The organism is Streptomyces halobius (genome assembly GCF_023277745.1).
Classification (GTDB): domain Bacteria; phylum Actinomycetota; class Actinomycetes; order Streptomycetales; family Streptomycetaceae; genus Streptomyces; species Streptomyces halobius.
Window position 1 is genome coordinate 1606765 of the sequence record NZ_CP086322.1, and the last position, 230686, is coordinate 1837450.

183 protein-coding genes, 1 tRNA gene and 15 pseudogenes (2 of these 199 running past the window's edge) are annotated in these 230686 nt (G+C 70.6%); 97 read left to right on the forward strand and 102 right to left on the reverse strand.

The features are described from left to right. The 4 genes and pseudogenes from K9S39_RS07690 to K9S39_RS07705 all read right to left on the reverse strand — a co-directional run. Positions 1-141: the start of a DUF742 domain-containing protein gene (locus K9S39_RS07690; protein ID WP_248862581.1), read on the reverse strand. 264 nt of this gene lie to the left of the window's left edge; only the first 141 of its 405 coding nucleotides appear in the window; the start codon lies at positions 139-141; its stop codon lies off the left edge, out of view. Positions 142-143: 2 nt separating this feature from the next. Next, on the reverse strand, positions 144-593 hold the full coding sequence (locus tag K9S39_RS07695; RefSeq protein ID WP_248862582.1) for a roadblock/LC7 domain-containing protein: 450 nt from the start codon (positions 591-593) through the stop codon (positions 144-146). Next, a complete protein-coding gene (locus K9S39_RS07700; RefSeq protein WP_248862583.1) occupies positions 583-2544 on the reverse strand; it encodes a sensor histidine kinase in 1962 nt (653 codons plus the stop codon). The genes K9S39_RS07695 and K9S39_RS07700 overlap by 11 nt, the downstream gene beginning before the upstream one ends. Before the next feature lie 155 nt (positions 2545-2699). Next, a pseudogene (locus K9S39_RS07705) lies at positions 2700-3056 on the reverse strand (MBL fold metallo-hydrolase); the annotation flags it as partial. Between the two features lie 181 nt (positions 3057-3237). Between K9S39_RS07705 and K9S39_RS07710 the strand changes: the two are divergent. Both K9S39_RS07710 and K9S39_RS07715 read left to right on the forward strand, forming a co-directional pair. Next, positions 3238-3411, forward strand: a pseudogene (locus K9S39_RS07710) (recombinase family protein); the annotation flags it as partial. Positions 3412-4053: 642 nt separating this feature from the next. Further along, a complete protein-coding gene (locus K9S39_RS07715) occupies positions 4054-4257 on the forward strand; it encodes a hypothetical protein (RefSeq protein ID WP_248862585.1) in 204 nt (67 codons plus the stop codon). Between the two features lie 271 nt (positions 4258-4528). Here K9S39_RS07715 and K9S39_RS07720 read toward each other — a convergent pair whose 3' ends face one another. Beyond that, the gene (locus K9S39_RS07720; RefSeq protein ID WP_248862586.1) at positions 4529-4717 is read right to left on the reverse strand and encodes a cold-shock protein; all 189 of its coding nucleotides are present in this window, start codon (positions 4715-4717) and stop codon (positions 4529-4531) included. Positions 4718-5212: 495 nt separating this feature from the next. Between K9S39_RS07720 and K9S39_RS07725 the strand changes: the two genes are divergently transcribed. Next, entirely contained in the window at positions 5213-5611 is a 399-nt protein-coding gene (locus K9S39_RS07725; RefSeq protein WP_248862587.1) for a hypothetical protein, read from the forward strand. 120 nt (positions 5612-5731) lie between these two features. Here the strand turns inward: K9S39_RS07725 and K9S39_RS07730 are convergent, their stop codons facing one another. Both K9S39_RS07730 and K9S39_RS07735 read right to left on the reverse strand, forming a co-directional pair. Continuing rightward, positions 5732-6064 (reverse strand): histone-like nucleoid-structuring protein Lsr2, encoded by a 333-nt coding sequence (locus K9S39_RS07730; protein ID WP_248862588.1) that lies wholly within the window; start codon positions 6062-6064, stop codon positions 5732-5734. Positions 6065-6158: 94 nt separating this feature from the next. Beyond that, positions 6159-6344 (reverse strand): DUF397 domain-containing protein, encoded by a 186-nt coding sequence (locus K9S39_RS07735; protein ID WP_248862589.1) that lies wholly within the window; start codon positions 6342-6344, stop codon positions 6159-6161. A 491-nt stretch (positions 6345-6835) separates the two neighbouring features. Here K9S39_RS07735 and K9S39_RS07745 point away from each other — a divergent pair, with 491 nt between their 5' ends. Then, complete coding sequence (locus K9S39_RS07745) at positions 6836-7009, forward strand: hypothetical protein (RefSeq protein WP_248862590.1); 174 nt, start codon at positions 6836-6838, stop codon at positions 7007-7009. A 681-nt stretch (positions 7010-7690) separates the two neighbouring features. Here the strand turns inward: K9S39_RS07745 and K9S39_RS07755 are convergent. The 3 genes from K9S39_RS07755 to K9S39_RS42345 all read right to left on the reverse strand — a co-directional run bounded on the left by K9S39_RS07755 (position 7691) and on the right by K9S39_RS42345 (position 10851). Beyond that, a complete protein-coding gene (locus K9S39_RS07755) occupies positions 7691-8920 on the reverse strand; it encodes an MBL fold metallo-hydrolase (RefSeq protein WP_248862591.1) in 1230 nt (409 codons plus the stop codon). 525 nt (positions 8921-9445) lie between these two features. Next, positions 9446-9826, reverse strand: coding sequence for a hypothetical protein (locus K9S39_RS42340; protein ID WP_319949539.1), 381 nt, complete (start codon positions 9824-9826; stop codon positions 9446-9448). A gap of 161 nt (positions 9827-9987) precedes the next feature. Next, positions 9988-10851 (reverse strand): NAD(P)/FAD-dependent oxidoreductase, encoded by an 864-nt coding sequence (locus tag K9S39_RS42345; RefSeq protein ID WP_319949540.1) that lies wholly within the window; start codon positions 10849-10851, stop codon positions 9988-9990. A gap of 470 nt (positions 10852-11321) precedes the next feature. Between K9S39_RS42345 and K9S39_RS07765 the strand changes: the two are divergent. Continuing rightward, a pseudogene (locus K9S39_RS07765) lies at positions 11322-12182 on the forward strand (carbohydrate kinase family protein); the annotation flags it as partial. 197 nt (positions 12183-12379) lie between these two features. On the opposite strand, the gene K9S39_RS07770 reads toward K9S39_RS07765, so the two are convergent. Further along, positions 12380-13468: a DUF6745 domain-containing protein gene (locus K9S39_RS07770; protein ID WP_248862592.1), complete on the reverse strand. Its 1089-nt coding sequence runs from the start codon at positions 13466-13468 to the stop codon at positions 12380-12382. Between the two features lie 94 nt (positions 13469-13562). Continuing rightward, positions 13563-13889, reverse strand: a complete 327-nt coding sequence (locus tag K9S39_RS07775) for a hypothetical protein (RefSeq protein ID WP_248862593.1) — start codon at positions 13887-13889, stop codon at positions 13563-13565. 293 nt (positions 13890-14182) lie between these two features. On the opposite strand from K9S39_RS07775, the gene K9S39_RS07780 reads away from it, so the two are divergent. The 5 genes from K9S39_RS07780 (at position 14183) to K9S39_RS07800 (ending at position 19591) form a co-directional block, all read left to right on the forward strand. Further along, on the forward strand, positions 14183-15136 hold the full coding sequence (locus tag K9S39_RS07780) for an STM4015 family protein (RefSeq protein ID WP_248862594.1): 954 nt from the start codon (positions 14183-14185) through the stop codon (positions 15134-15136). Then, a complete protein-coding gene (locus K9S39_RS07785) occupies positions 15137-16450 on the forward strand; it encodes an STM4014 family protein (RefSeq protein WP_248862595.1) in 1314 nt (437 codons plus the stop codon). It abuts the gene before it with no gap. Between the two features lie 64 nt (positions 16451-16514). Next, a complete protein-coding gene (locus K9S39_RS07790) occupies positions 16515-17321 on the forward strand; it encodes an STM4013/SEN3800 family hydrolase (RefSeq protein WP_248862596.1) in 807 nt (268 codons plus the stop codon). Then, the gene (locus K9S39_RS07795) at positions 17318-18706 is read left to right on the forward strand and encodes an STM4012 family radical SAM protein (RefSeq protein ID WP_248862597.1); all 1389 of its coding nucleotides are present in this window, start codon (positions 17318-17320) and stop codon (positions 18704-18706) included. The genes K9S39_RS07790 and K9S39_RS07795 overlap by 4 nt, the downstream gene beginning before the upstream one ends. Before the next feature lie 9 nt (positions 18707-18715). Beyond that, positions 18716-19591, forward strand: a complete 876-nt coding sequence (locus tag K9S39_RS07800; RefSeq protein ID WP_248862598.1) for an STM4011 family radical SAM protein — start codon at positions 18716-18718, stop codon at positions 19589-19591. Between the two features lie 45 nt (positions 19592-19636). Here K9S39_RS07800 and K9S39_RS07805 read toward each other — a convergent pair. The 4 genes and pseudogenes from K9S39_RS07805 to K9S39_RS07820 all read right to left on the reverse strand — a co-directional run bounded on the left by K9S39_RS07805 (position 19637) and on the right by K9S39_RS07820 (position 22823). After that, positions 19637-20447 (reverse strand): annotated as a pseudogene (locus tag K9S39_RS07805) (IS5 family transposase). Between the two features lie 295 nt (positions 20448-20742). Further along, positions 20743-21675 (reverse strand): SAM-dependent methyltransferase, encoded by a 933-nt coding sequence (locus K9S39_RS07810; protein WP_283112292.1) that lies wholly within the window; start codon positions 21673-21675, stop codon positions 20743-20745. Beyond that, positions 21672-21950, reverse strand: a complete 279-nt coding sequence (locus K9S39_RS07815) for a DUF397 domain-containing protein (RefSeq protein WP_248862599.1) — start codon at positions 21948-21950, stop codon at positions 21672-21674. The genes K9S39_RS07810 and K9S39_RS07815 overlap by 4 nt, the downstream gene beginning before the upstream one ends. A 6-nt stretch (positions 21951-21956) precedes the next feature. Then, complete coding sequence (locus tag K9S39_RS07820) at positions 21957-22823, reverse strand: helix-turn-helix domain-containing protein (protein ID WP_248862600.1); 867 nt, start codon at positions 22821-22823, stop codon at positions 21957-21959. A 136-nt stretch (positions 22824-22959) separates the two neighbouring features. Between K9S39_RS07820 and K9S39_RS07825 the strand changes: the two genes are divergently transcribed. Further along, the gene (locus tag K9S39_RS07825) at positions 22960-23421 is read left to right on the forward strand and encodes an ATP-binding protein (protein WP_248862601.1); all 462 of its coding nucleotides are present in this window, start codon (positions 22960-22962) and stop codon (positions 23419-23421) included. A gap of 119 nt (positions 23422-23540) precedes the next feature. Here the strand turns inward: K9S39_RS07825 and K9S39_RS07830 are convergent, their stop codons facing one another. Then, positions 23541-24368, reverse strand: coding sequence for an SGNH/GDSL hydrolase family protein (locus K9S39_RS07830; RefSeq protein WP_248862602.1), 828 nt, complete (start codon positions 24366-24368; stop codon positions 23541-23543). 324 nt (positions 24369-24692) lie between these two features. Between K9S39_RS07830 and K9S39_RS07835 the strand changes: the two genes are divergently transcribed. Continuing rightward, positions 24693-25457, forward strand: coding sequence for a tyrosine-protein phosphatase (locus tag K9S39_RS07835; RefSeq protein ID WP_248868641.1), 765 nt, complete (start codon positions 24693-24695; stop codon positions 25455-25457). A 97-nt stretch (positions 25458-25554) separates the two neighbouring features. Here K9S39_RS07835 and K9S39_RS07840 read toward each other — a convergent pair whose 3' ends face one another. From K9S39_RS07840 to K9S39_RS07920, 17 genes are all read right to left on the reverse strand, one after another. Next, the gene (locus K9S39_RS07840; protein ID WP_248862603.1) at positions 25555-26793 is read right to left on the reverse strand and encodes a serpin family protein; all 1239 of its coding nucleotides are present in this window, start codon (positions 26791-26793) and stop codon (positions 25555-25557) included. 11 nt (positions 26794-26804) lie between these two features. Beyond that, positions 26805-28187 (reverse strand): aspartate aminotransferase family protein, encoded by a 1383-nt coding sequence (locus K9S39_RS07845; RefSeq protein ID WP_248862604.1) that lies wholly within the window; start codon positions 28185-28187, stop codon positions 26805-26807. Next, the gene (gene dxs, locus K9S39_RS07850; RefSeq protein ID WP_248862605.1) at positions 28184-30067 is read right to left on the reverse strand and encodes a 1-deoxy-D-xylulose-5-phosphate synthase; all 1884 of its coding nucleotides are present in this window, start codon (positions 30065-30067) and stop codon (positions 28184-28186) included. Before dxs ends, K9S39_RS07845 begins: the two co-directional genes overlap by 4 nt. Positions 30068-30199: 132 nt before the next feature. Beyond that, positions 30200-31225: an adenosyl-hopene transferase HpnH gene (hpnH, locus tag K9S39_RS07855; protein ID WP_248862606.1), complete on the reverse strand. Its 1026-nt coding sequence runs from the start codon at positions 31223-31225 to the stop codon at positions 30200-30202. Between the two features lie 5 nt (positions 31226-31230). After that, positions 31231-31887: a phosphorylase family protein gene (locus K9S39_RS07860; RefSeq protein ID WP_248862607.1), complete on the reverse strand. Its 657-nt coding sequence runs from the start codon at positions 31885-31887 to the stop codon at positions 31231-31233. Further along, entirely contained in the window at positions 31887-33956 is a 2070-nt protein-coding gene (gene shc, locus K9S39_RS07865) for a squalene--hopene cyclase (protein WP_248862608.1), read from the reverse strand. The genes K9S39_RS07860 and shc overlap by 1 nt, the downstream gene beginning before the upstream one ends. A gap of 105 nt (positions 33957-34061) precedes the next feature. Next, a complete protein-coding gene (locus K9S39_RS07870) occupies positions 34062-35126 on the reverse strand; it encodes a polyprenyl synthetase family protein (protein WP_248862609.1) in 1065 nt (354 codons plus the stop codon). A 53-nt stretch (positions 35127-35179) separates the two neighbouring features. After that, on the reverse strand, positions 35180-36640 hold the full coding sequence (gene hpnE, locus K9S39_RS07875) for a hydroxysqualene dehydroxylase HpnE (RefSeq protein WP_248862610.1): 1461 nt from the start codon (positions 36638-36640) through the stop codon (positions 35180-35182). Between the two features lie 100 nt (positions 36641-36740). Beyond that, positions 36741-37694, reverse strand: coding sequence for a presqualene diphosphate synthase HpnD (gene hpnD, locus K9S39_RS07880; RefSeq protein WP_248862611.1), 954 nt, complete (start codon positions 37692-37694; stop codon positions 36741-36743). Beyond that, the gene (hpnC, locus tag K9S39_RS07885; RefSeq protein ID WP_248868643.1) at positions 37691-38596 is read right to left on the reverse strand and encodes a squalene synthase HpnC; all 906 of its coding nucleotides are present in this window, start codon (positions 38594-38596) and stop codon (positions 37691-37693) included. The genes hpnD and hpnC overlap by 4 nt, the downstream gene beginning before the upstream one ends. Before the next feature lie 408 nt (positions 38597-39004). Continuing rightward, the gene (locus tag K9S39_RS07890; protein WP_406707887.1) at positions 39005-39886 is read right to left on the reverse strand and encodes an ABC transporter ATP-binding protein; all 882 of its coding nucleotides are present in this window, start codon (positions 39884-39886) and stop codon (positions 39005-39007) included. Beyond that, positions 39783-40727 carry an ABC transporter permease gene (locus K9S39_RS07895; RefSeq protein ID WP_248862613.1) on the reverse strand — a complete coding sequence of 315 codons (945 nt, stop codon included), beginning with the start codon at positions 40725-40727 and terminating at the stop codon, positions 39783-39785. Before K9S39_RS07895 ends, K9S39_RS07890 begins: the two co-directional genes overlap by 104 nt. A 78-nt stretch (positions 40728-40805) precedes the next feature. Next, complete coding sequence (locus K9S39_RS07900; protein WP_248868645.1) at positions 40806-41678, reverse strand: glycosyltransferase family 2 protein; 873 nt, start codon at positions 41676-41678, stop codon at positions 40806-40808. A gap of 17 nt (positions 41679-41695) precedes the next feature. Continuing rightward, a complete protein-coding gene (locus K9S39_RS07905; RefSeq protein ID WP_248862614.1) occupies positions 41696-42475 on the reverse strand; it encodes a CDP-alcohol phosphatidyltransferase family protein in 780 nt (259 codons plus the stop codon). Beyond that, entirely contained in the window at positions 42453-43514 is a 1062-nt protein-coding gene (locus tag K9S39_RS07910) for an iron-containing alcohol dehydrogenase family protein (RefSeq protein ID WP_248862615.1), read from the reverse strand. The genes K9S39_RS07905 and K9S39_RS07910 overlap by 23 nt, the downstream gene beginning before the upstream one ends. Continuing rightward, a complete protein-coding gene (locus K9S39_RS07915; RefSeq protein WP_248862616.1) occupies positions 43502-44239 on the reverse strand; it encodes a phosphocholine cytidylyltransferase family protein in 738 nt (245 codons plus the stop codon). The genes K9S39_RS07910 and K9S39_RS07915 overlap by 13 nt, the downstream gene beginning before the upstream one ends. After that, positions 44236-46038 (reverse strand): DUF5941 domain-containing protein, encoded by a 1803-nt coding sequence (locus tag K9S39_RS07920; RefSeq protein ID WP_248868646.1) that lies wholly within the window; start codon positions 46036-46038, stop codon positions 44236-44238. Before K9S39_RS07920 ends, K9S39_RS07915 begins: the two co-directional genes overlap by 4 nt. Positions 46039-46559: 521 nt before the next feature. Between K9S39_RS07920 and idi the strand changes: the two genes are divergently transcribed. After that, complete coding sequence (gene idi / locus K9S39_RS07925; RefSeq protein ID WP_248862617.1) at positions 46560-47171, forward strand: isopentenyl-diphosphate Delta-isomerase; 612 nt, start codon at positions 46560-46562, stop codon at positions 47169-47171. Here idi and K9S39_RS07930 read toward each other — a convergent pair. From K9S39_RS07930 to K9S39_RS07940, 3 genes are all read right to left on the reverse strand, one after another. Continuing rightward, on the reverse strand, positions 47146-47637 hold the full coding sequence (locus tag K9S39_RS07930) for an ATP-binding protein (RefSeq protein WP_248862618.1): 492 nt from the start codon (positions 47635-47637) through the stop codon (positions 47146-47148). The two genes, idi and K9S39_RS07930, sit on opposite strands and share 26 nt — an antisense overlap. 266 nt (positions 47638-47903) lie before the next feature. After that, positions 47904-47977: transfer RNA gene (locus K9S39_RS07935), tRNA-Met, on the reverse strand. A gap of 77 nt (positions 47978-48054) precedes the next feature. Then, the gene (locus K9S39_RS07940) at positions 48055-49704 is read right to left on the reverse strand and encodes an ABC-F family ATP-binding cassette domain-containing protein (protein WP_248862619.1); all 1650 of its coding nucleotides are present in this window, start codon (positions 49702-49704) and stop codon (positions 48055-48057) included. A 55-nt stretch (positions 49705-49759) separates the two neighbouring features. Here K9S39_RS07940 and K9S39_RS07945 point away from each other — a divergent pair, with 55 nt between their 5' ends. Beyond that, the gene (locus K9S39_RS07945) at positions 49760-50530 is read left to right on the forward strand and encodes an enoyl-CoA hydratase/isomerase family protein (RefSeq protein ID WP_248862620.1); all 771 of its coding nucleotides are present in this window, start codon (positions 49760-49762) and stop codon (positions 50528-50530) included. 16 nt (positions 50531-50546) lie between these two features. Here K9S39_RS07945 and K9S39_RS07950 read toward each other — a convergent pair whose 3' ends face one another. Then, positions 50547-51188, reverse strand: coding sequence for a DJ-1/PfpI family protein (locus K9S39_RS07950; RefSeq protein ID WP_248862621.1), 642 nt, complete (start codon positions 51186-51188; stop codon positions 50547-50549). A 100-nt stretch (positions 51189-51288) separates the two neighbouring features. After that, on the reverse strand, positions 51289-52251 hold the full coding sequence (locus K9S39_RS07955) for a GlxA family transcriptional regulator (protein WP_248862622.1): 963 nt from the start codon (positions 52249-52251) through the stop codon (positions 51289-51291). A 159-nt stretch (positions 52252-52410) separates the two neighbouring features. Between K9S39_RS07955 and K9S39_RS07960 the strand changes: the two genes are divergently transcribed. Continuing rightward, positions 52411-53283, forward strand: coding sequence for an SCO6745 family protein (locus K9S39_RS07960; RefSeq protein ID WP_248862623.1), 873 nt, complete (start codon positions 52411-52413; stop codon positions 53281-53283). Positions 53284-53410: 127 nt separating this feature from the next. Next, positions 53411-55864, forward strand: a complete 2454-nt coding sequence (locus K9S39_RS07965; protein WP_248862624.1) for a Tex family protein — start codon at positions 53411-53413, stop codon at positions 55862-55864. Between the two features lie 244 nt (positions 55865-56108). Here K9S39_RS07965 and K9S39_RS07970 read toward each other — a convergent pair whose 3' ends face one another. Next, complete coding sequence (locus tag K9S39_RS07970; protein ID WP_248862625.1) at positions 56109-58205, reverse strand: FUSC family protein; 2097 nt, start codon at positions 58203-58205, stop codon at positions 56109-56111. Positions 58206-58621: 416 nt separating this feature from the next. Further along, positions 58622-59662 carry an oxidoreductase gene (locus tag K9S39_RS07975; RefSeq protein ID WP_248862626.1) on the reverse strand — a complete coding sequence of 347 codons (1041 nt, stop codon included), beginning with the start codon at positions 59660-59662 and terminating at the stop codon, positions 58622-58624. Positions 59663-59739: 77 nt separating this feature from the next. On the opposite strand from K9S39_RS07975, the gene K9S39_RS07980 reads away from it, so the two are divergent. After that, positions 59740-60819 (forward strand): FAD-dependent oxidoreductase, encoded by a 1080-nt coding sequence (locus K9S39_RS07980; RefSeq protein WP_248862627.1) that lies wholly within the window; start codon positions 59740-59742, stop codon positions 60817-60819. A gap of 61 nt (positions 60820-60880) precedes the next feature. Here K9S39_RS07980 and K9S39_RS07985 read toward each other — a convergent pair whose 3' ends face one another. From K9S39_RS07985 to K9S39_RS07995, 3 genes are all read right to left on the reverse strand, one after another. Further along, a complete protein-coding gene (locus tag K9S39_RS07985) occupies positions 60881-62623 on the reverse strand; it encodes a BCCT family transporter (RefSeq protein WP_406707888.1) in 1743 nt (580 codons plus the stop codon). A 29-nt stretch (positions 62624-62652) separates the two neighbouring features. After that, positions 62653-63930 (reverse strand): M14 family metallopeptidase, encoded by a 1278-nt coding sequence (locus K9S39_RS07990; protein ID WP_248868650.1) that lies wholly within the window; start codon positions 63928-63930, stop codon positions 62653-62655. Between the two features lie 88 nt (positions 63931-64018). Further along, entirely contained in the window at positions 64019-65917 is a 1899-nt protein-coding gene (locus K9S39_RS07995) for a Xaa-Pro dipeptidyl-peptidase (protein WP_248868651.1), read from the reverse strand. A 275-nt stretch (positions 65918-66192) separates the two neighbouring features. Between K9S39_RS07995 and K9S39_RS08000 the strand changes: the two genes are divergently transcribed. Beyond that, positions 66193-67692, forward strand: coding sequence for a M1 family metallopeptidase (locus tag K9S39_RS08000; RefSeq protein ID WP_248862628.1), 1500 nt, complete (start codon positions 66193-66195; stop codon positions 67690-67692). An 82-nt stretch (positions 67693-67774) separates the two neighbouring features. On the opposite strand, the gene K9S39_RS08005 is transcribed toward K9S39_RS08000, so the two are convergent. Together K9S39_RS08005 and K9S39_RS08010 are read right to left on the reverse strand one after the other, a co-directional pair. Further along, entirely contained in the window at positions 67775-68656 is an 882-nt protein-coding gene (locus tag K9S39_RS08005) for an oxygenase MpaB family protein (protein WP_248862629.1), read from the reverse strand. 11 nt (positions 68657-68667) lie between these two features. After that, positions 68668-69606, reverse strand: coding sequence for an oxygenase MpaB family protein (locus K9S39_RS08010; protein WP_248862630.1), 939 nt, complete (start codon positions 69604-69606; stop codon positions 68668-68670). Positions 69607-69707: 101 nt separating this feature from the next. On the opposite strand from K9S39_RS08010, the gene K9S39_RS08015 reads away from it, so the two are divergent. From K9S39_RS08015 to K9S39_RS08030, 4 genes are all read left to right on the forward strand, one after another. After that, positions 69708-70328: a DUF6230 family protein gene (locus tag K9S39_RS08015; protein WP_248862631.1), complete on the forward strand. Its 621-nt coding sequence runs from the start codon at positions 69708-69710 to the stop codon at positions 70326-70328. An 18-nt stretch (positions 70329-70346) separates the two neighbouring features. Beyond that, the gene (locus K9S39_RS08020) at positions 70347-71648 is read left to right on the forward strand and encodes a DUF6114 domain-containing protein (protein WP_248862632.1); all 1302 of its coding nucleotides are present in this window, start codon (positions 70347-70349) and stop codon (positions 71646-71648) included. A gap of 193 nt (positions 71649-71841) precedes the next feature. Continuing rightward, on the forward strand, positions 71842-72723 hold the full coding sequence (locus K9S39_RS08025) for an oxygenase MpaB family protein (RefSeq protein WP_248862633.1): 882 nt from the start codon (positions 71842-71844) through the stop codon (positions 72721-72723). Continuing rightward, the gene (locus tag K9S39_RS08030) at positions 72720-74186 is read left to right on the forward strand and encodes an aldehyde dehydrogenase family protein (protein WP_248862634.1); all 1467 of its coding nucleotides are present in this window, start codon (positions 72720-72722) and stop codon (positions 74184-74186) included. The genes K9S39_RS08025 and K9S39_RS08030 overlap by 4 nt, the downstream gene beginning before the upstream one ends. Positions 74187-74311: 125 nt before the next feature. Here the strand turns inward: K9S39_RS08030 and K9S39_RS08035 are convergent, their stop codons facing one another. Further along, positions 74312-74884, reverse strand: coding sequence for a TetR/AcrR family transcriptional regulator (locus K9S39_RS08035; protein WP_283112293.1), 573 nt, complete (start codon positions 74882-74884; stop codon positions 74312-74314). A 304-nt stretch (positions 74885-75188) separates the two neighbouring features. Between K9S39_RS08035 and K9S39_RS08040 the strand changes: the two genes are divergently transcribed. Together K9S39_RS08040 and sph are read left to right on the forward strand one after the other, a co-directional pair. After that, on the forward strand, positions 75189-76367 hold the full coding sequence (locus tag K9S39_RS08040) for an acyl-CoA dehydrogenase family protein (protein WP_248862635.1): 1179 nt from the start codon (positions 75189-75191) through the stop codon (positions 76365-76367). A gap of 151 nt (positions 76368-76518) precedes the next feature. Beyond that, a complete protein-coding gene (gene sph, locus K9S39_RS08045) occupies positions 76519-77499 on the forward strand; it encodes a sphingomyelin phosphodiesterase (RefSeq protein WP_248862636.1) in 981 nt (326 codons plus the stop codon). Positions 77500-77535: 36 nt separating this feature from the next. Here sph and K9S39_RS08050 read toward each other — a convergent pair. From K9S39_RS08050 to K9S39_RS08060, 3 genes and pseudogenes are all read right to left on the reverse strand, one after another. Further along, positions 77536-77733 (reverse strand): annotated as a pseudogene (locus K9S39_RS08050) (Appr-1-p processing protein); the annotation flags it as partial. Positions 77734-77973: 240 nt separating this feature from the next. After that, positions 77974-79437 carry an amino acid permease gene (locus K9S39_RS08055; protein ID WP_248862637.1) on the reverse strand — a complete coding sequence of 488 codons (1464 nt, stop codon included), beginning with the start codon at positions 79435-79437 and terminating at the stop codon, positions 77974-77976. Between the two features lie 132 nt (positions 79438-79569). Next, entirely contained in the window at positions 79570-81426 is a 1857-nt protein-coding gene (locus K9S39_RS08060; RefSeq protein ID WP_248862638.1) for an AMP-dependent synthetase/ligase, read from the reverse strand. A 115-nt stretch (positions 81427-81541) separates the two neighbouring features. Between K9S39_RS08060 and K9S39_RS08065 the strand changes: the two genes are divergently transcribed. After that, positions 81542-82297, forward strand: a complete 756-nt coding sequence (locus K9S39_RS08065) for a MerR family transcriptional regulator (RefSeq protein ID WP_248862639.1) — start codon at positions 81542-81544, stop codon at positions 82295-82297. Between the two features lie 37 nt (positions 82298-82334). Here K9S39_RS08065 and K9S39_RS08070 read toward each other — a convergent pair whose 3' ends face one another. The 7 genes and pseudogenes from K9S39_RS08070 to K9S39_RS08100 all read right to left on the reverse strand — a co-directional run bounded on the left by K9S39_RS08070 (position 82335) and on the right by K9S39_RS08100 (position 91634). Next, entirely contained in the window at positions 82335-84530 is a 2196-nt protein-coding gene (locus K9S39_RS08070) for a 3-hydroxyacyl-CoA dehydrogenase NAD-binding domain-containing protein (RefSeq protein WP_248862640.1), read from the reverse strand. Positions 84531-84563: 33 nt separating this feature from the next. After that, entirely contained in the window at positions 84564-85778 is a 1215-nt protein-coding gene (locus K9S39_RS08075; RefSeq protein ID WP_248862641.1) for an acetyl-CoA C-acetyltransferase, read from the reverse strand. A 62-nt stretch (positions 85779-85840) separates the two neighbouring features. Continuing rightward, positions 85841-86983, reverse strand: coding sequence for an acyl-CoA dehydrogenase family protein (locus tag K9S39_RS08080; RefSeq protein ID WP_248862642.1), 1143 nt, complete (start codon positions 86981-86983; stop codon positions 85841-85843). 105 nt (positions 86984-87088) lie between these two features. Beyond that, positions 87089-88114 (reverse strand): LLM class F420-dependent oxidoreductase, encoded by a 1026-nt coding sequence (locus K9S39_RS08085; protein WP_248862643.1) that lies wholly within the window; start codon positions 88112-88114, stop codon positions 87089-87091. Next, positions 88114-89256 (reverse strand): CaiB/BaiF CoA transferase family protein, encoded by a 1143-nt coding sequence (locus tag K9S39_RS08090; protein ID WP_248862644.1) that lies wholly within the window; start codon positions 89254-89256, stop codon positions 88114-88116. The genes K9S39_RS08085 and K9S39_RS08090 overlap by 1 nt, the downstream gene beginning before the upstream one ends. A 188-nt stretch (positions 89257-89444) precedes the next feature. Further along, positions 89445-89816 (reverse strand): annotated as a pseudogene (locus tag K9S39_RS08095) (MmcQ/YjbR family DNA-binding protein); the annotation flags it as partial. Between the two features lie 321 nt (positions 89817-90137). Then, the gene (locus tag K9S39_RS08100) at positions 90138-91634 is read right to left on the reverse strand and encodes an MFS transporter (protein ID WP_248868655.1); all 1497 of its coding nucleotides are present in this window, start codon (positions 91632-91634) and stop codon (positions 90138-90140) included. Between the two features lie 333 nt (positions 91635-91967). Here K9S39_RS08100 and K9S39_RS08105 point away from each other — a divergent pair, with 333 nt between their 5' ends. Then, positions 91968-93164, forward strand: a complete 1197-nt coding sequence (locus K9S39_RS08105; protein WP_248862645.1) for a saccharopine dehydrogenase family protein — start codon at positions 91968-91970, stop codon at positions 93162-93164. A 36-nt stretch (positions 93165-93200) separates the two neighbouring features. Here K9S39_RS08105 and K9S39_RS08110 read toward each other — a convergent pair whose 3' ends face one another. Next, positions 93201-93938: an endonuclease V gene (locus K9S39_RS08110; protein WP_248862646.1), complete on the reverse strand. Its 738-nt coding sequence runs from the start codon at positions 93936-93938 to the stop codon at positions 93201-93203. 173 nt (positions 93939-94111) lie between these two features. On the opposite strand from K9S39_RS08110, the gene K9S39_RS08115 reads away from it, so the two are divergent. Next, positions 94112-94411, forward strand: a complete 300-nt coding sequence (locus tag K9S39_RS08115) for a YciI family protein (RefSeq protein WP_248862647.1) — start codon at positions 94112-94114, stop codon at positions 94409-94411. A gap of 44 nt (positions 94412-94455) precedes the next feature. On the opposite strand, the gene K9S39_RS08120 is transcribed toward K9S39_RS08115, so the two are convergent. Then, positions 94456-95874: a sugar porter family MFS transporter gene (locus tag K9S39_RS08120; RefSeq protein ID WP_248862648.1), complete on the reverse strand. Its 1419-nt coding sequence runs from the start codon at positions 95872-95874 to the stop codon at positions 94456-94458. A 361-nt stretch (positions 95875-96235) separates the two neighbouring features. Here K9S39_RS08120 and K9S39_RS08125 point away from each other — a divergent pair, with 361 nt between their 5' ends. The 3 genes from K9S39_RS08125 (at position 96236) to K9S39_RS08135 (ending at position 99245) form a co-directional block, all read left to right on the forward strand. Beyond that, complete coding sequence (locus K9S39_RS08125) at positions 96236-97141, forward strand: SIS domain-containing protein (RefSeq protein WP_248862649.1); 906 nt, start codon at positions 96236-96238, stop codon at positions 97139-97141. Positions 97142-97194: 53 nt separating this feature from the next. After that, positions 97195-98082, forward strand: a complete 888-nt coding sequence (locus K9S39_RS08130) for a class II fructose-bisphosphate aldolase (RefSeq protein WP_248862650.1) — start codon at positions 97195-97197, stop codon at positions 98080-98082. 359 nt (positions 98083-98441) lie between these two features. Further along, complete coding sequence (locus K9S39_RS08135; protein WP_248862651.1) at positions 98442-99245, forward strand: DeoR/GlpR family DNA-binding transcription regulator; 804 nt, start codon at positions 98442-98444, stop codon at positions 99243-99245. Positions 99246-99590: 345 nt separating this feature from the next. On the opposite strand, the gene K9S39_RS08140 is transcribed toward K9S39_RS08135, so the two are convergent. Both K9S39_RS08140 and K9S39_RS08145 read right to left on the reverse strand, forming a co-directional pair. Further along, complete coding sequence (locus K9S39_RS08140; RefSeq protein WP_248862652.1) at positions 99591-100610, reverse strand: SDR family oxidoreductase; 1020 nt, start codon at positions 100608-100610, stop codon at positions 99591-99593. 1 nt (position 100611) lies between these two features. After that, positions 100612-101577 (reverse strand): SDR family oxidoreductase, encoded by a 966-nt coding sequence (locus tag K9S39_RS08145; protein WP_248862653.1) that lies wholly within the window; start codon positions 101575-101577, stop codon positions 100612-100614. A gap of 106 nt (positions 101578-101683) precedes the next feature. Here K9S39_RS08145 and K9S39_RS08150 point away from each other — a divergent pair. The 6 genes and pseudogenes from K9S39_RS08150 to K9S39_RS08175 all read left to right on the forward strand — a co-directional run. Beyond that, positions 101684-102451, forward strand: a pseudogene (locus K9S39_RS08150) (enoyl-CoA hydratase family protein); the annotation flags it as partial. 200 nt (positions 102452-102651) lie between these two features. Beyond that, the gene (locus tag K9S39_RS08155) at positions 102652-103527 is read left to right on the forward strand and encodes a CoA transferase subunit A (protein ID WP_248862654.1); all 876 of its coding nucleotides are present in this window, start codon (positions 102652-102654) and stop codon (positions 103525-103527) included. Then, a complete protein-coding gene (locus tag K9S39_RS08160; RefSeq protein ID WP_248862655.1) occupies positions 103524-104411 on the forward strand; it encodes a CoA-transferase subunit beta in 888 nt (295 codons plus the stop codon). The genes K9S39_RS08155 and K9S39_RS08160 overlap by 4 nt, the downstream gene beginning before the upstream one ends. A 137-nt stretch (positions 104412-104548) precedes the next feature. Continuing rightward, positions 104549-105625 carry an NAD(P)H-dependent flavin oxidoreductase gene (locus K9S39_RS08165; protein WP_248862656.1) on the forward strand — a complete coding sequence of 359 codons (1077 nt, stop codon included), beginning with the start codon at positions 104549-104551 and terminating at the stop codon, positions 105623-105625. 142 nt (positions 105626-105767) lie between these two features. Continuing rightward, positions 105768-106094, forward strand: coding sequence for a hypothetical protein (locus tag K9S39_RS08170; protein ID WP_248862657.1), 327 nt, complete (start codon positions 105768-105770; stop codon positions 106092-106094). A gap of 108 nt (positions 106095-106202) precedes the next feature. After that, positions 106203-106412 carry a hypothetical protein gene (locus K9S39_RS08175; protein WP_248862658.1) on the forward strand — a complete coding sequence of 70 codons (210 nt, stop codon included), beginning with the start codon at positions 106203-106205 and terminating at the stop codon, positions 106410-106412. Positions 106413-106454: 42 nt separating this feature from the next. On the opposite strand, the gene K9S39_RS08180 is transcribed toward K9S39_RS08175, so the two are convergent. From K9S39_RS08180 to K9S39_RS08190, 3 genes are all read right to left on the reverse strand, one after another. After that, positions 106455-107612 carry an acetyl-CoA C-acetyltransferase gene (locus K9S39_RS08180; RefSeq protein ID WP_248862659.1) on the reverse strand — a complete coding sequence of 386 codons (1158 nt, stop codon included), beginning with the start codon at positions 107610-107612 and terminating at the stop codon, positions 106455-106457. A gap of 138 nt (positions 107613-107750) precedes the next feature. Continuing rightward, positions 107751-108338, reverse strand: coding sequence for a TetR/AcrR family transcriptional regulator (locus K9S39_RS08185; protein WP_319949633.1), 588 nt, complete (start codon positions 108336-108338; stop codon positions 107751-107753). Positions 108339-108586: 248 nt separating this feature from the next. Beyond that, a complete protein-coding gene (locus K9S39_RS08190; protein ID WP_248862660.1) occupies positions 108587-109516 on the reverse strand; it encodes an SDR family oxidoreductase in 930 nt (309 codons plus the stop codon). Between the two features lie 205 nt (positions 109517-109721). Between K9S39_RS08190 and K9S39_RS08195 the strand changes: the two genes are divergently transcribed. From K9S39_RS08195 to K9S39_RS08205, 3 genes are all read left to right on the forward strand, one after another. Continuing rightward, positions 109722-110963: an acyl-CoA dehydrogenase family protein gene (locus K9S39_RS08195; protein ID WP_248862661.1), complete on the forward strand. Its 1242-nt coding sequence runs from the start codon at positions 109722-109724 to the stop codon at positions 110961-110963. Positions 110964-111171: 208 nt separating this feature from the next. Then, entirely contained in the window at positions 111172-112290 is a 1119-nt protein-coding gene (locus K9S39_RS08200; RefSeq protein WP_248862662.1) for an acyl-CoA dehydrogenase family protein, read from the forward strand. A 284-nt stretch (positions 112291-112574) separates the two neighbouring features. Beyond that, complete coding sequence (locus K9S39_RS08205) at positions 112575-113081, forward strand: MarR family winged helix-turn-helix transcriptional regulator (RefSeq protein WP_248862663.1); 507 nt, start codon at positions 112575-112577, stop codon at positions 113079-113081. A gap of 88 nt (positions 113082-113169) precedes the next feature. Here K9S39_RS08205 and K9S39_RS08210 read toward each other — a convergent pair whose 3' ends face one another. Beyond that, the gene (locus K9S39_RS08210) at positions 113170-114159 is read right to left on the reverse strand and encodes a WD40/YVTN/BNR-like repeat-containing protein (RefSeq protein ID WP_248868658.1); all 990 of its coding nucleotides are present in this window, start codon (positions 114157-114159) and stop codon (positions 113170-113172) included. Positions 114160-114690: 531 nt separating this feature from the next. After that, positions 114691-116391 (reverse strand): sigma factor, encoded by a 1701-nt coding sequence (locus K9S39_RS08215; RefSeq protein WP_248862664.1) that lies wholly within the window; start codon positions 116389-116391, stop codon positions 114691-114693. A gap of 341 nt (positions 116392-116732) precedes the next feature. Here K9S39_RS08215 and K9S39_RS08220 point away from each other — a divergent pair, with 341 nt between their 5' ends. Continuing rightward, positions 116733-117146 (forward strand): spore wall synthesis regulator SsgD, encoded by a 414-nt coding sequence (locus K9S39_RS08220; RefSeq protein ID WP_248862665.1) that lies wholly within the window; start codon positions 116733-116735, stop codon positions 117144-117146. A gap of 44 nt (positions 117147-117190) precedes the next feature. On the opposite strand, the gene K9S39_RS08225 is transcribed toward K9S39_RS08220, so the two are convergent. After that, positions 117191-117787 (reverse strand): TetR/AcrR family transcriptional regulator, encoded by a 597-nt coding sequence (locus K9S39_RS08225; RefSeq protein WP_248862666.1) that lies wholly within the window; start codon positions 117785-117787, stop codon positions 117191-117193. 150 nt (positions 117788-117937) lie between these two features. Here K9S39_RS08225 and K9S39_RS08230 point away from each other — a divergent pair, with 150 nt between their 5' ends. The 3 genes and pseudogenes from K9S39_RS08230 (at position 117938) to K9S39_RS08240 (ending at position 120637) form a co-directional block, all read left to right on the forward strand. After that, entirely contained in the window at positions 117938-118456 is a 519-nt protein-coding gene (locus K9S39_RS08230) for a PH domain-containing protein (RefSeq protein WP_248862667.1), read from the forward strand. 8 nt (positions 118457-118464) lie between these two features. Beyond that, positions 118465-120123 (forward strand): annotated as a pseudogene (locus K9S39_RS42860) (PH domain-containing protein). 100 nt (positions 120124-120223) lie between these two features. Beyond that, positions 120224-120637 carry a spore wall synthesis regulator SsgD gene (locus tag K9S39_RS08240; protein ID WP_248862668.1) on the forward strand — a complete coding sequence of 138 codons (414 nt, stop codon included), beginning with the start codon at positions 120224-120226 and terminating at the stop codon, positions 120635-120637. Between the two features lie 254 nt (positions 120638-120891). Here the strand turns inward: K9S39_RS08240 and K9S39_RS08245 are convergent, their stop codons facing one another. After that, entirely contained in the window at positions 120892-121674 is a 783-nt protein-coding gene (locus tag K9S39_RS08245; protein WP_248862669.1) for a polysaccharide deacetylase family protein, read from the reverse strand. A gap of 153 nt (positions 121675-121827) precedes the next feature. Here K9S39_RS08245 and K9S39_RS08250 point away from each other — a divergent pair, with 153 nt between their 5' ends. The 4 genes from K9S39_RS08250 to K9S39_RS08265 all read left to right on the forward strand — a co-directional run bounded on the left by K9S39_RS08250 (position 121828) and on the right by K9S39_RS08265 (position 125550). After that, positions 121828-122535 (forward strand): response regulator transcription factor, encoded by a 708-nt coding sequence (locus K9S39_RS08250; protein ID WP_248862670.1) that lies wholly within the window; start codon positions 121828-121830, stop codon positions 122533-122535. Then, entirely contained in the window at positions 122532-124343 is a 1812-nt protein-coding gene (locus K9S39_RS08255; protein WP_406707889.1) for an ATP-binding protein, read from the forward strand. Before K9S39_RS08250 ends, K9S39_RS08255 begins: the two co-directional genes overlap by 4 nt. Further along, on the forward strand, positions 124340-125041 hold the full coding sequence (locus K9S39_RS08260; RefSeq protein ID WP_248862671.1) for a hypothetical protein: 702 nt from the start codon (positions 124340-124342) through the stop codon (positions 125039-125041). The genes K9S39_RS08255 and K9S39_RS08260 overlap by 4 nt, the downstream gene beginning before the upstream one ends. Positions 125042-125148: 107 nt before the next feature. Further along, positions 125149-125550: a DnaJ family domain-containing protein gene (locus K9S39_RS08265; RefSeq protein WP_248862672.1), complete on the forward strand. Its 402-nt coding sequence runs from the start codon at positions 125149-125151 to the stop codon at positions 125548-125550. A gap of 31 nt (positions 125551-125581) precedes the next feature. On the opposite strand, the gene K9S39_RS08270 is transcribed toward K9S39_RS08265, so the two are convergent. Continuing rightward, complete coding sequence (locus K9S39_RS08270; RefSeq protein WP_248862673.1) at positions 125582-126949, reverse strand: DUF4185 domain-containing protein; 1368 nt, start codon at positions 126947-126949, stop codon at positions 125582-125584. A 237-nt stretch (positions 126950-127186) separates the two neighbouring features. On the opposite strand from K9S39_RS08270, the gene K9S39_RS08275 reads away from it, so the two are divergent. The 4 genes from K9S39_RS08275 (at position 127187) to K9S39_RS08290 (ending at position 133469) form a co-directional block, all read left to right on the forward strand. Further along, positions 127187-129064 (forward strand): methylmalonyl-CoA mutase subunit beta, encoded by a 1878-nt coding sequence (locus K9S39_RS08275; protein WP_248862674.1) that lies wholly within the window; start codon positions 127187-127189, stop codon positions 129062-129064. Continuing rightward, positions 129064-131286, forward strand: coding sequence for a methylmalonyl-CoA mutase (gene scpA / locus K9S39_RS08280; RefSeq protein WP_248862675.1), 2223 nt, complete (start codon positions 129064-129066; stop codon positions 131284-131286). The genes K9S39_RS08275 and scpA overlap by 1 nt, the downstream gene beginning before the upstream one ends. 10 nt (positions 131287-131296) lie before the next feature. Then, a complete protein-coding gene (meaB, locus tag K9S39_RS08285) occupies positions 131297-132310 on the forward strand; it encodes a methylmalonyl Co-A mutase-associated GTPase MeaB (RefSeq protein WP_248862676.1) in 1014 nt (337 codons plus the stop codon). A gap of 247 nt (positions 132311-132557) precedes the next feature. After that, a complete protein-coding gene (locus K9S39_RS08290) occupies positions 132558-133469 on the forward strand; it encodes a class I SAM-dependent methyltransferase (protein ID WP_406707890.1) in 912 nt (303 codons plus the stop codon). Between the two features lie 114 nt (positions 133470-133583). Here K9S39_RS08290 and ggt read toward each other — a convergent pair whose 3' ends face one another. Both ggt and K9S39_RS08300 read right to left on the reverse strand, forming a co-directional pair. Continuing rightward, the gene (gene ggt, locus K9S39_RS08295) at positions 133584-135446 is read right to left on the reverse strand and encodes a gamma-glutamyltransferase (protein WP_406707891.1); all 1863 of its coding nucleotides are present in this window, start codon (positions 135444-135446) and stop codon (positions 133584-133586) included. A 171-nt stretch (positions 135447-135617) separates the two neighbouring features. Then, positions 135618-136079, reverse strand: coding sequence for a DUF6314 family protein (locus K9S39_RS08300; RefSeq protein ID WP_248862677.1), 462 nt, complete (start codon positions 136077-136079; stop codon positions 135618-135620). Positions 136080-136289: 210 nt separating this feature from the next. On the opposite strand from K9S39_RS08300, the gene K9S39_RS08305 reads away from it, so the two are divergent. From K9S39_RS08305 to K9S39_RS08320, 4 genes and pseudogenes are all read left to right on the forward strand, one after another. Next, positions 136290-137759, forward strand: a complete 1470-nt coding sequence (locus tag K9S39_RS08305) for an aldehyde dehydrogenase family protein (protein WP_248862678.1) — start codon at positions 136290-136292, stop codon at positions 137757-137759. Between the two features lie 71 nt (positions 137760-137830). Continuing rightward, the gene (locus K9S39_RS08310; protein ID WP_248862679.1) at positions 137831-139387 is read left to right on the forward strand and encodes an APC family permease; all 1557 of its coding nucleotides are present in this window, start codon (positions 137831-137833) and stop codon (positions 139385-139387) included. An 80-nt stretch (positions 139388-139467) separates the two neighbouring features. After that, positions 139468-140242 (forward strand): annotated as a pseudogene (locus tag K9S39_RS08315) (GMC family oxidoreductase N-terminal domain-containing protein); the annotation flags it as partial. A gap of 167 nt (positions 140243-140409) precedes the next feature. Then, complete coding sequence (locus K9S39_RS08320) at positions 140410-140979, forward strand: hypothetical protein (protein WP_248862680.1); 570 nt, start codon at positions 140410-140412, stop codon at positions 140977-140979. 171 nt (positions 140980-141150) lie between these two features. Here K9S39_RS08320 and K9S39_RS42865 read toward each other — a convergent pair whose 3' ends face one another. Further along, positions 141151-141264 carry a hypothetical protein gene (locus K9S39_RS42865; RefSeq protein WP_248862681.1) on the reverse strand — a complete coding sequence of 38 codons (114 nt, stop codon included), beginning with the start codon at positions 141262-141264 and terminating at the stop codon, positions 141151-141153. A 464-nt stretch (positions 141265-141728) separates the two neighbouring features. Between K9S39_RS42865 and K9S39_RS08330 the strand changes: the two genes are divergently transcribed. Together K9S39_RS08330 and K9S39_RS08335 are read left to right on the forward strand one after the other, a co-directional pair. Then, positions 141729-142331 (forward strand): HD domain-containing protein, encoded by a 603-nt coding sequence (locus tag K9S39_RS08330; protein WP_248862682.1) that lies wholly within the window; start codon positions 141729-141731, stop codon positions 142329-142331. A gap of 68 nt (positions 142332-142399) precedes the next feature. Next, positions 142400-142873 (forward strand): HIT family protein, encoded by a 474-nt coding sequence (locus K9S39_RS08335; protein WP_248862683.1) that lies wholly within the window; start codon positions 142400-142402, stop codon positions 142871-142873. Positions 142874-143171: 298 nt separating this feature from the next. On the opposite strand, the gene K9S39_RS08340 is transcribed toward K9S39_RS08335, so the two are convergent. Further along, positions 143172-144173, reverse strand: coding sequence for an alpha/beta hydrolase (locus K9S39_RS08340; RefSeq protein WP_248862684.1), 1002 nt, complete (start codon positions 144171-144173; stop codon positions 143172-143174). A gap of 299 nt (positions 144174-144472) precedes the next feature. Here K9S39_RS08340 and K9S39_RS08345 point away from each other — a divergent pair, with 299 nt between their 5' ends. From K9S39_RS08345 to K9S39_RS08365, 5 genes are all read left to right on the forward strand, one after another. After that, positions 144473-147427: an AfsR/SARP family transcriptional regulator gene (locus K9S39_RS08345; RefSeq protein WP_248862685.1), complete on the forward strand. Its 2955-nt coding sequence runs from the start codon at positions 144473-144475 to the stop codon at positions 147425-147427. A gap of 93 nt (positions 147428-147520) precedes the next feature. Further along, positions 147521-147712 (forward strand): hypothetical protein, encoded by a 192-nt coding sequence (locus K9S39_RS08350; protein WP_248862686.1) that lies wholly within the window; start codon positions 147521-147523, stop codon positions 147710-147712. A gap of 315 nt (positions 147713-148027) precedes the next feature. Beyond that, positions 148028-150448 carry a helicase-associated domain-containing protein gene (locus K9S39_RS08355; RefSeq protein WP_248862687.1) on the forward strand — a complete coding sequence of 807 codons (2421 nt, stop codon included), beginning with the start codon at positions 148028-148030 and terminating at the stop codon, positions 150446-150448. A gap of 38 nt (positions 150449-150486) precedes the next feature. Continuing rightward, positions 150487-150990: an NUDIX hydrolase gene (locus K9S39_RS08360; protein WP_248862688.1), complete on the forward strand. Its 504-nt coding sequence runs from the start codon at positions 150487-150489 to the stop codon at positions 150988-150990. Positions 150991-151372: 382 nt separating this feature from the next. Next, positions 151373-152008 carry a CAP domain-containing protein gene (locus K9S39_RS08365; protein ID WP_248862689.1) on the forward strand — a complete coding sequence of 212 codons (636 nt, stop codon included), beginning with the start codon at positions 151373-151375 and terminating at the stop codon, positions 152006-152008. 325 nt (positions 152009-152333) lie between these two features. Here K9S39_RS08365 and K9S39_RS08370 read toward each other — a convergent pair whose 3' ends face one another. Together K9S39_RS08370 and K9S39_RS08375 are read right to left on the reverse strand one after the other, a co-directional pair. Further along, entirely contained in the window at positions 152334-152831 is a 498-nt protein-coding gene (locus K9S39_RS08370; RefSeq protein ID WP_248862690.1) for a ricin-type beta-trefoil lectin domain protein, read from the reverse strand. A gap of 666 nt (positions 152832-153497) precedes the next feature. Further along, positions 153498-154745 carry a sensor histidine kinase gene (locus tag K9S39_RS08375; RefSeq protein ID WP_248862691.1) on the reverse strand — a complete coding sequence of 416 codons (1248 nt, stop codon included), beginning with the start codon at positions 154743-154745 and terminating at the stop codon, positions 153498-153500. Between the two features lie 455 nt (positions 154746-155200). Here K9S39_RS08375 and K9S39_RS08380 point away from each other — a divergent pair, with 455 nt between their 5' ends. The 3 genes from K9S39_RS08380 (at position 155201) to tgmA (ending at position 157481) form a co-directional block, all read left to right on the forward strand. Further along, positions 155201-155983 carry a hypothetical protein gene (locus K9S39_RS08380; RefSeq protein WP_248862692.1) on the forward strand — a complete coding sequence of 261 codons (783 nt, stop codon included), beginning with the start codon at positions 155201-155203 and terminating at the stop codon, positions 155981-155983. Between the two features lie 138 nt (positions 155984-156121). After that, on the forward strand, positions 156122-156739 hold the full coding sequence (locus K9S39_RS08385; RefSeq protein WP_248862693.1) for a class F sortase: 618 nt from the start codon (positions 156122-156124) through the stop codon (positions 156737-156739). Positions 156740-157178: 439 nt separating this feature from the next. Continuing rightward, positions 157179-157481, forward strand: coding sequence for a putative ATP-grasp-modified RiPP (gene tgmA, locus K9S39_RS42870; protein WP_406707892.1), 303 nt, complete (start codon positions 157179-157181; stop codon positions 157479-157481). Positions 157482-157491: 10 nt separating this feature from the next. Here tgmA and K9S39_RS42365 read toward each other — a convergent pair whose 3' ends face one another. Further along, positions 157492-157641: a hypothetical protein gene (locus tag K9S39_RS42365; protein WP_319949544.1), complete on the reverse strand. Its 150-nt coding sequence runs from the start codon at positions 157639-157641 to the stop codon at positions 157492-157494. 2402 nt (positions 157642-160043) lie between these two features. On the opposite strand from K9S39_RS42365, the gene K9S39_RS08400 reads away from it, so the two are divergent. Genes K9S39_RS08400 through K9S39_RS08420 form a run of 5 tightly spaced genes read left to right on the forward strand, consistent with a single transcriptional unit; the run spans position 160044 to position 167710 of the window. Continuing rightward, entirely contained in the window at positions 160044-161330 is a 1287-nt protein-coding gene (locus K9S39_RS08400) for a phenylacetate--CoA ligase family protein (protein ID WP_248862695.1), read from the forward strand. Further along, positions 161327-162721, forward strand: coding sequence for an MFS transporter (locus K9S39_RS08405; RefSeq protein WP_248862696.1), 1395 nt, complete (start codon positions 161327-161329; stop codon positions 162719-162721). The genes K9S39_RS08400 and K9S39_RS08405 overlap by 4 nt, the downstream gene beginning before the upstream one ends. Next, entirely contained in the window at positions 162718-163932 is a 1215-nt protein-coding gene (locus tag K9S39_RS08410) for a GNAT family N-acetyltransferase (protein WP_248862697.1), read from the forward strand. Before K9S39_RS08405 ends, K9S39_RS08410 begins: the two co-directional genes overlap by 4 nt. Further along, positions 163929-165095, forward strand: coding sequence for a LuxE/PaaK family acyltransferase (locus tag K9S39_RS08415; protein ID WP_248862698.1), 1167 nt, complete (start codon positions 163929-163931; stop codon positions 165093-165095). The genes K9S39_RS08410 and K9S39_RS08415 overlap by 4 nt, the downstream gene beginning before the upstream one ends. After that, on the forward strand, positions 165092-167710 hold the full coding sequence (locus tag K9S39_RS08420; protein WP_248862699.1) for an acyl-CoA reductase: 2619 nt from the start codon (positions 165092-165094) through the stop codon (positions 167708-167710). The genes K9S39_RS08415 and K9S39_RS08420 overlap by 4 nt, the downstream gene beginning before the upstream one ends. 233 nt (positions 167711-167943) lie before the next feature. Here the strand turns inward: K9S39_RS08420 and K9S39_RS08425 are convergent, their stop codons facing one another. The 3 genes and pseudogenes from K9S39_RS08425 to K9S39_RS08430 form a co-directional block, all read right to left on the reverse strand. Beyond that, the gene (locus tag K9S39_RS08425; RefSeq protein WP_248862700.1) at positions 167944-168633 is read right to left on the reverse strand and encodes a DUF429 domain-containing protein; all 690 of its coding nucleotides are present in this window, start codon (positions 168631-168633) and stop codon (positions 167944-167946) included. Between the two features lie 179 nt (positions 168634-168812). Beyond that, positions 168813-169121 (reverse strand): annotated as a pseudogene (locus K9S39_RS42875) (hypothetical protein); the annotation flags it as partial. A 144-nt stretch (positions 169122-169265) separates the two neighbouring features. Further along, on the reverse strand, positions 169266-169712 hold the full coding sequence (locus K9S39_RS08430; RefSeq protein WP_248862701.1) for a hypothetical protein: 447 nt from the start codon (positions 169710-169712) through the stop codon (positions 169266-169268). Positions 169713-170081: 369 nt separating this feature from the next. Here K9S39_RS08430 and K9S39_RS08435 point away from each other — a divergent pair, with 369 nt between their 5' ends. Both K9S39_RS08435 and K9S39_RS08440 read left to right on the forward strand, forming a co-directional pair. Then, complete coding sequence (locus K9S39_RS08435) at positions 170082-170399, forward strand: hypothetical protein (RefSeq protein ID WP_248862702.1); 318 nt, start codon at positions 170082-170084, stop codon at positions 170397-170399. A 128-nt stretch (positions 170400-170527) separates the two neighbouring features. Further along, the gene (locus tag K9S39_RS08440; protein WP_248862703.1) at positions 170528-170719 is read left to right on the forward strand and encodes a hypothetical protein; all 192 of its coding nucleotides are present in this window, start codon (positions 170528-170530) and stop codon (positions 170717-170719) included. A 43-nt stretch (positions 170720-170762) separates the two neighbouring features. On the opposite strand, the gene K9S39_RS08445 is transcribed toward K9S39_RS08440, so the two are convergent. Continuing rightward, positions 170763-171035, reverse strand: a complete 273-nt coding sequence (locus K9S39_RS08445) for a hypothetical protein (RefSeq protein ID WP_248862704.1) — start codon at positions 171033-171035, stop codon at positions 170763-170765. Positions 171036-171040: 5 nt separating this feature from the next. On the opposite strand from K9S39_RS08445, the pseudogene K9S39_RS08450 reads away from it, so the two are divergent. Next, a pseudogene (locus K9S39_RS08450) lies at positions 171041-171454 on the forward strand (DUF305 domain-containing protein); the annotation flags it as partial. 124 nt (positions 171455-171578) lie between these two features. On the opposite strand, the gene K9S39_RS08455 reads toward K9S39_RS08450, so the two are convergent. Then, a complete protein-coding gene (locus K9S39_RS08455) occupies positions 171579-172136 on the reverse strand; it encodes a DUF2752 domain-containing protein (protein WP_248862705.1) in 558 nt (185 codons plus the stop codon). A gap of 354 nt (positions 172137-172490) precedes the next feature. Between K9S39_RS08455 and K9S39_RS08460 the strand changes: the two genes are divergently transcribed. Further along, positions 172491-173153, forward strand: a complete 663-nt coding sequence (locus K9S39_RS08460) for an SCO family protein (RefSeq protein ID WP_248862706.1) — start codon at positions 172491-172493, stop codon at positions 173151-173153. A 68-nt stretch (positions 173154-173221) separates the two neighbouring features. Here K9S39_RS08460 and K9S39_RS08465 read toward each other — a convergent pair whose 3' ends face one another. From K9S39_RS08465 to K9S39_RS08475, 3 genes are read right to left on the reverse strand one after another with little or no spacing between them, the layout of a single operon-like run. Further along, a complete protein-coding gene (locus K9S39_RS08465) occupies positions 173222-173890 on the reverse strand; it encodes a TlpA family protein disulfide reductase (RefSeq protein ID WP_248862707.1) in 669 nt (222 codons plus the stop codon). Continuing rightward, positions 173884-174159, reverse strand: coding sequence for a hypothetical protein (locus K9S39_RS08470; RefSeq protein WP_248862708.1), 276 nt, complete (start codon positions 174157-174159; stop codon positions 173884-173886). Before K9S39_RS08470 ends, K9S39_RS08465 begins: the two co-directional genes overlap by 7 nt. Continuing rightward, entirely contained in the window at positions 174156-174404 is a 249-nt protein-coding gene (locus K9S39_RS08475; protein WP_248862709.1) for a hypothetical protein, read from the reverse strand. Before K9S39_RS08475 ends, K9S39_RS08470 begins: the two co-directional genes overlap by 4 nt. Before the next feature lie 263 nt (positions 174405-174667). Between K9S39_RS08475 and K9S39_RS08480 the strand changes: the two genes are divergently transcribed. From K9S39_RS08480 to K9S39_RS08490, 4 genes and pseudogenes are all read left to right on the forward strand, one after another. After that, a complete protein-coding gene (locus K9S39_RS08480) occupies positions 174668-175453 on the forward strand; it encodes a cytochrome c biogenesis CcdA family protein (RefSeq protein WP_248862710.1) in 786 nt (261 codons plus the stop codon). 28 nt (positions 175454-175481) lie between these two features. After that, complete coding sequence (locus tag K9S39_RS08485; protein ID WP_248862711.1) at positions 175482-176357, forward strand: F510_1955 family glycosylhydrolase; 876 nt, start codon at positions 175482-175484, stop codon at positions 176355-176357. An 18-nt stretch (positions 176358-176375) separates the two neighbouring features. After that, positions 176376-177119, forward strand: a pseudogene (locus tag K9S39_RS42880) (pyridoxal phosphate-dependent aminotransferase); the annotation flags it as partial. Positions 177120-177202: 83 nt separating this feature from the next. Next, a complete protein-coding gene (locus K9S39_RS08490) occupies positions 177203-177685 on the forward strand; it encodes an aminotransferase class I/II-fold pyridoxal phosphate-dependent enzyme (protein WP_248862712.1) in 483 nt (160 codons plus the stop codon). A 392-nt stretch (positions 177686-178077) separates the two neighbouring features. On the opposite strand, the gene K9S39_RS08495 is transcribed toward K9S39_RS08490, so the two are convergent. Next, the gene (locus K9S39_RS08495) at positions 178078-178317 is read right to left on the reverse strand and encodes a hypothetical protein (protein ID WP_248862713.1); all 240 of its coding nucleotides are present in this window, start codon (positions 178315-178317) and stop codon (positions 178078-178080) included. 234 nt (positions 178318-178551) lie between these two features. Between K9S39_RS08495 and K9S39_RS08500 the strand changes: the two genes are divergently transcribed. Next, positions 178552-179727: an acyltransferase family protein gene (locus K9S39_RS08500; protein WP_248862714.1), complete on the forward strand. Its 1176-nt coding sequence runs from the start codon at positions 178552-178554 to the stop codon at positions 179725-179727. 46 nt (positions 179728-179773) lie between these two features. Here the strand turns inward: K9S39_RS08500 and K9S39_RS08505 are convergent, their stop codons facing one another. Beyond that, complete coding sequence (locus tag K9S39_RS08505) at positions 179774-180160, reverse strand: MarR family winged helix-turn-helix transcriptional regulator (RefSeq protein WP_248862715.1); 387 nt, start codon at positions 180158-180160, stop codon at positions 179774-179776. Between the two features lie 86 nt (positions 180161-180246). On the opposite strand from K9S39_RS08505, the gene K9S39_RS08510 reads away from it, so the two are divergent. After that, complete coding sequence (locus K9S39_RS08510) at positions 180247-181701, forward strand: MFS transporter (RefSeq protein ID WP_248862716.1); 1455 nt, start codon at positions 180247-180249, stop codon at positions 181699-181701. Between the two features lie 674 nt (positions 181702-182375). Here K9S39_RS08510 and K9S39_RS08515 read toward each other — a convergent pair. Beyond that, positions 182376-183503: an HAD family hydrolase gene (locus K9S39_RS08515; protein WP_248862717.1), complete on the reverse strand. Its 1128-nt coding sequence runs from the start codon at positions 183501-183503 to the stop codon at positions 182376-182378. 521 nt (positions 183504-184024) lie between these two features. Between K9S39_RS08515 and K9S39_RS08520 the strand changes: the two genes are divergently transcribed. Then, positions 184025-184759 (forward strand): helix-turn-helix domain-containing protein, encoded by a 735-nt coding sequence (locus K9S39_RS08520; RefSeq protein WP_248862718.1) that lies wholly within the window; start codon positions 184025-184027, stop codon positions 184757-184759. Positions 184760-184784: 25 nt separating this feature from the next. On the opposite strand, the gene K9S39_RS08525 is transcribed toward K9S39_RS08520, so the two are convergent. The 8 genes from K9S39_RS08525 to sbnA are packed head-to-tail and all read right to left on the reverse strand — an operon-like array spanning position 184785 to position 195576. After that, complete coding sequence (locus tag K9S39_RS08525) at positions 184785-185993, reverse strand: type III PLP-dependent enzyme (protein ID WP_248862719.1); 1209 nt, start codon at positions 185991-185993, stop codon at positions 184785-184787. 60 nt (positions 185994-186053) lie between these two features. Next, entirely contained in the window at positions 186054-186830 is a 777-nt protein-coding gene (locus K9S39_RS08530; RefSeq protein ID WP_248862720.1) for an HpcH/HpaI aldolase family protein, read from the reverse strand. Next, a complete protein-coding gene (locus tag K9S39_RS08535; protein WP_248862721.1) occupies positions 186830-188662 on the reverse strand; it encodes an IucA/IucC family protein in 1833 nt (610 codons plus the stop codon). The genes K9S39_RS08530 and K9S39_RS08535 overlap by 1 nt, the downstream gene beginning before the upstream one ends. Continuing rightward, positions 188659-190368, reverse strand: a complete 1710-nt coding sequence (locus tag K9S39_RS08540) for an IucA/IucC family protein (RefSeq protein WP_248862722.1) — start codon at positions 190366-190368, stop codon at positions 188659-188661. The genes K9S39_RS08535 and K9S39_RS08540 overlap by 4 nt, the downstream gene beginning before the upstream one ends. After that, complete coding sequence (locus K9S39_RS08545; RefSeq protein WP_248862723.1) at positions 190365-191639, reverse strand: MFS transporter; 1275 nt, start codon at positions 191637-191639, stop codon at positions 190365-190367. The genes K9S39_RS08540 and K9S39_RS08545 overlap by 4 nt, the downstream gene beginning before the upstream one ends. Next, complete coding sequence (locus tag K9S39_RS08550) at positions 191639-193432, reverse strand: IucA/IucC family protein (RefSeq protein ID WP_248862724.1); 1794 nt, start codon at positions 193430-193432, stop codon at positions 191639-191641. Before K9S39_RS08550 ends, K9S39_RS08545 begins: the two co-directional genes overlap by 1 nt. Positions 193433-193442: 10 nt before the next feature. Further along, entirely contained in the window at positions 193443-194480 is a 1038-nt protein-coding gene (gene sbnB / locus K9S39_RS08555; RefSeq protein WP_248862725.1) for a 2,3-diaminopropionate biosynthesis protein SbnB, read from the reverse strand. A 55-nt stretch (positions 194481-194535) separates the two neighbouring features. Beyond that, on the reverse strand, positions 194536-195576 hold the full coding sequence (gene sbnA / locus K9S39_RS08560; RefSeq protein WP_248862726.1) for a 2,3-diaminopropionate biosynthesis protein SbnA: 1041 nt from the start codon (positions 195574-195576) through the stop codon (positions 194536-194538). A 177-nt stretch (positions 195577-195753) separates the two neighbouring features. Here sbnA and K9S39_RS08565 point away from each other — a divergent pair, with 177 nt between their 5' ends. From K9S39_RS08565 to K9S39_RS08580, 4 genes are all read left to right on the forward strand, one after another. After that, positions 195754-196776, forward strand: a complete 1023-nt coding sequence (locus K9S39_RS08565) for a FecCD family ABC transporter permease (protein ID WP_248862727.1) — start codon at positions 195754-195756, stop codon at positions 196774-196776. After that, the gene (locus K9S39_RS08570) at positions 196773-197894 is read left to right on the forward strand and encodes a FecCD family ABC transporter permease (protein WP_248862728.1); all 1122 of its coding nucleotides are present in this window, start codon (positions 196773-196775) and stop codon (positions 197892-197894) included. The genes K9S39_RS08565 and K9S39_RS08570 overlap by 4 nt, the downstream gene beginning before the upstream one ends. Beyond that, positions 197891-198730, forward strand: a complete 840-nt coding sequence (locus tag K9S39_RS08575) for an ABC transporter ATP-binding protein (RefSeq protein WP_248862729.1) — start codon at positions 197891-197893, stop codon at positions 198728-198730. Before K9S39_RS08570 ends, K9S39_RS08575 begins: the two co-directional genes overlap by 4 nt. A gap of 84 nt (positions 198731-198814) precedes the next feature. Further along, complete coding sequence (locus tag K9S39_RS08580) at positions 198815-199810, forward strand: ABC transporter substrate-binding protein (RefSeq protein WP_248862730.1); 996 nt, start codon at positions 198815-198817, stop codon at positions 199808-199810. A gap of 109 nt (positions 199811-199919) precedes the next feature. Here the strand turns inward: K9S39_RS08580 and K9S39_RS08585 are convergent, their stop codons facing one another. Continuing rightward, on the reverse strand, positions 199920-201083 hold the full coding sequence (locus K9S39_RS08585; RefSeq protein WP_283112296.1) for an erythromycin esterase family protein: 1164 nt from the start codon (positions 201081-201083) through the stop codon (positions 199920-199922). Positions 201084-201173: 90 nt separating this feature from the next. Here K9S39_RS08585 and K9S39_RS08590 point away from each other — a divergent pair, with 90 nt between their 5' ends. The 3 genes and pseudogenes from K9S39_RS08590 (at position 201174) to K9S39_RS08600 (ending at position 205169) form a co-directional block, all read left to right on the forward strand. After that, positions 201174-201914, forward strand: coding sequence for a TioE family transcriptional regulator (locus K9S39_RS08590; RefSeq protein WP_248862731.1), 741 nt, complete (start codon positions 201174-201176; stop codon positions 201912-201914). A 56-nt stretch (positions 201915-201970) separates the two neighbouring features. Further along, positions 201971-203198: pseudogene (locus tag K9S39_RS08595) on the forward strand (membrane-associated oxidoreductase). A gap of 309 nt (positions 203199-203507) precedes the next feature. Then, positions 203508-205169, forward strand: a complete 1662-nt coding sequence (locus K9S39_RS08600; RefSeq protein ID WP_248862732.1) for a BCCT family transporter — start codon at positions 203508-203510, stop codon at positions 205167-205169. Between the two features lie 609 nt (positions 205170-205778). Here the strand turns inward: K9S39_RS08600 and K9S39_RS08605 are convergent. The 3 genes from K9S39_RS08605 to mgtE all read right to left on the reverse strand — a co-directional run bounded on the left by K9S39_RS08605 (position 205779) and on the right by mgtE (position 208473). After that, the gene (locus tag K9S39_RS08605) at positions 205779-206501 is read right to left on the reverse strand and encodes a cation transporter (protein ID WP_248862733.1); all 723 of its coding nucleotides are present in this window, start codon (positions 206499-206501) and stop codon (positions 205779-205781) included. A gap of 2 nt (positions 206502-206503) precedes the next feature. After that, positions 206504-206839 (reverse strand): ArsR/SmtB family transcription factor, encoded by a 336-nt coding sequence (locus tag K9S39_RS08610; RefSeq protein WP_248862734.1) that lies wholly within the window; start codon positions 206837-206839, stop codon positions 206504-206506. Between the two features lie 266 nt (positions 206840-207105). Then, complete coding sequence (gene mgtE / locus K9S39_RS08615; RefSeq protein ID WP_248862735.1) at positions 207106-208473, reverse strand: magnesium transporter; 1368 nt, start codon at positions 208471-208473, stop codon at positions 207106-207108. Between the two features lie 297 nt (positions 208474-208770). Between mgtE and K9S39_RS08620 the strand changes: the two are divergent. From K9S39_RS08620 to K9S39_RS08660, 9 genes and pseudogenes are all read left to right on the forward strand, one after another. Further along, positions 208771-208884, forward strand: a pseudogene (locus K9S39_RS08620) (transposase family protein); the annotation flags it as partial. A gap of 121 nt (positions 208885-209005) precedes the next feature. Continuing rightward, entirely contained in the window at positions 209006-210733 is a 1728-nt protein-coding gene (locus K9S39_RS08625) for a BCCT family transporter (RefSeq protein ID WP_248862736.1), read from the forward strand. Positions 210734-210974: 241 nt separating this feature from the next. After that, positions 210975-211376 (forward strand): RNHCP domain-containing protein, encoded by a 402-nt coding sequence (locus K9S39_RS08630; protein ID WP_248868664.1) that lies wholly within the window; start codon positions 210975-210977, stop codon positions 211374-211376. A gap of 288 nt (positions 211377-211664) precedes the next feature. Then, a pseudogene (locus K9S39_RS08635) lies at positions 211665-211880 on the forward strand (hypothetical protein); the annotation flags it as partial. A gap of 477 nt (positions 211881-212357) precedes the next feature. Continuing rightward, complete coding sequence (locus tag K9S39_RS08640) at positions 212358-219386, forward strand: type I polyketide synthase (protein WP_248862737.1); 7029 nt, start codon at positions 212358-212360, stop codon at positions 219384-219386. A 1-nt stretch (position 219387) separates the two neighbouring features. Further along, entirely contained in the window at positions 219388-224112 is a 4725-nt protein-coding gene (locus tag K9S39_RS08645; RefSeq protein WP_248862738.1) for a type I polyketide synthase, read from the forward strand. Further along, positions 224109-224459, forward strand: a complete 351-nt coding sequence (locus tag K9S39_RS08650; RefSeq protein ID WP_319949545.1) for an acyl carrier protein — start codon at positions 224109-224111, stop codon at positions 224457-224459. The genes K9S39_RS08645 and K9S39_RS08650 overlap by 4 nt, the downstream gene beginning before the upstream one ends. 3 nt (positions 224460-224462) lie before the next feature. After that, positions 224463-225344 carry an alpha/beta fold hydrolase gene (locus K9S39_RS08655; protein ID WP_248862739.1) on the forward strand — a complete coding sequence of 294 codons (882 nt, stop codon included), beginning with the start codon at positions 224463-224465 and terminating at the stop codon, positions 225342-225344. Beyond that, entirely contained in the window at positions 225341-226528 is a 1188-nt protein-coding gene (locus K9S39_RS08660; RefSeq protein ID WP_248862740.1) for a glycosyltransferase, read from the forward strand. Before K9S39_RS08655 ends, K9S39_RS08660 begins: the two co-directional genes overlap by 4 nt. A 29-nt stretch (positions 226529-226557) precedes the next feature. On the opposite strand, the gene K9S39_RS08665 is transcribed toward K9S39_RS08660, so the two are convergent. From K9S39_RS08665 to K9S39_RS08675, 3 genes are all read right to left on the reverse strand, one after another. Next, positions 226558-227520: an XRE family transcriptional regulator gene (locus K9S39_RS08665; RefSeq protein WP_248862741.1), complete on the reverse strand. Its 963-nt coding sequence runs from the start codon at positions 227518-227520 to the stop codon at positions 226558-226560. 160 nt (positions 227521-227680) lie between these two features. Then, complete coding sequence (locus tag K9S39_RS08670) at positions 227681-228877, reverse strand: S1 family peptidase (protein ID WP_248862742.1); 1197 nt, start codon at positions 228875-228877, stop codon at positions 227681-227683. A 354-nt stretch (positions 228878-229231) separates the two neighbouring features. Further along, positions 229232-230686, reverse strand: the 3' portion of a protein-coding gene (locus K9S39_RS08675) for an alkaline phosphatase D family protein (protein WP_248862743.1). 102 nt of this gene lie beyond the right edge of the window; 1455 of the gene's 1557 nt are visible here — the last part of the coding sequence; its start codon lies beyond the right edge, outside the window; its stop codon occupies positions 229232-229234.

Here is a 230686-nt window from a genome sequence, read left to right on the forward strand (position 1 = left end):
CACCATGGTCATCAGGTCGAAGTGCGCCGTGGGGCGGGTCCGTCCGTTGCTGATGGTGTACGGCCGGACGAGCCGGCCGGCCTGGTCGTCGTACCACGGTGCGTCCTGGCCGCTGTGCCGCTGTCGGCGACTCAGGGTCATGCTCAATGACCGCCCGCCGGTGCCTGCTGGCGTGCGGGGGTGGACAGATACGGCCGGACGCTCTTGACGAGCATGCCCATCTCGTAGGCGAGCACCGCCACATCGGCGTCGCGCCCGGCCAGGACGGCCAGGCACGCGCCGGAGCCGGCGGCGGAGACGAACAGGAACTGGGACTCCAGCTCGACGACGACCTGGAGGACCTTTTCGCCGTCCCCGAAGCGCGCGCTGGTGCTGCGGGCGAGCGAGTAGAGACCGGAGGACAGGGCGGCCATGTGGTCGGCGCTGTCCGGGTCGAAGCCGTCGGCGGCCTTCACGAGGCCGTCGGACGACAGTAGGAGCGCGCTGCGGGCATGCGGTACGCGCTTGACGAGTCCGGTCAGCAGCCAGGACAGGTCGGTGTGCTGACCTCGCTGGGCCGTCGCATGCGGCTGTGCGTGCACATCACTCACCATGGTGGAGGTCGTCTCCTCGGGGACGGGGCGTGGGGGTGTCGTGGTCTCGGTCGTAGAGCGGGTCATTGCCGTCGGCACTGCTCCGGTCGCCGCCCCGGCCCGCGGTGCTGCCATGGCCGCCGGCGGTGTTCCGGGAGTGGGCGCCGGCCGCGTAGCTCTCGTCGGCGAGGCTGAAGCCGCGCCGGAACGCGGCCATCAGACCGGGGTCCGGCTCGGGCTCCGGGGCCGTACCGCGGGTGGCGGACGGCAGGATCGGGTCGCCGCGCAGCTCGGGGACGAGATGCTGCTGTTTGCGTCGGCGGGGCAGCCGGGGCCGGGCGCTGTTGTCCAGCGGGGCGGGCGGCGGGGGCGGCAGCACGACCGGGCCGGGGTCGGCAGGATGGTCGTCGGAGGCGGTCATGGCGCCACGGGCATGGACCGCTGGGCCGTTGGTGGTGCCGGAGCCGGGAACGCGGTCGGTGTGGGCGGTGACCGCCCGGTTGTCGTGGCCCTGCTGCTGCGCTTCGAGAGCGTGGTCGGAGCCGGTACCGGCGGGCGCGTGCGGGCTTGGGTCGTCCGGCTCGTGACGGAGCTCGTGGCAAAGGTCCTGCCAGTCGTCATAGCCGTCCTGGTGGTCGCGTGCCGGGTCGCTGTCCGGGGACCCGGTACGGGCGCCGGCCGCCTGCCCGCAGTCCTCGCCGAGCAGGCCCTGCGGCAGCACCAGCACGGCCTGCACACCGCCGTAGATATTGCTCTGCAGCCGCACCACGATGCCGTGCCTGCGGGCCAGCGAGGAGACCACGAAGAGACCGATCCGTCCGTCGCTCAACAGCTCGGCGACATCGATGTGTTCGGGATCGGCCAGCAGTTCGTTCATCCGGGACTGCTCCTCCACCGACATGCCCAGGCCACGGTCCTCGACCTCGACCGCGAGCCCGGCCGTGACCAGCTGGGCGCGCAGCAGGACATGTGTCTGCGGGGCGGAGTAGATCGAGGCGTTCTCGACGAGTTCGGCGAGCAGGTGAATGACGTCGGCGACGGCGTGGCCGCGCAGGGTGCCCTCGATCGGCGGAACGAGCTTGACCCTCGGGTACTGCTCGACCTCGGCGATGGCGGAGCGCAGCACCTCGGTCATGCTGACCGGGCGGCTCCACTGGCGGCGTGAGACGGCGCCGCCGAGGACGGCGAGGTTCTCGGCGTGCCGGCGGATACGGGTGGCCAGGTGATCGATGTGGAAGAGGCCCTTGAGCAGATCCGGGTCCTCGACCTGGTTCTCCAGCTCGTCCAGCAGCTCGATCTCACGGTGCACCAGGGACTGCAGCCGCCGGGCGAGGTTCACGAAGACCTCGACCTTCTGCTCACTGCCGGTGGCGTCGCCGCGCGCGATGGCGACCGCGTCGATGACCACGCTCTCGGCGGCCCGGCCCGCGGCGGCCACTTCGTGGGCGAGCAGATCGAGGGTGTCGCCGGTGGGCACCAGCTCCGGGTCGGGCTCGCGGTGCGGCGTCCAATCGCCCTGTCGTACGCGGTCCAGCAGGTCGTAGAGGTCGGACTCGCTGCGGGCGCAGACCTGGCGCAGGCGGGCGTAGCGGTCGCCGGTGGCGCGGGCCTCGGAGTTGGCGGCCGCGCCCGCGGTGAGCACGATGACGCAGATCAGCGTCAGTCCGCCGGCGAGCACCGCCCATTCGCGGCTGCCGAGCTGGGCGCCGCCGGACTGCACGACGAAGGCGGCGACGGCGGCGCATGTGACGGCGACGAGCAGGCAGGGGACAGCGGTGAGCCGGACCAGCCGGGACCGTATCGCCGCGTCGGCGGCCGACTCGGGGAACGAGGCCCGGCCGTGCCGTCCGCCCTCCTGCTCCCGCTCCCTCGTGGCGGAAGGTATGGGGGCAGTCCCCGGGGAACCCTGAGCCCCTGGGGACTTCTGAGCCTCCTGGGACGACTGCGTCCCCAGAGGGAAAGCGGTAGGCATCTGCGCCCTCCGGATCGGCCGTTGGCAGTTCGCGGAGCACGCACGCTAGTTGTTGCCGGGGTGGGGTTCCGACCGACTTCGGGGTTTCGCTACCCCGCGCCACCTCCGTAGGTGGGCGGCGTGGCACTGTCGTGCGAAACAATCCGAACTGCCATTCAGGCAGAGGGAGTTGGCGCCTCCGACGGGTTGTCTTCCGTCGTGCCCGACGGCGCGACGCGCGCCCCCGGCCAACTCGGCCAGCCCTGAACGGGAGGCACGGCCACCGCCCGCCACCACGGATCCACGACCGGCTCACCGGCGGGCTCGAACGGCCGGCCCGGGGGTGGTGTGGCCACCTTCGCGCCCCAGCGGTGCGCCGCCGCGACCGTGCGTTCCACGGGCTCGGACCACGGATGCGGCGCCAGGTTGAACGTGCCCCATTGGATCGGCAGCAAAACGCCGGCGGGACTGCCGCCGGAGAGATCGGCGTGGGCGCGCAGTCCCTCCTCGGGGGTCATATGGATGTCCGGCCATATCCATACCAAGTAGACGCCGACAAGGCTGTCACATGTGTGGGCATGGCCGGGCGTCCACGTCAACGCAGGTTCACCCAGGTGTCACGGATGTGGGTTTTAACGCCTACGTCACAAGTGACACCAAAAGTTGGGATTGGCCTTGCTTGACTCACAGTGGTCCGACGCCGAGCTGCGGGAGCTGGAAGAGCTGCGGCAGCGGGAATCACCCCTCCCTGCGGATGCTCCACGAGCCCTCCGCTCCATCCGCCTTTCGGTCCTCACCGACGAGACAACCTCCCCCGTCCGCCAGGAGTTGGACCTTCGCCGCTTCGCCCTCATGCGAGGCTGCCGCGTTGTCGGCGTTGCCCGAGAAGGGGCTTTCACGTGCCGCTAGTCACATTTCTGCGCGACTTGCCACACAGCCCGTACTCACTACGACACGTTTCGTGGTCAATATTCCCGAGCGTTTTGCGGACTCTTTCCTGATGGGGATGGCGAGCCTCAGTCAGGCGTTATGGATTCGTGATCAGTGCATGGCCAATGCCTGGGCGATGCATGGCCGACCAAGAGCCGCACAGCTCCGGCACCCCAGACAGTTCATTCACTCGGCAACGGAGAGGCGGTGTCTCCAGACGTTGAGCATGGCCCTACACATGCCCGTGACCGGTGCGATATTCCGCCCGAATCTTGTGCCGTTGTGCGTGGTGGCGTGCGTGAATGAACTAATAGAAATGCGCACACATGACGGGGGTAATGGGATTCAATAACTCAACAGGACCCACCGGGGGTGCCTTCCTCGGACCATGTACGGGTATCAAATTTTCGAGGTGCTGGGCCGGGTACTGTGACTCACTTGAGGGGCCCCCTTAGTCCCAATGAACCACGTCAACAACGGGCTCCTGCCCATATGGGCCAATGCGTCGGGGCGCTGAAGTGTCGCGTTGCCGGCCCCTGCGCACCCTGGGAGCGAGGGGCTTCCACAGTCCCAGGCTGGACAGCGAGCTAGGAGGTTGGCATGACGGGTCCGTGGCTCAACGCGGAGGATGTAGGGCAAGCGATTGACCGCATGAGAGGCGAAGCAAGCAAAGCCGCGAAAGGCGACATCACGGGTTTCATGAAAGAGTCAGTTGACCCTAACGTGCTTGGTCAAGCAGCGATGGCAAGGGAACTGGCCGATCAGTTGAATCGAATGCTCAACGAGAAAGAGAAGAGGCAGTAACCAACGGGCCCACGCTAAACGTGGGGCTCGCGTCAAGGACCCTTGCGGGTTTCCGTGCTCCTTCTCGTGAATGAATCATTAGCGTGAGCTGCGCCACTATTCTGTGGATCGGTGTCGCCAGTTGCCTCCGATCACATCTACATAACCTGTGCGGGGGTCTCTACACCCCCTCATCAACAGCAGAGTGTCCCGACTCTCAATGAGAGAGCGGGGCACTTCTAGAGATCGTGACTGCAGGATATCTAAGGGGTGGTCATCACAGCGGCCTTACTTACTGAGCCTGTGGGCCCTTCGTCCCTTGGCCAATCTCGAACTCGACCTTCTGGTTCGCTTCCAGGATCTGGAATCCGTTCGTCTGGATCTCGCTGTAGTGCACAAAGATGTCGGCCCCTCCGTTATCAGGGCCGATGAACCCATAGCCCTTTTCAGAGTCGTACGACTTCACAGTTCCCGTAGCCATCGGCCATTCCCTCCACGTGTGACGTCCGATATTTCAATCAGCCACCCATTGACCGTGTAATGCCGACAGGGCCTTTTCAGGTTTCCCGGTTGGTCATCACCGAAACGGTCCGGGTGGGTGGTTCCGCGAAGAGGCGCCACACGACGACGACTCATCACTCCTGAGGGTGGTCGAGTTATCCACATCGACTGCCGCCGGGCGGGGGCGCCGTGCAGTGGTAGAGGGCACGTATATGAGGGCTGCCGCGTTCGGGTGCCATTAACTAATGGGCCATGAACCCCAATGTGTGCACAGCACCTCCGGTGGGAGAGGGAGATAGCCTCGCTCACAGTCACAGATCACTCACCTAGCGTGTCCTGCTCACAGCCCCGGTAGCCCGTATGGAGTAACCAGATGGCGCGAGACTGCGGCCCATGCGTCTCCTGGTAAGTGGCAGTGGCAAATGCTGCCTGGTATATGCCCCACTCACGGGAGGCGAGCAGTATGGTAACCGACGTGACCGCCAAGACCATCCAAATCCCCACAGTGGGAATGAAGGTGGCTGAGTTTGACTGGACAACAGATTCAGGCAGTTACTCAGAGACAAGCATCACCAAGAAGGTCACATTCCCGGATAAAGTCCTCCTCCGAGACGATAAGCGGCAAGTCCAGACCGCGATCCAAGCCTTCGAGATTGAGGCACGGCACAACAACGGGAAGTACGAATACGCCTTCGGGGCGGCAAAGGTGGACGCTAAAGTCACAGATGTCGAGGACGGCAAGACGGTCACGGTCAAGATCACCGCGCAGCTGCGCCCGAAGAACCCGGATGCCGATGGGAGGACTTTCCAGTTTCGGGTTAAGGGTCGCGTACTCGCTACCGCTCTCCTGGACACCACGTTCACATTGCCCTGAGCCTGGGCCCTGCTCTGTCGGCGTGCCCGACCACCCGCCGACACAGTTCGCACATCGCAAGCAAGGCCCCCTCTCCATCACGAAGAGGGGGCTTCGAGCAGTGATCCAAGGTCGAAGGTGTCAGTGGCCCTTCGCGTAGGCTTCCCGGATTTCAGCCGATACCCGACCGCGGTTGCTAACGTCGTAGCCCTGCTCCTTAGCCCAAGCCCTGATCTTCGCGGTATCTTCGCCGCCGGCTGCCTTGGCTTGCCGCGCCCCCCGGGCCTTGGTCCTCCCAGTCTTCCGGGCCGCCTTCACGAACGGGCCGAACGCCTCAAGCATCTGTTCGTAGCTGTCCGGGCCAAGGTCGATCTCGTAAGTCACACCATCAATAGAGAAGGTATGGGTGGCGGCCTCCTCGGCCTCTTCGCCCGTGAGGTCATCGATGTAAAGGGTGACGATCTTCTGTGCCATGCGCGGATTATAGAGCACCTTGAGAGTAGTGTGCCCCCTGAGGCCACGAAAAGAGTAAAGGCCCCTCCGCAGAGGAGCCTGGCACTAGTCCTTCTCAGACGCTGAAGGTCTTGCTAAATTCCACGAAATTTACCCAGGAGACTGACGGGAAGGCCAGAGTTCCGCCGTCCCGGTTCTTGGTGTCTCGGACCATCACTTTGGACGGGCCAATATCGGCCACTTCCACGCAGTTATCCTGCTTTGTGTGCGAACTGGTACGCCAGCTCGGCTTCGTAGTCATGATTTTGCCCCCTAATCAGTAGGTATTTGATCAAAATGCTGAATCGCGGCGAAGATGAGGTCCCGTGCGGTGTTCCCGTATACAGCTGACTGCTTCAGGAGGGAAAACGCCTTAACATAAAGCTCGATCTCTCGGGGTTGCGTGACGGTCCCTCATGACGGATCGACCGAGCGCGAACATCACCCTTCGGCAGCGGCGTTCTGGCTCGGCCGGTGGCCACGCGGAGTCCTGCCATCGTTGCTCTGACGCCTGGCTCCACCGCCGTACGCTGCCCCCGTCGTGCATGGGCAGGGCCTTCCGCTGACTGATCATCTAGAGGCTGACTCGTAACTGTTGTGGCCATCGGGTGGTGGGTGGGACTCCGCACTATGCACGGTGCTCCGGTGCCACGTTCGGGTGAATCAGCGTGCCCTCCGGACTGGGGCGTACGACGATGCGGAAATTCCCTTTGCGGTCCCGTCAACGAGGCGGGGCTGAACCCAGGAGAAATCATGCGTCTTCGTGCTCTTGCCATTGCCGCCTGCGCCATCGCCCTGCTCTCCGCCGTCGCTCCCTGGGCAGCCGCCCAGCCCAACGGAGTGGACGTCGATGAGTGCCGCACTGAGGTCAGCTTCCTTGGCATCCCCATCACGGCTACGGGCCCCGAGGGGTCGAATTGCGAGTGATCAGGCCAACGCCGCGAGTGAGGTCGACGTTGTGGTCGGCCGCCGGGACCGCCTGAAGGCTGTCTCGTGACACTGGAGCGGCATGCGTCGGCGGACATATGGGTCCATCAATGCATGAATGAATCAATAGCAGAATGAGGTAGCTCAGCGTCTCCGCCAAGCTATCGATCCGGATGCGTAACACCCCAGCCTGTTACGGGCTGGGGCGCATGGATGGACGGCCGCCCGTGATCGTGCACCCGCCTGTTGATGGGCATCGCCGCGTGACGATCCGGGGTGAGCGGGGGCACGGCGAGGAGGCTTGCAGACCTCATGGAGTTCCTGCGGCGGGCAGGCGTTGCCGAGGACGACGTGAACCTCGATTATCCGGCATTCATCGAGTGGCGAGGTGGCGGCCCTGATCACTGGCTGGAGCCGTAGCGCTGGGCTGGCTGAACAGACCCGGCCGAGTGAATGAATCATCGAGCGACGGACACCACACCAGCTGTCAGGACTTCACCGTCCGGGTTCGGACCACAATTCGCGACGCACCGCGAGAGGTGGGTAAGGGCGTGAATTGCTGGGGCACCTGTTTCCGTTCGACCCGAGGCCTGCCGTCGATCGCCCCCAACACACGCTCGCGCTCGTCGCGCGGCAAGGCGCCTAACATCCGGGCCATCTTGCTCAGGTCGTCCACTGGCATCACCGCTCGCCCGCGAGTTCGAGGTCGTGGGCGGGCTCCGAAGTGACATCCAGAGGCGACGGCCGGCGCCAGGGATGGGCGATGGGCGCGGATACTGCCCGCCACCAGGGATCTACAGGGAGGATTCCGGTGGGTTCGAACGACTCGCCTGGCCGTGGGAACGCGACGGACTGCCCGACCTCTTCTGCTGCATCTCTCGTCCACTCTCCCGGCTCGGCCCACGGGTGCGGGGCGAGCTTGAAGGTGCCCCAGTGGATGGGGAGCATCACGCCGCCGGGCTTGCGTCCTTGCAGGTCAAGGTGTGCCTGGACACCTTGAGCGGGAGTCATGTGTATGTCTGGCCACGCTCCGGGCAGCGGCGTACGATCCGTGTGGTTCTTGGGCCAGAAGTCGCTGTACGCGCCGATCTGGATCATCGTCGCGTCGAACGGCCCGTGTGCCGCGCCGATCTCCGCGAATCCGGGGAAGTAACCGGTGTCGCCGCTGTGGTAAACGCGGTGCTCGGGTCCTTCGACCGCCCAGGACGCCCACAGCGTGTGCTGCGGACCGCGCGGTCCACGGCCGCAGAAGTGCTGCGCGGGCGCGGCGGTGAGGGTCAGCCCACCGACGCGGGTGGACTCGTGCCAGTCCAGCTCGGTGATCCGCTCCGCCGGGACGCCCCAGAACTCCAGGTCGGCGCCGATGCCGAGCGGGACGACGAAGGCCGCGCCGGTGCCGGTCAGCGCCTGGATCGTCGGCATGTCGAGATGGTCGTAGTGATCGTGCGAGATCACCACGGCATCGACGGGAGGGAGCTCCGCCAGCGCGACCGGCACCGGGTGCATCCGCTTCGGCCCGATCCAGCCGAACGGCGAACAGCGCTCGCCCCAGACAGGGTCGAAGAGCACCCGCTGCCCGTCAATCTCGGCGAGCACACTGGAATGCCCCATCCAGGTGAGCCGCAGTCCGGAGGCGGGCGGCCGGTCCCATTCCGCCGCGGTCGGACGATGCACCGGAACGCGGCCGACCGGTGCCCGGCACAACCGCCCCTCACGGCTCAGCTGCGTACGCGCCATCGGCAGCGCCGCCCCCCGGAGCAGCTGCCTGGTCGGTTCCGGATTGCGGAACTGGCCGTCCACGAACTGCGGCGATCTGCGCAACCTGGCCAGCCGCTCCCCGGTGGGCTCGGCGCCGAAACTCGCGGGACGCAGCGCGGTGAGTGGCGTGCGGCGGGGTCGGGAACCGGTCACGGCACCTCCATGGTCGGGGCGGTCGCAAAGTGAACGGACCGCGCGAACGAGGGGTTCCGGCGCGCCGGGCGGCCCGGCTCCGCTCCCGGCGCTCGACACGAGGCGGGACACCCGCGTCCACACCATCACCCTCATCCTCACAGGCCAACGGCGCGAGCGGCCGGGGCATTCCTGGGGCGGGGACGAGGGGAGTCGGGGTGGATTGGGGCTCCGGTCGTGGACGGGGGCGTCCGGGTATGGGCGTCGAGTGGGGGCATCCGGGGCCTGGGGACGGGCATGGGCGTCCCAAAGCGTGGGGCGACCGCGTCCGGCATCCCTCCGGCATCGGTGATTGCCTGGGCCGCTGCTCGGCGGGCCGCACGTTCTGTGGGGTCCGAGGCGGGGCGCCCCTTATCGGAGCCTCCGCTTCCGGACTTCCGGGACCCTCCGTCTTCGGGCCCTTCCCTGCCGGGGCCGCACGTTTCCGGAGCCGTCCGTTTCTCGGGCCTCCGCCGGGCAGCCGGCGGAACTCACTGCCGGGGCGGCTCACACCGGCTCGATGCCGGCCGGGAGGGTGGGGAGTCCCGGCCGACGTGGCAGGAAGACGGTGCGGAACACGATGCGGGGTGCGGCGAGACGGGACAGCGGGGCGGTGAGACAGAAGACATCGCGGAAGGTCGCGCCGACGACGGGATCGATGGCGGCGCGGGCCATCAGCCGGTCGAAGTACCACGTGCTCAGCCGCTCGCCCAGGCTCGCCCGGGCGTCGTCGTCCCTCACGTACGGGCGGTCCGCGCCGACCGCGGCGACCCAGGCGGGGTCCGCGGCACGGGCCACCGCCCGCTGCGCCTGGGCGGCACCCCCGGGGCGCAGGCCACCGCCCACGTCCAGCGTGCGGCGCACCTCCAGGGCCCCGAGTGGCCGCAACCGACATGCCCTGCCCGTACACGGGATTGAAGGTGCAGTTGGCGTCGCCCAGGACGAGGAACCCTTCGGGCACGGCACCGGAACGCTCGAAGTGCCGACGGCGGTTGCAGGTGTCGCGGAAGCCGTGCACCGGCGAGACCGGCTCGGCGTGCGCGAGCAGTTCACGGACGTACGGGTCGCCGATCGTGGCGCTGAATTCGGTGAACTCCGCCGCGTCCGTGGGCGGGTGGTGCCCGCACCCCGGACAGCGTCAGCAGCCACTTGCCGTCCTCGACCGGGACGTACGCGCCACCGCGCGGGCACTCCGGCCAGCCGGGGATGTTGACACCGGCGTCCGGCGCGCCGGCCGGGCCGCTGGGACGATACATACGGGTGGCGTAGGCGATCCCGGCGTCGACGGTCTCCTCGTGCGGCGCGGTCCGGCCGAGTCCGGCGTACCACTGGGGCGCCCGGGAACCGCGGCCCGAGGCATCCACGACCAGCGCAGCGGAGAGCACACACTCGGCCGCGCCAGCGTGCTCACCGTTCCGTGACCGTACGCGTACTCCGGTCACGCGCTGGGCGTCCCTGGTGAGGCCGGTTGCCTCGGTCGCCTCCAGGACCTCGACTCGGGTGGGCGAGTCGGCGGCCGCGTGCAGCGCCCGCTCCCGTAAGACCGCGTCCAGCACGGGCCGTGTCATGCTCAGCGTGGGGTGCCGACGCTCGTCGAAGCGCCGCTGCCAGCCGGTGGGGGTACGGGTGAGCAGATCGCGCGGCAGATACAGGCTCCGCGCCCCGGCCTCGGTCAGCGCAGCGACAGTGCCGGGCAGCAGGGTGGCCAGCGCGCGCTGGCCACCGCTCAGGAGAATGTGCAGATGGCGGGCCTGCGGGACGCCTTTGCGGAAAGCGCGCCCCGCCGGATACCGGTCACGCTCGACGACGGTGATCGCGTCCGCATGCCCCAACAGGGCGGTGACGGCGAGCATCCCGGCGAGCCCCCCGCCGATCACGATCGCGGTGCGCTCACCATGGGCGCGATCTGTCATTCCTGCTCCGCTTCCCGTCGGCCGGTCACTGCTGACCGCTGCTTGATCACCTTGACCAATTCGGTCGGACCCGTCCGGCCCGTCCGGGTCGTCCGGGTCGATGGACTCGCTCGGTCCGATCGGCTTGCGAGCCTTGATCGTTGACGGGCCTCAGGCTTCAGTGCACACCACATCCTGTCAACGCCCCTTCCTGGCCAACCGGCTCAAGGCTTCACCGTCCACGCGTTATCGGAAGCGGGTCCGTCGGCCTCGGAATCGCACCGACTGGATCACCAGCCCGGCGCGCCACCGACCGCCACTCCCGGAAACTCTTTCCCCTCGCCCGTCACGCCAGTCCCCAACGTCCCGTTATGCGGCGACTCTGCGTCTAGAATCCCGCCTGCGGACGCACCGTCCGCGGGCGGTCTCACCAGCAAAGGGACACGAGGACGCTTGTGACACATCAGCAGGAAAATAAGCCGTACGACGTCCTGGTCGTCGGGGGATCGGGCGTGGACACCATCGTGCGCGTCGGCGCACTTCCCGTGCCGTCCGCCGACTCCTACGCGGTGCCGCCCATTCGGGAATGGGCGGGACACACAGGCACCGGAGTCGCGCTCGGCTGCGCGACGCTCGGACTCGCCACCGGATTCGTGGATTTCATCGGCGACGACCCGCAAGGCACGCTGATCCGTGAGCGCCTTGCCGGTACCGGCGTCGACTTCCGGCCGCTGATCTCGCCGCACGGCACCCGGCGTGCCGTCAACCTCGTCGCCCCCGACGGCCGCCGGACGTCCTTCTACGACGCCCGCGACCCGCTCGACCTGCGTATGCCCGCCGAACACTACCTGCCCGCTCTTCGCCGTGCCCGCCACGTCCATCTGTCGATCACGAACTTCGCCCGCTTTCTGTACGACGACATCGAAGCCCGGGGCATCCCCGTCTCCACCGACCTCCACAACTGGAACGGAGCCACCGAACATCACCGGGAGTTCGCGCTCCGATCCGACCTCGTGTTCCTCAGCACGGCCGGGGCGCGCGAGCGGATCGGGCCCGTCATGCGGGAGATTCTCCGCAAGGGACGCGCCGAGGCGGTGATCGCGACGGCCGGTGCGGGCGGCGCCTATCTGCTCACCCCCGACGACCGGACCCCACGGCTGATCCCCGCCGCGGTCCCGCCCGGCCCCGTCGTGGACAGCAACGGCGCGGGCGACGCCTTCACCTGTGGATTCCTCTACGGCCGGCTGGCGGGCCGGGACCTTGAGGAGTGCGCACGCCTGGGCGCCGTCGCGGGGGCCCACGCATGCACCGCGCATGGCACCCACACCGCCCTCATCAAGCCGGACGAACTCCACTACGCCCTCAACACTCCCCGCACCGCGGCCACGCCCCCGGCTGCCCCGGACCCGCTCACGGCCACGGGCCCCGCAGTCGCCACCGCCACCGCCGCGACCACAGCCCCCACCACAGTCGTGGCACAGGTCAGAGCCGCTGCCGCACCCGAGAGCGCGGGACTTCCGAGAACCGATCTCCCGGGTGCGTCGGGCGCTCACGTCTCGCGTACCGGTGCATAGACCTCCTCTCCCAGCCCGAAGGTCCATGCGACGCCTTCCCGCGCCGTACGGGTCCGAGGCGGTACCCGCAGCCAGTACGTGCGGCAGGTGCCGTCCGGCTCGGGCGTGGAGTTGACCACCTCCACCATCACCACCGGCTCATCGTTTTCCAGATCGATACGCCAGAGGACACCCGTTTCATCGCGGTGCAGCGGCTTCGCCCCCGACTCGTCGAGATAGCGGTCGTAGCCGTAGAACTCCAGCATGACCCGGCGTAGTTCGGCGTTCTCCTCCTTCCGGATGCGCTCCGGTGTCAGGTCGGACAGTCCGTCCAGGAAGGTGGCCGGTACCGGCATCCCGCGCCAGGCATACAGGGCGAACCCGTCGGGGAAGGCGAGGGCCGGGCCGTCGCCCCGGTCCAGCCGCCCGGCCTCGTCGCGATGCAGCTCGACCGGCCGCTCGGCGATGATCGCCACCTTCTCGTACGGCCACCACCACCCGGCGCTTCGCGCCACCGCAGCGATGCCCGCCAGCCGCTCACCGGTCCCCGCGAACGCGGCCAGCCAGGGGGCGTCATGCTGCCCGAGCACCACGTCCAGGAGGGCGAGCCGCACCGCCGGCTCGTCCTGCGGTGTCTCGGCCAGGGCCTCCACCACCCCGGTACGTATCCGCTCGGCGAGAGCGTGGGTGGTATCCCACAACCGGCCACCGGTCAGCCCCCATCGTTCGCCCCAGGCCGCCCGGCCCAACCCCTCGTGCAGCGCGGCCCGTTCGGCGGCCCAGGGCCGGGTCCGCACCACGTCACGCACGCTCGCCCCCAGCTCTGCCTGCGCGGACGCCAGCACCCGCGCCGTCGCCTCCCTAGGTGAACCGGCCCACTCCACCCGCTCCGGCTCCGCGAGCCCCGCGAGACGATAGGCCAGCCGCACCCCCGCCTCGGCCGCCGCCCGGTCCGCCGCCCCCGTCGCGGCCGCCACCTGACGCCACTCCTCGACCTCGGCGGGCCGCACGCCGTCACCGGCATACCGAACCTCGCCCCGCGCTCCTCCAGCCGCCTCCAAGTCCAAAGCCAGCTCCCCCTTCATCCGCACAACTTCTCCCGCCCGTTCATCGCCCGCCTGCCGGCCCGCACTCACTTGTCAAGCCACTCGTCAGCTCCTGCCTGCCCTTCCCCCGCCGTCAGTCCGCCACCAGCCGCACGGACCCCGGCACGTACTCCCGCTGGCGCACCACGCGGTACCAGCCCTTGGGGAGCGATATTGCCGCATGCTCTTCATGCACGACCCGGCCTCCGTCGGGCAGATGCAGCAGCGCGGGCCCGAACGCCCCGGTCTCACGCCTCAACGCCCCGGCGCCGACCACCGCATGGGCATGGCCGGTGACCTCGCCCAGCGCCAGCACCATCCGGCCGCGCGCGTCCCGCGGTTCCTCCGGCAGACCGCTCACATGCTCCGGCAGCGCCGCTTCCTCGATTGGCACCATCAGCACATCTCCCTGTCGGTACACGACCGCCTCCCCTCTTCCGTCCTCGGGCGCATTCATCCACCTCATGCGCCTTCATCATCATTCGCCTTCATGCATCATTCCGATGTCGAAAACGTTAGAGGGTGGGTCTGACAATCGGCTCTGACCTGCGAAAAGTTGACCGCAGAGCGGTGCCGACGGGCATGCGGCAGGGGCACCGTCGCACGGACCGCCGAATGCGGGAACGCCCGTGACCGGTGCCTGGGCGTGCAGGGAGGCTGACCGGACAAGGCGCGAGACGTCATTGTCAGTGGCGGTTGATAGGAATATTGACCATGAGCATCCACGAGCATGTGGAAGAGCTGGACGGCCTGCCCGTCTACAACTTCCCGCAGGCCCCGGCCGAGACCACCGCCCTCCCCGAGCCCGGCGCAGTCGCCTGGCGGCTGTCCGTCGATCCGTACGACGACGAGGAGACCTTCGCGGAGCGCTGGCAGCGCTTCACCGAGACCGTGGAGCTGTCCGGCGTGCGCGCGCTGGTCCTGGGGCAGTGGGGTGAGTCCTACGAGGATTCCTCGGCCGTGGTCGTGGACGCCGTCGTCGCCGCCAAGGACCGGCTCACCAGTCTGCGCGCGATCTTCCTCGGCGACATCGTGATGGAGGAGTCGGAGATCTCCTGGATCGAGCAGTCCGACGTCACGCCCCTGCTCGCGTCCTTCCCCGCGCTGCGGAGCCTCTCCGTGCGGGGCGGGGCCGGCCTGGTCTTCCCGCCCGTACGGCATGAGGCGCTGCGCGAGCTGCGGTTCGAATCGGGCGGACTGCCGGCCGCCGCGGTCCGCGGGATATGCGAGAGCGACTTCCCGGCCCTGGAGTCGCTGACGCTCTGGCTGGGCGTGCCCGAGTACGGCGGCGACTACGAGGCCACGGATCTGGCCGCCGCGCTGTCCGGCAGCCGCTTCCCCGCGCTGCGCCACCTGGGGCTGCAGAACAGCGAGATCCAGGACGAGATCGCCGTGGCGATCGGCGCCGCTCCGGTTGTCGCCGGTCTGGAGACGCTGAACCTGTCGATGGGCACTCTGACGGACTCCGGCGCGGAGGCGCTGCTCGGCGGCCAGCCGCTCACCCACCTCAAGAAGCTCGACCTCGACCACCACTACCTCACCGACGCCATGGTGCGGCGGGTGCGTGCGGCGCTGGAGCCCGGCGGGGTCGAGGTCGTGATCGATGAGCGCGGCGAGGAAGACGAGTACGACGGCAGGATGTGGCGGTATGCCGCGGTGACCGAGTAGATGAGCGCCGTCGCCCGCCCCGACGACACCGGCACCGCCGTGCCCCGCTTCGCCGTGGTCGGCAATCCCGAGAACCGTCGGGTGACGCTCTTCGCCGACGCGGTGCGCGCCGCGGGGCTGCCCGAGCCTCGCGTGCTGCCCTGGGCCGAAGTGCTCTGCGCGGGCGCGGAGTTCGTGTCCGGGGAGACCGTACGGATCGACTCCCCCGGGGAGAACGCCGAGGTCGAACGGCTGCTCCGGGGGGTCGTCGAGCCGACCCGGGTCGAGGGCACCGCCCGGTGGTACGTCCGCTTCACCGAGGCGGTGCGCGAGATCGCCCGCGCCGCCTCGGCCGGTGGCGCCACGCTCCTGGACGATCCGGCAGAGCTGGCGGTGCTGTTCCACAAGCGGCGGTGTCATGGGGTACTGCGTGCCGCTGGGGTGCCGGTCCCGGAGTCACCGACGTCCGGCCCGGCCGCGCCGACTGTCGGTGGGTGGGCGGAGACCCGGGAGCTGTTGCGGGATGCCGGCCTGCGGCGCGCCTTCCTCAAGCCGGCGCACGGTTCGTCGGCGTCCGGTGTGCTGGCCCTGGAGACGGACGGCGGCAGTCGGTTCCGTGCCACGACCTCCGTCGAACCGGGCCCGGACGGCGTCCTGTTCAACTCCCTACGGGTCCGCCGCTATACGGAAGAGCGGCAGATCGCGGCCATCGTGGACGCGCTGGCGCCGGACGGTCTGCACATCGAGCGCTGGATCCCCAAGACGGCGCAGACCGGCCGGGTCGCCGACCTACGGGTCGTGGTCGTGGCCGGCCGCGCCACCCATGCCGTCGTACGGACCAGCCGCTCGCCGATGACCAACCTCCATCTCGGTGGCGCGCGCGGCGATCTTGGCGCGGCGCGGGCGTCCATCGAGGCGTCGGGGGCCCGCTGGACCGACGCCCTCGCGGTCTGCGAGGCGGCAGCGGCCTGCTTCCCGCGCACCCTGAGTGTGGGCGTGGATCTGCTGCCCATGGTGGGCTGGCGGCGCTTCGTGGTGGGTGAGGTGAATGCCTTCGGGGACTTGCTCCCCCGGCTGACCGGCTTCCCGGGGAGCGGCGCCGAGGGCCTGGACACGTACGGTGCGCAGGTCGCCGCCGCAATGAGCAGGCACGCAAGCACGAACGCAAACAACGAGGCAAGCAGGAACAACGACGCAAGCAGGAACATGGACAGGGACCTCATCAGGGGCCTGACCAACAACCCAGGCAAGGACCGGGGCAAGATCCGGGGCCGGAACCCGGCCGGGAGCCTGCCCGAGAACGGAAAGATCGGAACGCACCGTGGCCGCCCCTGAAGCAGCACCGCACACCCCTCAAGCACCCCCGCGCGCCCCTGAACCGGCCGCCACCGCGCCCGACATGAACGAGATCGTGGGCAGCCACGACCTCCTTCTCGTCACCCTCGACACCCTGCGCTACGACGTGGCCCGGGAGCTGGCCGCGGGCGGCCGGATCCCGCGTCTCGCCCAATATCTGCCCGGCGGGCGCTGGGAGCGCCGGCACGCGCCGGGCAGTTTCACCTACGCCTCCCACCAGGCGATGTTCGCCGGTTTCCTGCCGACCCCGGCGGCTCCGGGACCGCATCCGCGACTGTTCGCGGCGCGGTTCGCGGGCAGCGAGACCACCGCGCCCGGCACCTGGGTCTTCGACACCCCCGACCTGGTCTCCGGTCTGGCCGCGAACGGCTACCGGACGGTGTGCATAGGCGGGGTGGGCTTCTTCAACCGGCAGGCCGCGCTCGGTTCCGTGCTTCCCGGGCTGTTCCAGGAGAGCCATTGGGAGCCCGAATTCGGTGTCGCGTCCGCGACCTCGTTCGAGGCACAGGTCGCCCGTGCCGAGGAGGTGGTCGCCGCGCTCCCCGAGGAGCAGCGGTTGTTCCTGTTCGTCAATGTGGCCGCGCTGCACCAGCCGAACTGGTTCCATCTGCCCGGCGCCACCCGCGAGGCCGGCGACAACCTGGCCACCCACGCCGCCGCGCTGGAGTACGTCGACCGCCATATCGGCCGGCTCTTCGCCGCCGCGAGCAGCCGCCGTCCGTGCTTCGCCATCGTCTGCTCCGACCATGGCACGACGTACGGCGACGACGGCTATACGGGCCACCGCCTCGGCCATGAGGCCGTATGGACCGTCCCCTACGCCCAGTTCACCATCGAGGCCGCCCGATGACCACCGCCCCCCGCTCCCTCGCCGAGCCCGTTACCGAGGCCGCACCCACCACGCCTCCGTACACGAGCCCCTACGAGAGCTACGTCTACGCCTACCCCCACAAAACGGCCTACCGCCCCCTCCATGACCGCCCGTTGCTGCGCGACCTCTGGGCGGCCGAACCGCAGGGCGCCCTCTCGCTCTATCTCCACATACCGTTCTGCGAAGTCCGCTGCGGCTTCTGTAATCTCTTCACCCGCATCGGCGCCCCCGGAGACATGACCTCGGCGTATCTGGACGCGCTGGAGCGCCAGTCGACGGCCGTCCGGGACGCGCTGCAGGGCGACGCCCGCTTCGCCGCGGCGGCCTTCGGCGGCGGCACCCCGACCTTCCTCGGCGCCCGCGAGCTCTCCCGGCTCTGCGATATCGCCGAGCTGCGGATGGGCGCCGATCTGCGTGCGGTGCCGCTCTCCGTGGAGACCTCGCCGTCGACCGCCACCGCGGACCGCCTGGGCGTCCTGGCCGAACGCGGTGCGACCCGGATCAGCATCGGGGTGCAGAGCTTCATCGAGGCGGAAGCACGGGCCGCGGTCCGCCCGCAGAGCCCGGACGAGGTGGCGGCCGCCCTGCACCGTATCCGGGAATCGGGCGTCCCGGTCCTCAACATCGACCTGATCTACGGCATCGACGGCCAGACGGAGCGCAGCTGGCAGCGGTCGCTGGACGCGGCGCTCGCCTGGCGCCCCGAAGAGCTGTATCTCTACCCGCTGTATGTGCGTCCGCTGACCGGCCTGGCGCGCAGGGATCCCGGCGCACCCGACCCGGAGTGGGACGCCCAGCGGCTGCGGCTCCACCGCCACGGCCGCGACCATCTGCTGGCCGCGGGCTATGAGCAGGTGTCCATGCGGATGTTCCGCCTTCGGGGCACGGCCGCACCCGTCTCCGGCGACGACCACGCCTGCCAGACCGACGGCATGATCGGCCTGGGCTGCGGCGCCCGGTCCTACACCTCCCGTCTGCACTACGCCTTCGACTACGCCGTCGGCATGAGGGAGATCCGCTCCATCATCGACGACTACATATCCCGGCCGGCCTCGGCGTTCGCGCACGCCGAGTTCGGCTGGGAGATGACCGAGGACGAGGCGCGGCGCCGGCATCTGCTGCAGTCGGTGCTCCAGGCGGAGGGGATGGCGACCGCGGACTACCGTGCCCGCTTCGGTAGTTCGCCCGCCGACGACTTCCCTGAGGAGCTGGCGCGATGCGCCGACCGGGGCTGGCTGGACACCGCCGCGGCCCCCGAGCGGCTACGGCTGTCCGCGGAAGGGCTGGCGCATTCCGACGCTGTGGGACCGATGCTGTTCTCTCCCGCCGTACGGGCCCGTATGGCCGCCTATGGCCTCAAGTAAGGCCGCTTCGTGGACTTGACGATTCTCTACCGCGGCCCGCTGGCGTCCTGCGACTTCGACTGCCCGTACTGCCCGTTCGCCAAGCGACGGGACAGCCGTGAGCAGCTGCGCGCCGACCGCGCGGCGCTGGCCCGCTTCGCAGACTGGGCGGCGCACCAGAAAGGCGACCGGCTGTCGATCCTGTTCACCCCCTGGGGCGAGGGCCTGGTCCGCTCCTGGTACCGCCGCACCCTGGCCGAGCTGAGCCGGCTCCCGCACATCCAACGGGTGGCGATCCAGACCAATCTCAGCTGCCGCACCGACTGGCTGACCGAGGCGGATCTCGACACGCTGTCCCTGTGGTGCACCTACCACCCGGGGCAGACGCCGTACGACCGTTTCCTGGCGAAGACCCGGGGGCTGGCCGGGCACGGCGCCCGGTTCAGCGTCGGCATCGTGGGCCTCCCGGAGCACCTCGAACACGCCCGCAGGCTGCGCGCCGATCTCGCCGAGCACGTCTATCTCTGGGTCAACGCCGCCGAGGGCCACGCCTATTCGGACGCGGAGGCCGCCGTGTGGACGGAGCTGGATCCGCTGTTCCCATTCAGTCGCCGTCCACACCAGAGCGCCGGACTCCCGTGCCGGACGGGCGAATCGGTGATCTCGGTGGACGGCGACGGCACGGTCCGGCGCTGCCATTTCGTCCGTGCCGAACTGGGCAATCTCTACGACGGCAGCTACCGCGCGGCGCTCCGCCCGCGCCCCTGTCCACTGACCGCCTGCGACTGCCACATCGGCTATGTCCATCTGGAGACGCTGCCGCTGTACGACGTGTTCGCGGGCGGAGTGCTGGAACGCATCCCGGCGCAAGTACCCGTACGCGGTGCCGCCGCCCCGCCACCGTGACCCTTAGGAGGGCGCGTCTGATCTAGCCGAATGGCCGGTTGTATCCTAGTACGCACCTCGCCAGGTAGGTGTGGTCTCGTCCGTTATGCGCTTGGCGAGGTTGTCGATCGACGCGACGTGGATCATGGCTTCGGAGCTGGCGGGAAGGGCTTCGTCATCGCGGGCCAGGCGTCGGCGCAACATAAGCCAACCCAGGCTGCGTTCTACTACCCAGCGCCTTTTGACGACGTGGAAGCCGCGAACCCCGGGGTTTCTGTTGCCGACTTCGACGTCGATTCCGAGGTTGACTCCGTGTTCGATGGCCGCGTTCTTGAAGCCGGTGTCGACCCAGCACTTGGAGATGCTTGGGTAGGTGTTCTTGGCCTGGTCGAGGAGGCGTATCCCTACGGCGTTTTCCGAGAGGGCTCGCGGCGGTGACGGTCCCAGCGAGGATCAGGCCGATCGTGTCGGTGATGATGCCCCGCTTCCGGCCCACGATCTTCTTGGCGGCGTCTGTTCCCTGGCTGGTCAGGGGCGCGTTGGTGGAGGTCTTGACGCTCTGGGTGTCGAAGATGGAGGCCGTCGGTTCGGGTTTGCGGCCTTCTTTGACGCGGGCCAGGCCGGTCAGGTCGTAGTCGAGTTGGGCGAGGATTCCCTCATCGCGCCAGGCGGCGTAGTAGGCGTAGACGGTGCCGTGGTTCGGGGCGTCGTGCGGGAGGTATTTTCAGGGGATTCCGGTGCGGTTGACGTAGAGAATCGCGTTGAACACGTCGCGGAGATCGACCTTGGCCGGCTGGCCGGTGGGCCTGCGGTCGAGCCTGGCTTTTCGCCAAGCGGTTAAGGTCGGCTGGATCAGGGCCCATCGGGCGTTGGACAGGTCACTGGGGTACGGCTTCCGCTGGCTGACGCCGTAGCGTCTGCACGGATGAGGCGGACGATGACGTTCCGCGTCCTGTCAGGCGATTCTGCCTCATCCTCAAACCAGACGGACTTCGAACGCGAGATGTAGAGCAATCGGGCAGCCAGGTTGATGCCTCGGCGAGCCCCGAGCGTATTCCGGCGGCGGGGCCCAGGGCGTATTCCCGTCGCACGAGACCGGTCGGAAGGCCGCGCCCCAGCCACGGGCCGCTAGCGCCCCCGCCTCCGGAGCACTCACCCCAGCCCCGCCGCGCTCACCCCTTCCGCCCCACGCCGCCATAGAAGATGGTGTTGTTGAGCTCTTCCGGGCTGGGCACCTCGCCGTCCGGCCGCCAGAGCGGTACCCGCACCACGCCGGGGTCGAGCGGGGTGAACGGCCCGAACAGCGGCTGGATTTCCGCCTTCGTCCGCAGATTGAGGGTGGCGGTGGCGCTCTTGTAGACGTTCACCACACCGTCCCGCGCCCGTACGTCCGTCCGGCCCGGCGCGTACGCCTCGTACGGCTCACCGGTGGCATGCGACAGCACCAGGTGGCTGCCGGCGGGGAGCGCCTCGGCGAGGGTGGCGATGAGGGCTGCGGGATTCTCGTCGTCACGGACGAAGTGCAGTACGGCCACCAGCAGCAGCGCCACCGGCCGGTCGAAGTCGATCAGTTCCCGGACGGTCGGGTGGTCCAGGATCGCCTCGGGGTCGCGGACATCGCCGAGTACAAAGCCGGTGTGCTCGGTGTTGGTCAGCCGGGCCCCGGCGTGGGTGGCGACGATGGGGTCGTTGTCGACGTAGACGACGCGGGTGTCGGGGGCGATCTCGCGGACCACCTCATGGGTGTTGGGCGAGGTCGGGATGCCGGTGCCGATATCGATGATCTGGCGGATGCCGTCGCCGACGAGTTCCCGGACGGCCCGTCCCAGGAAGGCGCGGTTGGCGCGGGCGCTGAGCCGCACCTGGGGATGGACCTCGATGACCCGCTCCGCGGCCACCCGGTCGACCTCGTAGTTGTCCCAGCCGCCCAGGTAGTAGTCGTACATCCGGGCCGGATGCGGCCGGCTGGTGTCGATCTCCTCGGCCGGGAAGCCCGAGGACGCCGGCGCCTGTGCGTATTGCGGGAACTCGGGAACCCCCGACCCCGGAACCCCCGCCGGAACCTCCGGCCCCGACTCCCCCTGCGGTATGTGCTGCCCGCTCATGCCGTCCTCCGTTCGGTGCACCGGCCCGGGGCCGCGGCGAGCAGGAAGTCGGCGTCCCCGGCCTTCGCGCCCTCGATGAAGCTCACCATCTCGCGGTGGGTGTAGATCAGCGCCGGGCCGTCCGGGTCGGTCGACTGACGCAGCGCCACCCGGCCGTCGCCCAGCCGCATGGCCTCGACGCACTCGCCGCCGTTCCCCCCGCTCCACGGCTTGTGCCAGCCATCGTTGCCCAACTCCTTGGCGGGCATGCCGTTGTAGATGCGTATGCGATCCATGTGGGGTCAGATCTCCTTGCGAAAGCCACCCAGTATGGCCTCGGTGGTGTGTGCCGGCGCGGCCTGCGCACACATCCGGTCCAGGGCCTCCAGGAACTGCGAGACGTCGTTGCGCTGGTCGAAGTACACGGCGCCGACGAGGCTCTCCGCGTACGCGATGTCCGGGAGTTCCGGAATCGGGAAACGGAAGATGTGGAACGGCCCGTACATCGCGGGGTGCGGCCCCGCGGCGAAGGGCATGAGCTGCAGCCGGACGTTCGGCAGGGCCGTGGCCTCCATCATCCGGGTGATCTGGTCGCGCATCACCTTGGGGCCGCCGATCTGGCGCCGCAGCACGGTTTCGTCCATGACCACCCACAGCGTCGGCGCGTTCTCGCGGGTCAGCAGGGTCTGCCGCTCCAGACGCAGCGCCACGATGCGGTCGATGTCCTCGGCGGGGGCGTGCGGCATGCCGGCCCGCAGCACGGCGGCGGCGTAGTCCTCGGTCTGCAGCAGCCCGGGGACGTAGTGCGGCTGGTACGCCCGGATGAGGTTGGCCTCGCTCTCCAGGCTGACGAACGCGCTGAACCACTCGGGCAGGACGTCCCGGAAGTTGTGCCACCAGCCGGGCTTGTTGGCCTCGCGCGCGAGGGAGAGAAAGCCGTCGATCTCTTCCTGGTCGGTGACGCCGTAGGTCGCCAGCAGCTTCTCGACGTAGGGGATCTTGAGGCCGACCTCGGCCTTCTCCATACGTCGCACCGTGGCATGTGTCACATCGAGGGCCTTGGCGGCCCGTTCGAAGGACAGTCCCGCCTTCTCGCGCAGGTCCTGCAGTCGCTTGCCCAGCACCACCCGCAGGACGGTCGGCGCCCCTGCCGACCGTGGATCCGCCACGTCCGATCCCCTCCAACCAGCTTCAGTGATCAGCAGTGTGTCATGCCATCACCTACACGAACAGAGTGCATATCTGATTCTGCAAATTACAGAGTGATCCTTGCCATCGGAGACCAACATCGCACATAGTTACGGAGTGGCTTCCTCCAACAACGCTCCCCTGTTAGGGGGCTGCGGTGGCTTTGTCGCCGAGCACCCGCAGGACGCGTTCCATCTGCCGGCGCTGCGCACCTCCGTTCCCGAGGCGCGCAGACGCGTCAGCGCGCTGCTGCGTGCATGGGGCGCGGATCAACAAGTCCGCGACAACGTGGAGTTGGTGGTGACCGAGCTGTTCACCAACGCGGTACGGCACACCGGCAGCGAGAAGGTCGGCTGCGAGCTCGCCCTCGTCGGCGCGCATATACGCATCGAGATCACGGACGAGGGCGGTGGGGGCACATCGGTCCCGCAGGTCCGGCCCCGCAGCGTGGACGAGGAGTGCGGGCGAGGGCTGTTCCTCGTCGGCGCGCTGTCCGAAAGCTGGGGGTCCCGGCCCCACGGCAGCGGCCTCGGCTGCACCGTCTGGGCGGATCTGCCGTATTCCGCCGCGGCGCACTGAGGCCCCGCTCCGCCATCTGGGCGGAAGCCGGGGCCTCACGTCGTCGTGCCGGGCCTCTCGCGGCCCGCGTTATCGGGTTATCGCCGTTCGCGCCTACAGGGGCAGCAGATCATCCGTCCCTACAGGGACAGCAGATCTCCCGTCCCTACAAGGGGCAGCAGATCGGGCCGTTTGGGTTCGACATGGTCGCCGGAGGACTCACCACGCAGCCGGCGTCCGATCCACGGGACGAGATGTTCCCGCGCCCAGTGGATGTTGTCCCGCCGGGCCTCCGCCGCCGAGCGCTCCGCTTCCGGGGGCCACGGCTGGTCCGGGTCGGCCGGCACCCGCAGACCGAGCACCTGCGCAGCGCGCAGCGCCACCCGGGTGTGCCCGTCGGCGGACAGATGCAGCCGGTCATCGCTCCACGCCCGGCGGTCCTGCACCGACTTGAGCGACCACAGGTCGAGGACCGGGCAGTCGTGCCGGTCCGCGATGGCGCGGACATGTGCCGTGTACGTCGCGATCCTGCCCCGCAGATGCTTGAGTACGGGGACGCCTCGGGTGTCGAAGCCGGTGCAGAGCAGTACCGTGCCGACCGACTTTCGCAGCTCGGCGACGGCCAGCTCATAGCGCTCGGCCACCGCGTCCGGATCCGAGCCCGGTCGCAGGATGTCATTGCCGCCGGCACAGAACGTGACCAGGTCGGGAGCCAGCTCCTTCGCCCGGGGCACCTGTTCCTCGACGATCTGGCCCAGCAGCCGCCCCCGGACGGCCAGGTTCGCGTAGCGGAACTCGCCTTCGTCCCGCTGGTCCGACAAAAGGACCGCCAGCCGGTCCGCCCAACCGATGTACGCCCCGTCACGGCCGGGATCCCCGACCCCCTCGGTGAAGCTGTCCCCGACGGCTGCGTACGACTCGATGGCGCTTACGGCGCCGCTTTTCATGTTCTTCGAATCGTCTGCCACCAGGACATACTTCACTGCGAGAAGTGACTTACGCCACCGTAACCAGGGGTTGACGGGGGGTGATTAATGCCACCCGGTCAAATTCTCACCAAGTTGGAATAATAAACGGTCAAGAGCGGCTCCCTTGGCCGTTCAGCGATGACTCCGGCGTACGACACACATGGCTACGCGGCGTATCTCACCGCCATTACGGCCTGATTGCCCCTTGCGCGAATGTCGTATGGTCGGAGGTGGCCCGCCTGTCGACGATCAGCGTCGGCGGCCGACCCCCGAGGAGCGCCCGTGACGCAGACGCCGCAGATCCCGTCGACCGAGCCCGAGCTCATGGAGGTGCGCAACTTCCGCGATCTGGCCGGGCTGCCGACGGTGGACGGGCGTCGGATAAGGCACGGACGGCTGTTCCGCAGCGGCCACCTCGCGCACGCGACCGAGTCGGACGCCGCGTTTCTCGCCGGCCTCGGGCTGCACACCATCTTCGACTTCCGCAATGCCTCGGACATCAAGATGGAGGGCCCCGATGTCGTGCTCCCCGGTGTACGGAATGTGAACATCCCGCTCACCGATCCGGCCGACGGCGCGGAGTTCTGGGCCATGGTGCGCGACGGCGAGCTGGACCAGCTGCGCCCCGCGCTCGGTGACGGCAAGGCCGCGGCCCGTATGACCAGCACCTACCGCCACATCATCACCACCCGCACGGCGGACCACAGTCGTGTGCTGCACACGCTCGCCGAGGACAGCGTCCCGGCGCTGATGCACTGCGCCGCCGGAAAGGACCGTGCGGGTCTGTCGATCGCCGTGACCCTGCTCGCCGTCGGTGTGGAGCGGGACGCCATCGAGGCCGACTACCTCAAGTCCAACGACCCCAGCCGCCGCTACAAGATCCGTCGCTCCGACAACTCCGCGGTCGGCATGTCCCAGGAGGTCATGGAGCTGCTGTCGCCGCTGTTCGGGGCGCACACGGAATATCTCGCGGCCGCGTTCGACTCGATCGAGGAGACCTGGGGTTCGACGGAGACGTATCTCACCGAGGGCCTGAAGCTGACGGCCGAGACCCGCGAGCGGCTGCGCGCGCAGCTGCTGACCGGCTGACCGGCAAGGCCACACCTTCTCTGACGGACGGCCCGGTGGATCCCCCACCGGGCCGTTCCGCGTCATCGGGCTGTTCCGCGTCATCGGACCGGGCGCCTCACCACATACCCGGGCCCACCGGCCGGCCGTCCCACCCGTCCGGATCCGTCGCCCATCCCGCGACCAGCACCAGCCCCGACGCCCGGTGCACCGCGAGAAAGCCGAACGGCCGGTCGTAGCGGGCCGACACCAGCCGGGCCTGGTACGGCGGGGTCGGCGGCACGCCCGCGACGCCCGCCGTCACGGCCGTGACGGCGGCCGCCCGGAACCCGAGCGGCCCGAACGTCGCGGTCGCCGTCTGCCGGGCGGTCGACACCGCGAGCGGCGTCTCGCTGAGGCCCGGGAAGTGCCCGCACGAGTTGTCCATGACCGCTTCGAGCCCGAAGAGCCCGGCCCGCTCCAGCAGATCGTGTTCGGCCGCGACAGCGAACCTACGGTGGCCAGATCCGCCCGCGGTGTGCCGTCCCCAGCTCGCCATCTCTGTCACCGTCAGCCCCGGCCCGGCGCCTTCGGGGAGCTCCGCACCGGGCACCGTCCGGTACCCGCCGCCCAGCGCCGCCAGGCCGTGGTGCAGCACCTCGCCACCCGTCATGTCCTCCGGCCCGAGCAGCAGCCGCACGGCCAGGCCGTTGTCCCCCGGGACATCGAAGGCGGTCAGCGGACCGGCCGGAGTGTGGTGCACCCGCACCTGCTCCGCGGCCGTACGGTAGCGGTGCAGACCGGTCAACTCCTGTCCTGCCCACGGGCCTTCGGTCACCCGCAGCGGACTCTCCCGAAACGGCTCCGCCCAAGTGGTGCGCACCAGCAGCGCGCTCGCCAAAACGAGTAGCATGTCGGGGGTCACCCGTACCGGCATCCGCTCGATCAGGCCGTCGGTGTGCCGCTGTGCCCAGGCGTCCAGCGCGTTCTGGTCCGCGGAGGCGTCGCCGGTCAGTTCGCCGTGGAGGTCCAGCGGCAGACCGGTCAGCCACTCGGGCCGCAGCGCCAGTACGCGCCGGGTCCACAGGCCCAGCGCGGCATCGACGCCGTCCGCCGCGTCCAGCGCGCCCAGCAGCTCGCATCCTTCGCGCACGGCGCGGTCCGCGTCGGTGCCGAGTGCCTCGGCCGGCTCCTTACGGGCCGGTCCGGCCGCGGGCCCGGCGAGCAGCGCCAGCAGCGGCCAGACACCGGCGGCGGTCAGTACGGTGCCGCGCTCCCCCACCGCGCCCAGCGCGCCGTCATGTCGTTGACGGCCCGTGCTGTTGTCATGGGGCCCCTCCCGGTCGAACGAAGTGGAGACCGGGGGAGACCATCGCATCCACCATGTCGTCAGCGGTGGGCGACCGCCTGCTTCACCAGCGTCCGCCCGAAGTCCCACATCAGGCCGCCGCCCCCGTGGGCGTCGTCCATGACTGCCGTGAACGCCTGGACGAACCGGTCCACTTCCCGTTCGCCGATGATCAGCGGTGGGATCAGCTTAATGACCTCAAGATGGTCGCCGGAGACCTGAGTGAGGATGCGGTGCCGCTGCAGCAGCGGCACCACGACCATCTGCGCGAACAACCCCTTGCGGGCCGCCTGCAACATCGTCCAACGGCTCCGCAGTCCAAGGGACTTGGGGCGGCCGAACTCGATGCCGATCATCAGGCCGCGGCCGCGGACGTCATGCAGCAGCTCGTACCGGTCGACCAGCGCGGCGAGCCGGGAACGCAGCAGGTCCCCGGTGTGCCGGGCGTTGGCGACGATGTCCTCGTCCGCCATCACCGTGAGCACCGCGAGACCGGCCGCCATCGCCTGGGCATTGGCGCCGAAGCTGGCGGAGTGCACCAGCACCCGGTCCATGGACGAGTAGACCTTCTTGAAGATCCAGTCCCTGCCGAGCGTCGCACCGACCGGGACATAGCCGCCGGAGAGTGCCTTCGCCACACAGACCAGGTCCGGTTCGACGCCGTCCTCGTACTGGTAGGCGAAGAAGTCGCCGGTGCGGCCGAGGCCGGTCTGCACCTCGTCGGCGATCAGCAGGGCCTTGTGCCGGTGCAGCATCTCCTGGGCGGCGCGGAGGAATCCGGGCGGGGCGGGCAGTACGCCCTTGCCCTGGACCGGCTCGACGACCAGCGCCGCCACGTCACCGCGCGTGACCTCCCGCTCCAGCGCCGCCAGATCGCCCAGCTCGATGGCGGTGTCGGGCAGCAGCGGAGCGAAGCCGTCCCGGAATCCGTCCTCGCCGTTGACGGAGAGCGAGCCGGTGGTCAGGCCGTGGAAGGCGTGGGTGCAGTAGAGGACGCGCGGTCTGCCGGTAGCGTAGCGGGCGAACTTCAGGGCGGTCTCCACGGCTTCGGTGCCGCTGTTGCCGAAGAAGACGCGATCCAGGTGGGGTGCGTACGTCAGCAGCTTCTCGGCGAGCAGACCGGGCAGTGGCTGGCAGTCGAAGCGGGTGAGATCGGGCAGACCGGCGTCCAGCACGTCGTGCAGCGCCTGCCGGACGACCGGGTGATGGCGGCCGAGGCCCATCACGCCGAATCCGGCGAGCATGTCCAGATAGTCCTGGCCGTCGCTGTCCCAGAAGTAGGCGCCCTCGGCCCGTTCGTAGACCTTGTCGAAGCCGATGGTGTGCAGCATGCGCGGGAGCTGGTGGTTGAGGTGGCGGGTGTACAGGTCGTAGCGCTCGCCGCCGCGTTCGGCGAGCAGCTTGGCCAGGTCGAATCCGGTCACGAGGGGTTCTCCTTACGGGCGGCCGGCACACCGCTGATCCGGCCGGCGATCTCGGCCGGGGTGAGGCCCAGGTCGGCCAGCAACTCGCCGCGCCTGGCATGCGGCAGAAACTGCTCGGGAATGCCGAAGGTGCGCAGCGGCATATCGATGTCCGCGTCGCGGAGCGCTTGGTCGACCATCGCACCCACGCCTCCCTTACGGCTGTTGTCCTCCACGACGGCCACCAGTGTGTGCTGCGCAGCGAGTTGGACGATGGCGTCGTCCACCGGCTTGACCCAGCGCGGATCGATGACCGTCGTTCCGATGCCGCGCGCCTCCAGCAGCTCGGCGACCCGCAGACACACGGGCGCCATCGCCCCGACCGCGACCAGCAGCACCTCCGGCTCCGGCGCGCGGTGCAGCACATCGACGCCGCCGATCCGCTCCACCGCTCCGATCGGCTCGCCCACCGACTCCTTGGGAAACCGGATGACGGTCGGCGCGTCGTCCACGTCGAGGGATTCCCGCAGCTGGGCGCGGAGCTGGTCGGCGTCGCGCGGCGCGGCGATCCGCAGTCCCGGTACGACGCCCAGCACCGACAGGTCCCACATGCCGTTGTGGGAGGCGCCGTCCGTACCGGTGACACCGGCCCGGTCGAGGACGAAGGTGACACCGCACTTGTGCAGCGCGACGTCCATCAGGACCTGGTCGAAGGCGCGGTTGAGGAAGGTGGCGTAGACGGCGACGACCGGATGCAGCCCGCCGGTGGCCAGCCCCGCCGCCGACACCGCGGCATGCTGTTCGGCGATGCCCACGTCCCACACCCGGTCCGGGTACGCCGCGGCGAACTTCCCCAGCCCGACCGGCTGCAGCATCGCCGCGGTGACGGCGACGACGTCCGGGCGCTCGGCGCCGATCCGCAGCATCTCGTCGCCGAAGACGGACGTCCAGGAGGGGCCGCTGGGCGGGGCGACGGGCTCGCAGGTCAGCGGGTTCATCATGCCGACGGTGTGGAAGCGGTCCGCGGCGTCCTCCAGGGCGGGCCGGTAGCCGCGGCCCTTCTCGGTCAGGCAGTGCACCAGCACCGGCCCGTGGAAGCCGGCCGCGCGGCGCAGCGCGGATTCGACGGCCGCGATGTCGTGCCCGTCGATCGGCCCGACGTACTTCAGGCCCAGGTCCTCGAACATGCCCTGCGGGGCGATGAAGTCCTTGAGGCCCTTCTTGGCGCCGTGCAGCGATTCATAGAGCGGCTGTCCGACGACCGGGGTGCGCTGGAGGACGTCCTTGCCCCAGGAGAGGAATTTCTCGTAGCCGTCGGTGGTGCGGAGAGTGGCGAGGTGGCTGGCGAGGCCGCCGATGGTCGGGGCGTAGGAGCGCTCGTTGTCGTTGACGACGATGACGAGCGGGCGGTCCTTGGCGGCGGCGATGTTGTTGAGCGCCTCCCAGGCCATGCCGCCGGTGAGGGCCCCGTCACCGATCACCGCGACGACGTGGTCGCCCTTGCCGCGCACCTGGTTGGCCTTGGCGAGGCCGTCCGCCCAGCCCAGCACCGTCGAGGCATGGCTGTTCTCGATCACATCGTGGTCCGACTCGGCACGCGAGGGGTAGCCGGACAGCCCGCCCTTGGCCCGCAGCTTGGAGAAGTCCTGCCGACCGGTGAGCAGCTTGTGGACGTAGGACTGGTGCCCGGTGTCCCACAGGATGCGGTCGGCGGGCGAGTCGAAGACCCGGTGCAGGGCGATGGTCAGCTCGACCACGCCCAGGTTGGGCCCCAGATGGCCGCCGGTGCGGGCCACCGCCCGCACCAGGAACTGGCGGATCTCCTCGGCGAGTTCGTCCAGCCGGCCCTCGGGCAGCGCCTTGAGGTCGCGCGGATCGCGGATGTGCTCCAGCATCGTCATGATCGGTCCCCCTCTACTGGTTCAGCTGATGGTGATGTCGGGGGCGGTGCGCCCTGGGGTTGCCCGCACATGTCCGGCGGCCGGGCCGGGACACCGGGAGCCCCGGTGCACCGGCTCACCACCGCTCCGGCCTCACCCGCGGTTTCCCCCGACGGTCTCCCGGGCGGCCCGGAGGGACTCCTTGAGGGAGCCCATGGTGGCCAGGACGGCGGTGGGCTCATAGCCGCAGTGCGCCATGCAGTTGGCGCAGCGCGGGTCCTTGCCGCGGCCGTACTTGCCCCAGTCGGTCTCCTCGATGAGCTCCCGGTACGTCGGGACATAGCCGTCGCTCATCAGGTAGCAGGGGCGCTGCCAGCCGAAGAGCGAGTAGTTGGGGATCGCCCAGGCGGTGCACGGGAAGTCCGCCTTGCCCTCCAGGAAGTCGAGGAAGAGCGGGCTGTGGTTGAGCCGCCAGCGGCCGCGGTTGCCACCCGCGAACGCCTTCTTGAACAGCTCCCGGGTCTGCTCGACGCCCAGGAAGTGCTCCTGGTCGGGGGCCTTTTCGTAGGCGTAGGCGGGCGACAGCATCATCTCGTCGACCTGGAGGTCGTCATTGAGGAAGTTGAGGACCTCGATGACGGTCTGCGGGGTGTCGGTGTTGAAGAAGGTGGAGTTGGTGGTGACCCGGAAGCCGCGCCGCTTGGCCTCCTTGATCGCCTCCACCGCCTCGTCGAAAACGCCTTCCTTCGCGACGGATTCGTCATGCCGCTCCCGCATCCCGTCGATGTGCACCGCGAACGCGAAAAACGGCGAAGGGGTGAATTTATCGATCTTCTTACGCAGCAATACCGCGTTCGTGCACAGGAAGACATACTTCCTCTTCGCCACCAACTGCCGTACGATCTCGTCGATCTGCGGATGCATCAAGGGTTCGCCGCCGGCGATGGAGACCATCGGGGCGCCGGACTCCAGCACCGCGCCGACCGCCTGTGCCACCGGCATCCGCTGTTTGAGGACGCCCGCCGGATGCTGGATCTTTCCGCAGCCCTCGCATTTCAGGTTGCAGGCGAAGAGCGGTTCGAGTTCCACGATGAGCGGAAACCTCTCGCGCCGTCGCAGCACTTTCTGTTCAAAGAGATAGGTCCCGACCCGGATGGTCTGACGGAGCGGCATTGCCATCTGGCTCACCTCCTGGAGAGCTGCAAAGAACGGTGCCAGGCAAAAAGGACAGGAAGAACGGAGCGCAGCACACGGAAGGCCGATATTCCCCCGCGCACGGTGCCGATGCGCATGAGTTCATGTTCCGGAGCGTCCACGACCACCCGGACGGCGGCAACCGGACGGGGGCCGGCACGCACCGCCGCGTGGAGCGTCGCGGCGGACTCCATATCCACCGCGACGGCTCCGGCGGCGTGCAGCGCGGCCCGCTCCGCGCCGCGGACGACATGATCGGAGCCGCGCAGCAGACCGGTGTGCACGGTCAGGCCGCGCTGCCGCAGGCCCCGTAGCAGCGGACCGTTGTCACGGCAGATCACATCGGGCGCGGCGGGCCGGTGGTCGCGGGTGGCCTCGGCGACGACGACGTCCCCGGGCCGCATCCCCGGCGCGAGCCCGGCGCAGAAGCCGCTGGCGACGACCGGGGAACGCGCGGTGGCGCAGCCCTCGCGCAGCGCCTTCGCCAGGGCACGCTCCGCCGCCTGCGGCCCCATTCCGGTGCGGAGCGTGAGGACGGGCGGGCCTGCTCCGCCACGGCCACCGCCCCGGAGCGCGAACCGCTCGATGCCGAGCGCACAGGCGACCAGCAGCGGCGGATCCGCGTCCGGCGGGGGCCGTCTCGGCATCAGGCCCCCTGTGTCGAGACGGTCGGTCCGCCGTTGACATAGCGGCCCAGCGCGGTCAGCGGAAAGACCTGGCGGTACAGGTGGTAGTTGATGGAGAAGTCCCAGGGGAAGCCCGTGCCGGTGAAGTACGGCTCGTCCCAGGAACCGTCCGCGCGCTGGGTCCCGGCCAGCCACCGCACGCCACGCCGTACGGCGTCGCTGTCCCGCTCACCGGCCGCGAGCAGCGCCATCAGCGCCCACCCGGTCTGCGAGGCGGTCGACGCGCCGCGCCCGGCCCATCGCTCCTTGTCCTGGTAGGACCGCTGGTCCTCGCCCCATCCGCCGTCGTCGTTCTGCACCTGCTCCAGCCAGCCGACGGCCCTGCGGACGGCGGGGTGCGAGCCGGGGATACCGGCCGCGGCGAGCGCGGGAAGCACGGATCCGGTGCCGTAGAGGTAGTTGGTGCCCCAGCGGCCGAACCAGGCGCCGCTGGGCTCCTGCTCGGCGAGCAGCCAGTCGACGGCGCGCCGGGTGACCGGGTCGTGCGTACGGCCGACGTCGGCGAGCATCTCGACGACATGGGCGGTGACATCGGCCGACGGCGGGTCGATGACCTCCCCGAAGTCGCAGAACGGCAGGCGGTTGGGGAACGGGCTGGTGTTGTCGGCGTCGAAGGCGCCCCAGGCGCCGTTCCTGGACCGCATGCCGACGCTCCAGCGCACCGCGCGGCGTACCGCGGCGTCGACCCGCCGCGGATCCGGATGGGCGACCCGGCGCAGCGCCAGCACCACCTCGGCGGTGTCGTCGATGTCCGGGTAGTTGTCGTTCTCGAACTCGAACGCCCAGCCCCCGGAAGGTAGTTGGGGCTTGCGGACGGTCCAGTCGCCGGGCCGGTCGATCTGCTCGGCGAGCATCCAGTCGGCCGCCTTGACCAGCTGCGGGTGGTCGGCGGGCAGTCCGGCGTCGGCCAGCGCGATGGTGGCCAGGCAGGTGTCCCAGACCGGGGACTGGCAGGCTTCGATCATCCTGGCGCCGTCCTCGCGCCATACGGCGAAACGGTCCAGCGACTCCAGTCCGGCACGCAGCACGGGGTGGTCGAGGTCGTAGCCGAGGAGGTGCAGGGCGATGACGGAGTAGACGGCGGGGGGCTGGATGCCGCCCCAGCAGCCGTCGTTCTCCTGTCGTTCGATGATCCAGCGGGCGGCGGAGCGCATCGCGGCGCCGCGCAGCGTGCGCGAGGCGACCCTGTGGTAGGCGTGCAGCGCCTTGTCCAGCCGCTGGAAGACGCCGTCCCAGCTGGTCACGGGGGCGAGCGGGCGGGGCGGCCGGGGCTTGCGATCAAACAGGGCGCGCAGCGCCTTCCGATAAGGGTGGTGGTGGGCGACGGGAGGGACGGTGTGCAGCTCGTCGAGGGCGAACGGCGCCGGGCGTACCGGGCGCTTCGCGGAGACGATGGTCAGCGCCACGATCGTCTGCCGCGCCCAGCATCCGAAGTCGTAGATGTTGAGCGGGAACCACTTGGGGAAGTAGATGAGTTCCGGGGGGAGTTCGGGGAGGTCCTCCCATTTCCACCAGCCGAAGAGCGCCAGCCAGATACGGGTGAAGACGCGGGAGGCGGCGATTCCGCCCCGCTCGCGGATCCAGGCGGACGCCTTGGCCAGATGCGGGGCGTCCGGGGCGTCCCCGGCGAGCCGCAGGGCCACATAGGCCTCGATGGTGGTGGAGAGGTCGCCGGGCCCGCCGTAGAAGGTCGCCCAGGTGCCGTCCCCGCGCTGCTCGCCGCGGATGAAGCGGGCCGCGGCCTCGGTGAGTTCGGGGTCCTGGATGCCCAGGAACTGACGGAGCAGCAGGTCCTCGGCGTCCATCGTGACGTTGGTTTCGAGGTCGCCCTTCCACCATCCCGCGGAGTCCTGGCGGGAGAGCAGGTGGGCGGTGGCCCGGCCGACCGCACGCTCTGCGGCGGCTTCCGGGTCCGGCGCTGCGGCGGAGCGTCCGTCTTCGGTCGTCCCGCTCTTCCCGGCGGTGGTCTCGCCGGCCGAAGGGGCCCGGGGCGGCAGCGCCCCGGTGCTTCCGTCGGTCGTCGCTCTCATGGTTTCCCCTTCTGCAGTGAACTGTGAAGCGTGCTCAGGGATTCCGTCGGCCGGCGCCTGTCCGGCACCGGCCGGCGACTGCGAACAGTTACGTTCCGATGGTGATCATCTCTCCCGTACGACGACGAAGTCCGCGAGCGCGACGAGCTGCGCCCGGATCCGTTCCGGCATCTCCACGTCGTTGAGCGCGGCGACGGCGGTGGCGTGCTGCCGGCGGGCCTCCTGGGAGGTCCAGTCGCGGCCGCCGGCCTCCTCGATCAGGGCCGCCCGGGAGGCGAACTCCTCCTCGGTGAAGTCGGCGATCTCCGTCTCGGTCTTCTTCGCGTCGGCGGCGAGGATGTGGGCGAGACGCTCGGAGGCCGGTCCGCCGGCGGCCAGGGCGGCGACGACCGGGAGCGACTTCTTGCGCTGCCGCAGATCGCTCCAGGTCTGCTTGCCGGTGGCGTCCGGGTTGCCCCAGATACCGAGCAGGTCGTCGACCGCCTGGAAGGCGAGGCCGAGGTGGTGGCCGTACTTCTCCAAAGTGTCGGCGGTACGGTCGTCGGCGCCGCCGAGGACCGCGCCGATGGAGACGGCGCAGGCGAGCAGCGCGCCGGTCTTGTTGCCCTCCATCTCCAGGCACTCCTCGACGGTGACCCGCTCGCGGTGCTCGTAGGAGATGTCCTGGGCCTGGCCGTCGATCAGCTTGCGGGTGGCCAGGGTGAGCCGGCGGGTGGCCCGGCCGGCCTCGACGGTGCCGAGCTCCAGCAGTATTTCGTTGGCGAGGGCGAACAGCGCATCGCCGACCAGGATGGCCTGCGCCGGGCCGTGCACCTTCCAGACGGTGTCGCGGTGTCTGCGTTGTTCGTCGCCGTCCATGAGGTCGTCGTGCAGCAGCGAGAAGTTGTGCACCAGCTCGACGGCGACCGCGCCGGGGATGCCGGCCTCGGGGGCCTGGCCCGCGGCCTCCGCGGACAGCAGGGCCAGCGCGGGCCGTACGGCCTTGCCGCCGTCGCCCGCGGCGGGGTGGCCCTCGGCGTCGATCCAGCCGAAGTGGTAGGCGGCGACGGTGTTCATGGGAGGAGCGAGCCGGTCGATGGCGGCACGCAGCACGGGAGTGGCGAGTGTCCGCCCGCGCTCCAGCAGCGCGGTGACGCTCTCGGTGTCGATAGCTGGGGAAGCCGGATGCACGGTTTCTCCTCTGTTTCCGATGCTCGTGCTCGTGCGAGTGCGCGTTTCCGTTGTCATGCCGCCTCCTGGGGCAACCGGCCCTGGGGGCAGCCGAGTTCGGTGAGTACCTCGCGAGCGGCGGTGAGGCCACTGCGAACAGCGCTTTCCATGGTCGCGGGCCACCCGGTGGCGGTCCACGCGCCGGCCAGGAACAGGCCGGGAGCTTGAGTGCGGGCGGCGGGGCGGAGCCTGCCGACGCCCGGGGCGGGCGCGAAGGTCGCGGTGCGCTCGCGGGTGACGAAGAAGTCGCGGGTCCCGGCGCCCCGGGCGGCGGGCAGCAGCCGCTCCAGCTCGGGGAGATAGCGGGCGCGGAGCGTGGCGACCGGCTGGTCGATCTCGTCCTGGGCGGCGGACTGCGAGACGGCCAGATACTGGCAGCCCGCCCCTTCGGGACGTGCGGCCAGCCCGGAGGCTTCCGTACGGTCGAAGACCCACTGGACGGGAGAGCCGACCGCGGCGAAGAAGGGGCGGCGCAGCACCTGGCGGTCGTAGACGACGTGCAGATTGAGGATCGGCGCGGTCCCGATGTCCAGCAGCCGGTCCCGGCCGGGCAGGGCGCCGTCGGGCAGCAGGGCGTGCGTCTCGCGCTGCGGTACGGCGAGGACGACGGTGTCCGCGGCGAGCAGCTCGCCGCCGTGCGGGCCGTTGTCCACCGCGACCTGCCAGCCGCCCGTGTCGGCGCGGGTGACGGAGCCGGCGCGGGTGCGCAGCGCGACCCGGACGCCGGCCTTCTCCAGGGCGGTGCGAGCGAGGGTGTCGTGGATCTCGCCGAGCGGGACGCGGGCCCAGCCGATGTCGGCGGCGCCCGGCGCGGAGAGGAGTCCGGTCTTGAAGACCTTGGCGGCCAGCCCCATGGACGCGTCGTCGGCGGTGGCGTTGAGGGTGGCGACACCGACCAGGTCCCACAGGGCCTCGACCGCACGGGGCGACTGGCCGTGCCGGCGCAGCCAGGTGCCGAAGTCCACGCCGTCCAGGGCGGGATCGGCCGGGTCCAGGCCCTTGAGCGCGAGGGTGGCCCGGACGACGCCGGCCCGCTCGGCCGGCGAGAGGTGCGGGTAGCCGGCCAGGCTCCTGGCGAGGTGCAGCGGGACGGGCAGCGCGGTGCGGCGCAGCCGGCCGAGCCGCATCCGTGCGGCGTCCAGGACCGGTACGTCCATACGGTCCTGAAGGGGCACCAGATGCGCGGCACCGATCCGCTCCAGGAATCCGGTGTACGCGGTGCAGCAGCGCAGATGGACGTGCTGGCCGTTGTCGACGGTCAGTTGGCCCGCGGTGGAGTCACGGCGGAAGGAGAAGACCAGGCCGCCCAGGCGGGGCCGGCCCTCGACGAGGGTGACCCGCAGGCCGGCGCCGGCCAGCGCGAGCGCGGCCGTGGTGCCCGCGAGCCCGCCGCCGACGACCACCGCCGTCGGCCCTTCGCGACGGCCGGACGACGGGGTGCGGTGCAGGTCGTGCCGGGTGGCTCCCGATGTCATACGTTCTCCCCCCATACGTGAGTCTTGGACGCAGTCGTCCGGGGGAGGGTTGCCCGCCGCACCGATGCGGGGTCCCCGCCGTCGTTCGCCGCGCGGCGCATCATCCGCGCCTCCTGACGGCCTGCCTGCGGCCGATCGCGCGGGCGTCCAGCCCCGACAGTCCGCGCACCGCGACAAATGCCTTCTCCCGGCCGGGCAGCGAGACCCGGCCGCGCAGCACCGCCCCGGGGTCGGCGGAGATCCGCGCCAGCAGACGGTGGTAGATGCCGGCCATCGCGGCCACACAGGCACCGCTGCGCCGGTCGAGCATCGGCAGCAGCCGGAAGCCGTCGGCGAACAGCGCGCGGGCGCGGCTGACCTCGAAGTGCACCAGGCCGGTGAAGTCGGAGCCGGGCGGCGGGACCGGGCCGTGGAAGCCTTCCGCGCAGCCGAACTTGGCGAGGTCCTCGGCGGGCAGATAGCTGCGGCCGTTGCCCGCGTCCTCGCGAACGTCCCTGAGAATGTTGGTCAGTTGGAGGGCGAGCCCGAGCGTGTCGGCGTACTCGGAGGCGTGTTCGGCGTCCGGCGCGCCCGGCACGGTGCCGAACACGCCCAGCGAGAGCCGGCCGATGGCCCCGGCGACACAGCGGCAGTAGACCTTCAGGTCGTCCCAGGTCTCGTACGTCCGGCCGCGGACGTCCATCAGCACGCCGTCGATCAGCTCGTCGAGGCCGCCGAGCGGCAGCGGGAAACGGCGGGCGGCGTCGGCCAGCGCGACGGCGACCGGGTCGGTGTCGTCCTCGTCGATCCGGCCGTCCTTGATACGGGTCAGCAGCGCCCGGGTCTCCTCCAGGCGCTCGTGTTTGGCGGTCGGCTGCAGAGTGCCGTCGCCGATGTCGTCGATACGGCGGGAGAAGGCGTAGAGCGCCGACATGGCCTGTCGCTTGTCGGTCGGCAGCAGCCGGATGCCGTAGGCGAAGTTGCGGGCCTGCTGCCCGGTGATGGCCTCGCAGTAGCGATATGCAGCGAGCACCGGCGCGGACGCGGGTGCGGTTGCCTCCACGGTCCGGCTCACCCCTCTCTTCGCAATGTCGCCCCCACCTCACGCAGCAGGCTGAGCGTGGTCGGCTTGGGCGGTCCAGGGAGTACGTCGTGATCGGCGGCCGCGACCGCCTGGAGTGCGGCGCGTCCGCCGGCAACGAAGCCGGCCAGCAACAGCTTGAGTCTGCCGTGGACGCTACCCACCAGCGAGGCGCCTTCACTCAGCAGCTCACGGGCGCGTTCCGCTTCGTACGCGATCAGTGCGCGCACCGATGCGCCCCCGCTCGGGGCGGCCAGATCGGCTTCGGTGACGCCGAAGCGTTTCATGTCCTCGGCGGGGAGATAGACGCGGTCCCGGCGGAGGTCCTCGGCCACGTCCTGGAGGTGTTCGACGATCTGCAGCGCGGTGCAGACCGCGTCCGACCGCCGGACGCGTTCGGGGCTCGTGGTGCCGGTGATGGCGAGGACCAGCCGGCCGACGGGGTTGGCGGAGAGCTCGCAGTAAGCGACCAGGTCGCCGTAGGTGCCGTAGCGGGACACCCGCTGGTCCTGCCGGTTCGCCTCGATCAGGCCGAGAAAGGGCTCGGGGGTCAGGGCGTGACGGCGGACGGTCGGGCCGAGGCGGCGCATCAGTGGATGCCGGGGGCCGGGAGCGCGGTCGCTGAAGACGCGGTGCAGGTCGGCCTCCAGCGCGTCCAGCATCGCGGGGCGGTTCTCGCTCTGCGCGCGCTCCAGGCCGAGCAGTACGGCATCGCCGCCGCCGGGTGCGAGATCGCCGTCACCGATGTCGTCGACGAGCCGCGCGAAGCCGTAGACGGCCATCAGGTCGGCGCGCCAGGCGCGGGGCAGGAAGAACGGCGCCACCGGGAAGTTCTCGTGTGCGGCCTGGTCGAGTACGGTGCGCGACTGGGCGTCCGCCGGCCCGCCGGAGACCACCGCCCGCCTGTTGAAGACGCTGCGCCTCCCTTTGCTCACCGGGGGCTGCCCGGCACGTTTCGGAGCCGGAGCGAACCAGTAGCCATTGCCGTCACGTCTCCCGTTCTACACCGCCAAGTCAAAGCATCCCATTTCGGACACGCCGCAGGCCGCCACGCGCCCTGGCCGGGCTTTCCACCGCACGACCGGGTGAACATCGCCCGACTTATACCACTTGTGCTGTTCAGTACCCGTACAGCTTACGCCGTGCATCTCGTCCGCGTCCGAGCGGGTACCGAAGCTCCGGACAACGATCCGGTCAACATCAAAAGTGCCTCAACTGTTCCCGGAGCCGGACGAGTTGACCACCTCTTAACGCTCGAAGGCCCCGGCGAGCCGGGCTCGCGGGGCCTTCGGACGCGGTACGGGCTACTTGCCCGTCTCCTTTTCGTACGCCTTGATCACTTCGTCCGTCGGACCGTCCATCAGGAGCTCGCCCCGCTCCAGCCACAGCACCCGGTCACAGGTATCGCGGATCGACTTGTTGTTGTGGCTGACGAGGAAGACCGTGCCGGCCTCCTTGCGCAGCTCGCGGATGCGCTCCTCGGAGCGCTTCTGGAACTTGCGGTCGCCGGTGGCCAGTGCCTCATCGATCATCAGCACATCGTGGTCCTTGGCCGCCGCGATGGAGAACCGCAGCCGGGCCGCCATACCGGACGAATACGTGCGCATCGGCAGCGAGATGAAGTCGCCCTTCTCGTTGATGCCGGAGAAGTCGACGATACCGTCGTAGCGCTCGCGGACCTGTTCGCGGGACATGCCCATCGCCAGGCCGCCGAGGATGACGTTCTTCTCACCGGTCAGATCGTTCATCAGGGCCGCGTTCACACCCAGCAGCGAGGGCTGGCCGTGGGTGTAGACCGTGCCGCGCTCCGCGGGGAGCAGTCCGGCCACCGCCTTGAGGAGCGTCGACTTGCCGGAACCGTTCGAACCGATCAGGCCGATCGACTCGCCCCGGTACGCGGTGAAGGAGACGCCCTTGACCGCGTGCACCTTGCGTACGCCCGGGGACTCGCCGCGCCGGAGGATGCGGCTCAGCGCCGCGGTGGCGCTGCCCTTGCCGCCCTTGCCGCCGTTGACGCGGTAAACGACGTGCAGCTCGTCCGCGATGACCGTGGGGATGTGCGAGGGCGTCCCGTTGTTCTGCTCAGCCACGGCCGTAGCGCTCCTCTGCCTTCCAGAAGTAGATGAACCCGCCGATGCCGAGCAGCAGTGCCCAGCCGAGGGCGAGGGCGGCGAGGGACCAGGCATGCCCGGGCGCGCTGTTCCCTTCGACGCCGTCGATGAGGGCGAAGCGCATCAGGTCCATGTAGACGGCCGCCGGGTTGGCGAGCAGCACGTCCGCCACCCAGCCCGGGGCGTGGGCCTTGCTGAGCATGTACTGCAGCGGGAACATCACGCCGGACGCGTACATCCAGGTGCGCAGTATGAACGGCATCAGCTGTGCGAGGTCGGGGGTCTTGCTGCCGAGCCGCGCCATGATCATCGCGAGGCCGGTGTTGAAGAAGAACTGCAGCGCCAGGACGGGGACGATCAGGAACCAGGACCAGCGCGGGAAGTGGCCGAAACCGACCAGCAGCAGGCCCAGGACGATCATCGAGAACATCAGCTGCTGGAGCTGCTGCAGCGAGAACGAGATGGGCAGCGAGGCACGCGGGAAGTGCAGCGCCCGCACCAGGCCCAGGTTGCCGGAGATCGCCCGCACGCCGGAGAGCGTGGAGCTCTGCGTGAAGGTGAAGACGAAGACACCCGTCACCAGGAACGGGATGTACGTCCTCATGTCCATCCCGCCCCGGCCGCCGAGCAGCAGGCCGAAGATCATGAAGTAGACCAGCGCGTTGAGCAGCGGCGTCGCCACCTGCCACAGCTGGCCGAGCTTCGCCTGGCTGTACTGCCCGGTGAGCTTTGCCTGCGAGAAGGCGAGGATGAAGTGGCGCCGGTCCCAGAGCTGGCCAACGTACTCGAAGAGTCCGGGCCGTGCGCCGCTCTGGGCCAGCCCGTACTTGGCGGCCAGCTCGGCCCGGGAGAGCCCGTCATCTGGCGACGGTGTCGCGGTCACCGCGACACCGCCGTCATGCGTTGTCTCGCTCACAGTTGACACTTTCGTCCTCAAGGTGCGCTGCCGGGGCCACGCCCCGGTTCGCGGCCGATGCTCTCAGATACGAGCTTGTCAGATCACGGGAGGGCGTCCCAGTCGGGTCAGTCGCCAAACCGTAGCCCACTTCATGGGGCGCCTGGGACCGCACGGGGTCGTCCAGCCCTCTTTGAAGCCGGCCAGCCAGACCCGCAGCGCGGGCCACGAGGGGCGCCGGGCGAGCGTGAGCAGAAACCAGACACCGAGGTAGACCGGAACCAGTACGGCGGGCAGGTTCCGGCGGGCCAGCCAGACGCGGTTGCGCGCCACCATCCGGTGGTAGACCGCGTGCCGGCTGGGGGCCATGGTCGGGTGCAGCAGCAGCATGTCCGACCGGTAGTCGATCAGCCACCCCGCGTCCAGGGCCCGCCAGGCCAGGTCCGTCTCCTCATGGGCGTAGAAGAAGTCGTCCGGCAGCCCGCCGACCTCCTGGAACACCTTCGTGCGGACGGCGTTGGCGCCGCCGAGGAAGGTGGTGACCCGGGAGGACCGCATCGGGTCGGCGGCCCGCAGCCGCGGTACGTGCCGGCGCTGGGTCTCGCCGGTGTCCGGGTCGGCGATCCGGAAGCCGATGATGCCGAGGTCGGGGTCCGCGGCGAACGCCTCCCGGCACAGCTCCGCGGTGTCCTCCCTGGCCAGCAGCCCGTCGTCGTCGAGGAAGAGCAGGATGTCCACCTCGCTGCCGCCGGGCCCGAACGCCTCTGTACCGACGTTGCGGCCCGCCGGGATGCCGAGGTTCTCCGGCAGCTCGACGGTCCGTACCCCCTCGGGCAGCTCGGGCAGCGGCGAACCGTTGCCGACGACCACGATCTCGACCCGGTCGCCGTCCTGCTTGGCGACCGAGTCCAGCAGCGCGCGCAGCTCCTCGGGGCGGTTGCCCATGGTGAGGACAACCGCGCCGACCTTCAGGTTCTGAGCGGTGTTGGTCACTTGAGCCTGCTTGAAACCAGGATGGACACGAGGTGGAGCAGGGTCTGGACGAGCGCGATGCCGGCCAGTACGGCGACGCCGAGGCGGGAGAAGAACAGGTCCCCCCTGACCGTGTCGAGCACCGCCAGGACCAGGATCAGCAGGGACGCCTCGATCCCGAGGACGAGCCGGTGGAACTTCAGCGCCGCGGCGGCCTTGCGGGCCAGCGCCAGGCCTGACGAGCGCGGCTCGGACGCCGCCTCCTCGACCGGCGGCAGCCCGCCCTGGTGCCGGGCGACACCGACAAGGTCGGTCTCGGCCTTGATCAGAACGGCGCCGAGCGCGGCGAGGGTGCCGAGGAAGGCCCACAGCCAGTCGATCCGTCCCGGACCCCACAGGTCGGCGGCGCGCAGACCGAAGCCGACCAGGACCGCGGCGTCGCACAGGTAGGCGCCGACGCGGTCCAGGTACACGCCGCCGAGCGAGAACTGCTTCTTCCAGCGGGCGATCTCGCCGTCGACGCAGTCGAGCAGCAGGTAGAGCTGGACCATCAGCACGCCGAGCACGGTGCCGGGGATCCCCGGCACCAGGAGCGCCGGGGCGGCCAGGACGCCGAAGACGGTCATCAGGTAGGTCAGCTGGTTGGGCGTGACCTTCGTGTTCACCAGGTGCCGGTCGACGCGCAGCGAGATCTCGCGCATATACAGCCGGCCGGCCCAGTGCTCACCGCTGCGCCGGTCCTTCACGCCCTCGGGGTGAACGACCGGGCGGAGTTCAGCTACTGATGGTTTTGGCATAGGAGGCGTATGCGTCCCTGATCTCGTCGGTGGACAGGTCCAGGTGCTCCAGGATCGTGTAACGGCCGGGGCGGGTCCTCGGGGCGAACTCGACGACCTGGACGAACTCCGCGTCCGTGAAGCCGATCTCGCCCGGCATGACCGGCAGGCCGTGCCGCTGGAGCACCTCGACCATCAGCGCGGACGTCTCCTTGTCCCCGCGCAGATGCGTGGCGAACGCGGCACCCAGGCCGCACTGCTCGCCATGGCTCGCCGCCCGCTTGGGGAAGAGGAGGTCGAAGGCGTGGTTGATCTCGTGGCAGGCACCAGAGGCCGGGCGGCTGTCGCCGGCGACCGACATCGAGATACCGGTGAGGACCAGCCCCTCGGCCAGCACCTGGAGGAAGCTGTCGTCCCCGACGCCTCCCGGGTGGCGCAGCACGGCCTCGCCGGCCTGGCGTGCCATGGCGGCCGCCAGTCCGTCGATGTCCTCTCCGGTCTCGCGGTGCGAGAGCTCCCAGTCCGCGACCGCGGAGATGTTGGAGATCGCGTCGCCGATGCCGGAGCGGACGAACCGGACCGGGGCCTCGCGGATGATGTCGAGGTCGATCACCACGGCGATCGGGTTCGGCACACCGTAGGAGCCGCGGCCCGCGTCGTTGTCGAGGGTCGCGACCGGCGAGCACAGACCGTCGTGCGACAGGTTCGTCGCGACGGCGACCAGCGGCAGGCCGATGCGGGCGGCGGCGAACTTCGCACAGTCGATGATCTTGCCGCCGCCGAGGCCCACGACCGCGTCGTAGCGCCCCTTCTTCATGGCGTCGGCGAGCTTGATCGCGTCGTCCAGGGTGCCGCCGCCGACCTCGTACCACTCGGCGCCGGGCAGCGCGGGGGTCAGCCGCTCCCGCAGCCGTGCCCCGGAGCCACCGCTGATCGCGATGGCGAGCTTGCCGGACGCGGAGATGCGCTGATCGGCCAGCAGGCCCGCCAGGTCGTCCAGGGCGCCGGCGTTGATGTCGACGACGACCGGGGACGGGATGAGGCGGGTCAGTACTGGCATGCGATCTCACGGCCCTTCGCGAGGTCGTCGTGGTTGTCGATCTCGACCCACTTGACGTCGCCGATCGGGGCCACGTCCACCTTGAAGCCGCGGTTGACCAGCTCCTGGTAGCCGTCCTCGTAGTAGAGGTCGGGGTCCCGCTCGAAGGTGGTCTTCAGGGCGTCGGCCAGCTCCGCGGCGGCCTCGCCCTCGATGAGGGTGACACCGATGTACTCACCGCTCGCCTCGGCCGGGTCCATCAGCTTGGTGATCTTCTGGACGCCCTTGTCGGGGTCCACCACGACCTTCATCTCCTCGTCGGCGAGCTGCTTGACGGTGTCCAGCGCGAGGATGATCTTCTGGCCGTTGCCGCGGGCGGCGAGCAGGGTCTGCTCGACGGAGACCGGGTGCACGGTGTCGCCGTTGGCGAGGATCACGGAGTGCTTGATCGAGTCGCGGCCGCACCACAGGGAGTAGGCGTTGTTCCACTCCTCGGCCTTGTCGTTGTCGATCAGCGTGAGCTTGAGGCCGTACTTCCGCTCCAGGGCCTCCTTGCGCTCGTACACGGCTTCCTTGCGGTAACCGACGATGATGGCGACCTCGGTCAGGCCGATCTCGGCGAAGTTGCCGAGGGTCAGATCGAGGATGGTCGTGTCGCCGTCGACCGGCACCAGAGCCTTGGGCAGGGTGTCGGTGTAGGGGCGCAGACGCCGTCCGGCGCCGGCGGCCAGCACGAGGCCGATCATGCGGTTTCTCCTTCATCGTGTACGGCGGGTGCACCACGTTTATGGGCAGTGACCCAGAAGTGGATGCTCTCGACGAGCACCAGCAGCGCCAGGGCCACAGCGAGGGCCGTCAGCGCGATCGTGAAACCTGTGGGGGGCAGCGCGACTGCGAGGACGGTGACCGCAAGGACGCGTCCTTCGTGCCCGCCGGTTGCCCGGACCAGCCACCGCGGCGGGGCTCCGGTGCCGCCGCGGATGCGGTAGACCGTGTCGTAGTGATGGTAGGCGACCGCCGCGACCAGCCCGAACGCCGCGGGCAGTGCTCCGTGCGCGTCCGACCGGGCCGCGAGCACCAGGATCGTGACGTACTCGCCGACGCGGAAGAGGGGCGGCACCAGCCAGTCCAGGGGGCCCTTCAGGGAGCGGGCGACGGCGGCGCCGGAGAAGGCCGCGTAGACGGCCGCGCCGAGCACCGGCCACCAGCTGCCGCCCTGCTGCCACGTCAGCTGGGCCATGAGGAAGGCCACACCCGCCAGCGCCATCAGGAGGGCGGTCATCCTTCCGCGCGCCGCCGGGCCCTTGGCGCCGAGCTCGGCGAGCGGCCCGGAGTCGGCCAGGTCCGCCAGCGCCTGCGCGGCCCGGTCGGTACGGCGTGCCCGTCGCGTGAGCGAGCGCAGGACGCGGCCGGCCGTGGTGTAGCAGGCGGCCAGCGCGCAGCCGATGAGCAGGGCGTAGAAGACGATACGCGGGGTGGTGAGCGCGGTGAGGACCGCGATCATGGCCCAGCGTTCGCCGATGGGCAGCACGATCATCCGGCGAACCCAGACCGTCCAGCCGACGCTGTCGAGCTTGTCGGAGAGCGCCGCGGTGGGGCTGGTGTTGCCGGAAGCGTCGTGGTTCGCCTCGTTGAAGGAGAAGTCGACGATGTGCCGGACGGTCTGGAGCACCATCGCGCCCAGCGCCAGCGCCCATACGTCGTCCCCGGCACGGGCCGCGCCCAGTGCCAGGCCCGCGTAGTACGCGTATTCCTTGGCCCGGTCGAAGGTGGCGTCCAGCCAGGCGCCCATCGTCGAGTACTGCAGGGAGTAGCGGGCGAGCTGCCCGTCGGTGCAGTCCAGGACGAAGGAGAAGAGGAGCAGGAATCCGGCGGCGACGAAGCCGCCCCGGCTGCCGGTGGCCGCGCAGCCGGCCGCGATCAGCGCGGTGAACAGTGACGCGGTGGTGACCTGGTTAGGGGTCAGGCCGCGGCGCGCACACCAGCGGGCGAGGTAGCGGGAGTACGGGCTGATGCAGAAGGTCGTGAAGAAGCCGTCGCGGGACTTCACGGCGGTGCGCAGCCGTACGGCCTCGTCGTCCACGGCCGCGACGGCCTCGCGGGCACTTTCGCGCTGCGCCGGGGTGAGGGCGACGGTGGCGACCAGGCTGCCGAGCTCGACGTGGTGCAGACCGATGTCCTCGCGGTCGAGGGCTTCGGTCAGCGTGCCGGTCAGGACGTCCGTGAGGTGGGCGGTTCCGGCGCCGACCGGGATCCGGCCGGCCGCGCGGACCAGCGCGGCGCGCGCCTCGGGCCGCACGGTGAGCGCGCCCTGCACGGCCGCGGCCGGGAAGCGCGGGTCGGTCAGCGCCAGCCGCAGGGCGTGCGGATGGCCGACGAAGCGGGGGTCCACCACGGCAACCCGTTCCTGGGCGGGGACCGCGGCGATCAGCTCGGCGACGGACGCCGGATCGTTCGCCGTGCGGACGTCGAAGCCCAGCGTGCGCAGGTCGCCTTCGAGCGGCGACCCGGCTACCGGCGGACCGGTGAGGATGGCGGTCGACAGACGAACTCACTCCTTGGAAGCTGACAGGCAGCACGGGTCAGTCCGCAATCGATCCGTATTCGATACGGCCTACCCGGGCAGCAGGCGTGGCACACCTCGGCCCTGGGGCTGGGATGGCACGTCGGCAGAGGCTATCGGATCGCGGGATGGGGCCGTTCACCGCGCATTCACCGCACGATCGGGTGACCGACGGCTGCGCCTGCCGCGATCATCATGGTGGATCGGGTGGGGCGGGAACAACTGGCGGTCGTCCGCGATGCCCGATCCGGTGCCGGTTATGAGTGGGCTGGTCACGGGTGGGTGGGTTGTGCCGTGGCAGGTGTGGCGAGAGCCATGCCGGATGCGGGGCCGGGGGCCGCACGCACCGTCGGGCCGGTCGGTGCCGTCCGGCCCGTCGCCCGCCCCGTGATCGTCTCGTGTTCGAACACGTCGGCGCCGCGTAGTCGCACGGCACCGCTCTGCCACTGATGCGCGCGTGACTAGGGCAGACTTGGCGTCGTAGACCGACGACAAGGATGGGCATGCCGATCACACCTGCCAACGGACAGACCGCCGGGACCGCCGCGGTGAGCTCACCGGACGGCGCCGCCGAACCGATCATGCTGGAGCTGGTCGACGAGGACGGTACGACGATCGGCACCGCGGAGAAGCTCGCCGCGCATCGGCCCCCCGGGCAGCTGCACCGGGCGTTCTCGGTCTTCCTCTTCGACGAGAAAGGCCGGCTGCTGTTGCAGCGCCGGGCGCAGTCGAAGTACCACTCCCCCGGTGTGTGGTCCAACACCTGCTGCGGCCACCCGTATCCGGGGGAGACGCCGTTCGCGGCCGCGGCCCGTCGTACCGCCGAGGAGCTGGGCCTGGCGCCGGCGCTGCTCGCCGAGGCCGGCACGGTCCGTTACCGCCACCCCGATCCGGCCTCCGGGCTCGTGGAGCAGGAGTACAACCACCTGTTCGTGGGGCTGGTGCGGGCCGAGCCCGCACCGGATCCGGAGGAGATCTGCGAGATCGCGTTCGTGACGCCCGGGGAGCTGGCCGAGCGGCACGCGAAGGTGCCGTTCTCCGCGTGGTTCATGACCGTGCTGGACGCGGCACGCCCGGCGGTCCGCGAGCTCACCGGGAATGCGGCGGGCTGGTAGCGAGCGGGACCAGCGGCAGTTCGGCCCAGATGGCCTTGCCGCCGTTGGCGGTGTGCTCGACATCGCATTTGCCGCCCACCTCCGCGGTGAGCGTCTTGACCAGCCACAGGCCCCGGCCGCCGACGTCGCCCTGGTCCGCCTCCAGCGCCTTGGGGCGGTAGGGGTGGCTGTCCTCGACGGCGATGCGCAGCCAGTTCGGCCCGATGGTGAGCTGTACGGCGATCTGGGGTGAGAGCAGGGCGGCGTGCCGTACGGCGTTGGTGACGAGTTCGGAGACGATCAGCAGCAGGCCGTCCATGATGTCGTCGGCCACGGGCACGCGCTGTTCGTCGAGGAGATCCCGGACCGCGTGGCGCGCCTGCGGCACCGACGACTCCAGCGCCGGGGCGGTGAACCGCCACACACCTTCGTACGCGAGCGGGGAGGTCAGCTCCTCGGGTGGTTCTGCGGGGGGTCCGGAAGGCATCCTCACAGGACGAGTGTTGAGAATGTGTTGGTCCGTACCGGCCTGCTGAACACAAGTCAGCATCTATCGACGCCTTATGAGCAATTCTGTGCGAATTAGCCGTCCTGCCGACTTTTTCTGCCCGCTTTATTTCCTTGCTTACGGTATGCACCGAAGTGGTCACCGTACGGTACGCGCCATGAGATCGACGCGGCGGACGCACGGGGCGGTGACGCACAGCACAGCAGGCCCGGTGCCTGAACACCGGGCCTGCTGTGCCATCTGAGTAGCGGGGACAGGATTTGAACCTGCGACCTCTGGGTTATGAGCCCAGCGAGCTACCGAGCTGCTCCACCCCGCGTCGGTGAACACCACCTTACGGGCCGCCCGCCGGATGGCCAAATCGATTGGCCCAGCGGGCGCCGCGACCCGCCGTCCTCACACCGCGCGGTCGGTGATCCGCCCGCCGTCGGCCTCGATCCGCCGTGTGGTGTGCACCGCGTCCAGCATCCGCCGGTCGTGCGTGACCAGCAGCAGGGTGCCGGTGTACGAGGCGAGCGCGGACTCCAGCTGTTCGATGGCCGGCAGGTCGAGGTGGTTGGTCGGCTCGTCCAGGACGAGGAGGTTGACCCCGCGGCCCTGGAGGAGCGCCAGCGCGGCGCGGGTGCGCTCCCCCGGCGACAGCGTGCTCGCCGGGCGCAGCACATGAGCCGCCTTCAGGCCGAATTTCGCCAGCAGGGTGCGGACGTCGGCGGGCGGCATGTCCGGTACGGAGGCCCGGAAGGCGTCCATCAGCGGCTCGTCCCCCAGGAACGCGCCGCGCGCCTGGTCGATCTCGCCGACCACCACACCGGGGCCGAGCGACGCCTGCCCCGCGTCCAGCGGCAGCCGGCCGAGGAGCGCGGCGAGCAGGGTGGACTTCCCGGAGCCGTTGGGGCCCGTGATGGTGACCCGGTCCGCCCAGTCGATCTGCAGGTCCACCGGGCCGAGGCGGAAGCCGCCGCGCCGGACCTCGGCGCCGCGCAGAGTGGCCACCACGGCGCCGGCCCGGGGCGCCGCGGCGATCTCCATCCGCAGCTCCCACTCCTTGCGGGGCTCCGCCACGGCGCTGGCGTCCAGCCGCTCGATCAGGCGCTGGGTCTGCTTGGCCTTGGCGGCCTGCTTCTCGGTGGCCTCCACCCGGCCCTTGCGGGCGATCTTGTCGTTGTCGGTGGCCTTGCGGCGGGCGTTCTTGACGCCCTTCTCCATCCAATTGCGCTGGGTGTGCGCCCGGGCCTCCAGGGCGGCCCGGGTGTCGGCGTATTCCTCGTACTGCTCGCGCGCGTGCAGCCGGGCCCGCTCACGCTCCTCCAGGTACGAGGTGTAGCCGCCGCCATAGGTGTTGACCTGCTGCTGGGCGAGGTCGAGTTCCACGACGCGGTTGACAGTACGGGTCAGGAACTCGCGGTCGTGGCTGACCAGGACCGTGCCGGAACGCAGCCCGGTGACAAAGGATTCCAGCCGTTGCAGGCCGTCCAGGTCGAGATCGTTGGTGGGCTCGTCCAGCAGGAAGACGTCGTAGCGGGAGAGCAGCAGCGAGGCAAGCGAGGCGCGGGCGGCCTGTCCACCGGAGAGGGAGGTCATCGGCTGGTCGAGGCCGATATCGAGGCCGAGCTGGGCGGCGGTCTCCTCGGCGCGCTCGTCGAGGTCCGCGGCGCCCAGCGCGAGCCAGCGCTCCAGGGCGGTGGCGTAGGCGTCGTCCGCCCCGGGCCGTTCGTCGACCAGCGCCCGGGTGGCGGCGTCCAGGGCGCGCTGGGCTTCGGCCACGCCCGTGCGCCGGGCGAGGAAGGCGCGTACGGATTCCCCGGGGCGGCGGTCGGGTTCCTGAGGGAGGTGGCCGACGGTGGCGGTGGGCGGGTTGAGCGCGAGCTTGCCCTCCTCCGGGGTGTCCAGCCCGGCCAGCAGTCGCAGCAGGGTGGACTTGCCCGCGCCGTTGGCGCCGACGAGGCCGATCACATCGCCGGGCGCGACGACGAGATCGAGACCGGAGAACAGGACACGCTCGCCGTGACCGGCGGCGAGCTCTTTGGCGACAAGGGTTGCAGACATCAGACCGCTGATCGTATCCGGCGGGGCCGGCGCCGGTCGCTCTAATATCCGAGGCATGGAACCGGCTCTGAACACGCGTATCAGCGACGGCACGGCGACCGTCACGATCATCAATCCCGAGAAGCGGAACGCGATGACGGTGCGGATGTGGCGGGCCCTGCCGCCCCTGCTGGAGCGGCTGGCGGGCGATGGTGCCGTACGGTCCCTGGTGCTGACCGGCGAGGGCGGGACCTTCTGCGCCGGTGCGGACATCGGATCGCTGCGGGACGCGGCGGGTGAGTCGCAGGGCCTGGCGGTGGCGGCCGAGGAGGCGCTGGCGGCCTTCCCCGGGCCGACGCTGGCGGCGATACGCGGCTACTGCGTGGGCGGCGGCGCCCAGTTGGCGGGCGCCTGCGATCTGCGGTTCGCGGAGGAGGGCGCGCTGTTCGGGGTGACGCCGGCGAAGCTGGGCGTCGTCTATCCGGCGTCCGCGACCCGTCGGCTGGTCCGGCTGATCGGGCCGTCGGCCGCCAAGTACCTGCTGTTCTCCGGGGAGTTGATCGACTGTGCGCGGGCGCTGCGCACCGGTCTGGTGGACGAGGTGCTGCCCGAGGGCGAACTGGGCAAGCGGGTGGCGGAGTTCACGGCCGTCCTGGCGAGCCGGTCACTGGTGACGCAGAACGCGGCGAAGGAACTGGCCGACGGGGCGTGGGACGTACCGCTGCGGGAGGCCGAGGAGCGGAGCGCGTACTGGGCCGCGCAGGCGCGCGAGAGCGGCGACACCGCCGAGGGTGCCGCCGCCTTCCTGGAGCGCCGGGCACCGCGCTTCACCTGGCCTGCGGGCTGACGGGAACGGGAGCGGTCTACTCCTCCCCGGCCAGCGGGAAGCGGCCCTCCCGTATCATCGCGGTGATCTCGGCCGGCGCCTTGTCCGGGGAGCCCGCGTCGTACGGCGGCCGCGGGTCGTACTCGATGCCGAGCTGGATCGCCTGGGCCACCTCGTCCCCGGCGATCCGGCCGGCCAGCGCCAGGCCCATGTCGATGCCGGACGAGACGCCGGCCGCCGTCACGTACTTGCCGTCGAAGACCACCCGCTCCCCGGTCGGCTCGGCGCCGAGGCCGGGCAGCTGGTCCAGCGCCGCCCAATGGGAGGTGGCCCGGCGGCCCTTGAGGAGGCCCGCGGCGCCCAGTATCAGCGAGCCGGTGCACACCGAGGTGGTCCAGGTGGTGCGGGCGTCCACGGCGCGGAGCCACTCATGCAGCGGGCCGTCCTCCATGAGCGCGAGCGGGCCGGGACCGCCCGGTACGACGAGGATGTCCGGCGCGGTGACGTCGGACAGCGGGGCGTCGGCGACCATCCCGAGCGAGCCGACGTCGTTGCGGTACGTGCCGGTGCGCTCGCCGACGAACACGGTCTCGGCGCCGGGGATGCGGCTGAGGGTGTCGTAGGGGCCGACGGCGTCCAGGGTGGTGAAGCGGTCGTAGAGGAGGATCGCGATCTGCAAGGTGGGTTCCTGTCGGTAGTCGTGTGACGGTGGTGATGTGCCGGTAGTCGTGTACCGGTGGTCGTGTGGCGAGAGGGCGGGGAGAGCGGGTCGGCGCGGGTCAGCCGCCCGGATGGGCAGGCGGCACCGGCTGGAAGCGGCGGCGGTATTCGGCCGGGGCGGCGCCGAGCGCCTTGACGAAAGCGCGGCGCATCGCCTCGGGAGTGCCGCAGCGGCGTGCGACCTGCGCGATGCCGTCGACGGTGTCTTCCAGACGGCGCCGGGCGGCCTCCAGCCGTACGCGGTCGACATAGCGCCCCGGTGTCATACCGACCTCGTCGCGGAATGCGCGGGCGAAGTGCCGTGGGGAGAGGCCGGCGCGGACGGCGAGGGCGTCGACGGACAGATCCGCCGCGGGGTTCTCGGAGATCGACTGCTGGACGTCGCGCAGCGGCCGGCGCTCCGCGGTCTGGGCGGCGAGCTGGGCGCTGAACTGGGTCTGGTTGCCCGGCCGCCGCAGAAAGACGACCAGATGGCGGGCGATGGACAGCGCCAGGTCCCGGCCCAGGTCCTCCTCGACCAGCGCCAGCGCGAGATCGATGCCCGCCGTGACGCCCGCTGAGGTCGCCAGGTCGCCGTCCCGTACGTATATCGGCTCCGGGTCTACATGGACGGCGGGGTAGCGCTCGGCGAACGCGTCGCACAGCATCCAGTGGGTCGTCGCGCGGCGGCCGTCCAACAGCCCGGCCTCGGCCAGCAGCAGCGCACCGCTGCACACCGAGACCTTCCGGCGCGCGCTGGGGGCGTTCGTCCGCAGCCAGTCGATGAGCCGCGGATCGGGGTCCCTGGTCCCGTTGCCGCCCGGCACCAGGAGGGTGTGCGGCGCCGCGTCGGCGAGCGCGAGGTCCGGGGCGAGCGTCAGACCGCTGGAGGTGCGGACCGGGCCGCCCTCCAGGCTCGCGGTGCGGATCCGATAGGCCCTGGGGAGGCCGTTGTCCGCGCCGGCGAAGACCTCGACCGGTCCGGTCACATCGAGGCTCTGGAGGCCGTCGAAGAGAACGACCAGCACATCGCGCTGTTCCATGCCGCTCATCCTGGGCGGGCGCGGTGGTGGCGGCAATGACGAATATCCCACCTTTACCGCCATCCGGCCGACCCGCATCGCGGCCGTCCGGACACGGCCCGACCGGGGCGTACCGGACCTCACCCCACTCCCATACCAAGCGGTCGGTAACATGCCGGCATGACCTCTTCGAGCACACTGCCCGCGCTGGCCGGCCGGCACTGTCACAACGTCGTGAACCCCTTCCACTCGACGCACTACTTCGCGCCGGAGTTCGCGGCCGAGCTCGCCACGGTGGGCCTGGAGAACCGCAGCGCCGGATACTTCGCCGCCCGGAGCGCGGCCATGGGCGCGGTGGGCCCCGGCACCATCACGGCGACCTTCTACAACTTCAACCACGAGCTCATCGCGCGCCACGTCCCGCACATCTGGTCCGTGACCACGCCCGAGGCCGTCCTGGAGGCGCGGCTGCGCGCGGCCGACGCCGCCCTGCGCCGGCTGCTCGGTGACGAGGCCGTGGCGTCCCCGGAGATGGCGGAGGCGGCGGAGCTGGCGCTGCGCGCCACCGAGGGCTGCACCCGACACGCCCGGCCGCTGTTCGCCGCGCACGCCGATCTGCCGGTGCCCGACGTGCCGCACCTGGCGTACTGGCACGCCACGACGCTGCTGCGGGAACACCGCGGCGACGGCCACCTGCTGGCGCTTTTGGACGCCGAACTGGACGGTCTGGAGGCGCTGGTCTCCCACCACGCCACCGGGCGCGGTATGAGCTACCACGGCGTCATGACGACCCGTGGCTGGTCGGAGGAGCAGTGGGCGGCGGCGCAGGACCGGCTGCGCGGCCGCGGCCTCCTGGACGCCGAGGGCGAGTTGACCGAAACCGGCATACAGCTCCGCAAGGATCTGGAGACCGCCACGGACCGGCTGGACCGGGCTCCGTACGAGCACTTGGGCGCCGAGGGCGTGGCCCGGCTCACCGAGCTGGCGGCCGGGTTCACCACGGCCGCGATGGACGCCGGGGCCTTCCCGGCGGCGCTGTTCGGCAAGGGCTGAGCCGTGGGCCGGGGTGTGCGTGCGGCTTCTCACATCCCGGCCCACCGGCCGGGCGGTGCGACAGCCCGGCCCGCCACCCTGCACAATGCAGGCTCAAGCAAGCGCTGGAAGGCGGGTCAGGATCAACGTGACGGCATCCACTGAGCCCATCGGGGCCCTCGGGTCCATCGAAGCGAGGATCGCCGGGGAGCTCGGCGTCAAGGAGCGGCAGGTGAAGGCCGCGGTCGAACTGCTCGACGGCGGCTCGACGGTTCCGTTCATCGCGCGCTACCGCAAGGAAGCGACCGAGATGCTCGACGATACGCAGCTGCGCTCGTTGGAGGAGCGGCTGCGCTATCTACGGGAGCTGGAGGAGCGGCGGACCGCGATCCTGGAGTCCGTACGTTCCCAGGGCAAGCTGGACGCCGCCCTGGAGGCGCGGATCCGCGGCGCCGAGTCCAAGGCGCGGCTGGAGGACATCTATCTCCCGTTCAAGCCCAAGCGGCGCACCAAGGCGCAGATCGCGCGGGAGGCCGGCCTGGAGCCGCTGGCCGAGGGGCTGCTGGGCGATCCGTCGGTGGAGCCGCTCGCGGCCGCCGCGGCCTTTGTCGACGCCGACAAGGGGGTCGCCGATACGGCCGCCGCCCTGGAGGGCGCGCGGGCCATCCTGACCGAGCGGTTCAGCGAGGACGCGGATCTGATCGGCGAGCTGCGCGAGCGGATGTGGTCGCGGGGGCGGGTCGGGGCGAAGGTGCGGGAGGGCAAGGAGGAGGCCGGCGCCAAGTTCGCCGACTACTTCGACTTCGCCGAGCCGTTCACCGAGCTGCCCTCGCACCGGGTGCTGGCGATGTTCCGCGGTGAGAAGGAGGAGATCCTCGATCTCACGCTGGAGCCGGAGGACCCGTCGGCGGCCACCGAGGGGCCCAGCTCCTACGAGCAGTCCATCGCCCGGAAGTTCGGCATCGCCGACCGTGGGCGGCCCGCCGACACGTGGCTCCTGGACACCGTCCGCTGGGCGTGGCGCACCCGGGTGCAGGTGCACCTCGGGATCGATCTGCGGCTGCGGCTGCGGCAGGCCGCCGAGGACGAGGCGGTGCGGGTCTTCGCATCGAACCTGCGTGACCTGCTGCTGGCGGCGCCCGCCGGGACGCGCGCGACGATGGGCCTCGACCCCGGTTTCCGTACGGGGGTGAAGGTCGCGGTCGTGGACGCCACGGGCAAGGTGGCCGCCACGGAAACGATTTATCCGCATGTGCCGCAGCAGAAGTGGGACGCTTCGCTGGCCACGCTGGCGCGGCTGGCGCGCGAGCACGAGGTGGAGCTGATCGCGATCGGCAACGGCACCGCCTCCCGGGAGACCGACAAGCTGGCGGCCGATCTGATCGCCGCGCAGCCCGAGCTGAAGCTGACGAAGGTGATGGTGTCCGAGGCGGGCGCCTCCGTGTACTCCGCCTCCGCGTTCGCCTCGCAGGAGCTGCCCGGCCTGGATGTGTCGCTGCGCGGTGCGGTGTCCATCGCGCGCCGGCTGCAGGACCCGCTGGCCGAGCTGGTCAAGATCGACCCGAAGTCGATCGGGGTCGGGCAGTACCAGCACGATCTGTCCGAGGTGAAGCTGTCGCGCTCCCTGGACGCGGTGGTCGAGGACTGTGTGAACGGTGTCGGTGTCGACGTCAACACCGCGTCCGCGCCCCTGCTTTCCCGCGTATCGGGCATCGGCTCGGGCCTGGCGGAGAACATCGTGGCGCACCGGGACGGCAACGGCCCGTTCCGCTCCCGCAAGGCCCTCAAGGAGGTGTCGCGGCTCGGCCCGAAGGCGTACGAGCAGTGCGCGGGCTTCCTGCGGATCCGTGGTGGCGACGACCCGCTGGACGCCTCCAGCGTGCACCCGGAGGCGTACCCGGTGGTGCGTCGGATGGTGAAGTCGGCGGGGGGCGACGTCGGTTCGCTGATCGGCAACGCTTCGGTGCTGCGCACCCTGAAGGCCGCCGATTTCGTCGATGACTCCTTCGGTCTGCCGACGGTGAACGACATCCTTCAGGAGCTGGAGAAGCCGGGCCGCGACCCGCGCCCGGAGTTCAGGACCGCGACCTTCAAGGAGGGCGTGGAGAAGATCGGCGATCTGCAGCCGGGGATGCTCCTGGAGGGTGTGGTGACCAATGTCGCCGCCTTCGGGGCGTTCGTGGACGTGGGCGTCCATCAGGACGGTCTGGTGCATGTCTCGGCGATGTCGAAGACGTTCGTCAAGGATCCGCGGGACGTGGTGAAGCCGGGCGACATCGTGCGGGTCAAGGTGCTCGACGTGGACATTCCGCGGAAGCGGATCTCGCTGACGCTGCGGCTGGACGACGAGCACGGCAAGGGCGCCTCGGCGGGCGGCGGCGAGCGGCGCGGCGGTGAGCGGCGGGGCGGCAACGGCGGCGGACCGCGCGAGGGCGGCCGTGGTGGCGCGCCCCGGCCGCGGCAGGGCGGCGGCGGGCCGCGCGGCGCGGACCGGCGCGGCGCGGACCGGCGTGGCGGCCGCGATGCCGGGCCGGTCAACGACGCGATGGCCGACGCTCTGCGGCGGGCCGGGCTGCTGGGCAAGGAGCGTGGCGGCCGCTGATGCCGTACCCCGACGGCGGTCGGCGGTAGCGGGAGCATCTCTCGCTGCCGCCGGGGCTGATCGACGCGGCGCAGGCCGAGCGGGTACCCGACCGGCTCGGCCTGCGCCGCGGGGGACGGGCGGAGCGGGCGGTCGCCCCGTCCGAGGCGCGCGAGATCCTGCGCGGCCGGAATGGCGAAGGCGGTCGCGACTGCCCCTGCGCTACGTACGGGCATGCCGGAGATCGCACCGGGCGTTCCCGGTGTCAGGTCGCGCCCGCGTACCCCCGGAGGCGCTCCAGTTCGGCGGCCACGTCGGTGAGCGTGGCGCAGTCGGGTACCGGCCGTAGCTCCGGAGCGGGTGTGCCGGTGGCCCGGCGGCGCGGGTCCTCCAGGGCGTCGGCCATGGCGGACAGCGCCTGGCACAGCCGTCGCGCGTCGTCGGGGCTCGGGTGTCGGGCACCGTGATCGAGGCGTACGGCGCAGGCGGTCGCGGCGTCCACGATGCGTTCGGACGCGGTGATGACGGACAGCCAGTCGGTGTCGCGGTCGCGGGCGGTGAGGAGTTCGGCCGCGGCGGTCTCCGCCGCGGTGCGTGCCTCGCCCAGCGCCCGGTAGGCGGCCCGGCGCAACGCCAGCCGCTCGGTGGGGTCCTGGCCCGGTTCCGACTCCAGGACGTGGCGGAGGAAGCGTGCGGCGGCGCGGAGGGCCGCGGTCACACGCTGGCCGATGCGGCGGCGCGGGTCCGCGAGCCGTGGCAGATGGCCGACGACGAGCACGATGCCGCAGGCGATCGAGGTGTCGACGATCCGCTCGGCGGCGGCCTGCGGATCGCCGCTGACGTGGACGAACGACAGCACCATCAGGGTGATCGCGACGGTCTGCAGCGCGAAGTGGCGGGTGGCGAACGGCAGTAGCGTGCCGCCCGCCCCAGCGGCCAGCACCGGCCACCACGAGCCGGTCAGCAGCGGCCCGGCCCCGGCGAAGAGCAGCACCCCGGCGACGGTGCCGACGAAGCGGTTGACCGTACGGGAGAAGAGCGGGCCCAGGTCGGGCTTGACCAGGAAGGTGGCGGTGGCCGGGAGCCAGTACCAGTGCTCGGCGCGCAGCAGCAGGGCCACCGCGACGCTCGCGGCGATGCAGACGGCGACCCGTAGGCCGTAGTCCCGTCCGGCGGGGCCGAGAACGCTCCGCCCGCGCCGCGTCGGCCGGCTGACGACGTCCAGCGCCCGGCGGGCCATGGACACCCAGGCGGGACGGTGGGACGGCGATGACGACGGCGCTCCCGGGCCGGGTCGCGGCGCCACCGCCCCCGTAGCAGCGCCAGGTGCCGAAGCGGCGCTACGCATCGAAGCCACGCTGGCCGCGGGATAAGGCCGGGACAGCGGCTCGGGCCGCGCGAAGGCCACCGCGGCATCGAGAAGTGCCTGGTCGAAGGCGCCGCGCGCGGCCGAACTGGCCTCCGGGGCGGACAGCCGTCCCGGAGGGCGTCCGGTGCGCAGCGCATCGGCGAACCGCCGAGGGCTCTCCGCGACGCGGGGCGGCAGTGGACGGGCCTCCCACAGGAGCGCGACGCTGGCCTCGCACAGCGTCGTCGCCGCGGCGAACCGCTCGGCGAGCAGGAGCTCCTCCGTACGGGGGCGGCGACGCAGCAGCCGACTGGTCAGACGGTGCAGCCGCAGGGCCTCGTCCGCCCGGTCCAGCGCGGCGGTCAGCCGTCGTCTGGCGGGCTCGGCACCCGGCCCGCCGACCGCGCCCAGGGCGTCGGCGAGCGCGTCGAAGACCGTGGCGACCGCCGCCCGCTCGCCACTGAGCGCACCGCCCACAGGACGCGGTGAACGCAGCACAAGGCGCAGCAGAAGCAGCCACAGACATCCGGCGAGGACATAGAGCGCCTTGGCCCAGGGCGCGCCCGGCAGCGGCATACCCGCACCCAGGATGGTGGCGGCCAGCATCTGCATGCCCGCGGTGGAGCGTACGGGCCCGGCCACGCTGCCCGCGCCGGAGACGAAGCCGACGGCGAACAGCGCCGGAACGATCCACCAGCCCGCGTCGGCCGCCTGGAGCGAGGCGCCGATCAGCATGCCGAGCGCCGCGGCGAGGGCGGGCAGGCCGATGTGGACGATCCCGGTGCGACGCGTCCCGAGGCGGTCGTTGACGCCCGCCAGCATCGCACCGAGCCCGGCCAGCACGCCGGCCGCCGGGTGGCCGGTCGCGATCCCCGCACCGAGCAGCGGCCCGGCGCCCAAGGCACCGCGCGCGACGGCCGCCCACGGGACGGGCAGCCGCTGCCAGCGGAACGGATGGGCGAGCCACGATGGCAGGCTGCGCTTTGCCTGGACCGACCTACTTGCTCGTCGCATTCGGCTTCCCGCCGTTGTGGTTTCGCCTGCGGCGGGCCGGCGCCCCACGTTGTCGGCTGTCCCGCCGTGGGGTGTTTCGCCGTTGCGCCTGCGGCGGGCGTGGGTTGTTCGGGTGCGGTGACGGGCCTCCGGACTCCGTCCTGCGGCCCGTCACCTCCCGACGGTGGGGGAATAGGGCCGGTGGGGGCTCATGTGATCTGTCAAGCCTAAGTGATCGTGCCGACAGGTCGCACCTGACCGCCGACGTCTGCCCCCAACTGGTTTTCTCCCCACTCCCTCGGGAGGTGCTGGTCCGCAGAACGGAGTCCGGAGGTCCGGCGCCGCTGCCGAACAGTCCCGCGCAGCGGCAACAGCCCACCGCAGGTGCAAGGCGGGACAGCCGACAACGTGGGGCTCAGGCAAAGCGCAGCGGACAATCATGTCGGCTCAAGCCGAACGCAGCGCACGCCCCCCGTAGTCCGCGCCACCACATACCCCTCCCCCGTCATCCCTTTCAGCCCGAACACATGGCGTCCCGCCTCCAGTTGGCCGTCGAAGAGCTCGGTCGTACGGGTGCGGCAGAGCCGGTCGAGGCGATATCCGGTCAGCCGGACCCGGCAGGGCGTGGCGACGGTCAGCACGGCCGTGCCGCGTTCCGTGTCGAGCCGCAGCAGCCGGCGTTCGTCCTGCGGGCAGCGGTCCAGCGCCTGTTCGATCTGCGCGACGGCCAAGGGGACGATCGGCGCGAGGCCGTCGACGAGGACGGCCGTCGATCCGGCGTCCGCGAACGCCTGCCGTACCGCCGCGCGTCCGGTCTCCCCCATCCCGCGGCCGAGGGCCACCGCACCGTAGGAGCGGAGTTCGTCCGGTGCGGCGTCGGCCACGTCACGGGTGATCTCCGCACCGATGCCGGTGCCGCGCAGCGCGGCGGCCAGCTTCGTCAGTGCGGCGGCGCGCCGTCCGATGAGCAGGACCCGGAGAGCGGGCCGCGCCGGGCCTTCGGCGCCGGATGCCAGCAGTTGTTCCAGCGCGGCCCGGTACTGCGCGCCCTCGAAGCGGAACGGCCCGATTCCCGTATAGCCGTTGCGTCTCAGGTCCACGGTGTCGTCCGTCTGCCAGGCGAAGTCGCGCCAGACGAAGTCGGCGCCGTCGCGTTCGACGACCGCGGTGACGGCGCCGCAGGCCGGCCCTTCGCACTCGGGGCAGCCGTAGATGACCCGGCGTCCGCTGTCCGGCACCGGGCCGGCGTCCTCCAGCAGAAGCCGCCGCACCTGCGCGGCGAAGAGTGAGGGGCCCAGGTCGGCGGCGAGCGGCGAGACCGCGTCGAGGTCGGCGAGGCGCAGCAGCAGCGGCTTGCCGTTGATGCTGAAGTCCAGAAAGTCCCGGTGGGTTTCATAGGCACCGGTGGGCAGCACACCACCGGGGCGCATGGCCGGCGCCAGCCCGAAGGTCGCGTATTCCGCAGGTTCCGCAGACATGTCCCGAGTATTCCCCGCAGGGGGTGTGCCCAGAACGCTCCCTCGTGCCCATGCGCACCAGGGGTTAACGTCCCGTCATGACGAGTGATGTGCGTGACGTTCTGGTGATCGGTGGCGGTGTGATCGGCCTGACCTCGGCGATCGCGTTGGCGGAGGACGGGTTCCGGGTGCGGTTGGTGAGCCGGGACGCGGCCGCGGAGACGACATCGGCGGTGGCCGGCGCGCTGTGCTGGCCCTATCGCATCCACCCGTACGAGGGGGCGGTGCGCTGGTCCGTGCGTACCTTCGAGGTGCTCGCCGGTCTGGCCGGGCGGCCGGAGGAGACCGGCTCCCGCATGGTGACGGGCACGATGGCGGACGCGATGACGGACGCGGCGAACGGGCCGGCGGCAGAAGCGGGAACAGGAGGAACGGGAGCGGCAGGAGGGGCCGCCATGGGCGGTGGTGACCCCCTGCCCGCGTGGTACCGCGCCGTTCCCGGCCTGCACCGGGCGCGCCCGGACGAGCTCCCCCCGGGGTGCGCCTCCGGATGGCGGGCCCGTACCCCGCTCGTCGACATGCCGGCCCATCTCCGCTATCTGGAGCGGCGGCTGGCGGGCGCCGGGGGCAGGGTGGCGCGGCGGACGGTCGCCTCTCTGGAGGAGGCGGGCCAGGAGGCCGCGGTGGTCGTGAACTGCACCGGACTGGCTGCGCGGGATCTGGTGCCGGATCCTGACGTACACCCGGTCCAGGGGCAGTTGGTGATCGTGGAGAATCCCGGCATCGAGGAGTGGTTCGTCGCCGCGGACGAGGGCTCGGCGACCACGGCCTACGTCCTGCCGCAGCCGTACGGCGTGGTCCTCGGTGGTACGGCGTACGACGACGTCTGGTCGCTGGAGCCGGACCCGGCGGTGGCGGAGGCGATCGTGGCGCGCTGCGCCCGGCACTTCCCGGAGCTGGCGCGGGCCCGGGTGCTCCGGCACACGGTGGGGCTGCGGCCGGCCCGCCCGGCGGTGCGGCTGACGTCGGAGTGGCTGTCCGGCGGGGCGCTGTGCGTCCACAACTACGGGCACGGCGGTGCGGGAGTCACCGTGGCGTGGGGGTGCGCGGACGAAGTGGTCCGGATGGTGCGGGCGGCCTCGGGACTGTCCGACGGGTCAGGGTCGGAACGGTCCTGAGTGGCCCGACGGACGGCGGAGGGCCGGGGCGGCCCGGCCCTCCGCCGTGAGGGTGTCGCCGCTACTTCCCGCCGTCGGTGTCCTCCGGGACGGCCGTGGCGCCGGAGGCTTCACCCCCCGTCCCCGGGCCGATCTGGAACTCGAAGTCGCCGTCGTACTGCTCATGGCCCGTGATGACGGCCATCTCGACGGCTTCCTCGCCCTTCTGGCCGCGCTCGACCAGCTCATCGCTGCGCAGATCCCGCACGAGCGCCCAGCACATGATGACCATCACGAACAGGAACGGCACCGAGACCAGGATCGTCAGATTCTGCAATCCGGTCAGGGCGTCGCCGGATCCACCGCCGATCAGCAGCATGATCGCGGCGACCCCACCGGTCGCCACACCCCAGAAGATCACCACGATCCGGGTCGGATCAAAGGTTCCCCGCTGCGACAGGGTGCCCATGACGACGGACGCGGCATCGGCCCCGGAGACGAAGAAGATGGCGACCAGGATCATCACCAGGACGCTGGTGACGGTCGCGATCGGGTACTGATTCAGCACGTCGAAGAGCTGGCCTTCGGGGGTCGTGGACCCGCTGAGCTGCCTGTCGTCCTGCAGCTTCATCGCGGAGCCGCCGAACACCGAGAACCACACCAGACTGACCACGCTCGGTACGAGGATGACGCCGCCGATGAACTGACGGATCGTCCGGCCGCGGCTGATCCTGGCGATGAACATGCCCACGAAGGGCGTCCAGGAGATCCACCACGCCCAGTAGAAGACGGTCCAGGTGCGCAGCCAGTCGGCCGCGCCTTCACCGCCGCTGGCCTCGGTACGGCCGGCCAGCTGCGGCAGCTCGCCGATGAACGACGCGACGGAGGTCGGCAGCAGGTTGAGGACGAGGATGGTCGGGCCGACCACGAACACGAACACCGCCAGTATCAGCGCCAGCACCATGTTGGTGTTGGACAGGTACTGGATGCCCCTGGCGACGCCGGAGACCGCGGACAGGATGAACGCGGTGGTCAGCACGGCGATCACGCCGACCAGCAGGGCGGTGCTGACGCTGTCCATCCAGCCCAGCACCTCGATACCGCCGCCGATCTGCAGCGCGCCGAGCCCCAGGGAGGCCGCGGAGCCGAAGAGGGTGGCGAAGATGGCCAGGATGTCGATGATCCGGCCGCCCCAGCCGTTCACCCGCCGCTTGCCGAGCAGTGGGGTGAGCACCGAGGCGATCGTCTGCCGCCTCCCCCGCCGGAAGCAGCTGTACGCGATGGCCAGCCCCACGACCGCGTAGATGGCCCAGGGATGCAGCGACCAGTGGAACAGCGTGGTGGCCATCGCCGTGTCCATGGCCTGGGCGGCGTCCTGGGGGTCGGTGCCCGGTGGCGGCCTCATGAAGTGCCCCAGCGGCTCACTGACGCCGAAGAACATCAGGCCGATGCCCATGCCGGCGCTGAACATCATCGCGATCCAGGACACCGTACGGAATTCGGGTCGCTCGCCCTCCTTGCCGAGGATGATCCGCCCGTACTTGCTGACGGCCAGCCAGATCGCGAAGATCACAAAGCCGGAGGCGGCGAGTACAAAGGCCCAGCCGCCGTTGTCGATCACCCAGTTCAGCATCGTGGTCGATACGTTCTTGAGCGATGCGGTGGAGGTGACGCCCCATGCGATGAACGCGAGCGTCAGCAGCGCGGTGACGCCGAACACCACGCGGTCGGTCTGTGGGGGCCTGGCCCGGTGGGAGTCGTCGGGTCGGTCCGCCGTGGCGGACGCGCCACCTCCGTCTCCCGTGCCCTTGGCTGTGGGCGACAACGTCTTGACCTTTCAATTGACGATTTCCCCTACCCGTTACCCCCTCCTACCACACCGCGGCAGACCCGCACCGGGGCCGCGGCCGTAAGGCGATAACCGGCCCGCCCGTCCAACAACAGCGGCACCAGGCCGCGCAGCGACTGGCGCAGGGGGATCACGGCGCCGTCTCCGTCCCGCTTCCAGGACACTCCGTGCAGTGCCAGCGCCCCCTTGGTCCGGGCGAGTTGTGCGGCGTCGAGGCGATAGGCGCAGGGCGGGTCGGCCAGTGTCTGCTCCTCGGAGGCGGGATCGTTGTCCGCGCCGCCGAGGTAGACCGGGCCCCGGTCGGCGAATCCGGCGAGCCGCGCCCAGGTCGTGGCAGCTTCGACGCGGTGGCGATGCTCGTCGAGGAAGGCGAGGGCGCCGTCCAGCGCCGCCTGTTGTGAGTGCACCCGGCGCCGGTTGTTGAGCGCGGGGTCGGCCTTCTCGGCGTCGGTGAGGGGGTCGACACGGGTTTCGACGAGCAGACCGACCGAACCCTTCACGCCCGCGGTGTTGCGCAGGATCCGTTCCTGGCCGTCGCCCGCCACCTGCTTGATGGGGTCACCGGTCTCCGGGTCGGTCCAGATGCCGTAGACGCCCGTGCTGTAGCCCGCCTTCTGGACGGCGGGCCCGACGAAGTCCCGGGACAGCGCCGTGGCTTCGCGGTGCACCGCGTCCGCCGTGTTGAGGTTGCGCGGCCACAGGGACAGCACATCCTTCCTATAGTACGGCACCGTGGGACCGTACTCGTGCAGGTCGTAGATGGTGTCGGGGCGGTAGTCACGGATGACCGCGGCCATCGCGCGGGCCTCGGCGGTCTTCAGGGAGAGGTGGTCGCGGTTGATGTCCGCGCCGTTGGCGTTCTCACGGGTGTCCGCGGCCCGGCCGTCGGGATTGGCGGTCGGGACGACCAGCACGCTGGTGTGTTCCAGGAAGCGCCGGGTGGCCCGGTCCCTGGCGTAGGCGAGATCGCGGATGGTGGTCAGACATGCCTCGCGCCCGGAGGGCTCGTCGCCGTGCTGGGAACAGATCAGCAGCACGGAGCTGCCGCGCCGTACGTCCTGGGGGCGCTCCGGGGCCGGGGCACCGATCCGGGCGAGCTGCACGGGGCGGCCCTGCTGGGTGACGCCGATCCGGTCGACCCGTACCCGCGGTGTGGCGTGGTCGACGGCCGCGAGGAAGTCCTGCTCCTCGGGCAGGCTGGTCCAGCGGGCGCCGTCGCTGGTCTCGAAGCCGGTACGGGGCGGGTGGCCGCCGGCCGCGCCGGTGGACGGGGCCGGGCCCATGGCGAGCGTGGCCGTGAGGGCGACGGCCAGCGCCCCCAGGACAGGACCGCGGGAGCGAAGTGTCACGGGTGCCTCCTGGGTCGAGTGATCAACGTCCGAACGGTAGATGGCTGATCGAGCGCGGCGGGGCGATCCCCTCCAGCGGCGCTCCCGTGCCACCCGCATGGCGCGACGCGTCCGCCGTGGCCCGCGCGAGGGCCGGAGCGCCGCCGGTCAGCGGCAGTTCGGCGGACGTACGGGCCAGATCGAGGGTGAGCCGCGGCCGGGAGGGCGGCGGTTCGATCAGGCCCGCGTCGGTTCCGGCCACGATGAGCGCCAGGCGGTGTCCGGCGGGCACGACGTGGTCGGCGGCGGTCAGGTCCAGCGTGATGGTGTAGGGCTTGCCCGGGGTGAGCGGGCGGCCCTGGTGGGGATCGGCGTGGTTACCGAGGTCGGCCCAGCCGCGGGCGAAGACGGAGTGCGCCACCTTCCGAGTGTCCGCGGCGGTCTCCCTGAAGCACCCGGTGTCGCCCGTTGTGCCGGCGCCCCAGCAGGTGCGCTCGTCGAGGGTGGTGATGCCCTCGCCGTCGGCCGCGTAGTCGCGGATGGTGTCGGGGCCGAGGTCCACCAGGACGGCGGAGAGATGGGCGGTCGAGGTGGTCGGGGTGGCGGTCACGGTCACCGTGCCGGAGCCGGACAGCCGCAGGGGCGCGCTCAGCGGCCCGGTGCGGAATCCGGCCTTGGCGGGCGTCGGTTGGTCGATATGGGCGGCCCAGTCGGCCTCGCTGAGCCTCGGGTCGTCCGTGAAGGTCTCGGTCGTGCCCTGCGGCGCGGGCTCGGTGCCCAGGACGCCGACGCCCGGTGTGGTCCCGTCGCGTGGCCGCAGTGTGGTGGCCGCGGTGCCGGGCGCGGGCCACCGGGCGTCGGTCGACCAGGTGTCGGGGGCGCGTTCGACGTCCGCCATCGGGGTGCGTTCGATGCCGTTGTCATATCCCATCAGATAGTGGTCGAACCACTGGTGGAGGGTCTTCACCCAGTCGGCCCGGCGGAAGTCGAAGGGGTCCACATGACCGGTCTGGGAGAGCCAGATCTTGCGCTCGACGCCGTGCCGGGCCAGGGCGTCCCACCACTGGCCGAAGTGCTTCGTACGGACGTTGAGGTCCTGCATGCCGTGGACCATGAGGACGCTGGCGCGGACCTTGCCCGCGTCGGGGACGTAGTCACGCTCGGCCCACAGGTCCGTCCAGTCGCCGCTGCGCGGGGCGCCCTCGACGAGCCTCTGCTGGACGGCGTCGCAGCTCCGTTGCGCGTCCGCGCTTTCGACCCGGTGGGCGAGGGCGTCGGGGCCGCCTTCGTAGAGCGGGGCGCCCTTGGCGAAGTAGTAGTCGTACCAGGAGGAGATGGCGGCGATGGGGACGACGGTCTTGAGCCCCTTGACGCCGGTGGCCGCGACGCCGTTGGCGATGGTGCCGTCCCAGCTCTTGCCGATCATGCCGGTACTGCCGTCGGACCAGTCGGCGGTGACGGGCCGTCCTCCCGTACGGGTGCTGTAGGCGCGGCCCCGGCCGTTGAGCCAGTCGACGACGGCCTTCGCCGACCGGATGTCGGAGCGTCCGCCGACGTCGACACAGCCGTCCGAGCGGCTGGTGCCCGCCAGGTCGACGAGGACGGTCGCATAGCCGCGGGGGACGAAGAAGTTGTCGTAGAACAGCGGGAACTGGACCGGCCGGCCCTGCGCGTCGTAGGTCTTCTTCTGGCTCTCGTTGCCGCGTCCGCAGCAGGAGTAGTACGGGCTGGCGTCCATGATCACGGGTATCCGGCGGCCCTGCTGCGCGGGTTCGTGCGGCCGCACAATGTCGACGGCGACCCGGTCGGTCCTCCCGTCCGTGTCGCCGTCGAGCCCGGTGTCCACCCAGACCGCTTCGCGTATCGCGCGGTCGTAGGAGTAGACGGGTCTGCTCTCGCCGAATCCCGGCTGCGCGGCGACGGGCCCGGTCAGGGCGGACATCAGGGCGACGACGGCCGCCACCACGAGCGCTTTCCACGGAATGCGGGTGCCCCGCGCACAATTCGTCACCCGCCGGACGGTAGCGCGGCCAACTGCCGTGCGTAAGAGTGCGGGTGAGTACGGGAGGGCGGCCGGTGGCGGATGACCGGCGGGGAGGAGCCGGGGACCGATGGCGGTTCATGTCGGTCATGTGTCAGATGAGCCATGTACATGGCGGTGACTCGTCCGACTGCATAGGGTCTGAAACGCCATCTCCCCTACGAGTTGGAGGACTCGTGCGTCACAGACTCCTCGTCCCGGGTGCGGCCGCACTCAGCCTGCTGCTGGCGATCCCGGCATCGGCGGCCGACTTCACTCCGGGCGCTCCGGGTGTAGGCGACTCCTACTACCCCGAGAGCGGAAACGGCGGATACGACGTTTCCCACTACGACCTGCGGCTCAAGTACCAGCCGAAGACCGACCGGCTGGAGGGAACGGCGACGCTGCTCGCCACCACCACGCAGAACCTCTCCCGCTTCAACCTCGACTTCGGCCTCAAGGTCAGCGAGATCCGGGTCAACGGCAAGAAGGCGGCATTCGCCACCTCCGGCAAGCACGAGCTGGAGGTCACCCCGCCCGCGCCCCTGGAGAAGGGCAAGCGGATAAGCGTCGTGGTGCGCTACGCGGGCAAGCCCTCCGAGCTGAAGATCGACGGCTTCACGGCCTGGGCCCGTACGCCCGACGGTGCGGTGGTGGCGCAGGAGCCGCACGGCTCCGCATGGTGGTTCCCGGGCAATGACCACCCCACCGACAAGGCCACCTACGACGTGTCGATCGCGGTCCCGGACGGCACCCAGGCGCTCAGCAACGGCATCCTCGCCTCGGAGACCTCCAAGCTCGGCTGGACGCGCTACAACTGGCGCTCGGACAAGCCGCAGGCGACGTATCTGGCCACGCTCGCCGTCGGCAGGTTCGACATCACCAAGGACACCACCGCGAACGGCCTGCCGGTGATCAACGCCGTCAGCAAGGACCTCGGCGGGCACACCGGCTCGGCGAGCGCGAGCATCGAGCGCACCACCGAGATCACCGAGTGGCTGGAGGGCGTCTTCGGTCCGTATCCGTTCAACGCGGTCGGCGGCTATGTACCGAACGTCCCGGCCGGGTACGCGCTGGAGACCCAGACCCGCCCGTTCTACGGGAAGCGGGTCTTCGACCGGGGTTCCAACGTCTCCGTCGTGGTGCACGAGCTGGCACACCAGTGGTACGGCGACAGTGTGTCGGTCAAGGACTGGAAGGACATCTGGGTCAACGAGGGCTTCGCCCGTTACAGCCAGTGGCTGTGGTCGGAGAAGGAGGGTGAGGGCACGGCACAGGAACTCGCCGACTACGTCTACGCCCAGCACCCGGCCGATGACGCGTTCTGGACGGTCAAGCCCGGCGACCCCGGCGCGGACAAGCAGTTCGACATCGCGGTCTACGACCGGGGCGCGCTGACGCTTCAGGCGCTGCGCAACAAGGTCGGCGAGAAGGTGTTCTTCGACATCCTCAAGACCTGGCCTACCGAGAACAAGTACGGCAACGGCTCGGTGGCCGACTTCGTGAAGTTCGCCGAGAAGAAGTCCGGCAAGCAGCTGGGCGACTTCTTCGACACCTGGCTGTTCCAGCAGGCGAAGCCGTCGGCGGGGGCCGCGAAGCGCACGCTCGGCGCGCAGCAGGCACCGGTCGCACAGCCCAAGTCCTGGAAGAAGATCGCGGCCACGAACACCGTGCACGAGCACGAGCACAGCCACTGATCCGGTCGGAGCCGGGGGGCGTCCCCGGCTCCGTTCGTGCCTCATGACGCGCGTCGTCCCTCGTTACGCGCTTCGCCTCTTTTTACACGCGCTTCGTCCCTAGTGACGCACGCGCCGCCCGCCGGGCCCGGCGCGCCATCGGCATGAAGCGCAGCCGCTCCGGAAGCACGGGCACCACAACGCGCACGACCCGGCCGAAGCGGCGCAGCCGGCGCTCCTGGGCGTCGGTCCACTCCAGCCCGATGGCGCGCCGTGCGTCCGGCGGCATCAGCCCGATCGTGACGAAGCGCCGGAAGCGCAGGAACCGGGGCAGGATCACCGGCCAGGCAAACCTGAGCAGCAGGCGCAGCCACCGCGGGCCGCGGTCCGGGGGCGGCACCGGCCGGTCCGTGGAGATCAACTCCCGTACCACTGCGGTCTCTTCGATCTCGTTGTCGAGCATCTTGCGGTAGTACGGCCAGAACTCCTCGATCGTCTGCGGCATATCGCGGTCGTTGATGCCCAGGACCCGGCCGACCTGCAGCCACTCCGCGTACAGCTGCCGCTCCTGGGCCTCGGTGAAGGGGCGGCCCAGATACCGCTGACCGTGCCGGAAGACGGGGTAGCCGGTGGCGTGCACCCAGGCGTAGTGGGCGGGGGTGAGCGCGTGGTACGTGCGGCCGTGGGCGTCGGTGCCCTGGATGGTCTTGTGCAGCCGCCGCAGCCGGCGTCCCTCCTCGGCCGCGTCCTCCCCGCCGTACACCCACTGCTGCAGCGAGACCAGCGACCGTTCGCCGCGCCCCCACGGGTCGGTACGGAACACGGAGTGCTCGTCCACGCCCGCGCCCACCGCGGGGTGCGCGACCTGCATGGTCAGTGCGGCGGGCAGGGTGAGCAGCGTCCGGATGTCTCCGACCAGCGACCAGAGCACTCCTCCGGGCGCTGGAGGCTGCGGTCCGTTTCGCACGGAATTCGCGTCATTCATGACATTAATGATCATACGACGGCCCCTAGTGGACGTCGAGTGCTGGGGTCGGTGCCGGGCCGGTGGGTGTTCCAGTAGGCCATGAACAGGGCGGGGGCGATCCGCAGCGGTGGCGGCACCAGCGCCATGAGACAGCGCACCAGCCGGGCGAAGCGGCGCAGCCGGCGCTCCTGCTTCGGCGTCCAGGCGAGGCCGAGTCGGGTACGCAGCACCGGCGGCAGCACACCGATGGTGACCAGCAGCGCATAGTGCGCGGCGACGGCGGCGAACGGCCGCCACAGGATCGCCGGCACCCAGCGGACCGGCGGCTTCTGTGGGCGGGCCAGTTCGTCCAGGACGTCCTGGACCGACTGGTTCATCTCCAGCCGCTCCGCGACCATCGCGTCGTAGTAGGCACGGAAAGACGCCCAGTCGGGCGGAAGGTGATGGCCCTTCAGCCCCCAGACCCGGCCCACGTCCCGCATGTCGCGGTAGTACTCCTCGGTCTCCTCCGCCGTCAGCCCCCTGCCGAAGAGGCGCAGCGCATCGACCGGCCCGCGGACGAGGGTGGCGTGCACCCAGTGGTACGCCTCGGGGTGCAGGGCGTGGTAGCGGCGGCCCTGTGCGTCGACGCCCTTCATCGTCCGGTGGGCCTCGATCAGCCGCCGGGCCTCGGCGGTGGCGGCCCCCTGGCCTCCGTAGATCACGGTGCTCAGCGAGCTGACGGTACGGAACAGCCGCTGCCAGGGCTCGTCACGGAAGGTGGAGTGGTCCTCGACGCCGGCGCCGACCACGGGGTGCGCGACCTGGAGCAGCAGCAGCTGAGGTGCCGTCAGGAACGCCCGGGTGTCTCCGAAATACCGCCAGGCCGCACCGCCGCGCCGAGGTGCGCGTACCTGCGCGGCCGGCCCGCGCGAGGCCGCCTCCGGTGCCGGTTCGAGAGGGCTGTCGGCTGGTGTCGGGGTACTCATCCGGCCTCCTTGGTGAATCCGTGTCAGCAGTGTTGACGCGGCTTATGAAACAAGTCAATAGTCCTTGTAACATTGACTCACCCGTCGGGAGGCACCCCGAAATGGCCGCGAAAGCACGCGAGTTGAGCCCCGAGGGACGTACGCACTGGAAGCGGACCGCCGTGATGCTGGTACCCGGTGTGGCCTGCGTCGGAGCGGTCGTCATCGCCCTGGCCCAGGGCGCGATGGCGGCCTCCTTCGCGGTCTCCGGCAAGAACTTCAAGGTCTCCGCCGACGAGATCACCGGCCGTGGCATCTCCAGCTTTCCGTCCTCGCTCGGCAGCAAGGACGGAAAGGGGCACGCCGTCCTGCTGGCGGGCATCAAGTCCGGTACGGCGAAGGGGGTCTGCGTATCGATGAAGCAGCGGCTGCCGCTGGTCGGCGAGGTGTCGCTGATCGTACGGTCCGGTGCCGAGCGGCCCATCTCGGGCGAGCATCTCGTGGTCAACGCCGACGCGCTGACCAGCAGCGGCGGCCGGGTGACCGGGGTGCAGGCGGGTCGGGACGCGTCAACTCTCACCGCCGCTCCGGGGGTTACCGGCCCCCGGGGACTCTTCGGGGTCCAGGCGAGCACCGCCGTCGCCCGCGATGTGCGGAGCACCGCCTGGGCCTCGAACGGCGGCTCGCTCACCCTCGACAAGGTCGAGATCGAGCTGAGCCATACCGGCAAAGAGTGCTACTAGCCGAGGGGAGCCGATCTCGTGATCACCTTCGTTCTCGGCTTCCTCGCCGAGCTGGCCAAGGAGACCGGTAGCTGGCTGGACCGGATACTGCCCGCGCCCGGGCTGCGCGGACCGCTGCGGTCCTGGCGGCGCAGGCGTCCGTTCTGGGCCGGGCTGTGGACCATCGCCGGCGGCCTGGAACTGATCGTGCTGCCGCTCGCCCCGCTGCCGTTGATGCTCAGGGTCGGGATCGGCGCGATGTCCGCGATCGGCGTCGGTCTGGTCCTCATCGCCGGCGGGCTCTTCTTCCTCTTCGCCCCCGCGCAACGGATGTTCATCTCCGTCGTCACCGCCATCGCCTCGCTGGTCTCCCTCGCCACGACCAATCTGGGCGGCTTCGGCATCGGGTGCGGGCTGGGGCTGCTGGGGTCGTCGATGGCCTTCGGGTGGCTGCCGCACGAGGGGGCGGTGACCGCGCGCCCAAAAGCGCGTGAGGTCCGGGCCGTCCGGCGGATGCCGGGCGCCCGGGCCTTCCTCCCCGCCGTCCGCCCTGCCCTCGCCCTGATGCTGCCGCTCGCGCTCGCCGCCGGGCTGGTGGCGGCTGTTCCGGAGCCTGCGTCGGCCGCCCGTCCGGCCGTCGCCGAGGCAGCCCGGTCCGGTGACCCCGATGACTCCCGCGACGCGCGCGATCCCCGCGACACCCCGGCCGAGGTCTCCCTCCCCTGCCTGACCGGCGTGGACACCGGCGGCGCCGACAACCCCGACCCCACCGGACCGCCACCGTCCGGCGAGGACCGCCCCACCCCACCTGCCAAGACCGCGAAGCCCGGCACCGTCGGCTCCCCCGACGACCTCACCGCGCTCAAACCTCCACTGGTCATCGGCGACCAACCGGGTCCCGGCCGGGCCGGCTACCCCGTCAGCCCCCACCACCCCACCGTCGACGCCACCCGCCTCACGGCCACCGACGCGATCATCCACGGCACGACCTATCTGCCCACCGTCGGCGGCGGCCGGATCAAGGTCCTCTGGGTGCACGCCGCCCGCATCGTCGCCGACGACTACCATCTGGAGGTCAAGGGCCCCGACGGCACCACACACGTCCTGGACGTCCAGCTCGACATCCGCAACGTCGACGTCTACGCCACCTACCTCAAGGGCTCCGTCGAAATCCCCTGGCTCAAGGTCAACACCCCGCAGATCTGCGTCGGCGCGGACATCATCCCCGCCAATCTCCCCATCGCCGTCCAGCTCCCCGAACTGACCATGGAACCGGTCACCGCGGGCCAGGTCCTCGTCGACGCCGCGGACGTCCGCTACACGGTCCTGCGCAGCCGCTAGCAGCACTAGCACTCGCTAGCAGCGCCAGAAATCCGTTAGCGGCGCTAAAAGAGGAGTCGCTAGCGGCACCGGCAATCGCCGGCAGCGCTGGCAGCGGTGAGCAGCGCCGGCAATCACTCACGGCCGTGAGCACTGCCAGCGCAGTCGTGCACAGCGCGGCAACCGTTCGCCTACCTTCAGGAGGTGCCCGCCCATGGGCCGCTACAGCCGCCTGCGACAGATCCGCCGTATGGACCCCGAGCGGGACTTCGAGCAGATCTTCCGCTGGATCACCCAGTACGAATTCCCGTGGGACTACGCCCAGGGCGTCTCCATCGCCTTCCTCCGCGACTACGGAGTCCCCCGTATATCCCAACTCCTCGACCGGACACAGGAGTTTGAGCGCGCGGGACAGAAACGCTACGACGACACGGTGCTGTTCGGCTACGAGATGTCCGTCGAGGGCTTCGACTCCGAGCGGGGCCGGGCCGCCGCCCGCCACCTCAACCGCATCCACGGCACATACCGGATCCCCAACGACGATTACCGCTATGTCCTGGCCACCACGGTCGTCGGCCCCAAACGCTGGATCGACCGCTTCGGCTGGCGGCCGCTCTGTGCCCAGGAGAACCAAGCCCTCGCGCTGGTCGGCCACAAGATGGCCACCATGATGGGAATCGAGGGCGCGCCCCGCACCATGGCCGGTTTCGAGAAGCTGCTCGACGACTACGAGGCCGAAATGTTTGCCTACGACCCGGCCAACCACCGGGTCGCCAACGCCACCTTCCGGGTGATGGCCGCCTGGTACCCGGCCGCGCTGCGCCCCGCCCTCGCCCGATTCTCCCTGGCGCTGCTCGACGAACCCCTGTTGCGCGCCCTGGGCTTCCCTCAACAGCCGGCCTGGCTGAGGACATCGGCCGCACGAGCGCTACGGCTCCGCTCCGCCTTCGTACGCCTCACACCGGCCCGCCCCGAATCCCGTCCCGGCCTGGCCGCACCCCGCTCCTACCCCTTCGGCTACACACTCGACGACCTCGGCCCCGCCTGGGCCCAGCACCGCCCTCTCAAGCCGCTCCCCTGCGAGGACGCTTCATGACCGTTTTCACCTCCCACTCCCCCGTGACCGGCGAACCGGTCGGCGAGCACCCGGTACACGGCCCCGAGGAGATCGGCGCCGCCGTCGACAGGGCACATGCGGCGGCCCGCCGCTGGGCCGCGTGCGGCTGGGCGGGTCGCCGGGCGCGGCTGCGTACCTGGAAGCGGTCGCTGGCCCGGAGGATGGACGAATTCGCGGAGCTGATCAGCGCCGAGACGGGTAAACCGGTCCATGACGCGCGGGCCGAGGTGCTGCTCACCGTCGTCCATCTGGACTGGGCGGCGCGTAACGCCCGCCGGGTACTGCGCCGGCGCCGTGTCCCTTCCGGTCTGCTCGCCCTCCATCAGCGCGCCCTGCTGGACCGTCGTCCGCTCGGCGTCGTAGGGGTGATCGGCCCCTGGAACTATCCGCTGTATACCCCGATGGGCTCGATCGGCTATGCCCTCGCCGCCGGCAACGCCGTGGTCTTCAAGCCCTCCGAACTCACAGCGGGGGTGGGCGAGTTGCTGTCGGCGAGCTTCGCCCAAGCGGTGCCCGACCACCCCACTCTCCTCCAGGCCGTGACCGGGCACGGCCCGGCCGGGGAGGCGCTGGCCCGCTCCGGTGTCGACATGGTGGCGTTCACCGGTGCGCCGGGCACCGCCCGCAAGGTCGCCGCGGTCTGCGCCGAACGGCTCACCCCGCTGCTCGCCGAGTGCGGCGGCAAAGACGCCGTCCTGGTGGACGCCTCGGCGGACCTGGACGCGGCGGCCGACGCGATCGTCTGGGGCGCCATGGCGAACGCCGGCCAGACCTGCGCCGGTGTCGAACGCGTCTACGCCGTCGCCTCGGTCCATGCCGACCTCTGCGAGCGGATCGTGCACCGCGCGCGAGCGCTGCGCCCCGGTGCCGATCCGGAGGCGTGCTACGGGCCGCTCACCCTCCCCGGTCAGCTCGCCACCGTGGAACGCCATACGAAGGAGGCGCTGGCGGGCGGCGCCCACGCGGCGCACGGCGGCCCCGAGTCGATCCGTCCTCCCTATGCGCACCCCATCGTCCTGGCCGACGTCCCGGAGGACTCCCCCGCCATGCGCGAGGAGACCTTCGGCCCGACCGTCGCCGTCAACGCCGTCCGCGACCTCGACGAGGGCGTGGCACACGCCAACGCCGGCTCCTACGCCCTCGGCGCGGCGGTCTTCACCGGCAGCCGCCGCACCGGCCTCGCCCTCGCCGCACGCCTCAATTCGGGTGCGGTATCGGTCAATTCGGTACTGGGCTTCGCGGCCATCCCCGCCCTCCCCTTCGGCGGCTCCGCCGACTCCGGCCACGGTCGCATCCACGGCCCGGACGGCCTGCGCGCCTTCACCGCCCCCCAATCCGTCACGATCCGCCGCTTCCGCCCGCCGGTCGACCTGACAAGCTTCGCGACATCGCGGCGCTCAGCGGCCCGCACCATCAACCTGGGCCGCCGACTGCATACATAGCCCCAGCACCCGCTGTGGGCAGGCGTGCCGCAGGGCCATGGGGGTCCCCCTGCTCCTGCTGCCCGCCGGTGGGGTCCCGCTGTGCCGATCCCCAAGCGGCGCCACCGGCGCGCATCCGGCACCGCTCACCGATCCAGCAACGGCGTCAAATACCGCCGAGCAAACTCCCGCGCCTGCTCGTCATCACCCAACTCGAAGCAACTCACCGGATTGAGCAGAAAGGAAACGGTGATCCGCACCATCAATTCGGCGACCGGCGTCGGATCCCGCTCGGCGCGCCCCTCCGAGCGCTGGGCACGGCGCAGATGCGCGGCCAGATACTCCCGCATCGCCACGAACGACGGCCCGCTCTCCAGCGTCAGATACGGCAGCATCGTCTCCGGCTCCAGCCGCATCAGCCCACCGATCAGCGGATGCCCCCGTATCAGTCGCAGGATGGCGGCAAACCCCTCCACCATCCGCTCCTCCATCGTCGGCAGCCCGGCAACGGCCGCGTCCACCTCGCTCACGAAGTGCCGGTACTCCCGCAGCAGAACCCGCTGCACCAGCTCGTCCTTGTTGCCCACCCGCCGGTACACCGTCACACGGGACACCTTGGCCCGCTTGGCCACATCGTCAACGGTCGACCGACGCAGGCCGAACGTCATGAACTGCTCACGGGCGGCATCAAGAATCTTCTCGGTCAGCGCGTCACCCACCGGCGCCCCCTCCAGCGCACGGGCGAGCAGCGACCCGTCACCGGGCGCAACGTCCTTGCCCCGCCCGGGAGTCGGCGCCGCCCCGTCCGTACTCCGTGCGTCCGTACTCCGTGCACCCATTCTCCCCACCCCCTGCTGCTGATCCCGACAACACCCGGCGACGCACGCTGCGACGCAGGCCGAACGCCAACACACCCACGCCACACACCCGCCAAGACACCCGGCGCGCCATGCCCAGCGTCCTCCAGCAACACAGACACTAACCGAATAACTTTGTAACTCAGCCCTGCACAGGAGGTATTCGATGCCCATGCCGCTCTCCCCCGAACAGCAGGACTTCGTCACCGCGCTGCGCGAGTTCGCCCGCCGCGAGTGCGGGACCCGCGAACAGCGCGACGCCCTGGCCGCCGAGGTCGGCGGCCCGCACAGTCCCGCGCTGTACGCGAAACTGGCGGCCCTGGGCTGGCTCGGGGTCTGCCTTCCCGAAGAGTACGGCGGCGCGGGCGGCGGGATGACGGACGCCTGTCTCTTCCTGGAGGAGTGCGCGCACGGCCTCGTCCCGGCCGGCGGCTTCATCACCTCGGTGATCAGCGCCAAGGCGTATGAGAAGTTCGGCAGCCCGGCACAGAAGAAGGCCGCGATCGGCGGGGCGGTCGCCGGGCAGGTGCTGGCCATCGCGATGTCCGAGCCCGACGCGGGGTCGGATGTCGCCGCACTGCGCTGCCGGGCCGAACGCGCCCAGGACGGCGGGTGGCTGATCAACGGCCACAAGGCCTGGATCTCCAACGCCCATCTCGCCGAGTACATCCTGCTGGTGGCCCGAACCGGCGGCAGGAGCGAGAGCCGCGACAACGGGCGCCCGGGGCGCGGCGACAAGCACACCGGCCTGACCATGTTCCATCTGCCAACCGCCACCCCCGGTGTCGACATCCGGGGCATCGACACCATGGGCGGCCGAGAGGTCAACGACGTCTATCTCACCGATGTACGGCTTCCCGCCGACGCCGTCGTCGGCGAGGCCGATCACGCCTGGGCGCAGCTGATGGCGGGCCTCAACGCCGAACGCCTCTTCCTCGCCGCCCACATGCTCGGCCTGTCCCGGCGTATCTTCGACGACACGCTGGCCCATGTCCGCGAGCGCGAGCAATTCGGCCGGCCCGTCGGCTCGTTCCAGGCTTTGCGCCACCGTCTTGCCGACCTGGCCACCGAGATCGGGTGCGCGGGGCTGCTCGTACGGGATGTGGCGGCCCACTGCGACGCGGAGCCGGAACGGCTCTTCCCCCGCGAGGCATCCATGGCGAAGCTCAAGGCCACCGAGACCGCCAAACACGCGGCCCTGGAAGGGATGCAGATGATGGGCGGCTATGGATACGCCACGGAGTACGACATGGAACGCCATCTGCGGACGGCCGTGATCTCGACCGTCTACGGCGGTACCAGCGAGATCCAGCGCGACATCATCGGCAAGACCTACGGGCTGTAGCCGCGACGGCGAATGCGACGGCGGCGGCCGGTGGACGCGGACTGTCAATCTCCTGCCCACCCGCTGGTTACCCCAAGGTAACCGCAGCTGCTTGGATAAGTGACGCCGCATCATCCCTCCCCCAACCCCCCACCCCCCACAGGGAGTTTCCGTGACCGATTCGCATTCGTCCCCGCGCACTTCCCGGACCGCCGCGATAGCCACGGCCCTCGCCGCCGTCACGCTGGCCGCCGCGTCCCCGACCGCGTCGGCCGCCGACACCCCCCGTCTGAAGGTGCTCACCTACAACGCCTTCCTCATGAGCAAGAACCTCTATCCCAACTGGGGCCAGGACCACCGTGCCCAGGCGATCCCGGCCGCGGACTTCTTCCAGGGAAAGGACGTCGTCGTCCTCCAGGAAGCCTTCGACAACTCCTCCTCCGACGCGCTGAAGTCCGACGCCGCCGCGCAGTACCCGCACCAGACCCCGGTGGTGGGCCGGAGCAAGGACGGCTGGGACGCCACCGGCGGCGCCTACTCGTCCGTCACTCCCGAGGACGGCGGGGTGACCCTGCTGAGTAAGTGGCCGATCCTCCGCAAGGAGCAGTACATCTACCAGGACGCCTGCGGCGCGGACTCCTACGCCAACAAGGGCTTTGTCTATGCCGTGTTGGACGTCAACGGCACCAAGGTGCATACGGTCGGCACACATGCCCAGTCGACCGACTCGGGCTGCGCGGCGGGTGAGGCGGCCGCCGACCGCGCCAAGCAGCTCACAGAGATGGACTCCTTCCTGGATGCCAAGAACATCCCGGCGGACGAACAGGTCATGGTCGCGGGCGATCTGAACATCGACTCGCGCAGCTCCGAGTACGGCACTCTGCTCAGCAACGGCGATCTCGCGCCCGCCGACAGCCGCACGGGCCATCCGTACTCGTTCGACACCCAGGAGAACTCCATCGCCAAGGACCGCTATCCGACGGATCCCCGGGAGGACCTGGACTATGTCCTGCACCGCAAGGGCCACGCCCGTCCCGCCGGCTGGCAGAACGAGGTGATCAAGGAGCGGTCGGCCCCCTGGACGGTCTCCAGCTGGGGCACCGACTACACCTACACCAACCTCTCCGATCACTACCCGGTGATCGGAGGCTGAGCCGCGCCCGGCAAGCGGGGAATTCAGTCCGGGAGTTCAGTGGTCGCAGACCGTCACCGGTACGCCGCGCCGGGTGGAGCCGCTCGGATACGAGGGCTCCACCCGGGACCACCTGCCGCCCGCCCGCCCACAGCCGATGCGCGGCATATGAACCGACGCCCCGAGCTCCTGGGCCCTGGCCGCGATCCGGCCGAGCCCGGCGGCGATGACCTCGTACCGCGCTGGGACACCCTTGCGGACATGCGCGATCACCGACGCCCCTGCCCTGCGACGCGGTGGCGTCCCCTTTGACGCAGGTGATCCCCGCTGCGCTCTCCATGCTCTCAACCCCCGTGATCTGAACCATGAATCCACGGTAAGGGCGACCACTGACAATCGGCCGGGACGGCACACGCAAGGGCGGCCGCAGAAGCTCTCGGGCCTCCGCGGCCGCCCTTGATTCCTCAGGATTCCTCAGGCGCCGACGATATGCGGCTACCTCTTCGTCAGCTCGCGCTCCGCGGCGATGCGGTGCACCCGGCCGCGTACCACGTACCAGCCGATGACCAGCGCCACCCCGAGCACCGGGATGATCATCACGGTCTGCCGGCCGACACCGCCGTCGAACCACATCAGGACGATGACGCCGAGCAGGAAGGCGATGGTCGCGAGGTCGGTGACCGGCGTGCCGGGGAGCCGGAAGCGGGGCCGCGTGACCCTGCCCTCCTTCGCGCGCCGGACGAACACCATGTGACAGATCATGATCGTGCACCAGGTGCTGATGATGCCCAGCGCCGCGATGTTCAGCACGATCTCGAACGCCTCGCCCGGCATGAGGTAGTTGAGCCCGACGCCGAGCACACACACCGACGAGGTGAGCATGATGCCGCCGTACGGAACCTGGTTGCGGTTCATCAGCCCGGCGAACTTGGGCGCGGAGCCCGCCATCGACATGGAGCGCAGGATGCGGCCGGTCGAGTAGAGACCGGAGTTCAGGCTCGACATGGCGGCGGTGAGCACGACGAGGTTCATCACATCGCCGGCCGCCGGCACCCCGACGTTGGACAGCACCGTCACGAAGGGGCTCTCCCTGCCGGTGAATTCGTTCCACGGCAGCAGCATCGCCAGCAGTACCACCGAGCCGACATAGAAGAGACCGACCCGCCACATGATGGAGTTGACGGCCTTCGGCACAACCTTCTCCGGCTCGCTGGTCTCACCGGCGGTCACGCCGACCAGCTCGACGGCGGAGTAGGCGAAGACCACGCCCTGCAGCACGATCACCACGGGCAGCAGACCGGTCGGGAAGATGCCGCCGTTGTCGGTCAGCAGATCGAGGCCCGGTGTGTGCCCGCCAACGGGGTGCTGGGTGGCCAGCAGGAAGATGCCGATGAACATGAAGGCGACCAGCGCGGCGACCTTGATGATCGCGAACCAGAACTCCAGCTCACCGAAGATCTTCACCGAGATCAGGTTCACCGCCAGCACGACCGCCAGCGCGATCAGGGCCATCACCCACTGCGGGATGTCGGTGAACAGACTCCAGTAGTGCGTGTAGAGCGCGACCGCGGTGATGTCGGCGATACCGGTCGTCGACCAGTTCACGACATACATCCAGCCAGCGACGTAGGCGCCCTTCTCCCCCAGGAACTCACGGGCGTACGACACGAAGGATCCGGACGACGGACGGTGCAGCACCAGCTCGCCGAGGGCCCGGACGACGAAGAAGGCGAAAAGGCCGCAGACCGCGTAGGCGATGGCCAGCGCGGGTCCGGCGGAGTGCAGCCGGCCGCCGGCGCCCAGGAAGAGGCCGGTTCCGATCGCTCCGCCGATGGCGATCATGTTGATGTGCCGGCCCTTGAGGCCCTTGCTGTAGCCCGCGTCGCCCGCGTCCTGCGGGACGCCTTTCCCCCCGTCCGACGGCTTGTGAACCTCGTCCGGAAGGGTTTCTGTGCTCACTGCTGCTTTCTCACTTTCGGGCAGGCGCTGAGGCCGTTCGGGCAGGCGCTGTGGCCGTGGGTTTCGCGGATCGCGCAAAGTAGGCCGACCGCACACCTTCCACGAAGAGACGCCTCCCGTCTGTGGGCAAGATCACAAGTGATACAAGCCATCCAGCTCTTGGCGATATTTGTCCGAAATGATCTTCCGGCGCAGCTTCAAGGAAGGAGTCAGCTCACCCGATTCCGGTCCCCACTCCTCGCTCAGCAGCGAAAACCGCTTGACCTGCTCCGTCCGGTTGAGCCGGGCGTTGGCGGCCGAAACGGCCCGCTCGACCTCTTCCCGTACGGCCGGATGCCCGGCCAGCTCCCGCAGCGTCCCCGTGATGCCGCGTCGCGCCGCCCAGGCCGGGGCGAGCTCCGCGTCCAGCACCAGGAGCGCGACCAGATACGACCGGCCGTCGCCGTGCACCAGCGCCTGCCCGATGAGCGGATGCTCCTTGAGGGTGTTCTCCACCAGAGCCGGCGAGACGTTCTTGCCGGTGGACGTCACGATCATTTCCTTCTTGCGGTCGGTCAGCCAGAGGAACCCGTCCTCGTCGACCCGGCCGATGTCGCCCGTCGCGAACCAGCCGTCGGCGTCGGTCGCCGGTGCCACCGACCCGTCGGCGCGCAGATATCCCGCGCAGACGGTCCGCCCCCGCACCTCGATCTCCCCGTCCTCGGCGGTACGCACCTCCAAGCCGTCGATCGGACGGCCGACCGAGCCCAGCCGGAAGGCGCCGGGGCTGTTGGTCGTGCACACCCCCACCGTCTCGGTCAGCCCCCACGCATCCATGACCACGATGCCCAGGCCCGCCCAGAACCGCACCACATCCGGCGGCATCGGCGCGGAGGCGCTCGCCGTCCACACCAGGCGGTCGAATCCGGCCTGCGCCAGCAGCGGGTCCAGCACCTCGGCCCTCGCCTTGGCGTACGCGTGCGCCAGCCCGGCCGGCCGCTGCCCCCGCTCCTGGCAGTCGACATACGCACGGGCGGTCTCGGCGGCCGCCTCGACGGCCGCCCGCCGCTCCTCCGGGAGCCGCGCGAGCACCGCCCCTACCGCCGCCGCGAGCTTCTCCCAGACCCTCGGCACGCCGAAGAACTGCGCCGGACGCAGCTCGCGCGCGGTCGCCGCGACCGCCGCCGGGTCGGCGCAGAGGTAGACGTGCGAGGCGCGGAAGACCGGCAGACAGATGCCCAGCATCCGCTCGGCGATATGTGCGAAGGGGAGGTAGCAGAGGTGCTCGACGTGATCGGGCAGTTCCACCGCACCATCCAGCGCCAGTGCGTTGAGCAGCACATTGCGGTGGCTGACCACGACACCCTTGGGGTCGCCGGTGGTGCCGGAGGTGTAGACGACGGTGAGGGTGTCGCCGGCGGCCGTCTGCCGCCACGCCGCCTCGAACGCGGCGGGATCGTACAGCTCGGCGCCCCGGGCGGCCAGCGAGGCATAGCTCTCGTGCCGGGCCGGTTCCTCCGCTGGTTCGGCGACCGTGTCCGCCTCGACGATCACCAGCTTCTCCAGGCGAGCGGTGTCGTCGACGAGCAGCGGTTCCCAGCGTCGGAGCTCTCGCGCGCCCTCCAGCACGGCGAAGCGGGCCCCGCTGTGCCGTGCGATATGGGCGATCTGCTCGGGCGCGGCGGTGCCGTACACCGTCACCGGGACCGCTCCCACGTGCACCAGGGCCAGGTCGCTGAGCCAGTGCTCGGGGCGGTTGCCCATCATGAGGAGGACGATCTCGCCCCGCCGCACCCCGAGCGCGCGGTACCCGGCGGCCAGCTCGGCCACCTGGCGGCGGACCTCGGCCCAGCTGAGCGTGTGCCACGCGCCGGAGTGCGTACCGTGGGTCCCGTCGCCGACGCGCCAGGACAGGGCGGGGAGCTCTCCGTGATCTTCGGCGTTGCGCAACAGCAGGGCGGGAAGGGTGAGTTCGCCCGGTTCGCCGGGCATACGCAGGATCGTGGTCAAGGTGGCCTCCTGGCGAGATGGGCCGGCTCAGGGGACCGGCCCCAGCTGCGGAGATACGGGGCTGCGCGGGTCAGGAAGGTTTCACAAGAGTGGTGAGACAGCAATACTGTTGGACATGATGGAGTCCGCCACCGACCTGACGGTCGACGAACTGGCCGCCCGCGCCGGCGTCACGGTCCGCACGATCCGCTTCTACAGCACGCGCGGGCTGCTGCCGCCGCCCGAGATCGGCCCGCGCAGGGTCGGCCGCTATGGACCGGACCATCTCTCGCGGCTCGCGCTCATCGAGGAACTCCAGCACCAGGGCATGACGCTCTCCGCGATCGAGCGCTATCTGCAGCAACTGCCTCCCGATCTGAGCGCCCAGGACCTCGCCATCCACCGTGCGCTGGTGGCGAGTTGGATCCCGGACAAGGCGGAGGACGTGACCCGGGAGCAGCTGGAGCGGCGGGTCGGCCGGGAGCTGACCGAGGAGGACCTGGACCGGCTGGCGGCCATGAGCGTGCTCGTGCGGACCGATGATCCGCGGGTCTTCCAGGTCGACCCGGGGCTGCTGCATCTGGGGACGCGGCTGCTCGACGTCCCGATCGCGCTGGAGACGATCCTCGCGGCGCGCACCGTCGTCATCGAGCACACCCGCTCGGCGGCCCACGAGCTGAGCCGGCTCTTCAAGGACGAGGTATGGGGGCCGTACCAGGACGGCGGGCCGGACGCGGAGGAGATGGCGCGGATGAAGTCGCTGTCCGCCCATATGCAGCCGTTGGTGGTGCAGGCACTGGTCACCGCCTTCCAGCGGTCGATGAAGCAGGAGCTGCGGGAGTGGTTCGGCGAGAGCGACAAGCCCGAGCGGCCTGACGAGAGCGAGGCCTGACGGGGGCGGGCCCACGGCGGCCCGCCCCCGTACACGGTCAGTCGCTGAACTTCTCGCCCTTCTCGGCCTTCTCGATCAGCAGCGGCGACGGCGCGAACCGGTCGCCGTACGCCGCCTGGAGCTCACGGGCGCGGGCCACGAAGCCGGGCAGGCCCACGAGTTCCTCCCGCCCCGGCCCGCCCTGGTATCCATTGATGTACTGGAGCACACCGCCCGTCCAGCCAGGGAAGCCGATACCGAGGATGGAGCCGATGTTGGCGTCGGCGACGGAGGTGAGCACGCCCTCCTCCAGGCAGCGGACGGAGTCCAGCGCCTCGGAGAAGAGCATGCGCTCCTGCATGTCCCGGAACGGGATCTCGTACCCGGGCTTCCGGAAGTGCTCACGCAGCCCCGGCCACAGGCCGGCGCGCTTGCCGTCCTCGCCGTACTCGTAGAAGCCCGCGCCGCCGCTGCGCCCGGGGCGGTCGAACTCGTCCAGCATGCGGTCGATGACGGCGTCCGAGGGGTGGCCCGGCCAGGTGCCGCCCGCCTCTTCGACGGCCCGCTTCGTCTCGTTACGGATCTTGCGCGGCAGGGTGAGGGTCAGCTCGTCCATCAGGGAGAGGACCTTCGCCGGGTAGCCCGCCTGGGCCGCGGCCTGCTCGATGGACGCGGGCTCGATGCCCTCGCCGACCATCGCGACGCCTTCGTTGATGAAGTGGGCGATGACACGCGAGGTGAAGAAGCCACGCGAGTCGTTGACGACGATCGGGGTCTTGTTGATCTGGCGTACGAGGTCGAAGGCGCGGGCGAGCGCCTCGTTCCCCGTCCGCTCGCCCTTGATGATCTCGACGAGCGGCATCTTGTCGACGGGGGAGAAGAAGTGCAGGCCGATGAAGTCCACCGGCCGCGCCACGCCCTCGGCGAGCAGGGTGATCGGCAGTGTCGAGGTGTTGGAGCACAGCAGTGCGTCCGGCTCGACGATGCCCTGGATCTCCTGGAACACCTTGTGCTTGAGCGCCGGGTCCTCGAAGACCGCCTCGATCACGGCGTCGCAGCCCGCGAGGTCCTGCGGGTCCGCGGTGGGCGTGATACGGGCCAGCAGGGCGTCCGCCTTCTCCTGAGTCGTGCGTCCCTTGGCGACGGCCTTGGCGCAGAGTTTCTCGGAGTAGCCCTTGCCCTTCCGGGCGGCTTCCCCGGACACGTCCTTGAGGACGACGTCGATGCCCGCGCGGGCGCACGCGTAGGCGATGCCCGCGCCCATCATCCCGGCGCCGAGCACCGCGGCCTTGCGTACGGTCCTGGACTCGATGTCCTTGGGGCGGCTGGCGCCGGAGTTGACGGCCTGGAGGTCGAAGAAGAATGCCTGGATCATGTTCTTCGCGGTCTGGCCGGTGACCAGCTCGGTGAAGTACCGGGCCTCGATGGTCAGCGCGGTCTCGAAGTCGACCTGTGAGCCCTCGACGGCGGTCGCGAGGATATTGCGCGGCGCCGGGTAGGGGGCGCCGCCCAGCTGCTTCTTCAGGTTGGCCGGGAACGCCGGGAGGTTGGCGGCGAACTTCGGGTTCGACGGGGTACCGCCGGGGATCTTGTAGCCGGGCTTGTCCCAGGGCTGTGCGGACTCCGGGTTGGCGTCGATGAAGGCGCGGGCCTTGGCCAGCATGTCGTCGGCGGACGTCGCCACTTCGTGGACGAGGCCGTTCTCCAGGGCGCGCCGCGGGTTGTACTGGGTGCCCTGGAGCAGCACCTTGAGCAGCGCGTCCGCGATGCCCATGAGGCGTACGGCGCGGGTCACCCCGCCGCCGGCGGGGAGCAGGCCGAGGGTGACCTCGGGCAGGCCGATCTTGGAGCCGGGCGCGTCGAGTGCGATGCGGTGGTGGCTGGCGAGGGCGATCTCGTAACCGCCGCCCAGGGCGGAGCCGTTGAGGGCCGCGACGACCGGTTTGCCCAGGGTCTCGATGCGGCGCAGGGAGTTCTTGATGGCGGTGCCCGTGTCGAATGCCTGCTGGGCGTTCTCGGGGCCGACCTGGATCATCTCCTTCAGGTCGCCGCCCGCGAAGAAGGTCTTCTTGGCGGAGGTGTAGATGATGCCGCGGATGGAGTCCTGCTCGGCCTCGGCGCGGTCGGCGATCGCCGCGATGGAGTCCTTGAACGCCTGGTTCATGGTGTTCGCGGACTGGTTGGGGTCGTCCAGGACGAGGGTGACGACGCCGGTCTCGTCCTGTTCCCAGCGAATGGTGGTGGGCTCGCTCACTGTGCTTCTCCGTAAGGGGTCTGGGACGGGCGGTCAGAGGCGCTCGATGACGGTGGCGACACCCATGCCGCCGCCGACGCACAGGGTGGCCAGGCCGTAGCGCTTGTCCTGCCGCTCCAGCTCGTCGACGAGGGTGCCGAGGATCATCGCGCCGGTGGCGCCGAGGGGGTGGCCCAGGGCGATGGCGCCGCCGTTGACATTGACCTTGTCCAGGCTCAGGCCCATGTCCTTGACGAAGCGCAGCACGACGGCGGCGAAGGCTTCGTTGATCTCGACCAGGTCGATGTCGTCGATGGTCAGCCCGGCCTTGGCCAGTGCCTTGCGGCTGGCGGGGGCGGGTCCGGTCAGCATGATCGTCGGTTCGGAACCGGAGACCGCGGCGGAGAGGATGCGGGCCCGCGGGGTGAGGCCGTAGCGCTCGCCGACCTCCTTGGAGCCGATGGCGACCAGCGCCGCGCCGTCCACGATGCCGGAGGAGTTGCCCGCGTGGTGCACATGGTCGATCTGCTCGACCCAGTGGTACTTCTGCAGCGCGACCGCGTCGAAGCCGCCGAGGTCGCCGACGTCCTTGAAGGACGGCTTCAGCTTGGCCAGCGAGTCGGCGGTGGTGCCGGGCCGCATGTGCTCGTCGTGGTCCAGGATCGTGAGCCCGTTGCGGTCCTTGACCGGCACGACGGAGCGCTCGAAGCGGCCGTCCTTCCAGGCCGCGGCGGCGCGCTCCTGGGAGAGGGCGGCGAACTCGTCGACATCGCGCCGCCCGTAGCCCTCGATGGTGGCGATGAGGTCGGCGCCGATGCCCTGCGGGACGAAGCCGGTGTCGAAGTTGGTCATCGGGTCGGCGAACCAGGCGCCGCCGTCGGAGGCCATCGGGACCCGGGACATCGACTCCACGCCACCCGCCAGAACCAGGTCCTCCCAGCCCGAACGGACCTTGGCGGCGGCCATGTTGACCGCTTCGAGGCCGGAGGCACAGAAGCGGTTCTCCTGGACGCCGGCGACGGTGTCCGGCAGGCCGGCGGCGATCGCCGCGATACGGGCGATGTCGGAGCCCTGGTCGCCGACCGGCCCGACGACGCCGAGGACGATGTCGTCGATCGCCGCCGGATCCAGGCCGGGGAAGCGCCGGCGCACCTCGTGGAGGAGGCCGACGACCAGGTCGATCGGCTTGGTGCCGTGCAGTGCGCCATTGGCCTTGCCGCGGCCGCGCGGGGTGCGGATCGCGTCGTATACGTACGCTTCGGTACTCAAGTCAGGCAGCCTTTCGCATGAGGGTGAGGCATTCGCGGCGGGTGGGGACCGGCCGGTCCGGGTCAGTCGAGGAGGGAGCGGCCGATGATCTCCTTCATGATTTCGGTCGTACCTCCGTAGATCGTCTGGATGCGGCCGTCGGTGAAGGCTCTGGCCACGCGGTATTCGGTCATATAGCCGTAGCCGCCATGGAGTTGGAGGCAGCGGTCGGCGACGCGCTTTTGCAGTTCGGTGGCCCACCACTTGGCCATCGAGGCGTGCACCGCGTCCAGTTCGCCGGCGGCGTGGTCGGCGATACAGCGGTCGAGGAAGGCGCGGGTGACGGCGCACTCGGTGGCCATCTCGGCTATTTCGAAGCGGATGTGCTGCTTTTTGGCCAGCGGTCGCCCGAAGGCCTCGCGCTCCTTGACGTACTCGGTGGTGATGTCCAGGAGATGTTCGGCGGCGGCGATACCAGCGACGGCGATGGCCATCCGCTCCTGTGCGAGATGCGTCATCAGGTGAACGAACGCGCCGTTCAGCTCGCCGAGCAGATTCTCCTTGGGGACCCGTACGTCGTTGAAGAACAACTCGGCGGTGTCCTGGGACTTCTGGCCGATCTTGTCCAGATTGCGGCCGCGCTCGAAGCCCGCCATCTCCCGCTCGACGACCAGCAGGCTCAGGCCGTGCGCCCCGCCCTCGGGCGCCGTCCTGGCCACCACGATGACGAGGTCGGCGAGGATACCGTTGGAGATGAAGGTCTTGGAGCCGTTGAGGATCCAGTGGTCGCCGCGGTCCTCCGCCGTGGTGCGGATGCCCTGCAGATCGGAGCCGGCGCCGGGCTCGGTCATCGCGATGGCGGTGATGAGGTCGCCGGTGCAGAAACCGGGCAGCCAGCGGTGCTTCTGCTCGTCGGTGCCGAGCGTGGTCAGGTACGGGCCGATGATGTCGTTGTGCAGGCCGACGGCGAATCCGGCGGCGCCCGCCCGGGTGAACTCCTCGGCCAGTACGGCGCTGTAGCGGAAGTCGGGCTCCCCGCCACCGCCGTACTCCTCCGGCACGGCCATGCCCAGCAGCCCCTGCTTGCCGGCCGCTCGCCAGGCGTCCCGGCTGACGATGCCGTTCTTCTCCCACTGCTCGTAATGCGGCGTCACTTCCTTGGTCAGGAAGGTGCGTACCGTCTCGCGGAAGGCGTGGTGATCGTCGGTGAAGATCTGGCGCTGCACGCTACTGTCCCTTCGGGCAATCGTTCTCGGGCGACGGGGCCTGTCGGTTGGGGGGTGTGCCCCCGGGGAGGTCCGGCGTCTGTGTCATCGGTGCGGCGGCCCTTCTCACAGCCAGTTCTTGACGGTCTCGATCAGCTTCGCGGGCTCCGGTCCGACGGGATGGACGTTGAGCATCGTCACGCCCGCCTCCCGGAAGGCCGCGATGCGCTCACGGACGTAGCCCTCCGGTCCGCACAGCGACATCAGCTCGCAGAATTCGTCCGGTACGGCCGCTTCGGCTTCCCGTTTCCTCCCGGCGAGGTACAGCTCCTGGATCTTGTGCGCGGCTTCTTCGTAGCCGTAGGCGACGGCCAGGTCGTGGTAGAAGTTCTTCCCCTTGGCCCCCATTCCGCCGACGTACAGGGCGATGACGGGGCGGGCGAGATCGCGTACGGCCGCGGCGTCCTCCCCTATGGCCAGCAGTCCGCCCGCCACGGTCTGCAGCGGGCCGAGCTCCGGAGCGCGCCCGGCGGCGCCCTCGGCGAGCGGTGTGCCCCAGACGTCCTTGGCCTTCTCCGGGATGAAGAGGGTCGGCAGCCAGCCGTCCGCGATCTCGGCCGTCATCCGGACGTTGGCCGGGCCCAGAGCGGCCACGTAGACGGGGATCCCGGGTCGGACCGGCCTGGTGAGGATCTTCAGCGGCTTGCCGAGCTTGCCGCCCTTTTCCTTGGGCAGCGGCATGTCCGTGATGCCGTGGTGATCGATGACCTCGCGGCGCCAGATACGGCGGCAGAGTTCGATGGTCTCGCGGGTGCGGCCCAGCGGTCTGTCGTACGGCTTGCCGTGCCAGCCCTCGACGACCTGCGGGCCGGACGCGCCCAGGCCCAGCAGCGCCCGGCCGCCGGAGATCGCGTCGAGCCCGGCCGCGGTCTGGGCGATCAGGGCGGGGGTGCGGGAGTAGACATTGAGGATCGCCGAGCCGATCCTGGCGTGCTCGGTGCGGGCGGCCAGGAAACCCATGATCGTGGGTGAGTCGAAGCCGTATGCCTCGGCGACCCAGATGGCGTCCAAGCCGGCGCTTTCCAGGGCGGCGACCTCTTCGGCGGCCTGGCGCGGATCGCCCGCGTACTGGAGCGTGGTGGCGAGTTCCATCAGCGGCCCGTGTCCTTCTGCTCGGCGGTGAGACTGGGGGTCTGCCAGTCGCGGGCGACCTCTTCGGTGTCCGCGCCGGGCCGGGCGGGCGGTCTGCGCATCACGCCCGGGGTGTCGGAGAAACGGGGTGCGGGTGCGGGCTGGGTGATCCCGCCGTGGTCGACGAAGGTGCCGCGGGCGGCGAGATGCGGATGCGACGGGGCCTCACGGAGGGACAGAACGGGCGCCACACAGGCGTCGGACTCCTGGAAGACCGCCGTCCACTCCTCGCGGGTACGGGTCTTGAAGCGGGCCGCGATGGCGGTGCGCAGCTCTCCCCAGGCGGCGAAGTCGTCGCGGCTGGGGACGTCGTCCTCGATGCCCAGCCGGCGGATGAATTCGGCGTAGAACCGCTCCTCAAGCGCACCGACGGCCATATGGCCGCCGTCGGCGGTCTCGTACGTCCCGTAGAACGGCGCGCCGCCGTCCAGCAGATTCGCGCCGCGCCGGTCCTGCCAGCCGCCGGCCGCCAGCATGCCGTGGATCATCGAGCTGAGATGGGCCGTGCCGTCGACGATCGCGGCATCCACGACCTGGCCCTTGCCGCCCTCGCCCCGGGCGTGCAGAAGGGCGGCGAGGACGCCGATGACGAGGTAGAGGGAGCCTCCGGCGTAGTCGCCGACGAGGTTGGCGGGGACGGCGGGCGGGCCGTCCGGAGGGCCGATCATGCCGAGGGCGCCCGTGATGGCGATATAGCCGATGTCGTGTCCGGCGGTGTCGGCGAGCGGGCCCTGCTGGCCCCAACCGGTCATCCGGCCGTAGACGAGGCGGGGGTTGCGCGCCAGGCACTCCTCGGGGCCGACGCCGAGCCGCTCGGCGACGCCCGGTCGGTACCCCTCGACCAGCACATCGGCGCGTTCGACCAGGTCCAGCACCTGCGCCACTCCTGGGGGGCGCTTCAGGTCGACCAGCACCGAGCGTTTGTTGCGGTTGGTGATGTCATAGGCCGGGTCGATGGACAGCCCCGCGCCTCCGGGGCGGTCGACGCGCACGACGTCGGCACCGAGATCGGCCAGCAACATGGCCGCGAACGGCCCCGGGCCGATGCCGGCCAGCTCGACCACCCGCACCCCGCTCAGCGGGCCGTTCCCTGATTCTGCCATCGCGCCCCCTGCCTCCCGCTGCACCGGCCGTGACACTTCTGATGTAACACTCGCGATGTTAAGAACGTGTTCCACTTTCCACAAGCCCCCTCGCTGTGTGGCGACCGTCAAAAAAGCCCGCGGCGACGATGTTCAACTGCCATCGCCGCCGCGGGCCTTCGCGCGCCTGCTGCTGCGCTCTCCTCCCCGTCGAGCTCGGTGATGAGCTTCTTCGGGGCTATGACGCGGTAGGACTCCTCGGTCCAGTCACACAGCAGATCCGCCGCCGGGGCACCCTTCTCCTCCAGCGGAACCCGCACCCATCCGGATTTGCCCAGGCCATAGCCCGCGGGCTCGGCGCCGGGCGAGGACAGGGCATGGGCATGGACCTCCGGGTCCCTGAGCTTCATCGTGATCCCCAGCGGATGGCTGCCGTCATCCGTGCCGAGGAAGACAAAGACTCTCTTGTTGACCTTGACGACGCTTTCGCCCCAGGGGAATTCCTCCACGGCCCCCGGAAGCCCGAGCGCGAAGACCCGCACCCGCTCCCACACCACCGACGGCTCCGCTGCCTTTGCCATGCGCTCCTCCACGTCCGTTCCCCCGTCCGGCACCGCACGCGGTGCCACCGACGCGCCTCCCGCGTGCGTCGATCATCGCCATCCACGCTAACGGCGACCACTGACAACGGCCCGCGGAGCGCCTCGCGCCAGGCCGACGCGGGTCGATGCGTCCACGTCGGACCCGCAACCCGCCACGGCGATGTTCGACTTCCACGACGGCCAGGGACCGCGTCGGTTCAGTGAACCGGCATCAGCGAAACCGGCATCATCGCGTCAGCCAACTCGGCATCGTGGCGAGCGGTGGGGCCCACCGCGCCCGGCACCGCCCCGTCCGCCGCACTACGCAACGTCCGGAGACGCCTTCCTGTGCACGGCCTCCGCTCCCCCTGCCGCCGGCACCAAGTGGTCGTCGGGCACATCGGGGTCCACGAGCCGGGCCAGTCGCTGCGGCACATTGCCGCCCACCAGGATGACGACGACGAGCGTCAGCCCGAAGGTGAGCACCGCCAGCGCCCGCCCCAGGGACATGCCCTCGGCCAGCCGCGCCCCGAGGACCGGGGCCACCGCCCCGCCCAGCGCCCCCACGTTGTAGACGAAGCCCAACGACGCCGCTCGGGTCGCGATCGGGAAGTGGCCGGCAATGTATTTCGGCAGGATGCCGGAGATGCCCTGGTTGAGCGCGAGCAGCCCGAAGATCAGCACCCCGAGTCCGACCAGGCTGTCCTGGACCGCGAAGACCGGAAAGACGAAGCAGAGGGACGCCAGCAGAGTGCCGGCGTAGGCGCGGCGGGTGCCGGCCCAGTCGCCGACGAACCCCGCCAGCCAGCAGCCCGCCATGGTGCCGAGGCCCGCGTAGAACATCACGTCGGTGACCTGGGCGGGGGTGTATCCCAGGTCGGTCTTGAGGTAGGTGGGCAGCAGGGCCTGGATGGGCCAGCTGTAGAGGAACGCGCAGAACACCGTCGCCATCAGGGACACGTACAGCGGCCACCCCTTGCGGCCGCCGAGCTGCGCGGCGAAGGCGATCAGGCACAGCGCCGCGACCGCGGACAGCCAGGGGACCTGCCCCGTGCCGAGGGGCGTGAAGACGCAGAACAGCGCGGCCGAGGCGGCCGCGGCCAGGGCCGTGTTGAGCCAGGAGCGGAGGCGGCCGGTGAACAACGGCTGGAACGGATTGGGCCGTTCCGCCTGCGGGCCGCCGGCCGATGCCGTCGCTGCGCCCTGCACCGCCACTGCGCCCTGTCCCGCCGGTGTGCCCGCTCCCGCCGACACGGTCGGCCGGGAGCCGATCTGCGCCGCCCAGTCCCCGGCCTCCGGCAGCGATCTGCGCACCCATAGCGCGACCAGGACGGGCAGTACCCCGATCCAGAACATCCAGCGCCAGCCCCAGTTGGGGACCACCCACTTGTAGAGCTCGGCCGCGACGACGGTGCCGCCCGCGTAACCGGAGATGAGGAACCCGGACGCCCGGTTGCGCATCCGGGTGGGCCAGCTCTCCAGCACATACGTCACGCTGGCGCTGTACTCCCCCGCCATCCCCATGCCGATCACCAGGCGGGCGACGAACAGACTGGTGTAGCCCCAGGCGAACCCGCAGGCGAAGGTGCCGAGCGAGTAGAGCAGAATGCTGGCGATCATGGCGGCTTTGCGGCCGTAGCGGTCGCCCATCGCCCCCAGGAGCGCACCGCCCAGCCAACGGGTGATGAAGGCGCCGGAGATCAGCGAGGCGGCGGTAGCGGTGCTCAGGTGGAAGTCGTCGGCGATTTCGGTCAGGACGAGGGTGATCAGGACGAAGTCGAAGCCGTCGAGGAGATAGCCGATCCAGGCGGCGACCATCGCCTTCCACTGGCGCGGCGTGATCTCCCGATACCAGGGCACCGCCCTGGCGGGACGGCCCGTAGGGCGGGGCGTCACAGCGGTCCGGCCTCCTCCAGCAGTTGACGGGCGGAGCGGTGCGCGGCGTCGTCGAACGGCACGTGCGCCCCGCCATCCGTCGACACCGGCAATCCGGACATTGGACGTCCTAGGTCATGGGCGAATGTGGCCCTGCCCCGACGCCGTGTCAAGACGGCAGGCCGCACCCGCGCCACCAACGGCACGAGTGAGAGTGGTCGTTGACGGGACGGCGGCGACTGCCTAAGGTCCGGACTCCAGTCGAGAGGACGCGCGATGCGACGGCAGGACACCTCCGGGCGGGCCCATGACCTCGTCCTTTACGGCGCCACCGGTTTCGCCGGGGTGCTCACCGCGGAATATCTGGCCAGGCATGTGCCCAAGGGCTGCCGCTGGGCGCTGGCCGGGCGCAGCACCGCGAAGCTGGAGCGGCTGCGCGACCGGCTGGCCACCTTCGATCCGGCCTGCGCCAACCTGCCCCTCCTGCGTGCCGACAGCGGCGACCCGGATTCGCTGCGCGCGCTCGCCGCCGACACCCGGGTGCTGGCCACGACCGTCGGCCCCTATCTCACCCACGGGGAGCCGCTGGTCGCCGCCTGCGCCGCGGCCGGCACGGACTATGCCGATCTGACCGGCGAGCCGGAATTCGTCGACCGGATGTATCTGCGGCACCATGCGACGGCCCGCGCCTCGGGCGCACGCCTCGTGCACGCCTGCGGTTTTGACTCCGTCCCGCATGATCTGGGTGTGCTCTTCACGGTGGGGCTCCTCCCGGAGGGCGTGCCGCTGCGCGTCGACGGCTTCGTCCGGTCCAACGCTGCCTTCTCCGGCGGCACCCTGGCGTCCACGCTGACCGCCGTCTCACGTCCGGTGGCCATGGCGCGGACCGCCCGCGAGCGGCAGCGGGCGGAACGGCTCCTGGAGCGCACGCCCGGCCGTACGGTGCGGGCGTCGCTCGGCCCGCCCCTCAGGAGCGGCGAGGCCCGCGCCTGGGGTGTGCCGCTGCCGACCATCGACCCGCAGATCATCGCCCGCTCGGCAGCCGCGCTCGACCGCTACGGGCCCGACTTCCGCTACCGCCACTACGCGGGGGTGCGGTGGCTGCCGGTGGCCGTGGGCGGGGCCCTGGGCGCCGGGGCGTTCTGCGCGCTCGCTCAGGTGCCGGCCGCGCGGCGGTGGTTGTCGGGGCGCCTGGAACCGGGCGAGGGACCGAGCCCGGAGCGGCGGGCGAAGAGCTGGTTCACGGTGCGTTTCGTGGCCACCGGCGGCGGCCAACGGGCGATCACGGAGGTCTCGGGCGGCGATCCCGGCTATGACGAGACCGCGAAGATGCTCGCCGAGTCGGCGCTGAGCCTGGCCTTCGACGACCTGCCGGAGACGGCGGGCCAGGTGACGTCGGCGGTCGCCATGGGGGACGCGCTGACGGCACGTCTCCAGAAGGCGGGCATCACTTTCCGCGTCATCCGGGGGTGACCCGCGCCGACAACCCGCCCGGCGTCGGCCCGGCCCTCACACGCCGGCCAGCGCCCTCCGGCACAGGGAGTCCGCGGCCCGGGTCGTCTCCGGGAGCCGGTACTTGGGCGCCAGACGGAGCGTATGCGCACAGGCTCCGTCGAGGTCGATGCGATGGCCTACGGAGACGAAGACCGGTTTGACGCCCTTTTGGGTGCGCAGCGCACGTCCTACCTCCTCGCCGTCCGTAGGAGCGCCGGACAGGGCCGGGCCGGAGTCGTCCACCAGCGAGGAGGTCGCGCCCCGGTCCGGCCCCGGAGGCTCGTACCGGAAGGTGAACGGGTTCTTGGCGACGCCGATCGTGGGCAGACCGGTCAGCACCCCGAGGTGGCTGGCGAGTCCGAAGCGGCGCGGATGGGCCCGTCCGTATCCGTCACAGACCACGAGATCCGGTGTGCGGGCGAGGCGGCCGAGCGCGTCGAGCACGGTGGGAATCTCACGGAAGGCGAGCAGCCCCGGGACGTACGGGAAGGCGACCCGGCCAACGGCGGTGGCCTCGTCGATGACGGCGAGGGTACGGGCGTCCAGGGCGACGGCCGCCGCGGCGACGACGTCCCGTTCGTCGTCGTAGGCCACGTCCACGCCCACCACGGTGCCCTCGAATCCGAGCTCCGGACCGGACTCGTCAAGGCATACGTAGGGCCGCAGCCGGTCCTGGACGGCGCGTGCCCGGGCTTCGTCGGTCGGCCAGTGCCGAAGCTCGTCGTCGCAGGAGATCGTTCCGGAGGTGTCCATGGTGACGACCACGCTACCGAACACATGATCGGGCGGGTCGTCGGGTGATGCGCCCGGTGTCCGTAGAGCCGTCGGCGTCGGCCCCCGTCTGCCCCCCTGGCCTGCGCTTTCGCCCCTGGAAAGCGCCGGGAGGACCCGACCGCGCACCTACGACCGCCCCTTATATTGCCCTCATGTTCGTACTTGAGCTGACCTACACCGCCCCCATCGAACGCGTCGACGCCGCCCTCCAGGAGCATGTGGCCTGGCTGGACGAGCAGTACGCCGCCGAACGCTTCATCGCCGCGGGCCGCAAGGTGCCGCGTGACGGGGGTGTCATCCTCGCCGCCGGCGTGGACCGCGCGACCGTCGAACAGCTCGTGGCCGAGGACCCGTTCAGCATCGCGGGGGTCTGCGACTACCGGATCACCGAATTCGTCGCGACGACGACCGCCCCGGCACTGGAGGGGTACCGGGAGCAGCTGCCGTCCTGAGGCACCAGGGGCTGCGGAAAGGCTTGGGCCCGCGCCGTCCCGCGCTACGGAACGGTCTCGGGAGCCGGGGCGGGCCAGCGGCCGCCGTTGCGCCAATAGCCTTGGATCTCCTCCAGCTGGCGGCCCTTGGTCTCCGGCGCGGTGACGGCGGCGAAAGCCAGAGCCCCCAGGGCCAGGCCCCCCAGACCCGCGAACGTCCGGGCCGCGCCCGCCCAGGCCATCAGGGAGGGGAAGAACTGGGCGATGAGGAGATTGGCCACGAGGTCGGCGGTGAGCATCACCGACGCCCCGGTGGAGCGCAGCTGAGCGGGGAACGCCTCGCTCGCATAGACCCAGATCAGCGATCCGAAGCCGAAGTTGAAGGCCGCGGTGAAGAGCAGAACGGCGCCGAAGCCGATCCAGGTGGTGGCCCCCTTGACATCGGTGAAGCCGAAGACCGCGGTCAGGACGCCGAGCATGACCACCATCGTGCCGATCCCGGAGAGCAGCACCACCCGCCGGCCGAGCCGGTCGATCATGAGGATGGCGAGGACGGTCGCGGCCAATGAGGCGAGCTGGACGAACGACGGCAGCAGGAAGTTCTGGCCGTTGCCGGTGAAGCCCATCTCCTCGAAGATCTGCGGGCTGTAGTACGTCACGGCGTTGATCCCGGTGATCTGGCAGAAGAACCCGAGGCCGACGACGAAGAGCGCGGCGCGCGCGTACGGCCTGTGCAGCAGGGAGCGCGCCGATCCACCGCTCTCCTCGGCGAGTGCGGCGGCCACGGCCGTGACCTCCGCGCGCGCGTCGACGTCCGGGTCGGTCATCGCCATGACTTCGACCGCTCGTTCCGTACGGCCTTTGAACACGTACCAGCGAGGCGTGTCCGGCAGCCGGAACAGCGGGATCAGGACGAGGGCCGCGGGGATCGCGGAGAGGCCGAGCATCCAGCGCCAGTGGCCGCCGCCGGACAGGCCCCAGTTGACGAAGTAGGTGATGGCGATGCCCGCGACCGTCGCCACTTGATAGGCGGCGACGGAAGCGCCGCGGATGCGCGCCGGGGTCGACTCCGCGATGTAGAGCGGGGCCGCGACGATCGAGATGCCGATGGCGACGCCGAGCAGGAAACGGACCGCATCGAGCACGACGACATTGGGCGCGAGCGCGGACAGCGCCACGAAGACGGCGTAGGAGGCGGCGACGATCAGCATGGCGGCCTTGCGGCCGAGGGCGTCGGCAAGCTTGCCGCCGATCAGCGCGCCGACGATGGATCCGAACACCAGGATGCTGGTGACCAGGCCCATTTCGGCCTCGGTGAGGTGGAAATCCCTGCTCAGGAACACCAGGGCACCGGAAATGCTGCCGGTGTCGTAGCCATAGATCACGCCTACGACGGCGCCGGTGAGCGCGAACAGCTTGCCGGTGCGGTGCGAGGTCCTGGATGCCGGTGGTGGGGGTGTCGCGGAGAGCGTGTCGGTGGACATGGAAAGTCCTTTGGACGGCGGACGGCCTGCAGCATGCGATGGTGACTGATCTTGCGAGTATTGGCTGCCTTTCATGCAGGTGTCAACAACTTCCCGGCACTCCTCACCTCACGGCCCATACGCAGGCCAACGCGACATTCGCGCTGCCTGGACGACTTGACCGCCACCGATTCCGGCGCTCCCCTCTATCGGATCACCCTCACGAGGGATGGATCTGTGCGCGATTGATGCGTACAGTCGATTGCAGCAAAGTCAAAAGTTGCAGAAACATGCAGGATCATCAGCATCACCGTCGCACGGCGATCCGATCCATGCATCGGGATCCGGGCGTCGGTCCTACGCACCACACGGGAGGGTGGCCATGAGCGGGACCTCGTACATGGAGCAGGAGCTGCGCAGCCAGCCGGAGACCTGGCGGGCGGCCGCGGAGATCGGGGCGGCGGCGGGCCCGCTGCCCAAGGCCGGACAGCGGGTCGCTGTCGTCGGCTGCGGGACCTCATGGTTCATGGCGCAGTCGTATGCGGCACTGCGTGAGAACGCCGGGCTGGGGGTGACGGACCCTTTCGCCGCCTCGGAGGCGTTCCTCGGCCGCGCCCGCGGCTATGACGCGGTGGTGGCGATCACCCGCTCGGGCACCACGACCGAGGTGCTGCGTGTCCTCGACGCGATCAAGGGACGCATCCCGACGGTGACGGTCCTCGGCGACCCCGAGACCGCGGCGGTCACGCTCTCCGACGAGACGGTCGCGCTGCCGTTCGCGGACGAGAAGTCGGTGGTGCAGACACGGTTCGCGACGACTGCGCTGACCCTGCTCCGCGCCCACCTGGGCGAGGACGTCTCCCGCGCGGTGAGCGACGCGCAGGAAGCACTGACCGCACCGATCGAGCGGGAATGGGTGGACGCCGAGCAGTTCTCCTTCCTCGGCACCGGCTGGACGTTCGGACTGGCCAATGAAGCGGCTCTCAAAATGCGGGAGGCGTCGCAGAGTTGGACGGAGTCCTACCCGGCGATGGAGTACCGCCACGGCCCGATCGCGATAGCCGCGCCCGGCCGGGTGACCTGGCTGTTCGGCCAGGCGCCGGAGGGGCTGGAGGCGGATGTGGTGCGGACCGGCGCGCGCTTCGTGTGCCATGGGCGCGATCCGCTGGCCGATCTGGTGCTGGTGCAGCGGGTGGCGCTGGAGCGGGCCCGCGCCCGCGGCCTGGACCCGGACAACCCGCGCAGCCTGACCCGCTCGGTGATGCTCGAAACGCCCGCCACACCGTAGCCCCTCCGCTCCCCCGACATCATCACACCAGTCCGCAAGGGAGACAGGACCCCATGCCCCTCGTTCCGACCTCATCGCTCATCGACGCCGCACGTGAGGCGCGGGTCGGCGCCGCGGCCTTCAACGTCATCCATCTGGAAACCGCCGAGGCGCTGGTCACCGCCGCCGAGCGCAGGGACGCCCCCCTCATCCTGCAGATCAGCGAGAACTGCATCCGCTACCACGGCAGTCTGCTGCCGATCACTCGCGCGACCCTCGCCCTGGCCGAGGTTTCCTCCGCCCGGATCGCGGTGCACCTCGATCACCTCACCGAGGCGGAGCTGGTCCACCAGGGCGTTGCCGCCGGGGTGCGTTCGGTGATGGTGGACGCCTCCGCACTCCCCTACGAAGAGAATGTCACCGCCACCGCCGAGCTCACCGCCTGGTGCCACGATCGGGATGTCTACGTCGAGGCGGAACTCGGCGAGGTCGGCGGCAAGGACGGGGTACATGCGCCAGGGGCACGCACCGACCCCCAGGATGCGCTGACCTTCGTCCGCGCGACGGGAGTGGACGCGCTCGCCGTGGCCGTCGGCTCCTCCCACGCCATGTATGAGCGCACGGCCGTACTCGACAAGGAACTGATCGCGGCACTGCGCACCACGCTGCCGGTGCCTCTAGTGCTGCACGGCTCCTCCGGAGTGCCGGACGACGAACTGCGCCGGGCCATCGCCGCCGGAATGACAAAGATCAACATCTCCACTCATCTGGTCTCCGTCTTCACCCGCTCGATACGCGAGGCACTGGGCGCGGATCCGGCGCTCATCGACTCCCGGAAGTACATCAAGCCGGCCCGAGAGGCGGTGGCCGAGGAGGCCGCGAGACTGCTGGACGTGCTGGGCACTCCGGCCACGCTCCCAGACCAGTTCGCCGGACAGTCGCAGTCGCCGACTCGGGGGTGATGGAGCGGCCGGGGACCGGAGGCCAAGGCAATCGAGCCACCTGTCTTCCCGACCACCCATGTCCACGTCGGGCAGCACTCAGCGGTCAGCCCTCAGGGCCTCACCCCCAGCCCTCCCCCTCAGCCCTGCCCAAGCTCCACCAGAAAGGAGGACGCGATGGACCCGTGGTCCCGTGAATCCATGGACCCGTGCAATCCATGGATATCTGGAACACATGGTGCGGAGGAGGCGCATCCGCAGCCACGGAGTGAGGCATGGGCGGCGAACGCCCGAAGCTACCCGAGGCGGTTGCGGCTACCGGGGCCCGTCGTCGGCACCTGGCCTCAATCGGATCGGCTCAGACGAATCAGGCTCACGCCATGAAGCGCCATGAACGGATGAACGCACTGCTTGAGCTGCTCGGGGAGAGAGGCCGGGTGGATGTCGAGCAGGCGGCGACCGAGCTGGAGGTCTCGGCCGCGACGATGCGGCGCGATATGGATGCCCTCGCCGAGCAGCAGTTGCTGACCCGCACCCGGGGCGGGGCGGTGCTCAGCTCGGTGGCGTACGACCTGCCGATCCGGTACAAGCACGCTCATCGGTCCGAGGAGAAGGAGGCGGTGGCCGAGGCTGCGGCGAAGCTGGTCGAGCGCGGCGACGTGGTCGGTCTGAGCGGTGGCACCACCACCACGGCGATCGCCAGGGTGCTGGCCACTCGCCCGGACTTCGCGGAGGCGGGACCGCAGCCGCATCTGACCATCGTCACCAACTCCCTGAACATCGCCAATGAGCTGGCCGTACGACCGCAGATCAAGATTGTGCTCACTGGTGGGGTGGCACACTCGCGGTCGTTTGAACTGGTCGGCCCCTTCAGCGAGTTGGTACTGCAGCAGATCTCCATCGACACCGCCTTCATCGGGGCCAATGGCATCGACCCGGTGATGGGGGCCACGGTGCACGACGAAGCGGAGGCCCGCGTCAACCGCCTCATGGCCGAGCGCTCCCGGCGTGCCGTGGTCGTCGCCGACTCCTCGAAGATCGGCCGGCGCTGCTTCGCCAGGGTCGGCGACGCGGATGTCTTTGACACCTTCATCACGGACAGCGGGGCAAACGAGGCAACCCGCCGCGAGTTCGCGGACCGGGGACTCAGGGTGGTAACGGCGCGCCCAGGCGCCGGCGACTGAGGGGAGGAAGAGGCAGCGGCGGCGCGAAGGCCGTGGGGTGGCGACGCCGAATGTGACGGGTGTGCCGGCGTGCGATGTGCCGACGAGCCAGTGCGCGGGGTACGCGGCTCGCCGCTCGCGGGAGGGGGCGATATGCCCAAAGCCGTCGGCTGGGAGCGGAGCTCGGGCTGCGGGCTGCCGGTTGGAGGCGAGCCCGTGCTGCAGACTGACGGGCATTACCGAGGGGCGGGGAGGGGAAGGGGGAGGGCCCCATCCCACTGGCCGGCATCGGGGATTCACACTCCCGCCCCGGTTCTCCGAGCCCCCAGCCACACCCCTTCCGTCCCTTCCCTCTCTCCCACCGCCTCACCGTGCCCCGTACACCGGCTGTGGTGTCTCGGCATCGGCGAGAAGTCGGCGGGCCGCACGGCCGGCCTCGGCCGGGGTCCAGCGGGCGCCCTTGTCGAGGGACGGCCCCGGGCGCCAGCCCTCCATGACGGTGATCCGGCCACCCTCCGCCTCGAATACCCGGCCCGTGACGCCCTCGGAGGCGGCGGAGCCCAGCCACACCACCAGCGGCGAGATGTTCTCGGGGGCCATCGCGTCAAAATCCCCCTCCCCCGGGACGGCCATGGTCTCGGCGAAGGTCCGCTCGGTCATACGGGTGCGGGCGGCCGGCGCGATGGCGTTGACCTGGACGCCGTAACGGTCCAGCTCAGCCGCAGCGACCAGCGTCAGGCCGAGAACTCCGGCCTTGGCCGCGGAGTAGTTTCCTTGCCCCACACTGCCCAACAGACCTGCTCCCGAAGTGGTGTTGATGACACGGGCCTGTGGCGTACGGCCTTGCTTCGCCGCCACGCGCCAATGCGCCGCGGCGTGCTTGAGGGGGAGGAAATGCCCCTTGACGTGGACGCGTAGCATCGCGTCCCACTCGTCCTCGTCCAGGTTGACGAGCATCCGGTCCCGTAGAAAGCCCGCGTTGTTGACGAGCGTGTCCAGGCGTCCGTATGTGTCGAGGGCGGTGGAGACGAGGGAGGCAGCCCCCTGAGGCGTGGCGATATCCCCGCCGTGTGCGACGGCTTCGCCGCCCGCGGCGCGGATCTCGGCGACGACCTGTTCGGCGGGGCAGCTGTCGTTGCCGGAGGCACCCGCATCTTCCGAACCACCCCGGCCACCGCAGCCACCTGAACCACCCCGGCCACCTGAACCTCCCGTGCCTCCCAAGCCATCCGAACAACCCACGTCACTTGAGCCGTCCAGCCTCACGTCGAGGTCGTTCACCACCACCCGGGCGCCCTCGGCGGCGAAGGCGAGGGCGTGCGCACGTCCCAGGCCACGCCCCGCGCCGGTGACGATGACGACACGCCCATCGCAGATTCGAGTCATCTCAGCTCTCCTCGCCCGAAGTTGGGGTATCGACGGTGTCAGCAGTGTTGGTGTTGGTGGTGCTGGCGATGTTGGTAGTGGTGTCGGCGGTGTTGTCAGTATCGGTGGCAGTGACGATATGGGCTGTATTGGCAGTGGTGGCGGCACGGGCAGCATGAGCGGTATTGCCGGCATCGGCGGTTCCCGCAGCCGCCCAGGAAGCCGTCGACGCGTCGAGGAAAGTCGGCCGCTCTCCACCCCCGTGCACCAGCAGGCTCGCGCCGCTCACATACCTCGACAGGTCGGAGGCGAGAAAAGCACAGGCTTCCCCGACCTCGGCCGGTGTGGCCAGTCGGCCGAGCGGGACGGTGTTGCCGACGGCGGCGATACCGTCCTCATCTCCGTAGTGCAGGTGCGACAGCTCGGTGCGCACCATGCCGAGCGTGAGCGTGTTGACGCGGATTTTCGGGGCCCATTCGACGGCCATGGAGCGGGCCAGGTTCTCCAGGCCCGCCTTGGCAGCGCCGTACGCGGCGGTGCCGGGCGAGGCACGCGTCCCGCTGACGCTGCCGATCATGATGATTGAGCCGCCGGTTTCCTGATCCGCCATCACCTCACGAGCGGCGAGGGACGCGGTGATCGGGGAGGTCAGGTTCAACTCCACTAATTTGGCCACCTTCCGGGGAGTCGAGTCGGCCAGCAGACGGTACGGCGTGCCGCCCGCGTTGTTGACGAGCACGTCCAGACGCCCGTACTCGTCGCGTATCCGCCGGAAGAACACACCGACCGCGTCCGCGTCGCGCAGGTCGAGTTCCATGAACCGCGCCCTGCGCCCCGCCGCCCCTGACGGCCGGTCCGGAGGACGGCGCGCACACGCGATGACCTGCGCTCCGGCGGCCAGCAGGGTCATGGCGATCCCCGCGCCGACGCCGCGCGTACCGCCCGTGACGACCGCGACGCGGCCCGACAGATCGATGGTGAGCGTCATGCGACACCTCCCGCAGCGCTCCGTGCGCTGCTACCGTCTCAGTCACCAGCACCTAACAAACGTTTGGTGGAACGTGGAACGTAGGGGAAAGGTAGCTGATGTGCCCATGGGTGTCTCCACCTCTCGCCCCGCTCCGCCCCCGGATGCCGGCGGCGCCCCGACGGATGGCGTGATCGCCCTCATCACCGTCGACTTTCCCCCGGTCAACGCCCTTCCCGTACACGGCTGGTACGACCTGGCCGAGGCCGTACGGGCAGCCGGCCGGGACCCCGGCACCCGGTGTGTGGTGCTTGCCGCGGCCGGGCGCGGCTTCAACGCCGGCGTGGACATCAAGGAGCTGCAGCGGACCAGCGGGCACACCGCGCTGATCGGCGCCAATCGTGGCTGCTACGAGGCGTTCGCGGCGGTCTACGAGTGCGAAGTCCCGGTCGTCGCGGCGGTTCAGGGTTTCTGTCTGGGCGGCGGCATCGGGCTGGTGGGCAACGCGGACGCGATTGTGGCGAGCGACGACGCCACTTTCGGGCTGCCCGAACTGGACCGTGGCGCACTGGGCGCTGCCACCCATCTCGCCCGGCTCGTGCCGACGCACCTCATGCGCACGCTCTACTTCACCTCGCGCACCATCACCGCCCACGAGCTCCACCGGCACGGTTCCGTATGGGAGGTGGTACCGCGGGAGAAGGTGCTGGACACAGCGCTGGCGTTGGCGGCGGAAATCTCCGCGAAGGACGGGTACTTGATACGGCTGGCCAAGGCCGCGATCAATGGCATCGACCCGGTCGACGTACGCCGCAGCTACCGCTTCGAGCAGGGCTTCACCTTCGAGGCGAACCTCAGTGGCGTCGCCGACCGACATCGCGACACCTTCGCATCCCCATCTCCGTCTCCGTCCCCGTCCGCGCCTTCGTCCTTGCCCCCGTCCGCATCTCCGCCCCCGCCCCCGTGCGCATCTCCGTCCCCGTCCCGGTCCCCATCTCCGCCCCCGTCCGCGTCCTCGTCCCGGCCTTCGTCCCAGCCTCCGTCTCCATCCCCCTCGCCCTCCTCCCCCGCCAAGACCTCCCCGAAGGAGCCGCGTTGAGCGACAAGACCATGACCGCTGACGAGGCCGTGGGGCGGCTGGCGAGCGGAATGACGATCGGGATCGGCGGCTGGGGCTCGCGGCGTAAGCCGATGGCGCTGATACGGGCCCTGCTGCGGTCCGAGCTGACTGACCTGACCGTGGTCGCGTGCGGAGGTCCGGACGTGGGGCTGCTGGCCGCCGCGGGCAAGATCCGGCGCCTGATCGCACCGTTCGCCACCCTCGATTCGATCCCCCTCGAACCGCATTTCCGCGCCGCCCGCCAGAACGGCACCCTGGAGATGACGGAGCTGGATGAGGCCATGTTCATGTGGGGGCTGACCGCGGCCGGACAGCGCCTGCCGTTCATGCCGGTCCGCGCCGGTCTCGGCTCCGACGTACTGCGGGTCAACCCGCAGCTGCGGACGGTGGCTTCGCCGTACGAGGACGGGGAGGAGCTCGTCGCCGTCCCCGCGCTGCGGCTGGACGCCGCGCTGATCCATCTGCATCGCGCCGACGCCCGGGGCAACGGCCAGTACCTGGGCCCCGACCCGTACTTCGACGATCTGTTCTGCGAGGCCGCTGACTCCGCGTATCTGTCCTGCGAACGCATCGTGGACAGCGAGGAGTTGATGTCCGGGGGCGGGCCACAGACGATGCTCGTCAAGCGTCCGTTCGTGACCGGGGTCGTGGCGGCGCCGAACGGTGCGCACTTCACCGCCTGCGACCCGGACTACGGCCGTGACGAGGCATTCCAGACGGCTTATGCGAGGGCGGCCGCTGATCCGGAGGGGTGGGCGGTGTTCGTCAAGCGTTTCCTCTCCGGGGATGAGCGGGAGTATCAGTCCGCGGTCGCGGCCTTTCACGGGGCGATGGGAGGGGACGGCGTATGAGCTCCGCCTCAGCCGCCCCGGCCTCTTGGGACGACCTCCCCGGTCCCCCCGTCACCCGCGCCGAGTACTGCGTGCTGGCCTGCGCCGAGGCGTGGCGGGACGCCGGCGAGGTGCTCGCCAGTCCCATGGGCACCGTGCCCTCGATCGGTGCGCGGCTGGCCCGGCTGACCTTCTCCCCCGACCTGCTGCTCACCGACGGGGAGGCACTGCTGATCGGCGACGTGCCGGCCGTCGGTGAGCGGTCCGAGGTGACCGAGGGCTGGCTGCCGCACCGCCGGCATCTGGCGCTGGTCGCCACCGGGCGCCGGCACGTCATGATGGGCGCGAGTCAGATCGACCGTTTCGGCAACCAGAACATCTCCTGCGTCGGCACGTGGTCACGGCCGGCCCGCCAACTGCTCGGAGTGCGTGGCGCGCCCATCAACACCTTGAACAATCCAACGAGTTACTGGATTCCTCGGCACTCTCCCAGGAGCTTCGTCGAGCGGGTCGACATGGTCTGTGGCGTCGGTTACGACCGGGCCGCGGCGGCGGGTCCGTCCGCGACCCGCTACCACCGCATCTCCGAAGTCATCAGCGACCTGGGTGTATTCGACTTCGCGACGCCCGACCACAGGATGCGGCTGCGCTCGCTGCACCCCGGTGTGACCGTCGAGCAGGTTCGGGAAGCCACCGGGTTCGAACTGGTGGTGCCGTCGGAGGTCCCGTCGGAGATGTCGCCGGAGGCCCTGGCGAAGACGTCGTCGCAGGTCCCGACGGAGGTGTCCTCGAAGGTCCCGTCGGGGGTGCCGTACACCCGAAAGCCGACGGCGGCAGAGCTACGGCTGATCCGCGAGGTGATCGATCCCCATGGGCTGCGCGACCGCGAGGTGCGTACGCGATGACGGACCGCAGCCGACGCGACAACGGTCCGAGCGGTCCAGGCGGTCCGGGTGACCAGGGCAAACCAGGCGCTCCGGGTGACCAGGGCAGACCGGGTGGTCCGGGTGGTGACCGGGCCGGACCAGGCGGCCCGGCAGCCATGCCCCCGCCACTCCCACTGCCACCCCTCCGGACCCCCCTCACCGGTCTCGTCGGCGTACGGCACCCCCTCGTGCAGACCGGCATGGGGTGGGTGGCCGGGCCACGGCTGGTCTCGGCCGCCGCGAATGCCGGGGCGCTGGGGGTCCTGGCGTCCGCCACGATGACCGTGCAGGAGCTGCGGGCGGCCGTCCGCGAGGTCCGCTCCCGTACGGACGCGCCATTCGGGGTCAATCTGCGCGCCGATGCCGGTGATGCCGGGGAACGGGTGCGGGTGATCATCGACGAGGGGGTGAAGGTGGCTTCGTTCGCGCTGGCTCCCTCTCGTGAGCTGATCGCGCGGCTCAAGGGCGCGGGTGTGGTCGTGATCCCGTCAGTCGGGGCGCGTCGGCACGCCGAAAAGGTGGCGGCCTGGGGGGCCGACGCGGTGCTCGTCCAGGGCGCCGAGGGAGGCGGGCATACCGGCGAGGTGGCGACCAGTGTGCTGTTGCCGCAGGTCGTGGACGCGGTCGGGATCCCCGTCATCGCGGCCGGCGGGTTCCGCGACGGCCGGGGGCTGGTCGCCGCGCTCGCTTTCGGTGCTTCGGGGGTGGCGATGGGGACACGATTCCTCCTCACCTCCGACAGCACCGTCCCGTACCCGGTCAAGGAGCGTTATCTGGCCGCGTCGGTCAAGGACATCACCGTCACGACGAGGGTGGACGGGCTGCCGCACCGGATGCTGCGTACCGATCTCGTCAACTCGCTTGAGAGGAGCGGGCGTTCGGCCACGCTGCTACGGGCCGTCCGGTATGCGGTGGCCTTCCGGAAACGGTCGGGGTTGTGCTGGTCCCAGATGGTGCGCGATGGGCTCGCGATGAGGCGTGGCAGAGAGCTGACGTGGAGCCAGGTGCTGCTGGCGGCCACTACGCCGATGATGCTGCGGGCCGCGATGGTCGAGGGGCGGCCGGATCTGGGGGTGATGGCCTCCGGCCAGGTCGCCGGGCTGATCGAGGATCTGCCGTCGTGCGCGGAGCTGGTGGACCGGATCATGACGGAGGCGCACGAGACGCTGGGGCGCCTGCGTGCGGTGCCGTAGTACCCAGGGTTGACGTCCGTGTGGCACTCTGGGCCGATTTTCTCCCGGCGCGTGTGGGCGATAATGGGGTAGAACGTATGAGCGCGTGAGGGCAAGGCCGACCAGCCTTCACGGACGGGGTTTCCAACGGGGGAGAGATTACGTGCGGAAGATCATGGCCATCGCTGTGGCAGGGGCGGTGTGCAGCACCTCGCTGACCCTGGCCACGGCCTCGAATGCGGCCGCTGCCCAGCGGACGCCGCAGTGCGTCAAGGTGCGGAAGTACTTCGACAAGGGCGGCCAGCACCACGTACGGCTGACGAATCTGTGCGCCAAGCGCACCTCGTGCTACGTCATCGTCATACCGCACCACAAGGATCCGCGCGGCCGTCTCAAGAAAGGCGTGACGAAGGACGTCCGCTACGGGCCGGCGTCGTGGCCGCGGGCGCTGTTCGTCAAGAACACACCCTGTAAGCACCGGGGACGTTAGCCGGCCGGCTCCACAGCCGAGCTCCGCAGCCAAGGGGTCGCCTGCGGCGGGCGTCAGTGCCCCGGGCGGCAGCTGAGGTCCGGGCGGCCGAGGTGGCCGGGTTCAGCGGTGTTCGTCCTCGGTCCGGCCCTGGCCGTCGTCCGGCTCACGCGTGGCCACCAAGTGGGCGCCTGGACGGGCCTTTACGCGGTGGGCATCGTCCTGGCCGGTCTGGGCGGCATCCTCGCCCGGCGCGGCTCCACCCGCCTGGCATCCGTGGCGGTAATCATCGGCTGCCCGTTGCTGGGGTTGGGAGACGCGACGGCAGGGCCGCTGTGAGACACCCCACAGAGACCCTGACAACCGCTCGCACCACTGCTCTCACAGCCGCTCGATGATCGTGACATTGGCCTGACCGCCGCCCTCGCACATGGTCTGCAGGCCGTAGCGTCCGCCGGTGCGTTCCAGTTCGTGCAGGAGCGTGGTCATCAGCTTGGCGCCGGTGGCGCCGAGGGGGTGGCCGAGGGCGATGGCGCCGCCATTGACGTTGACCTTGTCCGGGTCGGCGCCGGTCTCCTTCAGCCAGGCCAGGACCACCGATGCGAACGCCTCGTTGATCTCGATCAGGTCGATCTCGTCGAGGGTGAGGCCGCTCTTCTTGAGTGCGTGCGCGGTGGCGGGGATGGGCGCGGTGAGCATCCGGATGGGGTCCTCGCCGCGTACCGAGAGGTGGTGGATACGGGCGCGTGGAGTCAGCCCGTGTTCGCCGACCGCGCGTGCGCTGGCGAGCAGCAACGCCGAGGCGCCGTCGGAGACTTGGGAGGAGAGGGCGGCAGTCATCCGGCCCCTCTCGACCAGCGGCTTGAGGCCCGCCATCTTCTCCAGCGAGGTGTCGCGGCGCGGCCCTTCGTCCAGGGTGACGTCCCGGTACGGCACGGTTTCCCGAGCGAAGCGGCCCTCGTCCATGGCGCGGAGCGCGCGCCGGTGTGAACGGAGCGCGAACTCCTCCATGTCGCGGCGGGAGATGCCCCACTGCTCGGCGATCAGTTCGGCGCCGTAGAACTGGTTCACCGGGCGGTCGCCGTAACGGGCGCGCCAGCCCTCACTGCCCGCGAACGGGCCGTCGGTGAGGCCGAGCGCTTCGGTGGCCTGCCGGCTGGCGAAGGCGATCGGGATCATCGACATGTTCTGGGTGCCGCCGGCGACGACGAGGTCCTGGGTGCCGGAGAGTACGCCCTGCGCCGCGAAGTGCACGGCCTGCTGCGAGGATCCGCACTGCCGGTCGACGGTGACGCCCGGCACCTCCTCGGGGAGCCCGGCCGCCAGCCAGGCCGTGCGGGCGATGTCACCGGCCTGCGGTCCTACGGTGTCCAGGCAGCCGAGGACCACGTCCTCGACGGCGGCCGGGTCCACGTCCGTACGGTCCATCAGCGCCTTGAGGACATGCGCGCCGAGGTCGGCGGGGTGCACGGCGGCGAGCCCGCCATTGCGCCTGCCGACCGGGGTGCGTAGCGCATCGACGATATAGGCCTCGGCCATGGGACTGCTCCTCCGGTTGGGCGTCGAGTGGATCGCGGACGCGTGGATTGCGGACGTGTGGGTTGCGGGGTGTGGATCGCTGACGTGCGGTTACATGAGATGTGGATGTGCGGGCGTGTCGATGGCGGACGTCGTGGATCAGGTACGTACGGCGATGCCGTCCAGCACCATCGACAGGTACTGGCGGGCGATCTCCTCCGGGCTGTGGTGTCCGTCCGGCCGGTACCAGCTCGCCGCGACCCAGACGGTGTCCCGGACGAAGCGGTAGGTCAGCCGGATATCGAGATCGGCGCGGAAGACCCCCTCGGTCACGCCCCGCTCCAGCGTGCCCAGCCATGCCTTCTCGAACTTCTGCTGGGAGTCGGTGAGATAGCCGAAGCGGGGCTGGGCGGCGAGGTGCCTGGACTCCTTCTGGTAGATGGCGACGGCGGGCCGGTGCCGGTCGATCTCCCGGAACGACTCCGTGACCAGGGCTTCGATGGTCTCCCTGGGACCGAGTCCGGCGGCGAGTACCGCGTCGTAGCCGTCCCAGAGCTCGGTCAGGAAGGTGGCGAGGATCTCGTCCACCATCGATTCCTTGGAGTCGAAGTGGTAATAGAGGCTGCCGGCGAGCATGCCCGCCGCGTCGGCGATCTTCCGTACGGTCGTGGCGTTGTAGCCCTGGGCGGCGAATACCTCGGCGGCGGTGTTCAGCAGCTCGCGACGGCGCTCCGGGGACGCGCTCACGGTCACCGTCTTCTTCTTGGCGCCTCGGACGTTCTTCTTGGTGCCTCGGGCGTCGTTCTTGGCGTCCGCGTTGCGCTTGGCGTCCGCGTTGCGCTTGGCGTTCGCGGTGGTCTTGGCGTTCGCGGTGGTCTTGGCGTTCTTCGGGGTTGGCACGTGGCCATTGTCGCTCCGTATTCCCGTCGCATCCGTACCCGATCCGTGCCGGATTCCCCTCCGTATGCGGGCCGGGCCCGATCTCCTGTGCCGGCTCACGCGTGCTGGCTGCTGACCGGGACGACCTCGCCGGTCATGTACGAGGAGTAGTCGCTGGCGAGGAAGACGATGACATTGGCGACCTCCCAGGGCTCGGCATGGCGCCCGAACGCTTCCCGGGAGGTGAGCTCGGCCAGCAGCTCCTCGGTGGTGACCTTGGCGAGATGCGGATGCATGGCCAGGCTCGGCGAGACGGCGTTCACCCGGACCCCGTACGCGGCGGCCTCGACGGCGGCGCAGCGGGTCAGGGCCATCACCCCGGCCTTGGCGGCGGCGTAGTGCGCCTGGCCACGCTGGGCGCGCCAGCCGACGACCGAGGCGTTGTTGACGATGACGCCCGAGCCACCGCGTGCGCCCGAGCCACCACGTACCCCGGAGCCACCGCTGAAGTCGCCACGTACCCCGGAGCCACTGCTCAAGCCGCCGCGTACGCCGGAGCCACCGCTTACGTCGGAGCCACCGCGCACGCAGGCCGCGCCGCGATCGCCGCCGCCCTCATCCGCCTCGCGCATCCGGCGGAGCGCGGCGCGGGTGCAGCGGAAGGTGCCGTTCAGGGTGACGTCGAGGACCTTGCCCCATTGGTCGTCGGTCATCTCCACGAGATCGGCGGTGCCGCCGAGGCCGGCGTTGTTGACGACGATGTCGAGTCGGCCGTGCCGCTCTTCCACCAGGTCGAAGAGGGCGACGACCTGCGCTTCGTCGGTGACGTCGCACGGCAGGGCGGCGACCCTCCGGGCGCCGAACTCCTCGGCGAGCCGGTCCTCGGCTTCCTTGAGCCGGCGCGCATGGGCGTCGGAGAGGACGACGTCCGCGCCCTCCTCCAGCAGCTTGCGTGCGGTGGCACCGCCGATGCCGGCGCCCGCGGCGGCGGTGACGACGGCCGTCCGGCCGGCCAGCAGCCCATGCCCGGGAACGTACGAAGGCACGTACGAAGTCCGGGGCGAAGGAGCGGAAGAAGGCACGTACGCAGGAGGGGACGAAGCAACGCGCGGAGGCTTCTCGGTCGTCATGGCCGTACGCTAACCTACCAAACACTTGTTAGGGAACGGTTGGAGGCAGCTTGGAGCATCCGGTAACTCCGCCCGCCCCCGCACCCCTCAGGGGTCGCGTCAGGAAAGAGGCCGCCCGTCGATGGATCTTGAACATGCCCCGGAGGACGAGGAGTTCAGGCACACCGCACGCGCCTGGCTCACCACGCACGTGCCCGTCACCCCGCTCCCCTCGCTGGAGACCGAGGAGGGCTTCGCCGCCCACCGGAAATGGGAGCGCACCCTGGCCGCGGACCGCTGGTCGGTGGTCTCCTGGCCCGAGGAGTACGGCGGCCGGGGCGCGTCCCTCGCGCGCTGGCTGATCTTCGAGGAGGAGTACTACGCCGCGAACGCGCCCGGCCGGGTCAGCCAGAACGGCATCAGCCTCCTCGCCCCGACGCTCTTCGAGCACGGCTCCCCCGCCCAACTCGCCCGCGTGCTGCCGCCGATGGCGAGCGGCGAGGTCGTCTGGGCGCAGGCATGGTCCGAGCCGGAGGCCGGATCGGACCTCGCGTCGCTGCGCTCCAGGGCCGTACGGACCGAGGGCGGCTGGCTGCTCAGCGGGCACAAGACGTGGTCCTCTCGGGCGGCGTTCGCCGATCGGGCGTTCGGACTGTTCCGCAGCGATCCGAACGCGGACCGGCCGCACCGCGGGCTGACGTATGTCATGTTCGATCTTCGCGCGCCCGGCGTGACCGTACGGCCCATCGCGCGTCTGGACGGCAAACCCGCCTTCGCCGAACTCTTCCTCGACGAGGTCTTCGTCCCGGACGAAGACGTCATCGGCGAGCCGGGCCAAGGGTGGCGGGTCGCGATGAGCACGGCGGGCAATGAGCGCGGCCTCACCCTGCGCAGCCCCGGCCGCTTCACAGCGGCCGCCGAGCGTCTGGTCGCGCTGTGGCGGCGTGCCGATCCGTCCGATACGGCGCTGCGCGACCGGGTCGCCGACGCGGTCATCGGCGCCCGCGCGTATCACCTCTTCACCCGGGCCCATGCCGACCGGCTCGCCGCGGGCGCCAGTCTGGGTGACGGTCCGGGCGCCGGCCTGGGTGCCCATCCGGGTGCCGGGGGTCTGGGTGGCGATCCGAGTGGCGGTCTGGGTGGCGATTCCAGCCTCAACAAGGTCTTCTGGTCCGAGCTGGACATCGCCCTGCACGAGACCGCGCTCGACCTCCTCGGCGCCGAGGGCGAACTCGCCGGCCATGCCAACGACTCTCCGGACCAGGGCGGTTGGGCGGACGGCTGGCTCTTCTCGCTGGCCGGTCCGATCTACGCAGGTACCAATGAGATCCAGCGCGACATCATCGCCGAGCGGCTGCTGGGACTGCCGAAGGGGCGACGGTGACGGGTGGGGCGGGCGGCGACCCCGGATGGGTGAAGGACGGGCAGGCCAGGGTGACGCCCCGGATGGTCGGGGTGACGGGCCGGGGCGGAGTGACGTGCCGGATGGGCAGGGTGGCGGCCACAGGTGGGAGCGGCGGAGGTCGGAGATCCGCAGAACGGGCGGGCCTTGCGGGGCACATGTCCCGTCGCGCGACGGGAGGACGCCGAGGGTGACTTTTCTTCTCGACGATGAGCAGCACGAGTTCGGCCGGACACTCGACCGGATGCTGAGCGCAGCCGATGTCGCGGGTGCGGTACGCGCATGGGGAGCGGACGACACCGGTCCCGGACGAAAGGTGTGGCAACGGCTGGCGGACGCGGGGGTGTTCGCTCTCGCGGTGCCGGAGGAATACGGGGGCGCGGCGCCGGATGGCCATAAGGGCGCTCCCCAGGACGGGCGTTGCGGCGAGGCTCCGGTGGGGAATGACGGCGCAGCACCGGAAGGGTACCGGGCGAGTGGCCTGCTCCCTCTGCTCACTGTCGAAATGTCCCTGGCTTTCGTCGTGTTGGGATGTCATGCGATGCCAGGGCCGGTCGTCGAAACGGTCGCCGCGGCCGCCCTGCTGCGACGGCTGGACGATCCGGCGCTCAACAGGCGCTGGCTCCCCGGAATCGCCACGGGCGGTCACCTCGTCTCGTACACGGATCAGGCGCACGGGCCGTACGCGCTGGACGCGGCAGCCGCCGACACGCGGTTCGTCATCATGGACGACCGGCTGCTGTGCGCGGCGGGCCACGGACCGGTCCAGCCCTCGCTCGACCCGGCACGGCGGCTCGCCCGGCCCGCACTCGACGACGAGGTGCTGGCGAGCGGGCCGGAGGTACGGGCAGCCGCCGCGCATGCCGCCGATGTCGCGGCGTTGCTCACGGCTGCCCAGGCGCTGGGGGTCGGACGCCGACTGCTGGCCGACACCATCACCTATGTGCAGCAGCGCAAGCAGTTCGGTGTGGCCATCGGCTCGTTCCAGGCGGTGAAGCACCGGCTGGCGGACGCCCTGCTGGCCTTGGAATTCGCGCAGCCCTTGGTGTTCGCGGCGGCGGTGGCACTGGCGGGCGGGGAGCGGCGTGCGCACGGGGAGCGGCGTACGCGTGGGGATGTCGCCGCGGCGAAGGTTGCCGCGGGCGAGGCGGCGTACGGCGCGGCGCGCACGGCGCTTCAGCTGCACGGTGCGGTCGGCTACACCGAGGAGCTGGATCTGTCGCTGTGGATCCGCAAGGCGCGGGCGCTGCGGAGCGCGTGGGGAACGCCATCGGCGTGCCGGGCGCGCGTGCTGGCGGGCGCCCCTTAGGGGGCCGTTAGAAGTTCCGTCAAGGCTTCGCTCAGGTGGTTCCCGTAGGGGTTGTCCGAACAGATCCCCTAAGGGTTGTGAGCGCCCCTTGCAGGCCACAACGCGGTGGGCGCAGGGGGTATTCCGGCGCCCGCGCCGGCCGCCCGCGCCGCACGGCTACCGCTCCGCACGACCGCCCGCGCCGCACGGCTGCCCGCCCCGCACGGCCGCCGCTCCGCACGGCCGTCCGGCCCGGCGGCAGGCAGAATTGGCCGTACGGCAGTGCGGCCGAGAGGAGAGTGCGGGTGACCGAGGACATCGTCGCAGGGGTGCTGCGCCAGTGGCAGCAGGTGCACCCCGGGCTGGACACCGGCCCGATGGCGGTGATCGGACGGCTCAACCGCTGTTCCGCCCTGCTGCAACAGGCGGCCGACGCGCCGCTTCGGCGGGCCGGGCTCACCCGCCCCGAGTTCGACATCCTCGGCACGCTCCGCCGGATGGGCCGCGAGCTGACCCCCGGACGGGTGGCGCGCGAGACCTTCGCCTCCGGGACGGCGGTGACCAAGCGGGTACGGGCGCTGGAGGAACGCGGACTCATCGCCCGCCGCCCCGACGAGCGTGACCGCCGCGTCACACATCTCTCCCTCACCGACGAGGGCCGCGACATGATCGACCGGCTGCTGCCCGAGCAGCTGCGGTACGAGGCGGCGCTGCTCTCCGGTATCGGCGCTGAGCGGCAGGATGAACTCTCCGCTGCGCTGGGCGAGTTACTGGTCGTGTTGGAGGCCCGGCTGGGGAGTTCGGTGGAGTGAGTCGATGAAGTGCCTGGATGGGGGTGGGTTGACGTTCCCCGGCCACCGGCATCCGCGACCATCGACGCCCCGGTCGCGAAGGCCCTCCTCACGGCTCCAAGCGGGCGATTCGTCCCTGCTCGCCCGCGGCCCAGCACCCCAGGTCCGGGGCGCAGTCGACGGTGTCGTACGAGCCGTGGTCGAAGGTGTGCCAGGTGTGGCCGCCGTCGAGCGTCAGATCGCTGCCGGACGGGCCGACCGCCAGGGCGATACGCCGCGAGTGCGGGAGCCAGGAGGCGCCGGAGCGGTACGCGTGCGGGGGCACGGCGGCCGCGGTCCAGGTGGCGCCGCCGTCGGCGCTGACCGAAGCGGACCGGGGTGAGAGCTGTTCGGGGCGGTAATCGCCACCGACCGCGATGCCGTGCGTACGGTCGCGGAAGGCGAGGGCGAAGACTCCGCGGGCTGGATCGCCCGCCGGGACGGGGGTGTTGGCGACCGTCCAGGTCCGGCCCCGGTCGGTGGTGTGCAGGACACGAGCGGTAGCGGCGCCGCCGGTCGCGATCCAGGCGTCCCGGCGGCCGGAGGAGACCACGCACTGCCCGCTGGCGGCGAACGCGGCCTCGCCTTTCTGCGCCGACGGCATCCCGTCCGAGGGCAGCAGGCGCCAACTGCGGCCGCCGTCAGCGGTGGACAGGATCCGGAACTTCCCGTCGACGGGGTCGCCGAGGGCGATGCCGTGGCGCCGGTCGAAGAAGGTCAGGCAGTCGTAGAAGGCGCGCGGATCGGTGTTGCGGAAGCTCTCGGCCCACGTGGCACCCGCGTCGTCGGTGCGGAAGACGCGCGAGGACTCGCCCTCGCCGATCGCGAGAACGACCGCGTGGCGTCCGTCGAACGCCTCGATATCGCGGAATTCCAGGGCGCCGGCGCCGGGCGGCGAGATATCGGTCCAGTGCCTGCCGCCGTCGTGGGTGCGCAGCACGGTGCCATGGGTTCCGGCGACCCATGCGGTCGCACGGCTGACGGCCGCCAGCCCACGGAAACGGGCGCTGCTGTCACTGCCCTTCAGGCGCCAACCGGCATGGAGTGTATGGCTGTTGATATCAGCCGTAGCCGTAGGACTGTCGGTGTCATCGGGATGGCTATTGGCTCCGGCCGGCTGACGGTTGGTGCCGGGCGGCTGACCGTTGGTGCCGGCCGGCTGGGACGCGGCCACCGGGCCGGCTGTCAGCGCGCCGAGCGTCGCCGCGGCGGCCGTCACACCGACGACGACCGCCGGCCATCCGCCGGACGCCGATCGCCACGTGCCCCGCGTCTGCCGTGCACCTCGCCATCGCCCCGTACCCCGCCTCCACTTTGCGCCTCGTATCCGCCCCGTACGCTGCATACGCCCCACCCCGCCCCACTCACGCATTCCCCACGGGCCTCAGGCCCCTCACGGCCTCGTTGCGCTGGAAGCTAGCCCAGCCTGAATGCCGCGTCCAGGGCGCCGGAGCGGGTGCGGGAAGGGGTGGCGACCGCTGTCCGAAATGCCGGACGGAACGAAGTGGCAGGGGAGTTGCGGCTCTTCGTGTGTGTACGTCGTGACGACAGCGGGTGCGGGCTCCGGTCAGCCCTTGTCGCAGGGTGCCGGTCAGCCTGCGGGAGAGGCGGTGGGTGCGAGCTCGGTCGTCGGCCCTGCGGTGGCATCGCCGCCGGTGGGCCCGGAGGTCGCCGCGGGCGTGGGCGTTGCGGGCGTGGCGGATTCCGGCGCGGGGGATTCCGGCACGGAGGAGTCCGGCGTGCGCGTCGGAGTCGGGGTCGGGGTCGGCGTGCCCGTCGCCGCGGGCGGCGCGGTGGGCGTAGGCGTGACCTTCGGCGTGGGAACCACCGCCGGACCGCCGGACGAAGCCGACCCGGACGTTCCCGTCGCCCCGGACGACCCAGCCGAAGCGGTCGAACCCGCCGACCCCGCCGCTGCGGACGACCCGGTCGACGCGGTCGACGCGGTCGACGCGGCCGAGGCACTCGGTCCCGCCAAGGCACTCGGTTCGGTCGAAGCGCTCGGTTCGGTCGAAGCGCTCGGCGCAACAGGCGACGGCGTTCCCGCCCCCGCAGCGCCGGCCCCCGCCGCAGCGGCCCCGGACGGTGCCGGCAGGGTCGGCCCGGATCGCCCCCGTGTCTCACCGTGCGCCGGGTCCCGATCGCGCGGCGGAACACCACCCGCGCCCGGGGCCCTGATGCCCGGCCGCACCGCATCACCGGCGCCATCCGTCGCCGAGGGTGTCTCTCCGCCCCGTACGGCAGGCGGACCCGGCTCTTGTCCGCCCCCGGCCTCCGCCGTCACCGGCGCCTGCGGGCGCGCCGCGGCAGCCGTATCGTCGTTGGTCAACGCGATTCCGGTGACGACGGCCGCGGTGGCCAGCGCCGCGACGCCCACGCCCGCGACGGACGCGGCGAGCGGCCCGGCCGGGGTGACCTGGCCGCGCATCAGGTGCCGTACGGACCGGTGCGCCGCCTTGAGCGGGCCGCTCCCGTACGCAGGGGAGCCCGCACCCGCCGCCCCGGCGCCGACCAGTGGCAGCAGGAAGTGCGCCGAACCGCTCGCCAGAAACACCAGCAGCGCCGGACCGGTGAGCGCCGGCAGCCGGTGGTTGGCGCGGGTCAGCAGGACCACCCGGTTCCGGCAGTCGGGGCAGTGCAGGACATGGCTGTCGACGTCGTCGACCTGCCCGTCGGTGGCCTCGCCCCGGACAACCGCGGGTATCCACTCCCAGAACATGCCGCACGCGGGATCTTCGGGTGTGCCCGGCATGCCCCGGAGAAACGCCTGCCCCATCCCCTCGCGCGCACGGTGGAGCAACACGGACGTCGCGCCCTTGCCAGTGCCTATCACCTTGGCGACGGCCGCCGGCGGCTGACCCTCGGCCTCGGCGAGCCAGAGCGCCTTCACCCAGCGCTGCGGCAGCTGGTCGAGGACCTGGGCGAGGAGATCGACACAGGCGACGCGCTGCAGCGGGTCCGCACTGCCGGCCGACGCGTCGGCCGCCCGCCAGGTGTAGCCGTCCTCCGGGTCACGCGGGATCTCGCGGGCGGCACCGGAGCCGGCCGATGCGGCGATGTGGCGGATGGTGGTCCGCAGATACGCCGGGATGTTGTCGATCCGGTGGCCGTCCCGGATCCGTCGCCAGACGTGGAACTGGGCCTCGGCGACGTGATCCTCGGCGAGCCAGGCGTCGGAGGTCAGCGAGTGGGCGTAGCCGACCAGGCGCGGATGCTCCTGTGCGTAGAGCGCGGCGTAGGCGTCCACCGCCGACTCCCCGGAAGCCGCGAAGGCATCTGACATGGAGGTCATGGAGGTACAGCCCCTGACGTATCACTCGCCCCGGTGGTAGCCCGTCTCTGACGGCTCCTGGCACGGTCCCGGACCGGCTCTCGGTGGGCGGGTGCTCCGGCCATCGGGGCATTGATGGACTGCGCAAGCGTAAAGAGGACATATCTCCGCATTCAAAGCTTCGTGACACACGTCATACAGGAATCCGGTGCACTGGCGTAATGCGCTCGCCGCCCTAGTGGCCGTAGAGGCGAACGCACCGAAGCCGAAGCATCGAGATCACGCACCACCGGAAGCGAAGCACCGCAGTCACCGAAGCACCGCAGCACCGCAATCTCGCACCGAATGCAAGGGAGCCGGCGATGTCCACCGCCATCGACCACGCCGTTCAGGCCCGTCTCGTCGCGACCACACCGCAGTCGCGGGAGATTCCGGCGAGCCTGCGCTACGACCGCGCGGACCCCTTCGCGGTGCGGCTGGTCTTCCCGCCCGCCGCCTCGCTGGACGGGGCGGAAGTGACCTGGATGTTCGGGCGTGACCTGCTGGCGGAGGGGCTGCGCCTGCCGTCCGGTACGGGCGATGTGCGGATCTGGCCGTGCGGTCCGGAGACCGTCGTGGTGGAGTTCCACTCGGTGGACGGGATGGCGATGGTGCAGTTCGGGACGCGGGATCTGCGGGACTTTCCGAACCGGTCGTACGGGGTCATCGCAAAGGGGGGCGAAGGGGCGTTTATGGACGTCGAGGCGTCCCTCGCGGGGGTACTGCGCTCGGCCTGAGCCGACCGGGTTCGCCTGCGGCGGGACAGCCAAAAACGTGGGGCTCAGGCAAACAACCTGCCCAGATGCAGATCCAGCACCCGCAACGCCTCATCCCCCGTCTGCACATCCAGCAGGACATACGCCGAGAGCCCATCGACCAGGCTGATCAGCAGCATCGCCTCGTCCTCGGTGGCCCGGTCCGGTGACAGTTCGCCGCGTTCCGCAGCTCTGCGCAGCTGGTCGGTGAGGAAGGCGCGGAGTTTGGGGATGCCGTCCTCGGCCTCGGCGCGCAGATTCTCGTCGTGGACGGCGCGGGCGAAGTAGGCGGCGGCCACCAGCTGCCCGGTGCGGCTCTGCTCGTCCAGCGGCAGCATCCCCGAGAGACAGGTGCGCAGCACCGTGCGGGGTGACGGCTCGTCGGTCAGTGCCTCGATGCGCTCGCGGATCCGCTGGTCGGCCAGGCGGTTGGTGTGCCGCAGGGCGAAGAGGAGCAGCTGGTCCTTGGAGTGGAAATAGTGCTGCAATCGGCCGAGGGAGATACCGGCCTCGGCGGCGACATCGCGCAGGCTCGCGCCGTCCAGTCCCCGGGTGCCGGCGATCCGCCAGAGCGCCTCGGCGATCTCCTGGCGCCTGGCCTCGTGATCCACCTTTTTGGGCATGGACACCCTCCCTTCCTGTGAAGTGCCGCAGTTGTCCGAATCCGTGGCCCGTCCGAGTCCATGACCCGGTCCGGGGCGCTTTTACAAGTCGATCGTACTGTTATAACGTATCGCTACTCAATACGCTTGACTTGGAAACGGTGAACCCTCATGCCCGAGCACGCCGCCCCGCTCCTGCGCCCGCCCCGTCATCGCGTCGATCCCCGTGCCCGCCGCTGGTGGACGGTCCAGGCAATGCTCACGCTCAGCGGGCCGATGCTGCTCGTCGCGGTGGTGATGGCGGTACTCTCGGCGCTCTTCTTCCCGGGTGCGCTGCCCTGGCCGGGCCCACTGCTGCTGGTCGTGCTGGTGCTGCCCGCGCTCGGCTACGTCCTGGTCATGCCGCGCTGGCGGTACTCCGTCCACGCGTGGGAGCTGGGCACCCGCGCGGTCCACGCGGCGGGCGGCTGGTTCTGGCAGAAGCGGCGGATCGCGCCGCTGTCCCGGGTGCAGACGGTCGACACCGTGCGCGGCCCCATACAGCGGCACTACGGGCTGGCGACGGTGACCGTCACCACCGCGTCCACCGCCGGTGACATCAAGATCGCGGGGCTCTCCGACGCGGACGCACCGGAGTTGTCCCGGCTGATCGGCGAAGCCGCCCAGAACGTGCCGGGTGATGCGGCATGAGCAAGCGGATGATCCGTTGCCTGAACGCGGAGACGCCCGCCGTGCCCGCCGCGTCCACCTCCTGGCGCCGCCTGGAGCCCCGCACCCTGCTGGTGCACTGCGGCTGGCTGGCGGCGCCGCTCGGCTCGCCGGCGCTGACCGCGCTGGCCACCGGCGCTGAGATCACACCCGGGGCATGGATCACGCTCGCCGTCATCACCGTGATCGGCCTGATCCGCTGGGCCCGTACGGACTTCCGGGTCACCCACGACTCCTTCGACGTGCGGAGCGGGCTGCTGACCCGGCGGCTGCGCAGTGTGCCGTTGCACCGCATCCGCACCGTCGACCTGACCGCGTCGCCGTTGCACCGTCTGATGGGCGTCACCGTGCTGCGGACGGGCACGGCAGGCTCCGGGGACGGCGGCGGCGAGCTGTCGCTGGAGGCGCTGCGGCCCGCCGAGGCGGACCGGCTGCGTACGGAGCTGCTCGCGCGCGCCGATACCGAGGCGGCCGCCGACGACCCGGTGCTGGCCCGGATCAGCTGGCGCTGGCTGCGGTACGCGCCGCTCACCTTCTGGATCGTCGGCGGGGTGTTCGTCGTGGCCGGTTCCGCCTACCGGGCGCTGGACGCCATCGGCATCGAGCCGTGGAAACTCGGCTTCGTCCGGCGGGCGTTCAGCGAATTCGGGGCGAGCGTCCTGTGGCTGACGATCCCGACGGCGCTGCTCGCCATCCTGGCCCTGGGCTCGGTCGGCGCGGTCGCCCTCTACGTCGAGAACTGGTGGAGCTACCGCCTGGAATGGGCCGACGCCCGCACGCTCCAGGTGCGCCGGGGGCTGTTCACCAACCGCTCGGTCACCATCGAACGGGCCCGGCTGCGGGGTGTGCTGCTGCGCGAGCCGCTGCTGCTGCGGGCCGGCGGTGGCGCGCTCGTCCGTGCGGTGGCGGGCGGTCTCGGCAACCGTGAGGAGAACCGCCGGCGGAGCGGGCTGCTGCCGCCCGCGCCCCGCCACTAGGCACTCCGCGTGGCGACCGGCACCCTTCAATCCCCGTTCCCAGGAAAGGCGTTGACGGCTGGGACGGGAAAGAGGGCGCACCCTCCGCTGACCGCCCATCCCCGTGTCGCCCTCCGCCGGCGACGGGTGCGCGGCCTGTTGTTCGTCGTGCTGCCCGGCACGGTCGTCCTCGCGGGCCTCGGCGCGGCGTTCACGCCCGTCCTGCTGCACTGCGCCTGGACCTACGCCGTGGTCACCGCACCGGTCGCGCTGTGGCTGGCCCGGGACGCGTACCGCAATCTGGGGCACGGGATCCACGGCCGCTATCTGGTCACCCGCTCCGGCACGTTCAGCCGTGACACCGTCGCCCTTCAGCGCGAGGCCATCGCGGCGTGGACGTTCTCCACCTCGCCGTTCACCCGCCGGGCCGGACTGGTCACCCTCACCGCCGTGGTCGCCGCGGGCGAGGAGCGCTATCGCATTCCGGACCTCGCCGCCGACTACGCCCCGTCCTTCGCCTCGGCGGCGGCCCCGGGCATCCTCGATGAGTTCCTCAGCACGCCGAACGGAACACCGGACGGAACACCGAACGGAACCCCCGACAGCACATCGGGCAGCGCCTCCGCCGGCGTACCGTTCGGCGGACCGGACCCTCACCGGTACCCCGAATCGCCTCGGGAATCCGCAACATGACACAGATCACACCCCCCTCGCGGGCACGACGAGCGCCGGCACGCCGTCCTACTCGGTGAGCCGTCCCATAGCCGACAGCAGTGAGGGAGCAGCAGCCGCGATGAACCGTGTCATCGACCACGCCGTCCAGGTCCGTCTCGTCGCGACCACGCCAGGCCCGCGCGCGGTGCCCGCGGTGCTGCACTACCAGCCGGCCGACCCGCTGGCGGTGCGGATGTCCTTCCCGCCGGAGATCTCGCTGGACGGGGAGGCCGTGGCGTGGATGTTCGCCCGTGAGCTGCTCACCGAGGGGCTGCGGATGCCGGCCGGAAGCGGCGATGTGCGGGTGCGCCCGTCCGGCCCGGACCGCATGGTGATGGAGTTCCACGCGGACGAGGGCATCGCCATGGTCCAGCTGAGGACCTCGGACGTCCGGCAGTTCCTGGAGCGCTCGTACGCGGCGGTGCCGACCGGGTGCGAGACGGCGCACCTCGACGTCGAGCGCGGCCTCGCGGAGCTGTTCGGCGCGGCGTGACGGCGGCCCGCCGGCCCCGGCTGCTGCCGGCGCGGCTCAAGGGCCTGTCCGGCGGCGGACAGGCCCTTCGTCATATCGGCTCGGCGTACGCGGAATGACGGCTGGGCGTACGCGGAACAACGGGTCGGCGTACCGGGGTCGGCGGGACCCGGAGGACCCGGATCGGCGTACCCGGAATCTCGCCTCGGCGTACCCGGATCGGCCGTGGCCGGCCCGGCCGGCTCGTCGGAACCGGCCCGGCGCACCCGGCACGCTCAGCGCTTCGGGAAGCCGAATCCGTACCCCTGCTGCTTCATCCACGGCAGCAGCCGGTCCAGCGACTCGACGGTCCTCGCCCGGTTGCCGCCGCCGTCGTGGAACAGGACCGTCGAGCCGTTCGGCAGTTCCCCGCGGACCCTCTGCTCGATCGTCTCGACACTGCCGCTCTCGAAGTCCTTGCTGTCGACGTTCCAGCCCAGCGGCCGCATGCCGTGGTCGGCGGCGACCTGCCGGCTGTAGGGCGTGAAGGCGCCGCCCGGGGCGCGGTAGTACTCCGCCTTCGCGCCGCCCGCCGCGTCCTCGATCATCTTCTGGGCGTCGAGGATCTGCTGCGACTGGTAGCTCTCCGACTTGTGGTCCATACCGGTGTCATGGCTGATGGAGTGGTCACAGAGCCTGTGCCCCGCGGCCACCACCTTCTTGACGAGGTCGGGGTGCGCCTTCGCCTGCGGTCCGATCATGCAGAACACCGCCTTGACGTCGTGTTTCTTGAGGACGTCCAGCACCTTCGGGGTCCAGACCGGGTCCGGGCCGTCGTCGATGGTGATGTTCAGGCTGCGGCCCGGACGGTCCGAGGCATGCACGATGGACGGGTCGACCTTGGTGATCGCGGGCGCCGGCTCGGGCTTCTGGCCGGCGGAGTCCGCGCTCCCGGCCTGGGCCTCGGAACTGCCGCCGGGCTGTGCGAACGCCAGCGCGCCCGCGACCGCGAGCGACACCACTGCCGCCGCGGTGACTCCGATGATCCCGCTCTCGATGCCGAAGCGCCGCCGTCCCATGTGAATCCCGTCCCTCGTGCCGAGCTCGTGTGCGTACCGATCGGCGGTGTGTGCTGTGCACGCTTGCCGCCTTGCACCACGACAGATGCACGGAAATCCGGGCAGGCTGCTCCTGTTACAGAGCCGTCAAGAAACCTACGGATACTGGACCCCATGCCACGAGTACTTCTGATCGAGGACGACGCCGCCGTACGGGACGGGGTGAGCCTCGCGCTACGGCGGCGCGGCCACGAAGTGGCGGCCGCGCCGAGCGGCGAGGAGGGGCTGGAGGTCCTGCCGGGCTTCCGCCCCGACATCGTCCTGCTGGACCTGATGCTTCCGGGCAAGGACGGCTTCGAGGTCTGCCGGCTGATCCGCGCCGAACGGCAGCTGCCGATCATCATGCTCACCGCCCGCGGCGACGACCTGGACGTGGTGCTCGGCCTGGAGGCCGGGGCCGACGACTACATCGTCAAGCCCGCCCGCGGGGAGGTGCTGGAGGCCCGGATCCGCGCGGTGCTGCGCCGTACCGCGCTGCCCGCCGACGGTGAGCCGGCCGTGTCGGAGCCGGGGCCCGCCCCCGTCGAGACCTATGGGGAGCTGGCCATCGACCGGGCCGGGCTGGTTGTCGCCAAGGGCGGCCAGGATCTGGCGCTGGCCCCGTCGGAGATGAAGCTGCTGCTGTTCCTGTCCGCCACCCCGGGGCAGGTCTTCAGCCGTCAGCAGCTGCTGGAGCATGTCTGGGAGCACAGCTACCACGGCGATGCCCGGCTGGTCGACGCGTGTGTCATGCGGCTGCGGACGAAGATAGAGGACACTCCGCGCAGCCCCCGTTATGTCCAGACCGTGCGTGGTTTCGGCTACCGCTTCGGGCCGCTGTGAGCCGCCTCGGCAGCCTGGTGCCGACCCTCCCCCACCTGCGACGGGGGACCCCGCAGCTGGCGCGGAGTCTGCGGGCCCGGCTCGTCGTGGCGTTTCTGCTGGTGGCGGCCGTCAGCGCGCTCACCACCGCCGGGCTGACCTACCGCGAGGCCCGTAACGCCATCCTCCAGCGCTCCCAGGACATCGCCGTCAACGACCTGCGCGGGCAGATCAATTCACTGGCGCCGGAGCTCCCGGTGCCGCCGGCCCAGGCGGATCTGGACTCCTTCCGGCTCCAGCTGGAACGCTCGGGCACATCCCGGGACTGGGACATCTGGGTCCACTACAAGGGCGTCCCGGACAGCGCCGAAGCCGGCCTGGAACGCAGTGTGGTGGTGCCGGCCGAGCTCAAGGAGTCGGTCGAGAAGCGTCATGTGCCGGCCTTCCAGCGGGTCGACCGGGGCGGCGAACCCTGGCTGCTGATCGGGATGCCGGTCCGGCAGTCCGACGGTGACTCCTCCGCGCTGTCCGTCTACGCGCAGCTGCCGCTCGGCGCCGAGGAGTCCAATGTCGAGGCGCTGGTGAGCGCCGCACAGCGGGGCGCGCTGCCGGTGCTCGTACTGGCGGTGATCCCGGCGCTGTTCGCCGCGCGCGGGGTGCTGCGGCCGGTACGGGGCCTGCGGCAGGCCGCCGGGCGGCTCGCCGAGGGCAAGCTGGACACCCGGCTGGAGGTGAAGGGCACCGACGAACTGGCCGATCTGTCCCGGACGTTCAACGACATGGCCGCGAAGCTGGAGGAGAGCGTGGCGGATCTGCGGCGGCTGGAGGCCAACTCCCGGCGGTTCGCCGCCGATGTCTCGCATGAGCTGCGCACACCGCTGGCGGCGATGTCGGCGGTCACCGACGTCCTCGACGAGGACGCCGACTCGCTCGACCCGGACACCGCCTCGGCGGTCCGGCTGATCAGCCAGGAGACCGGCAAGCTGGCCCGGATGGTCGAGGACCTGATGGAGGTCTCACGCTTTGACGCCGGTGCCGCGGCACTGCATGTGGACGAGGTGGACGTCGCGGAGACCATCCGTAAGACGCTGCAGGCCAGGGCCTGGCAGAAGCGGGTGGCGACGGATCTGCCGGCGCATGTGCGGGCCCGGCTGGACCCGCGGCGGCTGGATGTGGTGGTCGCCAACCTGGTGGGCAATGCCCTGCACCACGGCGGCGAGCCGGTGCGGGTGCGGCTGCACGCTCCGGCGCCGGACGCGGTCCGGCTGTTGATCGAGATTTCGGACAGCGGCCCCGGTATCGATCCCGAGGTGCTGCCGCATGTCTTCGACCGCTTCTACAAGGCGGACTCGGCCCGCGCCCGGTCGGAGGGCAGCGGGCTGGGCCTGGCCATCGCGCTGGAGAACGTCCGGCTGCACGGCGGCTCCCTGCGGGCCGCCAACTCCTCTGAGGGCGGGGCGGTGTTCACGGTGGATCTGCCGCTGCACCACTCCGGGAGGGGGGACGAGGCGACGGGCAGGGCGGGGGACGGGACGGCGGATGGCGCGGGGGACAGGGCGACAGAAGGGGCGGGAGGCGGGGCAACGGACGGGCCGCCGGACACGGCCGGCGACGACCAGGCCGACGAAGACCGGGCCGGCGAACCGTCCGCCGGCAGACCGGCCTCCGACGACGCCGCGGAACCGGCCGGCAGCCCGTCGGCGGACGTCCTGGGGCACACGGCCGCGGACGACGCCGGGCTCCTGGCCGGGAGCCCGGCAGCGCACACCACCGCGAACGACGGCCGGGACTCCGAACACCTCGGGACCGGGAAGGAGCACAAGGCATGAGTACGAAGAACGCCCTCCATGCCCCGACCTCCCCGCATGCCCTGACCTCCGCACGCACCCGGCGGACCGGACTCGCCGGCCTGCTGACCGGTGTGCTGGGCGCCGTCCTCACCGTCGCGCTGGCCGGTTGCGGTATCGCTCCCACCGATGTCATCGACGCCGGTGAGCCGGCCGCGGGCGTGAAGGCGCCGGGCGAGTCCCCGGCCGCCGATGTGCAGCTGTTCTTCTACGGGCCGTCCGGGCTGCGCTCCGCGACCCGCCCCGCGAAGGCGCCGGTCGACCCGGAGGACGCGATCCAGCTGCTGTTGGAGGGACCGAACCACGCCGAGCGGATGCGTGGGCTCTCCAGCGTCCTGCCGAAGTTCCCCGGCCGGCTGACCACGGCGACGGGCCAGGGCACGGTGGTGATCACGCTGCCGATGAACGCGAAGTTCCTGGACTCGGCCTCGCTGAACCAGCTGGTGTGCACCGCGGCCAACGCCAAGGTCCCCGGGGACCGGCCACCGGGCGAGGTCACCGTGACACTGGTCGGCGCGGATGTCCGTATGGGCCCGATGGTCTGCGGCGGCAACAACGCCTTCCCGGTGGTCGAACCGAGCCCGACCGGCACGACGGACGGAGGGTCGGACGGCGCGCCGGAGGAGAAGCCCGGTCCGGCCGTCGGCGCCCCCGGGACGACGGGCGGCTCGTCCGGCTGAGCCACCCGTCGGGGCGTTAGCCTGAAAAGGCGGCCACCCGCGTGCCGCGAAGCGAACCGGACAGCCACGAGAACCGGACGGCCACTGGACCTCGGGAGACTCACGCGATGACCGAGCGCAAACCCCCTGGTGTCAGCTTCGAGAGCTGGGTCGACAAGCAGATCCGTGAGGCGACGGAGCGCGGTGACTTCGACCGGCTGTCCGGCGCCGGAAAGCCCCTTCCGCATCTCGACCAGCCCTATGACGAGATGTGGTGGATCAAGGACAAGATGAGCCGGGAGCACCTCTCGTGTCTGCCGCCGACACTCGCCCTGCGCAAGGAGGCCGAGGAGGCTCTGGAGGCGGCGTCCAACGCCCCCAGCGAAGCCGCGCTGCGCCGCATCCTGACCGCGGTCAACGAACGGATCGACGCGGCGTTGCGCACCGAGCTCGACGGTCCGCCGCTGAACCTCACCCCGTTCGACATCGACGAGGTGGCCCGTAACTGGCGGGCGCGGCACGGGAGCTGACCCCGGCGAGCCGACGAGCCGGGCAGGCGGGTCACGGCCCCAGCCGCACCCGCAGGAACCGCGGCCGGTAGAGGTCGACATTGCTGTTGAGCCGTGCGTCGGCCGGGACGCCGGGCGGCCCGAGCCAGTTGATGTCGTAGCTGAGCAGCAGTTCGCCGGAAGCGGTGAATTCGGGGTGCGCCTGCGGGTTGTAGGCGGCGACGTACTGCGGTTCGGCGTCGGGCGGGCGGGGCGGCACGATGCGGCCGTTCGGGCCGTGCCAGGGGCCTTCGGGCGAGCAGGACCAGTAGCTGGTGATCGCGGTCAACCCTTCGGTGCCCGCTCCCCCGGTGTCCATGGTGAGCAGCACCCAGGTTCCCCCACGCTCGGCTCCTCCCCCGGTCTCGACTTCTCCCCCACGCTCGGCTTCGCTCGCGCGGGGGGACCCCCATGCGCGGGAGGTGCCCCCATCGTCCCTGAGTACGACGGTGAAGGCGCTGCCGACGCCGCGCCGGCCGCCGTCGGACAGCACCGGCCGGGCGCGGTCGGCCTGCCGCTGCCAGTGTGCGCCGTCCCAGAACCGCCAGTCGGCGCGGTGCGCGAGGCGCCCGGCCGGGACCCGTGCAAGGTAGGCGCTGGAGGCCGGTGCGTCCGGCGGGTCGTCGCCGCCGAAGACATAGGTCCAGTCGCCGTGCCGGACCATCGCGGCGCCGTAGAGGACGCGGCGGGCCGGGTCCGTCACGGACGTCTGGTCGACGGTCTCGGTGATGTTCTCCAGGCGGAGGTCGGGGAGGGAGAGGGTGGCGACCTCGGTGCTGCGCGGGACGCCGAAGACCCAGGGGCCGGTCCCCGGAGCGCGGTTCCACAGGAGGACGCGGACGACCTTCTCGCGCGCCCCGGGCGTACGGGGCTCGACGGTGGCCCGGACCGGCCAGCGCCAGCCGCCGTCCACGTCGGGGAAGAAGGGTCCGGGGGCGGCCGGGCTGCCGCCGGTGAGGGTGCGCTCCAGGCGTCCCGAAGGAGACATCACCACGGCGGTGTTGTGCCGCAGGAGGGGCGTGCCCCCGTTGTCGGCGGTGCGCCAGCGGTAGGGCTGGCCCTGCGGGTTGGGCGGTGGCTGTACCCGGTCGAGGAAGGTGTCGGAGAAGAGCCAGAGCGTACGGCCGTCGGGGAGGCGCACCGAGTGGGTGCCGTCGCCGCCGGTCCAGTCGTCCACTCTGGTGTTGTCGTTCCCGTAACGGGCGAATTCTCCGGTGAAGGGGGCGTCGGCCGACCAGGAGGCGATCGTGCGTCCGGGGCAGGCCGCGGCGGGGGCCGGGGTGCGGCCCGGCAGCTCCCAGGACACCAGGGTGGCGGCCGTGAGCAGGGCCAGGAGCAGAGCGGCGACGGTCGTGGTGCGGGGGCTTCGGCGCCTGGACATTCCGCTCCTCGGTGGGGGGCCGCGCCCACGGTAGCGAACCGGCGGGAGGGCCGGCTGCCCGCCGGACGGTGTTCCGTAGGGATCGCAGCGGCGCCCCGCCACTTACCGGCGGGTAGCATTCCGCCGCCGCGGCCCGCCCCCTACCACCCCAATACGGACAAACGCGAGGTCAACGAGTGCAAGGTCACAGCTGGAGCCCCTGCTCCGGCTAACGGTCGTTCGCCTAGCCTGCTTGCCATGACCGCCGAGTCCTCCGAACTCCCCCTGGCCGCCGCATTCCCGGACGCGGACCGAGAACAGTGGCAGCGCCTCGTCGAAGGCGTGCTGCGCAAATCGGGCGTCACGGATGCCGCGGGCGCCGCCGCCGAGGACGCGCTCGCGACCGAGCTCCAGGACGGGATCCGCATCCGCCCGCTCTACACCGCCGACGACCATACGGCCGCCACCGGTCATCCCGGCTTCCCGCCGTTCGTACGCGCCGGCCGCCCCGAGGGCACGGCCGTCTCCGGCTGGGACGTACGCCAGCGCCATGCGCTCACCGACCCGCGGCTCGCCAACGAGGCGGTCCTCGCCGACCTGGAGAACGGCGTCACCTCGCTCTGGCTGACCGTCGGGGACGGCGGGGTGCCGGTGGCCGAGCTGCCGCGGACACTGCAGGGCGTCTATCTGGACCTGGCCACCGTGGCCCTCGACGCGGGCGCCGATTTCGTCCCGGCAGCCGAGGAGTTGCTGCGGCTGCACACCGCGTCCGGTGTGCCGCTGAGCGAGGCGACCGGCACGCTGGGGGCCGACCCGCTCGGGCTGCTGGCCCGTACCGGAGACGACAGCAAACTGCGCGTCCAGCTGGAGGCGGCCGCCCGGCTGGCCGGCCGCGCCGCCGCCGAGTCTCCCGGGCTGCGCGCCCTGGCCGTGGACGCGCTCCCGTACCACGAGGCGGGCGGCTCCACCGCCGAGGAGCTGGGCGCTTCGCTGGCCACCGGCGTCGCGTATCTGCGGGAGCTGACCGCGGCCGGACTGGACATCGACACCGCCTGCCGGCAGCTGGAGTTCCGCTACGCCGCCACCGCCGACCAGTTCCTGACCATCGCCAAGCTCCGCGCGGCCCGCCGGCTGTGGGCCCGGGTCACCGAGGTGTGCGGGGCCGCGCCCAGCGTGTCCGCACAGCGCCAGCACGCGGTCACCTCCACGGTGATGATGACCCGTCGGGACCCGTGGGTGAACATGCTGCGCACCACGGTCGCCGGGCTGTCCGCGGGCGTCGGCGGCGCGGACGCGGTGACGGTGCTGCCGTTCGACGCCGCGCTGGGCCTGCCCGACGCGTTCGCCCGCCGGATCGCCCGTAACACCCAGTCCGTGCTGCTGGAGGAGTCGCATCTGTCGAAGGTGATCGACCCGGCGGGCGGCTCCTGGTACGTGGAGCGCCTCACCGATGAACTGGCCCATGCGGCCTGGGGGTTCTTCCGGGAGATCGAGTCGGCGGGTGGCCAGGCCGCCGCACTGCGCTCCGGAATGCTCCGCGAGCGGCTGACACGCACCTGGCAGCGGCGGTCCGAGGACCTCGCCCACCGCCGCGAACCGATCACCGGCGTCAGCGAGTTCCCGCATCTGGCGGAGCCGCCCGTACACCGCGAGCCGGCCCCCGCCCCGGTGGGTGGAGGGCTGCCCCGGGTGCGCCGGGACGACGCGTACGAGAATCTCCGCGCCCGTTCCGACGCGCATCTGGCGGCCAACGGGGAGCGCCCGAAGGCGTTTCTCGCCACACTGGGTCCCGCCGCCGTGCACACCGCGCGGGCGACGTTCGCGGCCAACCTCCTCCAAGCGGGCGGCATCGAGACCGTCCAGGAGACCGTGGACGCGGAGTCGGCGGCCGAGGCGTTCACCCGCAGCGGCGCGGGCATCGCCTGTCTGTGTTCGAGTGACGCACTGTACGGGGAACAGGCGGCGGCCGTGGCGGCCGCGCTGAAGTCCGCCGGCGCGCTGCGGGTGTACCTGGCGGGCAAGCCGGGCGAGCGCCGCGAGGAATTCGTGACGGCCGGTGTGGACACGTTCGTCCACGCGGGCTGCGACGCGGTCGAGGTGCTGTCCTCGGCCCTGGACCTCATGGAGGTGGCGTGATGGCGGACATCCCCGACTTCAGCACGATCGAGCTGGTGGCCTCAGGGGGCACTGCCACGGCGGACGGCACCGGGGACGCCGGGCGGCAGTGGACCGACGCCGTACAGCAGGCCACCGGCAAGGGCGTCGAGGACCTGACCTGGGAGACGCCGGAGGGCATCGACGTCAAACCTCTCTACACCGGGGCGGACCTCGCGGACGTCGACTTCCTGGGCACCTACCCGGGCATCACGCCCTATCTGCGCGGACCGTACCCCACCATGTACGTCAACCAGCCCTGGACGATCCGGCAGTACGCCGGTTTCTCCACCGCCGAGGAGTCCAATGCCTTCTACCGGCGCAATCTCGCGGCCGGCCAGAAGGGCCTCTCGGTCGCCTTCGACCTGCCCACCCACCGCGGCTACGACAGCGACCACCCCCGCGTCACCGGCGATGTCGGCATGGCGGGCGTCGCCATCGACTCGATCTACGACATGCGGCAGCTCTTCGAGGGCATCCCGCTGGACAGGATGACCGTGTCGATGACGATGAACGGCGCGGTGCTGCCCGTTCTCGCCCTCTACATCGTGGCGGCCGAGGAACAGGGCGTACCGCCCGAGAAGCTGGCCGGGACCATCCAGAACGACATCCTCAAGGAGTTCATGGTCCGCAACACCTACATCTATCCGCCGCAGCCCTCGATGCGGATCATCTCCGACATCTTCGCGTACACCTCGCAGAAGATGCCGCGCTACAACTCCATCTCGATCTCCGGGTACCACATCCAGGAGGCGGGCGCCACGGCCGACTTGGAGCTGGCGTACACCCTCGCCGACGGGGTGGAGTATCTGCGTGCGGGCATGGCGGCCGGCATGGACGTGGACGCGTTCGCCCCCCGCCTGTCCTTCTTCTGGGCGATCGGCATGAACTTCTTCATGGAGATCGCCAAGCTGCGCGCGGCCCGTCTGCTCTGGGCGCGTCTCGTGCGGCGCTTCGAGCCGAAGAACCCCAAGTCCCTCTCCCTGCGCACCCATTCGCAGACCTCCGGCTGGTCGCTGACCGCACAGGACGTCTTCAACAACGTCACCCGTACCTGCGTCGAGGCCATGGCGGCGACCCAGGGCCACACCCAGTCCCTGCACACCAACGCCCTCGACGAGGCGCTCGCCCTGCCCACCGACTTCTCCGCCCGTATCGCCCGTAACACCCAGCTCTTCCTGCAGCAGGAGTCGGGCACCTGCCGGGTCATCGACCCCTGGGGCGGCAGCGCGTACGTGGAGAAGCTCACCCACGATCTGGCGCGGCGGGCCTGGCAGCACATCGAGGAGGTCGAGGCGGCCGGCGGCATGGCGAAGGCCATCGACGCGGGCATCCCGAAGCTCCGCGTCGAGGAGGCCGCGGCCCGCACCCAGGCGCGGATCGACTCGGGACGGCAGGCGCTGATCGGCGTCAACAAGTACCGGGTGGAGACCGATGAGGAGATCGAGGTCCTCAAGGTCGACAACTCCGCGGTTCGTGCCCAGCAGATCGAGAAGCTCAAGCGACTGCGCGCCGAACGCGACGAGAACGCCTGCCAGGACGCGCTCCGGGCACTCACCGCGGCCGCGAAGGACGGCCCCGGCACGGGGCTTGAGGGCAACCTGCTCGCCCTGGCCGTGAACGCGGCCCGCGCGATGGCGACCGTCGGGGAGATCTCGGACGCCCTGGAATCGGTCTACGGACGCCACTCCGGCCAGATCCGTACCATCTCCGGTGTGTACCGAGACGAAGCGGGCCCCTCCTCCGGGGTCGAGCGCACCCGCGACCTGGTGGCCGATTTCGAGCGCGCCGAGGGCCGCCGGCCACGCATCCTGGTGGCCAAGATGGGCCAGGACGGCCATGACCGCGGCCAGAAGGTGATCGCCACCGCCTTCGCCGACCTGGGCTTCGACGTCGATGTCGGCCCGCTGTTCCAGACCCCGGCGGAGGTCGCCCGGCAGGCCGTCGAGGCCGACGTCCACATCGTCGGGGTCTCGTCCCTGGCAGCCGGGCACCTCACCCTCGTGCCCGCGTTGAAGGAGGCGCTGGCCGCCGAGGACCGCGAGGACATCACGATCGTGGTGGGCGGCGTGATCCCCCCTCAGGACGTGCGGCCGCTGCGCGACATGGGCGCCGCCGCGGTCTTCCTGCCCGGCACGGTCATCCCCGATGCCGCGCACGGCCTGGTGCGGGAACTGGCGTCGGCCCTCGGTCACGAGCTCTGAGCGGGGGGTCATGCCTGCGACGATCGATGTCGAACGGTATGCGGAGGGCGTCCGTGCCGGCTCCCGGGCCTGGATCGCCCGCGCCGTCACCCTGGTCGAGTCCACCCGCCCGGACCACCGGGCGGCGGCCCAACGACTGCTCGTCCGGCTGCTGCCGCACTCCGGCGCGGCCCGCCGGGTGGGCATCAGCGGGGTGCCGGGCGTCGGCAAGTCGACGTTCATCGACGCACTGGGCACGCTGCTGACAGGGCTGGGGCACCGGGTGGCGGTGCTCGCCGTCGACCCGTCCTCCAGCCGGACCGGCGGCTCCATCCTGGGCGACAAGACCCGGATGGAGCGGCTGGCGACCGACCCGTCGGCGTTCGTCCGCCCCTCCCCCACCTCCGGGACGTTGGGCGGAGTGGCACGCGCCACCCGCGAGTCCATCGTCGTCATGGAGGCCGCGGGTTACGACGTCATCCTCGTCGAGACGGTCGGCGTCGGGCAGTCCGAGACCGCAGTGGCCAACATGGTGGACACCTTCCTCCTGCTGACGCTGGCCCGCACCGGCGACCAGTTGCAGGGCATCAAGAAGGGTGTCCTGGAGCTGGCCGACCTGGTGTCCGTCAACAAGGCGGACGGCCCGCACGAGAGGGACGCCCGCGCGGCCGCCCGCGAACTGTCGGGCGCGCTACGGCTGTTGCAGCCCGCGGACGCTGTCTGGACACCCCCGGTGCTCACCTGCAGCGCCCGCGAGGGCACCGGTCTGAAGGGGGTCTGGGAACGGATCGAGCAGCACCGCACCCTGCTCGACTCCACCGGCGCCCTGGCCGAGCGCCGCCGTGCACAACAGGTCGACTGGACCTGGGCGATGGTCCGCGAGCAGCTGATCGACCGCCTCCGGGAACATCCGGAGGTACGCCGGCTGGGCCCGGGGATCGAACGCGAGGTGCGCGAGGGACAGATCACCGCATCCCTGGCCGCCGAACGCCTGCTGGCGGCGTTCGGCCTGCCGGACGGGGCGTGGGGCCGGGCCGGACACTGAGGAGGCGTCAGGCGGTTGAAGCAAGGAGGCATACGGAGGCTTCAAGCCAAGGAGGCGACACACGGAGGGCACCAGGGCCCGACCGCGGGCAACGCGGCCCGCTTGTTTGCGGACCCCGTCCATCGTTTCCCGTGTGCATGTCCATCGTCTCCCGTGTGCATCCGTTTCCCGTGTGCATCGGGGTAGGTGACGTGCCTGCCGGGATAGGGGGTAGTGGGCGCCCCTGTTGGGGCGGTAGAACGGGCGGATGACCACTGAGAAGAGTGAGCCGACGGCCGGGCCGTTCCCCGTGGCCAGGGCCGCGCCCGGCGCCGGACGGGCGCCGACCGTCGAGGAGATGGTGCGCGCCAACGAGGCCAACTGGGATGCCCGCACCCCCGTCCACGTCGCCAGCGAGTTCTACGGTCTGGATGGTTCGCGCAGCGCCGAGGACTGGTTCGCGCCCTTCGAATGGGCGGATCTCGGCGATCTGACGGGGCGGGAAGTGCTGCATCTCCAGTGTCATCTGGGCACGGAGACGGCCGCGTTCGCCGAGCGGGGCGCCGCGCACACTGTGGGGCTGGACATCTCGGCGGCGGCGGTCGCGGAGGCGCGTCGGCTCGCGGACGAGGGCGGGCGGGACGTGGAGTTCGTACGGGCGGACGTCCACCGGGCCGTGGAGGCGCTCGGCGGCCGTCGGTTCGATGTGATCTACACGGGCAAGGGCGCGCTCTGTTATCTGCCGGATCTGACCGCCTGGGCGGGGATCGTCAGTGCGCTGCTGCGGCCGGGCGGGACGTGCTATCTGGTGGAGTTCCATCCGCTGCTGGACGCCCTGGGGCCGAAGCCGAGCCCAAATCGACAGCAACTCCTGCTGGAATATGACTATTTGGGGGGCCGCGGGCCCATCAGGAGCGATACGCCGGATACGTACACCGATGGTCCGCCGGTGCAGGGCGCGACGGTCAGTTATGAGTGGCGGCACGGCGTCGGCGAGGTGATCTCGGCCCTGGTCGGTGCGGGGCTGGCCGTCCAACTGGTACGGGAGACCGAGCTGTTGCCCTGGAAGCGGTTCGACTCCATGGTGCCGGCCGACAACGGCTGGTGGCGGCTGCCGGAGTCGGAGCCGATCATTCCGCTGCTGTACGCGGTGCGGGCGGTGAAAGGGGGGAAGGGCTGAGGGAGGAGCAGGGAGGGGCGCCATAGCGGCTGAGGCCCGGGTGGCTGCACCCGGGCCTCCGGCGGTGATGGCGGCCGCCCCCGCTGCCGTTCGCCGACGGCGAGGGCCGTCGCGCTACCCGTTCGGGTGAACGACCATCGCGGATCCGCCACCCCGGCGTTTCGGTTCGGCGACCGCCTGTGTGCGGCCGTCGGCCAGAAACTCCAGTGCGGCGGCGGCGCCGATCTCCGGTGACGGGGTGAAGGCCTTCGGGGCCTCGACGAAGTGCTGTCCGAGCCGTTCCAGCGCGGTCCGCTCAGGGGATTGGAGGAAGGCCGGCTCGGCATCGGTGTCCGCCCGGTTGCGTTGCGAGATCCGGGGTGCGGCAACCGCTTCGGGCAGTGTCATGCCCAGGTCGACGCGGTTGACCAGGGTCTGCAGCACGGTCGTGATGATCGTGGCGCCGCCCGGTGAGCCGAGCGCGAGCAGCGGCCGGCCGTCCTGCAGGACGATCGTCGGGGACATGCTGCTGCGCGGTCGCTTGCCGGGGCCGGGCAGGTTCGGGCCGGGCACGTCCTCGGAGAGCGGAGTGAAGTCGAAGTCGGTCAGCTCGTTGTTGAGCAGGAAGCCGCGTCCGGGGACGGTGATCGCGGAGCCGCCGGTCTGTTCGATGGTGAGGGTGTAGGACACCACGTTGCCCCAGCGGTCGGAGGTCACCAGGTGCGTGGTCGAGGGGCCCTCGTACCGTTCCTTGGTGCCGGTGCCCTGTGCGCAGCCGTCGCCGGGGCGGCGCGGGTCCGCGGGGGCGACCGGGCTGGTGAGGGTAGTGGTGGGGCTGATGAGGCAGGCGCGGTCCTTGGCGAACTTCTTGGCGAGCAGCTGTTCGGTGGGCACGTCGGAGAACGCCGGGTCGCCCACCCACCGGTTGCGGTCGGCGAACGCGATCCGGCCGGCTTCGAGGTAGTGGTGGAGCGCCTGGACCTTGTCGGCCGCGGAGAGGTGGAAGTTCTCCAGGATGTTGAGCGCTTCGCCGACGGTGGTGCCACCGGAGGAGGACGGCGCCATGGAGTACACATCGAGGCCGCGGTAGGTGGTGTGGGTCGGTTGCTGGCGCAGCGTGGTGTATTTCGCGAGGTCGCCGGCCGTCATCAGGCCGGGGCGGATCTTGGCGTCGGAGCCCGGTGTCACGGGCGGGTGCTGGACGGCGCGGACGACATCACGCCCGATCTCGCCCCGGTAGAGCGCGTTCATTCCCTCGCGGGCGAGTTGCCGGTATGTACGGGCGAGGTCGGGGTTGCGGAAGCGGGAACCCACGACGGGGAGTTCGCCGTTGGGCAGGAACAGCTTGGCGGTGGAGGAGATGTTCCGGAAGCGTTTCTCGTTCAGCGCGGTCTGGGCGCGGAATTCGTCGTTGACGACGAAGCCGTGCTGGGCGAGCCGGGTGGCGGGCCGCAGGGCCTTGGCCGGGGACATGGTTCCCCAGTCGTGCAGCGCCTTCCGCCAGGTTGCCGGGGTTCCCGGAACACCTACGGAGAGACCCGAGTTGACGGCTTCGGGGAACGGTATGGGCTTGCCCGTCGAGGGGTCGGTGAAGGAGTCCGGTTTCATTCGGGCGGGGGCGGTTTCCCGGCCGTCGATGGTGCTGATTTTGCCGGTGCGGGCGTGGTAGTAGGTGAAGTAGCCGCCGCCCCCGATGCCTGCCGAGTAGGGTTCGACGACGCCCAGAGCCGCGGCGGTGGCGACCGCGGCGTCGACGGCGTTGCCGCCGTGGCGCAGCACTTCGATGCCGGCCCGGGTGGCGTAGACGTTGACACTGGAGACGGCGCCACCGCTGCCGGTGGCGACGGATTCCTTGGCGGGGGGCTTGAGTCCGGATGCCGGCGCGGCCGACATCGCACGGGTCGGGGTGCCGGCGCCCGGCTGGGCGGCCGCGGAGAGGAGCAGAGGGAGGGTGATCACCGCGACGGAGGCGGCGACCACGGTGCGGCGGACGTGCATGGAGCCTCCGAGTAACTAGGTATCTCCCGGCTTCTCTTGGGAGCCGAGGATGCTGAAAACCCTGACAGGACGTCATGGGCGCGGCAACTGCCCATGGCATGAATTGCGCTACTTCTGAGGTTCCCGCCCGGTAACGTCCGGGGGTGGGCTTCGCCGTCCGGGAGAGCCGGTTCACCTGCGCCGGTACACGGAACGCAGCAGCTGGTGCTTGTCCGGTCCGCCGACCCGCCACTCCAGTCGCCATTCGTCGTCGCTGACCACGGTGAACGTCCCCTCGTACCGGTCCTCGGCGCAGGGGTGGACGGCGGTCCAGTGGCCGGTCCGCAGGTCGAGGTCGTGGAAGGGGCGGCCGTCGTCGAAGGTGACTTCGGCGGTGCCGTCCGGCCGGGGCCGCAGCCGGAGCGTCCGGCGCGCCGGATGCACCGTGCCGCCCCAGGTCAGTTCGCCCTCCTCGATGTGCAGCAGTCCCGTTCCCGTGGTGTCGGGCCGGAAGTCCGCGGTGCCGTGGAAGCGGCCCGAGGTGCCGGCCCGCAGGTCGTGCACGGCGCGATCGACGTGCCAGACGCCGACCAGGTATGCCGCGGTGTCGGGGACGGGGTGCGGGGCGGGGCGGGAGGCGGGCTCGGTGGGCATGCCTCTATTCTCCCGTTCCGGCCGGGCGCGCCACTCCGTACTGCCACCTGGCGGGTGCCGCCTCCGCCCGCCCGGGTGCCGCCTCCGCCCGGCCCCTCGTATGGTGCGGACCTGCCGTACCCCGCTTACTGTCGGTGCAGAGATCGTTACCGAGGTCCGCGCGGCTGGCGCGGCGGCCTCGTACGCGTTTGGCCGACCGGAGGCGTCACCATGCCGGAGCTGTTCATCGGTGGTCAGTGGACCGCAGCGGCCGGCGGGCAGGTGCGGGAGATCCGCTGTCCGGCGGACGGCACGCTGGTGGCGACGGTCGACGAGGGCGGGCCGAAGGATGTGGCGGCGGCGGTCGCGGCCGCCCGTACGGCGTTCGACGACGGTCCCTGGCCCCGGACACCGGCGGCGGAGCGTGGCCGGCTGGTGCTGCGGGTCGCCGAGCTGCTGGAGCGGGACCGGGACATGCTGGCCAAGGCCGAGTCGCTGGACACGGGGAAGCGGCTGGTCGAGAGCGCGTACGACATGGACGACATCGCGAACTGCTTTCGGTATTTCGGCAATCTGGGTGCGGTCGGCGGCACCGACCGGGTCGTGGACACCGGCAGCCCGGAGACGGACAGTTCGGTGCGGTATGAGCCGGTCGGTGTCTGCGCGCTGATCACCCCGTGGAACTATCCCCTGCTGCAGACCGCATGGAAGGTCGCGCCCGCCCTCGTCGCCGGGAACACCTTCGTCCTCAAGCCCAGCGAACTGACCCCGCACACCGCCATCCATCTGATGCGGCTGCTGGCCGAGGCCCGGCTGCCGGACGGCGCCGCCAATCTGGTGCTGGGCACCGGGCCGCTCGTGGGCGCGCCGCTCACCGAGGACCCCCGGGTGGACATGGTGTCGTTCACCGGCGGGCTGGCCACCGGCCGGCGCATCATGGCCGCGGCCGCGCCCACCGTGAAGAAGGTCGCCCTCGAACTGGGCGGCAAGAACCCGAACATCGTCTTCGCGGACGCCGATTTCGACACCGCCGTCGACTACGCCCTGTTGGCGGTCTTCCTGCACTCCGGGCAGGTCTGCTCGGCGGGCGCCCGGCTGCTCGTGCAGAACGAGCTGCATGACGCGTTCGTCGACGAGCTGGTCGCCCGTGCCCGGCGGATCCGGCTCGGCGGGCCGTTCGACGAGCAGGCCCGTACCGGCCCGCTGATCTCGGCCGCGCACCGGGCGAAGGTGGCGGCGTATGTGGCGGCCGGGCTGGAGGAGGGTGCCGTGCTGCGCTGCGGCGGCTCGGCGCCCGACGATCCGGCGCTGGCGAACGGCTTCTACTACCTGCCGACGGTGCTCGACGAATGCACTCCGGACATGTCCGTCGTCCGCGACGAGTCGTTCGGCCCGGTGCTGACGGTCGAGCGGTTCCGGGACGAGAACGAGGCGGTGTCGCTGGCCAATGACACCGAGTACGGCCTGGCGGGGGCGGTGTGGACGCAGGACGGTGCGCGGGCGCACCGGGCCGCCGCCCGGTTGCGTGCGGGAACGGTGTGGATCAATGACTTCCACCCGTATGTGCCGCAGGCGGAATGGGGCGGGATGAAGCAGTCCGGCATCGGGCGGGAGCTGGGGCCCGCGGGGCTGACCGAGTACCAGGAGGCGAAGCACATCTGGCGTCATACGGCGCCGCGCCCGCAGCGATGGTTTGAGTGACGCGTCCCGATGCCGGGTCCGGTTCCGGCTCGGGTTCCGACGGCGGCTCCGGCTCCGGTCCCGGTCCCCCCGTGCCTCCCGACCCCGTACGCCCCCGTTCCGACACCCACGTCCCGCACGACGACCACGCGCTCGCCGAACTCGGCTACAAGCCGGAACTCAAGCGCACCCTGGGCACCTTCCACACCTTCGCCGCCGGGATCAGCTATATCTCCATCCTGACCGGCACCTTCCAGCTGTTCTACTTCGGCGTGAGCCACGGCGGTCCGGGCTACTGGTGGTCCTGGCCGATGGTCTTCGCCGGCCAGCTGATGGTGGCGCTGTGCTTCTGCGAGCTGGCCGCCCGCTACCCGGTGGCCGGGTCGATCTACAACTGGGCGAAGCAGCTCGGCGGACCGCACATCGGCTGGCTCGGCGGCTGGATGATGCTGACCGCCACCATGGTCTCGCTGTCCGCGGTGGCCCTCGCCTATCAGGTGACGCTGCCGCAGATCTCGTCGTGGTTCCAGTTCGTCGGCGACGGCACCGGCCGGTACGACGCCGCGGCCAACGCCGTCCTCCTCGGCACCGTCCTCGTCACCTTCACCACCCTGATCAACGCCTTCGGCGTCAAGCTGATGGCGCGTATCAATTCCGCGGGCGTGGCGATCGAGCTGTTCGCGGCCCTCGTGCTGATCGTGCTGCTCGCGGCGCATACCACCCGCGGCCCGGCCGCGGTGACCGAGACCTATGGTCTGGGCCGTGGCGAGGACCTCGGCTACCTGGGCGCGTTCCTGACCGCGTCGCTGGCGTCGGCGTATGTCATGTACGGCTTTGACACGGCCTCGTCGCTCGGTGAGGAGTCCAAGGACCCCGGCCGCAACGCTCCGCGCGCGATTCTCCGGGCGCTGGTCGCGTCGTTCGTCATCGGTGGTCTGATTCTGCTCTTCGCGCTGCTGGCGGTGCCCGATCTGCACGCCAGGGAGCTGTCCGTGGACGGTCTGCAGTATGTGGTCCTGTCCACTCTCGGGTCGGCCGTCGGGCAGATCGTGCTCTGGTGCGTGGTCATCGCGATCACCGTGTGCGAGCTGGCGGTGCACACCGCCGGCATCCGTCTGGCGTTCGCGATGGCCCGGGACAACAACCTTCCCGCCGCCTCGCTGCTGGCCAAGGTCAGCCCGCGCTTCCAGACGCCGGTGCTGCCCGCGGTCGTCATCGGCCTGGTGGCGGTCGGCATCCTCCTCGTCAACGTCAACCAGCCACAGATCTTCTCCGTGATCACCAGTATCGCGATCATCATGATCTATCTGGCGTATCTGCTGGTCACGGTGCCGATGCTGGTCCAGCGGCTGCGCGGCGACTGGACCCCGGTCAGGGGACGTTTCTCCCTCGGGAAGTTCGGACTCCCGGTGAACGTCCTCGCCGTCGTCTGGGGTACCGCCATGTCCCTCAATCTCGCCTGGCCACGCGCGGCGGTATACAACGCGACCGGCCCCCAGCACTGGTATCTGCGCTGGGGTGCCTTCCTGTTCATCGGCGTCGTGGCGGTCGGCGGCTTCGCCTACTACTGGTTCGTCCAGCGCAAGCGCACCGGCGTCCTGGCCGGGCACGCGGCCCTCCCGGATCCCAGCGCCCCCGAACAGCCCTGACCTGGAGACGGCACGATGACCGAGAAAGCCACGCGGACGCGCCCGGAGCGACCAGCACTCCCACTGATGAGTTCGGTTACGTGGTGGTCGGCGGCGGTACCGCCGGAGCGGTGGTGGCCGCCCGGCTGTCCGAGGACGCGGCCGTCACCGTCTGCCCGCTGGAGGCCGGCCCCTCCGACGTCGACGATCCCGCCATCCTCCGCCTCGACCGGTGGATGGCCCCGCTCGCATCCGGCTACGACTGGGACCACCCGGTCGAACCGCAGGAGAACGGCAACAGCTTTATGCGGCACGCCCGCACCCGAGTGCTGGGCGGCTGCTTGTCGCACAACTCCTGTATCGCCTTCTGGGCACCGGCGGAGGATCTCGACGAGTGGGCCGCGACGGGCTGCACGGGCTGGAGCGCGGCCGACTGCTTCCCGCTGTTCCAGCGCCTGGAGACGAACGACGCCCCCGGCAGCCGTCACGGCCGCAACGGCCCGGTGACGCTGCGCACCATCGGCATCGAGACGCTGGTCGACTCTCCGGGGGTCGGCTCCCACCTCCAGGACCACCCCCGAGAGCGTCATCATGTGGGAGGCCGCGCAGCCGATGGTTTCCGCACGTCGACCCAGTGGTGGGAGATCGGCGTCTTCGCCGACACCGAGCCCGGCCTGGACCGCCCCGACCTGATGTTCCCCTACGGGTCGGTGCCCTTCGACATGAACACCTACCGCCGTGGCTACCCACGTCCGATAACGCCTTCTGCCTCCCCCGAACGTCACCCGCGCCCGGCCCCCGGCCCCGACGCCGAACTCCTCGACCGGGGCTATCCGGCACGGACGTCACGCCAGCCGGTCGCCCCGGCGCGAACCCCCGGCCCACGGTTCGCTCCGCGCCCTCCATGCGCTCCCGCGTGCCTCCTGCAAGCGTCTATTCAGCCAATCGTTCCGCCCGCACTCTGGACGCTGTCGATGAGCCGATGAGCTCGGCTCGCGCCTGGGGACAGGCGTCACCAGCTCGCGTTCCCGAGGAGGAACACCATGGCAAAGACCGGCCTGCGGAGAATCGTGGTACCGCTCTTCACGGCCCCGCTGATGACGGGGTTCCTGATCGGCCCCGGAGCGGCCCCGGCCGGGGCCGAGACCGCGGCCGAGACCGCGGCCTGTACCGGCACCCAGCACCTGCACTTCCAGCCCGGCCTGAAACTCCAGACCGGACTGCCGAACGACCCGCTCCCGAAGGTCCACGTCTCCACCACCGGCGGCGCGTACTCCTGCACCACGCCGGCTGTCGAGTCGATGTCGGTCACGACCATCAGCGTCGACGTCTTCGCTTCGTGTGTCACCAGCCGTGACCCCAAGGGGACGATCGGGCTGAAGTGGCCGGCGGTCAACAAGACGAGCACCATCAAGGTCACCTCGTTCGCGATCGAGAACGGCCCCTCCTCGGGCAGCAAGGTCATCGTCATCGGAGGAACGGTTCAGTCCGGCCGCTTCCAGAACCAGTCGATGACCATCCAGGTCACCGCGCTGGCTTCGGACACCACCAAATGCGCCTCCACACAGGGCCTGGAAGATCTCACCGGCGAAGCCAAGGCCACCTTCACGTGAGGCGGGTGCGTCTCCGTCCGGGTCCGGCCGCGCCGTGCGGGCAGCGCTGAGCCGGTCCGCGGAAACGGACTCCCCTGGCCGGGGCGGCACGGTGACGCCGTCCCGGCCGCCCGCCTCCGGGTCACGGGCTCAGGTCGCCTCCCGCACGGGGCGTCGGCGCCGGCGCCGGGCTCAGGAACCCCCGCGGCGGCAGTACGTCCGCTCCTCGGCGAAGGGGTCGGGGTCGTAGTGGTCGTTCGTGCTCCACCACGCCTCGGGGACCTCCTGGGAGCAGTCCCGGCCCATGACGATGTTGTCCCAGAACTCCTTATGTCCCGCGCCTTGGGGAACATTCCGGCAAGGCCCACGATCGCGATCGGATCGCGGGCAAGGCGGCGGTCTACGGCATCGGTCTGCACCAGCGCGCACCCCGCTCAGACAGCGACGAGCGGAAAAGAACAGCCGACGCCCTCGCCATCTCGACGGAAATATGGGGGTGTTCGGTTGCTCCCCCGCATGCTGAGCGCATCCGCACCGCTCGCGGTGGGCACCACGGCGAGTCGTCAACGGCACTGGATGGCCGCCGTCGGGTCGCGCAACAGCGTGAATAACACCCCACTATGAAATGACGTCACCTAAGTCTGGGACCGAACGAGGGAACTTCCGCACGCCGATCCGGACACACGTCTATCCCGCCCCCCGCCGCCGCCCGGGAACGCGGCTAGGGTCACGCTCACAGCAGCAAGTGAAGAACGTGGCCGGGAGGCGCGGTGGACGGTACCGATGTCGTGGAGACGCCGGATTCCGCACTGGCCCGCGAAACAGCCGCTCTCCTGAGGGCCAGCGCGCCGGAAGTGCTGGTGAACCACTGCCAGCGGTCTTTCCAGTTCGGGTGGACGCTGGGTGAACGACGCGGGTGGCGGCCCGACAGAGAGCTGCTCTATCTCGGGGCAGTGCTGCACGATCTGGGGCTGACGGAGCGGTTCGACGGCCCGCGCGCCTTCGAGCTGGAGGGTGCCGCCGCGGCGGAGGCGTTCCTGCGGGAACGGGGCTGCTCGGCGGAGCGGGCCGGTGTGGTCAAGGACGCCGTCGCGCTGCACCTGGACGTGGAGGCCGCCCAGGCAGACCCCCGTCCCGAGGTACGGCTGGTGTCGATGGGGTCCGGCCTGGACACCCATGGAGCGCGGGCCGGCGAACTCCCCCCGGGCTTCCTGGACACCGTCGTACGCGCCTGGCCACGCCTGGGCTTCCGGGACTGGCTGCGCCGGCAGTCCCATGCGCAGGCGGAACGCAAGCCGGACTCGAAGGTCGCCTGGTGGGTGGAGACCGGCCGCATGGGCGAGAACATCGGCAACCCGCCGTTTCCGGAGTAGGAGCTCCGGAGGGCGCGGGAGGGACATGCCCGATGACCGGCACTCACCAGTGGGTAAAGTCGCCGGTCATGACGGATGACTGGCGGAAGGACCGGATCGGCAGCGCGCTTAGGGGCGAGAACCCTGCGGTGCTGCGGAGGCTGGAGGCAGGGTTCGCGGTGATCGGGGACGTCCAGTTCCTCCCGGGGTACGCGGTGCTTCTGGTGGACGATCCCGCCGTGCGGCGGCTGTCGGAGCTTCCGAAGAACAAGCGGGCGGCCTTCCTGTCCGACATGGACAGGCTGGGCGAGGCCGTCGAACGCGCCTGCAAGCGGCTGGACCCGGCCTTCCGGCGGGTCAATCTGGAGATTCTCGGGAACGCCGACGCGTTTCTGCACGCGCATGTCTGGCCACGGTTCGCGTGGGAGCCGCCCGATCTCGTCCGCCTGCCGGTGTGGCTCTATCCGCACGAACGGTGGAGCGACGAGCAGTATGCGCTCGGCCCTCAACACAACGCCCTGCGGGAGGCGATCGGCGCGGAACTGGACCGGCTGGCGCCCTGACCTCCCGGCCCGCCGCACCGTGCCGGTCCCCGTCGACCGGGTCCTCCTTGTCGCCCCGCCCTCTCCGGCCGTGCTGGAACAGCACCCGGAAGTCGCGGAGTCCACCCCGCCGCCCGTGACCACCCTGCGACTCTCCGCTGCCGCCGGGTACACCCGGCTCCGGGGCCGCGCCGACGGGTGAGCCGGGGAGAGGCGGACGCCGGCGCCACTGCACTCCCCCGCCCGAGGTCGACGCATCCGCGCGGAGGCGACTGTGCCCATGCCCATGGGGCCGCAGTCCACACGTGGCCTGGCCCGTCTACGCCTTGCGGAGTCGTTCGATGATGCCGTCGATATCGTCGCGGGCCCGTTGCGCGCGGACGAAGTGTCCGCCCTCGTCCTCGTACGCCTCGTACCGGATGCCGGCGTTGTCGAGGGCGCCGCGGAACTCCCGCTGCCCGGCGAGCACCTCGGGCTCGTTGAACAGGCTGAACGGGTCGTCCAGGCGGGGACTGTTACCGGCGACCAGGAAGATCCGCTTGTCCCGGTAGCGTTCGATGTTCTGCATCGGGTTGTCGGCGGTGACCCTGGCCTCGTCCCACGGCACGCCGTAGACCATGCCGCCGCCCAACTCCATGGCCGCGGAGGAGACGTTGGCCCAGTGGACGACCGCGCCGAGGTCGCGGCGCAGACTGGCCGGGCCGGAGTGGGCGCTCACCGAGGCGAAGCGGTCGGGGTACTTGGCCGCGTACTTCAGCGCGCCGAAGCCGCCCATCGAGAACCCCGCGACGGCGCGGCCGGCGTACTCGGCGTAGGTCCGGAAGTTGGCCTCGATCCACGGGATCAGCTGCTCCATGTGGAAGGTCTCCCAGTTGCGGGGGCCGGTGTGGGAGCTGACCGGGTTGGAGTACCAGCCCGCGGGTCCGCCGTCGGGCATCACGACGATGATGGGCTTGCCGGCGGTATAGGCGCGGATGCCTCCCTCGTCCCGTTTGGTGTCCCAGGACATGAAGTCCTCGGCGCCGCCGTGGAGCAGATAGAGGACGGGGTAGGTGCGTCCGCTGGTGTGGTAGCCGTCGGGAAGCAGGACGTTGACGGCGGGCCCGGGGTTCCAGCCGATGGCGTCGGTTGCGAACCGGTAGTAGCACATGCGGGTGTCGCTCTCGTCGTGGTCCACGATGCGCAGCCCGGAACCGTCGCCGGCCGCACCGGCCGGGGACGCGGTGGCAAGGGTGCCGACGCCGCCGAGCGCCATCGCCGCGGAGATTCCGCCGACGGCTTTGAAGACGCTCCTGCGGGTGGGGCGGTGCTCGCTCAACATGACCTCCTGGTCGGCAAGTGGTACGAACGGTTCGCTTGCTGCGGAACGCTCGGGCATGTCATGTGCCGGGGAACGCTCGGGCATGTCGTCGGGGGCGCGACGAGGGGCGGGCGCGTCGACCCCCGTGCGACGCCCCGGTGGCATGGGGCGTGAGACGCGTACCGCGCCCGCCGCTTCCCTCTCTCGCTGTTCCCCTCGCTTCCCAGCCGTTCTCGGTGGTGACTTGCCAACCCTCACGGGAGACGCTGGAATACGGATGAAATCTCGATGATGCGCGGAAGCCGGGGGGCCTCGACGAGATGGCTGGGGGACGACGGGGCGGGGAATCGGCTCAGTGGCTGCGGATCGCGGTGCTCGGGCCGGTGCGGGCCTGGCGTGACGGGACGCCGCTGGAGCCGGGTCCGGTACGGCGGCAGGCGGTGCTGGCCGCGCTGGCGCTGCGTCCGGGCATGCTGGTGAGCCATGAGCAGCTGCTCGATGACGTGTGGGGTGTGCAGCCGCCGAAGTCCGGCCGCCGGGTGCTGCCGAGCTATGTCTACCGGCTGCGGAAGACGCTCGACGCGGATGGCGCCGTGCGGCCGGGGTCGGTGATCCGCGGTGGCCGGGACGGGTACCGGCTCGTCGACGACGGGGTGCGGCTCGATGTGGCGGAGCTGGCCGAGCGGGTCGGTGAAGCACAACGCGCGAGGGCGTCCGGCGACGTTGCCACCGCGATGGACCGGTTCTCCGAGGCGCTCACCCTGTTTCACGGCGAGCCCCTGGCCGGGCTGCCGGGGCCGTTCGCGCACGGCGAGCGGCAGCGGCTGTCGCAGCGGCTGCGGGCGTTACAGCAGGAGCGGCTGGAGTGCCTGGTGCTGCTCGGCCGGTCCGCCGATGCGCTGGAGGATCTCGCCGCGCTGGCTGCTTCACCCGGGGCCGATCCGTACGACGAGCCGCTGACCGCGCTGCGGATGCGTGCCCTGTACGGCAGCGGACGCCAGGTGGCGGCGCTGAGCGCCTATCAGGACATCTGCGGGCGGCTGCGCGACGAGCTCGGGGTCGATCCCGGCGCGGAACTCCGCCGGGTGCACCAGGCGGTGCTGCGCCGGGATGACGAGCAGCTCCTCGGTACGGCGGTGGCGCACTCCGCCGTTGTGCCGTCCCGGCCCCGTTCCGCGGTCAACGAACTGCCGGGCGACACCGGCCGCCTCGTCGGGCGGGAGCGCGAACTGGCACTGCTCACGGAGCCCTCGCCGCCCGCGTCCGTGTCGATCGTGGCGGTGGACGGTACCGCCGGTGTCGGCAAGACCGCGCTCGTCGTGCGCGCGGCCCATGAGCTCCGCTCCCGCTACCCGGACGGCTGTCTGTTCATGGATCTGCGCGCACACAGCACGGGACGGCGGCGGCTCGCGCCGCAGCGAGTGCTGCGCCGACTACTGCGCTCGATCGGCGCGGCCGACAGCGAGGTGCCGAACGACCTCGACGAACTCACCACCGCCTGGCGGGCCGCGACCAGCTCGCTGCGGCTGCTCCTCGTGCTGGACGACGCCCTGGGCACACAGCAGATCCGTCCGCTGCTGCCCGCCGGGCCGGGCAGCACGGTGATGGTGGCCAGTCGACGGCGGCTGGCCGGCCTGGACGCCGAACGGCGGATCACCCTGGAGCCGCTGGCGACCGGCACCGCGGTGTCCCTGCTCCGGCACATCGTCGGGGATGATCGCGCGGACCGGGAGCCGGCGGCGGTGGACGAGCTGGCCCGGCTGTGCGACGGGCTGCCGCTGGCGCTGCGCATCGCCGGGACGCGGCTGCAGACCCGGCCGGCATGGACTCTGGCGTACTTGGTGGACCGCATGGCCGGCGATGAGCACCGGCTCGGCGAACTGAGCGCCGGGGACCGCAGCGTGGAGGCGGCCTTCCGGCTGTCGTACGACCAGCTCTCGCCGAAGCAGCAGCGCGGATTCCGTACGCTGGGCCTGGCGCCGACGGTCGAGTTCGACCCGCTGACCTCGGCGGCGATGCTCGGCTGGTCGTCCCGTGACGCCGAGCAGACCATGGAAAGCCTGGTCGACACGAGTCTTCTGCAGCAGCCCCGTCCGGGCCGCTACCGCTTGCACGACCTGGTGCGGGTGCACGCGCGGCGGCTCGCGGAAGCCGCGCCCGACGAGACCCGCGCGGCCCGCACCGCCGCGTTCCGCCTCTACCTGGACGCGGCCCGGATCACCAGCGACGTGGGCCCCGCCGGTTTCCGCACCGGCCCACGGCCCACCACGGCGCCGTTCGCCGACTGGCGGGACGCGGACGCCTGGCTGAACGCGGGCAACGGAGAACTCGTCGACGTCGTCGGGCACGCCGCGGCGCTCGGCGAAGCCGACTACGCCTGCTGGCTCGCCGAGGCCCTGAGCGACTACTTCGAACGCCGTGGCCGTAGCCACGAGCGCCGCGCGGCCCTGGAGATCGCCCTCGCGCACGCCGACGAGGCCACCGACCTCCGTATGGCCCCGGCACTGCGCAACTGCATGGGCCTCACCGACCTCTACCAGGGCCGGTACCCGGAAGCACATGCCTGGTTCACCGAGGCGCTCCACCTCAGCCGCCATCGCGCGGACCAGGGCGAAGAGGCACGGGCGCTGACCGGAATGGGGACCATCGAAATGAGCACGGGCCGTGCCGAGCAGGCGATGCCCCGTCTCACCACGGCGGTCGACCTGTCCCGGCGGCTCGACGACAACTGGCTCGCCTCCCTGGGCCTCGCCGTACTGGGACTGCTCCACCACGCGCAGGGGCGGAACGAGGAAGCGCTGGACTGCTTGGCCGACGCCTGCGCCCACGCCGAGCGGAACGGCAGACCTCGCGTGCTCAGCAGGGCGTTGGTCTGCGCCGCCGACGTCCACCTCGACCTCGGCCACTACGGTGAGGCCAGGCTCCTGCTCCGCCGGGCGGCCGATTTACTGGAGCAGACCGGGGACGTCCTCCTGCACACCCTCACCCTGACCCGGCTGGGCACGGCGGAGCAGGGCGCGGGAAACCTGAATACGGCCGTGGCACTCCACCACCAGGCCCTCTCCCAGCAGCAGACGCTCTCCCCGCTCGCCGAGCCCAACCTCGTCCGGCTGGAGATGCACATCCGCTGCAGACTGGGCCGCACCTACTCCGCGGCAGGCAGCGTCCGCGAGGCACGAAAGCAGTTCCAGACCGCGCTCGCGCTGCCCGGAGCCGATGCGTACCCCGAGGAGCACGCACCGGCCGTCGCGGGGCTGAAGGAGTGCTCAGAGTAGAGCGGGCCCGGTGTCGCCCGAACGGTCCCGGTCATCGTGAACGCTCCGGTGTGAGGTACCCGGAGGCGCGTACGAGGTGCGGTTGCGCCCCTGGTGGAGCCGTTCGCGTCCGGTATCCCCGTGATCGCCCACCCCACCCCCGGGCTGGTCGAGTCCCTCGGCGATGCCAGGATCTTCGCCTACCGCGACGATCTGAACGCGTGGATCCACGCCCTGCGTTCGCTGCGGCCCCGAAGAACTGGGAGCGGGACTCCCGTCGGCCGAGGGCACGCTCCGACGAGCTGAGCGCGAACTCCGATCTCGGCGTCTGGTGCGCGCCGGCGCAAGCCGCCTCCTCCGACGGTCCCGAAAGCAACGCCGCCATCGTTCCTGAGCTCGGGCTCATCGTGTAACCGCCTCATGTGATCGCCGATTCCTGCATCGGTGGCGCGGCGCCTGCGCGCCCACTGGTCCGCCGGGCGGCACCGGCGCTGCCCGCCTGCCGGAGAGGCGGACGCGCTCAACTGGGCAGGCTTGTCAAGCCCTTGGCTTCCCCTTGGCTTCTCGCCATGCGCTGGCATTACCGTGAGCCGGTACTCGACAGACCGCCCTCCCCATCAGGTGATCCCCATCAGTGACTCCTGCGGTTCCTCGCTGCCCCGTTGGCTCCGTACCCTCGACGCCGAGAGACTTCGAGCCGTACTCGACGCGCGTACCGACGCCGTACGGCCGCCGGAGCCGTGCACGCTCGGCGAGCTCGCCGAGCGGTTGCAGAGGCCGGGGGCCGTCGCGCGGACGCTGCCCCGGCTGCCGTTGCCGTGTCTTCAGGTGTCCGAGGCTCTCGCCGCACTGGGAAACCCGGTATCCCGCGAGCAGCTTGCGGGGCTGCTGGGCACGGACGGCGACGGGCTGGAGGCGACGCTTCGTACGCTGGCCGACCATGCTCTCGTGTGGCCGGGGCCCACGGCCGGTGAACTGCATATGGCCACGGCGCTGGGCGACGCCTGGGAGACGCCGCTCGGGCTCGGACCTGGGCTCAGGGAGCTGTTGTCCGCCCGGACCTCCGAGGAGCTGCGTAAGATCACGACGACGCTGGGCCTGGCTGCGGGAGCCAGGAAGCAGGAGCGTCTGGGTGCCGTGCTCGCGCATCACGGTGATCCCGGTCGACTCCGGACGCTGATCGACTCCGCCCCAGCACGCTCCCGGGAACTACTGGAGCGGCGGTCCGGGATGGAGAACACGCCCCCGCTCATCATGTACAGCTCAGCCCCGCGCGCCGACTCCTCCGAACGCTGGCTGCTGGACCGGGCCTTGCTGGTCGGAGACCCGTACGGGTACGCGCCCGCGCGGATGCCCGCCGAGGTCGCACTGACCCTGCGCGGCCCCGACTGGCACGCTCCGTTCGACCCGGTACCGCCCCAGCCGGCCCTTGTCGAGGTCGGCGCCGCTGTGGAACGCGAGGCCGCCGCCGCGGCCACCTCCTTCATCGGGCAGGCCGCCGCGCTGCTCTCCGAGTGTGCGGCGCGGCCCCTCGGCGTCCTGAAGTCCGGCGGCGTCGGGGCGCGCGAGCTGGCCCGTGTCGGAAAGGCGGTCCAGTGCGAGGAGACAGTGGTGCGTGTGGTGCTGGAGAGCGCCTATACGGCCGGGCTGCTGGCGTACGAGGGCAAGGCGTTGCTGGTGACCGAGGCGTACGACGCATGGGCCGGGGAGGACCCGGCCGGGCGGTACGTGGCGCTGGCCGAGGCGTGGTGGCGACTCGGGCTCACGCCCTCCGGCTCCCGTGACGAGGACGGCAAGGCCCTGCCCGCCGTGGTGCGGAACCCGTCCTGTGCCGGTTGTCTGGCGGCCCGGCACGGGCTGCTGGCCGCGGCGGCGGCCCTCCCTGAAGGGCACGGTGTGCGGGACTCCGCCGAACTGGGCGCCCTCGTCACCTGGCAGCGCCCCTTCGCGGACGGGCTGCCGCATGACGCGACCCCGTTCGCCGGAATGATCCGCGAGGCGGAGCTGCTGGGCGTACTCGCCCGTGGTGCGCTGTCGCCGCTCGGCGCGGCACTGTTCCACGACGATTCCGCCGCCCTGTACGAGCGGGCCGGCCGTCTGCTTCCGGGCGCCGTCGCGAAGGCCCGTGCCGGGGCCGACCTCACCGCCGTGGTGACGGGCGTGCCCACCGCGGGTCTGGCGGAGCTCCTGGACGCGCTCGCCGAGCGGGAGGAGCGCGGCACGGCGTCCGTCTGGCGGTTCACTCCCGCGTCACTGCGGCGTGCGCTGGACGGGGGCCGTACCCCGGAGGAGATCGAGGCCGGTCTCTGCGACGCCGTGGAGGGCCCGCTGCCGCAGCCCCTCACGTATCTGATCGCCGACGCGGCCCGCCGCCACGGCCATGTCCGCCTCGCTCCCGCCGCCTGTGTGATCCACAGCGACGACACCGCGCTGATCGCCGAGATCGCGGTACACCGAGGGCTGACCGGCCTCGGACTGCGGCGCCTCGCCCCGACCGTCCTGGTGTGCCGTACCTCTTTGCCAGATGCCCTGGGAGCGCTGCGCGCCGAGGGGTATGCGCCGGCGGCCGAGACGGACGACGGCACGGTCCGCGTCGAACGATCCGCGCGCCCCCGCGCCTCCGGTGCCCCTTCCCCTCCCTCTCACCCTCCCCTTCCCCTCCCCCGACAGCAGCGCGCCGCAGAAGGGCACGCCCCTGAGGCCCCGGCGGCCGGCCCGGGGCTGGCGGCCCGTCTGCTGGCCGCCCCGGACCACGCGCCGCACCCCGACCCGACACGCGGCATCCCCTACCGCACCGACACCGAGGAGATCCTCGACGGCTGGGCCAAGGCACTGACGCTGACCGACGTCCGGCAACTCGCCCACGCCATCGACAACGGCGAACCCGTCACGATCGAGTACATCGCCGCTTCCGGGAACCGTACGATCCGCACGGTGAGCGAGCTGGACTTCGAGCCGCCCCACCTCTACGCGTACTGCCATCTACGCGGCGACGACCGGGTCTTCACCCTCTCCCACATCCAGTCCGTTCTGCCTGTATAGCGGTCCGCCGCTCGCCCAGCGCCTCGGCCGCGTCGCCTATGGCTGCTGAATTCCCCGGCGCTGGGCGGGAATCATGGCCCCGCCAGTCTTGGGAACTTCCTGGCGGGCGTATTGACGAAGGGGAATCCACTCGTCAGGCGGCCACGCGCGAACTGCTGGAGGAGAGCGGGCAGAAGCCCGATGGACCGTTGCAATTCCTCGGGTATGCGGGGTTTACGCTAGCCCCGACCAGCGAGCGGAATACGCAGCGTTGTTCGCAGGCCGCTCACCGGCGTCCGTGTTTTCCATGCCAACGAGGAGATCGAGGCCATCCGCTGGTGGGACCTCCGCGAATCGCTCCCTGGACGCATTCAACGGCTGGACACCCACCTCGCTCGGCTCACGCGCCGGAGTTCTTGACCACCGCGTTCGAGTTGACCGGCATCCCCTCCACCGCGACATGTGCGAGCACTGGAAGCGCCCAGCGATTCCCCAGCTCGGAGACCTGGGGCGAGCGACATCGCCCCGGGTCCGCCAATCGGACCGACCCCGCAGGATTGTGACATCCGTCACTCAGGCTTTCGGCTCCAACGACACTGAATAGTAGTTGTCACCCCTGTCGGCATATGGGATTTGTCCGTACTGTCATAGACATACCTCGCACCAGGGAGCGGACCCTCGAATCGCTCGGCAACTTCGCCACTCCTTAAGCAAAAGCGGCCTTCTGACGGAAAGACAGAACTCCCAGAGTCGCATAAGCGCGCCCGCGCCCCCATTACTGAAACTCAGGCTCTACTAAGCCAGGCAGTAATGACACCCATTGCCCGGCGCACACCCAGGTCCTAAAAATAGCGGTCCGTAAGGCGTCTCCGCAGCTCAGAGGCAGGTTCTGCGCAGGACCTGCTGCACCGCGGGCGCTCCGCGCTTACCCGAGCGAGGTCACCTATGAGGAAGCATCGCAGGAAGACGCGTTACCGGAAGATAACCATCGCTGCCGTCGCCATCAGCGCCGTCAGTGTGCCTTCCGTCGCCATGGCCTGTCTGGACGGCCCGCAGGAGGGCAAAGGCCGGCCCTCCCAGGACCGGAAGAGCACGTCCTTTGATCAGCGGTGGACGGCATCCAACTGGGACCCGATATCGACTGCGCGAGCGTCGCAGACACCCGTCGCATCCCCGAGCGCTCCGACGACAGCCGCTCCAGAATCCGGCATTTCGGCCCGCATAGTGGAACTCGTCAACAATGAGCGCAGTAAGGCCGGGTGCGCGCCGCTGGCCACGAACGCGAAGCTGGAAAAGGCCGCTCAGGATCACAGCAAGGACATGGCTGACCACGAGAACATGTCACATACAGGTTCCGACGGGTCATCGCCAGACGACCGGATCACGCGCGCCGGCTATAGCTGGAGCACGTACGGCGAAAACGTCGCATATGGTTACACCACTCCCGAGCGCGTCATGGAGGGCTGGATGTCCAGCCCCGGTCACAAGCGCAACATCCTTGACTGTGCGTTCAAGGAGATCGGCGTCGGTCTCGCACAGCCCGGCAATTACTGGGCTCAGGACTTCGGAGCAGCCCGGTAACGAACACAACGGGGCCGGGCCACCGCGTTCGACTCGCGTTCCCCCTCATTCCGCTCTCATTCCGCTCTCTTCGGCTCCCCTTCGGTGCTCCTGGGCAATGTCGATGCTGAGAACCGTGCGAACCGTCCCGCTCTCATGACGGCGACCGTCTCCTGGGTCCTGGGGATCTCCACCCGGCTCTCATCCGACGACGCGCCCTCGCGCTCGGTGCCACACAGGGCCAGCCTTCGCCGCGGGTCGGGGGGACGCGCAGCACGATGAGCCCGACGATATCTGCCGGGCTCATCAGAAGCTGGGGGGAGCAGGGAATTTCCCTGCGGCTACGCTAGTGGGCGAGCGCCATCCACATCTGGTTCTCTGCACCGGTGCAGGGCCTCAGCGACACCGCGGAACGGTTGCCGTTGTCCTGGATGCAGCCGCGCGAGAACTTACGGCTCTGGAAGGCGGCGCCGCTCTCCGAGATATTGTAATTCCAGTACTGTGCCTGAACGTTGCTGTTGCAGGACTCCAGGCTCACCTCCTTACCGACGCCCTTTGCCGTGGCACACTTCCCGGGGTGATGCTTGCTCGCGATCTGGTAGCCCGGCAGGGCCCCGGTCCGGAGGTCGAAGTCCTGCGTGCCGGTCGCGTCCGGCGTCCACGACAGCACGGAACCGTTTCCGAAAGCGTCGAGGTTCCGGTCGGTGCCGACGTTCTGGAACGTGTACCAGACGTCCGCGGAGGACGCCGCGTCGGCGGCCGCGGGGGTGCCGGAGAGCAGCAAACCGCCGCCGAGCAGGGCGGTTGCGGACAGTGCGACGGCGGCTCTCTTGAATATCGCCACGTTCTCTCTTCCGTTTCTGTGACCTGACGGGCTCGACAGGTCACGTGCCGAGGGAATTGGGCATCTGCCCGAGGCGCTTGCCCCGGTGCCTTGCCGAAGAACTTAGCTCCCGTTGCAGCTGGAAACATAGGCGAATTCGGGTCAAGGGCCACGCCGCGAAAGTCAGAAATTCAATTTCTTCGATTCCCTCATCTGCTGCACCCTCGGCAAGTGCACAGAACCGCCGGGAGGTTGCTGGCTGTAATTCGTCGCTGTTTCCGGACGAGAATGAAGCATTCCCGCAGCTGGGCTGTCCGGAAAGGGCACCGTACCGCAGGAGCCGAGCCGCCCAGCGCTGAGAGCACAGTGCTTTTCAGCCAATAACACACCGCCACATTCTCTACGCACCGGCCCGAATCCGACGGACGGGACGTGTCCGAATAGCGCCTCACCACCCCCATCGAGGACCCGGGGTAGGGAACTATGTAGGGGAATAGGGCTCTTTGCCCGAGAGTACCCTGATCCGTCGGACACGTTCCGGGCCCGCGACTGGCCACCGCGCCGGCCGCTGAACACTGGGTCATCGTCGTCGGCCCCTCCGGCTCCGGTACGTCGTCGCCGGCCAAGGACGGGAGGCGGCTGGGAATGCCTCCGGACCCGGCCGGCGAACCTTCAGTGGAATACGCGCTACCGCGGTAGAGACACCCTGATGTCAAGCCCGCCGCCTTCGCGGGGCTCGGCGGTGATGGTGCCGTCGTGCGCCCGCACCACGGACTTCACGATGGACAGCCCCAGGCCGACGCCCTTGTCGCTGCCGGTCCGCTCGGTGCGCAGCCGCCGGAAGGGCTCGAAGAGATTCTCGATCTCGTAGGCGGGGACCACGGGGCCGGTGTTGGTGACCACCAGCACCGCGCAACCGGGCTGCGGCTCGGTGGTGACCTCGACCCAGCCCTCCTCGGGAACGTTGTAGCGCACCGCGTTCTGCACGAGGTTCAGCGCGATCCGCTCCAGCAGCACACCGTTGCCCTGGACGAAGACCTGCTGACGGACCCCGCGCAACGCCACGCCCTTGGTGTGCGCCTCCTCGCGGGTCTGCTCGACCGCCTGCGCCGCGACCTCCGACAGATCCACGGGCTTCTTGTCGACGACCTTGTTCTCACTGCGCGCGAGCAGCAGCAGCCCCTCCACCAGCTGCTCACTGCGCTCGTTCGTCGCCAGCAGCGTCTTGCCCAGCTGCGCCAGCTCCGGGGACGCGTCCGGATCGGCGAGCTGGACCTCCAGCAGCGTGCGGTTGATCGCCAACGGGGTACGCAGCTCGTGCGAAGCGTTGGAGACAAAGCGACGCTGCGACTCGAAGGCCCGGTCCAGCCGGTCCAGCATCTCGTCGAACGTATCGGCCAGCTCCTTGAGCTCATCGTCCGGACCGCCCAGCTCGATCCGGCGGTGCAGATCCGAGCCGGCCACCCGCTGCGCGGTCCGCGTGATCCGGCCCAGCGGCGACAGCACCCGCCCCGCCATCGCGTACCCGAACGCGAACGCCACCACGGTCAGCCCCACCAGCGCCATCAGCGAACGGTGGAAAAGGGTGTGCAGTGCTGCGGCGCGCTGCTGCTCGAAGCAGCCGCTCAGGGCGACGTTGATCTCGTGGAGGGAAGCAGCCGAGGACAGCGGGGGGCATCTGTCGCTGCTGACCCTGATGTCGCTGCCGGAGACTCCGAGCGACGGGACGCCGTCTGCGAGGGCGTTCGCGGCGAGGATGTAGATGATCGCGAGCAGCACCATGCCGGCCATCAGGAACATCCCGCCGTACAGCAGCGTGAGCCTTATCCGGATGGTCGGCCGCAGCCAGAGAGCCGGCCGGTCAGAGGGGTTGGGGTCCCACGTGGGTTCGGCAGGCGCGGTCAGCGGTGCGGACGATTCGGAGGTTGCGGCCATCGCCGGTCAGCCTCGGCAACCCGGAACGGGCTCAATGACCAAAACCGGGATGATGAGCGAACGCACTGCCGATCCTCTCTCATGCGCCTTGCAGCAGACGGGTGTTGCTTGCCTCCATTCTGCTCAGACAAGCCATAAACCGGCGGTAAGAAGTGCGGTCAGCAAGGCACCGACCACACTTCACGGTCATGGATACCTTCCTGTTACGAGAAGCGTTCCTGTTAAGAGAAGGGCGTGACGGAGAGCTTCTTCTCCGTCTTCCGGCCGAGATGTTTCACGGCAGATTCGGGACCAAAGTCCCGCATGGTGCGGCGGTTGCGTCACCGTGTTCTCCTCTCCGGCCCACTGTTACAAATACGAGGGGATGCCGTGATGCGGGATGAATAGCTTCCTTGGTGTCGCCGCCGAACGGAGCGGATGACGACGACCGACTCGGACCCGTAAAGGAACTCCCGATGGCTTCCTCCCCCCGCACGGCCACCCGCCGCCGCAACCTCGTCCGTACGTCCGCGATCGCCGCCGCCGCAGGCTCGGCGCTGCTGCTGCCGGCCTCCGCCGCGTTCGCCGACAGCCCCGCCCCCGCCAGCTCTGCGAGCCCGAATGCCGAGCAGGACACGAAGCAGGACGGCAGCCAGGGCCAGGGCACGAACAGCCAGGAGAAGGACAAGGGCAGGGAGAAGGACAAGACAGGCGAGCGCAGGTTCGTCCGTGCCCAGGGCCTGTCCGGCGGCTTCACCGCCAAGGTCTACCAGCTCGGCCAGAACCACTACCAGGCCGACATGTACGCCAAGGCCCCCGACACCGGCAAGCTCGTCAGGTACGACACGCTGGAGACCAAGGACGGCAAGCCCGCCTACGGCCGGCACAACGGCGCCCACTTCGCCCTGCAGCCCGACGGCACCATGACCTCCTGGGCAGAGGGCGGCAACAAGAAGGCAGACAACAAGGCGGACAAGAAGGCGGATAACAAGGACGCGAAGAACGAGAAGGGCAAGAAGGGCAGCGACGGCAAGAAGAAGGGCCAGAAGAACGGCCAGAACAAGGTCACGCCGGGCGACCACACCAAGCAGCAGGGCAAGGTCATCCCCAAGGGCGGCGTCAAGGCCGGTGCCGAAGGCGTCGAGACGGGTGACAACACCATGCTGCTCGCCGGTGGCGGTGCCGCCGCTGCCGCCTCGGGCCTCGGTTTCGCCGCGCTGCGCCGCCGCAGGGCCGACGAGTCCGGCGACAACGCCTGAACCACCCTCATGCCACACAGGAGTTGAGGCGGTCCGCTCTTCCCTCACCGGAGCGGACCGCCCCGCCGTTGCCCGTTCCCCTGCCCAATCCTCTGCCCGCACCCGTACCACCCGCCCCGCCACGCACCTGGAGTCGCCGTGACCACTACTCGCACGCCCCGTCTCGGGCGTCTCGCGACCTGCGCCGCGCTGGCGCTTGCCGTCGCCGGCGGGCTGACGGCCTGCGGCAGCGGCGACACCCCGGGCCCCGACGTCACCATCAAGAACGCGGCGACCGCCCCGGCCAAGGAGACCGCCCCACCCATGGCGCCCTCCCAGCCCAAACGCCTGCAGATCCCCTCCGCGGGCGTGGACGCCGGTCCGTTCGTGCCGCTGGAGGTGGACAGCGGCGGAGAACTCGGCGTACCGCCGGTGAGCCAGGCCGAACAGCCCGGCTGGTGGACCAAGAGCCCCACCCCCGGTGAGAAGGGCGCCTCGATCATCGTCGCCCACTACGACACCAAGAACGGCCCGGCCCTGATGAGGAACGTCAAGAACATCAACGTCGGCGACGTGATCAAGGTGCTGCGCGAGGACGGCTCCACCGCCACCTTCACGATCCGCGAGCGCCAGCAGGTCAAGAAGGACGACTTCCCCACCCGGAAGGTCTACGGCGACACCGAGCGCCCGGAGCTGCGCCTGATCACCTGCGGCGGCGAGATCGTCGACGGCCACCGCTCGGCCAACATCATCTTCTACGCCGACCTCGTGAAGTGACCCGCAGTACCCGGAGCACCCGAAGGACCTGCTACACCCGCAGTACCTGGAGCACCGCAGTACCCGAAGTGTCCAACGTGCCCGGAGGCCCCAGGTCGGCGAGGTCAGTGGGTTCGTTCAGCCGGTGTCGCGGCGTGCTGTGACCCGGTCGTCACGTCGTTCTTACGCCCCTTTCCCGGGAGGGACGCGGCCGCGCTGGCGAGAAGCACCCTCTTGCCGGTCCCTTCCGCTTGCTGGGCGCCTCTCCCCCGCACTAGCTTCGCTCCGCACTGCCCGCACGCACCCTCCAAGCGGGCACCGGTACTTCGTGTGTCCCGGACGGCGTGTGTCCGGACGGCAGCGCACCATCCGCGGCCGTAAGTCATCCGCACCACCCGCGATCTTCCCGGTTTCCCCGGCTTCCGGCCCGGAACGAGCTGACAACCGAAGGCTCTGCCCAATGGAACAGAACCCGGCCACCCCCTGGGGCCTGTCGCGTCTCGGTTCATACGCCCCGGCAGGCGAACAACCCGAGGTAACCGCCGAGTTGGACCCCACGTCGCAGACCACCCGGTACCGCGATGCGGCGGACCAGCCCGTGGCGATCGACGAACAGCGCGCAGGTCGATGCGCCGCGCCGTCCACCACCCGGCCGCAAGGACAAGGCGACGGAGGCGGGTACACCGATGACGCCGATGACATCGATGACATCGATGAGGTCCACGGCGACGAGGGAAGCGACGGCGGCGACGACTACCACTGACATGGAATCCTCACCGGTCCTCGCCGTGACCTCGCTCGGTGACGTCACCGCGGATCTGGTGCTGGACGAGCTGTACGGCCGGGGAGTCCCGGTCGTACGGCTCGATCCGGGCACCGACTTCACCGCCGGTGCCGCCATGGCGGCCCGCTACGACACCCACGGCCCGCACGGGACCCTGCACACCGCCACCCGCCACCCGCCACCTGGATCTCTCGGCCGTGCGTTCCGTCTACTGGCGCCGCCCCACCCCCCCATGGGGCCACCGACCCGGCCATCGAGTCCACCGCGTCCCGTTTCGCCACCGCCCAGGCCCGCGCCGGCTACGGCGGCGTTCTCGCCTCGCTCCCCGGCGCGCTCTACGTCAACCATCCCTGGCGCAACCGCGACGCCGAATCCAAGCCCGCCCAGCTCGCCACCGCCGCCCGGGTCGGCCTCGACCTGCCCCCGACCCTCATCACCAACGACCCCGACGCCGCCCGGCGCTTCGTCGCCCAGCACGGCCCGGCCGTCTACAAACCCGTACACGCCGTACACATCGGCGCGGACGGCACGGGCGCCCCCGCCCGCACCATCTGGGCCCGCACCGTCGACCCCGACGAGATCGACGACGGCATCTCGGCCTGCCCGCACCTGTTCCAGTCCCGCGTCCCCAAGGTCGCGGACATCAGGCTCGCCGCCGTCGGCGACCAGCTCTTCGCCACCCGTATCGACATCGACGGCGACTCGACTGGCGCCAGGACTACGACGCCCTCACCTACTCCCCCACCGAGCCACCCCCCGCCGTCCGTACCGCGGTACGCGCCTACCTCGACGCCTTCGGCCTCCTCTTCGCAGCATTCGACTTCGCCGTACGGGCCGACGGCCGCTGGATCTGGCTGGAGACCAACCCGAACGGCCAGTGGGCCTTCGTCGACGAGCCCACCCGTCGAGCGATCACCACCGCCCTCGCCGACCGCCTCCAGGAAGGGATCCCGTACGAGGACATGTCCCGCCCGGCGGACCAGAACCGGAATCGGAGGCGGGGGTGCCCATGAACACGACCCGGACGCTGGTGCCCGGGATCAGGCGTCGAGAGGTTCCGGCCTGGTGGGCACCTCGAACGCAGCCGCCACGGTGAGTGGTTGGTCAGCCGCGTACCCGTTCCAGAGTACTCGCGGGGCAGTCCCGTGCCGGGCTTCCGTGGACCGGTGCCTCGGCGGCCGACGGCCCAGAGCGTGGTGCGGCTCTGGTCCCACAGCACACCGTGAGCGTCCAGAAGGCGATCGCTCCAGTCGGTGAGGGCAGCGCCCTCGTGACTGAGGCGCCGACGGTGCACAGTAATCGCCCCGTCGGGCCCCTCACCACCGACCGTTCCATGTGGGGCCGCGGTGACCAGGGGCCCGTCGGGCAGCAACTGGACGGAGTGCGTCGAGCCGGGGGCCACCAGCTCGAACACGGTTTCCCCTTGCGGAAAACTCACCACGAATATCTTTGCACCGCCTCCCGCGATGACGTACCGACAGCCGTTGGCGTCTGGTGACCAGGCGCGGTACCGGCAAGCGGGCCCTTGAGGGGGTGAGCCATTTACGTCATATCGAATGTGGCCGATTCGATATGACGCCGCGGGATTTCCTGCACTTGACGCGGCGGCCTCGCCGGGCTCGACTCTCGGAGAGACCGGGTTCTGGAATGTATTTGCGAAACTCGATCTCGCGTACCCTCACACTGCGGCGCCGCCGAGGGGCTGCCGGGTTCCCCTCCGGGTGGCCTCCCTGGTACTCGACGAGGTGGGGCAGCTCGGCGCATCGCCGCCCATGGCCGGCATCACGGATCGCAGCGGCAGGGGAGTTGGTTCTCGGAATGCCAGGGGGATGTGGCCGCCATGACTGTCGCATGCTGCGCAGGGAACTACCGCTGTTATTGCGCAGGTTACTGCCCGGCAAGTTGCCCCTCGCCCCTCGTACATGGCTCGCATATTGTGTATGCGTTCCTCACCGAGCGTCTGCCGGACGACGGCCAACCCTTTTGTCATGCCGGGGTGTCCATGAACGGTGGCATCAGGGCACCCATCGGACGGCGATTGCCGGGGCGTCGATGGCGAGGACGAAGCGGGTCACCCGCGGTGCCGGGAAGGCGCCCGGCTCGGCGTCAGATCCGTCCCCGTCGCGTCACCACCCGTCACACCCGCCCCCGTCGCATCACACCCGTCCCCGTCGCGTCGCACCCTTCACGTCACGTCGGGTCCGTCATCCGCTCGGGCCACGTGACCGCGCCGAGGCTCAGCACAGGAGATTTTTGGTGAGGTGGGTCACTGTCAAGCACTGATCAAAGGAAAGGAACTTGGCGGATACGCACGGCATCTGGAGGAAAATCAGCGGTAAGCGCCTGTTTCCGGCCGAGCCAGTTGTCGCCGGGCCCGTCGCTCATGACATAACATCACCGATCGAAGTCCCCAGAACAGAACGGTTCGAGATCCCCCTCTCCGGGGTTCTGCCGAGTCGTCTGTTGCTGACTCCACACCAAGAGCTGGTGCCGCACACCCCGTGGTACCGGTTCCTTCTGTATGCCGAAAACCAGGAATCAATGCCCGTTCAACCATTAACGGAACTCATACGCTTCGTGCGTCACAACTCGCCCTTCTATCGGGACCTCTACACCGGCCTCCCGGATCAGGTGGACGAGTTGACGGACCTTCCGGTCATCCCCCAAGAGGCATTCTGGCGAGCCAACACGCCCCGCCACAACCGCCTTTTGACCGGTCCGCTCGATGAGGCGGTGGTCTTCAAGAGCGGCGGAACGACCGGCGCTCCAAAGTTCTCCGTCTATACCCGCGAAGAATGGCGAGAATTCACCACGGCGTTCGGCGGCGGTCTCGTCGAGGCCGGACTGCGTCCCGGCCACCGGGTCGCCGACCTCTTCTACGCCGGGGAACTCTACGCAAGCTTCACCTTCATCCTGGATTCCCTCCACCGCGCACCCGTCGGCAACGTCCGGCTGCCGATCGGAGGCGCCGCGCCGCTCGAATCGACCGTGCACACGCTGGAAGAATTCGAGGTCGATGTCGTCGCCGGTACCACGACGACGCTGTGCGCCCTCGCCGACCATCTGGTCCGCGAAGGGCGCCAACTCCCCGGCGTGGACATCGTGTTCTTCGGGGGCGAGGGACTGTACGAGGACCAGCAGCCACTGCTCCGCAAGGCGTTCCCCCGGGCGCAGGCCCGCTCCATCGGCTACGCCGCTGTCGACTCCGGGCTTCTCGGGCAGCCCGTACCGGGTGCCGACTCCCGCGTCCACCGGGCGTTCACGCCACACACCGTCGTCGAGATCCTCGACGAGAACACCGGTGAACCCCTCACCCGCAACGGCGTCGCGGGCCGCGTCGTCGTCACGGACCTGCGCCGACGGCTGATGCCCATCATCCGGTACCCCGCGGGCGACCGGGCCGAATGGACCGACCTCGCCGCCGGGCACTTCCGTATCCTCGGCCGGGCCGAGGAAGGCGTACGCATCGGTGTGGTGTCCCTCTACACCCAGGACGTGCACGACCTGGTGCGCTCCGCGGACCCGACCGGCCAGGTGATCGGAATGCAGCTCGTCGTACGCCGCTGGGACGGCCGGGACGGGCTGGTGCTGCGTCTGGCCGTCAACGAGGATCCGCTCGCCGGCCGCCACGCGGATCCGTCCGGGCTCGCGCACCTGGCCGAGGCCATCGCCAAGGAACTCCTCGCAGCCCGGCCGCTCTACGCCGCGGAGGCCAACGCCGGACGTATCCACCCGATCGACGTGGAGTGGGTCCGTCACGGCGAGCTGGCCGTCAACTCCCGCACCGGCAAGCTGATCCGGGTCCTCGACGAACGGCCGCACTCATGACGCCGGCATCGGCCCCGCGCCGTCTCCCCGTTGTCCTGCGCAACCGGGCCTTCGGTGCCGTGTGGGCCGCGCAGATACTCACCCAGGCCGCAGGCCGGATGTTCCAGGTCGGCGTGGTGTGGTGGCTCGTCGCCCACGCCGTCGGCGGTAGCGGTGACCGCGGCCTCGCCTCCGGGGTGTTCCTCGCGGTGAGTACGCTGCCCGCGGTGGCGCTCGCCCCGTTGGTGGCCACCGTCATCGCGCGTTGCCGGCACCGTACGGTGCTGGCCTCGGCGGCCGCGGTAGCGGGCCTGGTCGCCGCCGGCACCGCCGGATGGGCCTATGTCGCGCCGCCGCCCATGGTCGCCGCCTACGGTGCCGCGCTGCTGCTGGCCGGCTGCCAGGCCCTCTTCGACCCGTGCCTGACCACCTCCGTGCCCGAACTCGTCGACGACGCCGACATCGAGGAGGCGACCGGGTTCGAACTCGCCACGCAGTCCGTGGCCGGCCTGGCCGGCGGGCTGCTCGGGCCGCTCGTCGTGGATGCCTGGGACCTGACGGGCATCGTCTCCGGATGCGCCGGTGCGTACCTCGCCGCCGCCGTGCTGGTGTCCGTCACCCGGTTCCCCCGGGGTGCCGCGGGCCAGGACGACGCCGCCCCGTCCGAGAGCGCGCTGCCCCGGCGGACGCTGCGTCAGATCCTGGCCGATCACCGGTCCATCCGGCGGGTGCTGCTCTGCTTCACCGCGGCGAACGTCTTCACCACCGCCGTATACGTGGTCATGCCCCTTTACACCCGGTCCGTGCTGCATGCGCACGGTTCCACCGTGGCCGCGCTGGAGGCGGCCCTGGGCGTCGGAACCCTGCTCGGTTCGTTCACCGGCGCGCGGCTGCCGGGACCGGCGACCGCCGTCGGCGGGGCCTGCCTGGCGCTGATGGCCGTGGCCCTCGGGACGCCCGGCCTGGTCGCCGACCGGACCGCGGCCATCGGGGCCCTGGTCGTCGCGGGCTGGTGTGTGGGGGCCATCGGGGTGCGGTTCGTCGCGCTGTTCCAGCGGTTGGTTCCGGCCGAGGACAAGCCGGGCTTCTTCGCGATGATGCAGGCGTTGCTCGGCGCGACCTTCCCGCTGTCCTCGCTCGTCTTCGGCGCGCTCGGCGACCACCTGTCACCGCGGGTCCTGTGCTTGCTGCAGGCCGTCGGACTGGTCCCGGTCGCCGTGGCGCTGTGGTGGTTCGGCAGGCGTACGGATGCGCTGGCGGAGTCCGCCGGGGCCGCTTCGGCGGCGTCCGGGGTCGATGCCGCTTCGGCGGTGTCCGGGTCCGCCACGCCCGCCGGCTCCGCCACCCCAGCCGGTTCGGCCGCCCCCGCCGAATCCGCTGCCGACACTCCGCCGCTGGAAGGAGCCCGATGACCACCACCATCGTTCCGGCCGCGCCCCAGGACATCGCCGAACTCCGGCAGTTGTACTTCGAGGTGTACGGCCACGGCTATCCGGTGGCCCTGGGCAGCGACCCGACCGAGATGCACCGGCTGATCGCCGACCCGCACTGCCACTGGCTCACCGCACGCCGGCCCGACACCGGCGAACTGGCCGGGTCCGCGGTCGTGCAGACCGACCCGGGCAACCGTGTCGGCAAGCTCGTCGGCCTCGCGGTCCACCCCCGTCACCGGCAACACGGGCTGGCGAGCCGGCTGACCGGTGCGGTCACCGCCGAGGCCTTCGCCACCGGCGCCCTCGATTCCGTCCACACCACCGTCCGTCTGGTCACTCAGGCCCCTCAGCGCGTCGTCACCCGCAACGGGTACCGGCCCCTCGGTCTGATGCCCAACGCCGCCGACGTGTCCGGCTGCGAGACCCTGGCCCTGTTCGCCTGCTACGCCGAAGGGGTCCTCGACCGTCGCGAACCGGTCGCCGCCGTACCGCAGGCGCTGATGCCCCTGCTGGGAGCGGCCGAGGACAGCATCGGGATCTCCTACGCAGGGGTCCTGCCGCTCACCCCCGTGGATACGGAGCCTCCGCCGCCTCATCCAGCCGGTGCCACGGCCCCGGAAACCGCCCGGGGCACGCCGTCGGCCGCCCCCTCGGCCCCGCACCCGGAGATCCGCACGGTCATCGAGGTGATCACCGCCCCCGGCTTCGTACGCCGACGGTTCCGTGACCTCTTCCCCGACCCGGCGGGCGCCTACGTCCCGCTGCGTACCCCGAACACGGTGCTGACACCGCCGGACGGCGAGTTCGAGATCTACGCCGACCTCGACCCGGTCGCCGGCAGCTGCGCCCTCGTCGCGGTGCACCCGTGCCCGTCGGCCGCCACGCGCGCCCTCGACGCGCTCATGGCGGCCCTCAACCGGGCGGGCGCCGACTATGTCGAGACGCTGGTGCCGTTGTCCGACGCGGCGGGGCTGCAGGCGTTCCTCTCCTCCGGCTTCGTGCCCAGTGCCTGCTACCCGGCCATGCGCCGGATCGGTGACCGCTTCCACGACTATGTCGTCCTCTCCCGTACCGACCGTCAGATCGACTTCCGGACCACCGCCGTCAGCCCGCTGCTCCAGCCGTACCTGGCCGCGTACCTGACCTCCTGGACGTCGACCTATCTGCCCCGTCACGAGGTTGTCCGATGAACCCGCATCTCGCCCCCGTCGAGGTCCCCGACCCGGCGGTACTCGCCGCCGTCCAACGCCTGTGCGACCTCGCGTCGCCGTATGCCGCCGGCCCGGAGACGGACGCGCTGTTCGCGGCCGCGATGGCCGAAACCAACGCCTGGCATGCGGAACGCTCCCCGCTCTTCCGCTCCCTGCTCGCGGACACTCCCGAGGCCCCGGCCCCGACCATCGGCGCGCACGTCCGTACCCCGCTGCTGCACGCCAACTTCTTCAAGCGGCACGAAGTGCTCTCCATGGCGCGCGACGAGGTCTTTCTGCATCTCACCTCGTCCGGCACCACCGGACAGAAGTCGCAGATGTTCTACGACCGTTGGACCATCCGCTCCGCCCAGCGGATGGTGGCCCGCGTCTTCGACCACTACGGGTGGATCACGCCCGAGCAGCCCGTCAACTACCTGCTCTACAGCTACGAGCCCGCACCGGAGGTACGGCTGGGCACCTCCTTCACCGACAACTACCTGTGCGACTTCGCGCCCGCGCAGCACACCACCCACGCCCTGCGGCACACCGGGACCGGCCACGAATTCGACGTGCACGGCTGCATCGCCGCCCTCCGGCGCCACGCCGAAGAGGGCCTGCCGGTACGGATCCTGGGTTTCCCGGCATTCCTGCACTTCACCCTGGAGCGCATGCGGACCACCGGCGTCCCGCCACTCCAGCTCCCGGAGGGCTCGCTGGTCGTCCTCGGCGGCGGCTGGAAGGGCCATGCCGACCGGCAGATCGGCAAGGAGGACTTCTACGACGAGGTGACCCAGCAGCTCGGCATTCCCCCGGAGCGGATCCGGGACACCTACGGCTCCGTCGAGCACTGCGTGCCGTACATCGAGTGCGCACACCACCGGCTGCATATACCGGTCTGGTCCCGCGCCGCCGTACGGGACACCCGGACCCTGCGGCCGCTGCCTTACGGCCGGCGCGGCTACCTGCACCTGGTGTCCCCGTACATCACCTCGGTTCCGGCGCACAGCGTCGTGATGGGTGACCTTGCCTCGCTGCACCCCGGGGACGAGTGCGGCTGTCCCCTGGCCACACCGTGGTTCACGATCCACGGCCGCGCCGGGGTGAGCCGCAACCGCAGCTGCGCGGTGGCCGCCGCCGAACTCCTGAAGGGAATGTCATGACTTCCGAACCCCACTTCTGGCAGGGCTCGTTCATCGGTGACGCCGAGGCGGCCGACCGGCTCGCGGAACTGCCCGGCATCGTCGAACGCGCCCTCGCGGAGCCGCTGTCCACCGAGACGGTGCTGGTGGCCTGCGACACCCTCAGCCGCGCCCTGCGCGATCCGGACGGTGGCGTGTACGCCCGGCTCATGGACCACGTGACCGATGGTGTCTCGGCCAACCACACGACCGATGACGTCCTGACCGATGGCTTCTCGACCACTGCCCGCGCGGAAGCCGCGGCCACCCTCGCCGAGCTCGCGGACGCCCTCGCCCGGCCGGCCCTCGAACGCAAGCTGCGACGCGAACTCGGCGGGCCGCGTCCCGAACGGTTCACCCGCCCCGACGCGCGCGAGACGGTCTACGAGGCGTGGGCCCCGGTGGGCCTGCTGGTCCACATCGCCCCCGGCAACGCCGCGACGGTCGCCCCCCTGAGCGTCGTGGAGGGCCTGCTCGCGGGCAATGTGAACGTCCTCAAGACCAGCAGCGCCGACACCGCGCTCGCCCAGCACCTGCTCGCCGAACTCGCCACCGCGGACCCCACCGGGGCCGTCGGCCGCCGGATCGTCGCACTGCGTTTCCCCTCCAGTCGCCAGGACCTGATGCGGTTGCTGTGCGCGCCCGCGGACGCCGTGGCCGTATGGGGCGGTGAGGACGCCGTGCAGGGAGTCGCGGCCCTCATCCCGCCCGGCTGCCGGCTCGTCGAATGGGGTCACAAGATCTCGTTCGCCTACCTGACCCGCGATGCCTGGACGAACCGGTCCAGCCTCGCCGCGCTCGCCGCCGATGTCTGCCGGGCCGAGCAGCAGGCGTGCTCCAGCCCGCAGGTCGTCTACCTCGACACCGGGACCGGCGGCGACACCGCGACGGGCCCGGACACCGACGAACTCTTCGCCTTCGCGGAGCAGTTCGCGGCCGTCCTCGACGAGGTCTCCGCCACGTTCCCCGCCCCATCCCCCGAACCGGAGGCCGACGCGGCCGAGCAGGCGGAGATCACCACCACCGAGCTGGTGGCGCGGGCCGAACAGCATCTCGGGCTGACCAAGGTCATCACCGCCGACGACGGGAGCTGGCGCGTCTTCGCCGACGTCCGGCCCGCCCTCACCGCCTCCCCGCTGCACCGCACCATCTGGATCAAGCCCCTGCCCCGCCAGGAGATCACCGCAACCCTGCGGCCCATGCGCCGCTACCTCCAGACCGCCTCGGTGGGAGGCGGCCGCGCCGACACCGCCCGGCTCTCCAGGGCGCTCATCACCGCGGGCGTTCAGCGGATCACCCCGCTCGGCGCGATGCTCGACAGCTACCACGGCGAACCCCACGACGGCGTCTACGCGCTACAGCGCTACAGCCGCCGGGTCAGCGTGCAGGCCACCGGTGCGGAATTCTCCGCCACCCCGTGCCTGGACGACCTGATCGCCCCCGACTCGCCGCCCGCCGCACCCAACGTCCCGCTCATGGACAAGGCCGCGGCCCAGGACCAGCTGCGATCCCTCGCCCCCGAACACGCCCAGCTCTATTTCCGCAGCGGAGGAACCACCGGCGCCCCCGCCCTGTCGGTCTTCACCTGCGACGACTACGACACCCAGATGCGCGCATCCGCGCACGGCCTGCTCGCCGCGGGCTTCGCCCCGGCCCGCGACCGCGCCGCCAACCTCTTCTTCTGCGGGGGCATGTACGGCAGCTTCATCAGCTTCTTCTCCATCCTCGAACGTCTGAACGCCACCCAGATCCCGATCGCCGCCGGCCCCGACCACGACGCGATAGCCGAGGCCCTCGTCGCCTATCGGGTCGACACCCTCTTCGGGATGCCGTCCTACCTGTGGCAGCTGTTCCACACCCAAGAGGAGCGACTGCGCTCCTACGGCGGCATCCGCAAGGTGTTCTACGGCGGGGAGCACTTCACCACCGAGCAACGCCGCATCCTCACCGAGAAGTTCGGCGTACGACTCATCCGCTCCGCCGCTTACGGAAGCACCGACCTGGGCCCGCTCGGCTACCAGTGCACCCACGCCCGTGGAACGGTGCACCACGTCCTGACCGACCTGCACACCCTGGAGATCCTCGACACCCAGGAGGACCGCCCGGTTCCCACAGGACAGCCGGGTCGGCTGGTCTTCACCACCCGGACCAGAGCCGGCCAGCATCTGGAGCGCTACCAGATCGGCGACCTGGGTCGGGCCGTCGACGGGGTCTGCCCCTGCGGCAGTCACACCCCGCGCATCGAACTCCTCGGACGGTACGGCGATGTGTTCCGCATGGGCACCTACCACTTCAACTACCGCCGCTTCGCCCAGGTCGCCGAGGAACATCTCGGCTACCGCGGCGAGTTGCAGCTCGTCCTGACCTCCGACGCCGACCGCGAACACCTGGCCGTCCGGCTTGACGACCGGTACGCACCCGATCCGGACGAGGCCCGCACGGCGCTGTTGGCCAACATCCCGGAACTCGGCTCGGCGGCCGGCGCGGAAGCGCTGCTGGCCTGCACGGTCGAGACCGCTGACACGCTCACCTTCGAACGCACCCCCACCAGCGGCAAGCTCCGCACCGTCATCGACCGGCGGGCGACGACGGCCTGACGCTCGGACGAGACGAAACGGCATCGTGGTGGCGGCTGCGGCCTCGCGCCCCGGCCGCCACCACGAACACACCGGCCTGCACACGCACGGGCCACCGAAACCCCACCGAAACCACGGTCACCTGCCTCCCGGACCGCCGCCCCGGAGCCGCTCGGAGCACGGGCCGTGGCACGGCCACGCAAACGCCCTCGTGGCGCATACCCGGCCGAGGCCGACGGTGAAGCGAGCGCAGGTCAGTACCAGATCGCGACCGGGCACCCGCCCGCATCGCGCTCGGGCGGATCCGGGAGGGAGCGCGCACGGCCGCGGGCGATGCGGTGGGCCGTCCACGCGGCAGCGGCCGCGTCCAGCACGTCGTCCGGCGGGGTGCGCCCCGCGTCCCCCAGGTCGTCCGGGAGGACGATTCCGGCCGCGGCGAGGAGCGAGCGCCGTACCATCTGCCCCGCCCAGCTCTTCTTGCGGGGAAGCGGCGCTGTCCCGCCCGCCAGGGCCCGGAACGACACTTCGGGGTGCACTTCGAAGAACCGATCGCCCCCGGGCTCCGCCAAGCAGGCGTTCGCCTCACGGAGTTTGGGCGCGAGCCCCCAGGTCTGGCGGCTCAGTCCGGCCCCGGTCAGTTCGCGGCACCGGCGCCCCGCGTCGTCGTACTCCTCCTCCTGCCACACCGCGCGCGGCGGCACCCGGAAGACGCTGCCCCTCAGCGGTCCCAGCAGAGCCGCCGCCTCCGTGTCCGCACGCCGCCATCCGGTGTCGAGGAGCCCCAGCGGCATGTCCACGGCCACGACCGCGACGCTGCCGGCCGCGGCTCCGGGCAGGAGGGAGCGCAGGGTGGTGACGACCCGTGCCTCCGCGAAGCGGCCGTCGTGGAGCCCGACCGCCAGCCATCCGGCCGGGCACGCGTCGACGCCGAGCACGGTCACCATGTCAGCCGGCGTCCTCGAACGGGGCCGTCGGGGGGTGGCCCGGGCCGTCGCCGACGACGATCTCGGCGTACCCGATGCCCTGGCCGGCGAGGTTGGCCCGGGCCTGCTCGATCATGTCCGCCCACCGCTCGACCCCGGCCACGTACGCCGCGGGCCGGCAGCGCGGTCCGGAAGCCGTGACCGCTGCCGGTCTCCAGCACGCGCTCGTCCCCTATGAGACCGAGCGCGGCGACCCTCATCGCCACGAGGGAAGGCTGCGTCATCACCTGGCCACGGCCGATCAGAATCGGCGCGTCGGCGTACGCGTACGCCGACGGGCGGCGGGAGGCCAGGACAAAGGCCGCGCGCGGGGACGCACGGAAAGTGCCCAGCGGGCGCTCGTCCATCACGCCGGAGACGCAGGCGGCCTCGACCGGATCCTCGGGGCCCCGGATCGAGGCGGGGATCGGACATCCTGACTGCCTCCCTCCCAGGCCATCGTCGGTCATGGGCCCTCCCACCACCCAGCATCACTCACGAAAACAGCAGGTCAAGGAATTACCTGGGGTCTGCCCATCCGGCCACGCCTACCCGACCCTGGCCACGCCTGCCCGACGCGCGCCGCCCGATCCGCCGGGGCGAGGCCACGTCCGTCATTCCTCCTGGGTGGCCGTCAGGGCCCACCTGATGGTCGGCGTCGAGGCGTCGATCTGTACGGAGAAGGACCCTTGCATACCGGCGTCTATCACCTTCGTCGCCTGCCCTGGCGAGTCGGCGGGGCAGTCCACCGTGAACGAGACGGGGCGGGGGTCCACCGCGTTGCCCGGCACCACCGTCGCCACGACCTTGCCTCCGCCCTCGCACGCCACCGTGACCGCCAGCGGCTTGTTCCCGTCCGCACCCCCCGTCGCGACGCCACCGTCTCCGGTCCTCTCCTGGACCCACACAAGGCCGTCCGGCCCCGGATGCGGCAGCAGGACGTCGCCCGAGGCGGCCTGTGCGGAGCCGCCCATCACGGCGGCGGCCAGCCCCGTCACCACGGATACGCCGACTACGCCGACGACCCTACGCGGCATCGATCTCTTCTTCGTCGAGGTCATGCGCGCAGTCTCCAGGCGTCGGAAGGTGCCCGCCTGAGTACGGATACTCAACTTGCCCGGCTGCCCACGGTTCCAGCGCTCGCCTCCAGGGTGAGGGGAGTTGGTTCCCTGTTGAGCACCTGCGCTTCGGCGGGCTTCCCGGCGGTGCAGCCGTCGAAGGCCGTCAGCGACCTTGGCGGGCGTCGGCTGTGGCCTCCGCCGGCACCGTTTCGGCCTGGAGGTGCTCCATCGCGTCCCGGTGGCCACTCGGCCCACCGTCCTGGGCGGAGTTGAGAAAGCGCCATGCGCTCGGGCCCTGGAGCGACGAAGATGCCGCAGAGGAACTGATGGTCTGTCCGGCCCAGCCCGCCGCGAAGAAAGTGAACCGCCTTGGGGAACACGCCCGACACCGCCGAGTTCGTCTCCGGCGGTACCCGCCACACCGTCACCCGTGCCCAGGTCGAAGCCGCCGCCTCACGCCTCACCGCAGCGCACAGTGCGGCCTTCAGCCAGCACCGCGAGTGGTACGCCCTCGTCGGCAGCGGCCTCCACTACGTCCTTGATCTGATCGCCGAGGCCACCGGCATCAAACCGTCCGACGTCAAGACCGCCCGGCTCGCCCTCGACGCCCTGGGCTTCCCGATCGTGTGCTGGGCCTGGGGCGATCTTCTCAAGGTAGGCCATTCCGGTCACACCGCATCCACGTGAGGTGTGGAGAGGGAGCGGGCTGTTCCCGGAACCGGGCCACGTCGGCTGCCCCTGGCCACCACCCTGGTCGAGCTGGCCGGGGCGGGTACGCCCGCGGCCTCGCTGGCGGTCCCCGGCGGTCAGGTGACTTGCCGGGCGCGGAGGCCGCTCGGCCGCCCCGGTCGCCGCGCCGGGCGGTCGTGCGGGGCGGGGCCGTGGCGGCGGGCGCGCTGCCGGCGCTGCCGCTGGTCCTGTCCGCCCAGCCCGCGGTGGCGGCGACCGGGATGGGCACCTGCCCGCTGCCGGACACCCCCGTGGCCGCGGCGCGGCTTCTCGTCTGATCACTCCGCGGTGGGCGGTGGGCATCTGGTATGTTCCACACCATCACCTATGACGCTTAGGTTTTGGGGGTGGACCGTCCATGGCCAGGCTCCCCAAGGCCAGGAATCCCCAGGTGGTCCACCGCCGGGACCGGATCGTCATGTGGACGGTGCTCTGCCGCGGTATCGCGATGTTCGCGCTCGGTATCGCGATGTTGGCGTGCGGTGCCGCCGCGGCGGCACCGGCACCGGCCGGCATGCCTCCGGGCCAGTCGTCGGCGGCCATGGCCGGCATGGACGGATGGCCCGTCGCCATGGACGGACGGGCCGGTGCCATGGACGGACGTTCGCCGCCTGGCATACGACGTCATCAACACCCAGGCCAACCAGCGCGGGATGCTGCTCGGCCGGCTGGATGCCTGGGGGCTGCCCAAGAGCTCGCAGAAACCGCCGATGGCCTGGATGAACCACGCCACGGACTACAAGCCCCGCGACGGGTCCCTGATGCCGGGCATGGCCACCAACGCCGAGATGGACCGGCTGCGCAAGGCCGAGGGCGAGGACGCGGAGGTGCGCTACCTCAAGCTGCTGACCGCGCACCACCGCGGCGGCGTGGACATGGCGCAGGGAGCCGCCGACCTGGCCGAGGACCCGATGATCGTCCGGCTGTCCGAGGGGATGGTGCGCGGTCAGCGGTCCGAAATGAGGCTCATGGCCGGGATGCTCGCCGAGCGCGGCGTGCAGAACTCGAAGTGAGCGTGTGGCCCGGCCCGCGGGCACCGCTGGTATCAACAGTGTCCCGCGGCCGGGCCACCGCCCCGCGCGAGGGTGCCCGCCGCGGAACCGGCGATCGGTGGTCACCGGAACCGGGGGCCGGTGGTCAGCCGTGCCCCGCACGTCCCCGTGCGAGCCGCCGCACCGCCAGTGCCGCCGCCAGGGCTACCGCCACCAGTGGCACGGCGGCGGCGTAGAGGAGCGGTGCGCCCAGCGTCCCCGGTTCGGGTCCGATGCGTAGCAGGTCGGCGTGTGCCTGCTGTCGGACGGTCAGTGCCACCAGGAGGACCAGCCCGGCCACGACCAGGGGCCGACGGCGCGTCACCAGCAGGTTCAGCCACCGGCCGCCGAGGCGCCCGACGATCTCGCGCACCACCACCGCGGCGGCTCCGACGACGAGCACGACGCTGAGCGGGTTGTAGCGCCACGCCTGGCCGAAGTGACCGAGCAGCGCCGCGTGCACCCCGCGGGTGCCGCCGCACAGCGGTCCCATCACTCCGGCGTGGTGCAAGGGTCCGTGCAGGTCCACCGGTGGCAGCCCGAAGACCGCCATCGCCCCGCCTGCCGCGAGGCCGGCGACCGCCAGTCGCCCCAGCGACCGGTGCCGGTCACGCGATTCCCACGCCGGCCGGCACGGCGTCCGCCACCGCCTGTCCCCGCTCATCCCGCCGAGTCCATGTCTGCTCACCGTTTCTTGTCGGCCGTACAGTGCGCGTGTGTGTTGGTCGGTGTTGGTGAGTGTCGGTACCGCGTGGTCCGGTCGCACGCCCCGCCGCGGCAAGTGGACGAGCGATCGGGTGCGTGGCCGCGTCCCGCCCCGCCGGAGCACAGGTTCCGCGGGCGGCGCGTGGGGCCTGCCGTAGACTCCGTCCGGACGCCTAACCTACTTAGTTTTTCGCGCAGGTGTGGCACGTCCACCCTCTATGGCAGATAAGCCGCGCCCGCCATCTGTGGCACGTAAGCCACGTCCGCCACCCGTGGCACGTAAGCACCGTCTCACTTCGGGGATCTTTCAACCATGCGCAAGCCCACCGTGCTCGCCGCCGCGCTGACCGCGGCCGCGGCGCTCACCCTGTCCGCCTGCAGCAGCGGGGCCGGGACGGAAGGCAAGGACGAGCCGTTCGCCTCCACCGACGCCACCGCACCCCCGGCCAAGAGGGTGCTGGACCAGCCGTTCACAAAGCCGGACCTGGTCCTCACCGACACCCACGGCGACAAGTTCGATCTGCGCAAGGAGACCAAGGGCCGCCTGACCCTGCTCTACTTCGGGTACACCAACTGCCCGGACGCCTGCCCCCTGACCGTGAGCAACCTCGGCCTCGCCTACAAGGACCTGCCCAAGGCCGACCAGGACAAGATGCGGGTCGTGTTCGTCACCACCGACCCGGAGCGCGACACGCCCAAGGAGCTCGGGAAGTGGCTGCGCAGCGCCGGGGACGCCGACTTCATCGGCCTGAGCGGGGACTTCGGCAGCGTCCAGGCCGCGGCCCGCTCGGTGGGGGTCGGTATGGAACCGGCGACGAAGGACGCCAAGGGCAAGGTCAGCGCCACGCACGGCAAGACGGTCCTGGCCTTCTCGCCGAAGGACGACAAGGGGCATGTGCTGTACCACGGCCAGGAGGCCACCGCCGCCGACTACACCAAGGACCTGCCCAAGCTGATCAAGGGCCGGACGCCGTGAACCGCGGCCGCTGCCCGTCGTCTCCGGGTCCCGGGTCAGGGAGCGGTCCTCAACCGGCGGCGAGTTGATCAGCGTCCGGGTTCGGAAGCGGCTTCCGTATCGATGGGTTTCTCGGCCGCGACGTCGTCGATGACGGGCAGGAACCCCCGGTAGGTCAGGGGGCCGATGGAGACGGCGGCCACGGTGCCGGTCCTGTCCAGGACGTAGGTGGTGGGCACGGCGCGCGGGGCGAGCCGCTTGAAGCCCAGCAGGGTGCGGCTGTCGGTGTCGTAGATGCTGGGGTAGGTGATGCCGTAGTTGTCCTCGAAGGCTTTCGCCGACGTCTTGCTGTCCCGGATGTTGATGCCGAGGAAGCGCACTCCCAGCGGTTCGGTCTTCTCCGCGAGCCGGGCCAGTTCCCGGGCCTCCTTACGGCACGGCGTGCACCACGAGCCCCAGACATTGAGCACGACGACGTCGCCTCGCAGGCCGGCGATGTCGATGCTCTCGCCGTCCAGGGTGGTGCCCTTCAGGGCAGGGGTCAGGGTGCGTTCGCCCGGTTCGAAGTACGTCGAGGAGTTGCTCTTCGCCGCGCTCAGCGTACCGTCACCGCCCTGCTTGTTCCGGGTGGCGCCGCAGGCGGTCAGCGTGCCGCCGGCCAGGGCCAGCAGACCGGTGAGGGCCAGGCGCCGCGATGGGCCGACTGGGCGGGGGCCGGCGACGGGCCGTGGCGGGGGTACGGGTGGGCCGTTCAGCATGACTCGTCCTTTTCGAGCCGCACGGTATCGGTGGAGCGCAGGTCCAGCTCGCGTTGGAGCAGCCGGATCTCACCACGCAGCCGTGTGATCTCCGCGTCCGTACGGTCGGTCGCGATGGTTTCCGCGGTGCCGCAGGATGACCGTGCTGCGCGCGACCGCCCCGGCCTCGTGTGACAGCCGCGGCCCTGGCGCATCGGGCGGATGCAGAAGACGTAGGTCAGGGCGATGGCGGCCGCCGCGGACAACGGCGGAAGCACGCTCTCGATCACCGCGCGTGCTCCTCGGCCGCCGCTCGGTGCTGCGCCTCGACCTTGGCGCGCAGCGTGTCGACCTCCTTACGCAGCTCGGCGACTTCCCGCTCGCGCGGATCGGGGCCGGAGCCCGGGTAACCGGTCGCCTTGCTCTGATCGGCGGGGGCACCGCCGAACTGACGATTACCCCGCATCATGAACCACATCATCAGGCCCATGCCGACGGGGCAGGCGAGTACGGCCAGAGCGTAGAAGGCGTCCATCACGGTCTCCTTGGTTCTCGACTCGGTTCGTGTCGGTTCCGGTTCGTGTCGGTTCGTGACGTTGGCTTTCGAGGCCGGTTGAACAGAATCGATGTCGGTTCTCTGCGGGGTCGGGGTACTGTCCAGCGCGATCACCTATGCAGGTTAGGACCTAACCTACATAGGAGTTAGAGTGTGTGTCGACCGACAGCCCGAACCGGCCCCCGGCGGCACCCACAGCACGCCCGCGCGACCGGGACCCGCCCTGTGGAAAGGCACTCGTCTTGTCCGTCGACATCAGCCAGGTGGTCGGCTCCGGCTCGCTCTTCCTGGCCGCGCCCATCGCGCTGGCCGCGGGAGCGATCACCGTCGCCTCGCCCTGCTGCCTGCCCCTGGTCCCGGGCTATCTCTCGTACACCACCGGCATGACCGCGGCCGACGCCCAGGCGCGGCAGGCCGCCGACGGCGCGGCCCGGGGCAGGGCCCGCGGCCGGGCACTGCTGGGCACTGCCCTGTTCGTCCTCGGCTTCGCCGCCGTCTTCGCCGCCTACGGTGCCCTGTTCGGCTCGGTCAGCACCCTGCTCCTGGCCCACCAGGACACCGTCATCCGCGTCCTGGGCATCCTCACCATCGCGCTCGGCCTGATGTTCATGGGCGCACTGGAGCGCATTCCGCTACTGTCGCGCACCTTCCGCCCACAGTTCACCCCCCGCGCCGGGCTCACCGGCGCGCCACTGCTCGGCGTGATGTTCGGCATCGGCTGGACCCCCTGCATCGGCCCCACCCTCGCCGCCGTCCTGTCCCTGTCCCTGACCACCGGCACCACCGCGCGCGGCGCGTTCCTCGCCTTCCTGTACGCCGTCGGCGTCGGCATACCGTTCCTGGTCTTCACCCTCGCCCTCGGCAAAAGCATGCGCGTCTTCGCCTTCGCCCGCCGCCACACCCGTACCGTGCTGCGCATCGGCGGCGTGCTGCTGGTGGCCGTCGGCATCGCCCAGGTCTCCGGTCTGTGGAGCCTGATGATCTACCAGATGCAGAGCTGGGTCAGTGCCTACGAACTCCCCCTGTAAGCATCAACACCCTGACGAGGAACCCCCGATGACCTTCCGCCTCCGCCCGGCCGCGGCCGCAGCCGCCACTGCCGCCTTGCTCGCGGCCGTACTGACCGCCTGCTCGAACGAGTCCGACACCCACGAGCACGCACACGAATCCGGTGCCGGCGTCAGCCATGTCCACGGCCTCGGCATCGACCCGGCCGACGGCCGCCTGTACGTCGCCACGCACTACGGTGTCATCGCCGTGGCGGACGACGGCTCGTCCAAGCGGGTCAGCGACACCGCCGACTACATGGGCTTCACCGTCGCCGGCCCCAAGACCTTCCTCGGCAGCGGCCACCCCGCGGAAGGCGACGGCGGCCACGCCAATCGCGGCCTGATCAAGAGCACCGACTCCGGCAAGACCTGGAAAACCCTCTCCCTCGGCGGCGAAGCCGACTTCCACGCCCTGGACTACGCCCACAACACCATCTACGGCTACGACAGCACCAACGGCCTGCTGCGCGTCAGCAAGGACGGCAAGAAGTGGGACAAGCGCGCCGAACTCGCCGCAGTGGACATCGCCGTCAGCCCCAACGACCCCGACACAGTGCTGGCCACCACCCAGAACGGCATCGCCAAGAGCACTGACGGCGGCAACACGTTCACGGACGGGACCGAGCCGATCCTGGCCTTCGTCTCCTGGGCCAAGCCGGACGCGCTCTACGGCATCGACCCGGCCGGCGCACTCCAGCGCAGCACCGACGGCGGCACCACCTGGAAGAAGACCGGCACCGTACCCGGCGGACAGCCCCAGGCCCTCACCGCCGTCAGCGCCGACCGCGTCCTGGCCGCCACCCAGAAGGGCGTCTACGAATCCCGCGACAGCGGCAAGACCTTCACCAAGCGCCTGCCGGTCGCCCCCGCCGACGGCCACTGAACACCCCCGGCCGGTGATATGGCGTTCCCGCAGCTGAAGGCCAAGGTCTTCAGCAGGCTCCGGGGCCTGACCGAGCAGGACCTCCGGTACCCGGTGCCCATCTTCGGCGCGGAGAAGATGCGCGAGGACATCACGGAGACGCTCCGCCCCCAGTTCGGCGCCGACCTCGCCCCCGAGGACGTCTTCGGCACGTCGGGTGTGTCGGCGGCTCTGGAGTGCCTGGCCTTCGCACTCAAGAAGACCGAGGTCCTCGCCACCGGTGACCGGGTGCTGCTTCCGGCCCCCTTCTGGCAGGGCTTCAAGTGGTGCTTCGAGCAACGGCCCGGGCTGGAGTGCGTCCCCGCACACCTCGGCTCCGACTTCGAACTCACCCTCGACGTCCTGCAGCGGGCCTACCACCGGCAGCAGGTACCGCCCAAGCTGCTCGTCCTCACCAACCCCAACAACCCGCTGGGCGTCAACTACGACAAGGACCTGCTGGAGAAGATCTACACCTGGGCCCTGACGCAGACGGACATGCACATCATCTCGGACGAGATGTATGCGCACTCCCAGCTCCGGACCTCCCGGCTGCCCTTCGTGAGCGCCTACGCCCTGGACGCCTACCGCACCCTCCCGGGCGCCCGGGACCGGGTGCACGTCGTCTGGGGCTTCGCCAAGGACTTCGGGCTCTCGGGCTTCAAGGCCGGGGTCGCCATCACCCGCAGTTCCGCGATCAAGGACGTGCTCAACGGCACGGACGGCGAGCCCTACTCCTGGTTCAGTCCCTTGACTCCCTCAAGCACTACGTCATCGGCAGCCTCCTGGAAGCCCAGGACGGCGGCAAGAGTTTCGCCGCCGAACTCATGGAGGAGTACCGGGAGATCCTCACCGGTGCCTTCGAGTCGGCCCGGACCGCCCTCGACGAGGCCAAGAACATTCCCTACGTCTTCCGCGAAGGGCAGAACTCCGCCCAGTTCTTCTGGCTCGACCTGCGGGAGTACCTGTGGCAGGACGCTCCGGAGATCCCCTACGAGCGGGGCCCGCACTTCCCGCACAACGGACACACGTACAACGGTGGCGCGCACGACGGGAACGGGAATGGCCACCGGGAGGCGGGCAAGCCCGGAGGCCTCCGCCTGCCGGTACTTTTCTCCGAGATCAGCAGCGCGGAGAGCGAGCTGTTCCAGTACATCAAGGAACACGCCCACGTCCAGCTGCTCCCCGGGCAGACCCTCTCCGCCCACGACCAGGGCTTTTCCCGGTTGTGCTTCACCGCCTTCGACGAGCAGACGGTCCGCGAGGCGATCCAGCGCATCTCTCAGGCGCTGGCGGAACGTCCTCGCTGAAGGACGGCCCGGCTGTGGCGTCCGCGGGCCGGAAGGGGGTGCTGCCGCCACAGCCGGCCGCCACCCGCGCCGACGCTCCATCGACACGCCGCGCGGCGTCGAACCCGGCCCCTGCCCGAACTCGCCGCAGGGCAGTGGTGGGCCGGGACGCGAGGTGATCCCCTCACTGCGGTGAGGGGATTGTTCCGGTCGTCGGAACGAGATCGTGCGACATCGATCCGTGGCTACCACCGCCACTGATGACGCCCGCCAATCGCCCTTGACCGCGACCGGTCCGCCGCTGTCGCCCCGGCACCCGCTGCCTGCCCGTCGTGCCCCCACCCCAGAACCCAGTTGGGTGTGCCTTCCTCGTACAGGCTCTGCCCCGCCGGGATGGCCGGCGGCAAAGCCCGTTACGGCACGGGCGCGTTGAGGGTGACCACGGCGATGTCGTACGCGTATGTGGCACCGGGCCCCTCCGTCCTGGCCTTGGGATGGGTCCCCGCTCGGCCCCCCTCCCCCGCCCCTGCCGCCAGATCGGGTGTGCGACGCTCCCGCGACACTCCGGCGCCGGTCGGCATGCCTCCCTCGACCGTCCGTGCACCCTCCGTCCACTCTCCGAGTTCTTCGCCATCATGGCGGAACCCCGTCATCCGTTACTCCCTCTCATTGGGCAACCTGCGACGACTTCAGGGCCGAAATGCCGACGTCCGCTCGTGATCCCTACCGTGGGTATCGCCACACGCCGCAGGACCGGCCGTTCACCAGCCCGTGCTCCTGCCCGTGCACGCTGGAACGGCACACAAGGCGCTCACAGGCTTCTTGGCAGCCTGTGAGCCTCTTCGGACACGGAGCGCTTCTGACCAGAGCGCTTGGAGGGTTGCACGATGGCCGAGCGCCGCTCGGGAAACAGGCTTACCGCACTCGACGGACTGCGGCTGCTGGCCGCGCTGATGGTGGTCTTCTACCACTACGTCGCCCTCGCCAGACCGTGGGGCCATCCCACGGACACGATCTTCCCGACCGCCCACAAGGCGGCCCAGTACGGGTGGCTCGGAGTGGAGGTCTTCTTCCTCATCAGCGGCTTCGTCATCTGTATGAGCGTGTGGGGCCGCACGGTGGGCGAATTCGCGGTCTCCCGCCTCTCACGCCTGTTCCCCGCCTACTGGGCCGGCCTCCTGCTCACCGCGTTGGTGGTGAAGACATGGCCGGAGGTTGCCTCCCTACGCGGCTGGGACAGGGTGATCACCAACCTGACCATGCTGCAGGGCGGCAACAACACCCCTGACGTCGACCCGGTGTACTGGACGCTCTTCGTGGAGCTGAAGTTCTACCTGATCATGACTGTGGTCATGCTGTTCGGCGTCACCTACCGCAACTGCCTGATCCTGTGCGGGACGTGGACGGCGGCCGCCGCCCTCGCGCCGGTCCTGAAGACTCCCCTGGTCTCCGAATTCGCGATGCCGCAGTACGCGCCGTTCTTCATCGCGGGCATCGCCTTCTACCTGATGCACCGCCACCGGCCCAACGCGATCCTGTGGGCGATCGTGATCCTGCAGTCGCTGCTCGCCCAGCGCTACCTCGGGGATCGCCTGGCCACCAACCTCGGCGAGGCCGCGGACGGCCTGCCCACCTGGCCCGCCCGCTTCATCATCATGGCCGCCTTCGCCGTCGTCGGCGCGATCGCGCTCGGCGCCTGCCACCGGATCCAGTGGAAGTGGCTCACGACCGCGGGAGCGCTGACCTATCCGCTCTACCTCATCCACCTGAACATCGGCATGACCCTCATCCACCACTTCCGGGACCACATCCCCGCCCCCGCCCTGGTGGCCTCGGTGACCGCGCTCATGCTGGCCACCGCCTGGCTCATCCACCGCCTCATCGAACGCCCCCTCGGAAAGTGGCTCCGCGCCACCATGCGACGAGCCATCGACGATGTCCGCCAGCACGTTGCACCGCCCCGCAGACACGCCCCGCACTCCGCACCACACACACCCACCGCACCCGGCACGGCGGAAGACGAACGGACGCCGCCGCGCGCCCGCACATTCGAGTCGGCCTAGCTACTGGCCAGCTGGCTGCCGCTGAACAACGTGTGCGGGTGACCGGTCAGTGGTCGTCGCGGAGTGTGCGCGCGAGTACGGCGCGGTGGGTCGGTTTCGCCTCGCTGTAGCGCTTGCGGCCCTCGTCGGTGAGGACGACGAAGATGCCGCGGCGGTCGAGATCGCACATGACGCGCTCGACGAGCCCGTCGCGTTCCAGTCTGGCGACCAGCCGGGAGGCGGCGCTCTGGCTCAGGTGCACCACGCTGGTGAGGTCCTGGCCCCGGCACTTGCCGTGGTCGGAGGAGGCGAGGCGTTCGAGTGCCTCGAACTCGTTGACGCCGATGCCGTGCTGCGCCTGCAACTCGCGCTCAAGAGCGGTGTGCACGGCGGCGTGCCGGGCGAGGAGCCCATGCCACTCCTCGACCAACTGTTGCTCCGAGCTACCGATCATGCGCCCAGGTTAGCATGCGTCAGCATTTGATGCACCAGGTTTAAATGCTTTTGCATTCGATGCGTATGCATGTGATCGTGGGCGGCATGACTTCCTCCGCACCCCTGTCCACCTCCACCTCCGTGTGGAACGCACGACTATGGGGAATCCTGCTCACCGCCTCCCTCGTCGTGGGCCTCGACGCCCTGGATGTGTCGATGGTGGGCGTCGCCCTCCCCTCCATCCAGGCCGACCTGGGCCTGTCCACCAGCGCGCTGCAGTGGGTCGTCAGCGGCTATGTCCTCAGCTACGGCGGACTGTTGCTGCTGGGCGGACGCGCCGCCGACCTGCTGGGGCGTCGCCGCGTCTTTCTGACCGCGGTAGCCGTGTTCGCCCTGGCCTCACTGGTCGGCGGCCTGGTCGACGACGGAGCCGTGCTGATCGCCACCCGCATACTCAAGGGCATGGCGGCGGCATTCACCGCACCGGCCGCGCTGTCCATCGTCACCACCACGTTCGCCGAAGGACCAGCACGCAATAAGGCGCTGGGCTTCTTCGCGGTCTTCGGTGCCAGCGGCTACTCGGCCGGCTTGGTGCTCTCCGGCCTGCTGACCCAGGTCGGCTGGCGGTGGACGTTCTTCCTGCCGGTACCGATCGCGCTGATCGCCTGGGCCGCGGCCGGCCGTCTGCTGCCCAAGGACGGGCCCCGGCCCTCCGGCGGCTACGACCTGCCGGGCGCGGTCACCTCGGTCGCCGCGATGCTGCTGCTCGTCTACACCGTCGTCCAGGCGCCGGAGGCCGGCTGGGCCGCGCCGAGCACACTGGTCCAGTTCGCCCTCGCCGCCGTGCTGCTGATCGCCTTCGTCGTGATCGAACGCCGCAGTGCGCATCCGCTGGTCCGTCTCGGCATCCTGCGCTCGGGCCCGTTGGCACGGGCCAACCTCGGTGCGACGGTGTTCTTCGGCGGCTTCATCGGCTTCCAGTTCGTGGTGATGCTCTACTTCCAGCAGGTGCTGCAGTGGTCGGCGCTCCAGACCGCGCTCGGCTTCCTTCCGGCCGCACTGATCGTCGCCTTCGGCTCGCCGCGTATGGAGCCCCTGATCGAACGGCTCGGTACCTCGCGCACCATCGCGGGCGGCGTCATCGCTCACCTCATCGCGTACGTGCTCTTCCTCGTCATCGACCGGGACGCCCCGTACGCCGTCGGTGTGCTGCCCAGCATGGTCCTGCTCGGTATCGGGTTCACCCTTGCCTTCTCGTCCCTCAACATCCAGGCCACCGCCGGGATCCCGGACCACGAGCAGGGCCTGGCCGGCGGCCTGCTGAACACCTCGATGCAGGTCGGCGGTGCGATAGGGCTCGCTGTCGTCACCGCGGCCCTCACCACCGGCGGCGAAGGCCACACCGGTCCCGACGCCCTGCTCGCCGGCTTCACCCCCGCCCTGCTCACCGTCACCGCACTGTCAGCCATCGGCCTGCTCATCGCACTGTCGGGGGTGCTGGGACGGCGCCGCAGCGCCGATACACCCGCGGCTGAGCCGGAGCTCGTCCTCGTCGACTGACGGTGCCGACCGCGAAGCCCTGAAGGTTGTCATCAAGCCCTAACCGGCTCTCCTGCCTGTGGGCGGGAAACACGCGCCGCGCGCTCCCTGTTTCCCGCCCACAGGACCATGCGGCGCGCGAGCTTCTCTCGACAGCCTGCGCCGCACGCCCGCGCCCGCTCGGCGAACGGGCCTGGATACCCGCTCCGAGATGCTCGCATGATGACCGCGTCGACACCGCCGTCCATCCGGCCCCGGCCCTCCATCCGGCCCCGGGAGTGGGTCGGGCCGCTGAAGCCCGTCATCGAGGCGCAGCCGGACGCGGCCACGTGCATCGGCTCGGGCCGCGAGGACACCGTCCGACCGCCCGGCGACATCGCCGAACGCATGGGCGCGTTCATCGCGTCCACCATGGAGCTGCACCGACAAGAGGCGGGCGGACGAAGCGGCCGGCAGCCTGTCCGCCGACACGATCGCCGCCCTCTGCCTCTATACCCGCGAGTCCGCGTTCCACCGGGAGATCAACGCCGTCCTGCGCGCCCCGGACCGGACCGGAATCGTCCCGTACCTCCCGTATCTGCGCCTGCTGTTCTCGGCGGTGTCGCGGCTTCCCGCCCGAAGGCCGAGCCCGGCGGCTTGTGCACCGTAGAGCTGACCGGATCGGCAGAGCAGACCTCGTGTCCGCAGGAAGCGGCTCAGCCGATCTGCTCCGGCGTCACCGTCAGCCAGTGCTTGTCCGCCGTGACCTTCTGACCCAGTTCCTTCTGGCGTTCGGCGTTGGAGCGCTTCATCTCGTCGAGCTCCTTCATATAGCTCTCCTTGCGGTTCACCCAGACCCGGACGCCGCCGTTCCGCACGTCCGCGGAGTGGAAGAGCATCGGGCCGTCGCTCTTCGGGGTGTCGCCCGCCGCGAGGATGGGCTGCTGCCACTCGTCGATGTAGGTGTTGATCGCCGCGGGCTTGCCCTGGTACCAGGTCAGCGGGGCCCACAGCTTCGGCGTCAGCTCATGGCCCGCGAGCTTCTTCGGGTCGAAGCGGCCGGACGCGATCTCCTTGCGGGAGCTGGTGACGTCGCCCGTCTTGCGGTCCTTGAGGAGCATCGATACGCCGATGACGTTCTCCGGCTTCACGCCGTAGCCGTACTTGGGGTCGCCCACGACCATGCGCACCAGGTCCTCGGAGGCCGCGCTCACCACGTACACCTCGATGCCGTGCTTGCGCAGCGCTTTGTAGAGCTCCTGCATGCCCCGGGAGAGGCGGGGGGCCTCGACCTGCGTCGTGGTCGGCTTCCCGTCCTCGTAGTACTCGGCGGGGATCGGCTTGCCGTACGCCAGGAGCTCGTCCACGTACCCCTTGAGCTGCTTGAGGGTGAAGCCCGAGAAGATCTGCGCCACCCAGGGGTAGCAGACCTGGTCGTCCACCTCGCACAGGCGGTTGTAGTAGCTGTAGAGGCTCTCCTTGTGGGCCGCCGTGTCCTTGAAGGGGATGACCTTCAGGGACGGGTCCATGGTCTTGCGGGTCAGGACGCCCTTCATCTCCAGGAAGGGGAGCAGGGCCTCTTCCAGGTCATTGCGATACGTGGTGTTGTCCGCGTCGAAGACCGCGTACGCGCCCTTGTGGTCGTGGTCCGCGATGACCTTGCCGAGCTTCTCGGCCACGGGCTTGGGCCAGTGCTTGAGCTCCGCCGAGGCGACGTGCGACGCCGACCCGGCGGCCTCGGCCTCGCCGCCGCCCGGCCACAGGGCGTTGCCCGCGAAGACCGCGGCCGCCAGCGCCCCCGCGGTGCCGAAGATCGCAAGCTTGCCTTTTGCCCGTATTGCCATGGTTTCCGTTCCTCTGAGAGCTGTGCGGTGCCCCGTCCGGAGCGGCGGGCAATGGTATGCGGCCGCGCGTTGATTGCCCATGATCGACGTCACCACGAACGGGGGTGTGAGGCGGCGGAACAGGGGTAATCCCACTCGACATCGCACGGCCGTCGTCGCGCCCGCCCCGCCCGTCCTGGCCCGGACCGCCGCCGAGTGCGGGCACTGCGACCGCTCCCACCTGGTGCGGGACTTCCGCCCGTGCACGGGCCCGGCGCCGTCGATCCGAGCATCTGCCCATAAGGGCCCATCTGCCGTATCTTCGGTACGAGTTGACGTAAGCTGGACACGGCGTAGCGGGAACGGAGGCACGAGGAGGCATGACGCCTGTCGCGGAGCCGCGAAGCTCGTGAACGCGCTCCGTTTCGGTAGTCGGGGGTCTCCCGCCCGGTGATCGCGTTCTCCCGCCCGGTGATCGCGTTGAGGATCGTGGCGTTGCCCACCGCACCGGTGTCCAGGTTCGGCGAGGGGACGCCATGGGCATGGATCTCGGCATCGGCGACGAAGACTTGTCCCGTGATGCCTTCGGCGAGCTCGACGGAGCGGTCGAGACGCACCCGGGGGCGGCCGCGCCGACGCCGGGCGTTCTCCCGCCCATGACACGCACCTCGCGGCGCCACCGCCCGCCGAGGCGGCCTGATATGGGTGCGCCACACTCCAACCCCCGCCCCGCCCTTGCCCTCGCGGGGCAGGGCCTTCCCTCTCGGGAGGAGATGGCGATCCAGCGGCGGGCCGAAGTGCTGCGTGGTGTGGCTACGGGGATGACCCTCGCCGATGCCGCACGCGCAGCAGGCGTCCCCAGCGGCACGCTCTATTCCTGGAGGGCAAGGAACCAGCTCTTCAGAGCCGCGCTGGATGCCGTGCGCAGCATGGTCGAGGCCGAGACCGAACGACCGCTCCCCAGCATCACCACGGCTCGGGCAGAGGTGTTCCTGAAAGCTCTGCGGGAGGGCGAGACCGTTGAACAGGCCGCGGCCCGAGCCGGTGCGTCCCCATGGACCTTCTATCGGTACAGGGAGCGGAAACCTTCCTTTGCCCAGCAGATGAAACAGGCGCAGAAGATCGGGATGCAAGCGCGGGCCAGCCGCCGGGAACGCAAGCGAGCGCCGTTCCGGGCCATGCGATACCGGCTGGTCCGAAGAGACGAATACGGATTGGCCGGTCCTGGCGTCGACCAGACCATCGCCTCCTCCGGCCGAGACGGCAGGCGGCGATAAGCAACTACGGGTCGGGGGCAGCGGCTCAACGGCACTCACCACCGTCCGTCACGAACACATGGTGCGGGTGCGGGTGTGAGAGGAAGTCGTGGTGCGAGATCTCCCAGCCGTAGGCGCCCGCGTGGCTGAAAACCAGCACGTCTCCCACCCGTACCCGGGACACCTGCGCATCACGGGCCAGCACGTCCTTGGGGGTGCAGAGCTCACCCACCACGGTCACCGACTCGTCGCGCAGCTCGGGCCGGGGTGCCGTCGAGCGCCACTCATCGACCGGCAGCACGGTGAACGGATGGCTGTGTTGCCACGACGACGGCAGCCGGAAGTGGTGGTTCCCGCCGCGCACCAGGACGTACGGCACGCCGTGGTTCCGTTTCACGTCGAGCACCTCGACGGCGTAGCTGCCGCAGGCGGCGACGAGGAAGCGGCCGCACTCGAAGTCGATCTCCCGCCAGTGCGCCGGGAAGTCCTCCACCAGCCGGGCCAGCCCGCGGGTGAAGCGCGCCCAGACGAACTGGCCCTCCAAATCGGCGTAGTTGACGCCGATGCCGCCGCCGACGTTGAGGACCTCGCTCCGGATGCCGAACGCGTGCTCCCAGCCCAGCACCTTCTCCCGGTACAGGCGCAGCATGTCCAGATGCGCCTCCGGGGAGAGGTTGTTCGACAGGGAGTGCAGGTGAAAGCCGGTGAATCGCAGACCGGGCAGGGTCGTGGCGGCGCCGACCGCGTCGGCGAGGATCCCTTCGTCGATGCCGAACTGGGTGGGCCGCCCGGCCATCGCCAAAGTCGCGGAGGGGAACGGGCCGGACAGGTTCACTCGCAGCAGTACGTCGGCGGTGGTGCCGGCCTCGGCCGCGGCCTGCGAGATCCGGTGGAGTTCGAGCACGCTCTCGGCGTGGAACCGGGTGACCCGATGGCGCAGGGCCTCGGCGATCTCCTGGTCGGTCTTCGCCGGTCCGCCGAAGAGCAGGGGGGTGTCGGCGTCCACCGCCCGCGCCTTGGCCAGCTCACCGCCGGATGCCGCCTCGAAACCGGCCACCAGGGGTGCGAGCGCCCGCAGGATCGGCGCCGCGCTGTTGGCCTTCATCGCGTAGAACATACGGCACCGGCTGGGGAGTTGTGCGGTCATCCGCTCCACGTGGCCGGTCAGCGCGTCGAGGTCGTAGGCGTACAGACAGAGCGGTTCGTCACGACCCGCGCGGTCGGTGATGATTTTGGTCAGCCCGTCGTCGGTCATGGTGCTTTCCCATCCGTCCCGTCATCGGTCATGACACACTCCCGTCCGTCCCGCCTTCGGTCATGGGCCGTCCTGGAGGCGGTGCTCGTCCAGGCGCCCGCGGAGCGCGCGGGCCGCCAGCCCCCGCTCCTCCCCCAGCACGAAAGCGGTGACACCCGCCTTCCGCCATGCGTCGTGGTCCTCCCGGGCGCGCGGAATCGCACAGAACGGCACGCCGGACTCTGCGCACGCCGTGTGCGTCCGCCGCAGGGCCTCGGTCACCTTGGGATGACGGGTCTGCCAGGGCACTCCGTAGGACTGGGAGAGATCGGCCGCGCCTTCGAGGACGAGGTCGACCCCGCCGCCGGCCAGGATCTCCGGCAGCGCGTCGACGCCTTCGGCGTCCTCGATCATCGCGACGACCATGACCTCCTCGTTGGCCAGCCGGATGTACTCGGTCAGGTCGATCAGGCCGAAGCCCGGCACACGTCCGCCATTGAGGCTGCGCATCCCCTCCGGCGCGTACCGGGCGGCCCGCACCGCCGCGTCCACATCGGACCGCGACCGGATGTGCGGCACGACCACCCCCATCGCGCCCGCGTCCAGCGCGCGCAGGACGGCACCCGGATCCGACTCCGGGACCCTGACGAACGGCGTCAGTCCGACGGCTTCGGCCGCCCGGATCAGGTTCTCCAGGCACTCGGGGTCGACCAGTGTGTGCTCGCTGTCCAGGATGACGAAGTCGTATCCGGCGCAACCGATCATCTCGACCAGGGCGGGCGCGGGGATCGAGCAGAACAGGCCGTAGATCTCCCGCCCTGCGCGTAGTTTGCGCTTGACCGCGTTGGCTTTCAGCATCAGCGGCCCCCCACGCTGTGCGGCTGCCGCCGCATGGCCGGTTCCGCCAGCGGGTTCGGCACCGTGTGCATCCGGAGCTCGGTGTCCGGCAGCAGTCGGCGGGTGGTCAGCTTCTCCACCTCGACGGCCGGTTTGAAGACGTCGAACAGCTCGAAGCGGTCACCGAGTTCGGGAAAGCGCTTCTGGTAGGCGCGGATCTCGTCCCGTACGGTCGACCAGAAGTCCCGTTCGTCGAGCTGGTAGGCGTCGTCGAGGAACAGCCCGAGTTCCCCGAGGTTGATGAAGAAGAACGCGTCGAGCAGGAAGTCGGTGACCTGGTCGAGGTCGTCGGTTTCGAGGAACGAGTTGGCGTTGACGTGGTGGGGCGGGGGGCCCGCCAGCCGCGGGCAGGCGTCCGGCTCCGCGAGGTGGGCCCGGGAGAAACGGACGCCGTCGTGGAAGTCCCTCAGCGCCACCCGCCTCGGCACCCCGTCGACGTGTACCAGCACCATGTTCTGGGCGTGCGACTCGCAGGCGATGCCGTGCCGGAAGAGCAGGTGCAGCAACGGGAGGACGCTCGCCCGTACCAGGCGGCGCAGCCAGCCGCGTACGCCGAGCGCGCCGATCCACGGGTCGATCGCCGGGGTGCCGTCCCGTTCCCGTGCCGTCAGCCCGGTGAAGGGCACCGCCCGTTCGCCCGGCCGGAGGAAGGGGTGCAGGCTCTCCCGCCAGATGCACGCCAGGGTCCCATACGTGTCGGACCGGACCAGGTCGGCGGCGGGCGGGGGGTCGACGGCGGTGCCCATGACCTCCCCGAGCACGATCACCTGGCACTCGTCCCGCAGGAACGCGTCGCGCGCCACCACGCCGCGCAGCCAGTCCGAGACCGCGGGGGCGTTGCCCACGGTGTACGGGGCGAGCACTCTGCTCGTCGAGGTGTTGACGATGGACAACGCGAGCTTGAGGTAGGGGCGTTCGGGCGCGTCCCGGCAGCTCAGCGTGCGGATGGACTGTTGCGCGGCGAACGTGTGCGGGTCGTCGCCGAGCAGAATGATCTCGCGGCGGCGCAGCTGGTCCGCCCACGTCGGTGCGATCTGTTCACGCCACTGCCAGGGGTGTACCGGCAGGAGGGTGTAGTCCCCGGGGTCCTGGCCCGCTTCGCCGGTCAGGAGCCGGAACGCCTTCAGGGTGTCGTGGCCGAGTTGGGTGGCCACGAAGTCGTCCTCGGCCAGCGCTCCGGATATCGCCACCCGGGAGATGTCACGGCGGGCGGCGATCCACAGTGGCCGTATCGGGCGCAGGAACTCCGGCCCGTACGCCAGGTGGTCGTCGAGGTCGAAACCGATACGGGACTTGTAGGTGGGGTGGTACCGGTGCCCGTCGGTGACCGTTCCTTCCAGGGTGTCGTAGTCGTGTTCGGCGAGCGCATCGCCCCGGCTGCGGCGGATGTGCTGGGCCAGCGCGTCCTTGACCAGCGTGGCCTCCAGCTCCCGGCAGAACCGGGCGAGGCACTCGGGGTCGGCGGTCAGCGCCTGCCTCGTCTCCCCGAGGAACCGGGTCACCGAGTCCGCCTCGACGCTCGTGCCGTCCGCCGCCGCCCGCCGCACCGGCTCCGGCCCGAGGGCCACCCGGTCGAAGCCGTACCTGCGGCGGGCGGTGAACAGATAACGGACCGCGTGCCCTTGGTCGTCGCTGCCGTCCACGACGCACGATCCGTCCTCGGCGGTCGTCGCGCGGATCGCGTCCTCGTAGACCAGCGACTCCAGCAGCTGGCGGAACAGCCTGCGCCGGACGGTCACATAGGTCGGTGCACGCAGCGCGTCGACCACGAGTCGGCGGGTCGGGATCGTCATGGGCTCACCTCGAAGAGCAGGTTGGGGACATCCACGTACAGGGGGCTCTCGCCACGTCCGGCGAACCGGCTGACCAGATTCGCCTTGGCGGGCAGCACCGGCCGCCGCAGCAGGTCGGCCGCCGTCTCGCTGCGGCTCGTCGCGAGGGTCCGGCGTGCCGCGCGGCAGAGCAGGGGCTCGTCGGCGTCGGTGTACCGCCCCAGCACGCTGATCAGGTGGCCGAGGTGATTGGTCACCGCGTTGTACCGCAGGCGCAGCCATGCTTCGTCGTGGTCGTAGAGCAGCGGGCTGTCCGGGGGGACGGCCCCTGGACGGAGCCGTTGCCTGCTCACACTGGTGCCTTCCATGTCCCGGACCCAGTACCGGGTGGGCCATCCGCCTTCGGTGTGCAGCAACGAGTTCTGCACGTGGGCTTCGAAGCTGACGCCGTCCCGGTCGAAGATCTCCAGCAGCGGAAGCAGGGAGATGCCGAGATAACGTCGCAGCCATTCCGCCACGTGGTCGGCCTCGGAGGCCGCGCCGGGGTCCGGTGCGCAGCGGCGGACCTCGTGGATCAGGTCCGGCACGTCGCCGTCCCGGTCCTCCAGCAGGCCGGCGAGCACGCGCGGGGCGGCCGAGCCGTCGGTGAACGGGTTCTCGCGGAACAGCACGGAGAAGTCCGCGGCGAGGTCGTCACCGACCACGGCGGGGTCCACGGTGCGGAATCCGGTCTCGACCAGTACGGCGAATCCCGGATGCTCCCAGCTCGGCGCGAGGTCGGCGACGAGGGCGCCGGCGTCGGTCGCGCGGACGAGATGGGAAACCGGGTTGTTGCGGATGAAGTTGGTGATCCGCACGTGCAAGGGGAGCTTGAAGAAGGTCGGGAGGGCGGGGTCGCAGACCGTGCGCACCGAGGAGGTCGGGTAGACCTCCGGGCCGAGCGCGCCGAGGGCCACGAGCGATCCGTCCGCGACGAGTTGCGCCACCCGGGGGTTGCTCAGCAGGTACTCCGCCTGCCACGGGTGCGCCGGCAGTAGCGCGTGGTCCTGGCCGTCTCCGAGCACCTGTCCGGCTGCCGCGGCGACCGGAGCGGGAGTCCAGGGGCCGGGCGCCACCCTGCGTTCCAGCAGGATCCGCCGGTTCACCGCGAACCAGTGCGGGACGAATGCCGCGCCGAGCTCGGGTGCGTAGCGCTCCAGGTCGGCACCGAACCCCTGGGTGCTCTTCGGCGTCGGATGGAAGGGGTGGCCGAACACCAGGGACTGTTCCGCGTGCCGGCTCATGCCGTGCGGGTCGGCCGGGCATGGTCGCCGGTGCCGCAGGTACCGGGAGGTGGCCGCGATGCTGCTCTCGATCTGTTCGGCGAGTTCGCGTTTGCGGTCGGTGCCGTCAAAGGCCTGCGCGAACTCCTTGGCCGCGAGGGCGTCCACCTCGTCGAGCAGCAGCCGCACCACGTCGTCGTGGTCCACGGGGACACGTCGTCGGTCGGGCTGTTCCCGCCACACCTGACTGCCGTACTCGTGGTGGCCGAACACGGACCGGTGGCGCACGGCGAGGACCACGGCGGAGCCGGTGGCGGGCAGTTCGACGCGGCCGAGGTCGTCGCCGGTGGTGCCCAGAGTCGTGCCGGATTCCCGGAGATAGGTGTTGAGCAGTCGTGTGCGCGCCGCTTGCTCGGCGCGGGACCGCGCGGCGGTGGTGGTGGTCGCGTACTCAGCTGACGTCATGGCTTCACCTCGGGGAGGACCGGGACGGCGTCGGTCGCCGGGGGACGAGGATGGGCCCGCCGTAGGCGCGTGCCGAGTACGGCGAGGGCCGACGCTGCGATCAGCAGCGTGCCGATGGCGACGAAGGTTCCGGACAGGGGCAGCAGACCGGCTGCGAGCGCTCCCAGCAGCGGGCCGCACACCTGGCCGATGTCGAGCAGACCGGTGGTGGTGCCGAGCGCGGTTCCGCGGGCCTGTTCGGGCACGGTCTGGCACACCACGTGCAGCACGGACTGGACGAGTGCGGCGAAACAGAATCCCTGCACGAGCCGCAGCGGCACCAGGAACTCCGGTGCCGTGGGGAGTCCTTGCAGGGCGACGGCGAGCGCGCAGCACGCGGCGGCGACCGCGAAGTTCACCGGGGCCGGGCCGCGGTCGTTGCGCCGGCCCCACCACGGGCCGCCGGCCAGGGCCGCGGCCCAGGTGGTCGCCTGGAGTACGCCCACCCAGACGGTCGCCGAGGACACCGACGTCGTGAGGCGTTCCACCCGCGGCGCGAGGACGACGACCAGGGCGAAGACGGCGGCCTGGCCCAGCAGCCCGGCCAGTACGAGGGTGCGGCTGAGCGGATGGGCCACGATACGGCCGAGCACCTCCCGCAGGGCGGGCCGCTCGCCGGCTTCCGGCCGTTGCCCCCGGACGGTCCTGCGGTGGGGCAGCATGCTCAGGGCCAGGAGGGCGGCGACGAGCAGCAGGCCGGCCACGCAACCGAACAACGTGCCGTACCCGAAGCGGCCGGCGAGCATGCTGCCGAGCAGGGGACCCAGGAGCGACCCGGCGCCGGTCGCCCCGAAGAGGCCGCCCAGAGCGCGCCCACGGCGGTGCGGCCCGGCCAGCGTGCTCGCGTAGGTCGCGGTGGGCCCGACGACCCCGCCGCAGGCGCCTTGCAGGAGCCGGCAGGCGAGGAATTCGCCCGGTGTGTCGGCCAGTGCCATCAGGCCGACGGCCACGGCGAGGCCCGCGTGCGCCCGTACGACCATGGCCTTGTGCCCGTACCGGTCGCCGACCACGCCCCACAGCGGTGCGCAGAGCAGGTGGGTGACCGCGGGCGCGGCGAGCGAGACCCCGGTCCACCACGCCACCTCCCCGGCGGGCAGTCCCAGCCCGGCGAGGTAGAACGGCAGCAGCGGAACCACGACGGTGAGCCCCGCGATGGCGGCGAACTGGCCGAACCACAGGATCCGGAACGCCCGCCGGTCGGCGGCCTGTGGTGTGGCTGCTGTGCCGGGCATCACCGCACCACCGCGGGGGCCGGCGTCAGCGGGTTCGGCACCCGTCCGACGCCTGCCGGCATGCTGACGCCCGAGGAGCGGCCCTGGCGGAGCAGCGGCGCCAGAAGCTGCCGGCTGGGCCATTCCCCGGCGCGCAGCACCGCGTCGTCGACGAGCGTGGCGACCTGCTCGGGCAGCCGGAGCCGGTCCAGGCAGGCGGTGACGGCCGCGCGGAGCTCGGACCAGAAGATCCGCTCGTCGATCCGGTGGTGGCGGGCGAGCGCGTCGGCGATGCCGTAAAGGTTCACCTGGAACCCCAATGTCTGCAGATATGCGAGCAGGGCCCGGGGATCGGACAGTGTCAGCGACTGCGGAGCGCCCGGTTTGATGCGGTATCCGGGATTCTTTGTACCCGCGGCGGCCATCCAGTCCGGACAGAGCCGCAGCGTGTCGTGGTCCCGGAGGACGAACCGCCGTACCGCGCCGTCGGCCAGCACGACGACGACGTTCTGGCCGTGCATCTCCGGCAGGACCCCGTGGCGCAGAAAGCCGAACCCCATCGCACAGAACGCCTCGGCTACGGCGCGGAACAGGCCGGCCGGGTCGGCGCCGTCGAACCCGGCCGCGGTGAGTGCCGGGGTGAGGACGTCCCACTCGTGCGCCGCCAGGGCGGCCATCGGCAGCACCAGCGCACCCGGATCGTCGAACAGGTCCGCGGGGTAGCGGCGGATCTGGGCGGCGAGGTGGCCCGGTCGGTCGGCGAACTCGTCGTCGCCGCCCGGAGCGCGCCAGCCGCACCACGTCCGCTCGTCGCAGACCCGCGCCAGGGCGCCGAGGCCGGGATCGGACCGCAGCAGGGACGCCATGCACTCCTGCGCCCGCTCGCCGTTGTCCAGGTAACGGGGTGGCAGGAGCCGGGCGGCGCCCAGGGTGGCGACGCCGAGCGGCAGCTTCAGGTGCAGACCCGACTCCGGGGACGTGGTGAGGGTGCGCAGCGAGGACGTCGGATGGAAGCGGCCGAGTCCTCGGCTCAGCGGTACGGCCTCCCGGTCCGCCAGCTCCGGGGCGAACTCCCGCGGCAGGACGTGCTCGAACTGCCACGGATGGACCGGCACCGGCTGGTAGTCCTCCTCTCGTACGCCCGCGCGGCGCGCGCCCTCGGCCAGCAGCTGGAGTTCCCGGTCGTCCAGCAGCAGCTGGGCGAGCCCGCTCGACGCGTCACCGGTACCGAGCCGGAGGCGGTCACGGCGGACCGCGACCCAGTCCATGCCGAGCGCGGCCCGGCGCATGGGGCCGTACCGCCGGAGTTCGGCGGCCGACCAGCCCGACGCCGCCCGCGCCGTCGGATGGAACGGCCGGTTCCTGGTCGCCGCGAAGCGTTCGCCCGCCAGCAGACCGCCGGGTCCGGGGGCCCGGTGGGGCAGCGCGGCAGAACCGCCGAGCGTCACCGCCGCGTGGTCGACGGCGGCCCGCAGGTCGGCGGCGACCTCGGCCGTCCGTATCCCGCTCCCGTCCCGCCCTTCGTGGAGGGCGGTCAGGACCTCACTCGGGGTGAGCGACCGCGGCCGCACGTCGGTGCCGAGGTGCCAGACCGGTCCGCGGGAGAAGCGATGGCGCTGCAGTGCACCACCGGCGCGCCCGCGGAACGCCAGCGTTCCCATACGGCACCAGACTTCGCCGTCGCCGAGCTCGGCCCCGGGTACCGGAGCGTGGTCCACCACCGTCGTCAGGTCCGCGGCCCCGGCCACGTTCTCCTGCAGCAGCGTGTCGACGAGATCGCGCAGGACCAGTTCGATCGGGTCGGAGGACGTCATCGCCGGTACCTCAGTACAGGTCCAGCCAGGTGCCCACGCCCGCGTCGAGCGCCCGCCGGTACACCTCGGCGGCGCAGGCGATGTCCTCGACGGCCATGCCCATGGGGTTGAGGACGATGACCTCGTCGTCGGTCTCCCGCCCCGGACGCGATCCCGCCAGGATCTCACCGAGCTCGGCGTGCAGCTGCTCGCGCGAGAACTTCCCTTCGAGCACCAGCTGGTTGATGATCTTCTTCTCGCGGTTGCTCTGCTCCCAGTCGTCGACGACCACCTTGTCCGCCGCGAGGAAGACCTCCTTGTGGACGTCCATGATGGACACGTTGGACAGAAAGGCCCCGCGCTTGAGCCAGCCGGCCTCGATGTAGGGCTGGTCCGTCACGGTGCAGGGGACGACGAGGTCACCTGCGCGCACCGCCTGCTCGGCGCTGTCGGCCACGGTCAGGGTGGCTTCCGGGTACTCCGCGGCGATACGGGCCACCAGCGCGTCGGCGGCTTCCCGCCGCCAGTCGTACAGGTGCACCGTGGAGATATGGCCGAACTGCTGCAGCAGGGCGGTGATCTGGGCGGTGCCGATCACACCGCAGCCGATGAGCGAGACATCGGTGAAGTCCTTCCGCGCCAGGTGCCGGGCCGCGAGCACGGTCACCGCGGCGGTCCGCCACGCGCTGATCAGGCCGCCCTCGACGATGGCGATCGGGTAGTTCGTGGCGGGGTCGTTCAGCACCGTCACCGCACTGGCACGCTCCAGGCCCACGCGCGCCGGGTTGTCGTGCTTGCTGCCGACCCACTTCAGGCCGGATATCCCCGGCTCCCCCACATGGGCGGGCATCGCGATGATCCGGTCGGCGATGTGCCCCTCCTTGCCGTGCACCCGCAGGTACGGCTTGAGCGGCTGGATCGTCCTGCCCTCGGCGTGCAGTACCAAGGCGTCGGCCAGGGCCTGGACATAGAGGTCGGAACGGTCACCGCCGACCGAGGAGATGTCGCCGCGGTTCAGGTAGAGGATGCGGGGCTTGCCTGCGTCAGCCGGCGTCGTGGAGGCGGGCATGACTTCTCCTTCGATGCGGTGGTGAGGGCGCGTCCGACGTCGTGCGGGCGGGACGTCAGTGGGCTGCTGACGTCGCCCGGGTCCGCCTTGAGCGCATCCGTTCCAGCCAGTCGTCGTCGTAGACGAGGTCCAGGTAGCGGTCACCGCGATCGGGGAAGATCGCCAGCACACGGCCGGTCGAGGCGAGCCGGGAACGGGTGCGCCGGATCGCCGCGACCACCGCGCCGCTCGAACCGCCGGCCAGGATTCCTTCCGCGGCAAGCAGGTCGCGACAGCATTCGGCGGCCTCCACGTCGTCGACATGGACCACGTCGTCGATCTCGTCGGGCCGGAACAGCTCCGGGACGCGGCTCGACCCGATGCCGGGAATCTCCCGGTGAGCGGGCGGGCTGCCGAAGATCACCGACCCCACCGCGTCGACCGCGATGACGCGGAGGGCGGGGAAGCGCTCCCGGAGCCGGCGGGAGCAGCCCAGGATGCTGCCGGTGGTGCTCACCGGCGCGAACAGGTACGACGGCGGCCGGACCAGCTGTTCGACCAGTTCGGCTCCGGTGCCGTGGTAGAAAGCCTGCCAATTCCGGTCGTTGGCGTACTGGTTGGCCCAGATCGCGCCGGGCAGCTCGGCCAGCAGCTCCTTGACGCGGCGGATCCGGTTGTGCAGGTAGCCACCCGCCGCGTCCGGCTCGGAGGCGATCTCGACGGTCGCGCCGAGCTGGCGCAACAGCGTCAGATTGGCGCTGGTCGTCTTGGGGTCGACGACACAGATGAACCGCAAACCGTGGATGCGGGCGGCCATCGCCAGAGCGATACCGAAGTTGCCGGAGCTGCTCTCCACCACCGTGCTTCCTGGACGGATGGACCCCTCGGCCAGCCCCGCTTCGATGATGTGGCGCGCCGACCGGTCCTTCATGCTGCCGCCGGGGTTCATCAACTCCAGCTTGGCCAGCACCTCGAAGCCGGGATCGGGGAACAGCCGCCGCAGGGCGACGATCGGAGTGTTGCCCACGCAGTCGAACACCGACTCGCGGACCGACTCGCGGACTGACTCGCGCTCAGGGGACGGACGGGCGGTATCGACGGCTGCTTCGGCAGGCACGGTGCTCCCTCGACGAGTCACTGCCCCGGATCGGAGCGGAAGTGGATGCACGAACAATTGACGAGCCCGCAAGCAAGGTAAGGCTGGCCTTAACTACTGTCAACACAATCCGCATCGCACCGACTACTCTCCGGTAGGAGGTTCCAGTGAACTTAGGGATGCCTTACATTGGCCCCCATGCCTACGCCGAGCAATTCGCCGCAAATTCGGCTTGCCGTCGGTGCGTTAGCCGTCCTCACCCTGCTCGCCGTCACCATCGCTTTCGGCCTCTCCGTGGGCAGTCGTGCCCTGTCGCTGTCCGATGTGCTCGGTGCGCTGGCCGTGCAGGGCGAGACGGACGCGTCGATCATCGTGTGGGAGCAGCGGATGCCCCGCACTCTTCTCGGCGTGCTGGTCGGCGCCGCACTGGGAGTCGGGGGAGCACTGGCCCAGGGGATCACCCGCAATCCGCTGGCCGATCCGGCCCTCATCGGCGTCTCCTCCGGCGCGGCCCTGGCGATCGTCCTCGGGTCGTTCGTCTTCGGGGTGAGTTCACTCGCGCCCCAGATCGTGCTCGCGGCGGTCGGCGCCGCGGTGGTGGGCGGAGCCGTGCTGTCCCTCGCCGGATACGGGCGCGGCGGGATGGCGCCGACCTCGCTGGCGCTCGTCGGCCTGTCCATGTCGGCGCTGATCGTCGCGGTCATCTCCGTGCTGGTCCTGCTGGACGCGCAGACCCTCGACGAGTACCGCTACTGGCTCGTCGGCGCCCTGGCCGGCAAAGGGACTCCCACCCTGACCGTCGTCACTCCGGTGATCCTCGCCGGGCTGTCGCTGACCCTGCTTGCCGCCCGCGGCCTGGACGCCCTCGCGTTGGGCGAGGACGTGGCGCGTGGCCTCGGCGTCAGCGTCAACCGGGCACGCCTGCTCGCCGGGGCCGGCGTCGTCCTGCTGACCTCGACCGCGGTGGCGGCCGCGGGCCCCATCAGCTTCGTCGGTCTGGTCGTTCCGCATGTCGCGCGCGCCATCACCGGCCCCCGGCACGGGTGGCTGCTGCCCTACGCGGCCCTGCTCGGCGCGAGCCTCCTGGTGACGGCCGACGTGGTCGGCCGGGTGGTGGTCCGCCCGGCCGAGCTCCAGGTGGGTGTGGTGACCGCGTTGGTCGGCGCGCCGCTCGTCCTTCTTCTGCTGAGGAAGTCCAAGGTGGCGGGAGCGGGACCGTGAACACACGTGAGGCCGTATTCGTCCGCTCCGGCCCGTCGTTGGTGGCCCGGTTCCGCCGGGGCTCGGCGAGCGTACTGTTCCGTCCGCGGACAGTCGCCGTCTCGCTCGCATTGTTCACGCTGGTGCTGGTCCTGTTCTGTGCCGGCATCGCCGCCGGCACCCGAGTGATCCCGCTCGACGATGTGCTGTCGGGCCTGGCCGGCCGGGCCGATCACACCACCGTCCTGACGGTGCAACAGTTCCGTCTGCCGCGTGTGATGGTGGCGGTGTTGGTCGGTGCCGCTCTGGGCCTGGCGGGGGCGCTGGTCCAAGCGGTCACGCGCAATCCGATCGCGGCACCGGACGTGCTCGGCGTGACCGCGGGAGCCAGCCTCGGCGGCGTGCTGGTACTGCTCGCCTTCGGCGGGACCACCTTCGGATACGGCGGCGCGGCGGCCGAACTGTCGCAGATCGCCGTGCCGATGGGGGCCATCGCCGGGGCGTTCGTCGCCGCGGCGATCGTCCTCGTGGTCGGCGGGTCCCGCGGCGGCGTCGGAACCCCCCGGACGTTCAGCACGCACCGGGTCGTGCTGGTCGGGATCATCTGCCACGCGGCGTTCATCGGCCTGGTGCACTGGGGACTGGCGACCGGCGACGTCGACCAGGCGACCAAAGCGGCGGTCTGGCTGGTGGGGAGCCTGCACGGCCGCGGCTGGGAACATGTGACCGGGGTCGCGACAGCGCTGCTCGTACTGCTCCCGATCGCCCTGACGCTGGGCAGACGACTGAACGCGCTGGCTCTCGGCGAGCCGTCCGCGGCCACCCTCGGCGTATCGGTCGCGCGCACCCAAGTCGGGCTGTTCGCCGTCGCCTTCGGGCTCACGGGGACGGCTGCCGCGGCCGCCGGGCCGGTCGACTTCGTGGCCCTGCTCGCCCCGCAGATCGCCAAGCGGCTGACGCGTACGCCCGGCGTGCCGCTGGTCGCGTCCGCGCTGACCGGTTCGGCCATGGTGCTCGCCGCCGATCTGCTCGCACGCCTCGCCATCCCCGGCGTCGAACTCCCCGTCGGCGCGGTGACCGCCCTTGTGGGAGCGCCGTACCTGTTGTGGCTCGTCATACGTTCAGGAGGCACGCGATGACTTCGACGACCTCGACGCCCCAGGAATCGGCCGCGAGTTCGCCCCCGGCGCCGGGTCTGCGCGCCGAAAGTCTGCGGCTCGCCTACGGACCGGACAGGGTGGTGGTCCCCGGCCTCGACCTCGCACCGCCCCACGGTGCCGTGACCGCGGTGATCGGGGCGAACGGCTCGGGCAAGTCGACCGTCCTGCGCGCCCTCGCCCGCCTGCTGCGCCCCGCGTCGGGACATGTACTGCTGGACGGACACGACGTGCACCACATGCGCACCCGGGAGGTGGCCAAGCGTCTCGGACTGCTCCCGCAGTCGCCGGTCTCACCGGAGGGACTCACCGTCCGCGACCTCGTCCGTCGCGGACGGACCCCCCACACATCACTCTTGCGCCAGTGGTCGGAGCAGGACGAAGCCGTCCTGTCGGCGGCCCTGGAGGCGACCGATCTGGTCGGCCTCGCCGACGAGGCGGTGGACGCGCTGTCCGGCGGCCAACGACAGCGCGCGTGGCTCGCTCTGGTGATAGCCCAGGGCACCCCCTGGCTCCTGCTGGACGAGCCCACCACCTTCCTCGACATCGCCCACCAGATCGACGTGCTCCAGCTCGTCCAGCGGCTCAACCGCGAAGACGGGCGCTCCGTCCTGATGGTGCTGCACGACCTCAACCAGGCATGCCGGTACGCCGATCACCTCGTCGCGCTACGAGCAGGCGCCGTGGTTGCCTCCGGCCGGCCCGCCGACATCGTCACCGAAGAGCTGGTGGCCACGGTATTCGACCTGCGGTCACAGATCGTGCCCGACCCCGTCACCGGGACACCGCTGGTCGTCCCGGTAGGTCGCGCAGTGTGAGCGGCACGTCTATCGGCCGTCACCAAAGTGGAGTACAGTCCGCCAGAAATTAGGATTGCCTTACCTAAATTAAGGAGGCATTTCGTGCATTCACCTTTCCGGCAGCTCGGCGCCCGCGTGGCTGCCGCCGTGGCCGCGTTGACCCTCGCAGCGGGCATCACCGCGTGCGGCAACGACTCAGCGACGAAGAAGGATTCGGGGGCCAAGCCGGCGGCAACGGCCGACTCCGCCTTCCCGCGCAGCGTCAAGCACCACAAGGGCACGACGAAGCTGGAAGCACGCCCCGAGCGAGTCGTCGCTCTCGACCCCAGCCTCGTCGAGGCCGCCCTGGCACTCGACGGCAAGCTGGTGGCCGGCGTCGGCAGCTACGGAAAAAAGAAGACCTTCCCGCCGTACCTCGGCGACAGCGTCAAGGACGTCAAGCGGGTCGGTCCCCTTGAGTCGCCCGACCTTGAGGCGATCGCGGCTCTCGAACCGGACCTGATCGTCTCGGCGAGCATCCGCCACGACGCCCTCTACGACGAGCTCTCCGAGATCGCACCGACGGTGTTCGTCGAGACCACCGGCCCGACCTGGAAGGACAACATCACCAAGCTCGGCGAGGCGCTCGGCGCGGAGCGGAAGGCGACCGACGCGCTGGCCGCCTACGAGCAGCGGGCCGCCGCCGTCGGAAAGGCCGTCAACAAGAAGGCGGACAACCCCGAGATCTCGGTCGTGCGGTTCATGGACGGCCCGACCCGGCTGACCGGCAACGCCTCCTTCACCGGCATCGTCCTCTCCGACATGGGCCTGGCCCGGCCGAAGGCCCAGGACGTCAACGAGTTCGCGGTGGAGGTCGGCGAGGAGCAGATCCGCAAGGCGGACGGCGACCACATCTTCGTGTCCACCTACGAGGGCGGCGACGAGTCCCAGGAGCGCTTCCTCCGCAACCCCCTGTGGCGTCAGCTCGACGCCGTGAAGAACAACCAGGTCCACGAGGTCAACGACGCCACGTGGATGCTCTCGGTAAGCCTGCAGGGCGCCAACATCGTGCTGGACGACATGGCCAAGATCTTCGGCGTCGATCCGCAGCGCGACTGAGTTCGCCTGACAGGGGGTGGTTCCCGCCGGAACCACCCCCTTCTTTCGTCCGCCTGAGCACTCACCCGCCCACGCGCCCCACGGACGTAGGGACAACGCGGCTCGGTCGCTATCGCGGCCGTGAAGGCACCGTGCCGGCGCTGATGTGCAGGACCGCGTCAGCCGCGTCGAGGATCGCCTGGTCGAGAGGGAAGTAGCCCTGCTCCGGGGTGATGTCGGTGCGCGTGCGGGCGGAAGCGACCGTGGTGGCCGTTGTCAGGCCCCAGGTGGTGATACGGCGCTGCAGGAAGCCCTCGTAGGTATCCGCCTCGGGCTCTCGAAGCCCGAGGGCTTCGCTGCGGCCCAGGCTGCCGGCGACGAAGGTGTACTGCTCGCCCGACAGGGACCCCACGATGGCACCGGCGCCGGACCAGGTGACGTCCCTGTCCCCCATCCGCCAGGTGCTCGGTTGTCCCTGCAGGTGGAGATTGTGCGCGAAGACCAGGGTCGCTCCGCGGCCGGCCTCGACGCCACGGATATCGAGGAGGTTCCGGGCCATGAGCGCATCCCGGGTGGCGAGCAGGCGGGCCATCCGGGCAGCCCCTTCGAGGCGCTGTGCCGCCTGCTTGTGGTAGCGCAGCAGGCCGAGACCGGCGGAGAGGTGTGTCTCGGCCCTGAGCCACTCGGCGCGTGATGTTGTCGCGATCAGTTCCGGGGCGCGCGCGTAGAGCGAGCAGAGCATGTCGTCGGCGATCGAGCGCAGCCGCTCGGCCTCGGGTGTAGCGCCGAGCGACAGGGCCGGGTCCATGACCGCCTCCGGGCGGCTCCACAGTTCGTCATCGCCGAGAAGGTGCGCGAGATCGAGGCTGAGGTCGAGGTCGAGCCGCAGGTAGTCGCGGGCGTATTCGACGTAGCGCCGCGGGCTGGGTGCACTGTAGTTCTCCGTCGGAGCATCGAAGCCGTGGAAAGCCACTCTGTCTTCTGAGGGGCGGCTCTCGTTGTATTCGCGCATCCAGGCAACCAGTTGCCGGTTGGCGTCCAGTTCTCCGAAGCCGTGCGAGAAGCCTTCGCGCATCGCCGCGTCGAGGGTTCCCACTCCCTCCTGGACGAAGTCGTTCACGGCGAGCGCGGCCACGCGATCGGTCTCGATGGCGATCGACCGAAAACCGCGGTCGACCAGCTGAACGAACAGTTCGTTACGGGCCCGCGCGAAGGCCGGTTCCTGGTGCGTCGGCTCACCGAGCGCCAACAGGTCACATGACGGAGGGACGAAGTCTTGAATTTCCTGGGTCATGTGCCTCAATCGTATCCTTGAAAGGCCGGTTGAGACTCCTGTAGCTTTCGCCGCTCAGTCATACTCCGAAGCCTCAAGTCGGTGACAGCCATGCGACCTTCTGACCTCGCGCGCGAGCACGGCATCTCGACCCAGGCGGTCCGCAACTACGAGCGGGACGGGTTCATCCCACCCGCTGAGCGCACACGTAGCGGTTACCGGATCTACACCGCGGTGCATACGGCAGCGCTCCGCGCCTACCTCTCGCTCATTCCGGCGTACGGGCACTCGGCCGGCGGCCAGATCATGAACGCACTCCACGACGACGAACTCGACGACGCCCTGATGATCATCGACCGTGGCCACAGCCAGTTGCTCCGCGACCGGGACACCCTCGATGCGGTGGGGAAAGCGATGGATCACCTGACGGGGTCGGACGCTGCTCCCGACCCCTCAGCAGATCCCGATACCCGAACCATCGGCGAACTCGCCCACCAGCTCCGCCTCACCCCGGCAACCTTGCGCAACTGGGAGGGCGCCGGCATCCTCGCCCCCTCACGCGACCCAGCCACCGGATACCGCGTCTTCCGCGCGAACGACATCCGCGACGCCGAGCTCGCCCACCTCCTCAGACGCGGGGGCTACCCGCTGGACCACATATCCACCGTGGTCCAACAGATCCGAACAGCCGGCGGCACAGACAGACTCTCCAGTGCCCTGGATGACTGGCAACGAAAGCTCACCGCGCAGGGGCTCGCCATGCTCAACTCGGCCACTCAGCTCAGCCACTATCTGACCTTGCTCAACCAGGCTGCTCCCCAGCAGCTCGCGGTCACACCACCCTCTCGTTGACGCGCACCCGCGTCACTCACCTACGGAGAACCGGACTCACAGGAGACTTCGGTGAGTTGACAGCTTCGGGGCCTGCCGTCAGAGTCCCGGCTGATGGACAAAACGATCTTACGCTGGCCGAACTGCGCGTGTGGCGGGCCTTTTCCAGGGGCGCGTCCGTGGACTTCCGTACGGCGGACGACGAGGACACTTCACAGGGGGCGAACTGGGGCCCCGAACGGACCGTACGGGCAGCCGCATTACGGGCCCTGCTCCTCAACGGGCCGCTGGAGGACGGCGAGATACCCGCCCTCGGACTGAGGGGCGCGCGGATCACCGGCGTGCTCACTCTGCAGTACGGCACGATCGACCACGCCATACGGCTGAGCGACTGCTTCTTCGAGGACGTACCCCTGTTGTACGCCTCCCGGCTCCGCCAACTGAACCTGAGCGGCTCCGTACTGCCCGGGCTGGTCGCCGCCACCATACGGGTGGAGGGCGTCCTGCGCATGACGGACTGCCGGTTCACCGGACCGGTGCGGCTCGGCGGCGCCCAGATCGCCGGAGCCCTGTTCCTGGACCGGACCGAGATCACCCCGCGGACACCGAATGGCCCGCGCTCCGGCTCAGCCACGTGGCCATCGGCGACAATCTGTGGGCGCCCGAGCTGCGGACGCACGGGGAGGTGACTCTCAACGGCACCTCGATCGCCGGGTCGGCCACGCTCGACGACGCACGGCTCAGCCATCCGGGCAGCGTCGCCCTCGACGCGCAGACACTCGCTGTGGAAGGGGACTTCCTCATGCGGGGCGTGCATACGCGGGGCTGGATCGGCCTGCGGGGCGCCCGCATCACCGGGCGGCTCGACCTGTCGTACGCATGCCTGTCGCATCCCGGCGACGCGGCGCTGCGCGCGAGCAGCTGCACCGTCGGGGAACTCTGGCTGCGCAAGAGTCCGCCACCCTCCCCTGGTACGGCCGTGCCTGGGGACACCTCCAAGACGTCACCGTCGGCTACGGCTTCCGCCCGATGCTCGCCTGCGTCTGGCTCCTGTCCCTGCTCGCCGTCGGCTCGGTCGCCTACGCCCTGCACCACCCCCGCCCGCTCAAGGCGTCCGAGGCCCCGGACTTCAACCCGGTGTTCTTCACGCTCGACCTGCTGTTGCCGGTGATCTCCTTCGGCCAGGAGGGGGCATTCGCTCCGGAGGGCTGGTACCAGACGCTCTCCTACGCCCTCGTCGTCGCCGGCTGGATTCTGGCCACGACGGTCTTCACCGGCGTGACCCGCACCGTCAGCCGCCAGTGACCGCCCGCGCGGCGCATGGCGTCATGTCGCTCGCCCCCACCGGCAAGGGGCAGGGACGGATCGACACGCCGGCCCCATGCGCCGACTCGGCCCATGCGCGGACTCGGACCCAAGACAGTCCGGGGACCACCTCGTCAACCAGAGCGCGCTTACGACATCCCAGGTCAGGGTGCCGGTCACCATGACGGTGACGCGACAGTGATGTATTCGTGATGTGTGTAACGCATAAATGAGGGCATGCGCGTCCGGGCATCGAGTGTCCGATAAAGATCGAAGACAAGGCTTGGTATTTGCGTGAGTGGGGACAAGGTGGCAAGCCCACCGAGTGACGAAAAACGGGTCGGATCGGCCGACCCGTCCATCGCGAAGTGGGTTTTCATACCCGCCGCGCTGATCATCCTGGCATTTGTCGTGTACGCGACGGCAGCCACGGATAACGCGACGGCCGTGATCAGCAAGGTCAACGAACAGGTGGTCGGCAGCGTCGGGTGGTACTACACCGCCATCGTGGCCCTGTTCGTCGTCTTCGCTCTCTGGGTCGGCATCGGGCACTTCGGCGACATCAAGCTCGGCAAGAACGAGGACAAGGCCGAGTTCGGCCTCGGTTCCTGGCTGGCGATGCTGTTCGCCGCGGGGATGGGTATCGGTCTGGTCTTCTGGGGCGTCGCGGAGCCGCTGACGCACTTCGCGGCCCCGCGCCCCGGCACCGGGGAAGGCTCGGCCGCGCAGGCCCAGGCGTCGCTCGTGCAGACCTTTATGCACTGGGGCATCCACCCCTGGGCCATCTATGTGGTGGTCGGTCTGTCCGTCGCGTACGCCGTGCACCGCAAGGGCCGCCCGGTCTCCATCCGCTGGGCACTGGAGCCGCTGCTCGGCGACCGCGTCAAGGGCGGCCTGGGCAACGCGATCGACATCGTCGCGATCGTCGGCACGCTCTTCGGTGTGGCGACCTCGCTCGGCCTCGGCGTGATGCAGATTTCCTCGGGCCTGGACTTCCTCGGCTGGGTCGATGAGCCGAGTACGAGCCTCCAGGTCGTCCTGATCCTCTGCATCACCGCCGCGGCCGCCGTCTCCGTGGTCACGGGTGTCAAGAAGGGCATCAAGTGGCTGTCGAACGCGAACATGGGCCTCGCCGCCGCGCTGATGATCTTCGTACTCATCGCCGGTCCGACGCTGTTCCTGCTCAATGAGTTCGTCACGGACATCGGCGCGTACCTCCAGAACCTCCTGCGGCTGTCCTTCGACACCGGCGCCATGCAGGGGCAGGAAGGCGAGGACTGGCAGAGCGGCTGGACCACCTTCTACTGGGGCTGGTGGATCTCCTGGGCCCCCTTCGTCGGTATCTTCATCGCCCGGATCTCGCGCGGCCGTACCGTCCGTGAGTTCGTCCTCGGCGTGATGCTCGTCCCGACCCTGCTGACCTTCTTCTGGTTCGCCGTCTTCGGTGGTGCGGGTCTGCACCTGGAGATGTTCGGCGACGGCGGGATCGTCGACAAGGAGAACGGTGTCGACAAGAACAGCGCGCTGTTCCAGCTCCTTGACACGCTGCCGGGCGGTGCCTTTATCGCCGGTGTCGCGATCCTGCTGATCGTGCTGTTCTTCGTGACGTCCTCCGACTCCGGTTCGTACGTCGTCGACATGCTGGCCAGCGGTGGCGACCCCAATCCGCCGGTGTGGAGCCGTGTCTTCTGGGCGGTGCTCGAAGGTGCGGTGGCGATCGCGCTGATCGTCGCGGGCGGCAGCGAATCGCTCGGCGCGTTGCAGACGATGGCGATCCTGATCGCGCTGCCGTTCAGCTTCATCATGCTCGGTATGTGCTATTCGACGATCAAGGAGTTCCGCCGAGAACGGGCGCGGTATCTGGCGCATCAGCGCCGGATCCAGACCGAGGAGCTCACCGACAAGGTGGTCGCCGCGATCGACGCGGTCAACGGCGATGGTGACGGCGGAAGCCGGGCCAAGACGCTGTGACCGGCTGACGCCACAGCGCCCAGCCTCCGAGAGGGTGTCCGGTGCACCGGGTCATGACGACCGGCGCACCGGGCACCCTCTCAGCGCAGCGACCGGTTTCCGTCGGCCGGCGCGGTCAGCGGCGAGCCGGGTGGGGCAGGGAGGGGCGCCGTCTCGCCTGGTGGCACGTGGCGGGCGTGGCCTGTCGCGATCCCGACAGGAGGGGTCTCGGCGGGGCTCACGCACCAGCCGGGCGCTCACCGCCGTCACGCGGCCGGGCCCACACCCGAGACCGGCCACCGGCCGCCGTCCGGCACCGTCGGGCCCGCCGTCGGTCAGGCCCGCGGGCAGTCGGGCCCGCCGTCAGTCAGGCCCGCCGTCGGCCCGTACGAGCTCGGCAACGCGCCGTGCATCGCGCGCCCCGGCGGATTGGCCTCGATCGAGCCCGGACTTGTGGCGCTCGGCGTGATCGTTGGCGACAGGCGACAGGCAACAGGCAACAGGCAACGTAGAACGCCTGGGTGGTGCGCAGGTGAGGGGCAGGGAGTTCTGGGAGGGTTCGGTCATGGTCGGGCACCCACTGCCCGGGACCGACAAACCTGCGCCGTCGGTCGGTGGCCGGTGAGCGGATCAGTTGCGGCAGTCGCATCCGGAGCGGCAGCCGCAGGCGTCCGCATCGGGGCCGGTGTACGGCGGCACCGCGGGGGTGGCGGGTGCGCAGCAGCCCTTGCCCTGCCAGGCGTTATGGCCTTCCTTGACGGCTATGGCGGCGATGGCGAGGGCGGCGACCGGATCGGCCCAGGACCAGCCGAGGGTGGCGTTGAGGACCAGGCCGGCCAGGAGCACGGCGGAGAGGTAGGTGCACAGCAGGGTCTGTTTGGAGTCCGCGACCGCGCTGGCCGAGCCGATCGCGCGTCCGGCGCTGCGTTGCGCGGCGGACAGGAAGGGCATCACCGCGAGGGAGAGTGCGGCGAGCACGATGCCGGGGAGTGAGCGTTCGGCTTCGCCGGTGCCGATCAGGGCGCGGACGGCGTCGACGGTGACGTACGCGGCGAGCGCGAAGAAGGACAGCGCGATGATCCGCAAGGTGGTCTTCTCGCGGGCCGCGCGCAGTGTGTGGTCGCGGGCGGAGAACTGCCAGGCGACCGCGGCGGCGGAAGAGACCTCGATGACGGAGTCGAGGCCGAAGCCGATCAGGGCGGTGGAGGAGGCGAGGGTGCCGGCGGTGAGGGCGACGAGCGCCTCGATGGCGTTGTAGGTGATGGTCGCGGCGACCAGCAGCCGTATCCGCTTGGCGAGCGCGTCACGGCGGGTGGGGTCGACGTCGAGTGATCTGGGGGTCTCCGCGGCCATGGTCAGCAGCAGCCCTTCTCGTCCGTCTCGGCGCAGGTGCGGTCGGTCTCGACGGCTACCACGGCGGTGCGCAGGTCGTCGAGCGCGTGGCCGAGGCGGGGGTCGGCGAGTTCGTAAAGGGTGCGGCGGCCGTCGGGGACGGTGACGACCAGGCCGCAGTCGCGCAGGCATGCCAGGTGATTCGACAGGCGGGTCCGGGAGATGCCAAGGGTGTCGGCGAGGTCGGAGGGGTAGGCCGGGGCCTTGAGCACGGCGAGCAGGATGCGGCAGCGGATCGGGTCGGCGAGCGCGCGGCCGAACCGGGCCAGCACCTCGACGTCGGAAGCGAGTGTCAGCACACCAACACAGTACAGGTTTCCCTGAATTCAGGACAGCGTGAATCAATCAATCCTTGCCGTCGCCCTCGCCATGCCTCGCCACGTCCTCGACGGCGGCGAGGCAGTGCGGCCACTGACTGCGGGGCGATGGCTCTTGCGGTGAGGGCCGCCGGCAGGGCGGGCAGGCGGACCGGCCTCATCGCTCTGGCTGTCGCGGGCCTGCCCGTCTACGGCACACACCGGCGTATGCGCGCCGTGGGCGGTGTGACTCCCGCCCTGGGTCGGGGTCAGACGCCCAGGACGGCTTTCGCTGTCAGGAAGTAGATGACCAGGCCGGTGGCGTCCACCAGAGTCGTCACCATCGGGGCGGAGACGACCGCCGGGTCGATCCGCAGCCGCTTGGCCAGCAGCGGCATGGTGCCGCCGATGGTCGCCGCCCATCCGCAGATCAGCACCAGGGTGATGCCGACCACCAGGGCGATCTTCGCGCTGACGACCATCGTGCCCACCACCAGCCCGAGCAAGGCCAGCAACGAGCCCAGGACGAGGCCGACGCGGCATTCGCGCCAGATCACTTTCAGCAGGTCCGAGCCGCGGACTTCGCCGACCGCCAGGGCGCGCACGCAGGCGGTGGCGGCCTGGGCGCCGGCGTTGCCGCCTGCGCCGATGAGCATGGGGATGAACAGGGCGAGGGCGGCGACCTGCTCCAGGGTGGCCTCGAACGCCCGGGTCACGCCGACCGTGAGGGTCGCCGCGACCAGCAGCAGGCTCAGCCACAGGGCCCGGTAGCGGGCGAGCTGCCACACGGAGGCGGCCATGTAGTGGCCGGCCCAGGGGGCGGCGCCGGCCTGGCGGGCGACGTCCTCGGTGTCGGCGGCCTCGATGACCTCCACGGCGTCGTCGATGGTGAACAGTCCGACGAGGCGGTCCTCGCTGTCGACGACGGGCAGGTTCAGGTCGTTGGTCTCCCGCATCAGCCGGGCGGCCTGCTCGGCGGAGTCGGTGGCATACGCGGAGGTCGGCTCGGTGACGACCAGCTTCGAGATCATCATGTCCGGCGGGTTGAGCACCAGCTCCCGCAGCTCCACGATGCCGGTCAGCCGCCGCCCGGAGTCCACCACGGGCAGTGTGTATACCGTCTCCGCGTCCGCCCCCTTGGCCCGTACGGTCCGCAGCGCCTGCTCCACGGTCAGATCCTGCGCCAGCGCCACCACCTCAGGCGTCATATAGCGGCCGACCGAGCCCTCCGGGTAGCCGAGCAAGGCGGAGGTCATCCGCCGCTCGTGCGGGCTCAGCCCGGCGAGCACCCTCTTGACGACCTTGGCCGGGGCCTCCCGCAGCATCCTGGCCCGGTCGTCGGGGTCCATGCCCTCGATGAGATCCAGGAAGGAGCGGTCACGCAGCCCTTCCAGGATCGGCTGTTGGTCTACCGGCTCCAGCTCCTCGAAGACGGCCAGCGCTTGGTCCTTGTGCAGCAGACGGAAGGCCACCACGGCATCGACCGCGTCCATACGCGCCAGCTCATCGGCGATCACATGCGGCGGGTGCGTCTCCAGCCACTCCTGAGCCGCATCCAGCCGGTGGCCCTTGACGACATCTTGCAGCGACTCGGCCGGCTCCGCGCTCGGCTCGTAGGGCGGATACGACTGCGGCATGACAGATCCTCAGCGGCGGTGGAGATCGAACATCGGGCACCAAGAAGCACCGCGAGCACCGCCCCACGCTGTACTCCGTCAGCAGCGGAGAGGCGGCCCTTGAGCGGTGGTGCTATACGGACTAGGAGGCTCGCTGCGCATCACAGCACCACCCCCGCTCTCAGATCCACTACCGGTGCACCGCGCCACACGCTGGAAGACGCGATCGCAGGATACCGCGCACCCCCATCGGGATCGGCAGCCCCCCGCTCCATCACCAGGGCCGGCGCCCCTCGGTCGCCACCGTGTCGCACCTGTTGGCGCGCGAACGCGACGATGCCCCAGCTCGCTCCGCTGTTCGGAGTGTCCGAGTCGGCAGCGGACCGCATCATCGACCATCTCGGGCCGATACTCGCGCCCCAGCCCGCAAGAGGTGCGCAGTCGCGCCGCCGCGGCCCTCTCCGCAGAAGCGAGCCCCGCCCATGGTCGGAGTCGCCGACGAACGGCGCGCCAGTCCCATGAATCCGATGATTTCGCAGCATAGTGGGGCGCCATGAGCACGGAGCCCACATATCCCGTCGCCCCCGACCAGCAGCCGCAGGAACAGCCCCCGGACCCGACGATCGTGACCATCGGCGTGGTGGCGGTTCTGCTGGTGGTGGGGTGGGCGTCCATCGGGAAGGACAACTTCGCCGGTGTGTCGGACGCCGCCCTGGGCTGGGTGCTGGGCAATTTCGGCTGGCTTTTCGTGGTGGCCGCCGATTTCTTCCTGGTCCTGTGTGTCGTCATCGCTTTCAGCCGGTTCGGAATGATTCGTCTCGGCCGGGACGACGCGGAGCCGGAATTCACCAATCTCGCGTGGATCGCGATGATGTTCAGCGCCGGAATGGGTATCGGCCTGATGTTCTACGGTGTGGGCGAACCGCTCCAGCACTATGTGTCACCGCCACCCGGCTCCGGCGCGGAGGGCGAGACCCTGGACGCGGCCCGCACGGCCATGGAGTACTCCTTCTTCCACTGGACGCTCACCCCATGGGCCATCTACGGCGTCGCCGGGCTCGCCCTGGCCTACGCGGGCTTCCGCAAGGCCCGCAGCAACCGGCTGAGCTCGGCCTTCGTCCCCCTGATCGGCGAGCGGCGGGCCAACGGAAGGCCCGGCAAGGCGATCGATCTGCTGGCGGTCTTCGCCACCGTCTTCGGCACGGCGACCAGCCTCGGCCTGGGCACGCTCCAGGTCGCCCAGGGCCTCCATCTGACGGCGGGGACGCCCGACTCCCGGACGCTGGACCTGATCATCATCGCCTCGCTGTCGGCGGCTTTCGTGGCCTCGGCCTTCTCCGGGCTGCACCGGGGGGTGAAGTGGCTGAGCACGATCAACATCCTGCTGGCGGCGCTGCTGATGACATTCGTCTTCGTGGTCGGCCCGACCGTGTACGCGCTGGACACGATCCCGGCGAGCCTGGGCGGATACCTCAGCCAGCTCTTGCCGATGGCCTCCCGGACCGGCGCCTTCACCGACCCCCACTGGATGGGCAAGTGGACGGTCTTCTACTGGGCGTGGTGGCTGTCCTGGGCGCCCTTCGTCGGCACGTTCCTCGCCCGCATCTCGCACGGCAGGACCATCCGCGAGTTCCTCATCGGGGTGCTGCTGGTTCCCAGCGGCGCGACCATGGTCTGGTTCTCCGTCATGGGCGGCAGCGCGATCCGCCGGGACGCGACCGGGCAGGCGCACCTCGCGGAGAGGGTCGACGAGGGCGCGGAGGCGTCCCTGTTCGGGCTGCTGGACAGCCTGCCACTGGGCACGCTCACCTCGTGGGTGGCGATGGTGCTGGTGATGACGTACTTCGTGACGAGCGCCGACTCGGCCTCACTCGTCATGGGCTCGCTGACCAGTCGGGGCGCGCTGCACCCCCGTACCTGGCTGGTCATCCTCTGGGGCACGCTGATGGCCTCGGTCGCGGCCGTGCTCCTGGTCGCGGGCGGGCTCACCGCACTGCAGACGGCGACAATCCTGGTGGCGCTGCCGTTCGCGCTCGTGATGCTGGCGCTGTGCTGGTCGCTGCTCACCGAGCTGCGCGAGGACCCGGGCGCCGGTCCCCCGCGGCACGCCCTGCACGGGCTGCGGGACGCGGTGACGGCCATGGTCGGCGAAGCGGTCACCCAACACGGCAGGCCCCGGCACCCGCGGCTGCAGCGGCTACGCCGCGCGGCCGGAATGCGGCGCGGCGAGGGCGGCGACCGCGGGGACGGAGGCTACGGGGGCGACGGCTCGGGGCAGTGACGGTCCGCGGGCGCGGAGGGCGGGACGCGGCGCGCACAACGCGGCGTCGGTGGCCGGGCTCATGCGCCGGTCACATGGTCGACGTTCGGGCCGCGCTCCCGCAGCCGCGATCGGGGCGGCGCTTCGGGTATCCGAGCCGCCCGAAAGGACACCCGCTGGCCGGCGGTCACCGGCCAGGCACGTTGCTGCGGTCGCCGTACGGCCGGGTCGGCCGGCCGCGCCACGGCGTAAGGACTCAGCGCTGCGCGCCCGCGGGCGGCGCATACAGCGGCACAAGGACGTCTTCCCTCCACACGGCGGCCACCGGGCCCATGACTTCCGGTGCGTCGGCTGCCGACTCGACGTGTCCCTGGTCGCCCCGGGTACCGCGCACCGCAACCACTGCCCGAACTGCCTGGCCAGCCTGCACGTGGACCGCCACGTTCCGGGGGACCGCGACGCATCCTGCCGCGGACGTATGGAGGCGCTGAGCATGTCCGTACGCGCGGACGGCGAGTGGATGATCGTCCACCGGTGCTTGTCCTGCGGCGCGTTGAGCGCCAACCGGATCGCCGGTGACGACAACGCCCTGGCCCTGGTGCGGCTGGCGCTGCGACCGCTGCGCGACACCAGCATCGCGAGTAGGGCACTCCTCACCCTGTGAAAGGACGGGCCGCCGCGGCCAGTGCACCGAACTGGCCGCGGCGGCCCCGTGGTACCAGGAGTCGTACCGGGAATCGTACGAGTAAATTCGGGCGCCGCCGGGCGGGAGGCCCCGGTTGCAGTGACGACATGTCTACGCAACGAGTTTCCCAGCCGAGGACCCGCTTCCACGCCAGAAGTGTGTTTTTGTGCTTTCTCGGAGCGTCACCCATGATTACCGCTCGCAATGTCGAGCTGCGCGCGGGCGCGCCTGCTGCTGTCCGACATCTCCTTCACCATCTCCCCCGGCGACCGGATCGAGTTCCTGGCGGCCGTCGGCTCGTATCCCGGCGCGATCGTGATGGTCACCCACGACGAGGGCGCCATCGACGCCCCGCGCCCGGACCGCGTCCTGCTGCTGCCGGACGTATCCGCGTCCGGACGCAGCCACGGCGAGGCATCGACTGCTGCAGCACACTCGCCCCTGGCAGTCTTCGGCGATCCGGTATCTCTGTGCATGTCCTGACCCGTGCATGCCGACCGGGCAGGATGGCGACGGCGCTCGAAAAGGGAGCAGCAGAAACGACCTGACTGCCTGCCCCCTCACCGTGCCGACTGCCTGCCCCCTCACCGTGACAGGACTCCGGCACCTGCCGGCAGTTTGCCCCCTGGGCAGCGGACTCGCGCGTCTGCGCAAGCGCTCGCCAGGCACCGGAAGTTCATGTTGTGGCAATCCACGGGTAAACAGTTGGGCCTGTATTCAGTACGGGCGAGGGGGAAACTTGTACTGCGCGTTAACAAATGCCAGGAGAAACGGTGTTTTCTTGACGTGGCGACCTGTTTCTGTCAATTCTGTGAGCCACCGAAGTTCCGTGCCCGGCGCGTGATCCGACGGCGATATCAGGCATGCCTATCGAGGCCAACGGGGGCCCTTTGCCTATCGGTGGCGTCGCGCCCCTCTCTTCTCCCCCCTTGAACTGATCATTCTTTTTCCGGAGTGCCTGTGGCAACCGAAGCTGTCCTGGGAATCAGTCCCTTCGGCGAACCCGCCCCGAGACTGGTCGCGGCCGTCTGCCGGGCCGGCGGGCTCGGCGTGCTCGACCTGGGATCCGGAAACCGTCCGGCCAGGGAGGCACTGTCCCTGCTCCGGCAGTGGGCGCCGGGCCCGTTCGGGGTGCGCGTCGGCGGGGGCTGTGCTCTCACCCCGTCCGACCTGGCGGACGGCGGAGGCGTGCACACGGTGCTGCTCGCCGCCGATGCGCCGCTGGGGCCGGGCGATTTCGGCGCCGCCCAGCGGGTCCTGGTCGAGGTGACCTGCCTGGAGGAGGCGCGGTCGGCTGCCCGTGCCGGTGCGTACGGTCTGGTCGCCCGCGGTCATGAGAGCGGCGGGCGGATCGGCGAGCTGAGCACGTTCGTACTGCTCCAACAGCTGCTGGCGGACGATGAGCTGCCCCTGCCGGTCTGGGCCTGCGGCGGCATCGGCCCGCACACCGCCGCGGCCGCGGTGGTCGGCGGGGCGACGGGAGTGGTCCTGGACACCCAGCTGGCACTGCTGGAGGAGTCCGGGCTCCCGGAGGACGTGGCCGCCGCGGTGCGGACCATGGACGGCTCGGAGACGGTGGTGACGGGCGGGTACCGCGTACTGCGCCGCCGGGGGCCGCAGGCGCCGCCGATTCCGCCGGACCCGGCGGACGTGGCCGGCCTGCTCGGCGCCCGGGACCTGCGCACCCAGTTGCTCCCCGTCGGGCAGGACGGCTTCCTGGCCGCCCGCTTCGCGCGGCGGTGGGGCGACGTCGGCCGGGCGGTCCGTGCGGTGGCCGACGCCGTCGTGGAAGCGGTACGCGATGATGGGCCGTCGGGCGCGCTTCGCCCCGACTCCCCGATGAGCCGGGCGATGGGCACCCCACTGCCCATCGCCCAGGGTCCGATGACCAGGGTCAGCGACCAGGCGCGTTTCGCCTCGGCGGTCGCCGGGCACGGCGCGCTGCCCTTCCTGGCGCTCGCGCTGGCCGGGCCCGAGCAGACGCGGGCGCTGCTGGAGCAGACCCGTACCGCCCTGGGGGACCGGCCCTGGGGCGTGGGTGTGCTCGGCTTCGCGCCCGAGCAGGTCAAGGCCGCACAGCTGGAGGCCATCAGGGAGTTCCGTCCGGCCTGCGCCATCATCGCCGGCGGGCGTCCCTCCCAGGCGTCCGCGCTGGAGGACGTCGGTGTCGAAACGTTCCTGCATGTGCCTTCGCCCGGCTTGCTGCAGCAGTTCCTGGACGCCGGGGCGCGCAAGTTCGTCTTCGAGGGCTCGGAGTGCGGCGGTCACGTCGGGCCGCGCAGCAGCTTCGCGCTGTGGGAGGCCCAGGTCGCGCTGCTGACCGACTTCCTCGACACCGGCAACGGCGCCGACCCCGGCGAGCTGCGGGTGTTCTTCGCCGGAGGCATCCACGACGAGCGGTCGGCGGCGATGGTCGCCGCGCTCGCCGCGCCGCTGACCTCGCGCGGGGTGTGCGTGGGCGTGCTCATGGGCACCGCGTATCTGTTCACCGAGGAGGCGGTGGGCTGCGCGGCAGTGCGGCCGCAGTTCCAGCGGCAGGTCGTGGCAGCGCGCCGTACCGAGCTGCTGGAGACCGCGCCGGGACACGCGACACGCTGTGTGAGCAGCCCTTTCACGGATGACTACCTGGGCATCAAGGACGAGCTGCGGGCACAGGGCGTACCGGACCGGCAGACGTGGGAGCGGCTGGAGCAGCTCAACGTCGGCCGGCTCAGGATCGCCAGCAAGGGAGTCGAGCGGGTCGGCGACGAGCTGGTCGAGGTGGACGAGGAACGCCAGCTCGCCGAGGGCATGTTCATGGCCGGCCAAGTGGCCGTCCTGCGCTCCGCGACCACCACGGTCCCCGCGCTGCACGCCTCCGTCAGCTCGGCCGCCGCCGACTTCTTCACCGCGCGGGCCGGGCGGCTGCGCGAGCGGTTCGGCACCGGGCAGGTCCGCGACGGCACCCCTGCCCCGGCCCCGTTGGACGTCGCCGTGGTCGGCATGGCCTGCATGTTCCCGGGCGCCCCGGACCTCGCCGACTACTGGGCGAATATCGTCGCGGGCGCCGACGCCGTCACCGAGGTGCCGGAGGAGAGGTGGGACACACAGGTCTATTACGCGCCCGAGGCGGACGGCGGGCGCACCGAATCCAAATGGGGCGGCTTCCTGCCGGACATCCCCTTCGACCCGCTGCGCTACGGCATTCCCCCGTCCTCACTGGGGAGTATCGAGCCCGTACAGCTGCTGGCGCTGGAGGCCGCCCGGCGGGCGCTCGATGACGCCGGGTACGAGGCGAGGAAGTTCGACCGCTCCCGGGCCTCGGTGGTCTTCGGAGCCGAGGCAGGCAGCGACCTGTCCAACGCCGCCACGCTGCGCGCCCTGCTCCCCGCCTACCTGGGGCAGCTGCCGCCCGAGCTGGACGCACAGCTGCCCAGGCTCACCGAGGACTCCTTCCCCGGCATGCTGGCCAATGTCATCTCCGGGCGGATCGCCAACCGGCTCGACCTGCGCGGGGCGAACTACACCGTGGACGCGGCCTGCGCCTCTTCGCTGGCCGCGGTGGACGTGGCGTGCAAGGAACTGGCCGGCGGCACCAGCGACCTCGTGCTGTGCGGCGGCGCCGACCTGCACAACGGCATCAACGACTATCTGCTGTTCTCCTCGGTGCACGCGCTCTCGCCGACCGGCCGCTCGCGCACCTTCGACAGCGCGGCGGACGGCATCGCGCTCGGCGAGGGTGTGGCCTGCGTCGTACTGAAACGGCTGGCCGACGCGGAGCGCGACGGTGACCGGGTGTACGCGGTCATCAAGGGCGTCGGCAGCGCCAGCGACGGCAAGTCCCTGGGCCTGACCGCCCCGCGCCGCGACGGGCAGCGCGCGGCACTGGAGCGCGCCTACCGCAACGCGGGGATCTCGCCCGACCGGGTCGGCCTGGTCGAGGCGCACGGCACCGGCACCGTGGTCGGTGACCGGACCGAACTCAGCGCCCTGACCGAGGTGTTCACCGAGGCCGGAGCGGAACCGGGCGGCTGTGTGCTCGGCTCGGTGAAGTCGCAGATCGGGCACACCAAGTGCGCGGCCGGCCTGGCCGGACTGATCAAGACCGCGATGGCCCTGCACACCGGGGTCAGGCCGCCCACGGCACAGCTGCGCCGGCCCAACCCCGCCTGGCAGGAGGGGGTCAGCCCGTTCGTCTTCCACACCGCCGCGCGGCCGTGGGCGGCACCGCTGGCCGAGCGGTTCGCCGGGGTCAGCGCCTTCGGCTTCGGCGGCACCAACTTCCATGTCGTGCTGCGGGCCCACGATGCCGGGCCGCCGCCGGAGCAGGGCCTGGCCTCCTGGCCCGCCGAACTGTTCGTCTTCCACGGCACCGACCGCGAGGACGCCGCCCGGTCGATCGAGCAGCTGCTGGCACTGGAGAACGACCGGGACGGCCGGCCATGGCGGCTGCGTGACTTCGCGCTGGCCGCCGCGCGCCGCGGCGACGCCAGCGGGAAGCCCGTGCAGGCGGCGGTCGTCGCCGGTGATCTGGATGAACTGGCCGGGCTGCTGAAGCGGGCCCTGGCCGGTGAACACGACCCGTCGGCAGGTGTCTTCAGCGCCGCGGCGGAGGGCCGGTACCAGGGGGACGGGGCGCGGGGCGAGGATCAGGGCGCCGGGGGCGGTGCGGCCGTGGCGTTCCTCTTCCCCGGCCAGGGCAGCCAGCGCACCGGCATGCTCGCCGACTTGTTCGTCGCCTTCCCCGAGATCCAGCGCTACCTCCGGCTCGGCCGCCGGTGGGCGGAGGCCGTCCACCCGCCGACCGCGTTCGACCCCGCCGTCGCCGACGAGCAGCGGGCCCGGCTCACCGACACCAGGACCGCCCAGCCCGCGCTGGGCATCACGGGGCTGGCGGTGCACGATCTGCTCGGCCGCGCCGGAGTGCGCCCGGACATGACGGCGGGGCACAGCTACGGCGAACTGGTCGCGCTGTGCGCCGCCGGGGCCTTCGGTCCCGAGACCCTGCTGGAGCTGAGCGCGGCACGGGCGGAGGCGATCCTCGACGCCGCCGGCCCCGACCCGGGCACCATGGCCGCGGTCGCGGCCGCGCCCGAGGACGTCGCCGAGCGGCTGGGCGCCGTCGGCCTGGCGGACCGCGTGGTCGTCGCGAACCACAACGCCCCCGCGCAGACCGTCGTTTCCGGTCCGACCGAGGCGGTCGCGGAGGCGGTGCGGCTGCTGCGCGAGAACGGCATCGCCGCCAAGCCGATCCCGGTGGCCTGCGCCTTCCACAGCCCCGGCGTGGCCGGTGCCGGGGCGCGCTTCGCCGAGATCCTCGCGGACGTGCCGCTGCGCGAACCGGAGACGCCGGTGTGGTCCAACCGCACGGCGGCCGCCTATGCGGGGCGGCCCGAGGACATACGGGCCGAACTGGCCGCCCAACTCGCCGCCCCCGTGCGCTTCGTGGCGCAGATCGAGGCCATGTACGAGGCGGGCGCCCGGGTCTTCGTCGAGGCCGGCCCCGGCTCCGCACTCACCGGACTGGTGTCCAAGATCCTCGGCGACCGCCCGCACACCGCGGTCAGCTGCGACCCGCCGGGCGGCCAGGGGCTGCGCGGCTTCCTCACCGCGCTCGCCCAGCTCGCCCTCGCGGGCGTACGGGTGCACACCGGCGGGCTGTTGCGCGGCCGCGGCGCCGTCGAACCGGGCCGGGTGCGCTCGGCCGCGTCCCCGTCCGCCCCTGCCGGCACCCGCCCCGGCTGGACCGTCAACGGACAGCTGGTGCGCACTCTCGACGGCAACCCCCTGCCCGGCTCCCTCATGCCGGCCCGACGTATCCAGGAGATGACCGTGACCGAGGCGCACAGCGGCGACGCCGTCACCAACCGGGACCAGATGATCCATGACTTCCTGCGGGCCGGCCGGGAGATCGTCGCCGCCCAGCGCGATGTGCTGCTCACCTACTTCGGTGGTGCGGAAGGCCTGCCTGCCGCGGCGCCGGTCCCGGCAGTGCCGGTGGAGCCCGTGCCGGTCCAGGCAGTGCCCGGGGCGCCTGTGCCGGTCCCGGCCGCGCTGCCGCCTCCCGAGCCGGTCTCGGCCGCGTCCGCTCAGCCGCCGGCCGCGCCGGACCGAGCGCCGGAGTCCGCCGCACCGCGGGCGCTGTCCGGGGCGGACGTCCTGCGCACCGTCCTGGACATCATCAGCGAACGCACCGGCTACCCCCTGGAGATGATCGAGCCCGATCTCGACCTCGAAGCCGACCTGAGCATCGACTCGATCAAGCGGATCGAGATCGTCGGCGAGCTGGCCGCCCGCGTCGGCTTCGGCGGCCCGGACGCGGGGGCTCTGCCGCGGCTCGACGACGCGGAGCTGGAGACGCTGGCCAAGGCCCGTACGGCCGCGGGCATGGCCGACGCGCTGGCCGCGCGGCTGCCGGTCCCCGGGCACACCACGGAACCGAGGACCTCCGAGGAGCAGACCCCGGACCGCCCACCGGTCGCGGAGGGCCACCCGGCCACCGCCTCCGTGGCCGGCGAGGCGCCCAGCAGACTGGTGCTGCGCGAGGTGCCCCTCGCGGAGCCCGACGGGGACACCGCCGCGCTCGCCGGCAAAAGGTTCGCGCTGATCGGGAGCCGCGGCCCGGTTGCCGAGAGCCTGGCCGCCCACCTCGACGAGCACGGCGCGCACGCGCTCGTACGGGATCCGGGGCACCTGCTCGACGACGAGGACGGCCCACTGGACGGCGTGTTCCATCTGGAGGCGCTGGCCGGCACCGGCGGTTCCGGCACCAGCGGCCCGCTCCTGCCCGACTCCTTCCCGGTGTTCCAGGCCGCACTGCGGCGCGGCCCGCGATGGCTCATAGCGGCCGCGCCGGACTCCGCCGCGTCGGCCCTCTCTCCGGACGGCCGGGCGGACGGCCTGCGAGGAATGTTCCGCACCATCGCCCGCGAGTACCCGGACACCCTCGCCAGGGTCGTCGAGCTCGCCCCGGACGAGTCGCCGGCGCGGCTGGCGGCGGGGCTGGTAGGCGAGTTGCTCGCCGGTGCGGAGGCTCCGGTCGTCCTCCGCACGGCGGGCGGCCGCCGCGGCCTCGAACTGGTCGAGGCCGGCCTCGGCCCGCTGGCCGGCAGGGGCGCCGGCCCGGCCGGGGACGGCGCTGCCGAGGCCGAGGCCATGGGCCTGGACCGTGACTCGGTCGTACTGCTGGCCGGCGGGGCGCGCGGTATCACCGCGCGGTTCGCCGCGACCCTCGCGGCGGCCGCCCGCTGCCGGATCGAGCTGGTGGGCAGGACCCCCGCACCGACCGGGCCGGAGGACGCGGCCACGCGCGAGGCCACCGACCGCACCGCGCTGCGCGCCGCTCTCGCGGCACAGGGCGGCCGTTCGGCGGCCGGGATCGAGCAGGCCGTCACGCGGATCCTGGCCCAGCGGGAGATCACCGCAACCGTGGAGCGGCTGCGCGGACTGGGCAGCGCGGTGCGCTACCACTCGGCGGACCTGCGTGACGCCGAGGCGGTGCGGCGGCTGGTGACCGGCATCCACGCCGAACACGGCCGGCTGGACGGCGTGGTCCACGCCGCCGGGGTCATCGAGGACCGGGTACTCGCGGACAAGGACCTCGACTCCTTCCGGCGGGTGTTCGGCACCAAGGTGGAGGGTGCGCGCACGCTGCTCACGACGCTGGAGGACCTGCCGGACGGGCCCCGGTTCGCCGTCCTGTTCGGCAGCGTCGCGGCCGTCCTCGGCAACCGCGGCCAGGTCGACTACGCCGCCGCCAACGACGCGCTGCAGCACCTGGGCAGCCGCTGGGCCGCGCGCACCGGCAACCGGGCGCTGACGGTGCACTGGGGACCGTGGGCGCCCACCGGTGAGCACGACGGCATGGTCACCCCGGAGCTCGCCCGTGAGTACGCCCGGCGCGGGGTCAGGCTGATCGACCCCGAAGAGGGCACGCTGTGCCTGCTGCGCGAACTCGCCTACGGCGAGCCGTCGGCCGACGCCGTGGTCTACACCGCATCGGGCTGGTGACATGACCGGCGAGACGCACGGAAACCGGCCCCAGGTCGCCATTGTCGGCATGGCGGTGCTGTTCCCGGGGGCCGCGGACCTTCCGGCGTACTGGCAGAACCTGGCCGACGGGGTGGACGCGATCGGCGACGTGCCTCCCGGGCGGTGGGACGCCTCCTTCTACGACCCGGGAGCCGCAGACCGCTCGGACCGGGTCTACTGCCGCCGCGGCGGATTCGTCGACGACCTGGCGAAGGTCGAGGTGACGCGGTTCGGGATCATGCCCAACTCGGTGCCGGGCACCGAGCCGGAGCAGCTCATCGCGCTGCAGGTGGCCGCGGACGCCATCGCGGACGCGGGCGGTGAGCGGCGGCTGCCGGCCCGGGACCGGGTCGGGGTGATCCTCGGCCGCGGCGGGTACCTGACGCCCGGACTCGCCCGCGGGACCCAGAGCATACTGACGTCCAATCAACTGGTCCGCACTCTTGGCGAGTTGCTGCCCGAACTCGGCGGCCAACAGCTGGAGCGGGTGCGGAAGGCGTTCACCCGGCAGCTGGGGCCCGACGAGCCGGAGCAGGCGATCGGCCTGGTGCCCAACCTCACCGCCTCCCGGGTGGCCAACCGGCTCGACCTGCGCGGCCCCGCCTACACCGTGGACGCCGCCTGTGCGTCCTCGCTGATCGCGGTCGACCAGGCGGTGGGCGAACTGGCCACGGGACGCTGTGACATGGTGCTCGCCGGCGGTGTGCACCACTGCCACGACATCACGCTGTGGTCGGTGTTCGCCCGACTGCGCGCGCTCTCCCCCAGCCAGCGGATCCGCCCCTTCCACCGGGCCGCGGACGGTCTGCTGATCGGCGAGGGCACCGGCGTCGTGGCCCTCAAGCGGCTCGACGACGCGGTGCGCGACGACGACCGGATCTATGCCGTCATCCGCGGCACCGGCGTGGCCAGCGACGGCCGCAGCGGCAGCCTGGTCAACCCGGACCCCTCGGGCCAGGTCGGCGCCGTGCGGCAGGCATGGCGGGCGGCCGGTCTGGACCCCGCCGCGCCGGGCTCGGTCGGCCTGTTGGAGGCACACGGGACCGCGACCCCCTCGGGTGACGCGGCCGAACTCGCCACCCTGGCCGAGGTGTTCGGCCCGGGTGGCGGTGACCATGACCGGCCGGTGATCGGCTCGGTGAAGTCGATGATCGGCCACACCATGCCGGCCGCGGGCGTGGCGGGGCTCGTCAAGGCGGCGCTGGCGGTGCACCACGCGGTGCTGCCGCCGACACTGCACTGCGACGACCCGCATCCCGCGCTGGAGCGCACCCGCTTCCGTACGACCGCCACCGCACGCGACTGGGAGACCGACGGCGGGCAGCGGGTCCGACGCGCGGGGGTGAACGCCTTCGGCTTCGGCGGTATCAACGCCCATGTGGTGCTCGAATCGGCGCCCGGCGCTCCTGCCGTGCGGCGGCCCCGGCCCGCGGCCGTGGTGCGCGAACCCGAACGGGTGCTGCGGCTGGCCGCCGACAGCCCGCGGCAGCTGGCCGCGCTGCTGGACACGGACGACTCCGGCGTCCTCGCGGCAGCCGCAAACCGGCCCGCTCCGGGCGGCGGGCGCACCCGGCTCGGCATCGTGGACCCGACCGCCAAACGCCTCGCACTCGCCAGAAAGGCAGTGGCCAGGGGCCTGCCCTGGCGGGGCCGCAACGATGTGTGGTTCACGCCCGAGCCGCTGCTCGGCGGAGCCGGCGGCGGACGCCTGGCGTTCGTCTTCCCCGGCCTCGAAGCCGACTTCGCGCCTCAAATCGCCGACGTCGCCCAGCACTTCGGCCTGTCCGCGTTGCTGCCCTCGCTCCGGGACGCGGGCCCGGCGGAGGTGACGGACGTCGGCCGGCACGGCGCCGGGGTGATCGGCGTGGGCCGGGTGCTGGACGCCGCCCTGCGGCGGATGGGGATCGTGCCGGACGCGGTGGCGGGCCACAGCGTCGGGGAGTGGACCGCGATGGCCACCGCCGGGCTGTACGCCGGCCAGGCCGTGGACGAGTTCACCCGGTCCTTCGACCCCGGACAGGTGCGGGTGGCGGGCCTCGCCTTCGCCGCACTGGGCGCCCCGGCCGACCGCGTCCGCGCCGCACTCGACGAACACCCCGGGGTCGTGCTCTCGCACGACAACGCGCCGAACCAGTCGATGGTGTGCGGCCCGCCCGAGCGGGTGGACGCGCTCGTACGGTGGTTCCGCGCGCAGCGCGTCATCGGCCAGGTCCTGCCGTTCCGGTCCGGCTTCCACACCCCCATGCTGGCCCCCTACCTCAACCAGATCCGGTACTACGCGGAGCGGTTCGAGCTGCATCCGCCGACGGTGCCCGTGTGGTCGGCGACCACCGCGTCGGAATACCCGGAGGCCGAGGAGGAGGTACGCGCGCTGTTCCTGCGTCACCTGCTGGAGCCGGTGCGCTTCCGCCCGCTGACCGAGGCGATGTACGAAGCCGGCTTCCGGGTGTTCGTCCAGGCCGGTACGGGCCAGGTCGGGTCGCTGATCGACAGCACTCTGCAGAGCCGCCCGCATCTGGTGGTGGCCGCCAACTCCCCGCATCGCAGTGGCCTCGCGCAACTGCTGCGGGTCGCCACGGCGCTGTGGGCGGACGGCGGTGATCCGGATGCCGAGGCGCTGCGGAGCGGACGCCGGAGCGCTCCGCGGCGCACGCCGATGCCGCTGGACCTCGGCGGGAAGCTGGTCTCCCTGGACCGGGAGACGGTGGCCGGCGTCCGCTCGGCACTGGCCGCCGGGCAGCCGGCGGTGGCGGGCGGCGGCGAACTGGCCGCTCTGCAGCGGCTGTCCGACCGTCACTCCGTCGTGGCAGCCGAACTCCGCGCGCTGGTGCGGGACGCCGCGGGCGCCGCCGAGGCGCTCACCGCGGCGGCTGCCGACAGCGCGCACGCCCCGGCGCGGCCGGCTCCGGCGGCCGCGTCCGTACGACCTGAACCGCCGCAGCAGCCCGCGCGTCCTGCCTCGCCGCAACCCCCCGTACGGCCGGCGCCGCCACAATCCGCCCGGCGCCCGGCGCCCGGCGGCCCCCTGGCGGCCCCGGCCCCGCACGCCCCCGGCGGGCGGGAGGAGCGCACCGTGCTCCGGGTGTCGACGGACGCCATGCCCTACCTGCGCGATCACTGCTTCTTCGTGCAGCGCCCCGACTGGCCCGACGAGGCGGACCGCCGGCCGGTGGTTCCGGCCACCACGGTGGTCCAACACATGATGGAGTTCGCCGAGCGGGCCCGGCCCGGCTCGCGGGCCGTCGCGGTGCACCAGGTGCGGCTGGACCGCTGGGTGACCGCCGCACCCGCCGAGGACATACCCGTCGGCGTCACGCCGCTGGAGGCCGGCCGGGTGGCCGTGACGTTCGGCCCCTACGCACGGGCCCAGGTCGAACTGGCCGCACACCATCCCGGTGACCCGCCCCTCCCCTGGCGGTGGCCCCCCAGCGCCGAACGGCAACCGGAGACCACGGCCGAGCAGCTGTACCGCGACCGCTGGATGTTCCACGGCCCCCTCTTCCAGGGAGTCGCCGAACTCACCGCGATCGGCGAGACCCATGTACGCGGAGTGCTCACCACCCCGCCCGCGCCCGGCGCGCTGCTGGACAACGTGGGGCAACTCCTCGGCTACTGGATCATGACCACGCTGCCCGCGCGCACTCTGGTCTTCCCCGTACGGATGAGGCGCATCCGCTTCTTCGGCCCCCACCCCGCGCCCGGCACCCGCCTGGAGTGCCTCATCAAGATCACCTCGATCACCGACACTGCGGTGGCCGCCGATATGCAACTCGTGCGCGAGGGCAGGGTGTGGGCGCATCTCAGCGGCTGGGAGGACCACCGCTTCGACAACTTCCCGGACACCAGGGACCAGGAGCGCTTCCCCGAGCGCAACGCCCTCTCCCGCGTCCAGGAAGGCGGCTGGTCACTCGTCTTTGACCGCTGCCGGGACCTCGCCTCCCGCGATCTCGTCATGCGCCGGCACCTGGGCAGCGCCGAGCGGGAGGAGTACGCGGTGTGCCCGCCGCGCGGCCGCAAGCAGTGGTTGCTGGGCCGGATCGCGGTCAAGGACGCCGTACGCCAATGGCTGTGGGACCACGGCGAGGGGCCGGTCTTCCCCGCCGAGATACGGGTGGGCAACGATGCGAGCGGCCGGCCCCGGGTCAGCGGTCTGCACGGCCGCGTCCTGCCCGGACTGGACGTCACGCTGGCACACCGGGCGGAAGCCGCGGTCGCGCTGGTACTGCCGAGCGCCCCATATGGGCAACCGGGGCCCGGCATCGACGTGGAGGAGGTCACCGAGCGACCCGAGCGGACCGTCACCGCCGCACTGGGCCCGGCCGAACTGGCCCTCCTCACCGCACGCCGCACCGCGACGGGCGAGCCGGAAGCCCTGTGGTTCACCAGGTTCTGGGCGGCCAAGGAAGCGGTGTCCAAGGCGGAGGGCACCGGCCTGCAGGGGCAGCCCAAGCGCTTCGCGGTGGTCGCCGCGGAGCCTGACGAGCTGCTGGTGGAGGCGGACGGCCGCCGTTACCGGGTGCGCTGCCGGCGGATCGGCAATCCGGCCGAACTGCCCGTCCGGGAGTACGTCGTCGCATGGACGGCGGGGCCGGCCGACGAGGGCACCGACGACAGCAACAGCGACACCCGCAACCGCAGCATCAGCACCAGCACCAGCACCAGCAGCGACAACAACGCAACCGAAGAACGGGAGACGCGACCGTGAACAGCGCACCGGTGAACGGCGGTCAGCCGACCACTCCGGCCACGGCGCACGAGGAGGAGGTGGAGCAGGAGGTATTCGACGAGATCGTCGGCATGCTCCACGCCGTCCTCGGCGACTACGGCCTGGACGAGGCCGGAATCACCATGGACACCCGTTTCCACGAGGATCTGGACCTGGAGAGCATCGACCTGGTGACCCTCGGCGGTCATCTGGAGGCCCGGTACGGGGACGCCGTGAACTTCGCCGAGTACCTCGCCGGCCTCGGCCTCGAACAGATCATCACCCTGACCATAGGCCGGCTCGTCGAGCACGTCGCCGCGTGCCTGCGGGACTCCGGGGAGCACTGAGCAGTGGCAGTGGTCAACGCCAACGGCGTCAATCTGCATGTGAAGCGGATGCCTGCCCGCAACGGCAACGGCACCGTCAGCGGCACCTTCGCCCATGCCGAGGCACCGCCCACCGTGGTGCTCCTCCACGGCATGGTCATCGACAGCCTCGCCAGCCACTACCTCACGCTGGCACCGGCCTTCGCGGCCGCGGGCTTTGACGTGATCATGTACGACATGCGCGGGCACGGCCACAGCGAACGGCCGCCGAGCGGCTACCTGCTGCAGGACTTCGTCGAGGATCTCGACGCGCTGCTCGACCGGCTGGCGGTCGCCGGGCCGGTGCATCTGGTCGGCTACTCCTACGGCGGCACCGTCGCGTTCAGCTACGCGGCCCACCGCCCGGACCGCGTGGCCAGCGTCTCGCTGCTGGAGTCGGAGCCCGCGACCGAGGCCTGGGCCCGCAAGACAGCCGAGAGCCTGCACCGCGGGGTGGTGGAGCTGGCCCGGGAGAGCCTGTATCCGGAACTGGCCGAGAAATACAGCGCACACGTCTCCCGGCGGGTGAAGTCCTTCGCCCGGCTGCTGCACTCCTGCACCCTGGCCGAGGAGATGCCCACCAGCAGGGTCCTGGCGGAGGCCGAGATCCGGTCCGTACGCTGCCCGGTCCTCGCCGTCTACGGCAGCGAATCCGAACTCGCGCCCCAGGAGCCGTGGTTGACGTCGCTCCTGCCCAACTGCCGTACCGCGAAGATCCCGGATCAGGAGCACTGGATCCTCATCGGTGCCACACAGCAGGTGATCGACCTGGTGACGGCGTGGATCCGTGAGCACGCCGCGGTGCCCTCGGCGCGCCCCGCGCCATCGGCGACCCCGGCCCCCTCAGCGAAGGCCGAAGGCTCATGAGCGGATTTCTCTTCGTCGTACCGCCCCTGGTCGGGCACATCAACCCCACGGTCGGCGTCGCGGCCGAGCTGGCCCGGCGGGGGCACGAGGTGGCCTGGGCGGGACGGCCGGACGTCGTGGAGCCGCTGGTGGGCGGGCGGGCGACGGTGTTCCCCTGCGCCTCGCCGCAGTTGGACAGCCCCGACCTGCTGCGCCCGGACTCGCTGCGCGGCCCGGCGGCGCTGAAGTTCCTGTGGGAGCGGTTCTTGGGGCCGCTGGCGCAGGACATGGCCCCCGGTGTCCGGGCCGCGGTCGAGGAGTTCGGGCCCGACGTGCTCATCGCCGACCAGCAGGCGGTCGCCGGGGCGCTGGTGGCCGAGCGGATGGGGGTGCCCTGGGCCACCTCGGCGACCACGTCGGCGGGGTTCACCTCGCTGGCGGGCATGCCGAGGGTGGAAGAGTGGATCGCCGGGCTGCTGCACGGCCTGCGGCAGCGGATCGGCGTGCCGCACGGCACCGCGGATCCCCGCCTGTCCGACGACCTCGTGCTCTTGTTCAGCACCGAGGCCCTCGTAGGCCGGGACGCCCCCCTCGGCGAGCAGGTGCGCTGCGTCGGCCCGTCCCTCTCCGCCCGCCCCACCGGGGACGACTTCCCCTGGAAGCGGCTGGACTCCCGGCGCCCCAAGGTGCTGATCACCCTCGGCACGGCCAACACGGAGGTCGTGCCGCGCTTCCTCGCCGAGTGCGCCGAAGCCGTACGCACCCGGACCGACCACCTGCAGGCAATCATCGTCGACCCCTCGGGCACCCTGCCGGAGAGCGCCGACAGCGTTCTCGTCCGCCGCCGGGTCCCCCAGCTCCCCTTGCTGGAACGGGTCGACGCCGTGGTCTGCCACGCCGGCCACAACACCGTCTGCGAGACGCTCTGGCACGGGCTCCCCCTGGTCGTCGCTCCCCTGCGGGACGATCAGCCCGCCGTCGCCGGTCAGGTCACCCGGGCCGGCGCGGGAGTTCGCGTGCGCTTCAACCGGGCGGGCGCCGCCCATATCAACACGGCACTCGACGCCGTACTCCACGAGCCCGGCTACCGGGCCGCCGCCCAACGGGTGGGACGCTCCTTCCGCGAAGCCGGCGGCGCGGCCGCCGCGGCAACCCACCTCGAACAGCTCGCCGACCGCACGGCAGGCGACACGCCGCCGCGCTGAACCGACCGCCGACGCGTACGGCGACCGCGCTATGAGTCGGCGTGGGGTCGGTCGGGCCATTCCCAGGACATACCGTGTACGCCCGCCGGGCACCTGACCGGCAGCATGTGCGCCGTGTGCAAGGCGTCCAGCGCTATTCGGCTGGTGCAGCGCTTTCCCGCGCCGATGTGTTCGCGGTAATAGCGGTGGCAGGTCAGCGGGAGAGCCGCCGGGTGGAAATAGACATGGAGCAGGTATTCACGCAGGTTCACTCGCATTCTGCGCTCATGGTGCATGGATATCTGCTGGCTTCGGCCGAGCAGGATGCCGTAGTCGATCAACGCGGTCTCATTCCTGGCGAGCTCCCGGCCGAACAGGATCTCCACCACGACGGTGCGCAGCTCCGGGTGGAAGCGCACGGTGCCGAGCCTGCCGCAGCGGGCGAACACGTCGATCGACTCCGCGGCGGCGTCGTCGATGCAGTGCACCGCGGTAAGCCGGCTCGCGCCGTCGCGCGTGGCGCGCACCACCTGGTTCACGGAGTATTCACGTATGCACCGATGCTCGTCGAGGCGCAGGGTCTCTTTGACGACCACCGCGCTGACGTCCTCGTTGAACTGCGCGAACGCCTCGCCCAGCGCCTGCTCTTCGACCGAGTTCGCCCCGAAGACGCTCTGTGAGGCGGTCAGGTCCGGCGGCTCCGCCATGCCCCGGCCGCGGGGGCGGTGCGGGCCGAGCAGCGAACGCAGGGCGCCGTCGGGCAGTTCGAGGATGGTCTCCAGCGCGTCCACGGCACGGAGCGACTGGGCGCGTTCCGGCTGGCTGCGGCCACGCTGCCAGTAGCTGAGGGTGGCCAGGCTGATGCTGATGCCCTGGGCGTCCAGCCGTTCTCGCACCCGCTCCAGGCCGAGGCCGCGCTGCCGCAGAGCCTCGCGGAAGGCGTCCGCGAACGGGGATTCGGCGGTGGGGATGGTGTGGGCTCGGTCGCGGCGGGCGTGGGGAGTCTCGGCCATGACGTCTCCGATGGTTCGCACGGTGCCGCGCATCGCCGCGTCGTGATGACGATGCGATGTCGCGGGACCCTTGCCAAACGACACGGGGGCCGCTCACCGTATCCGGTGAGCGGCCCTTGTGTCCTGTGGGGCGGAGGTGAATCAGGTGAATCAGGGTGAATCAGTTGGTGTTGAGCGTCAGCCCGTAGTGGGACAGAGCGTCGTCAAGCGGCTGGAAATATGAGGAACCGGACGAATTCACCCCGCCAGTGCACTGCTGCTTCTCGGGACCACCCGAGGTCATGCCCTGGGCCTGGTTGCCGGAGATATAGGCGCCGCCGCTGTCACCACCCTCGGTGCAGACCGACGAGCTGCCGAGACCGGTGACGACGGTATCGGGACCGTTCTTGTCGCCGTAGGTGACGGATACGTTGTACGACTCGACCTTGCCGCAGGTCCACTGGGTGGTCCGGCCCGACTTGCACAGGTCAGCACCCGGGGCGGCCCGCTCGCTGCCGTTGACCGAGATCTCACCGGCGCTGCCCCATGTGCTGACCTTGGTCGTTATGGAGTCGTCGGAGTCCAGCTTGGCTATGCCCATGTCCACGCTGTCATTGCCCAGCGCGAAGCGGGTGTTCTCGCCCTTGGCGAAGCGCTCGCCGTTGTACTGCAGGTCGGGCAGGCCCTGGATGCAGTGGCCCGCGGTCACCAGGTACTGCGTGCCACTGGAGTCCTTCGCCCCGTAACCGACCGAGCAGACGCCGGGGCCGCCACCGATCGTCATCTGGCTGCCCGGGTCTATCGCGGCCTGCGTGGACAGGATCTCCTGGCCGCGCACGACGCGAACCGCGTCACCGTGGGCCTCCGCCGCCTTGAGGAAGGCACGGGCCGCCGCACTCCTGTCGCTGTTGACCTCGACCGTGACGGTGTCGGAGGCAAGGTCGACCGACCAGGAGGAGATGCCGGTGGGTACCTGCTTGGCGGCCATGGCGTCGAGCTCGGTCTTGATGCGGTCCAGGGCGGACTGGCCGCGCTCGGGCACCCGCGCGTTCAGACCCGCGTCCTCGATCGTGGCGGCGGTCTTGGCGTCGGGCGCGTTAACCGTCAACGCTCCCTTGCTGTTGAAGAAGGCGCCCTCCGTCTTGGTTCCGTCCTTGTTCAGCCCGGCGAGCGCGCTCTGCTGCTGCGCCTGCCGGTCCAGTCGCTCGACAGCCGCCTTCTCGCTCACGTCAAGCGACTTGGCCAGGGCCTTGACCATCTGCGGCTCGTAGCGCGGGGACTCGGGGGGCGGGGTTCCCGCCTGTGCGCCGGTGGCAACGGAAACCGAAAGCAGGGCGCCGGCAGTGACGGCAAGGAAATACTTGCGAGAATCTTTCACGTGGTTCCTTCCAGTCGCAGAACAAGCGCCACAAGTGGGGGATAGGGAAACACACTGAAAGTCCAAGGGCTTCAACGCATTTCACAGAAACAGGCGCCTGTCTGGCGGCGCGGATTGGGGGTCCGATCGCCGCGGGCCAAACCTTGTCTTAGCCGTCATCTTCGAGACAAGGTTCTTTCCCGGCTGTTTTTTCAACAGAGTTGCGAAAAACTGTGAATTCGTGACCGTCCGCGCAAAAGGGGATGCATGCCGTGACGAACTGCGCCAGTTCTCCGCGCAGTTGGCATGGCATCGCCCACCCGCTCCCTCCTCAGGGGCGGGTGGGCGGAAGAAGCACCCGGGGCGGCGTCGACCTCAGTCCCGCCGGTACTGCGCCGGGGAGCCCTTCGTCGCCGAGTCCTCGTAAGAGCCGGACTTCCCCCGGTCGACGTGGAACGTCGTGAGCGTGGACACCGGCGAGTCCGGATCACGGCGGTCCGCGATCACTCTCATGTATGTGCTCCAGCGCTCCGGCGTGACCTCGTACACGTCGTAGCCGTAGCGGTTGCCCTCGAAGTACTTCAGATGCGGGTTGGCCTTGCCCATCAGGGGGCCGTTGGCCTTGTTCCAGTCGGGGTCGTACGCGCTGGAGGTGACCGAGTGGGCGGTGAATTCGGTGCCGATCACCGGTGTGGAGGTGTCGTCGAAGTCCGGCCGGATGTCGTCCACGAACGCCGAGTGCCAGTCGCCGGTGATGACGACCAGGTCCTCCAGGCCGCTGCTGTGGACATGGCTCAGCACCTCCTTGCGCTCGGCGAGGAAGCCGTCCCACTGGTCGGTGAACATATAGCCGCCGCCCGGCTTGCCGCGCAGCTGGCTGAGCATGATCGAGTTGGCCCAGCAGTGCCAGGCGTCCGGGGCCCGGTCGATGCCCTGTTTGAGCCACGACTTCTGCTCGGCGCCGAGGATGGTCCCGTCGGACAGGTTCTGTGCGGAGCGGTAGGAGCGCAGATCGAGGACGGTCAGCTCCAGCAGGTCGCCCCAGCGGCGGCTGCGGTGGATCACCGGGTCGGGCAGCGCGGCGTCGCCGCCGCCGTCGCGGTGGGGCATGTGCTCGTACCAGGCCTGGTACGCGGCCGCGCGCCGCTGCAGGAAGGGGGCGCCGCCGCCCGTACCGCTGTAGTCGTTCGAGACCTCGTGGTCGTCCCAGGTCAGGAACCAGGGGTGGACGGCGTGGGCTTCGCGCAGCGAGGGGTCGCCCTTGTAGAGGGCGTGCCGTTTGCGGTAGTCGGCGAGCGTGAACGGGTCGGGACCGTTGTGGTCGCGGACGGCATCGCCGCCGGAGGGCCCGCCCTCGTAGGTGTAATCGCCGAGGTGGACGACGAAATCGAGGTTCTCGCGGGCGATGCCCCGGTGGGCCGCGTAGTAACCGGACGGGAAGTGCTGGCAGTTGGCGGAGGCGAAGCGGACCTTGGATACGCTGCCGACCGGGGCGGTCTTCGTACGGCCGGTCCGGCTGGTCTTGCCGAGGGCCTTGAACGCGTACCAGTAGTGGCGGCCGGCGCGCAGTCCACCGACCGGTATGTGCACGCTGTGGCCGAGCGTGGCCGAGGCCGCAACTGTGCCCCGCGCCACGACCCGTGTGAGCGCGCTGTCCTCGGCGACGGTCCACTCGACCTCGACGATCTCGGGCAGCGGCTGCTCGGCGGCGAACGGCTCGGGCGCGAGCCGGGTCCACAGCACGACGCTGCTCGGCTGGGGATCGCCGCTGGCGACGCCGAGGGTGAAGGGCGCGGGGTCGTATGTGGCGCCCAGCGCCTCGGCGGCTTC

What these genes read in the sequence shown, in the direction of transcription:
- K9S39_RS08135 (WP_248862651.1), top strand. Translation starts at nt 98,442, where the DNA reads ATGAAGCGCCATGAACGGATGAACGCACTGCTTGAGCTGCTCGGGGAG.
- sbnB (WP_248862725.1), bottom strand. Translation starts at nt 194,480, where the DNA reads ATGCCCGCCTCCACGACGCCGGCTGACGCAGGCAAGCCCCGCATCCTC.
- K9S39_RS08380 (WP_248862692.1), top strand. Translation starts at nt 155,201, where the DNA reads ATGGCTTCCTCCCCCCGCACGGCCACCCGCCGCCGCAACCTCGTCCGT.
- K9S39_RS08535 (WP_248862721.1), bottom strand. Translation starts at nt 188,662, where the DNA reads ATGACGATCCCGACCCGCCGACTCGTGGTCGACGCGCTGCGTGCACCG.
- K9S39_RS07995 (WP_248868651.1), bottom strand. Translation starts at nt 65,917, where the DNA reads ATGTCCGCCCTGACCGGGCCCGTCGCCGCGCAGCCGGGATTCGGCGAG.
- K9S39_RS07795 (WP_248862597.1), top strand. Translation starts at nt 17,318, where the DNA reads ATGACCACCGCCCCCCGCTCCCTCGCCGAGCCCGTTACCGAGGCCGCA.
- K9S39_RS08335 (WP_248862683.1), top strand. Translation starts at nt 142,400, where the DNA reads ATGACGGATGACTGGCGGAAGGACCGGATCGGCAGCGCGCTTAGGGGC.
- K9S39_RS08040 (WP_248862635.1), top strand. Translation starts at nt 75,189, where the DNA reads ATGCCCATGCCGCTCTCCCCCGAACAGCAGGACTTCGTCACCGCGCTG.
- K9S39_RS08145 (WP_248862653.1), bottom strand. Translation starts at nt 101,577, where the DNA reads ATGACGCTCACCATCGATCTGTCGGGCCGCGTCGCGGTCGTCACGGGC.
- K9S39_RS08120 (WP_248862648.1), bottom strand. Translation starts at nt 95,874, where the DNA reads ATGTCCACCGACACGCTCTCCGCGACACCCCCACCACCGGCATCCAGG.
- K9S39_RS07955 (WP_248862622.1), bottom strand. Translation starts at nt 52,251, where the DNA reads ATGGAACAGCGCGATGTGCTGGTCGTTCTCTTCGACGGCCTCCAGAGC.
- tgmA (WP_406707892.1), top strand. Translation starts at nt 157,179, where the DNA reads ATGGAACAGAACCCGGCCACCCCCTGGGGCCTGTCGCGTCTCGGTTCA.
- K9S39_RS08100 (WP_248868655.1), bottom strand. Translation starts at nt 91,634, where the DNA reads ATGGTCGCCGCCTGGATCGGCTATCTCCTCGACGGCTTCGACTTCGTC.
- K9S39_RS08260 (WP_248862671.1), top strand. Translation starts at nt 124,340, where the DNA reads ATGAGTACGAAGAACGCCCTCCATGCCCCGACCTCCCCGCATGCCCTG.
- K9S39_RS07835 (WP_248868641.1), top strand. Translation starts at nt 24,693, where the DNA reads ATGGAGGTGCGCAACTTCCGCGATCTGGCCGGGCTGCCGACGGTGGAC.
- K9S39_RS08115 (WP_248862647.1), top strand. Translation starts at nt 94,112, where the DNA reads ATGTTCGTACTTGAGCTGACCTACACCGCCCCCATCGAACGCGTCGAC.
- K9S39_RS08625 (WP_248862736.1), top strand. Translation starts at nt 209,006, where the DNA reads ATGAGCACGGAGCCCACATATCCCGTCGCCCCCGACCAGCAGCCGCAG.
- K9S39_RS08665 (WP_248862741.1), bottom strand. Translation starts at nt 227,520, where the DNA reads ATGGCCGAGACTCCCCACGCCCGCCGCGACCGAGCCCACACCATCCCC.
- K9S39_RS42865 (WP_248862681.1), bottom strand. Translation starts at nt 141,264, where the DNA reads ATGGGCCGGGACTGCTCCCAGGAGGTCCCCGAGGCGTGGTGGAGCACG.
- K9S39_RS08510 (WP_248862716.1), top strand. Translation starts at nt 180,247, where the DNA reads ATGACTTCCTCCGCACCCCTGTCCACCTCCACCTCCGTGTGGAACGCA.
- K9S39_RS07700 (WP_248862583.1), bottom strand. Translation starts at nt 2,544, where the DNA reads ATGCCTACCGCTTTCCCTCTGGGGACGCAGTCGTCCCAGGAGGCTCAG.
- K9S39_RS08445 (WP_248862704.1), bottom strand. Translation starts at nt 171,035, where the DNA reads ATGGCACCGGCCCGTCCGTCCATGGCGACGGGCCATCCGTCCATGCCG.
- K9S39_RS07890 (WP_406707887.1), bottom strand. Translation starts at nt 39,886, where the DNA reads ATGCCTGGTCCCTCGCCGCCCTCGCCCTCGGCTGGGCACTGCTGCTCG.
- K9S39_RS08195 (WP_248862661.1), top strand. Translation starts at nt 109,722, where the DNA reads ATGGATCTTGAACATGCCCCGGAGGACGAGGAGTTCAGGCACACCGCA.
- K9S39_RS08165 (WP_248862656.1), top strand. Translation starts at nt 104,549, where the DNA reads ATGCCCCCGCCACTCCCACTGCCACCCCTCCGGACCCCCCTCACCGGT.
- K9S39_RS08360 (WP_248862688.1), top strand. Translation starts at nt 150,487, where the DNA reads ATGGCTGCTGAATTCCCCGGCGCTGGGCGGGAATCATGGCCCCGCCAG.
- K9S39_RS08550 (WP_248862724.1), bottom strand. Translation starts at nt 193,432, where the DNA reads ATGACGTCCTCCGACCCGATCGAACTGGTCCTGCGCGATCTCGTCGAC.
- K9S39_RS07930 (WP_248862618.1), bottom strand. Translation starts at nt 47,637, where the DNA reads ATGCCTTCCGGACCCCCCGCAGAACCACCCGAGGAGCTGACCTCCCCG.
- K9S39_RS08460 (WP_248862706.1), top strand. Translation starts at nt 172,491, where the DNA reads ATGCGCAAGCCCACCGTGCTCGCCGCCGCGCTGACCGCGGCCGCGGCG.
- K9S39_RS08495 (WP_248862713.1), bottom strand. Translation starts at nt 178,317, where the DNA reads ATGACGGGGTTCCGCCATGATGGCGAAGAACTCGGAGAGTGGACGGAG.
- K9S39_RS08270 (WP_248862673.1), bottom strand. Translation starts at nt 126,949, where the DNA reads ATGTCCAGGCGCCGAAGCCCCCGCACCACGACCGTCGCCGCTCTGCTC.
- K9S39_RS07695 (WP_248862582.1), bottom strand. Translation starts at nt 593, where the DNA reads ATGGTGAGTGATGTGCACGCACAGCCGCATGCGACGGCCCAGCGAGGT.
- K9S39_RS42345 (WP_319949540.1), bottom strand. Translation starts at nt 10,851, where the DNA reads ATGACAGATCGCGCCCATGGTGAGCGCACCGCGATCGTGATCGGCGGG.
- K9S39_RS07990 (WP_248868650.1), bottom strand. Translation starts at nt 63,930, where the DNA reads ATGGGCCCGGCCCCGTCCACCGGCGCGGCCGGCGGCCACCCGCCCCGT.
- K9S39_RS08130 (WP_248862650.1), top strand. Translation starts at nt 97,195, where the DNA reads ATGCCCCTCGTTCCGACCTCATCGCTCATCGACGCCGCACGTGAGGCG.
- K9S39_RS07980 (WP_248862627.1), top strand. Translation starts at nt 59,740, where the DNA reads ATGACGAGTGATGTGCGTGACGTTCTGGTGATCGGTGGCGGTGTGATC.
- K9S39_RS08140 (WP_248862652.1), bottom strand. Translation starts at nt 100,610, where the DNA reads ATGACTCGAATCTGCGATGGGCGTGTCGTCATCGTCACCGGCGCGGGG.
- K9S39_RS07720 (WP_248862586.1), bottom strand. Translation starts at nt 4,717, where the DNA reads ATGGCTACGGGAACTGTGAAGTCGTACGACTCTGAAAAGGGCTATGGG.
- K9S39_RS08240 (WP_248862668.1), top strand. Translation starts at nt 120,224, where the DNA reads ATGAACCGTGTCATCGACCACGCCGTCCAGGTCCGTCTCGTCGCGACC.
- K9S39_RS08375 (WP_248862691.1), bottom strand. Translation starts at nt 154,745, where the DNA reads ATGGCCGCAACCTCCGAATCGTCCGCACCGCTGACCGCGCCTGCCGAA.
- K9S39_RS08225 (WP_248862666.1), bottom strand. Translation starts at nt 117,787, where the DNA reads ATGCCCAAAAAGGTGGATCACGAGGCCAGGCGCCAGGAGATCGCCGAG.
- K9S39_RS08220 (WP_248862665.1), top strand. Translation starts at nt 116,733, where the DNA reads ATGTCCACCGCCATCGACCACGCCGTTCAGGCCCGTCTCGTCGCGACC.
- K9S39_RS08420 (WP_248862699.1), top strand. Translation starts at nt 165,092, where the DNA reads ATGACTTCCGAACCCCACTTCTGGCAGGGCTCGTTCATCGGTGACGCC.
- K9S39_RS08250 (WP_248862670.1), top strand. Translation starts at nt 121,828, where the DNA reads ATGCCACGAGTACTTCTGATCGAGGACGACGCCGCCGTACGGGACGGG.
- K9S39_RS07715 (WP_248862585.1), top strand. Translation starts at nt 4,054, where the DNA reads ATGACGGGTCCGTGGCTCAACGCGGAGGATGTAGGGCAAGCGATTGAC.
- K9S39_RS08425 (WP_248862700.1), bottom strand. Translation starts at nt 168,633, where the DNA reads ATGGTGACCGTGCTCGGCGTCGACGCGTGCCCGGCCGGATGGCTGGCG.
- K9S39_RS08565 (WP_248862727.1), top strand. Translation starts at nt 195,754, where the DNA reads ATGCCTACGCCGAGCAATTCGCCGCAAATTCGGCTTGCCGTCGGTGCG.
- K9S39_RS08290 (WP_406707890.1), top strand. Translation starts at nt 132,558, where the DNA reads ATGACCACTGAGAAGAGTGAGCCGACGGCCGGGCCGTTCCCCGTGGCC.
- K9S39_RS08275 (WP_248862674.1), top strand. Translation starts at nt 127,187, where the DNA reads ATGACCGCCGAGTCCTCCGAACTCCCCCTGGCCGCCGCATTCCCGGAC.
- K9S39_RS07745 (WP_248862590.1), top strand. Translation starts at nt 6,836, where the DNA reads ATGCGTCTTCGTGCTCTTGCCATTGCCGCCTGCGCCATCGCCCTGCTC.
- K9S39_RS08490 (WP_248862712.1), top strand. Translation starts at nt 177,203, where the DNA reads ATGGAGGAGTACCGGGAGATCCTCACCGGTGCCTTCGAGTCGGCCCGG.
- K9S39_RS08530 (WP_248862720.1), bottom strand. Translation starts at nt 186,830, where the DNA reads ATGCTGAAAGCCAACGCGGTCAAGCGCAAACTACGCGCAGGGCGGGAG.
- K9S39_RS08590 (WP_248862731.1), top strand. Translation starts at nt 201,174, where the DNA reads ATGCGACCTTCTGACCTCGCGCGCGAGCACGGCATCTCGACCCAGGCG.
- K9S39_RS08110 (WP_248862646.1), bottom strand. Translation starts at nt 93,938, where the DNA reads ATGGACACCTCCGGAACGATCTCCTGCGACGACGAGCTTCGGCACTGG.
- K9S39_RS07810 (WP_283112292.1), bottom strand. Translation starts at nt 21,675, where the DNA reads ATGAGCGGGCAGCACATACCGCAGGGGGAGTCGGGGCCGGAGGTTCCG.
- K9S39_RS07960 (WP_248862623.1), top strand. Translation starts at nt 52,411, where the DNA reads ATGACCTCTTCGAGCACACTGCCCGCGCTGGCCGGCCGGCACTGTCAC.
- K9S39_RS07770 (WP_248862592.1), bottom strand. Translation starts at nt 13,468, where the DNA reads ATGAAGGGGGAGCTGGCTTTGGACTTGGAGGCGGCTGGAGGAGCGCGG.
- K9S39_RS08520 (WP_248862718.1), top strand. Translation starts at nt 184,025, where the DNA reads ATGGATCTCGGCATCGGCGACGAAGACTTGTCCCGTGATGCCTTCGGC.
- K9S39_RS08305 (WP_248862678.1), top strand. Translation starts at nt 136,290, where the DNA reads ATGCCGGAGCTGTTCATCGGTGGTCAGTGGACCGCAGCGGCCGGCGGG.
- K9S39_RS08345 (WP_248862685.1), top strand. Translation starts at nt 144,473, where the DNA reads ATGGCTGGGGGACGACGGGGCGGGGAATCGGCTCAGTGGCTGCGGATC.
- K9S39_RS07840 (WP_248862603.1), bottom strand. Translation starts at nt 26,793, where the DNA reads ATGCGATGGTCTCCCCCGGTCTCCACTTCGTTCGACCGGGAGGGGCCC.
- K9S39_RS08605 (WP_248862733.1), bottom strand. Translation starts at nt 206,501, where the DNA reads ATGGCCGCGGAGACCCCCAGATCACTCGACGTCGACCCCACCCGCCGT.
- K9S39_RS08400 (WP_248862695.1), top strand. Translation starts at nt 160,044, where the DNA reads ATGCCCGTTCAACCATTAACGGAACTCATACGCTTCGTGCGTCACAAC.
- K9S39_RS08415 (WP_248862698.1), top strand. Translation starts at nt 163,929, where the DNA reads ATGAACCCGCATCTCGCCCCCGTCGAGGTCCCCGACCCGGCGGTACTC.
- K9S39_RS07975 (WP_248862626.1), bottom strand. Translation starts at nt 59,662, where the DNA reads ATGTCTGCGGAACCTGCGGAATACGCGACCTTCGGGCTGGCGCCGGCC.
- K9S39_RS08245 (WP_248862669.1), bottom strand. Translation starts at nt 121,674, where the DNA reads ATGGGACGGCGGCGCTTCGGCATCGAGAGCGGGATCATCGGAGTCACC.
- K9S39_RS08320 (WP_248862680.1), top strand. Translation starts at nt 140,410, where the DNA reads ATGGCAAAGACCGGCCTGCGGAGAATCGTGGTACCGCTCTTCACGGCC.
- hpnE (WP_248862610.1), bottom strand. Translation starts at nt 36,640, where the DNA reads ATGACATCGGGAGCCACCCGGCACGACCTGCACCGCACCCCGTCGTCC.
- K9S39_RS07860 (WP_248862607.1), bottom strand. Translation starts at nt 31,887, where the DNA reads ATGCCGAGACGGCCCCCGCCGGACGCGGATCCGCCGCTGCTGGTCGCC.
- K9S39_RS08585 (WP_283112296.1), bottom strand. Translation starts at nt 201,083, where the DNA reads ATGACCCAGGAAATTCAAGACTTCGTCCCTCCGTCATGTGACCTGTTG.
- K9S39_RS07815 (WP_248862599.1), bottom strand. Translation starts at nt 21,950, where the DNA reads ATGGATCGCATACGCATCTACAACGGCATGCCCGCCAAGGAGTTGGGC.
- K9S39_RS08505 (WP_248862715.1), bottom strand. Translation starts at nt 180,160, where the DNA reads ATGATCGGTAGCTCGGAGCAACAGTTGGTCGAGGAGTGGCATGGGCTC.
- idi (WP_248862617.1), top strand. Translation starts at nt 46,560, where the DNA reads ATGCCGATCACACCTGCCAACGGACAGACCGCCGGGACCGCCGCGGTG.
- K9S39_RS08300 (WP_248862677.1), bottom strand. Translation starts at nt 136,079, where the DNA reads ATGCCCACCGAGCCCGCCTCCCGCCCCGCCCCGCACCCCGTCCCCGAC.
- K9S39_RS07735 (WP_248862589.1), bottom strand. Translation starts at nt 6,344, where the DNA reads ATGACTACGAAGCCGAGCTGGCGTACCAGTTCGCACACAAAGCAGGAT.
- K9S39_RS07785 (WP_248862595.1), top strand. Translation starts at nt 15,137, where the DNA reads ATGAGCGCCGTCGCCCGCCCCGACGACACCGGCACCGCCGTGCCCCGC.
- K9S39_RS07940 (WP_248862619.1), bottom strand. Translation starts at nt 49,704, where the DNA reads ATGTCTGCAACCCTTGTCGCCAAAGAGCTCGCCGCCGGTCACGGCGAG.
- K9S39_RS08180 (WP_248862659.1), bottom strand. Translation starts at nt 107,612, where the DNA reads ATGGCCGAGGCCTATATCGTCGATGCGCTACGCACCCCGGTCGGCAGG.
- K9S39_RS08660 (WP_248862740.1), top strand. Translation starts at nt 225,341, where the DNA reads ATGAGCGGATTTCTCTTCGTCGTACCGCCCCTGGTCGGGCACATCAAC.
- K9S39_RS08215 (WP_248862664.1), bottom strand. Translation starts at nt 116,391, where the DNA reads ATGACCTCCATGTCAGATGCCTTCGCGGCTTCCGGGGAGTCGGCGGTG.
- K9S39_RS08365 (WP_248862689.1), top strand. Translation starts at nt 151,373, where the DNA reads ATGAGGAAGCATCGCAGGAAGACGCGTTACCGGAAGATAACCATCGCT.
- K9S39_RS08105 (WP_248862645.1), top strand. Translation starts at nt 91,968, where the DNA reads ATGCGACGGCAGGACACCTCCGGGCGGGCCCATGACCTCGTCCTTTAC.
- K9S39_RS08515 (WP_248862717.1), bottom strand. Translation starts at nt 183,503, where the DNA reads ATGGCAATACGGGCAAAAGGCAAGCTTGCGATCTTCGGCACCGCGGGG.
- hpnH (WP_248862606.1), bottom strand. Translation starts at nt 31,225, where the DNA reads ATGGCAATGCCGCTCCGTCAGACCATCCGGGTCGGGACCTATCTCTTT.
- K9S39_RS07790 (WP_248862596.1), top strand. Translation starts at nt 16,515, where the DNA reads ATGAACGAGATCGTGGGCAGCCACGACCTCCTTCTCGTCACCCTCGAC.
- K9S39_RS08410 (WP_248862697.1), top strand. Translation starts at nt 162,718, where the DNA reads ATGACCACCACCATCGTTCCGGCCGCGCCCCAGGACATCGCCGAACTC.
- K9S39_RS07905 (WP_248862614.1), bottom strand. Translation starts at nt 42,475, where the DNA reads ATGCCAAAACCATCAGTAGCTGAACTCCGCCCGGTCGTTCACCCCGAG.
- K9S39_RS08540 (WP_248862722.1), bottom strand. Translation starts at nt 190,368, where the DNA reads ATGACGTCAGCTGAGTACGCGACCACCACCACCGCCGCGCGGTCCCGC.
- K9S39_RS08430 (WP_248862701.1), bottom strand. Translation starts at nt 169,712, where the DNA reads ATGACCTCGACGAAGAAGAGATCGATGCCGCGTAGGGTCGTCGGCGTA.
- K9S39_RS08475 (WP_248862709.1), bottom strand. Translation starts at nt 174,404, where the DNA reads ATGGACGCCTTCTACGCTCTGGCCGTACTCGCCTGCCCCGTCGGCATG.
- K9S39_RS08455 (WP_248862705.1), bottom strand. Translation starts at nt 172,136, where the DNA reads ATGAGCGGGGACAGGCGGTGGCGGACGCCGTGCCGGCCGGCGTGGGAA.
- dxs (WP_248862605.1), bottom strand. Translation starts at nt 30,067, where the DNA reads ATGACGATGCTGGAGCACATCCGCGATCCGCGCGACCTCAAGGCGCTG.
- K9S39_RS08405 (WP_248862696.1), top strand. Translation starts at nt 161,327, where the DNA reads ATGACGCCGGCATCGGCCCCGCGCCGTCTCCCCGTTGTCCTGCGCAAC.
- K9S39_RS08545 (WP_248862723.1), bottom strand. Translation starts at nt 191,639, where the DNA reads ATGCCCGGCACAGCAGCCACACCACAGGCCGCCGACCGGCGGGCGTTC.
- K9S39_RS08265 (WP_248862672.1), top strand. Translation starts at nt 125,149, where the DNA reads ATGACCGAGCGCAAACCCCCTGGTGTCAGCTTCGAGAGCTGGGTCGAC.
- K9S39_RS08090 (WP_248862644.1), bottom strand. Translation starts at nt 89,256, where the DNA reads ATGGCAGAATCAGGGAACGGCCCGCTGAGCGGGGTGCGGGTGGTCGAG.
- mgtE (WP_248862735.1), bottom strand. Translation starts at nt 208,473, where the DNA reads ATGCCGCAGTCGTATCCGCCCTACGAGCCGAGCGCGGAGCCGGCCGAG.
- shc (WP_248862608.1), bottom strand. Translation starts at nt 33,956, where the DNA reads ATGAGAGCGACGACCGACGGAAGCACCGGGGCGCTGCCGCCCCGGGCC.
- K9S39_RS08005 (WP_248862629.1), bottom strand. Translation starts at nt 68,656, where the DNA reads ATGAATGACGCGAATTCCGTGCGAAACGGACCGCAGCCTCCAGCGCCC.
- K9S39_RS08085 (WP_248862643.1), bottom strand. Translation starts at nt 88,114, where the DNA reads ATGGAACTCGCCACCACGCTCCAGTACGCGGGCGATCCGCGCCAGGCC.
- K9S39_RS08030 (WP_248862634.1), top strand. Translation starts at nt 72,720, where the DNA reads ATGACCGTTTTCACCTCCCACTCCCCCGTGACCGGCGAACCGGTCGGC.
- K9S39_RS08125 (WP_248862649.1), top strand. Translation starts at nt 96,236, where the DNA reads ATGAGCGGGACCTCGTACATGGAGCAGGAGCTGCGCAGCCAGCCGGAG.
- K9S39_RS08525 (WP_248862719.1), bottom strand. Translation starts at nt 185,993, where the DNA reads ATGACCGACGACGGGCTGACCAAAATCATCACCGACCGCGCGGGTCGT.
- K9S39_RS07915 (WP_248862616.1), bottom strand. Translation starts at nt 44,239, where the DNA reads ATGATCGGCCTCGTGCTGGCCGCCGGCGCCGGACGGCGTCTGCGCCCC.
- meaB (WP_248862676.1), top strand. Translation starts at nt 131,297, where the DNA reads ATGCCTGCGACGATCGATGTCGAACGGTATGCGGAGGGCGTCCGTGCC.
- K9S39_RS07910 (WP_248862615.1), bottom strand. Translation starts at nt 43,514, where the DNA reads ATGCCAGTACTGACCCGCCTCATCCCGTCCCCGGTCGTCGTCGACATC.
- K9S39_RS07970 (WP_248862625.1), bottom strand. Translation starts at nt 58,205, where the DNA reads ATGCGACGAGCAAGTAGGTCGGTCCAGGCAAAGCGCAGCCTGCCATCG.
- K9S39_RS08065 (WP_248862639.1), top strand. Translation starts at nt 81,542, where the DNA reads ATGATGGAGTCCGCCACCGACCTGACGGTCGACGAACTGGCCGCCCGC.
- K9S39_RS08025 (WP_248862633.1), top strand. Translation starts at nt 71,842, where the DNA reads ATGGGCCGCTACAGCCGCCTGCGACAGATCCGCCGTATGGACCCCGAG.
- K9S39_RS08160 (WP_248862655.1), top strand. Translation starts at nt 103,524, where the DNA reads ATGAGCTCCGCCTCAGCCGCCCCGGCCTCTTGGGACGACCTCCCCGGT.
- K9S39_RS08500 (WP_248862714.1), top strand. Translation starts at nt 178,552, where the DNA reads ATGGCCGAGCGCCGCTCGGGAAACAGGCTTACCGCACTCGACGGACTG.
- scpA (WP_248862675.1), top strand. Translation starts at nt 129,064, where the DNA reads ATGGCGGACATCCCCGACTTCAGCACGATCGAGCTGGTGGCCTCAGGG.
- K9S39_RS08230 (WP_248862667.1), top strand. Translation starts at nt 117,938, where the DNA reads ATGCCCGAGCACGCCGCCCCGCTCCTGCGCCCGCCCCGTCATCGCGTC.
- K9S39_RS08575 (WP_248862729.1), top strand. Translation starts at nt 197,891, where the DNA reads ATGACTTCGACGACCTCGACGCCCCAGGAATCGGCCGCGAGTTCGCCC.
- K9S39_RS08485 (WP_248862711.1), top strand. Translation starts at nt 175,482, where the DNA reads ATGACCTTCCGCCTCCGCCCGGCCGCGGCCGCAGCCGCCACTGCCGCC.
- K9S39_RS07780 (WP_248862594.1), top strand. Translation starts at nt 14,183, where the DNA reads ATGAGCATCCACGAGCATGTGGAAGAGCTGGACGGCCTGCCCGTCTAC.
- K9S39_RS07945 (WP_248862620.1), top strand. Translation starts at nt 49,760, where the DNA reads ATGGAACCGGCTCTGAACACGCGTATCAGCGACGGCACGGCGACCGTC.
- K9S39_RS08340 (WP_248862684.1), bottom strand. Translation starts at nt 144,173, where the DNA reads ATGTTGAGCGAGCACCGCCCCACCCGCAGGAGCGTCTTCAAAGCCGTC.
- ggt (WP_406707891.1), bottom strand. Translation starts at nt 135,446, where the DNA reads ATGCACGTCCGCCGCACCGTGGTCGCCGCCTCCGTCGCGGTGATCACC.
- K9S39_RS07730 (WP_248862588.1), bottom strand. Translation starts at nt 6,064, where the DNA reads ATGGCACAGAAGATCGTCACCCTTTACATCGATGACCTCACGGGCGAA.
- K9S39_RS08015 (WP_248862631.1), top strand. Translation starts at nt 69,708, where the DNA reads ATGGCCGCGAAAGCACGCGAGTTGAGCCCCGAGGGACGTACGCACTGG.
- K9S39_RS08465 (WP_248862707.1), bottom strand. Translation starts at nt 173,890, where the DNA reads ATGCTGAACGGCCCACCCGTACCCCCGCCACGGCCCGTCGCCGGCCCC.
- K9S39_RS08645 (WP_248862738.1), top strand. Translation starts at nt 219,388, where the DNA reads ATGACCGGCGAGACGCACGGAAACCGGCCCCAGGTCGCCATTGTCGGC.
- K9S39_RS08010 (WP_248862630.1), bottom strand. Translation starts at nt 69,606, where the DNA reads ATGAGTACCCCGACACCAGCCGACAGCCCTCTCGAACCGGCACCGGAG.